The following is a 226,901-nucleotide window of genomic DNA, read 5'->3' as shown; positions in this document are numbered from 1 at the left end:
CATCGTGCCGTTCGCCCGGCACACCGGCGTCACGCTGATCGTCCTCAACCAGGTCGACCGGCTCGCCCCCCACGAGATCGACGACTGCGTCGCCGACCTGCGCCGCCTCCTGGAGGCCGAGGGCCTCGCCGACCCGCGGATCGTGACCACCGCCGCGGTCGCCGAGGACGGCGTGCACGGCTTCCGGGACGTCCTCGTCGACACCGTCGCCGCCCGCCGCGCCCGCACCGAGCGGCTGTCGGCCGACGTCGACCGCGTCGCCGAGCGGTTCACCGGCTACCGGCTCGACGCCGAGCCCCCGACCACGGTCGACGACGGGCGCAGGGCCGAGCTGGTCCAGGCCCTCACCGACGCGGCCGGCGCGCCCGCCGTCGCCGAGGCCATGGAGAGCGCCTACGAGCTGCGCGCGTCCGACTTCATCGGCTGGCCCGTCACCGCGATCATCACCCGGCTGCGGTCGGACCCGCTGCGCCGGATGCGGCTCACCGAGCTGCGCGAGGAGCTGCGCAACGCCTTCACCGGCCCGATCGGCGCCCAGCAGGGGGACGTGGACAACGCGCTCCAGAACGTCACCGAGGGCGTGGCCGCCGAGCTTCCGCCGCACTTTGGCCGCTCCGTCCGCACGGCCGCCCGCTCGCACGCCACCGAGATCCCGGAGGCGCTCGGCGAGTCGCTGAAGGAGGCCCTGCCCACGTTCAACGTGGTGCCGCGCTGGTGGTGGCTGGTCAAGACCTGGCAGTACTTCCTGGTCCTGGTCGCCGTCCTCAGCGTCGTGTGGATCGGCTTCCTCGTCGCGTACGGGCTGCTCGACGTGGGCGGCGAGGACCCGGGCGGCCTCGTCGGGCAGGCGGGCCTGATCCCGTACGTGCTGATCCTGGTCCTGTGCACGCTCGGGATGGGGTGGCTCACCGCGTCCGCCTGCCGCAACATGGTCGCGCTGTCGTCCGCCAAGCACGGCGAGAAGATGGAGCACCACATGCGCCAGGGCATCGAGCGCGTCGCGCACGAGAAGGTGATCGAGCCCATCGAGGACGAGCTGGAGATCTACGCCCGGTTCCGCAAGGACGTGGACGTCGCCCTCGGCTGAGTTATCCACAGTTCCGCGTTCCCCACCGCCGCCCGGCCCGTCCGCGCCACCGTTGACCCGTACGCGAGACAACGGAGGACGCGATGAACGAGGCGCACGTCACCATCACCGGCTGGGTCGCGGCGGAGCCCCGCTACGCCGTGACGGCCAACGGGCATGCCTTCCTGTCGTTGAGGGTCGGCTGCACGCCCCGGCGCTTCGACCGGCAGACCGGTCAGTGGCAGGACGACGAGGCGCTGTACGTGACCGTCAACTGCTGGCGGCACCTCGCCGACAACGTCAACGCGTCCGAGCTGAAGCGCGGCACGCCCGTCCTGGTCAGCGGACGCCTGCGGATCCGCCAGTACGAGCGCGACGACCAGTGGCGCTTCTCCGCCGAGGTCGAGGCCATGACGCTCGGCCCCGACCTGAGCCGGGGCACGGTCGACTTCCGCCCGGCCCAGCGCAGCGGCCCCCTCACCGACGAGGACCGCCAGCTCGCCCGCGAGACGGCCGACCAGTGGGCGCTGGGCGGTCCCGCCGAGGACGAGGAGGAGCCCAAAGCGGCCTGACCCGCACGGGGGCGCGGCCGGCGGGCGGTTCACCGTCGGTCTGCGCCCCCCGTACCACCGGGGGTTCTTGCGGCCTGGTCAGATCCAGGAAACGCCGCGCATGGTGGTATCCCCCTCAGGATGTGCCGGGCGACCGGAGCGGCCACCGGCATGTGCGTTCCCGAACCTACCTGTTTCACGCCCCTTCCGCACACGTTGCAACTATCGTGTTACACAACGTGATGCGCGTAAGGGGGAAGGATGACGGCAGTGCAGTCGTCCGCCGAGGACCGTGGTGGGGAGCTGGCCCGCAGGCCCAGACGGCGGGCGCGACCGGGGCGCCGGGCCCTGCTCGTGGTCTACGTGCCGGTGGTCGTCGCCGTCCATCTGGGGCTCACCGTCGCGGGCCTGCTCGGGACCCCGTACCGGGGCGACGACCTGGCGACGTTCACCGCCCTGCTCGCATGCGGGGCGGTGTGCATCGAGGCGACACGCCGGCTCGGGATGCCCGCCGGCGTCGCGCGTGACCTGCTGTCCGCCTGGTGGTTGCCGGTCGCCCTGCTGCTGCCCCCGGTCTACGCGCTGCTGATCCCCGTCCCGCTCCAAGCACTGCTCCAGTTCCGCGTGCGCCGCACGCTGATCTACCGGCGCGCCCTCGTCGCGGCGGCGCTCGGCATCGCCGGCGCGTGCGCGTCCATGGTGTTCCACCTGATGGAGCCGGAGCCGCTGGAGGGCGTCCCGCACTGGGTCGTCGAGGCCTGCCCGGGCATCCCGGCCGCCGTCGGTTGCGCGGCCCTGTTCACGGTGGTCAACGCCGCCATCGTCGCCGTCGCCGCGCATGCCGCGAACCCCGAGGGCCGCTGGCGCGACGTCCTGTGGACCCGCGAGAGCCTCCTCCTGGACGTGGTGGAGCTCTGCGTGGGCATCCTCGTGGCCATCACCAGCGCGCTCTCCCTGGGCCTGCTCTTCCTGGCCCTGCCCCCGGTGATGCTGCTCCAGCGCAGCCTGATGCACCAGCAGCTCCAGGCCGCCGCGCGCACCGACGCCAAGACGGGCCTGCTGAACGCCGCCGCCTGGCAGCGCGAGGCCGACACCGAACTCTCCCGGGCCCAGCGCACCCACGACGCCGTGGCCCTCCTGCTGATCGACATCGACCACTTCAAGCGCGTCAACGACACCCACGGCCACCTGATCGGCGACCAGGTCCTCGTAGGGGTGGCCAGCACCCTCTGCCACCAGCTCCGCGACTACGACGTGGTGGGCCGTTTCGGCGGCGAGGAGTTCGTCGTCCTCCTCCCGGGCGCCGACACGGTGGAGGCGTGCCGCGTGGCCGAACGCCTCCGCGGCCGCGTCCGCCGCCTGGCCGTCCCCGCGGAGGAGGGCACGGTCACGGTGACGGTCTCCGTGGGCGTCTCCCTCTTCCGCACCCACGGCCAGGACCTCCTGGAACTCCTGGCAGCAGCCGACCTGGCCCTCTACCGAGCCAAATCCTCCGGCCGAGACAGAGTCTGCCTCCCCGCAGTAGACACAGACCCCCAATCCACAGAAACCTAACCACAGGCCCCGCCGCGGCCCGCGAGGGCTGGCCCCGCGCCCGTCCGATACACATCACTCACCCTCCTGCGCTGCCACCGGCCTCGCTTGCCACGCGCCACCCGCCTTGGTGCGGGTGCCGCGCCATTGCCGCGCCCCGCCCATCCCGGCGTCGCCCGCCCTGCCGCGCCGCCCGTCTGGCCATGGCGCCGCCCGTCTCGTCGCGCCACTGCCCCTAGGGGCGGGTGTTGCCTGCTCCGCCGCAGCCCTGCGGTCTCGTCGTGGTGGTGCCATGGAGCGCCCAGCCGTGCCGCAGGGGCATCCAGGCCGCAATCCCGCCCGAGGCCAGCTTCGAGCGAAGCGCCAACAAGATCGCGCAGCGAGCCGCAAGGCGAGTCGGAGCGATGCAGCGATCGCCCGCAGTGCCCGACGATGGAGGGCCGCCAAGGCCCGAAGGAGGAGGGCACTGCAATAAAACCGAAGTGCGATGAAAACCCCCTAGGCTTGGGGGATGGCCGAGTACATCTACACGATGCAGCGTGTGCGTAAGGCACATGGCGACAAGGTCGTCTTGGACGACGTCACCCTGCATTTCCTTCCGGGCGCGAAGATCGGCGTCCTGGGGCCGAACGGCACCGGTAAGTCGACGCTGCTGCGCATGATGGCCGGTCTGGAGCAGCCTTCCAACGGCGACGCGCGTCTGATGCCGGGGTTCACGGTCGGCATGTTGCAGCAGGAGCCGCCGCTGAACGAGGAGAAGACCGTCCTCGGGAACGTGGAGGAGGGTGTCGCCGAGATCAAGGGGATGCTCGAGCGGTTCAACGAGATCGCCGAGAAGATGGCGACGGACTTCTCCGACGAGCTGATGGAGGAGATGGGCAAGCTCCAGACGGAGCTCGACCACCGCAACGCGTGGGATCTGGACAGCCAGCTGGAGCAGGCGATGGACGCGCTGCGCTGCCCGCCGGGGGACGCCGAGGTGGCGACGCTGTCGGGTGGTGAGCGCCGGCGGGTCGCGCTGTGCAAGCTGCTGCTGGAGGCGCCCGATCTCCTGCTGCTGGACGAGCCGACCAACCACCTGGACGCCGAGAGCGTGCAGTGGCTGGAGCAGTTCCTCGCGAAGTACGAGGGCACCGTCCTCGCCGTCACTCACGACCGGTACTTCCTCGACAACGTGGCGACCTGGATCCTGGAGCTGGACCGGGGCCGCTGCTACCCGTACGAGGGCAACTACTCCGTCTACCTGGAGAAGAAGGCGGAGCGGCTCAAGGTCGAGGGCAACAAGGACGCCAAGCGCAAGAAGCGGCTCCAGGACGAGCTGGAGTGGGTCCGGTCGAACCCGAAGGCGCGGCAGACGAAGAGCAAGGCGCGTCTGGAGCGGTACGAGGAGATGGCCGCCGAGGCCGCGAAGTACCGCAAGCTGGACTTCGAGGAGATCCAGATCCCGCCGGGTCCCCGGCTGGGCAACACGGTGATCGTCGCGGACAAGCTGACGAAGGGCTTCGGCGACCGGGTCCTGATGGACGACCTGTCGTTCAACCTGCCGCCGAACGGGATCGTCGGCGTCATCGGTCCGAACGGCGTCGGCAAGACCACGCTCTTCCGCATGATCGTCGGGGAGGAGCAGCCGGACGCCGGCGACCTGCGGGTGGGGGAGACCGTGAAGGTCTCCTACGTCGACCAGGGCCGGGGCGGCATCGACCCGAAGAAGACGGTGTGGGAGGCCGTCTCGGACGGCCTGGACCACATCAAGGTCGGGCAGGTCGAGATGCCGTCCCGCGCGTACGTGGCGGCGTTCGGGTTCAAGGGGCCCGACCAGCAGAAGCCGTCCGGCGTGCTGTCCGGTGGTGAGCGCAACCGCCTCAACCTGGCGCTGACGCTGAAGCTGGGCGGGAACGTCCTGCTGCTGGACGAGCCCACCAACGACCTGGACACCGAGACCCTGTCCAGCCTGGAGAACGCCCTCCTGGAGTTCCCCGGCTGCGCCGTGATCACCTCGCACGACCGGTGGTTCCTGGACCGCATCGCCACGCACATCCTCGCGTGGGAAGAGGGCTCGAACTGGTTCTGGTTCGAGGGCAACTTCGCCGACTACGAGAAGAACAAGATCGAGCGGCTGGGCGCCGACGCCGCCCGCCCGCACCGGGTGACGCACCGCAAGCTCACCCGCTGATCCGTGCCCCGGCCGGCCGCGTGCGGTCGGCCGGGCATGCGGTGATTCACGTTGGGCATCGCTCGATGCGTTCTTCGTGTTGGACAGGTATCGTTCGCGTCTCCTATCGTCCGAGGCAGGCACCCCTGCCCAGACGGAGGAGGACGGGACATTGGCGCAGCTCACCGGCGAGATGGTGATCGGCTTCGAGCGCGTCGCCGGGACGGGGCGGACGATCACCGCCGTCGATCCCCGCACGGGTGAACGCCTCGATCCCGCGTACGGCTACGGCGGCGACGCGGAGGTGGCGCGCGCGTGCGCGCTGGCGGACGAGGCCTTCGACGCCTACCGGGCCACGAGCGCCGAGGAGCGCGCCGCGTTCCTGGACGCGATCGCCGGGAAGCTCGACGACCTGGCCGGCACGCTCGTCCCGCGGGCCATGTCCGAGACCGGGCTGCCCGAGGCGAGGCTGACCGGCGAGGTCGCCCGGACCACCGGGCAGCTGCGCCTGTTCGCCGCCGACCTGCGGGCCGCCGACACGGTGACCGGCGTCGATCCGGCGGGCGAGGCCGGGCCCGAGATCAGGCAGGGGCGGGTTCCGCTCGGCCCGGTCGTGGTGTTCGGGGCCAGCAACTTCCCGTTCGCGTTCTCCGTGGCCGGCGGCGACACCGCGTCGGCGCTCGCGGCGGGATGCCCGGTGATCGCGAAGGCGCACGACGCGCATCCCGGGACGTGCGAGCTCGTCGGGCGGGCCGTGTCGGACGCGGTCCGCGAGGCCGGGCTGCCCGAAGGCGTGTTCTCGATGCTGTACGGGGACGGCCCGACGCTCGGCATCGCGCTCGTCACCGACCCGCGCGTCCAGGCGGTGGGCTTCACCGGGTCGCGGACGGCGGGGCTGGCGATCGCGAAGGCGGCGGCGGGCCGCCCGCGGCCGATCCCGGTCTACGCGGAGATGAGCAGCGTCAACCCCGTCTTCCTGCTGCCGGACGCCCTCGCGGAGAACGGCGGGGACCTGGCCGAGCAGTACGTCGGCTCCGTGACGCTCGGCGCGGGGCAGTTCTGCACCAACCCGGGACTCGTCTTCGCGGTGAAGGGCACCGATCTCGACGCGTTCCTGGACGCGGCGGCGAAGGCGATCGAGGCCGTCCCGGGGGCGCCGATGCTCACGCCGGGCATCGCCCGCGCCTACGCCGAGGGCGTCGGGCGGCTCGAAGACCACCCGCACGTGGAGATCCTCGCCCGGGGACGGGAACCGGACGCGGCGGCGGGTTGCCGCGCGGCCCTCGCGGCGGTCGACGCCGAGCACTTCGGCCCCGACCTGGAGGCGGAGATCTTCGGTGCGTGCTCCCTGGTCGTCCGGTGCGACGACCTCGACCAGGTCATCGCCCTGGCCCGCGGGCTGGAGGGGCAGCTGACCGCGACGATCCACGGGTCGGGCGAGGCCGCCGCGCGGCTGCTGCCCGTCGCGGAGCGGCTGGCCGGGCGGATCCTGTGGGGCGGGTGGCCCACGGGGGTGCGGGTCGGGCACGCGATGGTCCACGGGGGCCCGTTCCCGGCGACGTCCGACTCACGGACGACGTCCGTGGGGAGCCTCGCCATCGAGCGCTTCCAGCGTCCCGTCGCCTACCAGGGCGTGCCGCGATGAGCACGCCGGTCGTCACCGAGATGCGGGTCGTGCCCGTGGCCGGGCACGACAGCATGCTCCTCAACCTGGGCGGCGCGCACGGTCCGTTCTTCACCCGGAACCTGGTGCTGCTCACCGACTCGTCCGGGAACACCGGCGCCGGGGAGGTGCCGGGCGGCGAGGGCATCAGGCAGACGCTGGAGGACGCCCGCGAGCTGGTCGTCGGCAGGCCCATCGGCCGGTCGGACGAGATCCTCAACGCCTTCCGCGCGACGTTCGGCCACCTGGACGCGGGCGGGCGCGGCGCGCTGACGCACGACACCCGGATCATGGTCCACGCGCTGACCGCGATCGAGTCGGCGCTGCTCGACCTGCTGGGGCAATACCTGGACGTGCCGGTGGCGGCGCTGCTCGGCGACGGCGTCCAGCGCCGGACCGTCCCGATGCTCGGCTACCTGTTCTACATCGGTGACCGGAACAAGACCGACCTTCCGTACGAGGCGCCGCCGGAGGGCGCGGACGGCTGGCTGCGGCTGAGGCGCGAGGAGGCCCTCACCCCGGAGGCGATCGTCCGGCTGGCGGAGGCCGCGCGGGAGCGGTACGGGTTCGCCGACTTCAAGCTCAAGGGCGGCGTCCTGCGCGGAGACGAGGAGGCCGAGGCGGTGCGGGCGCTCGCCGAGCGGTTCCCCGAGGCCCGCATCAACCTGGACCCGAACGGCGCGTGGTCGCTGGACGAGGCGATCCGGATCGGCACCGGCCTCAAGGACGTCCTCGCCTACGCCGAGGACCCGTGCGGCGCCGAGCCGGACTATTCGGGGCGGGAGACGATGGCGGAGTTCCGCCGCGCCACCGGCCTGCGCACCGCCACCAACATGATCGCGATCGACTGGCGGCAGCTCGGCCACGCGATCCGGCTGGACGCGGTGGACATCCCGCTCGCCGACCCGCACTTCTGGACGATGCGCGGCTCGGTCCGGGTGGCGCAGCTGTGCGAGGCGTGGGGCCTGACCTGGGGTTCGCACTCCAACAACCACTTCGACGTGTCGCTGGCGATGTTCACCCACGTCGCGGCGGCCGCGCCGGGGGAGATCACCGCGATCGACACGCACTGGATCTGGCAGGACGGCGAGCGGCTGACCAGGGAGCCGTTCCAGATCGTGGACGGTGCGATCGGCCTTCCCGACCGGCCCGGTCTCGGCATCGACATCGACGAGGAGCGGGTCGAGGAGGCGCACCGCCGGTACCTCCAGTACGGGCTGGGCGACCGGGACGACGAGGCCGCGATGGAGTTCCTGGTCCCGGGCTGGCGGTTCGACCCGAAGCGACCCTGCCTCGTCAGGGGCTGAACCGGCTGCGGGTAGCATCAGGCGACCCCGGTTCCCCCGTATCCCCAGGCGAGGACATGCAGCAGATGGCCCCGGCCGAGTACCGGCACGTCTACGAGTTCAAGATCAGGTTCGGCGACATCGACTCGCAGGGCCACGTGAACAACGTGAAGTTCCTCGGCTACCTGGAGGACGCGCGGCTGGAGATGTTCCACGGCGACCCGGTGCGGAAGGGCGAGAAGCCCGTCCGCGGGATGGTGATCTCCCGGCACGAGATCGACTACCGGATGCCGCTGCTGCCGACCGTGTATCCGATCCGGGTGGAGACGTGGGTGACCGAGGCCCGCGCGGCGTCGTTCAAGCTGGCCTACGAGGTGCGGGACGACGAGCACGTGTACGCCGAGGCGACTTCGACGCTCGTCGCGTTCGACGTCGAGACGAACCGGCTGCGGCGGTTCACCCCGGAGGAGCGGGAGTTCATCGGGCGCTACGTGGTGCCCGGCGCATGACGGCCCTCGCCGGTCCGCCGCCGGCCCTGGACGGACGCCGGTCCGGGGTGCGGCTGCGGGTCGTCCAGGTGGCGGACGCGGAGGCCCTCGCGGCGTTGTACGAGGCGAACCGGGAGTACCTGCGTCCCTGGGAACCGGAACGGGACGACGCGTACTACACCGTGGAGGGTCAGCGCGACAACCTGCACGACCTGGTCGAAGCGTACGCGGCGGGCGAGATGTGGCCGGCCGTCATCGTCGCCGACGACCAGGTCGCCGGGCGCATCACGCTCAACAACGTCCTGCGCGGCCCGCTCCAGAGCTGCTTCGTCGGCTACTGGGTGGCGCGGGCGCACGCCGGCCGGGGCGTCGCCACCGAGGCGCTTCGCCAGGCGCTGGACGTGGCCTTCGGCGCGCTGCGCCTGCATCGCGTGGAGGCGTTCACGAGGGTCGACAACCACGCGTCCCAGCGCGTTCTGGAGCGCAACCGGTTCACGCCCGTGGGAACGGCCCGGCGCCACATTCATCTGGACGGGCGCTGGCACGATGAACGGTTTTTCGAGTGCCTTGCCCCATGGGACGACGGAATCGCCCTCGTTCCACCGACCTGATCAGGGAAATCCGCACTGCCCCGGTGACAACTGCGCCGTCACGGATAGGTAACAAGCGCAACAGCGATCCGTTTTCGGCCCACTTCTCCCTCTAGTGTCGCGACGCGAATGTGGAGAACCCACGTGAAAGGGGCACAATGCGGCGCGTCTCACGAGGAGCGATGGCACTGCTGCTCGCCGCCGGTATGACCGGGGCGGGCGCCAGCGCGGCGCAGGCGGTCACGACCCAGGCGGGCACCGCCCCGGCGGGTGCGGCCCAGGCGGGCGACGTCCTCGCCCAGCTCAAGGCGATTCCAGGAATGCAGGTCACGGAGAAGGCCTCGACCCTGCCGGGTTATCGCTGGTTCTGGCTGGAGTACAGGCAGCCTGTCGATCACCGCAACCCGCGCGGGCAGTGGTTCGAGCAGCGCATCATGCTGCAGCACAAGGCGGCCGACCGTCCGATGGTGCTCTACACCAGCGGCTACGACACGCCGGAAGTGATGTTCACGTCCGAGCCGACGGCGCTCGTGGACGGGAACCAGATCTCGGTCGAGTACCGGTACTTCACCCCGTCCCGTCCCGAGCCGACGGACTGGACGAAGGACACGATCTGGCAGGCCGCCACCGACGAGCACCGGCTGATCCGCGCCCTCAAGACCATCTACAAGGGCAAGTGGATCTCGACGGGCGCCAGCAAGGGCGGCATGACGGCCGTCTACCACAAGCGGTTCTACCCGCGCGACGTCGACGGCAGCGTCGTGTACGTGGCGCCGAACGACGTCAAGAACAACGACGACCGCGCCTACGACAAGTTCTTCCAGACCGTCGGCACCGACCCCGAATGCCGCGCCCACGTCAAGGCGCTCGCGCGCGAATTCCTCAAGCGCCGCCCCGCGATGCTCGAACGCTTCAAGGCCGCCGCCGACGAGAACGGCTGGACGTTCACCATCCTGCGCACGCAGGACCGCGCCTTCGAGAACTCGGTGATGGACTACGAGTGGGCGTTCTGGCAGTACAGCCTGCAGTCCGACTGCGCGGACCTTCCCGCGGTGACCGCCTCCGACGACGAGCTCTACAAGACGCTCGACACTGTCTCCGGGCTGTCGTTCTACAGCGACCAGGGTCTCTCCCCGTACATCCCGTACTACTACCAGGCGGGCACGCAGCTCGGCTGGCCGTCGCCGAAGTTCAAGCATCTGCGCCCGCTGCTGCGATACGAGAGCAGCTACCAGCCGCGCACCTACGTCCCGCGTGACATCCCGATGCGGTTCGACAACGGACGGGCCATGCGCGACATCGACCGCTGGGTGCGCGGGAACGCGAACCACATGCTGTTCCTGTACGGCTCCAACGACCCGTGGGGCGCCGAGCCGTTCCGCCTCGGGCACGGCAGCCGCGACTCGGCCGTCTACGTCGCCCAGGGCATGAACCACAGCGGCCGCATCATCACCGCGCTGCCCGCCGACGAGCAGTCGAATGCGATCGCTTACGTCAAGCGGTGGGCGGGCGTCGAGGCCGGCGCGCAGACGCTGAAGTCCGCCCCGCGCGCGGACGACCCGCTCCAGCTCCAGCGTCCTCCGCTGTAGCGGACACATTCTGGAGCGAACTCGCGGTGTGCCGCCCGTGCACTGACCCCTTGCACGGCGCGGCACACCGCGTTCGCTTGCCCGGCCCCTGGCGACGAAGCTCGCTGAGCTTGTTCAGGGGGTTTCGAGCCAGGCCGCCGTGTTCCCCGGAAGCAGGTCGCCGTACAGCGGGGTACTGGTCAGCAGCGGCGTGCCCGTCGGGGCGCGCACGGGATTGTCTCCGCAGTTGAGGGCGACCGTGAGCGGCCCGCGACGGAAGAACAGCGCCGTGTCGGGGGAGTCGAGCCACTCCAGGTTGTCCGGAAGCCCGTCCCGCAGCCGGCGGCGCAGTGCGAGCGCCTCGCGGTACCAGGCCAGCATGGAGGACGGGTCGGACGCCTGGGCCTCGGCGGTCATGGACGCCCACCCCTCCGGCATGGGCAGCCAGGGCCGGACGCCGTCGGGGGCGAACCCGTACGGCTCGGCGGAACCCGACCAGGGCAGCGGCACGCGGCAGCCGTCCCGTCCTGCAAGCTCACCGTTCGTCCGGTACCAGATGGGGTCCTGCCGGGCCTCATCGGGCAGGTCGGCCACCTCCGGCAGTCCGAGTTCCTCGCCCTGATACAGGTACGCCGACCCTGGAAGCGCCAGCAGTAACAGCAACGCCGCCTTGGCCCTGGCATAACCGATTCCGGGGACGCCTTCCGGCTGCTCGTAACGGGTGAGGTGGCGCACGGAATCGTGACTGGACAACACCCAGGTAGGGGCCGCCCCGGTAGGCGCGACGGCCTTCAAACCGGCGACGATGACCTCCCGGAACGCCGCGGCCGACCACGGAGCCAGCTGCAGGTCGAACTGGAAGACCTGGTGCAGTTCGTCTGGACGCAGATAGAGCGCGAGGTCTTCCGGCCCGTCCGTCCACACCTCGCCTATCGCCATGCGGTCCCCGTCGTACCCGTCGAGGATCTGCCGCCATCTGCGGTACACGTCATGGACTTCCGGACGGCTGTATATGGGGCCGTTCAGCGCACGGCGATCCTGCCCGCCCAGGTCGCGGAACGACTCGTCCTTGAACAGCCCGGCGGCGACGTCGATGCGGAAGCCGTCCACACCGCGGTCGAGCCAGAACCGGAGGATGTCCTCGAACTCGTACCGCACCTCCGGGTTGCGCCAGTTGAAGTCCGGCTGCTCGGGCGCGTACAGGTGCAGGTACCACTCGCCGTCGTCCAGCCGCGTCCAGGCCGGACCGCCGAACGCGGACGGCCAGTCGTTCGGCGGCACCTCCCCGCCGGGACCATCCCCTGGCCTCCCGGACCGGAAGATGTAGCGCGACCGTGCGGGCGACCCCGGCGGCGCGGTCACCGCCTCGCGAAACCAGCGGTGCCGGTCGGACGAGTGGTTCGGGACGATGTCGACGATCAGCCGCATCCCGTGGGCGTGGACGTCCGCCACCAGGGCGTCGACGTCGTTCAGCGTGCCGAAGCGCGGATCGACGTCGCGGTAGTCGGCCACGTCGTAGCCGCCGTCCGCCAGCGGGGACGTGTAGAAGGGGGTGAGCCACAGCGCGTCCACGCCCAGGTCGCGCAGATGGCCGAGCCGGGAGCGGATCCCTTGGAGGTCGCCCTCACCGTTCCCGTCGGAATCGGCGAAACTGCGGACGTAGATCTCGTACACGACGGCGTCGCGCCACCACGGGATTCGCGTCATACACGGCGATCTACCCGCTTATGCCGGAGCGTTCACCATGCTCTGCGCCGCCATCGTGAAGTAGGCCCAGAGCTGCCTCTCCAGGTCTTCGGGGAGGCCCAGCTCGTCCACCGCGGCCCGCATGTGCCGCAGCCACGCGTCCCGCTCCGCCGGCCCGATGACGAACGGGACGTGCCGCATCCGCAGCCGCGGATGGCCGCGCCGCTGGCTGTAGGTGGTCGGGCCGCCCCAGTACTGGATGAGGAACAGCCGCAGCCTCTCCTCGGCCGGGCCGAGGTCCTCCTCGGGGTACATGGCGCGCAGTTCGGGGTCGCTCGCGACGCCCTGGTAGAAGCGGTGCACCAGCCGGTGGAAGGTCTCCTCGCCGCCGACCGCCTCGTAGAAGGTCACCTGTTCAGCCATAGCGCTCCCCACCCTATGTGAGCCGCGCCCCGGTTCTCACCATGATCCACTACGGCGCGGGGGTGGCGACCGTGACGCCCGCCTCGTCGAACGCCCGCTTGACGCGTTCGCGCAGCTCGCGGGCGATGTCGCCCTGCCTGCCCGGCGCCGTCTTCAGCACGACGCGGATCACGATCGCGTCGCCCGCGAGGGCCTGCACGCCCCACACCGACGGCTCCTCCAGGATCAGCTCGCTCCACGCCGAGTCGGCGGCCAAGGTGTCGGCGGTGGCCTGGAGGATCTCCTTGACCTTCTCGGTGTCCTCGTGGATGTCGACCGGGATGTCCAGGACGGCGCGGCCCCAGTTCTGCGACTCGTTCCCGACCTTCTTGATCTCGCCGTTCGGGACGTACCAGACGACGCCGTCCATGTCCCGCATCCGGGTGACCCGCAGCGTCACGGCCTCGACCGTGCCCTTCGCGGTGCCCACGTCGATGAAGTCGCCCACGCCGTACTGGTCCTCCAGCAGCATGAACAGCCCGGCGAGGAAGTCCTTGACGATGTTCTGCGCGCCGAAGCCGACCGCGACGCCGATGACGCTGGCGCTGGCCAGGATGGGGGCGAGGTTCAGGCCGAGCGAGCCGAGGATGCTGAACGCGGCCGTCCCCATGATGATGATGGACGCGACGGAGCGCAGCACCGAGCCGAGCGTCTGGGCGCGCTGGGCCCGCCGCTTGTTCAGCAGGGCCGGGCTGCCCTCGAAGACCGTCCGGGACCGTTCCCGGACCCTCTCCGACATGGTGCCCTCGGCCATCCGGAGCGTGACCCTGGTGATCATGCGGTGCGCGATGTTCTTGACGATCAGCGCGATCACGAAGGTGACGATGATCCAGAACAGCGTGCTGAGCGGCGTGTCGAGCCAGGTGGCGTAGAACCGGGTGAAGTCGACGCTGTGGCTGATGTTCCAGACGAGCCGGCACGTCGTGGTGGGGTCCTGGCTGTTGCAGGCCTTCTCGGGGGTACCGTCCTGGGCCCAGGGCAGGACACCGGCGGCCGGCGACGCGGCGAGCGACACGCTGAAGGGCGCGCTGAGCGGCGCGGCGAATGACATGTGTGGCAGACCCTCCCCGGCCGTTGTGGTGCCTCGACACCTCGCCGTGGACCCGCGGCGGGTACGAGCCCGATCGTAGGGGACGGGGCCGACCGGTTCGTACGGCGCCTGGCGAGGTGACGCGAACCGGCCGGGGAGGGACTTCGGGCGAACGTGCCCCGCGGATCCGCGGCTGCCGCGCCGTTCCGCCGCGGCCCGCGGGACACGCCCGGTCTTGCGGGCGTCCGGCCTGCCGGACGCCCAGGTCCAGGGGTTAGGAGCGTCCGCTCACCTCGTGGCGGAGCGGCTGGAGGACGTGCGCCAGCTTGAGGGCGGCGCCGCCCACGTCGTCGACGTGGTGCATGCGCTCCCCCCACGACCACCAGAAGTAGTGGTCCGCGGTCTCGGGGGCCGGCGCGCAGGTCACGTCCTCGGCGAGGCTCGCGGCCTCGGGGTTCACGACCCGCAGGAAGGCCGGGCCCGAGCGGGTCCGGACGACCCGGGCGACGAGCCCTCGCGTGTCGAGCTCGTGCTCCAGCTCCTCCAGGTAGCCGACGCGTCTGTCGCTGACCACCTCTCGCACCCCCTCCGGTTAAGGCGAGCACACCCTTGGCGAGCTCCGCGGCGGGCCCGTCCTTGATCGACTCTGCGGATCCGCCCGGTCACTCGCCGCGAGAATTGCAACTCTCACGGTGGCGGGTCAAGAGACCGGCCGTCCCGCGAAGTACCGGATTACCCCACCTCAGAGGAAGGCTCCCTCCCCTTGGAGGAAGAATCTCTACCCGCGGGGGGCGTGACGGCCTCCGGACGCCTCCGGTTCTGCGGAATCGCTTGGCCGGGCCTGTGACCAGGGTTACGCTGCGTGCGCGAGAGATTATCTGTCGTGGCCGTAAAGCGACCGGTCGCCGTGGCAGGGACGATCGTCCACCCCCGACGGGGCGGCGTCCCGACCCGACGGTGAGGAGGCCGGAGGATGTCGGATCCCCCCCGAAAAGAGACCGACGTGGCTCGCCGGATCCGCGCGCATGCCCTGGCCCGAGGTCGTTCCCCGGTCGAGATCGCGCAGGAGATCCACGAGCAGTGCGGGCCTCTGTTCGGCACCAGCCGGGTCAAGGCGCACCGCCTGGCCCACGGTGTCGCGCTGTCCGACATCGTGGCGCAGGTCAAGGCACTCTACGAGGTCGACGGCAAGCCGCCGCCCCGGCTCGGGGAGACGCTGCTGTCCGCCTATGAGAGCGGGTACAAAAGACCCGGTCCCGAGTACCTGCACTACCTCTGCGCCGTCTACCGGGTCGAACCCGACGCCCTCGACTACCAGAGTCCCTGCATCTGCGGCCGCGGCCACGCGGTCCGCTCGGCGGGCGCCGTGAGCGTCCCGCAGCCGCGCACGCCGGAACGGCGCGCGGCACCCGACCCCGGCGCGCTCGTCGGGGCCATCGTCCCCAGGAGCGACGACCGCCCCTGGGCAACCGTGAACGACCTTCGGGGCGCCGACCGCGCAGGTGCCCCCCTGACCATTGATGTAGGAGAGGAGGACATCGTGCTTCGTAGGACCCTTCTGCAACTTCTGGCCGGAGCGGGCGTGGCGCTCGACGGTCAGTTCCTTGGGGCGGTCGACAACCTGCGCCGCAAGATGGACGACACGCTCGTCGGCGCGACCGTCTCGCCGACCATGCTCGACCAGTGGGAGGAGACCACCTACGGCTACGGCCGGCAGTACCAGGCGACCCCTTCCCTCCGGATGCTCTGCGACGTGCTGCTCGACTTCAGCGAGGTGCGTCGCATGTGCGACAAGCGCCAGCCCGTCGAGTTGCAGGAAAGGCTGTGCCGGATCGCCGCGCAGCTGTCCGGGCTGTCCGGTCTGATCATGATCAACCTGGGCGACCACCGGCTGGCCCGCTCGTTCTTCCGGACGGCGCGCACCGCCGCCGACGAGACCGGCGACCGGCAGCTGCGCGCCTGGGTGACCGTCCGGGAGTCGCTGGTGCCGATGTACTACGGCGACCCCCGCGAGGCGCTGCACCTGGCCCGCAAGGCGCAGGACCTCGCCGGCCGCACCCCCGGCGTCGCCGCCGCCATGGCCCCCGCCGTCGAGGCGCGCGCCCTCGGCATGCTGGCGATGCGCGGGCGCGGCGACGCCGCCCCGAGCGCCCGCCGCGCCCTCGTGCGCGGACGCTCGGTCTTCGACCAGCTTTCCAAGACCGACACCTCCGACCTCGTGTTCGGGTTCACCGACCGGCAGATGGCCTTCTACGAAGGTGACACGTTCACCAATCTCGGTGACCACCAGCACGGCGACGAGGTGCTCAGCCACGCCCTCACCCTCTACGCGCCCACCGACCGCGTCGACCTGACCCTGGTGCGCCTCGACCGCGCGATGTGCAAGCTGCACGCCGGGCAGCCCGAGGCCGCGCTGACCGCCGGCCAGGAGGCCATCCTCGAGCTGCCGACCGACCACCGTTCCGACATCCTCGTGCACCGGGCCCGGCAGATCGGCGCGGCCGTCAACGCCAAGTGCGGAGAGATCCCGCAGCTGAAGGACTTCTACGAGGCGCTGGCCGGCCCCTGGGTGCAGAGTCCCGCCCAGGACCGTCCCGCGGTCCGCCCGGGTGAGCAGGTCTGACCGGGCATGGGCACGCCTGACAGCACGTCCTGGCAGGGGCACCACACCCTCGTCCGCCTCCAGGGCGAACCACCGGTGTGGAGCTACGGAGACCTGAGACTGCGCCGCTACAGCGCTCCCGACCACGGCACCGTCCTCGCCCTGCACCGCGAGGGTCTCGCCCAGGTCGGTCTGCGCCCCGGCGACGGCGTCTACTACGACCACGACTTCTTCCGGATGGAGGACATCTATCTCCGCAACGACGGCGAGTTCCTCGTGGGCGAGCTGGACGACCGGATCGTCGCGATGGGCGGCCTGCGCCGCGCCGACCTGATCCCCGGCGGCCACGCGCGCGCCTACGGCGGCTACGCGCCCGGCAACCCCGCCCTCGACGCCGTCGAGATGGTGCGGCTGCGCGTCCTGCCCGCCGTGCAGCGCCGCGGCTACGGCGCCGCCCTCGTCCAGGCCCTGGAGGAACGCGCCGCCGAGTACGGCTACCGCATCCTTCGCGCCGACACCACCGAGTTCCAGGCCCCCGCCCTCGCCCTCTACCGCAGGTTCGGCTGGACGGAGACCCGCCGCGAGACCATCGGCGGCATCGTCAACATCTACCTGGAGAAACGGCTCCGCTGAGACCCCCGAGCCGCGGCGGAACCGGTAGCGCGGCCCGGTCCCGCCGCGGCTCCGGGCCCAAAACAACCACCAGGCCGCCAACCACCACCCCGCAGGCCGGGAGCCGGATGCCTGGGTCGGCGGCCACGGTGGCGCGGGCTGGTAGCCATGGTCGCGCGGGGCTTGTGGCCGCCCTCGCGCAGGGCGGCGGCGACGATGACGTGGGCTGCTGCCACGACCGCGCGAGCCGGTAGCCACTACTGCGCGGAGCTCCGGCACCACCGCAACCACGCAACAACCTCAATGGTTGCGATCGCGTCCGAAGGCAGGGGCGAGCGAAGCGAGACCCTGATCGCGCAGCGAGCCGCAAGGCGAGTCGGAGCGATGCCAGCGATCGCCGTGGCTTTTTGTGGTGCGGCGCCCCCCGGGCGCCGCACCACAAAAAACACAATAAACACGAAACCCCCTCCTGGAGGCTTCCCAACCCCAGGAGGGGGCGTTCGTGGGCACGGTGTCCGTGCGTGTGGTGGGAGGGTAGCGCGAACCTCGGCCGCGTCCTAGAGGCTGGGGGCTGGACATCGTCCTCCGACCATCTGCATCAGAGGGTAGCGGCGTCGGCGGATTTCAGTGAATCCCCGGTGGGTGAGCGCGCCGGTGACTTCTTCGTCACCGAAGACGGTGAGTCCGGTGGCGTGGCGGAGGAGTTCGCCGCCCATGCGGGTGGCGGGGAGGCGGGAGGGGCGCCGGGACGTGAGGATGACGAGGTGCCCGCCGGGTTTGAGGACGCGGGCCATCCCGTCGACGGCCGCCCACGGGTCGTCGAACAGGTAGAGGGCGCCGAGGCAGCAGACGGCGTCGAACACGCCGTCGCGGAAGGGGAGGCCGGCCGCGTCGCCGCGCACGTAGCGGATCTCGCCGCCGGGGCCGGTGTCGGCGACGGCGCGGGCCAGCATGGTCCCGGACGCGTCGAGCCCGACGACGAGGCCGTCCGGGCCGATGCCCGCGGCGAGCGCGCGGGTGACGTTGCCGGGGCCGCAGGCCACGTCCAGCACGGTCGCGGGCGGGCGGGCCGGGTGGCCGGGGTGCGCGAGGCCGAGCCAGTCGCGGGCCATCGCGTGCTCCTCGGCGGTGTCGGGGCCGAGCGGCCAGCCCTTCGCCAGGTTGAACCCGACGGGCCGCCACACCTTCTCGTAGATGCGGGGCAGGAAGCCCGACTCCATGACCGACTGGGCGAGCGACGGCGGCGCCTTGGCGGACGGGCCGAGCAGGTCGAGGTACCCGGCGGACACGTCCGGTGTCTCCGGTGGTTCGCGGAGCAGGCCGAGCACGCGTTCCATGGTGCCGCGCGCCATCGTCTCGCTCATCCCGCTATTAGACCATCCGTCAACTCGTCGTGCGCGCCGGGGTCCGGGGAGAGGCCGGTCTGCGCGGCCATGAACGTGAGCGTGTCGGTCATCAGGTCCACCGACCGGCTCACCGACCGGGCGGAATGCCCCACCTCCGCCTCGTCGCGCAGCAGGATCGGCGCGTCCGACGCGGTCGCGTGCTGCAACGCCGCGCACAGCTTGCGGGCGTGCAGCGGATCCACGCGGGTGTCGCTGCCGAAGGTCGTGAACAGGACGGCCGGGTAGGCGGTCCCGGCGTGGACGTGGTGGTACGGCGAGTAGCCGATCAGCCAGCCGAACTCCTCGGGGTCGTCGGCCGTCCCGTACTCGTCGTTCCACGTCTGGCCCAGGCCGAACCGCTCGTACCGCACCATGTCCAGCAGCGGCGCCGAGCAGACGACGGCACGGTACAGGTCGGGACGCTGGGTGAGGGCGGCGCCGACCAGGAGCCCGCCGTTGGACCCACCGGAGATCGCCAGCCGCGACGGCGTCGTCAGACCGTCCGCGATCAGCTTCTCGGCGGCGGCGTGGAAGTCGTCGAACACGTTCTGCTTGCGCTCCCGCATGCCCGCGCGGTGCCACTCCTCACCCTCCTCGGACCCGCCGCGCAGGTTCGCGACCGCGTACACGCCGCCGGCCTCGACCCACGCGAGGACGCTCGCCGAGTAGGACGGCGTGAGCGAGATGTTGAAGCCGCCGTATCCGTAGAGGATCGCGGGCCGGGGGCCGGACAGCCCCGGGCGGGACGCGACCAGCATCCGCACCTGCGTCCCGTCCCGCGAGGTGTAGACGACCTGGCGCGTCTCGATGTCCGGGACGTCGACCGTCCCCGGCGCGGACGCCCACAGGGTCGTCTCCCCCGTGTGCGCGTCGTACCGCATGACCGACGACGGCGTCACGTTGTCGGTGTAGCCGAACCACGCCTCGTGGCCGCCCTCGGGACGCTCGATGATCCCGCCGATCGAGCCGAGCCCCGGTGTCGGGACGGTCCCGACGCGTTCCCCCGACTCCAGGTCGTGCACGGTGATCTCGCTGACCGCGTGGCGCGTCCAGCCGGCCAGCAGCACCGGGGAGTCGAGGCCGTCGAGGACCGCGAAATCGCTGAGGACCGCCTCGGGGTCCTGCGGCACGAGGTCGCGCCACGTCCCGTAGGACAGGTCGGACGGGTCGGCGACGCACAGCCGGGAGCGGGGCGCGTCGCGGTCGGTGAAGACGTACGCGCGGCCGTCGCGGCCCACGTGCACGCTGGTCTCGGCGTCGACGCCCTCCTGCACGACCCGCAGCGCGGGCGCCTCCGGCGAGGACGCCGACAGGTCCGCGATCCACAGGTCGTTGCGCGGCGCCGTGCCCTGTGATGCCGAGATCGTGAGCCAGCGCCCGTCGCGGCTCACCCCGACCCCGTAGTAGTTGGTCTTGTCCCGCTCCGCACCGAAGATCAGCACGTCGTCGGTGTCGGGCTCGGTGCCGACGCGGTGCAGGTACACGCGCCGGTGGTACTGCTCCTCGCCCGCCGGGACGTCCCGCGCGGGCAGCCGCCGCGTGTAGTAGTACGCCTCGCCGCCCGGCAGCCACGCGACCGACGAGTACCGGGCCCGGTCGATCGGCCCCTCCACCCGCGCCCCGGTCGTGACGTCCATCACGTACAGCAGCGACTCCTCGTCCCCGCCGGTCGAGATCTTGTACGCCAGCAGGCGGCCCTCCTTGTCGGGCTGCCATCCGTCCAGCGTCGTCGTCCCGGCGGGATCGAGGGCCATCGGGTCGACCAGGGCCCGCTCGGACCCGTCCGGATCGACCGTGTAGAGCACCGGATGCTCCTGGTCGGCGCCGCGGCGGGTGAAGAACCGCCGCTCGCCCCGCCACACCGGGGACCCGACGCTCCCCGCGCCGAGCAGCTCTCCGAGCCGCGCCCGCAGCCGCTCCCGCCCCGGCAACGCGTCCACGACCTTGTGGAACAGCCTGTCCTGCGCGGCGAGCCACTCCCTGGTCTCGTCGCTGCCGGCGTCCTCCAGCCAGCGGTACGGGTCCGCGACCCGGTGACCGTGGATGTCCTCGACGATGTCCTGGCGCTGCGCGGGCGGATACGGCGTCATGAATGCACCTTAATTGGCCGCCCGGACCGCCCGTTGCGGGGCGGTCCGGGCGGGGCGCGCGTTCGAGCCGGCCGCCGGCGGGGGATGATATGGGGTAGCGAACGGGCTCCCTCAGACGCCACACTGATGTGGTCGGGTCGCCCCTGGGGAGGTCCTCATGGCGAGTGAGCAGGTGCCGGAGACGATAATCGGGCCTCGGTGGGAGGCGCGCGCAGACGCGCCCACCGAGGCGACAGACCAGCAGAGCCCGGTGGAGGGCGTCTGATGAGACAGGTCCTCCTCCTGAACGCGACGTACGAACCACTGACCACGCTCCCGCTCAGGCGGGCCGTCTGCCTCGTGCTTCGCGAGAAGGCGGAGATCGTCCATCACGACACCTCCGGCGCCGTGCTCCACTCGGCCACCATGACGGTCGAGGTCCCCTCCGTCATCCGCCTCCGCCGCTACGTCCGGATCCCGTTCCGCACCCGCGTCCCCCTCACCCGCGCCGCGCTGATGCGCCGCGACAACTTCCGCTGCGTCTACTGCGGCCGCCGCGCCGAGACGATCGACCACGTCCACCCGCGCAGCCGCGGCGGCAAGCACGTCTGGGAGAACTGCGTCGCCTCCTGCATGACCTGCAACCACAGCAAGGCCGACCGGCTCCTGTCCGAACTCGGCTGGACCCTCAGCGTCACCCCCGCCGTCCCCCGAGGCGCCCACTGGCGCCTCATCGGCCTGGTCCACGACGGCGACCCCCAATGGGCGGCCTACGTGACCGAACCAGCGGCGTAGTTTCCCAGGGGGGCGACCCCCTGGCACCCCGTCACGAGCCGGTCGACCCTCACGCCACGGTGCGGGTCTCTGTGACCGTGCGGGTCGCTGACGTGCCGCTGCGGTCGCCCGGCTCGACGGGCATGCGCGCTCCGCTCGCTGCACCCGCTCCACGCGCCTGCCCGTGATGGTGGCTGAGGTTATTCTGGAGGCGTGCCTCGTTATGACTATCGTTGCCGTGCGTGCGGGTCGACCTTTGAGGTGTCCCGGCCGATGATCAATGCTTCCGATCCGGCGCCCTGTCCGGACGGGCATGATGACACGGTGAAGCTGCTCTCGACGGTCGCCGTCACCGGTGCGGCCCGGCCTGCCGCGTCGCCGCCGGCCGGTGGGGGCTGCTGCGGCGGAGGATGCTGCTCCTCCTAGGCGTTCTGGGCGGCGCGCATCGCTCGGCCGGTGGCCGCGGCGTCGTAGTCCTCCGGGACGCCCTGGAGGAGGACGGCCGTGCCCGGGATGTGGTCGGTGCGCATCGGCAGGATCGCCTGGTAGGCGTCCGACTCGTACCAGGCGCGGGCGCTGTCCATGTCGGGGAACTCGATCAGCACGTAGCCGCCGTCCAGCGGGCCCTCGATGACCTCGGCGGGCGTGTTGTGGACGAGGAAGCGGCCGCCGAACGGGTCCATGGTGGCCTGGATGCGCTCGATGTAGGTGAAGACGTCGTCGTGCAGCGGCGGCCGGGGGCGCAGGTGGGCGAGCGCGTAGGCGGTCATCGGGATCTCCTTCGGTGGTGAGCGCCGGAGCGTCCTGCCCGGCACTCACCACTGTGTCGCCCGCAGGGGAATGCTGGCGATTACCCGATGGGTAATCTCGCTTAGAGGCGGTCGAGCTGTGACACGTCGCGGGCGGCGCCCGTGGACGCGGACGTCGCCATCGCCGCGTAGGCGCGCAGGGCGGCGCTGACCGGGCGGTGCCGGTCGCGCGGCCGGTACCCGCCGAGGTCGGCGAGGAGCTTCTCCCGCCGGATCTCCAGCTCGTCGGACGGGACGTCCAGCTCCAGCACCCGGTTCGGGATGTCGATCACGACGCGGTCGCCGTCCTCGACGAGGGCGATGACGCCGCCGCCCGCGGCCTCGGGGGAGGCGTGCCCGATGGACAGCCCGGACGTGCCGCCGGAGAACCGCCCGTCGGTGACGAGGGCGCACGCCTTGCCGAGCCCGCGGCCCTTGAGGAAGCTCGTCGGGTACAGCATCTCCTGCATGCCGGGGCCGCCCTTCGGGCCCTCGTAGCGGATCACCACCACGTCGCCGGCCTTGACCCTGCCGCCGAGGATGCCCTCGACGGCCTGGTCCTGCGACTCGAAGACGACGGCGGGGCCGGTGAAGGTCCAGAGCTCCTTCTCCACGCCGGCGGTCTTGACGATCGCGCCGTCGGGCGCGATGTTGCCGCGCAGGACGGCCAGCCCGCCGTCGGCGGTGTAGGCGTGCTCGGCGGAGCGGATGCAGCCGTTCTCGCGGTCGAGGTCGAGCGACTCCCAGCGGGCGCTCTGCGAGAAGGCGGAGGTGCTGCGGACGCCGCCGGGCGCGGCGTGGAACAGCTCCACGGCCTCCGGCAGGACGTCGGGGGAGCGGACGTCCCATTTGGCGACGAACTCGTCCATGGACGCCGAGTGGACGGAGTGGGCGGAGCGGTTCAGCAGCCCGGCCCGGTTCAGCTCGCCGAGCAGGGCGGGGATGCCGCCGGCGCGGTGGCAGTCCTCGACGTGGTACGTGCCGGTGGCCGGGGCCAGCTTGCAGATGCACGGGACGCGGCGTGACACGGCGTCGATGTCGGTGAGCCCGAAGTCGACGCCGGCCTCGGTCGCGGCGGCGAGCAGGTGCAGGATCGTGTTGGTCGAGCCGCCCATCGCGACGTCGAGGACCATGGCGTTCTCGAACGCGTCGCGGGTGGCGATGCTCAGCGGCAGGACCGACTCGTCGTCGCCCTCGTAGTAGCGGCGGGCGACGTCCACGACGGCGCGTCCGGCGTTCTCGTAGAGGCCGCGGCGGGCGGTGTGGGTGGCGAGGACGGTGCCGTTGCCGGGCAGCGCCAGGCCGATCGCCTCGGTGAGGCAGTTCATCGAGTTGGCGGTGAACATGCCGGAGCAGGACCCGCAGGTCGGGCAGGCGCTCTCCTCCATCTCCAGCAGCGTGTCCTCGGACGTGGACGCGTCGGCGGAGGCGATGATCGGATCGATCAGGTCGAGCTTGTTGCCGCCCATGACGCCCTGGACGGGCTTGCCGGCCTCCATGGGGCCGCCGGAGACGAACACCGTCGGGATGTTCAGCCGCAGCGCGGCCAGCAGCATCCCCGGCGTGATCTTGTCGCAGTTGGAGACGCAGACCAGGGCGTCGGCGCAGTGCGCGTTGACCATGTACTCGATCGCGTCGGCGATGACCTCGCGGGACGGCAGCGAGTACAGCATGCCGTCGTGGCCCATCGCGATGCCGTCGTCCACGGCGATGGTGTTGAACTCGCGGGGCACGCCGCCGGCCTCGCGGACCGCGCCGGCGACGACCTTGCCGACCTCGTCCAGGTGGACGTGGCCGGGCACGAACTGGGTGAAGCTGTTGGCCACCGCGACGATCGGCTTGCCGAAGTCCTCGCGTTCGACGCCGCTGGCCCGCATGAGCGCGCGGGCGCCCGCCATGTTCCTGCCATGGGTGACCGTGCGTGACCTGAGCGGTGGCATTGTGACCTCTCCAACCTGTGACGTGCCGGGACGACGGGCCGCGCATGGTTCGGCGTGGCGGTGCGGGTCGCCTGGTAAGCGTGCTCGCAGCGGCGGGTCGCGGCGCTGCCGCCGGCTCAGCGGAGGTCGCGCGCGGGCCGGCCCGCCCCCGATGCTACCAACCGGCGGAGGGCGTGAAAAAAGCCGGGACGACGGTGTCCCGGCCTGCCCGTCCTCGGGCGCCCGGCTCGCGGCCGGGCCGTGCGGTGGGCGGCCCGGGGAAGCAGGCCGCCCCCTGACCTACTCGGGGTACTTCGGCGGCAGGGCCTGCTCGGCCGCCTGGAAGATCCGCCGGACGTCGCCGTCGGTGAGGATCTTCGGACGGCGGCGCAGGTACGAGCGCGCCCGGTTGCCGGCGTAGACGTCCACCTCGCGGACCCGCATGACCTTCCACGGGATGGACGGGCCGTAGATCGCCACGGACGGCTGGACGGGCACGTCGAACCCGACCCGCTCGCCGAGGATGCTGCTGGCCTGCTGGGCCTCCCAGCGTGCCTCGTCCAGGCGGTCCTTCTTGTTGAAGGGGCCGTGGAAGAGCTTGAGGTGGGACATGGTGCGCACGGGGAGGCGCTTGTCCCACTTCTCCGAGTCGATGGCGTAGACGCCGCTCGGCCCGATCACCAGGTGGTCGATCCGCCCGTCGCTGACGCCCTCGTCGTCCCGGGGGACGGCCCGCGCGTGCAGCACGAGGTAGCCGTTGCGCTGCAGCGACTTCAGTTGCCGCTCGGTGCGCCGTTCGGCCGCCGAGGACTTCTGCCAGGCGGTGACGGAGGAGCTCTTGCGGGACTGCCGGACGACGTCGCCGATGACCACGAGGACCGCGACGGTGACGCCGAGCCGCCAGCCGAACACGAGCAGGACCGCGAGGCCGGCGACGACGGCCACGCCGATCCGCCACATCCACCGGCGCGTCCGGGGGTCGTCCAGCATCGTCGCGGCGGTGTCCTCCTCGGGTCGCTCCTTCACCGGAGCCTGCTGATGGTGCTCACGCCTCTCCTCCGAGCGTGTCTCCTCGGTGTCGGCCTGGGGCCGTCCTCTGGCTTGTCCCTGCATGTTGCCCCGCTCCACGATCGCCATGAGTGACGCTCCGTATTCCTCTCCCATCGGGGGCATGATCCTCCGTGCGCAGAGTAATCATCGATCGGGTCGTCGCCTAGTCATGGGGGGTTCATAGTTTTGTCGCCCCGGGACGGTGATTCACTTACGGCACGGACGGGTAGACCGGTATTCATCTCCCTTCACCGATGTTGTCCTGTCTGCCCTCTTTGATGCCCGCGCACACGGCGTCTAGCGTTCCGGTTTGTGACACAAACCCATGACCTCAGCGCCACCCGGATGGCGACCGCCGTACGCACGAGGGAAGTATCTCCGGTCGAGCTCGCCGACCACTATCTGGCCCGCATCGAACGGCTCAACGAGCAGGTCGGCGCCTACGTGACGGTCACCGCCGAACGCGCCCGCGAGGAGGCGCGCCGCGCTGAGAAGGCGGTGACGGACGCCGCGGACCCCGCGGACCTGCCGCCGCTGCACGGCGTCCCGGTCCCGATCAAGGACCTCAACATGGTGAACGGCGTCCGGATCACGTTCGGCTCGGCCGTCTACGCCGACCTGACCGGCTTCGCGGACGACAACGTGGTGGCCAAGCTGGCGGACGCGGGGACGGTCCTGCTCGGCAAGACCACGACGCCGGAGTTCGGGCTGCCCTGCTACACCGAGGGGGACGTGTCGCCCCCGGCCCGGACGCCGTGGGACACCTCCCGGTCGGCGGGCGGCTCCAGCGGCGGCGCCGCGGCGGCGGTCGCGTCCGGGCTGGCGCCGGTCGCGCAGGGCAGCGACGGCGGCGGCTCGATCCGGATCCCCAGCAGCGCCTGCGGGCTCTTCGGGATCAAGCCGACCCGCGGCCGGATCTCGCAGGGGCCGGTCATCCCGGACCTGTTCGGGCTGTCCACGAACGGGCCGATCACCCGGACCGTCCGCGACGCCGCCCTCATGCTGGACGTGATGTCGGGCCACATGCCCGGCGACCTGTTCCGGGCGCCGGCGCCGGACGCGCCGTTCCTGTCCCACGCCGACCGGCCGCCCGGCCGGCTGCGCATCGCGCGGAGCCTCCGGCCGCCGGTGCCGGACGTCGAGGTGCACCCGGACTGCGTCGCCGCCTACGAGGACGCGTCCGCGCTCCTGGAGGAGCTGGGCCACGAGATCGTCGACCTGCCGCAGGTGCTCGGCTCGGACCTCGTGCCCCACTTCGCGACGCTGTGGGGCGTGATGGCGACGATGACGCCCGTCCCGGAGGAGAGCGAGCACCTGCTCCAGCCGCTGACCCGCCACCTGCGCGCGTACGGCGACAAGACGCCGGCGCCGAAGCTGTTCCAGGCGCACGCCGCGCTGCAGGGCGCGCTGCGCGCCGCGTTCCCGGTGATGGACGAGTTCGACGCGATCCTGCATCCGACGCTGGCCATGCCGCCCGTCCCGATCGGGTACTTCCACGACCTGGAGCCCGCGGAGAACTTCCGGCGCCAGACGCACTTCACGCCGTTCTGCGCGATGTACAACATCTCGGGGCAGCCGGCGGTGAACGTCCCGCTGCACTGGAACGAGCAGGGCCTGCCCATCGGGATCATGCTCGCCGGGCGGCTCGGCGGGGAGGGCACGCTGATCTCGCTGTCCGCCCAGCTGGAGGAGGCCCGCCCGTGGACCGACCGCAAGCCCGCGATCTGGACGGCGTGAGCCCGCCCGCACCGGGCATGGTGCAGGCGTGGGCGACGACGAACTGATCAGGCTGGCCGGCAGGCACGGGGTCGCGACCCGGTACGAGGACTGGCGCGGGCGCGACACGGCGGTCGCGCCGGACACGCTCGTCGCCGTCCTCGCGGCGCTCGGGGTGGACGCCTCCACACCCGCCGCCGTCCGGGCGGAGCTGGACCGGCACCGGGAGCGGTCGCGCGGGCTGCCGCCGAACCTCCTCGTCCACCGGGCGGCGGGGGAGACGGCCGGCCGGATCCGCGCGGCGCTCCGGCGGCATCTGGAGCCGGGCGAGGACGCCGAGGCCGAGATCAGGACCGGCGCGGACGAGGTGCTCGCGCCGCCGCACGCCGGCGGCTCTTCGGCCGAGCGGCCGTTCGAGCCGCTGCCCGGAAGCGGGGACGTCCCGCCGGGCTGGCACCACCTGCGCGTCCGGCGCGGGTCGACGTGGCTGTACACGACGCTGCTGGTCGCCCCGGACTCGGTGCGGCCCCCTCCCCGGGCGTGGGGGTTCACGGCGCAGCTGTACTCGGTCCGGTCCAGCGCGTCGTGGGGGCTCGGCGACCTGCGCGACCTGGTCGACCTCGCGACGTGGAGCGGCCGGGAGCTCGGCGCGGGTTTCGTGCTGGTCAACCCGCTGCACGCGACGGAACCCGTCCCGCCGGTCGGGCCGTCCCCGTACTCGCCGATGAGCCGCCGCTTCCCCTCGCCGATCTACCTGCGGATCGAGGACATGCCGGAGTACGCGCGGCTGCCCGCCGAGGACCGGGAGCGGTTCGGGGCCGTCGCGGCCAAGCTGCGCGCCCAGGAGGGCCTGCTGGACCGGGACGCGGTGTGGGCGGCCAAGCTGGAGGCCTTCGAGGCGATGTACCGCGTCCGGCAGGCGGGCGACCCGGGGTTCGAGGAGTTCCGCCGGCGTGAACAGGGAGCCCTCGGCGACTTCTCGACGTGGTGCGCCATCAGCGAGGAGCAGGGCGCCACGGACTGGCGGCGCTGGCCGTCCCGCCTGCACAACGCCCGCGACCGCGGTGTCCTGGAGGCCCGCGAGTACGACCGCCGCGCCGCCTTCCACGAATGGCTCCAGTGGCGGCTGGACGGGCAGCTCGCGGACGCGCAGCGGGCCGCCCGGGACGCCGGGATGGCGGTCGGGATCGTCCACGACCTGGCGGTCGGGGTTCCGCACGGCAGCGCCGACACCTGGATGTACGGCAGCCTGTGCGCGCCCGGGATCAGCGTCGGCGCGCCCCCGGACGAGTTCAACCAGCGCGGCCAGGACTGGGGCCAGCAGCCGTGGCGGCCCGGGGCGCTGGCCGACAGCGCGTACCGGCCGTTCCGCGAGATGGCGGCGGCGGCGCTCCGGCACGCCGGCGGGATACGCCTCGACCACGCCATGCAGGTGTCGCGGCTGTGGTGGGTGCCCGAGGGCGCGTCGCCGGCCGAGGGGACCTACGTCCGCTACGACCGCGAGGCCCTGCTCGGCTGCCTGGCGTGGGAGGCCGAGCGCTTCGGCGCCGTCGTCGTCGGGGAGGACCTCGGCACCGTCGAACCCGAGCTGCGGGAGGAGCTCGCGGACCGCGGCGTCCTCGGCACGTCCCTGCTCTGGTTCGAGCGCGACGCCGGCGGACGCCCCAAGCCGCCCGGCCGGTGGCGCGAGCTGTCCCTGGCGACCGTCGGAACCCACGACATGCCGCCGATCACCGGCTTCGCGCACGGCGACCACATCGCGCTCCGCGATCGCCTCGGCCTGCTCACCCGTTCCCGGGCCGAGGAGGAGGACGACCACCGCCGCCGGCTCGACGACTGGCTGGCCGTCCTCCACGCGCAGGACCTGCTCCGCAGCGCGCCCGCCGACGTCATGCGGGCCCTGGCGGACGGCTCCGCCGCCTACGACGAGGAGATCGTCACGGCCCTGCACGACTTCCTGACCCGCACCCCGGCCCGCCTCGTCGGCATCTCCCTGGCCGACGCCGTCGGCGAACGGCGGACCCAGAACCAGCCCGGCACCACCGACGAGTACCCCAACTGGCGGGTCCCCCTGGCCGATCGGGACGGCGAGCCCGTCCTCCTCGACGACCTCCGGACGGGAAGGGCGCTGCGGCTCTTCAGGACAGCGTCGACATGATGCGCTTGGTGACGTCGTGGAGCAGCGTGTCGGGGTGCAGCTCGGCCGCGGCGATCGCCGAGAACAGCGCGGGCAGCCCCGGCAGCGGGTAGGAGTCGTCGTCGCCTGCCAGCACCGTCTTGCCCAGGGGGTGGCGGGACAGGGACGTGCGGGCGCGGCTCCACGCCGCCTGGACCTCCTCCGGGGACGGGACGCCGAAGCCGTGGCCGACCGGCGCGGCGTGCCGCAGCTTCACCAGCGGGCTGTCGGCGAAGTCGGCGGCGAGCTTGCAGCGGCCGGTGAGGTCGGCGCGGACGAGGTCGTCCAGGCGCGTCACGACCGTGCAGGGCGTGCGGCACCGGGCGGCGCAGTCGCCGAGGGCGGAGGAGACCTGGCTGTGCTGCCGGTCGAGATACGCGCGCCAGCCGGGCCCCGGCTCCCTGGCGACCCGCAGGGTGCGCTCGCAGGCGGAGCGCTCCGGCCGGGTGTGGTCGCACATGCGCGGCGTCCCGGGCTCGATCGGGACGCCGAAGCGGCTGCCCTCCCCGCTCACCGCCGCGCCGATCAGCGCCGGGTCGCCCGCGTGGCCGAGCACCGGCTCCCACGCCAGCATCGGCAGGTACTCGCTGGCGATGTGGACGGCGGCGACGAGCGCGGCCATGTCGCGGCGCCGCCAGCGGATCGCGATGACCTCCAGCAGGAGGCGGTAGGCGGGACGGAGGCTGGCGAGTGCGCCGCGCGGCCGCTCCCGCGGCGCCTGCGGCATGCGGCTCGCGCGGGCCCGGTCGAGCAGGTCCGGCGGCACCTCGCCGGCCTCCTCGGGCATGCCGAAGTCCTCGGCGTCCAGGTCGAGGACGCGCTGCCCGAACGCGCAGAGCGCCGCGACGGCGGTGGAGCGGCCGTCCGCGGCCAGGGTGCCCTGCGTGATCAGCGCCTCCAGATCGCCGAACGCGTAGCGCCGCGCCAGAGCCGCCAGAACGTCCTCAGCCGTCTCCACGCCGCCTCCCCGTGACCCGTCGTCCCCCGTGACCTTGCAACTTTCGCACGGTCACGGGGGACGGGAACAGGGGTCGGCCGAACACCGGGTCAGGCGGACGCGGCGTCCTTCGCGCGGGCGCGCAGGGCGCGGGCCACGCCGTCGCGCCCCTCCGACAGCAGCCGGGTGAGCGCCGCGGGCGGCCGCTCGTCGGCGATGTAGGACTCCGTGCGGTCGATCGTCGACTGCTCGATCACCAGGAAGGGGTAGGCGACCTCGGCGAACGTCTGGGACATGTCGCTGGTCCACTCCTTCCACACCCGGCCGACCTCGGCGAAGTACCGGTCCACGTAGGGGACCAGCAGGTCGGCCTGGTCGGGCTCGACGAAGCCGCCGAGCGTCGCCCGGTAGACGGCGTTCGGCAGGTCGCCGGCCACGATCCGCTCCCACGCTGCGGCCTTCGCCTCGGCGGTCGGGACCGCGGCCTTGCAGGCGGCGGCGTGCCGCTCCCCGGCGGCGGTCCTGTCCCGCTCGAGCTCGGCGTCGATCTCGGCCTCGCCCGCCTTGCCGGTGACGACGAGGCGGCGCAGCAGCGCCCAGCGCAGGTCGGTGTCGACCGTGAGGCCGTCGAGGACCTGCGAGCCGTCCAGCAGGTCCCGGACGAACGCCAGGTGCTCGTCCGTGCCGGCGGACGCGGTGAACGCCTGCGTGTAGGCGAGCTGGAGGTCGGAGCCGGGCTCGGCCTCGCGGGCGAGGTCCCAGAGGGTGTCGGCGAGCAGGGCCAGGCCCTCGGTGCGCCAGGCCGGGTCCGCGTACTGCTGGACGGCCGTGCGCGCCTGCCGCAGCAGCGTCTGCGTGACCGAGATGTCGGTGACGCCGCGGATGCCCTTCGCGACGAGCCGGACGTAGTCGCGGGTCGCCATCTCGGCGTCGCGGGTCATGTCCCACGCCGCCGACCAGCACAGGGCGCGCGGCAGGCTCTCCTTCACGTCGCCGATGTGCTCGACGAGCGTCCGCAGTGAGTGCTCGTCCAGCCTGATCTTCGCGTACGTGAGGTCGTCGTCGTTGACGAGCACGAGGTCGGGACGCTTCTCGCCGACGAGCTGCGGCACCTCCGTGCGGGCGCCGACGACGTCGAGTTCGACCCGCTCGCGCCGGACGATGCCCTCGGCAGTCTTGTCATAGAGCCCGATCGCGAGCCGGTGCGAACGCACCGTCGGGTAGTCGGCCTTCGCCTCCTGCAGAACGGCGAAGGACGTGAAGTCGCCGTCGGCGTCCACCTCGTACTCGGGACGCATCGTGTTGACGCCGGCGGTCTCCAGCCACTCCTTCGACCACGACGCCAGGTCGCGGCCGGACGTCTCCTCCAGCGCGCCCAGCAGGTCGGTGAGGACGGTGTTGCCCCACGCGTGCCGGTCGAAGTAGCGCCGGACGCCCTCCAGGAAGTTGTCGAGGCCGACATAGGCCACGAGCTGCTTCAGGACGGACGCGCCCTTGGCGTAGGTGATCCCGTCGAAGTTCACCTCCACGGCGCGGATGTCGGGAATGTCCGCCGAGATCGGGTGGGTGGACGGCAGCTGGTCCTGCCGGTACGCCCACGCCTTCTCCAGGTTCGCGAACGTCGTCCACGCGCCCTTCCACTTGGTGGCCTCGGCCATGCACAGGACGCTCATGTAGGTGGCGAACGACTCGTTCAGCCACAGGTCGTCCCACCAGCGCATGGTGACCAGGTCGCCGAACCACATGTGCGCCATCTCGTGCAGGATCGTCTCGGCGCGCCGCTCGTAGGCCGCGTCGGTGACCCGGGACCGGAATACGTAGTCCTCCAGGAACGTCACGCAGCCCGCGTTCTCCATCGCCCCCGCGTTGAACTCGGGGACGAACAGCTGGTCGTACTTGCCGAAGGGGTACGGACGGCCGAACACCTTCTCGAAGTAGGCGAACCCCTGGCGCGTCACGTCCACGATCGCGGGGGCGTCGAGGTGCTCGGCCAGCGACGCCCGGCAGTACACGCCGAGTGGGATCACGGTGCCGTCCTCGCGGCGGTACTCGTCCCGGACGACGTGGTACGGCCCGGCGACGAGCGCGGTGATGTAGGTGGAGACCTGCGGCGTCGGCAGGAAGTGCCACCGCCCGCCCTCGGCGGTCTCCGGAGCCTCGTTCGTGATCACCTCCCAGTCCTCCGGCGCCTTCACCGCCAGCTCGAAGGTGGCCTTCAGGTCGGGCTGGTCGAAGCACGTGTACATGCGGTGCGCGTCGGCCGTCTCGAACTGCGAGTACAGGTAGACGCTCTCGTCCACGGGATCGACGAACCGGTGCAGGCCCTCGCCCGACCGCGAGTACTCGCAGTCGGCCACGACCCGGAGCTCGTTGTCCGCGGCCAGTTCCGGCAGCGGGATCCGGCCCTTCTCGGCGTCGTAGGACGCCGGGTCCAGGGCCTTGCCGTTCAGCGTCACCTCCCGCACGACGGCGCCGTGCAGATCAATGAACGTGGACGCGCCGGGCTCGGCACTCCCGAACCGGACCACGGTCGTGGACCCGAACCGCTCCGCACTCGTGGTGAGGTCCAGGTCGACCGTGTACGACTCGACGCTGAGCAGCCGGGCCCGTTCCCGCGCCTCGTCGCGCGTGAGGTTGCCTGCCACATGAACTCCTTGGTCGGTTCAATCGCTTGCCGCCCCCATGTCTACCAACCGGACGCCGATCCGGTCGCTCCGCCACGGTGCCCGGCATGGTGCCGGCGACCGGGAATCGGAAGGGGGGCGCCCCGGTTGTCGCCTGATGAGGTACCCCGTTCGCTGTAGGAGGCGACATTGGCCGAGAACGCCCCCACCCCTGTGGACTTCTGGTTCGACCCCCTGTGCCCCTGGGCGTGGATCACCTCCCGCTGGATCCTGGAAGTGGAGAAGCAGCGTCCGATCGAGGTTCGCTGGCACGTGATGAGCCTGGCCGTCCTCAACGAGGACAAGGACATCCCGGACTCCTACCGGAAGATGCTGGCCGATGCGTGGGGCCCGGTCCGCGTGTGCATCGCCGCCGAGCAGAAGTACGGCCCGGAGGTGCTCGGACGGCTCTACACCGAGCTCGGCACCCGGCGTCACAACGAGAAGCGGAAGTTCGACGGCGACCTGATCGCGGCGGCCCTGACGGCGGCCGGTCTCGACCCGGCGCTCGCGGACGCCGCCGACTCCACCGACTACGACGAGGCCCTGCGCGCCTCCCACAAGGACGGCATCGACCGCGTCGGCCAGGAGGTCGGCACCCCGGTCATCGAGGTCGAGGGGCACGCCTTCTTCGGCCCGGTCGTCACCCCGATCCCGCGCGGCGAGGCCGCCGTCAAGCTGTTCGACGGCGTGCTGGCCGTCGCTTCCACCGACGGGTTCTTCGAGCTGAAGCGCACGCGCACGCGGGACCCCATCTTCGACTGAGCGGAGTCAGGGGACAGGCAGGGAACAGGTATCGCACCGGTCAGGTAGTTGCGACTTAGTTGCAACTACTAGCAGTACGCCCCAAACTGGTCCTGCAGTCACGAAGAGGTAGGACGGTGAGGGACGTGCACGTACCGGACGGATTCATCGACGCGCCGGTGTCGGTCGCGGCCGGCGCGGTCGCGGTGGCCGGCGTCGGGGTGGCTCTGCGCGGGGCGCGACGGGAGCTGGACGACCGGACCGCGCCCCTCGCCGGGCTGACCGCGGCGTTCGTGTTCGCGGCGCAGATGCTCAACTTCCCGGTCGCGTCCGGGACGAGCGGCCACCTGCTCGGCGGGACGCTCGCCGCGATCCTCGTCGGGCCCTACACGGGCATCTTGTGCGTGTCGGTCGTCCTGCTGATGCAGGCCCTCCTGTTCGCGGACGGGGGCCTGACCGCGCTGGGCGTCAACATCACGACGATGGCGCTCGTCACGGTCGCCGTCGGGTACGGGCTGTTCCGGGTCCTGCTGTGGGTGCTGCCCAAGACGCGCACGTCCGTGTCGGTCGCGTCGTTCGCCGCCGCGGTCGTCTCGGTGCCCGCCGCCGCCGTCGCCTTCACGCTGATCTACGCGGCCGGCGGGACGGCGGACGTCTCCCTCGGCAAGGTCGCCACCGCGATGATCGGCGTCCATGTGCTCATCGGGATCGGCGAGGCGCTGATCACCGCCGTGACCGTGTCCAGCGTGCTCGCCGTCCGGCCCGACCTCGTCCACGGCGCCCGCGGGCTGATGAAGCCCCTGGAGCTGCGGACCGCCGGGCGCCCGGCCGCCGAGCCCAAGCCGTCCCGGGCCTGAGAGGAGGGTCGCGATGACCACCAAGCGCTTCTTCGCCGGTTTCCTGCTCGTCTCGCTCGTCCTGGCCGGGATCGTCAGCTACTACGCCAGCGCCGACCCGGACGGCCTGGAGAAGGTCGCCGAGGACAAGGGCATCAGCGCCAAGGAGAAGGACCACACGTTCAAGGACTCCCCGCTCGGCGACTACGGGGTCAAGGGCGTCGACAACGCGCGGCTGTCCGGCGGGCTGTCCGGCGTCGTGGGCGTCGGCGCCGTCCTGCTGGCCGGCGGCGGCCTGTTCTGGGCCGTCCGGCGCCGGGGTCCCGGGGACGCGGAGGCGGTGCCGGACCGGGACGAGCAGGTGCCGTCCGAGACGTCCCAGAAGGGCTGATGGGCGCGGGCCACGCGCACCGGCTCTACGTGCCGGGCGCCTCTCCGGTGCACCGGCTTCCGCCGCAGTGCAAGCTGGTCGCGGTGCTCGCCTTCGTGCTGCTGGTCGTCGCCACGCCGCGCGAGCGCGTGTGGGCGTTCGGCGTGTACGCGCTGCTCCTCGCGGCCGTGGCGGCGGCCTCCCGGATCCCGTTCGGGACGGTCGCCCGCCGCATCGTGATCGAGGTGCCGTTCGTCGCGTTCGCGTTCCTCATGCCGTTCGTCGCGAACGGCGAGAAGATCACCGTGCTGGGGCTGCGGCTGAGCGAGAGCGGGCTGTGGGGCGCCTGGAACATCCTCGCGAAGGGCACCCTCGGCGTCGTCGCGTCGATCCTGCTGGCCGCGACCACCGAGCCGCGGCTCCTGCTCCTCGGCATCGAGCGGCTGCGGATGCCGCAGCTCATCACGCAGATCGCCACGTTCATGCTGCGCTACGGCGACGTCGTCACGGCCGAGCTCGGACGGATGAAAGTGGCGCGGGCGTCGCGCGGCTTCGAGGCGCGCGACCTCCGGGCGACGGGCGTGCTCGCGAAGTCGGTGGGGGCGCTGTTCCTGCGCTCCTACGAGCGGGGCGAGCGCGTCCACCTGGCCATGATGAGCCGCGGCTACGACGGCCGCATGCCCGTCACGCACGACGTCGCCGCCACGGCCGCGCAGTGGGCGGCGGCGGCCGTCCTTCCCTCGGCCGCCGCCCTCGTCGTCCTGGCTGCTTGGATGGCCCCATGACTCCCTCGCTGGAGGTCCGGGGCCTCGCGTACGCCTACCCCGACGGCACGCAGGCCCTCTACGGCGTCGACCTGACGATCGGGCGCGGCGAGCGGGTCGCGCTGCTCGGGCCGAACGGCGCCGGGAAGACCACGCTCGTCCTGCATCTGAACGGCATCCTGCACGGCGGGCTGGGCGGGGTGAGGGTCGGCGGCCTTCCGGTGGACCCGAAGGACAAGAAGGCGCTGCGGGAGATCCGGCGCCGCGTCGGGATCGTCTTCCAGGATCCCGACGACCAGCTGTTCATGCCGACCGTGCGCGAGGACGTGGCGTTCGGGCCCGCCAACCTCGGCCTGCGCGGCGCCGAGCTGGACCGCCGGGTGCGGGACGCGCTCGGCCGGGTCGGCATGCTGGACGTCGCCGACCGGCCGCCGCAGCACCTCAGCTTCGGGCAGCGCCGCCGCGTCGCCGTCGCGACCGTCCTGGCGATGGAGCCCGAGATCCTCGTGCTGGACGAGCCGTCGTCCAACCTTGACCCGGCCAGCCGCCGCGAGCTGGCCGAGATCCTGCTGTCCCTGGACGTGACCGTCCTGATGGTCACCCACGACCTCCCGTACGCCGCCGAGCTGTGCCCGCGGTCGGTGATCCTCTCCGGCGGCGTCATCGCGGCCGACCGTCCCACCCGCGACCTGCTGACGGACTCGGCCATGCTCGCCGAGCACCGCCTGGAGCTCCCGTTCGGCTTCGACCCAGCAGCGGCACTTGCCGGGGGGTGTGGGGGGTCGTCCCCCCACTGAAGGTGGGCCGCCGTTTCCTGAGCCGCCGCCGTTCCGGAGCCGCCACCGTTCCGGGCCGCGTGTCCGGGCGTTCCGCTTGCCTCGCCGTCCGCGCTCCGCGAGACTCGGGGGTACTGACACTGGTAACGGTTTTCATATCTCCACTTTGGGGGCATTCGTGAAGGTTGCGTTCGTCGGCAAGGGCGGCAGCGGCAAGACCACCCTGTCGTCGCTGTTCGTCCGGCACCTCGCCGGGCGCGGGCTGCCGGTGGTGGCCATCGACGCCGACATCAACCAGCATCTCGGCGTCGCGCTCGGCCTGGACGAGGCGCGCGCCGCCAAGATCCCCGCCCTGGGCGACCGGCTCACCGAGATCAAGGACCATCTGCGCGGCACCAACCCCCGGATCTCCGGCGCGTCCGCGATGGTCAAGACCACCCCGCCCGGCACCGGCTCGCGGCTGCTGCGGTTCCGCGGCGAGGACCCCGTCCACGAGGCGGGGCAGGAGGTCGACGGCGTCACGCTGCTCGCCACCGGCCCGTTCAACGACGACGACCTCGGCGTGGCCTGCTACCACTCCAAGACCGGCGCGGTCGAGCTCTACCTCAACCACCTCGTCGACGGCCCCGGAGAGTACGTCGTCGTCGACATGACCGCGGGCGCGGACACGTTCGCCTCCGGGCTGTTCACCCGGTTCGACCTGATGTTCCTGGTCGCCGAGCCCACCCGCAAGGGCGTCGGCGTGTACCGCCAGTACACCGAGTACGCCCGCGACTACGACGTCTCCATCCGCGTCGTCGGCAACAAGGTGCAGTCCGAGGACGACGTCGCCTACCTGCGCGAGCACGTCGGCGACGACCTGCTGACCTGGCTCGGCCAGTCCGCCGCCGTGCGGGCGCTGGAGCAGGGGCGGCACGGCGTCGAGCTGGAGGACGGCAACGCCGCCGCCCTCGACCGCATGCGCGCCGAGGTCGACGCGTGCGTCAAGGACTGGGACAGGTTCCAGCGGCAGGCCGTCGAGTTCCACGTCAAGAACGCGCGAAGCTGGGCGAGCCGGGCCGCGGGGGAGGACCTCGAAGCGCAGGTCGACCCGGACTTCCGCTTCCCCTCCGCGGCGGACGCCGCCTACTCCGGGTAGTCCGGGGCCTACCGGCGGAGACGGATGGGGACTACTCTGCCCGCCATGACGATGCGGCGGATGCTCGCGATGACGGGCGGCGCGTTGGTTCCCCTTGCCGTCCTCTCCCTCCTCGTCGGCAACCAGTGGGTGACCGACGCGATCGCGGAGAGCGGCTTCGAGTTCGGCGACGGCATCGGACCGCTGGTCTCCTGGCTGTTCGCGCTCGCCTGGCGGTTCACGCCGCGCACCGGGGCGGACTGGCGCTCCGTGGTGTCGGACGACTTCAGCCTGCTGGTCCTCTTCGCCGTGCTGGCGGTGCTGGTGGCGGGCGGCATCCGGCTCACCGACCCCGAGCGCGGCCCGTTCGGCGCCGTGATCATCGGCTGGTGGGCCGCGGTCGTCGCGGCCGGCGCGTCCGGCCTGGTGTCCGGGCCGCTGTCGTACTGGGCGCTGGACTTCCCCGACGATTCGCTCAGCATGGTGATCTTCTCGTCGATCGGTCAGGGCGCGGCCTTCGGGCTGGCGTTCGGCTGGCTCTCCGGTCTCGGCGCGCTGGGCGGCCTCTTCCTCGGCCGCCCGCGCGAGGCCGGGCCGCGGCCTCCGGGCGCCCAGCAGCCGTACGGCCCGCCGCAGCCGTACGCGGCGCAGCCGGGCATGCCCATGCAGCAGCCCTACCCCCAGCAGGCGCCCCCGCAGCAGATGCCGCAGCAGATGCCGCACCAACCGCACCAACCGCACCCGTCGGCCGTCCCGTACGTCCCGCCGCAGGGGCAGCCGCCGCAGGCCGGCTGGGGTGCCGGTCCCGTCCCGCAGCAGCCGGGCCAGCCGGGCCAGCCGGGCCAACCGGGAGGGCAGTTCGGCGCGCCTCCCGTCCCGCAGCAGCCGTCGGCGCCTCCCCAGGAGCAGGCGCCGCCTCCCGCCTCGCCCGCGGAGCCGGAGGAGGCCCCGCGGGACGCGCCGGGCGAGGCCCCCAAGGGCCCCGGTGAGGACGCTCCCGAGGACGCCGGAGACGACACGCCGAAGGACGACCCGAAGGACGAACCGGCCGACGACGGCAAGGACGACGGCGAGGAGGACGGGGACGACGACCTCGACCTCGCCGACCGGACGGTGATCGACCGCAGGCGCGACGACGACACCTGACCCCCGCGCGCGCACGCTTCCCGGGCCTGCGAGAATCGGGCCCATGCGCGTGTTTCTTGGATCCGACCATGCCGGCTTCGAGCTGAAGGAGCACCTGGTCTCCTGGCTGAAGGAGCACGGGCATGAGGCCGTCGACTGCGGCGCGTTCGAGTACGACGCCGCCGACGACTACCCGCCCTTCGTCCTGCGGGCGGCCGAGCGGACGGTGGCGGAGCCGGGCACGCTCGGCGTCGTGATCGGCGGGTCCGGGAACGGCGAGGCGATCGCGGCGAACAAGGTCCGGGGCGTCCGCGCCGCCCTGGTCTGGAGCGAGGACACCGCGACGCTCGCCCGCGGGCACAACGACGCGAACGTCATCGCGCTGGGGGCGCGCCAGCACGATCTGGACACCGCGGCCCGGTTCCTGGAGCTGTTCATCGAGACGGCCTACTCCAAGGAGCCGCGCCACACGCGCCGGATCAGGATGCTGAGCGAGTACGAGGAGACCGGTCAGCTGCCCCCGCTGCCGCGCGAGGGCTGACCGGCACCGCCGGGCGCCGGGCGCTACAGCCCGTTCTCCGGGGGTTTGTGGGGGCCGCGCTTGCCGAGGCGGCGCCGCTCGTTCTTGGCGGCCTTGGTCCGCTTCGCGGGCTCGCCGGAACCGCCGGGTCCCGGACGCGCGCCCGGCGCCGGACCGGCGGGCGGCGCCTCGCCGTCGGGCCGCGGGCGCGAGATGTCGCGGGCCCTCATCGCCGCGTCCACCGTGATCCTCATGCCCGGCTGGACCATGCCGCCCCTCCTCTCCCGGGGAGAACATCGACCCCGGAGTCACCCCTACCCCGATATCGTGTAGCGGGACCGTCGCGAACAGTGACCGGTGCGGCCGGATACTGACCGGGCGGGGGCAATGCTCGATACAGTGCCGGAGTCATGCTTCAACGACTGGTGCAGCTGCTCCCGCCGAGAGTCCGCGCCGTGCTGCGCAGGATCCCCTTCCTCGTCATGCTGTACCGGTGGCTCCGGCGCGGGAAGCTGACCAGGGAGCGGTACGTCTTCGCGGCGCTGGCGGTCCTCGCGATCGCGATCGGGCTGGCCACCTCCAGCGAGTCGCGCGGGCTGGCGCCGTCCGGCGCCTTGGTGCTGATCGTGCTGGTCGGCGGGCTGCTGCTGAAGGTGCGGAGCCTGGTCGGCCTGCTCGGCGTCGTGGTCGCGGTGACGGCCTACAACGCCTGGGAAGAGGTCGCCTCGATCGGGCCCGGCATGATCGCCACCCTCACCATCACCGCGGTGCTCGCGCTCACCCTGGCGCGGACGCGCCAGCAGCTCGGGGTGCAGGGCCTGCGCGGCGACTCGATGCTGCTGGAGCTGCGCGACCGGCTGCGGCGGCACGGCGAGATGCCCGAGCTGCCGGACGGCTGGAACACCCAGGTCGTGATGCTGCAGGCGGGCGGGTCGTCGTTCGGCGGCGACTTCGTGGTGTCGGCGTCCGACGGCGACACGCTGGAGGTCGCGCTGGTCGACGTGTCCGGCAAGGGCACCGACGCCGGGACCCGGGCGCTGATGCTGTCGGGGGCGTTCGGTGGGCTTCTTGGATCGGTCCAGCCCGACCGTTTTCTCCCCTCTTGTAACGGTTACCTGCAACGCCAGCGGTGGGACGAGGGGTTCGTCACCGCCGTCCACGTCGTGGTCGACCTGAAGTCGGGGGAGTACACGGTCGAGTCGGCGGGCCACCCGCCGGCCGTCCAGTTCGACTCGGGCAGCGGCGCCTGGCGGGTCAGCTCCGCCAAGGGCGTGGTGCTCGGTGTGGTCCCCGACCTGAACTGCGTCCCCGAACGGGGGCAGCTGCGGCCGGGCGACGCGCTGCTGCTGTACACCGACGGGCTGGTGGAGTCCCCGGGCAGCGATCTCGACGCCGGGATCGACCGGCTGCTCGGCGAGGCGGAGCGGCTCGTCCCGCAGGGCTTCGGCAGCGGCGCGCGGAAACTGGTGGAGACGATGGCCGCGACCCGCGACGACGACTGCGCGCTCGTCCTCATCTGGCGCACCTGACCGCGGCCGGCCCCGCGTCAGCCGCGCCTGTGCCTGCCCCTGGCCACGGACGCCGGAGGCGACGGCGGATGGTGGCCCCGGCCCTGCGTGCGGCCGGCGATGATCGCCCCGATGAGGACGGTGCCGGCGGCGGCCCCGACCCCCGCCAGGAGCCGGGTGCGCGTGGACGGCGGCCCGGCGGCGTCGGGCGGCGTGAACGCCCTGGTGTCGGTCTCCTCGTGGCGCGCCGGTTCTGGCCGGTACGGCGCGTCGGGCGGCGGCGCGACGCGCGCCCGGACCGGCGGCGGGGCGGCGTCGGGCGCGGGCCGCGCGGGCCGTCCGCCGGACCGCGGCTGCCCGACCAGGGCGAGCAGCAGGTCGGACGCGGTCGGGCGGTCCGCCGGGTCCGTCGCCAGCGCCCACCGGACGGCCGGGACGAGCGCCTCCGGCAGCCCCGACAGGTCCGGGTCGCCGGCGGCGGTGCGCAGCGTCGCGGGGTCCCCGCCGATCGGCATGCGTCCCGTCCCGGCGTGGGCGATGAGGCAGCCCCAGGCGAAGACGTCGGCCGCCGGGGTCGCGGGCCCGCCGACCAGCACCTCCGGCGCCATCCAGCCGGGGGTGCCGAGGAGCTGGCCGCTCGCGGCGGGCGGCCCGGGGGAGTCCTGGCTGCGCGCGATGCCGAAGTCGATCACGCGGCAGCCCGACAGGGTGAGCATCACGTTGGCGGGCTTGAGGTCGCGGTGCACGAGCCCGGCCGCGTGGATGGCGGCGAGCGCCGACGCGACGCCGACGGCGACGCCGTGCAGGTCGGCGGGCGGCAGCGGCCCGTCGCCGGCGAGCCGGTCGTGCAGGGAGATGCCGCCGACGTAGTCGGTGACGAGGTAGGGGCGGCCGTTCTCCTCCCCGTGCGCGATGACCCGCGCGGTGCAGAAGGAGGCGACCCGGCTCGCGAGGTACGCCTCGTCCTTGAAGCGCCTGCGGTAGGACGGGTCGCCGGCCAGGTGCGGGTGGATCGTCTTCACCGCGACCCGGCCGCCGGACTCGGGATCGGCGCCGAGGTAGACCGTGCCCATCCCGCCGGAGCCGAGCCGGCCGAGCAGCCTGTGCCCGGCCACCTGGCGCGGATCGGCGGGTTCGAGCGGCCGGATGTCTGCGTTCATGCGGTGTTCCCGGCCCCCCTTCCGTCTCTCCCGTCCGTCCATCCCCGTTCGCGGGCAGATTATGGCGAGTTCGCGGAGGAAGTGCGGAAACGTGATTGTCACGCCGATGTAGCACCGCGTGCACCGGACGGGTGCAGAGTGGAGGTCAGTTCGGCAGCACGGCCGGTCCCGTCGGATCCTCCTCGGCGCGCGGGTGGCGGCCGGCTGGCGGCACCGAAGGCGGTGTCCGCGTGGACGGCTCCCCAGGGGTGGGAGGCGCCGTCCGCGCGGGCGCCGGTCCGATGTTTCGCAGGGCAATGGGGAGGTAACAACCAGTTCTGCGCTCACCCCCCGGCGCTGGACGCGGCGCGCGGCGCCGGCCGCCGCGTGCGAGCCGGAAGGGGGAGAAGCGCCGGGTGCGGAGGCTCCGGGACCTGCTGTCGCCGTCGTGCTGGTCGGTACGGACCCGCGTGACCGCCGCCGCGACCCTGATCGTCGCCCTTCTCTTCATCGCCGGCGTCGTGCTCTTCTACCAGACCGTCCGGAACACGGTCTACCAGGGCCTGCACGACCGCGGCACCTTCGCCATCGCCGACCTGACCGCCCAGGTGCGCGACCACGACCCGCGCGGCACGCTGCACGTGCATGATCCCGATTTCATCCTCCTGCAGGTCGTGGACGAGAACGGCATCGTGCTGGCGCACAGCGAGCCCCTGCGGACGAGCCCCCCGCTCGACGTCCCCGCACCGCCGGTCCAGGGCAGGCCCGGCCATCGCACGACGGAGCTTCCGGGGTACGCCGAGGTCTATGTCGTCACCGAGCGGGTGCGGACCCGGACGGGGCAGCGGACCGTCCACACCGCCGCCCCCATCACGGAGTTCCACCGCTTCAAGAGCCTGTTCATCGGCCTGCTCGCGATGTCGGTCGTGGTGGCCACCACGGCGGTCGGCTGGATCGTGTCGCTGTCGATGCGCCGGGCGCTGCGGCCGGTGCGAGAGATGAGCGCCGAGCTCACGGAGATCACCGGTGGCGAGACCGACGAGCGGGTGACCGTCCCGGCACCGGTGGACGAGGTGTCCGAGCTGGCCGCGTCGGTCAACGTGACGCTGGACAGGCTGGAGGACGTCCTGCGGCGGCAGCGCGCGTTCGTCGCGGACGTCTCGCACGAGCTGCGCAGCCCGCTGACCGGGCTCCGCGCCCAGCTGGAGGTGGCCCTCCAACATCCCGAGGACGAGGACTGGCCGGCGGTCGCGCGGGCGGCCCTCGCGGACGCCGACCGGCTGCAGGGCATCGTCGGCGACCTGCTCATCCTGGCGAAGCTCGGCGCGGGCGTGCACGTCCCGCGCGAGCCCAGGGATCTCGGCGAGCTGGTCCGGGCGGAGGTGGACCGGCGGCCCCGCCGGGTCCCGGTCGAGGTCGAGGCGGACGAGGGCGTCCAGGCGCGGGTCACCCCGCACCACATGGTGAGGCTGCTGACCAACCTGCTCGACAACGCCGAGCGGCACGCCAAGTCGCGGGTGCGGGTGAGCGTGGCGGCGGACGGGCCGGACGCCGTGCTGGAGGTCCGCGACGACGGCACCGGCGTCCCGCCGGAGTTCCGCGAGCAGATCTTCCGGCGGTTCCAGCGGCTCGACGAGGGCCGCGAGCGCGATCCCGGCGGCACCGGCCTCGGGCTGACGATCTCCCGCGACATCGCCCGCGCGCACGGCGGCACGCTCGTCGCCGCCGACAGCGACCAGGGCGCGCGGTTCGTGCTGCGCATCCCCCGCGACGAGCTGTGATCCTCGCTAGCCCGCCGCCACCGGCGGGCGGCGTGCCGCGTGCCGGGTCGCCTGCTCGAACGCGTGCCCGATCCGCAGCACGGCGAGGTCGGCGCGGTGGGGGCCGACGATCTGCAGGCCGACCGGCAGCCCGCCGGAGGTGAAACCGGCGGGCACCGACAGCGCCGGGCAGCCGGTCGCCGAGATCAGGAAGCACGACCGCATCCATTCCAGGTAGTCGTGCATCCGCTGCCCGGCGACCTCCTCCGGGTATTCGAGGTCGGCGTCGAACGGCGGCACCTGGCTGACCGGCAGGAGCAGCGCGTCGTACCGGCCGAAGAACTCGCGCATCCGGTGGAACAGGGCCGTGTGCAGCGTCTCGGCCCGCCCGAGGTCGGCGCCGGTGAGGGAGCGCCCGGCGTCGATGTTCGCGGCCAGGGACTCTTTGAATTCTCCACGGCGCTCGTCGAGGAGGGGGCGCAGGGTGATGTCCCAGTGCCAGGCCCGCAGGGTGCGGAACACCTCGTCGGCGCCGGTCAGGTCGGGCGCCGCCTCCTCGACCGCGCAGCCCAGCTCCTGGAAAACCTTGACGGCGGGTTCGAGGACGCCGGTGACGGCGGGGTCGACGGGGATCGTCCCGCCGAGGTCGGGCGCCCAGGCGACGCGGAGTCCCGCGAGGTCGCCGTCGAGCGGGGCGGCGAACGCCGAACCGGGCGTCTCCAGGGCGATCGGGCTGCGCGGGTCGGGCCCGGCGAGCACCGACAGCAGCAGCGCCACGTCCGCGACCTCCCGGGCCATCGGGCCCTGCACGCCGAGCGTCGACCAGGCCGCCGCCACCGGCCACGACGGCACCCGTCCCGGCGACGGGCGGAGCCCGGCGACGTTGCAGAAGGACGCGGGGTTGCGCAGGGAGCCGCCCATGTCGCCGCCGTCCGCCAGCGGATGCATCCCGCAGGCGAGGGCCGCCGCGGCGCCGCCGCTGCTGCCGCCCGCCGACCGCGACGGGTCGTAGGGGTTGCGGGTGAGACCGAAGACGGGGTTGAACGTGTGCGATCCGGCGGCGAACTCCGGGGTGTTGGTCTTGCCGAGCGTGACGGCCCCGGCGGCCCGGATCCGCTCGACGACCAGCTCGTCCTCGGCCGGGACGTGGTCGGCGAAGATCGGCGAGCCGGACGTGGTGCGGATGCCCGCGGTGGCGTGGGTGTCCTTGTGCGCCACCGGAAGGCCGTGCAGCGGGCCGGGCTCCTCCCCGGCCGCGAGCCGCTCGTCGGCGGCCCGTGCCTGCTCGGCCGCCCGCTCCGCGACCAGCGTGACGACGGCGTTGACCCGCGGGTTCGTCCGCTCGATCTGGTCGAGATGCGCCTGCAGGACCTCGCGCGCAGACAGCTCGCGGGTGCGGATGCGGCGCGCCAGGTCGCGGGCGGACGCGAAGCAGATCTCCTCGGACACGTGCCTTCCCTTCTGCCGGGTCCCTCCCAGTGTCCACCCCGGATGCCGGAGGGACCCGCGCTGAGGTCATCATGCAGGGGAGACCGGCGGAAGGGGACCCGTGACGGAACGTGCCGGGGCGCGCGAGCTGCTGCGCCGCGTGCTGGACGGCGGCGCCTGGACGTCCTGGGACGCGCCGCCGGCGGGGCCGCCCGACCCCTCGTCGCCCTACGGGCGGGACCTCGCCGCCGCCCGCGAGCGCAGCGGGTGCGACGAGGCCGTCCTCACCGGGGAGGGCCTGCTGCGGGGCCGCCGCGTCGCGTTCGTCGTGTCGGAGTTCCGGTTCCTCGCCGGGTCGATCGGCCTCGCCACCGCCGACCGGATCGTCGCGGCCGTCGAGCGCGCCACGGCCGAGCGCCTGCCGCTGCTCGCCGCGCCGTGCTCGGGCGGCACCCGGATGCAGGAGGGGACGGCCGCGTTCGTCCAGATGGCGCGGATCACGGCCGCCGTCATGGCGCACCGCGCCGCCGGCCTGCCCTACCTGGCATACCTGCGGCACCCGACGACGGGCGGGGTGTTCGCCTCATGGGGCTCCCTCGGCCACGTGACGGCCGCCGAGCCCGGCGCGCTGATCGGGTTCCTGGGGCCGCGCGTGTACGAGGGGCTGCGCGGGGAGCCGTTCCCGCCGGGCGTGCAGGTCGCCGAGAACCTCGCCGCCAAGGGGCTGCTGGACGCCGTGGTGGGCGTCGACGACCTCGCCGAGGTGGCGTCCCGCGCGCTGAACGTCCTGTGCGAGCGCCCGCCTCCGGCTCCCGCCGCCCTGCCGGAGACCGCCGCGCCCGGCGGGACGGCGTGGGACTCGATCGAGCGTTCCCGCAGGTCCGACCGGCCGGGCGTCCGCGAACTGCTGCGTTACGGGGCGTCCGATGTCACCCCGCTCTCGGGCACCGGGCAGGGCGAGGCGGACCCGGGCCTGCTGCTCGCGCTGGCCCGCTTCGGCGCGGCGCCGTGCGTCCTGGTGGGTCAGGACCGGCGCAGCCAGCGCGCGGGCCACCCCCTCGGCCCCGCCGGCCTGCGCGCCGCGCGGCGCGGGATGCGGCTGGCCGCCGAGCTGCGGCTGCCCCTGGTCACCGTGGTCGACACGCCCGGCGCCGACCTGTCGGCGGACGCGGAGGAGGGCGGCCTCGCGGGCGAGATCGCCCGCTGCCTCGCCGACCTGATCACGCTCCCCGCGCCCACGCTCTGCCTGCTCCTCGGCGAGGGGACGGGCGGCGCGGCCCTGGCCCTGCTGCCCGCCGACCGCGTCCTCGCGGCCCGGCACGCCTGGCTGTCGCCGCTGCCGCCGGAGGGCGCCTCGCTGATCGTGCACCGCACTCCGGACCGGGCGGCCGAGATGGCCGCCGCCCACGGCGTCCGCTCCGCGGACCTGCTGCGCGAGGGCCTCGCCGACGCGCTCGTCGACGAACGCCCCGACGCCGCGGACGAGCCCGGGCCGTTCTGCCGCCGCGCCGCCGCCGCGGTCGAGGCGGGCCTGTCCGGCCTGGCCCCCACCGGACCCGGCGCCCGCCGGGCCCGCTACCGCCGGACGCCATGACCGACACCGCCACGCGGGCGGCCTACGACGCCGCGGCCGCCCTGGTCGAGGTCGGGCGTCTCATGCGGCGCCCTGACGAGGGCTAGGAGAGTCTCCGGGCTTCGGCGTCCTGCGGCACGACCCGCCCGTTCCCGGGCTCGGGCCGCGGGACGGCGGTGGTCCGGAGCGTGCGGTGCCAGGGACGCGGGCGGCGGCGCCGGCCGCGGTGGCCGCGGTGGGCGAAGGAGGCGATGAGCGCGGCCGCGGCGGCTCCGACGAGGGCGGCGAGAATGTAGGTGGCGACCTTGGGGATCTGGCACCTCCGGGTGGCGGCCCCGCTCACAAGCTCCGGGACGCTCCCGGAGGAGCCGCCTGTTGCGGACTTGTCGGCCATGTCTCGCTTTCCTGTCCCTCTGGTCCCTTCGCTCTCCCCGCGCCAGTTTGTCACACCCTGCACACCGACGCCCGGGATCTTTCCACCGACACGCCCGTCACCCGGATTCGCGCCTGGCGTCGTCGAGGAGCCCGGCGCGGTGCGCGAGGATGGCGGCCTGGACGCGGTTGGTGAGCGACAGCTTCGTCAGGATGCGGCTCACGTGCGTCTTCACCGTCGCCTCGCTCATGTGGAGGGCGGCGGCGATGTCGGTGTTGGCGAGACCGCGGCCGACGGCGACGAGGACCTCGCGCTCCTTGGCGGTCAGCGGGCGCAGCCGGGCCTCGGCGTCGGAGCGGCCCTCGGCGGCGAAATCGCGGAGCAGGCGGCGGGTCACCTTCGGGGAGAGCATCGCGTCGCCGCGGGCGGCGCTGCGGACGGCCGCCAGCATCTCCGGCGCCGACGCGTCCTTCAGCAGGAACCCGACCGCGCCGTGCCGCAGCGCGGTGCGGACGTACTCGTCCAGGTCGAACGTGGTCAGGACGACGACGCGGTGCGCGCCGGCGAGGCGCTCGGTCGCGGTGAGACCGTCGGCGCGGGGCATCCGGATGTCCATGAGGATCACGTCCGGGCGGTGCGCCGCCGCCTCCCGGACGGCCTCGCCGCCGTCGGCCGCCTCGCCGACGACGGTGATGTCGGGCGCCGTCTCCATGATCGTGCGGAGCATCGCGCGGACCATCCACTCGTCGTCCACGATCAGGACGCGGATCACAGCGGCACCTCGGCGCTGACGCGGTAGCCGCCGTCCCCGGTCGGGCCGGCGGTCAGGTCGCCGCCGAGCAGCCGGACGCGCTCGGCGATGCCGAGCAGCCCGTGGCCACCGCCCGGCAGCCCGGGGACGGGCGCGCGGCCCCGGCCGTTCGTCACCGAGAGGCGCAGCGCCTCCGGGGCGTGCCGGACGACGACCGTGCTCTCGGCGTCCCCGGCGTGCTTGCGGACGTTCGTCAGCGCCTCCTGCACGACCCGGTACACCGCGTGCCCGGCGAGCGCCGGAGGCGGGGACCCGGCCTCGTCCACCACGGTCAGCGTCACCCGCATGCCGGTGCGGCGGGACTCCTCGACCAGGTCGGCCAGGTCGGCGAGGCCCGGCTGCGGGGCCAGCGGGGCGTCGCCGGCGCGCAGGACCTGGACGAGCGACCGGAGCTCTTCGAGCGCCTCGCGCCCGATCGTGCCGATCCGCCGGCCGATCGCCGGCGCGTCCCGTCCCTCGGACGCCTCCAGCGCGGTCGCGTGCAGGACCATCAGCGACACCCGGTGCGTGACGACGTCGTGCATGTCCTGCGCGATCTGGGCGCGTTCGTCGCTGCGGGCGCGCAGGACGCGCTCGTGCTGCTCCCGCTCGGCGCGCTCGGCCCGCTCCCGCATGCCCGCGATCAGGTCGCGGCGGGTTCCGGTGTAGAGGCCGAGCAGCGCGGGGGCGAAGCAGATCGCGGCGGTCAGCGGCGCGGCCGCGTCCGGGCCGCCGAGCCGCCAGATCGGCAGGCCGACGAGGGCCGCGGCGACCACCGTGGCGGCGGCGGTCGCGCCGCGCGAGCGCGTCCGTTCGGCGAAGGTGTACAGGGCCACGATGACGGCGACGAACGCGGCCAGCGTCACCCACGCGACCAGGGCCAGCGCCAGCAGCGTCCGGTGCCGCCGCCACCAGAGCGCGGCGCCGGCCAGCAGGCCGAGCGGGACCGCGAACCACAGCGGCGGGCTCCAGTCGAACGCGGCGATGTCGTGGTCGCCGATCGACCGTCCCCCGCCGAGGTCGCCGGACGCCGTGCTCGCGGCCACCGCGACGGCGAGGACCGCGTCCAGCACCGTCCCGCGCCTCATGCGGCTCACGCTAACCCGGGCCGCGTCGCGCGGTCATCCATAGAAAGTTGTAGACGGCCTCCGGCGGTCCGCCGAGCGCGAAGGCGGGGAACGGCCGATGTGCCGCCGCCCGCGCCCCGGCGACGCTGGCCGCATGCCGAGAACGGAGACGCCCGGCCGCCCCGACGAGATCAGGCGCGGTATGCAGTTCGCCTTCGCCGCCTTCTCCCTCGTGGCCGCCGCCCTGCTGTGGAGCTACGACGAGACCGCCTACCCGACCATCAAGACGGCCGGGATGTTCGGCCACCTCCTGGCCACCGCCGTCGTCCTCGGCGCGGCCCTCGCCGGGGCCCGCCGCACGTTGATCGCCTTCCATCTCCTGTTCGTTCCGGTGCAGTTCCTCTTCCTCTTCGCCGGAGGGCTGGAGGAGATGGCCGGGATGGTCTTCTCCGCGGTGATCGTCGCGCGGATGCGCCCCCGCTTCCCCCAGCTGAAACGCCTCGCGCGCCGGGTGTGGCTGACCCTGCACGTCGGGGTCAGCGTCGGCTGGCTGGGCCTGGCCCTGGCGATGACGACCCTCGCGATCACGGGCGCCACCGCGGACGACCACGCGGTGCGCCACGGCTCCTACGAGCTGATGCACGTCTTCGACCTGACCATCGTGATCCCGAGCGTCGTGCTGGCCGTCGTCACCGGGCTCGTGGTGTCGCTCGGCACGCCCTGGGGTCTGGTCAAGCACCGGTGGGTGCTGCTGAAGTTCGTGATCTCCCTGGTCATACCGGTCATCGCGACGGTCCAGAGCGGCTGGATCGAGGAGCTCCAGCACCGCACGGCCGACCCCGCCGCCGATCCCGGCGGCACGGGCCTCGTCCTCGTCCTCTGCATGCTCCTCTACGCGGCGCTGCTGTGGACGGCGGTGGTCCTCTCCGTCTTCAAGCCGGGAGGGAAGACCCGCTGGGGACGGACGGAGCGTGCCCGGCGTCCCCGGGCGGCACCGGCGCGGGCCGATCGGGGCGGGACGCCGGAGAGTACGGTGTCCGCAACCCCCTGAGCCTTGGAGGATCGCGTGGCGCAGTTGACCGAGATGGTTCCGCCTTCGGTGGCGGGCGGGCTTCTCCGTGCCGTGTTCGGACTGCCGGCGCCCGTGCGGCGCCTGCTCGCCGGGTCGCCGGTGCGGCGGGACGGGCAGCTGCTCTCCCTGGACGCGCAGCTGCTCCTCCGGATGATGAAGCTGGAGGACGCGAGCCTGACCGCGCCCACGGTGGAACAGGCCCGGGCCGGGCTCGTCCGGGGGACGGCGTACCTGCCGAAGGCGCCGGCGCGGCCGGTCGCCACGCGCGAGCTGGACGCGGCCGGCGTGCCGGCGCGGCTCTACACGCCGAAGGCGCTGAAGGACGGGTCGCCGCTGCTCGTCTTCTACCACGGCGGCGGCTGGGTCATCGGGGACCTCGACACGCACGACACGCTGTGCCGCTACCTGGCGGTGCACGCGGAGGTGCGGGTGCTGTCGGTGGACTACCGGCTCGCGCCCGAGCACCCCTACCCGGCGGCGACCGAGGACGCGCTCGCCGCCTACGGGTACGCGGCGGCGAACGCGGAGGAGCTGGGCGCCGACCCGCGGGCGATCGCGGTCGGCGGCGACAGCGCCGGCGGGAACCTCGCGGCGGTCGTGGGGATGCTGGCCGACCGCACGCCCGACTTCGCGCTGCTGATCTACCCGGTCACCGACCTGTCCGCGCGGCGGCGGTCGCGGGAGCTGTTCGCGGAGGGCTACTACCTGACCGACCGGGACATGATCTGGTTCAGCGACCACTACTGCCCCGACGTGGAGCGGCGTGCCGATCCGGCGGCCTCCCCGCTGCTCGCCGAGGACCTGAGCGGCTTCCCGGCGACCTATCTGGTCACCGCGGGGTTCGACCCGCTGCGGGACGAGGGCGAGGCGTTCGCGCGGCGGCTTGAGGAGGCCGGCGTGCCGGTCGCGCTCCGGCGCCAGGAGGACCTCATCCACGGGTTCGCGAACATATGGTCCCTCGGCGGGCGGTTCCAGGAGGCGGTCTCGGAGGCGGCGGGGGCCCTGCGCACCGGCCTGTACACAGGGCCGCGCGTCCGCTCCTAGAGGGGGAGCCCGGTGAAGATCATGACCTTCTCCTCGGTGTAGTCGGCCATCGCCGACCGCAGCCCCTCCCGGCCCACGCCGGAGTCCTTCACGCCGCCGTACGGCATCTGGTCGGCGCGGTAGGACGGGACGTCGCCGATCACCACGCCGCCGACGTCCAGCTCCCGGTGCGCCCGGAAGGCGATGTCGAGGCTGCGGGTGAACACGCCCGCCTGGAGGCCGAACTTGGAGTCGTTGACGAGGGCGAACGCCTCGTCGACGCCGTCCACGGGCTGGACGAACATGACCGGCCCGAAGACCTCCTCGCGGGAGACCTTGGCGTCCGGCGGGACGTCGGCGAGGACGGTGGGCGCGTACGCGGCGCCCTCGCGGGTGCCGCCCGTGAGCACCTTCGCGCCCGCCGCGACGGCCTCGTCCACCCAGGACTCGACGCGCTCGGCGGCCTCCTGGCTGACGAGCGGGCCGACCTGGGTCTTGTCGTCCCACGGGTCGCCGGTGACGAGGGAGGCGACCGTGTCGACGAGCTTCGGCACGAACTCCTCGTACACGGACCGGTCCACGTAGACGCGCTGGACGGCGATGCAGCTCTGCCCCGCCTGGTAGTTGGCGAACAGCCCGACCCGCTGGGCGGCCCAGTCGAGGTCGGCGTCCGGCAGGACGACCGCCGCGCCGTTCCCGCCGAGTTCGAGGGTGACGTGCTTGCGCGGCGCCTGGTCGTTGATCGCCCAGCCGACGGGCACCGAGCCGGTGAACGACACGATCGGCAGCCGCGGGTCGTCCACGAGCGCGGGCGCGCGGTCGTTCGGGACCGGCAGGATGGAGAACATCCCGGCGGGCAGGTCGGTCTCGGCGAGCAGCTCGCCGAGCAGCAGCGCCGACAGCGGCGTGGCGGGCGCGGGCTTGAGCACGATCGGGGCGCCCGCCGCGATCGCCGGGGCGATCTTGTGGGCGGCGAGGTTCAGCGGGAAGTTGAACGGGGAGATGCCGAGCACCGGGCCCTTCGGCACCCGGGTGATGTAGGCCATCCGGCCCTCCGCGGCCGGGTCGGTGTCGAGCCGCTGCGTGGTGGCGCTGAAGCGGCGGGCCTCCTCGGCGGCGAACCGGAACGTGGAGACCGCGCGGGCCACCTCGCCGCGCGCCCACAGCAGCGGCTTGCCGTTCTCCGCGGTGATCAGCCGGGCGGTCTCCTCGGCGCGCTCGGCGAGGCGCGCGGACACGTGCGCGAGCGCCTCCGCGCGCACGTGCAGGGGCAGCGCCGCGGCCTCCCTGCGGAGCGCGTCGGCGGCGGCGATCGCCTCCTCGACCTGGGCGGGCGTCGGCACCGCCGCCGTCCCGACCACGCGGCCGTCGTAGGGGTGCGTAACGGTCAGCTCACCGTCACCGGTCTCGGGCCGGCCGGCCAGCCAGAATGGGGTCACGTTCATGCGTTCACGCTATCTCCGGCGCGCCCGAATGGGAGTCTCCAGGCCGTCCAATCCGGCCGCCCTGATTGGACGCGATGGCGAGCGCGACCCACAGCTCGGCGCGGACGGCCGGGTCGTCGGGATCGCGCCCGAGCACCTCGGCGGCCTTGCGCATCCGGGCCCGCAGCGTGTGCCGGTGGACGCCGAGCGCCCGCGCCGCCGCCTCGCCCTGCCCGTTCGCCGCCACGTACGCCCGGACGGTCTCCACCAGGTCCTCATCGCGCAGCGGGGCGAGCAGCGTGCCGGCGAAGGCGCGGGCGAGGCCGGGGTCCAGCAGCGCGAGCACCCCCTGCCCCGGAAGGTCGGAGTGGTGCAGGACGCCGCGGTTCGTGCGCACGGCCGCGGCCAGAGCCTCTTCGGCCTGCCGCAGCGCCGTCCCGAGGTCCTCGGCGGCGGTGTCGCTGACGCCGACCGCTCCGGTGGAGGCCAGGAGGGGCTCGACCGTCCCGAGCAGTTCGTCCGGGACGACGACCGCGGTGTGCCCGTCGAGCGGCAGCGCCGGGCAGCGCGCCCCCGCCGGGTCGGACTCCAGCGCGTCCAGCACGGCGGCGCCGCCCGCGCAGGCCAGCACCCGGACCGGTCCGCGCGGCACGGCCGGCCCGTCGTCCGGCCGGCCGAGCAGCAGCGCCGCCAGCGAGGCCCGCAGCCCGCGGGCGGTGCGCGGGGTCTCCGACTGGAGCGTCAGCAGCGCGACGGCCGCCCCGACGATCGTGTGCGCGGCGGGCGGCAGCGGCGCGGCCGTCCCCACCGCGAGGAAGCCGCGGGGCCGCCCGCCCAGCCCGACCCGCTGCACCACGACGTTGTCGTCGGGGACCGCCAGCGCCACGCTCGCGGCCGGGCCGCCCTTCCCGGGACGGCGCCGCAGCCGGGCCAGCTCGGGCGCGAGGGCCGCGGCGCGGTCGCGGGCGCCGGAGGGCTCGGCGTGCTGGACGGCGCCGGACGCGTCCAGCAGCAGCGCCCAGCCGCCGAGCAGCCGCGCCAGCCGGGCGACGAGTGCGCCGGGGCCGGTGAGCGCCGCGCGGGTCAGCTCCCGCTGCGCCTGGAACGCGCGGGTCACGTCCTCGTACCACTCGGCGGCGAGCATCCGCGAGACGGCCTTGCCGACGGCGATGAACGGGGTGGGGCGCGGCACCTCCAGCAGCACGAGCCCCTGGTCGCGGGCGGCGGCGAGCAGCTCGGGCGGCACCCGCTCGTGGATGACCCCGACCGCGAACCCGAGCCCGGCGACACCCCGTCCGACCAGCCGGGACACGTAGCCCGCGGCGCTCGCCGGGGTCAGCCGCATGCCGGTGGTCAGCACCAGCTCGCCGCCCTCCAGGAACGGGGTCGGGTCCTCCAGCTCGCTGACCGCGACCCACACGACCGGGGTGGCGGGCAGCGGCCCGGTGAGCGACCGGAGGCCGAGCTGGGGGAGGGCCGCGACGGCGGCCAGCGTGGGCGGCATGGCAATCCCTGTGCAAAGTGTCTACCTCGCCGGACGGATTTCGCCGTCCCGTACGGTTCATCGTAGGCGGCGCCCGGCTTATGTTCAGCGCATGACCAGCCAGGATCCTGCCCTGCCACAGGTACGCCGTGTCGTGACCGAGATCCCCGGCCCGCGCTCCCGCGAGCTGCACCGGCGCCGGACCGCGGCGGTGCCGCCGGGCGTCGGCAGCGTCCTGCCGGTGTACGTGACGGACGCCGGCGGCGGCGTGGTCGTCGACGCGGACGGCAACTCGCTGATCGACTTCGGGTCCGGCATCGCCGTGACGGGCGTCGGCAACGCGAACCCGCGGGTCGCCGCGCGGGTGAAGGCGCAGGCGGACCGGTTCACCCACACCTGCTTCATGGTCGCGCCGTACGAGTCGTACGTCGCGGTGTGCGAGAACCTCAACCGGATCACGCCCGGCGACCACGAGAAGCGGTCCTTCCTGGTCAACAGCGGCGCCGAGGCGGTGGAGAACGCCGTCAAGATCGCCCGGTACGCGACCGGCCGGCAGGCGGTCGTGGTGTTCGACCACGGCTACCACGGCCGGACCCTGCTGACCATGACGCTGACGGCGAAGAACATGCCGTACAAGCAGGGCTTCGGCCCGTACGCGCCCGAGGTCTACCGGATGCCGCTCGCCTACCCGTTCCGGTGGCCGACCGGCCCGGAGAACTGCGGGCCGGAGGCGGCGGCGCAGGCCGTCGACCAGATCGCCAAGCAGATCGGCGCGACGAACGTCGCGGCGCTGCTGATCGAGCCGATCCAGGGCGAGGGCGGGTTCATCGAGCCCGCCCCGGGCTTCCTGCCCACGCTCGCCGAGTTCTGCCGTGCCAACGGCATCCTGTTCATCGCCGACGAGGTGCAGACCGGCTTCGCGCGGACGGGCCACATGTTCGCCTGCGAGCACGAGGGGATCGTCCCCGACCTCGTCGCGACCGCGAAGGGCATCGCGGGCGGGCTGCCGCTCGCCGCCGTCACCGGGCGCGCCGACATCATGGACAAGGTGCACGCCGGCGGGCTCGGCGGCACCTACGGCGGCAACCCGCTCGCCTGCGAGGCGGCGCTGGCCGTCCTGGAGGAGATCGAGGACGGCAAGCTGGTCGAGCGGGCCGGCCGCATCGGGGAGATCATGCTGCCCCGGCTCCGGGCCCTCGCCGCGCGGCACCCCGCGATCGGCGACGTGCGCGGGCGCGGCGCGATGACCGCGATCGAGCTGGTGCGGGAGGGGACCAAGGAACCCGACCCCGAGCTGACCGCGAAGGTCGCGCGCCGCTGCCACGAGCGCGGGCTGCTCGTCCTGACGACCGGGACGTACGGGAACGTGCTGCGCTTCCTGCCGCCGCTCGTCATCCCCGAGGACCTGCTGGCCGAGGGCCTGGACGTCCTGGACGAGGCCTTCTCGGAGTAGGGCGGGCGAGGGGCAGGTCAGGCCGGGGTGAGGCTCTCCGCGTAGAGGTCGGCGAGGATGTCGTAGGAGCGGAGCCGGTCGGCGTGGTCGTAGACCTGGGTGACCACCATGACCTCGTCGACCGCCGTCCGCCCGATCAGCGCGTCCAGCTGCTTGCGGACGCTGTCCGGCCCGCCCACGACCTGGTCCGCCAGGCGCGCGTCGATCATCTGCTGTTCGAGCGGCGTGTAGGGGTGGGCGGCGGTCTCCTCGGGCGTCGGCAGCGGCCCCGGGCGGCCCTGCCGCAGCCGCAGGAACGCGAGTGCCTGCGGGGCGGCCAGCTCGCGTGCCTGCTCGTCGGTGCCGGCGGCCGTGACCGACACCCCGATCATCGAGTACGGCTCGTCCAGCGCGCCCGGCCGGAACGACTCCCGGTACAGCGCCAGCGCGGGCACCGTGTTCTCGGCGCTGAAGTGGTGCGCGAACGCGAACGGCAGGCCGAGCAGGCCGGCGAGCCGCGCGCTGTAGCCGCTGGATCCGAGCAGCCAGACCGGCGGTTCGTTCCCGGCGGCGGGGGTCACCTTGCTGTCCGCGCCGAAGTAGCCGCGCAGCTCGATGACCTGCTCGGGGAAGTCGTCCACCGACAGCGCCTCCGGGGACCGCCGCAGCGCCAGCGCGGTCGCCTGGTCGGTGCCGGGGGCGCGGCCGAGGCCGAGGTCGATGCGTCCCGGGTACAGCGCCTCCAGCGTGCCGAACTGCTCGGCGACGACCATCGGCGCGTGGTTCGGCAGCATGACGCCGCCGGAGCCGACCCGCATCCGGGAGGTCGCCGCCGCGACCTGCCCGATCAGGACGGCCGTCGCCGAGCTGGCGATGCCGGGCATCGCGTGGTGCTCGGCCAGCCAGTACCGGTGGTAGCCGAGCCGTTCGGCGTGCCGCGCCAGGTCGAGGGTGTTGCGCAGGGCCTGGCCGGACGTGGAGCCGCTGACGACGGGGGCGAGGTCGAGGACGGAGAAGCGCACGCTCATACCGGGTGCCAACCCGCCGCGCGCCCGTCCTCTTCCCGCTAGCCGCCCAGCGCCACGAGGACGACGGCCGCGATCGCCGCGAGCACCACGGGGACGGTGATGCTGAGCCAGGACCAGTTCACCAGCGTGCGGGCCCGCGCGGGGTCCTCCGCGAACCGGACCTCGGCCCGCGCGTACAGCAGCGCGGCGACGACGACCAGCGGGAGGAAGGCGAAGGTGGTGAGGAGGCCGAGGACGAAGGCGGCGACCTGCCCGAACCGGGTGTACGTGCCGTCCGGGCCGATGCCGAACGCGAGACGGGGAGCCACCGCGGGGGCGGAGACGGCTTCGGTCATGATGCGCACCGTACCGATCACTAGTGCCACTAGGAATGTGACCTGGATCATACGCTTCGTGATCAGCCGGAACCAGGGGCCGGCCGCCACTTTTCTGGACGGCCGGCCCAATACGTGGTTCAGCGCAGGTCGAGGCCGAGCAGCACCGGGTCGTGGTCGGACGAGCGGAACGCGTCCGGCCGGTAGAAGCGCGCCGGGTTGAACTCGGTGTTGTAGTCCAGGAACACCGGCTCGTCGCTGTTGACGTGCCAGATCGTCGCGCCCGTCACGCGCCGGGACAGCGCCTTGCCCGCGAGCGCGTGGTCCAGCTCGCCCGCCTGCCCGTCGAAGATGTAGCTGTACCGCTGGTCCGGGCGGACGAACCGCTGGGTCTGCCCGGCGAGGCCGGCGCCCGCGAGGGTCCGCACCGGGTCCTCGGCCGTGTAGGCGTTGAGGTCGCCGACTACCAGGGGGTTCCGCGCGCCGGCCGCGATCGCGGCGATCGCCTTCGCCTGGGCGACGCGGCGGGCGTTGTAGCAGCCCTGGCCGTCGCCCTGGTCCTGGTCCGGGCCGGTGGCGCCGTCGCAGCCCTTCGACTTGAAGTGGTTGACGATCATGGTGAACGCCGTCCCGCCCTTCGCCGGGCGGAACGCCTGCACCAGCGGCGGCCGGTCGAAGACCGGGTCGTCGGACGAGCGGGCGGCGCCGGAGGGCGTGACGGCGGCGGGCCGGTAGATGAGCGCGACGTGGATCTCGTCGGTCCCCGGGAACGGGTGCCTCACCCACGCGTAGGTCCCGGCGCCGGACGCGTTCAGCCGGTCGACCAGCGCCTTCACCGCGGTGTCGCCGTTGTTCTCGACCTCCATGAGCCCGACGACGTCGGCGTCCAGGCCCTTGAGCGCGGACGTCAGCTTGGCGAGCTGCCGCTCCTGCTCCTCGGCCGTGTCCGCGCCGCGCCGGTTCAGCGTCGTGAACCAGTTCAGCGTGTTGAAGCTCGCGACGCGGACGTCGCCGCCGACGCGGCCCGGCCTGTTCGGCCGCGGGTCGGTGCGGGCGAAGTGCGCCGCCCTGGTCGGCTCCAAGCGGTACGCGCCGAACCCGTAGCCGAGAACGCCGGTCAGCCCCCGCGCCGAGTCGCCGATGCGCAGGACGCGCGGGTCGGTGTACGGGATCGTGTCCGGGTTCTGCACGTTCGACCCGTCGTCGACGAGGAGCTTCCGCGCGTCGTTCCGTGCCTGGGTGGAGCCGTGCCCGTCCGTGGGCTGGAAGAGGCGGCCGCCCGCGGAGACGGTGACCTCCCCGTACCGTCCGAGCTGGTAGGTCTCGGTCGCGGTGAGACGCTGCCCGAACCGCAGCAGCATGCCCTCGTACCGCTCCAGGGTCGCGCCGCCCTTCAGCGGCAGCCGGACCTCGGCCGGGGCGACCCGTCCCTTGCCGCACACGTCGACGGCCGAGACGGGGGACAGCTCGGTGAGCCCGTTGTACTCGACGGCCTTGCCGGTCACGAGCACGCGGTCGCCGGCCGCGACGTCCGCGGTGGAGTAGACGAAGAGCCCGTCGGACGTCCGCGGGTCGGCGTCGGGGGCCGGGTCCTGGACGAAGAAGCCACCGAGCTGGTCGGACCGCTGGAAGTCGGCGGTGACGACGCCCTCGACCCGGACGGTCCGCCCGTTCAGGGGGCTCGCGTCGCCGCCGCCCTGGACCTCGGCGATCCGGTGGTCGGCGGGAGTGCCGCAGGTGGACGGCTCCGCCGCGGCGGCCGTCTGCGCGCCGGCGGTGAGGCCGGCGGTCAGGACGGTCGCGAGTGCTGCTGCTGTTCGGCGCATGGCCGGAGAGTAGAGGCGGGTTTCGGCGAACCGGCGACCCGTTAATGAAGACTCCACCAATTTGCAACGGATTGTCGTAACTATGGAGACCCCGTCCAGAAGGAGGGCCGTGACCCAGGCATCGGCCGGATCCGAATACGCCCGCACCCGCGACATCATCGCCGTGTTCGCCGTCCTGCTCGCCCTCACGGCGGTGCTGGTGGTCGTCCTCGTCCAGGCGTGGCCGGCCGGCCCGCGGCCGGGCCCCGGCGGGGGCGGCGGGATCACCCCGGCCGAGAAGACCGTCCACCTGCCCGGATGGTCGCCCACCGTGTCGCGGGAGACGAGCCTGTTCGTGATCGTCATGGCCGCCGGCGCGCTCGGCGCGATCGCGCACGTCCTGCGGTCCTTCTACTGGTACGTCGGCAACCGGGCGCTGCGCCGGAGCTGGCTGCCGATGTACCTGCTGCTCCCGCTCGTCGGTGCGCTCTTCGGGCTGATCGTCTACCTGGTGGTGCGCGGCGGGCTGACCTCGCCGGCGGGCGGCGCCTCCGACGTCAACCCGTACGGGATCGCGGCCATCGCCGCGCTCGTCGGCCAGTTCTCCCGCGAGACCGCCGAGAAGTTCCGCGCCGTCTTCTCCACGCTGCTGGCGCCCGCGCCGCCGGGAAGCGACCACGCGCCGGCGCCGCGGATCACCGCGGTCGAGCCCGCGGGCGGCCCGCCGGGCGCGCCGGTCACGCTCCGCGGCACCGGGCTGGCGTCCGCGACGGGCGTCCGTTTCGGGGCGGTGCGGTCGCCCGTGGTGGACGCGACGGACACGCTGGTGCGGACCGCCGTCCCGGCCGGCGCCACCTCGGGGCGCCCCGTGGTGACGACCCCCGCAGGCTCGGCCATCGCCCCCGAGCCGTTCACGGTGGAGTGACCGGCCCCTCGTCCGGCCCCTCGTCCGGCCAGTGGTCGTGCCAGACGTCGTAGGCCGCGCCCGGGAACACGCGCGGCAGCTCGGAGGTGGGGAGCCGCCCGGGTTCGGCGCCCGTCCGGGCGACCCCGAACTGCCGGTCCAGTTCGTACGCGGCGCGGCGCAGGCTCTTCGGGCCCGCGACCAGGCACGTGTAGCGGGGGCCGGGCAGCTCCTCGTCGGGGATGGCCGCGCCGACCGCGAGGCTGTTGGACACCGCCACCCAGCCGCCGAGGTCGGCGACCTGCCGCTCGGCGCCCTGGTCCTCCCAGCGGTGCTCCAGGATCGGCTTGGAGAAGATCGGGACGAGCAGGTGCGACACGCCGCACGCCAGCAGCTCCCGCTCCCAGCCGATCGACCGGCCGAGGTCCTCGCAGATCAGCACCGCGAGCCGGCCGAGGGAGGAGTCGAGCACGCTGATCCGCGTGCCGGGACGCGCGTACTCGACGGCCGTGCCCGAGTCCGGCGCGTCGGGCAGCCGCCACAGCCGCATCTGCCCCTGGTCCAGCGTGAACCCCGACAGCTTGTCCTGGACGAGGAGCTCCTGCCCGGTCCAGCGGTCCAGCAGGACGGCCCGGTTCGGCGGCGGGTCCCCGCCCCCGACCGGGCCGCTGCCGAGCAGCAGGAACCGCAGCGGGCGGCGGCCCCGGTCGCGGGCGGCGGTGTCGAACGCGACCTCCTTCCAGTGCTCCAGCAGCGCGTCCGACAGCGACGCCTCCGGCATCACGGCGAGCTGCGCGCCGGACTCGTCCAGCCGCCGGACGATCGCCTTGATCCGGCTGCGGATGCCGGCGGACTCCATCGGGCGGAGCGTGTAGACGGTCATGCCGTGCCGCTCGCCGAACGCGATGTCGACGTCGTCGTAGGTCTCCAGCACCGGCGCGCAGCCGACGGCGACGGGCTCGTCGCGGGCGAAGTAGGGGTCGTTCACGGTGGGCAGGATCCGGTGGTCGAGGCGCTCCCACTCCGCCTGCGGGACGCGGTGGACGCCGAAGAACTCCGCCTTCGTCCGCAGGCCGCGCGGGCGCCCCGGGTACGCGCAGCGGGGGAGCAGCGCGCCCGTCGTCTCCGGCCCGTTGAGCCTTCCCTCGGTCAGGTAGGTGACGAGCACTCCGGCGAGCGCGGGCGCGTCGTGGTAGGGGGAGTAGGGGCTGGCGTGGGCGAGCGCGATGTCCAGCCCGAGCAGGAGGGTGAACCGGCCGAGGTCGCCGTGCTCGGCGACGATCTCCGCCGTCACCGCCGGATCGAGGACGCCGTCCCTCAGCACCGTCTCGGCGACCTCGTCCGCGTCCCGCCGCACCCGCTCCCGCCTGGCCCAGCGCGTGGCCGTCCAGCCCTGGAAGACGTCGTCCGCGATCGCGTCGTAGAGGCGGACGAATAGATCAGCGGGCCCGGCCGGGTACACGGCTGTGGCCGACTGATCCGTCATAGGCGCCCCCGGGGGATTGACACACGCGGTGACCGATGGTGGATCGATGCTAACTCGCTCCGCCACCGGTTTCAGTGTCGTACGCGACAGTGGCGGGCCCCGTGTCACTTGACATTCACTTGGCATGAGCGCACGCTGGAGCCGGCGGTGCTCGTCGACCCGGGAGTGAGCCGTGAACGTCAGCGCAGACGCAGTCTCCAGCACCCGCGACCGCCGGACCGAGGTCCGGCGCCTCATCGAGGCGATGGAACACGCCAAGGTCATCAGCGACGGCCACTTCTCGGCGCTCGGCATGCTGATCACCGACGCCTCGCTGAGCGCCGACGAGCCCGCCCTGGTCGAATGCCAGGACGGGCTCCAGTGGTTGCACCGCCACTACCTGGACGCCGACGCCCTCGACGGGCCGCAGCGCGAGCAGCGCGGCCGCATCCTCGGGCTCATCGACGTCGTCCACTGGGCGCTCAAGCGGCTCCCGTCCGGGCTCCAGCTCGCTCTGCAGCCCGACGGCCACGCCGCGCGCTTCCTCGTCGCGGTGTTCCGCCGGCAGGGCCTGTCCAACCAGCAGCTCGCCGCCGAGCTCGGCACCGACGAGACCGAGATCAGCCGCGTCGGCCGCCGGCTGCTCGCGGCGGGCGTCGTCTGGCGCCGCAAGGAGTGGCGGCAGAACGCGTGGGACCTCACCCCGCGCGGGCGCCAGTACCTCGAAACGTCCGGCCTGCTGGCCGGCGGCTAGGACGCCGGCTCCCCCAGCAGCGTGATCAGGCGGGCGAGCCCGTCGTCGCCGTGGCCTTCGGCGACCGCGCGGTCGAACAGGTCCCGCAGCGCGGGCAGATGGCCCAGGTCGACGCCCTGGTCGCGGCTCGTCTCGATCAGGCCGGGGAACGCCACCTGGCTGGTCGCCACGCTGGAGACCGCGGTGCCGAAGTCGCCCGTGTCGACGGCCCTGGCCTGCTCGGGGAACGACTCCATCATCGCGGTCAGCCACGCGGTCACCATCGGCTCGAAGTCGGCCGCCGCGACCTTCTCGGAGCGGACGAGCGCGACCGCGTGCTGGAATCCGGCGAACATCCCGTACATGGCGTCCAGCAGGGCGAGGTCGAACAGCGGCGCCAGGCCGGGGTCGGTGCCGAGGAACCGCGGCCTGCCGAGGTCCGCGAGGGTGTCCCGGTGCCGCTCGAAGGCCACGTCGTCGCCGCTGTAGAGGATCAGCGCCTCGGGGCGTCCGATCATCGGCGGGACGGCCATGATGCCCCCGTCGACGTACCGGGCGCCGTGCCCGGTGACGCGGCCGGCCAGGGCGCGCGCCTGCCGCGGCGTCCCGTTGGTCAGCTGCACGACGGTCCGCCCGGACAGCACGTCCCCGGTGAGGATCTCCTCGGCGTTGTCGTACACGGACAGGCACACGATCACCAGCGGGCTCGCGGAGACGGCCGCCGCGGCGGTCTCGGCCTCCACCGCGCCCTTGGCCACGAGCGGCTCGGCCTTGGCGCGCGAGCGGTTCCAGACGGTCACGGTCCGCCCGGCGTCCAGGAGCGCCTCGGCGAGCGCGCTGCCCATCAGGCCCAGCCCGAGCACGGTCACGGATGTCTTCATGGGACTTCCCCTTTCGTTCAGGGCTCCAGCCTGCGACGGGCGTGTTCGGGAATCGTTCGGGCCCGATTACGGTGGGGCGTATGCGCTTCGGGGTCCTCGGTCCGCTGGAGGCGCGGACGGAGGACGGCAGGCCGGTCCGGGTCGCCGACCGGAAGGTGCGCGCGCTGCTCGCCGGCCTTCTCGCGCGCGGCGGACGCGTCGTCCCCGCGGACCGGCTCATCGAGGACCTGTGGGGCAGCGCCCTGCCCGCCGATCCGATGGCGACCCTGCGGGCCCGTGTCTCGCAGCTTCGCCGGACGCTGGAGGACGCCGAACCGCACGCCCGCGCCCTGATCGAGGCCCGGTCACCGGGCTACCGGCTGGCCGCGCGGACCGACGCGCAGCTCTTCGAGGACCTGGCCGGACGGGCGGCGAGCGAACCCGATCCGGGGACCCGGGCCGGCCTGCTCGCCGACGCGCTGGCACTCTGGCGCGGCCCCGCCTACGCCGACTTCGCCGACGCGCCCTTCGCCGTCGCCGAGATCGCCCGCCTGGACGAGCTGCGCCTCGCGGCCGTCGAGGAGCACGCCGAGGCCCGGCTGGAGCTGGGCGGGGACGCGGCGCTCGTCGCCGAGCTGCGCGGCTTGGTGGCGGAGCATCCGCTGCGGGAACGGCTCCGCGCCGCGTACATGCGGGCCCTGTACCGGTCGGGCCGTCCCGCCGACGCGCTCGCCGCGTACGACGACCTGCGCGTCCGGCTGCGGGACGAGCTGGGCCTGGATCCCGGCCCCGACCTGGCCGGCCTGCACGCTGCCATGCTGCGGCACGACCCGGCGGTCGCCGGAGCGCGGCGGGATCTGCCGGCCGACGTGACCGCGCTCGTCGGCCGGGAGGCGGCCGTGCGGGAGGTGACCGCCCTGCTGGACGCGTCGCGGCTGGTGACCTTGCACGGGACGGGCGGCGTCGGCAAGACGCGGCTCGCGGTGGCGGTGGCCCGCGGCGCGCGTGCCCCGGGCGGCGTCCGGATGGTCCGGCTCGACGAGGGCCTCGGGGCGGGCGCGTCCGCCGGTGAGGTGGCGTCGTTCGTGGCCGGGGCGCTGGGGCTGCGCGACGACGCCGGCTCCGGCGCGGACCCGGCCGCGAGACTCGGCGACGCCCTGCGCGGCGAGCGGACGCTGCTCGTCCTCGACAACTGCGAGCATGTGGCCGAGCCGGTGGCGCGGCTGGCGGCGGTGCTGCTGCGGGACGTCCCGGCCCTGCGCGTCCTCGCCACCAGCCGGGAACCGCTGGCGATCAGGGGCGAGCGTCTCTGGACCGTCCCTCCGCTGGACGCCGATGCGGCCGCCACGCTGTTCGCCCAGCGGGCGGGCATCGCCCCGGACTCCGGGCACGCCGGGGAGATCGCGGCCGTCTGCGAGCGGCTCGACGGCGTCCCGCTGGCGCTGGAGCTCGCGGCCACCCGGGTGCGGGCGCTCGGGGTGGCCGGGCTGGCGGCGCGGCTGGACGACCGGTTCCGGCTGCTCTCGTCCGGTGCCCGCGACGCCCCGGCCCGGCAGCGGACGCTCCGCGCGCTGATCGACTGGAGCTGGGAGCTCCTGGACGAGCGCGAGCGCGCCGTCCTGCGGCGGCTGGCGATCCACGCGGGCGGATGCACGCTGGAGGCCGCCGAGCAGGTCTGCGGCGCCGATCTCGACGTGCTCGCGAGCCTCGTGGACCGGTCGCTCGTCGTCGCGGGCGAGGGGCGCTACCGGCTGCTCGAATCGGTGGCCGCGTACTGCGTCGAGCGGCTCCACGAGGCGGGCGAGCACGAGGGCACGCGGCGCCGCCATGCCGCGTACTACACCGGCCTGGTGGAGCGCGCCGATCTTCGCGGACCCGGCCAGCGAGATGCGCTCCGGCGGCTGCGCGCGGAGACCGGGAACCTGCGGGCCGCGCTCGACGGCGCCGTCCGGGGCGGCGACGCCGATCTCGCGCTGCGGCTGGTGAACGCGATGGGCTGGGCCTGGTTCCTGTGGGGACGCCCCGGCGAGGCGCGCCGGGCCTTCGAGCGGGCGCTCGCCGTCCCGGGCGGGACCGGCAGGGCCCGGGCCCGGATCTGGCACACCGGGTTCACCATGCTCGACGGCGACGCCGCGGACCGCGACGCGCGGGTCCGCGAAGCGCTGGCCTCCGACGACGATCCCTGGGCGCGATGGTTCCTCGGGTTCGTCCGGGCCGGGTTCGGGGACCTGGAGGCGATCGGCGAGCTGGCGACCCGCGCACTGGAGGGCTTCCGCGCGGCCGGCGACGTCTGGGGCGAGGCGGCGGCGCTCGCCACCCGGGCCGCGCAGGCGCTGTCGGCAGGCGAACCGGGCGAAGCGGAACGTGACGGCGAGCGAGCGCTGGAGCTGTTCGGCAAGGCGGGCGACCGCTGGGGACGCCTTCAGGCGACCGAGACCCTCGGCCTTCTCGCGGAGGTCACCGGCGACTACGCCCGTGCCCGGGAACTGCACGAGAGCGGCCTGCACGACGCCGAGGAACTCGGGCTCTGGACGGAGGTCTCCGGACGCCTGTCGCGCCTCGGCCGCATCGCGCTGCTCGAAGGCGATCTCGCCACGGCCGACGATCTGCACGAGCGTGCCGGGCGGCTGGCCGTCCGCGAGTCCCACAGGCGGATGGAGAACTTCGCCGACATAGGCCTCGCCCTCGCCGCGCGGCGGCGCGGACGCCTGGACGAGGCCGAGGCGATCCTGCGCCGCTGGCTCGACTGGTGCCGGGCCATCGACGGCGCCCCCGGCCTGGCGTTCCTGCTGGCCGAACTGGGCTTCATCGCCGAACTCCGCGGGGACGCCGAACAGGCCCTGGCCCTGCACGAGGAGGGCCTCGCGGCGGCCCGCGCCACCGGCAACCCGCGCGCGATCGCCCTCGCGCACGAGGGCCTGGCGGGCGCGCGATCCCTGGCGGGCGACCGCGACGGGGCCGCGGCGGAGCTGACCGCCGCCGCCCGCGCCCGCGAGGCGGCCGGCGCGCCGCTGCCCGCGGCGGAGCGCGGCGACGTCGAGCGCATCAGCGCCCGCCTCGCCGGCTGACCGTCAGAGGCAGGGCGAGGAACATCACGCCGGCGGTCAGCGCGAAGGCGACGGGATAGCCGGTCTGAGCGGCGGCCAGCCCGAACGCGACGCCGCCGACGCCCATCCCGCCGTCGAAGCCGATGTTCCACAGCGCGCTGACCGTTCCGTATCCGGAGGCGGGCGCCCGCTCGAACATCACCGCCATGCTCGCGTTCTGCGCGACCCCGAAGCCCGCGCCGAACAGCGCCATCGAGGCGAAGACGGCGGCCGGGTGCGGCACCAGGAACAGCAGCGCGATCCCGGAGGCGGCGGCGGCCACCGCGGGCGGCAGCAGCCGGCCCGCGCCGTGCCGGTCGCCGACCCGGCCAGCCCACCAGCGCGACAGCGTGGCCGCCGCCGGCTGGACGAACAGCGCCGCCGCCGCGACCCCGCCGGGGACCGCGTCCGGCAGGAACGTGACCAGGACGCCCGCCGCCATCGCGGTCGCCGCGAACGCCACCGCCGGGCGCAGCAGCGCCGCGGACCGCAGCCCGGCCGCGATGCCGAACGGCCGGTCCGCCTCCGCGTCCGGGGCGCCGATGACGCGCGGCAGGCCGGGCAGGGCCGCCAGCGCGGCGAGGGCGAAGGCCGCGCCCGCGACGAAGACCGGCGTGTAGCCGACCCGCCCGGCGAGCCACACGCCGAGCGGCAGCGCGAGCAACGACGGCACGCCCGCCACGATGCCGAACAGGCCGAGGCCCTCGCCGCGCCGCTCGGCCGGGACGAGCACCGCGACCAGCGCGCCCGTCACCACCACGGCCACGGCGAACCCGAGGCCGCGCACCAGGCTCACCGCCGTGATCGTCACCATCGAGGACGACAGGGGCAGCGCCAGCGCGGGCAGGCCGAGGAGCAGGATGCCCACCGCGAGCACCCGCCGGTGCCCGAACCACGTGAGCAGCCGGGGGAGCGAGAGCTCGGCGAGCACCGTCGTCAGCATCAGCGCGCCGGTCGCGGCGCCCGCCCCCACGCCGCCTGCTCCTCCGGCCGCCGCGTACATGGGAACGACGGAGAACAGCAGGAAGAACCCCGTGAGCATGCTGAACGCCGCCGCGAACACGAGCGCCAGGTGCCGCCCGACGAGGCGCGGACGCGGATGACCGGCGGCCTTCGGAAGCTGGAGTGTCTCGCTCATGCCCATGACCGTAGAAGACGATCCGGCCTGCTGTATGGTCCGGTTTCATGGCGATCGAGTGGGCCGGTTCACCGCCGGAGCTGTTGCTGCCCCTCGACCGGGACGCGGCCGGGACGCTGCGCTCCCAGCTGGAGGGCGGGTTGCGCGACGCGATCTGCAGCGGGCGGCTGAAGGCGGGGGAGCGGCTGCCGTCGTCCCGCGAGCTGTCCCGCCAGCTCGGGGTGTCGCGCGGCCTCGTCCAGGAGTGCTACGGCCAGCTGACGGCCGAGGGGTACCTGTGCACGAGGGCGGGCTCCGCCACGCGCGTGGCCCCCGTCCGGGCGCACCGGGAGACCGGGCCGTCCGAGGGGCCGGCGCCCGCGCCGCGGCTCCGCGTCGACTTCGCCGCCGGCGTCCCCGATCTGGCGTCCTTCCCGCGCGGCGACTGGTGCTGGGCGCAGCGGGAGGTGACCCGCACGGCCCCGAACGCGGCGCTCGGCTACGGCGACCCGCGCGGCGGCGAGGCGCTGCGGGACGTCCTCGCCGGCCACCTGCGCCGGGTGCGCGCGGCCCTGGCCGAGCCCGAGGACATCGTCGTCTGCTCCGGATTCGCCCAGGGGCTCGCCATCGTGCTGCACGTCCTGGCCCGCCGGGGCGTCCGGCGGGTGGCGTTCGAGGACCCCGGCTACGGCGACGGCGCGACCATGGCCGCCGCCGAGCGCGCCGGGATCGAGGCGGTGCCCGTCCCCGTCGACGGCCTCGGGCTGGACGTGGACGCGCTCGCCGCCACCGGCGCCCGCGCGGTCGTCGTCACCCCGGCGCACCAGTGGCCGACGGGCGTCGTCCTCGCCCCCGAGCGCCGCCGCGCCCTCGCCGACTGGGCCGCCGACCGGAACGCGCTCGTCGTCGAGGACGACTACGACGCCGAGTTCCGCTACGACCGCGAGCCCGTCGGCTCGGTGCAGGGCCTCGCCCCCGGCCATGTCATCGGCATCGGCACGGTCAGCAAGTCCCTCGCGCCCGCCGTCCGGCTCGGCTGGATCCTGTGCCCGCCCGCGCTGACCCGCGCCGTGGCGGAGGAGAAGCGGCTCGCCGACCGCGGCTCGCCCGTCCTCGACCAGCTCGCGCTCGCCGCGCTCATCGAGTCGGGCCGGTACGGGCGGCACCTGCGGCACATGCGCCCCCTCTACGCCGCGCGGCGCGCCGCCCTCGTGGACGCCCTCGCGCGCCACGCCCCCGGCGTGCGGCTGTCCGGCCTGGACGCCGGGTTCCACGCCGTTGCCCACCTCCCCGAGGGGAGGGACGAGCGGCACGTCGTCGCCGAGGCGCGCAAGCGGTCGATCGGCTTGTACGGGATGAGCACCTTCCGGACGTCCGGCGCGGCCGACCCGCCACAGCTCGTCCTCGGTTTCGGCGACCTCACCGAGACCGCGATCCGCGACGGGATCCGGGCGGTGGCCGACCTCCTCGCTTATTGAGTTGAGTGCTAATAACGGCGCTTCAGCATGTGAGAGGACTTCATTCCGCGCGTCACGGGCGGTGGGACACAGTCGTCTGACCCGTCCCCGGAGACAAGGAGTCCTGCCCATGACAGCGGGCGTCGCCGACGTCGGCAGCCGAACCCCGCAGCCGGACATTTCCGGCACCGTCCCGTTGCCCGAGCGCATCGCGGTCGTGGTGTTCGTCGTCGCGCCGATCATTGGTCTGCTGGCGGCCGTCCCCCTCCTGTGGGGCTGGGGCCTCGGCTGGACGGACGTCGCCATCTTCGCCTTCCTCTACCCGCTCAACGCCATCGGGATCACGGTCGGGTACCACCGGCACTTCACCCACGGCGGCTTCAAGGCCAAGCGGTGGCTGCGGATCGCGCTCGCCGTCCTCGGCGGGCAGGCCATGCAGGGGTCGGTGGTCCGGTGGGTCGCCGACCACCGCCGCCACCACAAGTACTCCGACCGGGAGGGCGACCCCCACTCGCCGTGGGCGTACGGGCCGGGCGTGTGGGGGCTCACCAAGGGCCTCTACCACGCGCACATCGGATGGCTGTTCGCCAAGGAGCGCACCTCCCGCAGCAAGTACGCGCCCGACCTGCTGAGGGACAAGGACATCCGCTTCCTGTCCCTCGATCCCGTGTACGCCGTGATCGTGCTGTCGACGTTCCTCGTCCCGATGGGCCTCGGCGCGCTGCTCACCCTCTCCTGGCACGGCGCGCTCACCGCGCTGTTCTGGGCGGGCCTGATACGGGTGTTCGTCGGCGAGCACGTCACGTTCTCGATCAACTCGATCTGCCACGTGTTCGGCAGGGAGGACTTCACGACCCGCGACAAGGCCCGCAACGTGTGGTGGCTGGCGATCCCGTCGTTCGGCGAGTCGTGGCACAACCTGCACCACGCCGACCCCACCTGCGCGCGGCACGGCGTCCTCAGGGGCCAGATCGACATCAGCGCCCGCGTCATCTGGATCTTCGAGCGGCTCGGCTGGGTCTGGGACGTCCGCTGGCCCGACCCCGAGCGCCTCGCCGCCCGCCGCGTCCGGCGCGGCGAGCCCACCACGCCCCCCTCCTGACCCTGATCTGGATCCACGTTCATGGACTACTTGGCTTCCTCTCCCGCCCGAAGGCGGGTGAGTCCAGCGGTCACCCACTGGGTTTCCTGCTTCGCAGCCGACTGCCTCGTCTAAGAGGATTCCCATTGAGGTCTTACGCTGGCTCCACAGGCCGACACCGCCAGCCCGGCGGCCAAAACGTAACGAGCGGCGTTGATGTCCCGGTCGTGGACCACGCCACAGGCGCATTTCCACTTCCTGACCTTCAGCGGCAGCGTCTCGGTGACGGTGCCGCAGTTCGAGCAGGTGGAGGGAAACCAGCGGTCGACCACGACCAAGTCGCGGCCGTACCGGTCGCACTTGTACTCCAGCATCGTCCGCAGCTGCCGCCACGCCGCATCGGAGATCGCACGCGCCAGGTAGTGGTTCTTTGTCATGTTGCGGACGTTGAGGTCCTCGATCACGACCGTTTGGTTCTCACGGACGAGGCGAGTCTTGCCCACTACCTGGTCCACCGAATCCGGCGGGGCGACGGTGTCGACGCACAGGATCGACACAAACCATCGGTTCGCACTGTCACGCGACACTGTCACAGTGGACGGCTCGGCGCCTTCAGGAAGAGGTCTGGACCATACGACGGCGAAGTAGTTGGTGAACGCCGTCTGAAGATGCCGCAGCGCCTGCTGCAAAGGTACGCACGAGACCTCGCCCAGGAACGCCAGCTCCTCGGTCTTCTTCCACACCGTCAGCGCGGCCGACGTCTGCGCGTAGCCTGCTCGTCCGTTGGATGGAAGCGGTACCTGAATTCCCGCTTCACTCGCCGCGCCATGGCCCACACGCTAACGGACTCTCTGTGAGTGTGTGTGCTCGCTTGGTCAATGGTGGCCAGTCCTCATGTCAGTTGGTTCTTCTCTGCCCCGGTTTTGCAGAAATATCTTTCCTCCCCCGCCTGCGGCCGGGGGTCTCCATGGAGGAATGCATATGACCGAACTGCCCACACTCGACCGTACTCCGCTGATAGAGCGGCTCGCCGGGTTTGTCGATGACTTCCCCGACGATCGGGCTTACACCTTTATGGATTACAACTTCGACCCCGGCGGCGTCGCCACGGACGTCACCTGGGGCGAGCTGGACCGCCGGGCCCGCTCCATCGCCGCCGCGATCCGCCGCGCCACCGAACCGGGACGGCGCGTGGCGCTGCTCGCCCCGCAGGACCTCCACTACGTCACGGGGTTCCTCGGAGCCATGTACGCCCGGGTGATCGGCGTCCCGCTGTTCTCCCCGGACCTGCCGGGCCACGGCGACCGGCTCCTCGCCGTCTACCGGGACGCCGAGCCCGACGTCGTGGTCACCACGAGCGCGGCGCTCCCGCACGTGCGGTCGTTCCTGGACGGAAACCGGGTCCGCGAGCCCGCCGCGGTGATCGTCGCCGACCAGGTGGACCAGTCGCCGGGCTGGACGCCGGAGCCGATCGACCCCGACGACATCGCCTACCTGCAGTACACGTCCGGCTCGACCCGCACCCCCGCCGGCGTGATCATCACGCACGGCAACTTCGCGACCAACGCCGAGCAGCTGTGGCGGACGTTCGACGGCATCCCGCGCGAGTCGTCCGGCGTGAACTGGCTGCCGGTCTTCCACGACATGGGCCTGGTCACCACGGTCGCGCTGCCGCTCGTGTACGGCAACCCGGGCGTGATCATGGACCCGGTGGCGTTCGTCATGCGCCCCGTCCGGTGGCTGGAACTGCTCAGCCGGCAGAAGCACGCGTTCACCGGGGGTCCCAACTTCGCCTACGAGTACCTCACCGCGCAGGTCACCGAGGAGGAGAAGAGGAACCTCGACCTCAGCGGCGTGCAGGTCTTCATGAACGGCGCGGAGCCGATCCGGGAGAGCACGCTGAGCGGGTTCTACGAGGCGTTCAAGGGCTGCGGGCTGCGGCCCGAGGCGCAGGTGTGCGCGTACGGGCTGGCCGAGGCGACCGTCTACGTGTCGGCGTCGTCCCGGTTCAAGGAGCCGACCCGCGCGGCGTTCGACCACGAGAAGCTGCGCCGGGGGGTCGCCGAGCCGTGCGACGCGGACGCGCCCGGCGCGATCCGGCTCCTCGCCTGCGGGACGTCCTACGGCCAGCACGTCGCCATCGCCGACCCCGAGACCGGCGCCCGGCTCGCGGACGGGACGGTCGGCGAGATCTGGGTGCACGGCCCGAACGTCGCGGGCGGCTACTGGGGACGTCCGGAGGCGACCAAGGAGACCTTCGAGGCGGAGCTGGCCCACTCGGGAGACCTGCCGGGCGGGCCGTGGCTGCGCACCGGCGACCTCGGCGTGCTGCACGGCGGGGAGCTGTTCGTCACCGGCCGGATCAAGGACCTGATCATCGTCGACGGGCGCAACCACTACCCGCAGGACATCGAGTTCACCGTCTCCGGCGCGCACAAGGCGATCCGCCGCGAGTACACCTGCGCGGTGTCCGCCGTGAGCGACGACACCGACGACACCGGCGGCACCGAGGGCCTCGTCGTCGTCGCCGAGCGGAACCGGCGGGTGCCGATCGCGCTGCTCGACCAGGACGAGGTGGCCCAGGCGGTGCGCACGGCCGTCAACCAGCAGCACGACCTGCGGGTCCACGACTTCGTGCTGATCGAGCCGGGCGGCCTGCCGCGGACCAGCAGCGGGAAGATCGCCCGGTCCGCCTGCCGCCTCGCCTACCTCGAAGGGAGGCTGCCGGTCACCGAGCCACCGGCCCGCCCGGAGTGAGCGGGCGGCTCACGCGTGCTCCCCGTCCCCGCCGGTGCTCAGCCAGACGGGGAGCAGCAGCATCAGCTCCAGCCGGATCGCCGGGTCCTCGATGTCGTAGTCGAAGATCTCGTGGAGCTGCGCGAGCCGGTACCGGACCGTCTGCGGGTGGACGCACAGCGCCTCGGCGGCGTCCGTCGCGTTGAAGCCGTGCCGGAGGCATTCCAGCAGCGTCGCCGCCAGCCGGGCGCCGCGGTGCGGGCCGAGCGCGGTGAGCGGGGCGAGGCGGCGCCGCGCCGCCGCCTCGGCGAGCGTCCGGCCCTCCTGCAGCAGCAGGTCGGGCACGTACCGCTCGGCGTGGACGAGCGTGCCGGACCCGGTCCGCCCGAGCCGCCCGGCCGCCACGAGGTCGAGCGCCCGGTGCGCCCAGCGCAGCGAGACCCCGGCCTGGTCCGCCGGCACCGACGGCCCCACCGCGCCCGTCCACCCGCCGAGGGTGGCGGTCAGCCGGTCCGGCCCGCCGGGACGGTCCGGGTCGGGCATCACCAGGCAGGGCCGGCCCCGGTCGAGGCCGCTCAGCAGGGACGGCGGTAACCCCGCCGGGCCCTCCCCGCCGCTGCCGGGACGCGGGCTCAGCACGATCACCGCGAGCCGCTCGGGCAGTGTCCAGCCGGCCAGGTTCGCCTGCTCGGCGATGATGTCCTTCGGCGCGGGCGGGTCCGACAGCAGCAGGCTCAGCAGCCGGCCGCGCCGCTGCTCCCGCTCGCCCGCCGTCTTCTCCCGGGCCCGCGCGTAGCCCTGCGCGGCGGCGGACGCCAGCAGGTCCAGGTAGGCGAAGTTCACCTCGGTCAGCGCGATCGCCAGCCGGCGGGGCTTCCGCAGCCGGTCGGCCTCCCGCGACAGGTACCGCCACGCCGTCCGGGACGCGACCCGGAGCGCGTTCTGCAGGTGCTCCAGCCCCCGGCCCTCGATCGCCTCGCCGTAGCCGATGTCGAAGAAGACCTGGTGCACCTCCTGCCAGGACGCGTCCGGGTCGGCGATCATCTGCACGAAATGGCCCATGCCCTGCGCGACCGCGAGCCGCATCACCTCGGTGTACACGGGGTCGTCCGGCCGCGCGTACTCGGGAACGTGCCGCAGCACGCCCTGGACCATGGAGTCCACCAGGGCCGGAAGGTGCGGGCGCATCCACTGCGCCTCGTCCCGGGGGACGTCGCGCCAGGGCTCCTTTGACAGGCCGTCCGTCTCGGCGGACCTCTCGTGCAGCTCCGTCAAAAGTGTCACCTCCATGAGCGGACACCCGGGCCGCCAGGCTAGGTAACGCGCGTCACTCATGACACTCACATCGATGACAAGACCGTTGGATTCCTTGTCACATTTCCGTTATCGCGCCGCGAGCGTCAGCAGGATGACGGCGGCCGCCGCGCCGCCGAGTCCGGCCGCCTGCGTCCGCGACAGCCGCTCGCGCAGCGCGAACACGCCGAGAAGCACCGGCACGACCGGATACAGCGACGACAGCACGACCGCGATCACGACCAACTGCTCGCGCGTGGCGAGCAGGTAGCAGACGAGCGCCGCCGCCGCGAGGCCCCCGTTCACCGCCGACCAGAACCAGAGCCCCGGGGACGGGGGCCGCCGGCCGGGCGACCACATCATCGGCGCGATCGCGAGGACGGCCGCGGCCCTCCCGGCCGCCACCGGCCAGATGCCCGATCCGTCGGCCTGCGCGAGCGCCAGGTACTGGATCCCGATCCCGCCGCCGGCGAGGAGCCCGTTGCCGAGCGCCGCGCGCACCCTGCCCTGGTCGTCCGGCCGCGACCGGGACACCAGCCACAGGGCCGGCGGCACGATGAGGATGCCCGCCCACGCCGCCGCCGAGGGACGGTCGCCCAGGAACACCACGCCGGCGACGACCGGCAGCGCGACCCCGCCGACCGCGCTGACCGGGACGACGACGCTCAGGTCCCCCCGGCCGATGCCGCGGTAGAGGAACACCATCGCCAGGCCCGTCCCGACGCCCGACACCGCGCCCCAGCCGAGGTCCGCGGCGGCGACGCCGGGCGCGGGGACGGCGAGCGCGGCGGCGACCGCGCACACGAGCCCGCCGATCTGCCCGATGAGCGCGACGGCGGCGAAGTCGGCGCGGCGCGACAGCAGGCCGCCCCAGACGTCGGCGATGCCGTAGAGCAGCGCCGAGGCGAGGGCCGCGAGGATGCCGATCACTCGCCTCCCGCGTCGCGCTCCGCCTGGCCGACCGGGCAGACGGCCCCGGTGGTGCAGCACCGCCGGTCGCAGAGCCGGCACATCAGCTCCGAGTCGCCGATCTGCTCGTAGAGGCGGGCCAGCAGCGTGGCCAGGAGGCCGGTCAGGGTCTCCCGTTCGTTCTCGTCCAGGACGGCCAGCGTCTCGGCCAGCGGCGTGTCGCGGGCGTCGAGCATCGCGCGCACCGCGTCCTCGCCCTTCGGCGTCAGCCGCACGTGGACGGCCCGCCCGCCACCGGGACGGCGCCGGGCGAGACCGGCGGCCTGGAGCCCGTCGACCATCCGGGCGGCGGCGGACTGGGTCAGCCCGACCCGCCGCCCGAGCTCGGTGACGCCCAGATCGGGCGCGTTCGACAGGACGACCAGCGCCGCCGCGCCGGTCGGGCCGACCCCTCCGGCGCCCGTGGCGCCGGACAGGACGAGGTCGGTCACCGCGAGCGAGGCGGCGCCCAGCAGGTTCGCCAATCGGTCATGCATGACTCATGCATGATAGCAGACCGCCGGTGTGTCCAGCCTCGGCGCGGTGCCGTTTGCGTGCCATGCTGGCGGGTAACGCTGGTGTTCGGAGGTCGCCTGATGGATCGCGGAGCCGCACCCGACGCGCAGGTCGACGGGCGGCGCAGGATCGCCCGCACGGACGTGCTGCTCGCCGATCCGCGGCTCGCCGAGGCGGCCGGTCGGCTCGGGCGCGGCGTGGTGAAGGCGGCCGTCGTCGCCGCCCAGCGCCGGGCCCGCGACGGCGAGATCCCGGCGGACGCGGTGGCCGGCGCCGCCGTCGCCGCGCTGCCGGCGACCGCCGCCGGGCTCCGCCCCGTGATCAACGCGACCGGCGTCCTGCTGCACACCAACCTCGGGCGGGCGCCGCTCTCGGACGCCGCCCGGGAGGCCGTGGCCGTGGCGTCGGGCGGCACCGACGTGGAGCTCGACCTGGAGACCGGCAGGCGGGCACGGCGCGGGCGGACCGCCCTGGCGGCCCTGCTGGAGCGGGTCCCGCAGGCGGAGGCCGCGCACGTCGTCAACAACGGCGCGGCGGCGCTGGTGCTGGCCGCGACCGCGCTCGCGCCCGGCAAGGAGATCATCATCAGCCGCGGCGAGATGGTGGAGATCGGGGACGGCTTCCGGATCCCCGAGCTGCTCGCCGCGACGGGCGCCCGGCTCCGCGAGGTCGGCACCACGAACCGCACCGCGCCGGACGACTACGCGGCCGCCGTCGGCGACGGCACGGGCTTCATCCTCAAGGTGCACCCCTCGAACTTCCGCATGACCGGCTTCACCCGGGCCGCCGGCGTCGCCGAGCTGACCGGGCTCGGGGTCCCGGTCGTCGCCGACATCGGCTCCGGCCTCCTCGCCCCCGAACCGCTCCTGCCCGGCGAGCCCGACGCCGCGTCCATGCTGAAGGCGGGCGCGCACCTGGTCACGGCCAGCGGCGACAAGCTGCTCGGCGGGCCGCAGTGCGGGCTCGTCCTCGGCCGGGACGAGCTGGTGCGGCGGCTGGCCCGCCATCCGCTCGCCCGCGCGCTCCGGGTCGACAAGCTGACGCTCGCCGCGCTGGAGGCGACCCTGCGCGGGCCCCGCACCCCCACCGACGAGGCCCTGCACGCCGATGCGGCGGTGCTGCGGGAGCGGGCGGAACGGCTCGCCGCCCGCCTGCGCGAGCGGGGCGTGGACGCGGTGGCGGTCGAGAGCGAGGCGGCGGTCGGGGGCGGCGGCGCGCCCGGCGTCGTCCTGCCGAGCGCCGCCGTGTCGCTGCCCGAGCCGTACGCGGCCCGGCTGCGGCGCGGCTCCCCGGCCGTGATGGGACGGGTCGAGGACGGCCGCTGCCTGCTCGACCTGCGCTCGGTGCCGCCCGGCCTGGACGACGCGCTGGACGACGCGCTGGCCGACGCCGTGCCGGCGGCGGGGCGATGATGCACGTCGTCGCGACCGCCGGGCACGTGGACCACGGGAAGTCCACCCTCGTCCGCGCCCTCACCGGGATGGAACCCGACCGGCTGGAGGAGGAGCGCCGGCGGGGCCTGACGATCGAGCTGGGATTCGCCTGGACGACGCTGCCGGGCGGCGGCCGGCTGGCGTTCGTCGACGTCCCCGGCCACGAGCGCCTCGTCACCACGATGCTGGCCGGGGTCGGGCCGGTCCCGGCCGTCATGGTCGTCGTCGCGGCCGACCAGGGCTGGCAGCGGCAGTCCGAGGAGCACCTCGCCGTCCTGGACGCGCTCGGCGTCCGGCACGGCCTGCTCGCCGTCACGCGCCGCGACCTCACCGACGCGGCCACGGCCGCCCGCGTGCGGGACGAGGCGCTCGGCCACATCGCCGCCGGCTCGCTCGGCGAGGTCGAGGCGGTCATGGTCAGCGGCGCCACCGGCGACGGCCTGGACGACCTGCGCGCCGCCCTCGAACGGCTCACCGCCTCGCTCCCCGGGCCCGACGAGGACGCCGACGTCCGGCTCTGGATCGACCGGGTCTTCACCGTCCGCGGCCGGGGCACGGTCGTCACCGGCACGCTCGGCGCGGGGACGATCAGTGTCGGCGACCGTCTCGCCTCCGGCGGCGAGGTGCTCCGCGTCCGCGGCCTGCAGAGCCTCAAGGAAGACCACCGGCGGGTCGGCGCCGTCGCCCGCGTCGCCGTCAACCTGCACGGGAACGCCGGCGAGCTGGGCCGCGGCGACGCCCTGCTCACTCCCGGACGCTGGCTCGCCGCGGACGTCCTCGACGTACGGCTGCACGGCGACCCGGCCCGCGACCTGCCGCGCGAGCTGGTCTTCCACGTGGGCTCGGCGGCGGTGCCGGCGCACGTCCGCCCGCTGGGAGACGACACGGCCCGGCTCTCGCTCCGGCGCGCGCTGCCGCTGCGCGTCGGTGACGTCGCCCTGCTCCGCGACCCCGGACGCCATCGCGTCCCCGCCGGGGTGACCGTGCTGGACGTCCGCCCGGAGCCCTTCACCCGGCGCGGCGCCGCCGCGTCCCGGGCCCAGGTGCTGGCCACGATGACCGGACGCCCGGACGGCGCCGGCGAGCTGCGGCGGCGCGGCCTGATCAAGCGGGCGGACCTGGTCGCGATGGGCGTCCCCGTCCCGGCCGAGCCGGTGGCGGGCGACTGGCTCGCCGACCCCGACCACTGGGACGGCCTGCGCGGGCGCCTCGAAACGGCCGTCGACGAGCACGCCGCCGCGAACCCCACCGACCCCGGGCTCCCCGCCGACGCCGCCCGCCGCGCGCTCGGCCTGCCCGACCGCGCCCTCGTCGAGGCCCTCGCCGAGGGCATGCGGCAGCGCGACGGCCGGATCTACGGCCGGACGACCGCGCCCGAGCTGCCCCCGGACGTGCGGGAGGCCGTCGACGCCGTCCGCCGCGACCTCGACCGGCACCCGTTCCGGGCGCCGGACGCGGGCCGGCTCGCCGAACTCGGCCTCACGCCGAAGATGATCGCCGTCGCCGCCGCGACCGGCGCGCTCCTCAAGGTCGCCGACGGGATCGTCCTGCTCCCCGGCGACGACGCCCGCGCCGCCGCGCTGCTGGCGAAGCTCGGCGGCCCCTTCACGCTCAGCGAGGCCCGGCGCGCCCTCGGCACGACCCGCCGCGTCGCCGTCCCGCTCCTGGAGCACCTGGACGAGCTGGGCTACACGGTCAGGGTGGACGACCTCCGCCGCCGCTGCATCGAAGGGACGACATGAAGAGGCTGACCCAGTACGCGCACGGCGGCGGCTGCGCCTGCAAGATCCCGCCCGGCGAGCTCGAAGACGTCGTCGCCGGCCTGACCCGCTCCCCGGCCGTGCTCTCCGAGGGGGGACGACCCCCCGAGCCCTCCGGAGCGCCTCCGGCTCCCATGCCCAATGCCGAGCTGGTCGTCGGGCTCGACACCGGCGACGACGCGGCCGTCGTCCGGCTCCAGGACGGCCTGGCCGCCGTCGCCACCGCCGACTTCTTCACCCCCGTCGTCGACGACCCCTACGACTGGGGCCGGATCGCCGCCGCGAACGCGCTGTCGGACGTCTACGCGGTCGGCGGCCGCCCGGTCGTCGCGGTGAACCTCCTCTCCTGGCCGCGCGAGGTGCTGCCCTTCGACCTGGCCCGCGAGGTGCTCCGCGGCGGCCTGGACGTCGCGTCCGAGGCGGGCTGCCATGTGGGCGGCGGGCACAGCGTCGACGACCCCGAACCCAAGTACGGCATGGCCGTCACCGGTGTCGCCGACCCCGCCCGCCTGCTCCGCAACGACACCGGCAAGCCGGGCACGCCCCTCTCCCTGACCAAGCCCCTCGGCCTCGGGATCCTGAACAACCGGCACAAGGCGACCGGCGAGGTCTTCGAGCAGGCCGTCGCGACCATGGTCGGGCTGAACCGCGACGCGTCCGCCGCCGCGCTGGCCGCGGGCGCCGTCTGCGCCACCGACGTGACCGGCTTCGGGCTCCTCGGGCACCTCTACAAGATGGCCCGGGCGTCCGGCGTCACCGCCGTGGTCGACGCCGCCGCCGTCCCCTACCTGGACGGCGCCCGCGAGTCCCTGCGCGCCGGGTACGTCAGCGGCGGCACCCGCCGCAACCTCGACTGGGTCGCCCCGCACACCGACTTCGGCGCGACCGGCGAGGACGACCGCCTCCTGCTCGCCGACGCCCAGACGTCCGGCGGGCTCCTCATCGCCGGCGAGATCCCCGGCGCGCCCGTCATCGGCGAGCTGGTCCCCGCCGCCGGGCACCCGCTGATCGTCCGCTGAACCACTGCGTCCGCTGAACCACTGCGTCCGCTGAACCACTGCGTCCGCTAAACCTCGGTGCCCGTCCGGTCCGTGACGCCGGCGCGCTCCCGGTACTCGCGGACCAGCGCCACGGCCGCCGTGCCGCGTGGCCGGCGGCCCGGCCGGATGTCGACCGACAGCGCCTTCGCCTCCTGGATGTGGGTGTTCGGATCCAGGGAGAGATGCAGCAGCTCGTTCGCGGCGTCACCGGTGCTGTAGCCGTTCGGGCCCCAGTGGTAGGGCAGGCCGACCTGGTGCAGCGTCCGGCCGTCCACGACGAGGGGCTGCATCCGCCGGGTGACGAGGACCCGCGCCTCGACGACGGCGCGCGGGCTGACGATCGTCGCCCAGCCGCCGTGCTCCAGCCGCCGCCGCGCCGCCAGCTCCGGCGACACCTCGCAGAAGAACTCCGGCTGGAGCTCCGCCAGGTACGGCTGCCAGCGGGACATGCCGCCCGCCGTGTGGTGCTCGGTGAGCCGGTAGGTGGTCGCGACGAACGGGTACACGTCAGCGCCCGGCTCGGCGCCGCTCGGCCCGTACCGGTTGTCGGGGTGCGGCTGCAGCAGGTGCCGGACGGGGTTGCGCTGCTGCCCGTACAGCGGGTTGGTGAACGGCGACTCCTGCGGCTCGTAGTGCGTCGGCAGCGGGCCGTCCATCAGCCCGGCCGGGACGTACAGCCACGCCTTGCCGTCCGCCTGCATGATGAACGGGTCGTCGCCGGCGAGCGCGTCCGGGCCCGTCGCCTCCCGCGGCGGCCGGTAGTCCGGGGGACGGTCGGCGATGAAGTCGGGCACGTCGTGGCCCGTCCACGCGCCCTTCTCGGCGTCCCACCAGACGAGCGCCTTGCGCTCGCTCCACGGTCTGCCATCGGGGTCGGCGGACGCCCGGTTGTACAGGATGCGCCGGTTCGCCGGCCACGCCCAGCCCCATTCGGGCGCCACCCAGTGCTGGTCCTTGCCGGGCTTGCGGCGCGCGGGCTGGTTGACGCCGTCGGCGTAGCAGCCGCAGTAGATCCAGCAGCCGCACGACGTGGACCCGTCGTCCTTCAGCTGCGTGTAGGACGACAGCGGGTTCCCGTCGGCGTCATGCCCGTTGATCTCGGCGAGCACCGCCTCGGCGTCGGGCTCGTCCAGGCTCCCGTGCGTCGGGTAGTCCCAGGTCAGATCGAGGACCGGCCGGTTCATCTCGTCGGTGGAGCCGGCCAGCTTCTCCCGGATGACGCGGCCGAGGTGGTACATGAACCACAGGTCGCTGCGCGCGTCCCCGGCGGGCTCCACGGCCCGGTGGTGCCACTGGAGCATCCGCTGCGTGTTGGTGAAGCTGCCGTCCTTCTCGGTGTGCGCGGCGGCGGGCAGGAAGAAGACCTCGGTGCCGATGTCCTCGGCGCGCATCTCGCCCGTCTCGATCTCCGGGCCGTCCTTCCACCACGTCGCCGACTCGATCAGCGAGAAGTCGCGGACGACGAGCCAGTCGAGGTTCGCCATCCCGAGCCGCTGGATCTTGGCGTTGGCGGACCCGACGGCCGGGTTCTCGCCCATCAGGAAGTAGCCCTTGCACACCCCTTCGATCTGCGCCATCGCCGTCTCGTAGGTGCTGTGCGAGCCGGTCAGCCGTGGCAGGTAGTCGAAGCGGTAGTCGTTGTCCGCCGTCGCGGCGTCGCCCCAGTACGCCTTCAGCAGGCTGACGAAGTAGGAGCGCATGTCGCCCCAGAAGCCCTTGCGCGCCGCCTCCGCCTGGATGAACGCGTCCAGGTCCTCGTTGGTGTGCGCGTGCGGCATCGGGATGTAGCCGGGCAGCAGGTTGAACAGCGTCGGGATGTCCGTCGAGCCCTGGATGGACGCGTGCCCGCGCAGCGCCAGGATGCCGCCGCCCGGACGCCCGATGTTGCCGAGCAGGCCCTGCAGCACCGACGCCGCCCGGATGTACTGGACGCCGACCGTGTGCTGCGTCCAGCCCACCGCGTACGCGAACGCCGACGTCCGGTCCCGGCCCGAGTTCTCCGTGAGCATCTCGCAGACCTGGAGGAACTGGTCCTGCGAGACACCGCAGATCCGCTCCACCATCTCCGGCGTGTAGCGGGCGTAGTGCCGCTTGAGCACCTGGAACACGCAGCGCGGATGCTCCAGCGTCGGGTCCCGGTCCGGGTGGCCTTCGCCGATCGCCGCGCCGCCGGAGCCGTGCGCCTCGCCGCGTCCCGACTCCGAGACGGCCTCGACCCGGTCCTCGTACTCCATGTCCCGCTCGCCGGCGGCCGACTGGACCTCCAGCCCCTCGTACTGCCACGTCCGGTGGTCGTAGCTGCGGTTCTCCGGGTTCAGGCCGGAGAAGACGCCGTCCAGGTCCTCGGTGTCGAGGAACTCCTCGGAAAGGATCACCGACGCGTTGGTGTAGGGGACGACGTAGTCGCGGAAGTACCTCTCGTTCTGGAGGACGTAGTTGATGATCCCGCCGAGGAACGCGATGTCACTGCCGGCGCGCAGCGGGACGTGGACGTCCGCGAGCGCGCTCGTCCGCGTGAACCGCGGGTCGACGTGGATCACCTTCGCGCCGCGCGCCTTCGCCTCCATCACCCACTGGAACCCGACCGGATGGCACTCGGCCATGTTCGAGCCCTGGACGACGATGCAGTCCGCGTTCTGCAGGTCCTGCTGGAAGGTGGTCGCGCCGCCGCGTCCGAACGAGGTTCCCAGACCGGGAACGGTGGAGGAGTGTCAAACGCGGGCCTGATTCTCGATCTGCACCGCGCCGAGCGCGGTGAACAGCTTCTTGATCAGGTAGTTCTCCTCGTTGTCGAGGGTGGCGCCGCCGAGGCTCGCGACGCCCAGCGTGCGCCGCACCCGGACGCCCTCGTCCTCCCACTGCCAGCCGTGCCGGCGCGCCTCGATCACCCGGTCGGCGATCATGTCCATCGCCGTGCCGAGGTCGAGCGGCTCCCACTCGGTGCCGTGCGGGCGCCGGTAGAGGACCCGGTGCTCGCGGCCGGACCCGGTGGTCAGCTGGAGGCTGGCCGAGCCCTTCGGGCACAGCCGCCCGCGGCTGACCGGCGAGTCGGGGTCGCCCTCGATCTGGGTGACCTTCCCGTCCTTGACGTAGACGTCCTGGCCGCAGCCGACCGCGCAGTAGGGGCAGACCGACTTCACCACCTGGTCGGCGGTGCTCACCCGCGCTTCGAGGCGCTCGCTGCCGGCGCTCTTGGCCGCCGCGCCGCGCCCCAGCGGATCGCCGCCGGTGAACTGCCGGTAGACGGGCCACGACTCGATCCACGTGCGAACGCCCACGTCACCGCCCCTATCCTGCTCACCTCGGCGCGCGGTCCACCTACCCCTCGCCCGGACCGCGAAACACCCCGGCGGCGGTGCCCGCGCCGATCACCGTGTCGAGCACCGACCGGGACTGCTCCAGGCCCTCGATCGCGTCGCTGATCCGGTCCCGCTCGCGCCGCAGTTCCCCGAGCATGTCCGGGCAGGTGGGGACGAGCCGCTCGCCCTCGTCCCGCAGGCACGGCAGGACGGTCGCGATCGTCGCGGTGCCGAGCCCGGCGCCGAGCAGGCACCGGATCCGCCGGACGAGCGCCACGTCGTCCGGGCGGTACTCCCGGTACCCGCTCGCGAGCCGGACGGGCCGCAGCAGCCCCTGCTCCTCGTAGTAGCGCAGCAGGCGCTGGCTGACGCCCGTCCTGCGGGACAGTTCCCCGATGCGCATGCCGCCCGGACCTCCGTCACGACCTCTCGACCCTCACATCCGTGTGAGACTCTAGCCGCGGGGTCACCGGGCGGCGAAGGCGGCCAGGTTCACCGAGATCGGCTCGGGCCTCCCGCCGTTCTGGACGGCGGACGCGGTCAGCACGTCGAGGTGCTGGTACCCGGGCGCGACGACGTCGCCGGGCCGCGGGTCGCTGAAGAGCCCGTCGCCGGCCTCCAGGTTGAGCGTCGGGTTGGCGGTGAGGCCGCCCTCGTGGACGGCGTCGTCCGCGATGCCGGGCGCGTCGGCCAGCGCGATGTCGGTGACCATCTTCGTCGGGAAGTAGTGCTCGGTGAAGTCGAGCGGGTGCTCCGACAGGCTGCGGGCCAGCTCGGCGATGTCGGTGACCTCCTTGCCCGCGGTCGTGAACGGCGTGCCGTCCTTGGACTTGTGGACGGGGTCGTCGGGCGCGCCGACGCGGTCGAAGTTCCGCCACGTGAAGAGAGGGCCGCCGGGCTCGTCCGGGATCGCCTTCTTCTCCTTGCCGAGCAGCCTGGACAGGCCGCCGAGCCCGCTCTCCTCCAGGTCGTTCGGCGCCGGGAACTCCTTGTCGACGATCTCCCCGCCGTCCCAGAAGCCGACGCTGGCCTGCATGAACGCGAGCGGCTCGGAGTTGTCGTCCAGCAGCCCGCCGAGCGCGGCGGCGTTGGTGAACCGGAAGTCCCTCACCGTGGGCGAGCCCTTGACGAACGTCGGGTAGTCCTTGGAGAACAGGACCCGGTAGGTCGTGTCGGTGTTGAACGACGACGGGATGTAGGTGGACAGGTCCGAGACGCCGCCCGGGTCGAGCCGGGCGGCCAGGCCCGCGATCCCGAGCAGGTTCATCGTCTCGGTGTTGACCACCGCCGGGGCGGACAGCGCGCGCGGGACGACGCCCGTCTCCAGCCCCGCCTGGACGGCGCCCGCGCCGAACCGGAGGAGCGGCACCCAGTCCTCCGGGAACCCGTCGCCGAAACCGGGCAGGCCCGTCTCGATCCGGGTGTCCAGCGCGAAGTAGCCGGAGCACTGGTTGTAGCCGGCGTCACCTGTCGTGGAGGGGTTCCCGTCGAAGTCCCATTCGGCGAAGTACGCGGTCAGGACGCCGCCGAGGGAATGGCCGCCGCACATCATCTTCCGCTTGCGGGCGGCCTGGTCCGGGAGCTCCTTGACCATGAGGTCGTACTGGTCGCGGACGGTCTGGTCCAGCCCGACGTGCTGCAGCCATTTCACCTGGTCATTGGTCTGATATCCGGCGAACTCCCGGCCGTCCACCTCTTTCTGGCGGTAGTAGTAGTCCACCGCGAGATGGACGTCCTTCGCCTTCAGCCCGGCCTGGATCCCGGTGCCGTCCTCCAGGCAGTTGGACCGCCGGTCGAGCGCCCAGAACTCGATGTGCCGCCCGCTCCTCGCCGCCGCCGCGACCGTGTTCCGCGCGACGCTGTCGAACGCGCCCGCGCCTTCGAGGATGCCCGGCTGCGCGACCAGGATCCGGTCGGCACGCGCCGACTCCGCGGGCCCGTCCTTGTGCCGGAACCGCAGGTAGGACAGCCAGTCGCAGGCTTCCGGCCGCGGGCCCGCCGACGCCGGCAGCGGCACCCTGACCCGGACCGCCGACTCGCTGACCTCGGTCACCGGCGAGGTGGAGGCGACCGGTGTCTCGGACCGGCCGGCCTCGCGGGCACTCACCGGCCCGGCCGCCGCTCCCGCGATCAGCACGGACGCTCCTGCCAGCACAGTGATCCATCGTGGGGTCACCACGTTCTCCTTCCGGGATGCGCGCCGGATGTCAGGAGCCCACGATGAACCTGTCGTTTTTCTGACGACAGGTGTTTATTTGCATAACTTGCGGGCCGTTCTTATCGGCCCATGACAGGTGCGCCCGCCTCACCTGGAGAACGTCCGGCGAAGGGCGGGTCAGCGAAGGGCGGGTCAGCGGAGGACGGCGGAGCCGACCGCGCCGATCCGCTCGGCGAACTCGGCGCGCTCGGACGGCGTCAGCGCCCGCTCGTAGACGGCGGCGCTGAGCCGGTCGGTGGTCTCCTCGGCCTCCGCCCGCCGCGGCTTCAGCGACGCGCATTCGGGGAAGTCGCCCTGCCAGCCGAGGAAGCGGGCGGTGTCCGGCCCGTCCTGGGTCAGGACCGCCTCCAGCGGGGACAGGCCGGCCGCGGTCGTCGCGACGAGGTGCAGCCCGCCGCGCAGCTCCCGCAGCACCTGCACGAGCTGCATCAGCCGGGCCGGCCCGCTCTCCGGCAGCGGCTCGGCGCGCCAGCCGCAGAACAGCGGCAGCCCGGACCCCTCGGCCGCCCTGGCGACGCGCTCGGCGAGCTCGCAGAGGCGCGGGTCGTCCGGCAGGTGCTCCTCGCCCCAGGCCGCGCATCCGAGCGTGTACCGCCGCGCCGCCTCGCGCGCCCCGGCGACCGCGACCCCCTCGTCCCACTGGGCCCGGACGAACCCGGGCTCGAACCAGCCCAGCGCGGCGGCGACCACGTCGGCGTCCACGTCGCCCAGCACACCGCCGCGCCCGGCGAAGTAGAACGCGAACGGGTTGGCGAACCCGTGTTCGACGCCGCGCTCCGCCGTCCGGCGCGACAGCATCCAGCGCGAGCCGACATCGTGAATGATCGTGTCGGCCGCGCGAACCGTCTCCGCCGCGCTCAGCTCCTTCATCGGCCGCCTCCCGGATCATCGTCGCCGAAGTAACCGGCAGGTTACTCGCCGGCCGCGCCGGGCCCCACCCCGGCCCGTCGCGGGGACCGCCGGTGTTGACATTCGGGCGAGTTAGCGCAAACATTCGGCCTGTAACGATGGGACGGCGCGGGGAGGCGATGTGGCCGCCGAATCACCGGAGGCGCCCGACGGCCGGCGGCTGGCGGTGATGGAGGACGTGGCCGCGATGGCCGGCGTCTCGGCGATGACCGTGTCGCGCGTGCTGAACACCCCCGAGAAGGTCCGCCCGCAGACGCGCGCCCGGGTGATGGCGGCGGTGCAGGCCCTCGACTACCGGCCGAACTCGGCGGCCCGGGTGCTGGCCACCGGCCGCTCCGGTGTGCTCGGCGTGGTCAGCTTCGACACCACGCTGTACGGGCCGGCGTCCACGCTGTTCAGCATCGAGCAGGCCGCCCGCGAGCACGGCTACACCGTCAGCATCGTCAGCCTGAGCTCGCTGAACCGGCGCTCGATCGGCGAGGGCGTGGAGCGGCTCCGCGCCCAGTCGGCCGACGGGATCATGGTCGTGGCCCCGCACGAGTCGGCGGCGGACGGGCTGAAGGAGCTGCCCGCCGACACCCCGCTGGTCGCGGTCGGCGCGGGCGGCGACGTGCCGTTCCCGGTCGCCGCGGTGGACCACCGGGCGGGCGCCGAGCGCGCGGTCCGGCACCTGCTCAGCCTCGGGCACGAGACGGTCGTGCACCTGGCCGGCCCGGCCGACTGGGTGGACGCGACCGGCCGGGTGGAGGGCTGGCGTGCGGCGCTGCGGGACGCCGGGCGCGACGTCCCGGAGATGCCCGCGGGTGACTGGAGCGCCCGGTCCGGCTACGAGCACGGCCGGCAGATCGCCGCCGACCCCGACGTCACCGCGGTGTTCGCGGCCAACGACGCGATGGCGCTCGGGCTGCTGCGGGCGCTGCGCGAGGCCGGCCGGGACGTGCCCGGCGACATCAGCGTCGTCGGCTTCGACGACGTCCCGGAGGCCGCCTACTTCCCGCCGCCGCTGACCACCGTCCGGCAGAACTTCGCCGAGGTGGGGCGGCGCGCGTTCGGCCTGCTCCTGGACCGGATCGGGGGAGGCCCCCCGCCGGCCGGGAGGGCCGCCGCGGCCCGCCGCGTCGTCGAACCGGAACTCGTCGTCCGGGAGAGCACCGGGGTGCGCCGCCGGACCTGACCCCGTCCCGACCGGGACCCGGCTACTTCCACGGACAAGATGTTAGCGCTAACAAGGAGTGGACATGTCAGAGTCTCCTCCGGGGGCGGCCCCCCAGACCCCCGGGGCAGAGCGCTCGGACCCGGGCGGGGCGATCGCCGCGCTCCGCACGGAGCTCGCCGCCCTGCACCGGATGCTCGTCGAGAGCGGCCTCGTGGTGTGGACGGCCGGGAACGTCTCCGCCCGCACCGGCGCGGACGCGTTCCTGATCAAACCCAGCGGCGTCCCGTACGAGGACCTCACCCCCGACGCGATGGTGCTGTGCGACCTGGACGGCGAGCCGATCGGGGAGGCGCCGCTCGCGCCGTCCAGCGACGTCTTCGCGCACGCGTACGTGTACCGGCACCGCCCGGACGTCGGCGGAGTGGTGCACACCCACTCGACCTACGCCACCGCGTGGGCGGCGCGCGACGAGCCCATCCCGTGCGTGCTGACCGCGATGGCGGACGAGTTCGGCGGCGAGATCCCCGTCGGCCCGTTCGCGCTCATCGGCGGCGACGACATCGGCCGCGGCATCGTCGAGACCCTCGACGGGCACCGCAGCCCCGCCGTCCTCATGCGCAACCACGGCGTCTTCACCATCGGCGCCGACGCCCGCGCCGCGGTCAAGGCGGCCGTGATGTGCGAGGACGCCGCCCGGACCGTCCATGTGTCCCGCCAGCTCGGCGAGCCGCTGCCGATGGCCGCCGGCGACGTCGACCGGCTCTACGACCGCTACCAGAACGTCTACGGGCAGAAGGGCCGACCATGAGCTTCCCGAACCGCGAGATCTGGTTCCTCACCGGCAGCCAGGGCCTGTACGGCGAGGACACCCTGCGCCAGGTCGCGGCCCAGTCCCGGGAGATCGCCGCGCGGCTCGGCGAGGCGCTCCCCGTCGCCCTGACGTGGAAGCCCGTGCTGACCGGCGCGGACGCGATCCGCCGCACGTGCCTGGACGCCGCCGCCGACGACTCCTGCGTCGGCGTGGTCGCGTGGATGCACACCTTCTCCCCGGCCAAGATGTGGATCTCCGGCCTGGACGCGCTCGGCAAGCCGCTGCTGCACCTGCACACGCAGGCGAACGTCGAGCTGCCCTGGCGGACGATCGACATGGACTTCATGAACCTCAACCAGGCCGCGCACGGCGACCGGGAATTCGGGTACGTCCAGGCACGGCTCGGCGTCGCCCGCAAGACCGTCGCCGGGCACGTCGGCGACCCGGCGGTCGGCGCGCGCGTCGCCGCGTGGGCGCGGGCCGCGGCCGGGTACCACGAGCTGCGCACGCTGCGGCTGGCCCGGTTCGGCGACAACATGCGGGACGTCGCGGTCACCGAGGGCGACAAGGTCGAGGCGCAGCTCCGGTTCGGCGTCTCCGTCAACACCTACGGCGTGAACGACCTGGTGGAGGTGGTGGACGCCGTCCCCGACGACGCCATCGCCGAGCTGGTCAAGGAGTACGAGGACGTGTACGACGTGGTCCCCGCGCTGCGGGCGGGCGGCGAGCGCCACGACGCGCTCCGCTACGGCGCGCGGATCGAGCTCGGCCTGCGGACGTTCCTGGACGGCGGCGGCTTCAAGGCGTTCACCACGAACTTCGAGGACCTCGGCGGGCTCCGGCAGCTGCCCGGCCTCGCCGTCCAGCGCCTCATGGCCGACGGCTACGGCTTCGGCGGCGAGGGCGACTGGAAGACCGCGACGCTGCTCCGGACGCTGAAGGCCGCCTCCGCGGGGCTGCCCGGCGGCACCTCGTTCATGGAGGACTACACCTACCACCTGGAGCCCGGCAACGAGCTGATCCTCGGCGCGCACATGCTGGAGGTGTGCCCGTCGATCGCCGCCGGACGTCCGGCGCTGGAGATCCATCCGCTCGCCATCGGCGGGCGGGAGGACCCGGTGCGCCTGGTGTTCGACGCCGAGCCGGGCCCGGCCGTCGTGGCCGGCCTCGCCGACATGGGCGATCGGTTCCGGCTCGTCGCCAACGAGATCGAGGTCGTCGCGCCGCCGGAGCCGCTGCCGATGCTGCCGGTCGCCCGCGCGGTGTGGCGCCCGCTGCCGGACCTGCGCACGTCCACCGAGGCGTGGCTGACGGCGGGGGCGCCGCACCACACCGTCCTGTCCGCCGCGCTCGGCGTGCAGGAGCTGGACGACCTCGCCGAGATGACCGGCGTCGAGCTGCTCACCATCGACGCCGGCACCACCCTTCGGCAGTTCACCAAGGAGATCCGCTGGAACCAGGCGTACCACCGCCTGGCCCGCGGGCTGTGAGGAGGAGCCATGAGCGCGGACGAGCGCTACGTCGTCGGCGTCGACTTCGGGACGCTGTCGGGCCGGGCGGTGCTCGTCCGCGTCCGGGACGGCGCCGAGGTCGGCGACGGCGTGCACGAGTACGACCACGGGGTCATCGACGGGGAGCTCCCGGGCGGCGCGGTACTCGGGCCCGACTGGGCCCTCCAGGCGCCGGGGGACTGGCTGGACGTGCTGCGCTTCGCCGTGCCGAAGGCCCTCGCCGTCGCCGGGGTCCCCGCCGCCCAGGTCATCGGCATCGGCACGGACTTCACCGCGTGCACGGTCCTCCCGACCACCGCGGACGGGACGCCGCTCTGCGAGCTGTACCCCGACCGGCCGCACTCGTGGCCGAAGCTCTGGAAGCACCACGCCGCGCAGCCGCACGCGGACCGGATCAACGCCCTGGCCGCCGAGCGCGGCGAGCCGTGGCTGCGCCGCTACGGCGGCAAGATCTCCTCCGAGTGGGAGTTCGCCAAGGGGCTCCAGCTGCTCGAACAGGACCCCGACCTGTACGACCTGGCCGAACGGTGGATCGAGGCCGCCGACTGGATCGTCTGGCGGCTCACCGGCCGGGAGTCCCGCAACATCTGCACGGCCGGCTACAAGGGCATCTACCAGGACGGCGGCTACCCGTCCCGCGAGTTCCTGGCCGCGCTCGACCCCCGTTTCGCCGACTTCCCCGCCAAGCTGGGCCACGACCTGGAGCCCCTCGGCGGCCTCGCCGGCACGCTGACCGCGGAGGCCGCCGCCTGGACGGGCCTGCCCGAGGGCATCGCCGTCGCGGTCGGCAACGTCGACGCCCACGTCACCGCCGCCGCGGCCGACGCCGTCCGGCCGGGCCGGATGGTCGCGATCATGGGGACGTCCACCTGCCACGTCATGTCGTCGGACCTGCTCGCCGAGGTCCCCGGCATGTGCGGCGTCGTGAAGGACGGCATCGTCCCGGGCCTGTGGGGATACGAGGCGGGCCAGTCCGGCGTCGGCGACATCTTCGCCTGGTTCGTCGACACCTGCGTCCCCGCCGCCTACCACCAGGCCGCGGCCGCCGCCGGGCGGACCGTCCACGAGCACCTCACCGCGCTCGCCGAGGCCCAGCCGGTCGGGCGGCACGGGCTCGTCGCGCTGGACTGGCACAACGGCAACCGGTCGGTCCTGGTCGACCACGACCTGTCCGGCCTGATCGTCGGGCAGACCCTCGCCACCCGGCCCGAGGACGTCTACCGCGCGCTCATCGAGGCGACGGCGTTCGGCACCCGCATGATCGTCGAGACGTTCGAGGCGTCGGGCGTCCCGGTCGAGGAGCTCGTCGTCGCGGGCGGCCTGCTGAAGAACACCTTCCTCATGCAGGTGTACACCGACGTCCTGCGCCGCCCGCTGTCGCTGATCGGGTCGTCGCAGGGCCCGGCGCTCGGCGCCGCGATCCACGCCGCCGTCGCCGCGGGGGCGCACCCCGACATCACCTCGGCCGCCGCCGCGATGGGACGCCGCGTCCCGTCCGCCTTCGTCCCGGACCGGGCGCGGGCCGACGCCTACGACGCCCTCTACGAGATCTACCGGTCGCTGCACGACCACTTCGCCGACGGCGAGATCATGCACCGCCTGCGCGCCCTGCGCTAGACGATCCCGTACGAGGCGGCGGGGCCGGTGCTGCGGCGCACGATGAGCTTGCTCGGCACGAGCTTCGGCGCGTCCGGCGCGGGCCCGCCCCCGGTGAGCTGCGCGATCAGCAGCTCGACGCAGTGCCGGCCGAGGGCGGTGAAGTCCTGCCGGACGGTGGTGAGCGGCGGGGTGAGGAACGCCGCCTCGGGGATGTCGTCGAACCCGATCACGCTGACGTCGTCCGGCACCCGGCGGCCGCTCTCGTGGATCGCCCACAGCAGCCCGAGCGCGATCTGGTCGTTCGCCGCGAACACGGCCGTGACGTTCCGGTCGGCGGCGAGGACCCGGCCGCGCTCGTAGCCGGACCGGGCGCTCCAGTCGCCGGGCGCGCACTCCGGGACGTCCGCGCCCGCCTCGGCCAGCGCGTCCCGCCAGCCGCGGGTCCGCTCGTTCGCCTCCGACCAGTCGGCCGGGCCCGGCAGGTGGTGGACGGTCCGGTGCCCGAGCTCCAGCAGGTAGCGGGTCGCCTCCCGCGGCGCCAGGTAGTGATCGGCCGACACGGTCGGCACGGCCGCTCGCGGACCGAGCAGGACGGTCGGCAGGTCCCCCGGCAGGTGCCGCAGCGCCTCGTCCGCCGGGACGTGCCCGGGGATCATGATGATGCCGTCCACGCCCTGGTCGCGGAACCGGTCCACCGCCCCGGCGACCGCGCCGTGCCCCGGCGACTCCAGGCTCGCGACGCTGGTGAAGAAGTCGGCGGCGCGGGCGTTCCGCTCGATCGCCGCGATGATCGACGCCGGGCCGAACAGCGCGGTGTCGAAGCTGACCACGCCGAGCGTCCGGGACCGGCCGGTGGCGAGGGCGCGGGCCGCCGCGTTCGGCCGGAAGTCCAGCTGCGCCGCCGCGGCCAGCACCCGGTCCCGGGTCTTCGGGCTCACCATCGGATGGTTCTTGAAAACCCGGGACACGGTCTGGTGGGAGACCCCGGCGAGCCGGGCGACGTCCCGCAGGCCGGGCCGGGCGGGTGGCGTGGCGGTCATGTCCCTCCGGAAGATACCGGGTCGCCCGGCCCGCGGCCGGGTGCTCAGCGCGCCGTGCCGCTGCGCCGCTTGGCCCAGATGTCGAACGCGACCGCCGCGAGCAGCACCAGGCCCTTGATCAGCATGACCCGCTCGCTCGGCGCGCCGAGCAGCGACATGCCGTTGTTGATCACACCCATGATCAGCCCCCCGGTGATCGCCCCGATCACCTTGCCGACCCCGCCCTGCACGGCCGCGCCGCCGATGAACGCCGCCGCGATCGAGTCCAGCTCGAAGTTCGTCCCGGCGGTCGGGCCGGCCTGGTTGAGGCGCCCGGCGAACACCACGCCGGCGATGGACGCGAGCACGCCCATGTTGACGAACAGCCAGAACGACACCGACTTGACCTTGATACCGGACAGCTTGGCCGCGAGCGGGTTGCCGCCGAGCGCGTAGACGTGCCGTCCGAACACGGCCCGGTTGGTCACCAGCGTGTAGCCGAGCACGAGCACGCCCAGCAGGACGAGCACCCACGGCATGTTCTTGAACCGCGCGAGCTGCACGGCGATGAACATGACCACCACGACCGCGAGGGCGTTCTTCAGCGCGAACACCGCGAGCGGCTCGACCTTCTGCCCGTAGCCGATGCGCCCCTGCCGGTTCCGCCACCCCAGCCCGACGTACCCGCCGACCAGCGCGAGCGCGACCAGCAGGGTGAACAGGTCGGCGCCGCCGAGCGGCCCGAGCGCGATGTTGCCGAGGTAGCCGGACAGGAAGCCGTTGGCGATCGTGCGGACCTCGTCGGGGAACGGGCCGATGCCCTGGTTGCCGAGGACGGTCAGGGTCAGCGCCCGGAACACCAGCATCCCGGCCAGCGTCACGATGAACGCGGGGATCTCGAAGTAGGCGATCCAGTACCCCTGCCACGCCCCGATCGCGGCGCCGGCGAGGATCGTCAGCAGCACCGCCAGCGGCCACGGCACGTCGTGGTTCACCATCAGCACCGCCGAGATGGCCCCCGTCACCGCCACCACCGACCCCACCGACAGGTCGATGTGCCCGCCGATGATGATCAGGATCATCCCGATCGACAGGATCAGGATGTAGGAGTTCTGCACGATGATGTTGGAGATGTTCTCCGGCGACAGCAGCCGCCCGTCGGTGAGCACCGCGAACAGCGCCACGATCAGCGCGAACGCGATGTAGATCCCGCTCTGCCGCAGGTTCACCGGCAGGGTCCGGCCGGGGGCCGGCCGCTGCGCCGGCGGCGGGGACACGGCCTTGTCGGCCGGCGCCACGCTGCTCATGTCCTGGTCTCCTCGGTCTGGGTCATGTACTGCATCAGCCGCTCCGGCGTCGCCTCCGCCCGGCTCACCTCGCCGGTGATCCGCCCGCCCGCCATCGCGTACACGCGGTCGCAGATCCCGATCAGCTCGGGCAGCTCGGAGGAGATCACCAGCACCGCACGGCCCTGGTCGGCCATCCGGTTGATGATCGAATAGATCTCGTACTTGGCGCCGACGTCGATGCCGCGGGTCGGCTCGTCCAGGATCAGCACGTCGGCGTCGGTGAACATCCACTTCGACAGCACGACCTTCTGCTGGTTGCCGCCGCTCAGCTGCCCCGTCACCGACATGACGCTCGGCGTCTTGATGTTCATCTCCCTGCGGAACCGCTCCGCGACCTCGTACTCGCGGTTGTCGTCCACCCAGCCCGCCTTGGCGAGGCCGCGCAGCCCGGCCGCGGAGACGTTGCGCTTGACGTCCTCGATGAGGTTCAGGCCGTACGTCTTGCGGTCCTCGGTCGCGTACGCGAGCCCGTGCCGGATCGCGTCGCTGACCGTCCGGACCGCGATCTCCCTGCCGTCCTTGTAGATCCGGCCGGTGATCCCGATCCCGTAGCTGCGGCCGAAGACGCTCATCGCCAGCTCGGTCCGGCCCGCGCCCATCAGGCCCGCGAGCCCCACGATCTCGCCGCGGCGCAGCACCAGGCGGGCGTCCTGCACGACGGTCCGGCCCCGCTGGGTGGGGGAGTGGACGGTCCAGTCCTCGATCCGCAGCACCTCGTCGCCGATCTCGGGGACGCGGTCGGGGAACCGGTGCTCCAGGTCGCGGCCGACCATCCCGGAGATGATGCGGTCCTCGGACACGTCGCCGCTCATGTCGAGCGTCTCGATCGTCCGGCCGTCCCGCAGGATCGTCGTCGAGTCGGCGATCGCGCGGATCTCGTTCAGCTTGTGCGAGATGATCACGCAGGTGATGCCCTCGTCCCGCAGCCCGCGCAGCAGGTCGAGCAGGTGCGCGGAGTCGGCGTCGTTCAGCGCCGCGGTCGGCTCGTCCAGGATGAGCAGCTTCACCCGCTTGGACAGCGCCTTGGCGATCTCCACGAGCTGCTGCTTGCCGACGCCGAGGTCCATCGCGGGCGTCACCGGGTTCTCGTGCAGCCCGACCCGCTCCAGCAGCCGCGCGGCGTCGGCGTTCGTCCGGTTCCAGTCGATGAGCCCGAGCCGTCCCCGCCGCTCGTTGCCGAGGTAGATGTTCTCCGCGATCGACAGGTACGGGCTGAGCGCCAGCTCCTGGTGGATGATGACGATCCCGCGCTGCTCGCTGTCGCGGATGCCGGAGAACCGGCACGGCCGGCCCTCGAACTCGATGTCGCCGCTGTAGTCGCCGTGCGGGTACACCCCGGACAGCACCTTCATCAGCGTCGACTTGCCGGCCCCGTTCTCGCCGCAGATCGCGTGGATCTCGCCCCGCCGCACCTCCAGGTTCACGTCCTGCAGGGCCTTGACCGCGGGAAAGGTCTTGGTGATGCCGCGCATCCGCAGTATCGCCTCGGTCATGGTCGTCCTCCGGGGGAGCGGGCGGGCGCCGGCACGGGCGCCCGCCCGGGTGGCGCTACTGCAGCTGGTTCGCGGTGTAGTAACCGGTGTCGATGAGCTGCTGCTTGTAATTGCCCTTGTTCACGATCACCGGGTTCAGCAGGTACGACGGCACGACCTTCTCGCCGTTGTCGTAGTCCTTGGTGTTGTTGACCTCGGGCTTGTTCCCCTTCAGCACCGCGTCGGCCATCTTGACCGTGACGGAGGCGAGCTGCCGGGTGTCCTTGTAGATCGTCGAGTACTGCTCGCCCGCGATGATCGACTTGACCGAGGCGACCTCGGCGTCCTGCCCGGTCACGATCGGGTACTTCTGGCCGCCCGTCCCGTAGCCGCTGGACTTCAGCGCCGACAGGATGCCGATCGACAGCCCGTCGTAGGGGGACAGGACGCCCTGCACCTTCGTCCCGCCGCCGTAGTAGCGGGTGATGAGGTCCTCCATGCGCTGCTGCGCGCGCTCCGCGCTCCAGCGCAGCGTCGCGATGGTCTTGAAGTCCTTCTGGCCGCTCTTGACGACGAGGGCGCCCTTGTCGAGGTACGGCTTCAGGGTGTCCATCGCGCCGTTGTAGAAGAACGTCGCGTTGTTGTCGTCGGGGGAGCCGGCGAACAGCTCGATGTTGAACGGGCCCTTGGCCGTCCCCTCCGAGCCGTCCTCCTTCTTCAGCCCGAGCCCGATGAGCAGCGACGTCGCCTGCTGGACGCCGACCTTGTAGTTGTCGAAGGTGGCGTAGTAGTCGACGTTCGGCGAGTTGCGGATCAGCCGGTCGTAGGAGATGACCGGGATGTCCTTGTCCGCCGCCGCCTGCAGCTGCGTGGTGAGCGCGGTGCCGTCGATGGAGGCGATGACCAGCAGCCGGGCGCCCTTGGTGATCTGGTTGTCGATCTGGTTGGCCTGGGTGGGGATGTCGTCCTGGGCGTACTGGAGGTCGACCTTGTAGCCGAGCTGCTCCAGCTGCTTGCGGACGTTGTCGCCGTCGTGGATCCAGCGCTCCGACGAGCGGGTCGGCATCGTGACGCCGACCAGTGCGCCCGCCGCGGACTTGTTCTCGGCCTTCTCCTTGTCGACGGTCTTCTCCGCCGATCCGCACGCGGTCATGCCGAACGCGAGGCCGAGGCCCAGCGCCAGGGTGACGAGCTTCCTACGCTTCACGTCTCACCTCGGGGGTGGTGCCGGTGTCCCGGGACACACTGTTACCGGTCACACTTCCATGTCAAGAGCCCGCTGTGCGCCGCGTCACCGCCGTGACCGCCCGCCCGGACGAACTCGCCCACCGATTGTTAGCGTTATCACTCCGCGCGTCAACACTCCGCGAGGTCTTGATCTGCGAGGACTGTCCTGAGCAGCCGAAACGGGCCCGAATCGGGGTGGAGCTCTAGGGCGGCTCTTGACAGTCCGGCTGGTTAACGCAAACATCGGCGGGCCCCGCCCGCGAGCAGGTCGACGCCGAGGGCCTCGCCTCCGAGCAGGACCCCGAGCGCGACCCGCCCCCCTTGCGATCACCTGGCTCGGCAGCAGGCCGGCCGGCTCACCCGGCGGCCGGTCCCGGTCGGTTCGGAACCGTGTGGTGGCGCGCCGAACCGGACGTCCTCGCCGCGCGTACGAGCAAGGGGGGTGGTCCCTGCGGGACCCACACGTCGGGACTCTGAATGGACAGCGATTCGTGAAACCAGCGCAGGGTGGCCGGTGTGGGTGAGCGGGCGGGGAGCGCCGCCCAGTGGGCGCGGCTTCTGGACGGGCTGGAGACCGACTGCGGGACATGCGGGGGGACGGGCACGACTCCGAACGAGCGGTGGGTGGAGTGGCACCGGCGGGCCGGTGAGCTCGTCGCGGTCGCCCAGGCCGCGCGCCGTGCCCATGAGCTGCGTCCGGCCCGGGGCGCGGTCCCGGTCACGGTGCCGGACCTGCCGATGGCGGGGGAGCCCGCCATCGTGACCGCCGTGGAACGCGCCATCGACGATCACATGAGGGCCCGCCCGGCCGAGCCGGAGGAGGACACCTGCCCGGCCTGCCGCGGCCTCGGCCGGGAGCTGACCGCCGCCGGGCGCGAGTTCACCGACCTCCTCGCCCGGCACGGCTTCGTCCGCCGGGCCGGCGCCGACCGGCCGGAGGGGCCGGACTGAACGGGGCTCAGCGCCGCGGTCGCGGCGGGGTGCCGAGAAGGATCTCCAGCATGCGGTCCTGCGGATCGGGGCCCGTCCCCGGGACGAGGTAGCCCCCGGCCCAGGTGCGCAGCATCAGCAGGGCCCGCAGCCGCGCCTCCTCGCCGTCGAAGCCGAGGTCCTCCAGGCAGGCGGAGATGTGCCCGAGCAGCGCCCGGTCGGCGTGCCGGACGGCCTCCTCGGCGGCCGGCTCGTGCTGCGCCCACAGCCGCATCGCCCGGTCGACCGGCGCGATCTCGCGGCCGAGCGCCTGGATGCGGCGCAGCCGCTCGCGCGGGTCGGTGGTGCTGCCGAGGGCGAGCCCCAGCACCTCGTCGGTCCGCTCGTGCGCCCACCGGTCCAGCAGCGCCCGCATCAGCTCGGGGCGGTCCTTGAAATGCCAGTAGAAGCTGCCCTTGGTGACGCCCAGCCGGGCCGCGAGCGCGGCGATCGTCACGGCCCGCTCACCGGCGCGGGCCAGCTCCCGGTACCCGGCCTCGATCCAGTCGCGCCGCGCCACCCTGGTACGGGCCGTCATCGCACCACCAATCCCACCGCCCGGGACGCCGTCACACGAGCACCACCGGGCCGGGGTCCAGCCCCAGCTCGATCCTGCCGTACAGGGTGTACGCCGCGTCCGGGTCGAACACCACGTGCCCGGAGATCGTATTCACATCGCGCTGCGCCCGCTGGAACGGGGAGCTCGTGAACTGGGCGCTCGCCCCCGCCGCCGCGCACAGCTCGTTGACGACGCGGCGGGACGTCCCGGCCACGTGCGCGGCCACGAGCCGGGCCCTGGCCCGCAGGCGCAGGTCGCAGGTCCCGCCGGCGACGGCGGTGACGACGTCGCGGAGCGCGTCCTCCAGCAGCAGGCGGGCGGCGGCGAGGTCCGCGCCGGCCCGCGCCAGCCGGATCTGCGCGCCCGCCAGGTCGCGCTGCCGCTCGCCGGAGTACGCCATCACCCGGCCGCGCGTCCGCTCGGCGAACCGTGCCAGCACCCCCTCCGCCACCCCTAGCACGGGCGCCGCGCCGGTCAGCGCGAACACCGGCACCAGCGGGGTCCGGTAGAGCGCGCCGGGGTGGACGCGCGACCCGGGCGAGCGTCCCTCGGCCAGGTCCGCGAGCGGCACCGACCGGTGGGCGGGGACGAGGACGTCCGCGACCTCGATGTCGTTGCTGCCGGTTCCCCGCATCCCGCTGGTGTGCCAGACGTCGTGGACGGTCACCGCGTCGCGGGGCAGCAGGAACAGCCGCGGCTCGATGCCGCCGTCCACGGTGACCAGCGCCATGACCATGACGTGCCCGGCGTGCATCACCCCGCTTCCCCACGACCAGCGCCCGGTGACCCGGTGGCCGCCGTCCACCGGCTCGGCGGTGCCGGTCGGCGCCAGGACGCAGGGGATCAGCGCGTACGGCCGGTCCGCCCAGACCTCGGCCTGCGCGCGCTCGGGGAAGAGCGCGGTCATCCAGTTGTGCAGCGTGTAGATGACCGCCAGCCAGCCCGTCGAGGCGCATCCGGCGCCCGCCTCGCGGCACGCCGCCGCCATGGTCGCGAAGTCTCCCTCGCCGCCGCCGAACCGCCTTGGGACCAGCATCTCCAGCAGGCCCGTGCCGGCGAGGTCGGCGATGGTCTCCTCGGGGAGCCGCCGCGCCTCCTCGGCGCCCTGGGCGCGCTCGGACAGCACCGGTGCCAGCTCCCGCACCCGCCGGACGATCTCGTCTCCGTACTTCATGGTACGGAACCATACTCCAGGGTATGGTCCGGCCGCGCGCTCCCCCGCCGTGTCCAACGGCCCTGGTCCGGGGGACCTTCGGCTCTGCCGCCGCCCGCCCGCGTCGGGTCGTCTGGGAATGAGGGAGGGAGAAGATATGCAGACCACGAGGAGCACGGTGCGGGACGACATCCTCCGGGCCGTCGGGGACGCGGTGTGGGCGCCCTCGGTGCACAACACCCAGCCGTGGCGGTTCGGCGTCGCCGGGACGCGGATCAGCCTGCGCGCGGACCCCGACCGCCGGCTGGACGTCGCGGACCCGGACGGCCGCGAGATGCTGATCAGCTGCGGTGCCGCCCTCTACACCCTGCGGCTCTCGCTGCGCGCGCTCGGGTACGCGCCCGTCGTCACGGTGCTGCCCGACCCCGCCCGCCCGCACCTGCTGGCCGACGTCGATCTGGAGCCCGGCGAGCCCGCGGACCGGCAGACGCTGCTGGCGCACGCGCAGATCGCCCGGCGCCGCAGCCATCGCGGCGGGTTCCCGGCGGACCCGGTGCCCCCGGAGGTGGTGGCCGCCATGCGGTACGACGCCGGGCACGAGGGCGCGCGGCTGATCGAGGCCGTCGACCCGCACGTCACGAACGCGCTGGCCGCCCTGACCGACGCGGCCGAGCACGTCCAGCGGCGCTCGCCGGCGTACGCGGCGGAGATCGCCCGCTGGGCGCCGTCGCCCCGCACGTCCCGCCAGGACGGCGTCCAGGAGCGCGCCTATCCGCGGACCGTCCCGCAGACCACGCCGAACTTCCCCGCCCGGGACTTCGCGCGCGGCCACGGCTGGGGCGTGCGGAGCGCGCCGGAGGCGGAAGCGCCCGGAGTGGTCCTGCTCCTGGTCACCGGTGCCGACACGCCGGCCGACTGGCTGCGGGCGGGGCAGGCGCTCCAGCGCGTCCTGCTGCGGGCCACGGAGAGCGGCCTCTCGGTGGCGCTCCACTCCCAGGCGTTCGAGGTGCCCGAACTGCGCGAGTTCATCCGCGCGCGGTTCTGCGCGGGCGGCCACCCGCAGCTGCTGCTCCGGCTGGGCGTCGCCGGCGCGGAGGCGCTGGGGACCGTCCGCCGGCCGGTCGAGGAGGTCGTCACCGAGGAGTCGTGACCCCGATGGGGACGAAGGTCCCTAGCGGGCCTCCGGCGGCGTCCAGCAGGGTGAGGTCCGGCGGAGATCGATCATGATTGCGCGGCTCCGGACCCGGGAAGGGCTCACCGGAAGCGGCCGGACGGCGGAAAGCGGGAAGGCACTGTGGCGGAGATACGGCGAGAGCGCACCCCCGTTTCGGCGCGTCCGGAACGGGCCAGTACGGCCCGGCCCGTGGTCATGCTGGTGATGGCCACGGCCGGGTTCGCGGTGAACTTCTGGGCGTGGGCGCTGCTCAGCCCGCTCGGCCCGCGGTTCAAGGACTCCCTGGGGCTGTCGTCGTTCGAGCAGTCGCTCCTGGTGGCCGTGCCCGTGGTGGTGGGGTCGCTCGGGCGGATCCCGGTCGGGGCGCTGACCGACCGCTTCGGCGGCCGGGTGATGTTCCCGCTGGTGTCGGTGGCCACGATCGTGCCCGTCCTGTACCTGGGGCTGGCCGGGAACTCGTCGCTGGCGGCCCTGCTGGCAGGCGGCTTCTTCCTCGGCATCGGCGGCACGGCGTTCGCGGTGGGGGTCCCCTTCGTCAGCGCGTGGTTCCCGCCCGAGCGGCGCGGGTTCGCGGTCGGGGTGTTCGGCGCGGGCATGGGCGGCACGGCGATCAGTGCCCTGACCACCGTGCAGCTGGTCGATGCGGGGGGCACGGCGACGCCGTTCGTGTTGACGGCCGCCCTGCTGGGGGTCTATGCCGTGGTCGCGTGGTTCGTGCTGCGGGAGGCGCCGGGACGGACCGCGCCCTCCGAACCGCTGGCGAAGCGGCTCGCGGCGACGGCCCGGCTGGGCGTGACCTGGCAGGCGTCGGCGCTGTACGCGGTGGCGTTCGGCGGCTATGTAGCTTTCTCGGTGTATCTGCCGACATATCTGAAGACCGAGTACGGGCTGTCGCAGGCGGACGCGGCGAACCGGATGGCGGGTTTCGTGCTGCTGGCCGTGCTGATGAGGCCGGTCGGCGGCTGGCTCTCCGACCGCGCCGGCGCCGTGCCGGTCCTGGTGGCCGGCCTCGCGGTGACGGTGGCGGGCGCGGCCGTGCAGGCGTTCACGCCGCCGCTTATGCCGCTCGGGACCATCGCGTTCCTGGCGATGGCGGCGGCCCTCGGCGCGGGCAGCGGCGCGACGTTCGCCCTGGTGGCGAGGCTGGCGCCGGCGAACATGGTCGGCTCGGTCACCGGCGTGGTCGGCGCCGCCGGCGGTCTCGGCGGGTTCGTCCCGCCGCTGGTGATGGGCACGATCTACGGCGCCTACGGGTCCTACACGTTCGGCCTCGCGCTGCTGGCCGTCGTGGCGGCCGCGGCCGCGCTGTTCACCGGGACGGTCGTGCGGAGAGCGGTGACCGGCCGCCGGGCCGCGGCCTGACCGAGCCGGGATCACGACGAGAGGAAGGGTGGCAGAGGGTTGACTTCGACCGAGGGCCGGCCGGGCCTGGACGGCCCGCTGGAGGACGCGCTCGTGGGCACCCGCAGGTTCTTCACCCGCGCACGGGTGTCGCCCGACCTGCGGACGATGACCAAGAAGGGCGGGCGGCAGGCGGACGCGTTCTACCGGGACCGCTGGTCGCACGACAAGGTGGTGCGCTCCACGCACGGGGTGAACTGCACCGGATCGTGCTCGTGGAAGGTGTACGTCAAGGACGGCATCATCACCTGGGAGGCGCAGCAGACCGACTACCCGTCGGTGGGCCCGGACCGTCCGGAGTACGAGCCGCGGGGCTGCCCGAGGGGCGCGTCCTTCTCCTGGTACACCTACTCGCCGACCCGGGTGCGGTACCCGTACGTCCGGGGCGTCCTGCTGGAGATGTACCGCGAGGCCAGGGCCCGGACCGGTGATCCGGTCGAGGCGTGGCGCGCCGTCGTCTCCGACCCGGAGAAGGCCCGCGCCTACAAGGAGGCGCGGGGGCGGGGCGGCCTCGTGCGGGCCTCCTGGGACGAGGCGACCGAGATGATCGCCGCGGCGCACGTCCACACCATCAAGGAGTTCGGGCCGGACCGCGTCGCGGGGTTCTCCCCGATCCCGGCGATGTCCATGGTGTCGCACGCGTCGGGCGCCCGGTTCGTGTCGCTGGTCGGCGGGACGATGCTGTCGTTCTACGACTGGTACGCCGACCTCCCGGTGGCGTCCCCGCAGGTGTTCGGAGACCAGACCGACGTCCCGGAGTCGGGCGACTGGTGGGACGCCGGCTACCTGATCATGTGGGGCTCGAACCTGCCGGTGACGCGGACCCCGGACGCGCACTGGATGACCGAGGCCCGCTACCGGGGCCAGAAGGTCGTGGCGGTCTCCCCGGACTACGCCGACAACGTCAAGTTCGCCGACGAGTGGCTGGCCGCCCAGCCGGGGACGGACGGCGCCCTGGCGATGGCGATGGGGCACGTGATCCTCAAGGAGTTCTTCGTCGACCGGCAGGTGCCGTACTTCACCGACTACGTGAAGCGCTACAGCGACCTGCCGTTCCTGGTGCGCGTGGAGGAGCGCGACGGCGTCCACGTCCCGGGCAAGTTCCTCACCGCGGCCGACCTGCCGGGAGCCGAGGCGGAGTCGGAGAACGCGGCGTTCAAGACGGTGATCCTGGACGCGGTGACCGGGCATCCCCTCGTCCCGAACGGGTCGCTGGGCTTCCGCTACGGCGAGTCCGGCGAGGGCCGGTGGAACCTCGACCTGGGCGACGCGGACCCGCTGCTGTCGGTCGAGGGCGGGGACGCCGTCGAGGTGAGCCTGGCCCGCTTCGACGGCCTCGACGGCTCGCCGGGAACGCTCCGCAGAGGGGTGCCCGTCCGGACCGTCGGCGGTCACCTGGTCACGACGGTGTTCGACCTGCTGCTCGCCCAGTACGGGGTGGGACGGGACGGGCTGCCCGGGTCGTGGCCGTCCGGGTACGACGACGCCTCCGAGCCCGGCACCCCCGCTTGGCAGGAGGCCATCACCGGCGTCCCCGCGCAGGCGGCCGAGCGGATCGGGCGCGAGTACGCCGCCAACGCCGAGGAGTCCCGCGGCCGCTCGATGATCATCATGGGTGCCGGGACGAACCACTGGTTCCACTCCGACACGATCTACCGCACGTTCCTGGCGCTGACCACGCTGACCGGCGGGCAGGGCGTGAACGGCGGGGGATGGGCGCACTACGTCGGGCAGGAGAAGTGCCGCCCGGTGACCGGGTGGGCGCAGCTGGCGTTCGGACTGGACTGGTCCCGCCCGCCGCGGCAGATGATCGGCACCGCGTTCTGGTACCTGCACACCGACCAGTTCCGCTACGACCATTTCGACGCGGGCACCCTGTCCGCCGCGACCGGCGGCGGGCGGCTGGCCGGGCGCTCCACCGCCGACGTGATCGCGCAGGCGGCCCGGCTGGGCTGGATGCCGTCCTACCCGACGTTCGACCGCAACCCCCTCGACCTGGCCGACGAGGCGGAGGCGGCGGGCAAGGACGTCGCCGCCCACGTCGTGGACGAGTTGAAGGCCGGGCGGCTGGCGTTCGCCTGCCAGGACCCCGACGCCCCCGAGAACTTCCCCCGCGTCCTGTCGGTGTGGCGGTCGAACCTGCTCGGGTCGTCGGCCAAGGGCAACGAGTACTTCCTCAAGCACCTGCTCGGCGCCGGGTCGGCGGTGCGGGCGCAGGAGGCGCTCCCGGACGTCCGGCCCGAGGAGGTCGTCTGGCGGGACGAGGCGCCGGCCGGGAAGCTCGACCTGCTGCTGTCGCTGGACTTCCGGATGACCAGCACCACCGTCTACTCCGACATCGTGCTGCCGGCCGCGACCTGGTACGAGAAGCACGACCTGAACACCACCGACATGCATCCCTTCGTCCACTCGTTCAACCCGGCGATCGCGCCGCCGTGGCAGACCCGCAGCGACTGGCGGGCCTTCCAGGACATCGCCGCGCAGTTCAGCCGCCTCGCCGGGACGCACCTGGGCGTGCGCAGGGACGTCGTCGCGATGCCGCTGCTGCACGACACGCCGGACGAGATGGCCACCCCGCACGGGCGCGTCCTCGACTGGGCCAAGGGCGAATGCGAGCCCGTCCCCGGCGTGACGATGCCCAAGCTCGTGACGGTCGAGCGCGACTATCCGGCCGTCGCGGCGAAGATGACCGCGCTCGGCCCGCTGGCGGAGCGGCTCGGCGCGACGACGAAGGGTGTCACGTTCCAGCTGGAACGCGAGGTCGAGTACCTCAAGCACAAGAACGGCGTGGTGCGGGGCGGACCGGCCGACGGCCGCCCGTCGCTGCGGCGGGACGTGCACGCGTGCGAGACGATCCTGGCGCTGTCCGGCACCACGAACGGGCATCTGGCCACCCAGGGCTTCCGCACGGTCGAGAGACGCACCGGGCGGCGCCTCGCCGACCTGGCCGCCGAGCACGAGGGCAAGCAGATCACGTTCGCCGACACCCAGGCCCGCCCCGTCCCGGTCATCACGTCCCCGGAGTGGTCGGGGTCGGAGAGCGGCGGGCGCCGGTACTCGCCGTTCACGATCAACGTCGAGCGGCTCAAGCCGTGGCACACCCTCACCGGGCGGCAGCACTTCTACCTCGACCACGACTGGATGGCCGAGCTGGGCGAGCAGCTCCCGGCGTTCCGGCCGCCGCTGAACATGACCGCCCTGTTCGGCGAGCCCGAGCTCGGCGAGACGGGCGAGCTGGGGCTGACGGTCCGGTACCTCACCCCGCACAACAAGTGGTCGATCCACTCGGAGTACCAGGACAACCTGTTCATGCTGTCGCTGTCGCGCGGCGGCCCGGTGATCTGGATGAGCGGGCTGGACGCGGCGAAGATCGGCGTCCGCGACAACGACTGGATCGAGGCGGTCAACCGCAACGGCGTCGTCGTCGCCCGCGCGATCGTCTCGCACCGGATGCCCGAGGGCACCGTGTACATGTACCACGCGCAGGACAAGCTGATCGACGTCCCGCGGGCGGAGACCTCCGGGCGGCGCGGCGGCATCCACAACTCCCTGACCCGGCTGCTGATCAAGCCGAGCCATCTCATCGGCGGGTACGCGCAGCTGTCGTTCGCGTTCAACTACCTCGGCCCGACCGGGAACCAGCGCGACGAGGTCACCGTCATCCGCCGCCGGTCCCAGGAGGTGACCTACTGACATGCGCGTGATGGCCCAGATGTCGATGGTGATGAACCTCGACAAGTGCATCGGCTGCCACACCTGCTCGGTGACGTGCAAGCAGGCGTGGACGAACCGCAGCGGCGTCGAGTACGTGTGGTTCAACAACGTCGAGACGCGTCCCGGCCAGGGCTACCCGCGCCGGTACGAGGACCAGGAGCGCTGGCGCGGCGGCTGGACGCTGAACCGGCGCGGGCGGCTGGCGCTCAAGGGCGGCGGCCGGCTCCGCAAGCTTCTGACGATCTTCTCCAACCCCAAGCTGCCCGGGATCGACGACTACTACGAGCCCTGGACCTACGACTACGAGACCCTCACCGACGCGCCCCTCCAGGAGCACACCCCGGTCGCCCGGCCGAGGTCGCTGCTGTCCGGCCGGGACATGAAGGTGTCCTGGTCGGCGAACTGGGACGACGACCTCGGCGGGTCCGTCGAGCACGGCGACAAGGACGTCCTGCTCAAGGAGATCTCCGACAAGGTGAAGATGGAGTTCGACAAGACCTTCATGTTCTACCTGCCGCGGATCTGCGAGCACTGCCTCAACCCGAGCTGCGCGGCGTCCTGCCCGTCCGGCGCCATCTACAAGCGCACCGAGGACGGCATCGTCCTGGTCGACCAGGACCGCTGCCGCGGCTGGCGGATGTGCGTGTCGGGCTGCCCGTACAAGAAGGTGTACTTCAACCACCGGACCGGCAAGGCCGAGAAGTGCACGTTCTGCTTCCCGCGCATCGAGGTCGGCATCCCGACCGTCTGCTCAGAGACCTGTGTGGGGCGCCTCCGCTACATCGGGCTGATCCTCTACGACGCCGACAAGGTCCTGGAGGCGGCGTCCACCCCCGACGACACCGACCTGTACGAGGCGCAGCGGCAGGTGTTCCTCGACCCCCACGACCCGCGGGTCATCGCCGCCGCCGAGCGCGAGGGCATCCCGGCCGACTGGATCGAGGCCGCCCAGCGGTCCCCGATCCACGCCCTCATCAACACCTACAAGGTCGCGCTGCCGCTGCATCCGGAGTACCGGACGATGCCGATGGTCTGGTACATCCCGCCGCTGTCCCCGGTCGTGGACGTCGTCCGCGACACCGGCCACGACGCCGAGAGCGCCGGGAACCTGTTCGCCGCGATCGACGCGCTGCGCATCCCCGTCGAGTACCTCGCCGAGCTGTTCACCGCCGGCGACACCGCCCCCGTCGACGCCGTCCTGCGGCGGCTGGCCGCGATGCGGTCCTACATGCGCGACATCAACCTCGGCCGTGAGCCCGACGAGTCCATCCCGGACGGCGTCGGGATGTCCGGCGAGGCGATGTACGACATGTACCGGCTGCTCGCGCTCGCGAAGTACGACGAGCGGTACGTGATCCCGCCCGCGCACGCCGAACAGGCCCACGGCCTGGAGGAGCTGGCCACCGAGTGCGCCCTGGACTACGAGGGCGGGCCCGGGATGGGCGGCGCCGGGACGGGCGGCGGCTCCGGCCCCTTCGGCGAGGCGTCCGGCGGCGCCAACCCGATCGCGGTCGAGAACTTCCACATGCTGCGGGAGCGGCAGACGTCCGACAACCCGGTCGACCCGGCCGACAAGCACACCCGCGTCAACCTGCTCAACTGGGACGGCAAGGGCGCCCCCGCCGGCCTGTTCCCCGCCCGCGGGCCCGAGAACCCGCCCGCCGACTCCGGCGACGCCGAAACGGAGCCCAAGCCGTGAGACCCCGACCCGCGAAGACCTCCGACGCCCAGCTGGCCGCGGCCTGGCAGGTCGCGTCCCTCCTGCTCGGCTACCCCGACGAGCAACTGCTCGCCCGCCGCCCGCTGCTCCGCCGGGCCGTGGCGGGCCTGCCCGCGCCCGTCGCCGAGCCGCTGGGCCGCGTCCTGGACCACCTGGACGCGACCGCGCCGCAGGACCTGGCCGCCGACTACGTCGCCACGTTCGACCACCGCAAACGGTGCTGCCTCTACCTGACGTACTACGCCTACGGCGACACCCGGAAACGCGGCATGGCCCTGCTCCGCTTCAAGCAGGCCTACGACGCGGCCGGGCTCGTCCTGGACGGCGGCGAACTGCCCGACCACCTCGCCGTCGTCCTCGAATTCGCCGCGACCGGCGACCTCGTCCAAGGGCGCCGGCTGCTGCTCGAACACCGTGCGGGGCTGGAGCTGTTGCGGCTGTCCCTCACCGAGTCCGGATCGCCGTGGGCGCCCGTCCTGGACGCGATCGCCGCGACCCTGCCCCCGCTGACCGGCCGCACCGAGGAGGCCGTCGCCCGCCTCATCGCCGAAGGCCCGCCCGAGGAGGAGGTCGGACTCGCCCCCTACGGGGCGGACGCGACCGCCATGGGCCCCGTCCTCCTGCCCGATCCCGTCGTTGGAGCCCGCTCATGACCGGCAGTGTCGGCGCCCTGGCCGCCGAAAACGGAGGCGATCCCGGTGTTGGAGGCATCCTTCTCTGGGTCGTCCTGCCCTACGTCACCCTCGCGGTGTTCGTCCTCGGGCACGTCTGGCGGTACCGCTACGACAAGTTCGGCTGGACGACCCGCTCGTCCCAGCTCTACGAACGGCGCCTGCTGCGCATCGGCAGCCCGCTCTTCCACTTCGGCATCCTCGTCGTGCTGCTCGGCCACGTCGGCGGGCTGGTCATCCCCGACGGCTGGACCGAGGCCGCCGGGATCACCGAGCACATGTACCACGTCGTCGCCGTGGTGCTCGGCACCATCGCCGGGTTCTGCACGCTCGCCGGGCTCGCGATCCTGATCTATCGGCGCCGCACCGTGGGACCCGTCTTCTCCGCCACGACCCGCAACGACAAGCTGATGTACGCGGTGCTCGCGCTGACCATCGTCCTCGGCCTGGCCGCCACCGTCGCGGCGAACATCGTCGGCGGCGGCTACAACTACCGCGAGACGGTCTCCCCGTGGTTCCGGTCGATCTTCTACTTCCAGCCGGACCCCGACCTGATGACCGGCGTCCCCATCCTGTTCCAGCTCCACGCCCTCAGCGCCCTGGCCCTCTTCTGCGTCTGGCCCTTCACCCGGCTCGTCCACATGCTGACCGCGCCGCTCGGCTACCTGACCCGCCCCTACATCGTCTACCGGAGCCGCGACGAGCAGCTCGGCCTGCACCGCCCGCGCCGCGGCTGGGAGCAGGCCCGCTGACCGGCCCCGAGGACTCTCCGGAGCGAACCGGAAAAATTCCCTCCATTTAACTTGCGCGTTCGGGGCGGCCGTGGCACGGTTAAGTGGAGGGAATTACACCGCTTAGTGCCGCGCCCGATATGGAGCGATCATGACTTCCGCCGACCTGCCGCCCCGCCTCGCGCGGATGAGCCGCGTGCCCGCCCGCCTGCTCTCCTGGGGCGTCCCGATGGGACCCCTCCGCCTTCTGCGCACCACCGGCAGGCGCAGCGGCCTGCTCCGCACCGCCCCCGTCGCCCTGCTGAAGTTCGACGGCCGGGAATGGCTCGTGTCGCCGTTCGGCGACACCCACTGGGTCCACAACGTCCGTGCCGACGGCCGGGCCGAAGTCGGACGAGGACGCCGCTTCCGGCGGGTGCGCCTCACCGAGGTCACCGGCGGCCGCGAGCAGGCCGTCCTGCGCGCCTACCGCCGCAAGTTCGGCATCGTCCCCTTCGTCCGCGACACCTTCGACGCCCGCCCGGACGCTCCCCGCCCGGTCTTTCTGATCGACCCGCCGTCGTAGCGCGTCCCACCGTCGGCACAGAACCCCTGCGGTCGTCGGAGCGCGGTCGTCGGGAGCGGGTAACGATGCCTGCGCCCCGGTGCTCGGCCCCTACGCCGGAAAGCTCGGTGAGGTCGCCACCAACGACCAGGCGTCCTTCCTGCCGCGGAGCGCCGAATCCACGCGGGTCATCGACGCGCAGCGCGCGTTCAGCCGCGAGGAGACACTGCCGCTGATCGTGGTCTGGACCGCCGAGGGCGGCGGTGGCCCGGTCCGCGAGGAGCAGCGGGACGACGCCTCGCGTGCGCTCGCCTCGCTGGCGGGCGGGCCGGGAATCGCGGGGCAGCCGTCCCCGGCGATCGCGTCCCGCGACGGCAAGGCGCTGCAGGGGGTCGTCCAGCTTCGGCCGAGCCTCGGCGACGAGTCGCCCTCCACGCTCGACGACGTGCGGCGGGCCACCGCCCAGGTGCCCGGAACCACCGCTCAACTGGCGGGACCGGCCGCGTCCCAGGCCGACCTGTCCGAGGCGTTCTCCGGAGTCGACGGCCGGGTGCGGATCGAGGTGACGCTGTGCGCCGCGGCCGACGGCGACGCGGCGAAGGCCACCGTGCGCAACCTCCGCGACGCCGTGCACGCCGTCCCGGCTCCGGCGCCCTCGTGGGCGGTTACACGGCCCAGCAGTACGACACGCAGGAGACCGCCGAACACGACCGCGAGATCATTGTTCCGGTCGTGCTGGCGATCATCGTGGTCATCCTCATCGGGCTGCTCCGCTCCCTGCCGGTGCCCGCCGTCCTGGTGGCCACGGTCGCGCTGAACTTCGCCGCGACCCTGGGCGTCTCCGCCCTCGTCTTCGAGCACCTCTTCGGTTTCACCGGGACCGACGCGTCGGTGCCGTTGTACGGATTCGTGTTCCTGGTGGCCCTCGGCGTCATCCCCCTGGCCTTCCTCGTCCAGATCGCCTTCATCGTCTCCTTCGGCGTCCTTCTGGACACCCTCGTCGTGCGCTCGCTGCTGGTGCCCGCCCTCGTCCGCGACGCGGGGCCCCGGATCTGGTGGCCCAGCTCGCTGAGCCGGCACCCCGACCTTTCCGATCCACCCGACCCACCGCGCCGACGCGTCCCGGGAGCTACTCCCTGGGCGCGTCGGCGCGGTGGAAGACCTTGTTGGCGATCCGCCATTCGCCGTCCAGCCGGAGCAGCACGAAACTGTCGGTGAACACGCTGGCGCCGTGGCTCAGCGTCATCGTCGCGGTCGCGACCGTGCCGTGCCATCGGACGTGGTCGATGCGCCGCCGGCGGGTGGCCTCGTCCTCCGCGGGACGGCCCGTGAACACCTTGCAGTACTCGTCGAGCGTCCAGGACACGAGCCGGCCGTCACGCAGACCCTCGATGTGCGCGGTGGGCCAGAAGGCCAGGCGGTGATGGTCCGCCTGCCCGGTGGCGTGGCCGGCGACGTAACGCTGGAGGGGCAGGAGGACGTCCGGCGGGGCGCTGACGCTCGGCGCGAGCGACAGGCCGTGCGGCCGTTCGGTCCCGGGGGCGACGGTGAACGCCGCGATGTCGTCGTCCGCGGCGACCGAGCCCGCGTCGAGCGCGCCCTGCACCTGCTCATACAGCTCCGCGGCCGAAGGTGCGGTGCCGGCGAGCAGCGCGAGGTCTTTGGTCAGTGCCGCGGCGGTGAAATCGCCGTCATCGAACGACTCCTTTTCCAGCCGCTCCCGCTTGGCCCGAACCATCCCGCCGAGCGGTGTGCGCTCAAGCACCGACCAGGACCGCTCCTCGGGAAGCCCGAGCTCGCCGGCGAACGCCCTGCCGGCGCGCAGTGCCAGGAGCGTGTCGCCGAGTGCGCCGTTGGCCAGCAGCTTTGCCGCCGCGGCTTCGGCGGGGGAGGAGAGCACCATCGTCTCGCCGAGCGCCCTGAGCACCGGCGTGGCGGCGCCGGGCTCCGCGCCACCGCTGAGGATCGTGAGCGTGCCCGCGGCGACCGCGGGCAGCGAGCCGATGACCGGCGCATGGACATAGTCGGCGCCGGAGTCCCGGACCGCCTTGGCGAGTGCCTCGGCCTCACGGGGCGACACCGTGCTCGTGTTCACCACCACCGCGCCGTCCGGCAGCCGCCCGCGTACCTGGTCGATGACGCTGGAGCACGCATCGCCGTCGAACAGGCACAGCAGTACGACGGACGCGCGGCCGACCGCGGCGCCGGGATCGGACACGGTCGTGATGCCCTGCACTTCGCGCCCGGAGCGGGTCCAGCCGACGACGGAGCATCCCTGGCGGACGAGGCGGGCCGCGATGGCGGTGCCCATCCGGCCGAGGCCGAGGACGGCGATGTCTGGTGTGTCCGCAGAACTCATGCGCCGATCCTCCAGGGCGGACGAGTCCCGCAACAAGCGCAGGTTTCTCCTACCTCCCATGCGAGGCGCGCATGCCTTCGCGGCCGTCCACGTTCCGTCCACGTAATGCCCAACGGCCCTTGGCAGCCTTGGCGGATGGACGTCGAGTTCGCCTTGCTGGGGCCGTTCGAGATGCGGGCGGGTGGGCGGGACGTGCCCATGGGCGGCCCGAAGCACCGCTCCCTTCTCGCCGCCCTCCTGCTGCGGGCGGGCCGGCCGGTGCCGGTGGAGGACCTGGTCGAGGTGATCTGGGGTGACGAGCCGCCCGGCAACCCGCGCCGCGTCGTCCAGCTGTACGTCACCCGGCTGCGGCAGACGCTCGCCCCTTTCGTCTCAGGCGCCGTCATCACCACCTCGGTCGACGGTTACCGCCTCCGCGTCGCGCCGGGGCAGACGGACGTGATGCGCTTCCAGGACCGGCTGAGCACGGCCGAGCGCGCGGCCGCCGAGGACGATCTCGACGCGGAGTCGGAGGCGCTCGGGCGCGCGCTCGCGCTGTGGCGCGGCGAACCGCTGGCCGGTGTGCCCTCCGACCGGCTGCAGCGCGAGGTCGCACCCCAACTGCGCGAGCAGCGGATGCGGACGCTGGAACGACGCTTCGATGTAGAGCTGCGCCGCGGGGTGCATCGCGAGATCGTCGGCGAGCTGTTCGCCCTGACGGCACAGCACCCGCTCCGGGAAAAGCTGTGGGCACAACTGATCACGGCCTTGCACGCCAGTGGCAGGCGCAACGACGCTCTGGACGCCTACCACACGGTGCGGCGGAACCTCACCGACGAGCTCGGGCTGGACCCGGGGGAGGATCTCCAGGCCCTGCACGCCTTCGTCCTCGACGGCCGCCCCGGGGCGACTTCCTCCACGATGTTCCCGCCGGTGCCGAGGCAGCTTCCTCCGGGCGTTTCCGGCTTCACCGGTCGCCGTAGGGAGCTGTCCATCCTCGACACCCTCCTTGAGGATCGGCATCAGGACGCCTCCGCGACGCGGATCTGCGTGATCTCCGGTACCGCGGGCATCGGCAAGACCGCCCTCGCCGGCCACTGGGCGCACCGCGTCGCCGACCGGTTCCCGGACGGCCAGCTATGGATGGACCTCCACGGCCACGACCCGGAGAGACGCCTTTCCCCCGGGCAGGCCCTCAGGAGAATCATCCGGGCGCTCGGCACACCCGTCGAGCACGTTCCCCTGGATGTGGACGAGCAGGTCGACCTGTACCGCTCGCTCATGGACGGCCGGCGCACGCTGGTGGTCCTGGACGACGCGGAAAGCGCCGCGCAGGTACGGCCGCTGCTCCCCGGCGCGAGGGGCAGCCTCGTCGTGGTCACCAGCCGGGAACCCCTCACCGGCTTGATCGCCGCCGAGGGAGCGCGCCCGCTCGTCCTGGCCCCGCTCAGTCCAGGCGAGGCCCGCTCCCTGCTGACCGCGCGGCTCGGTCCCGGCTGGGCCGCGACCGAGCCCGCCGCGGTGGACAAGATCATCGATCTGTGCGCCAGGTCGCCGCTGGCGCTCACGGTCGCGGCGGCCCACGCCGCGCTCGGTGGAGACGCCTGCCTCGACGGTGTCGCGACGGCGCTGCGAGCCGGACGCGGGCCCCTCGACCGCGGCCCGCACCGGACGCCGAGGGTCACCGATGCCCACCGGTGGCGAAGATGAAGCAGATCCGGCGCCCGCGCAGTCCGGCCGCACGCCCTGGAACGAGCCCCTTCACAAGCGGCCGTGGGCGCCGCCCTTTGCTCGTGAAACCGATCTGAAGCCGCCGGATGCTCTGATGGACATCCGGCCGGCACGTCCGCCGCATGGCGCGGAGCCGGGGGCGCCGGCGTTCGCCTCGGACCGAAGGCCCGAAGTGGGTCAAGGAGGGTGGAAGGCAATGCTCACGAAGATCGAAAGGCTCGGCGACCGGCTGCTCAGCCTGGTGGTCCCGCACGCGAACGCGTCCGCCGAATGCACGTGCGCCTACGTCGGGGACTGCGACATCAGCCGCCTCAGGTGGTTCTGCTGCCGATACACCCCGGCGGGCCAGAGCTGCTACTACGAGTGCAACTACCGCAACCCCTGCTGACCACGGCGCCACGAAGGGATCCGTTCGATGATGCCCGCCACCGCCGCGCTGGCTGTCCTGGCACTCGCGGTCAGCCTGCTGGACCTGGTTCTCACGCTCGGCGTGATCCGGCGGCTCCGCGAGCACACCGAGCTGATCTCGAACGTGTCGTCCGGGGGACGGCGGCCCTACGCGATCCTCGACGAGGGGGAGACCGCCGGGTCGTTCGAGGCCGTCGCCACCACCGGTGAGCCGGTGTCCCGGGACCTGCTGTCCGGCCGGACCCTGGTCGGCGCCTTCACGCCGCGCTGCCCCGCCTGCGAGGAGAAGCTGCCCGCCTTCCTCGACTCCGCGCGGACGTTTCCCGGTGGACGCGACCAGGTGATCGCCGTCGTCGTGGGGCCGGAGGACGAGGCGGAGACCTACCGCGAGCGGCTGGAGCCGGTCGCCCGGGTCGTCGTCGAGCCGCCGGCGACCGGTGCGGTCGGCACGGCGCTGGCGCTGGGGTCCTTCCCCGCGTTCGGCGTCCTCGACCAGTCCGGAACGGTGGTCGGCAGCGGCGTGCAGCCGGACGGGGCGCCCGCCGGCGCCTCGCCCGCCGGCACCGGCGTGTGACCGTCGCTCATGGGCGACAGTCTGGGCGGGGCCAGGACGGGGCCCAGGGCCGGTGCCGCCAGGATCGGGCACGCGCTGGCCCTGGCCTGGCGCGCCGGCCGGTACCAGATTCTCGGCTACGGGACGCTGGAGCTGATGGCGGCGGTCGTGCCGGTCGCGGTGGCGTGGCTGACCAAGCTCGCGCTGGACGCGATCGTGGGACCCTCCGCCGGTGACCCGGGTCTGGCCTGGATGGGCGGCGGGCTCCTGGCCGCCGGGGTGCTGGCCGCCGTGCTGCCGCATCTGTCCCGTTACCTCCGGCAGGAGCTCGAACGCCGGATCGGCCTGACCGCCCAGGACCGGCTCTTCGCGGCGGCCGAGCGGCTCCCCGGTCTGGCCAGGTTCGAGGACCCGGTGTTCCTGGACCGGCTGGCGCTGGCCCAGGGCGCCGGCGGCAGCACGCCCGGCATGGTGGTGTTCGGCGTGCTGGCCGTCTGCCGCGGCGCGATCACCATCGTCGGGTTCCTCGGCTCGCTGCTGCTGATCAGCCCGTGGCTGGCGGTGGCGGTGACGCTCGCGGCCGTCCCCGCGCTCGCCGCCGAACTGCGCCTGTCCCGGCTCCGCGCGGCGATGATGTGGCGGATCACCCCGATGGAGCGGCGGGAGATCTTCTTCCAGCGGATGCTGTGCAGCGCGCAGGCGGCCAAGGAGCTGCGCCTGTTCGGGACCGCCCGCCATTTCCGCGGGCTGATGACGGCCCAGCGGCGGGAGGCCAACGTGGAGCGGCGCCGGATGGACCGGCGCGACCTGCTCACCCAGTCCGGCCTCGGGGTGCTGGCCGCCGGGATCGCCGGGACCTGCCTGCTGTGGGCGCTGTTCACCGCCCGATCCGGGGGCTTCACGGCGGGCGACGTCCCGCTGCTCATCGCCTCCGTCGCGGGCGTCCAGGCCGCCGCGGCGTCCCTGGTGAGCGAGGTGACACAGGCCGACCACAAGCTGGTGCTCTTCGACCACTACCTCACCATCACCGCGGGCGGGCCGGACCTGCCGGTGCCGACCGAGCCGCAGGCGGCACCGCCGCTGCGGCGCGGTATCGAGCTGCGCGGGGTGTGGTTCCGCTACACGCCGGAGCATCCCTGGGCGCTGCGCGACCTGAATCTCACGATCCCGCACGGCCGGTCGGTGGGCCTGGTGGGCCGCAACGGTGCTGGGAAGAGCACGCTGGTCAAGCTGCTGTGCCGGTTCTACGACCCCGACCGCGGCGCGATCCTGTGGGACGGGGTGGACCTGCGCGACATGGACCCGGCCGAACTGCGGTCACGGATCGGGGCGGTGTTCCAGGACTACATGGAGTACGACCTGACCGCGGCCGACAACATCGGGCTCGGCGACCTCCGCGACCGGGACCGCGACCGCGTGCAGGCCGCCGCACGACAGGCCGGAGTGGACGACGTCCTGGCCGCTCTGCCCAACGGCTACGACACGCTGCTGTCACGCCTGTTCTCGGCCAAACCCGGAGATGACGACCCCGACGTCGGGGTTCCCCTGTCCGGGGGACAGTGGCAGCGGCTGGCGCTGGCCCGCGCCTTCCTGCGCGACCAGCGGGACCTGCTGATCCTCGACGAGCCCAGCTCCGGCCTGGACGCCGAGGCCGAGCACGAGATCCACACACGGCTGCGCGAGCACCGCGCGGGCCGGACCAGCGTGCTGATCTCCCACCGGCTCGCGGCCGTCCGCGACGCCGACCTGCTCGTCGTCCTCGACCAGGGACGGATCGTGGAACAGGGCACCCACACCGAGCTGATGGCGGAGGACGGGAAGTACGCCCGCCTGTTCACGCTGCAGGCCGACGGCTACCAGCCGGACCACCCGGTCGTGGACGTGCCGGCACCATGACCTGGATCGCCCTCGCCGCCGCGGCCGCGCTCGCCGGGACCGCCGCGCTCATCGCCTGGCTGCGCCGCCGCTACGTCGTCATCGACGTGGACGGCCCGAGCATGCGGCCCACGCTCCACGAGGGCGACCGCGTTCTGGTGCGGCGCCGTCCGCTGGGCCACGTCCGGGCCGGCGACATCGTCGTCGTCAAGAAGGCCGCACGCCACCGGGCGGCCCGCCGCCCCGGCATCGCCGCGCTCGCCCGGCCGAGGGTCTCCGGGCGTCTCTCCCGCCACAGGTGGGTGATCAAGCGGGCGGCCGGGGTGCCCGGAGATCCGGTGCCGGCGGCGATGGCCGCGACGGTCTCGGTCGCCGCCGACGTCACCGTGCCGGACGGGCGGCTGCTCGTCCTGGGCGACAACCCCGACCGCAGCCTCGACTCCCGCCACTACGGCTACCTTTCCGGCGACGGCGTGCTCGGCGTCGTCGTCCGCCGGCTGGAGCCCCGGGGGAAGGAGCCCGTCCATCACCGAGCCGCCGGCCGCCGTGTCAGCCGCCCTTCCCGCGGCATCCGAGGGCGATGAGGCTGGCGTGGACGTCCGCGGCCTTGACCTCGCCCTCGTAGGCCAGGCCGAGGTCGTGGAGAATGGTCAGAGCGCGCTCCCAGTGGTGGCAGGCGCGGTCTCGGTCACCGAGCGCGTGGTGTGCGCGGGCCAAGCCGTCGTGGGCGCGGGCCTGCTGTCCTTGCTGGTGGAGGTTCCGCGTCATTTCGAGGGCCCGCTCGTGCAGGTTGAGCGCCTGGCCGGACCGGCCGGTCGCGAGGCATGTGTTGCCGAGACCGTAGAGCGCCTCGAACTCGTAACTGCGTACTCCGATGTCCCCGGCGAGGTCGAGGGCTCGTTCGTAGTACCCGGTGGCGCGGTCGAATTGCTCCCGGAACCGGTAGGTGTGGCCGAGTCCGCACAGCGCCTGGACCTCTCCGGAGCGATGGCCGATCTCGTCGGCGATGTCGAGCGCCTGCTCGTAGCGGTCGATGGCGCCGTCGTACTCCGCTCGCACCCTGTGGGCGTGGCCGAGCCCGCACAGTGCCTGGAGTTCCCCGCCGCGGTCGCCGATCTCGCGGGCGATGCGGAGCCCTCGGCTGAAACAGCGGGTCGTCTCCTCGTGCCGTCCCGTCTGGTAGTGCAGCAGCCCGAGCGTGCAGAGGACCTGGAGTTCGCCCCTGCGGTCGCCGATCTCACCGGCGAGCCGGAGGGCCTGCCCGAGGATGTCGGTGGCCGGTCTGTTCCGGCCGGCCAGGTAGCGGCTGCGGCCGAGACCGCGCAGCGCGGCGAGTTCGCCGCCGCGGTCGCCGATCTCGCGGGCGAGGGCGAGGGCACGCTCGTGGCCTTCGGTCGCCGCCGCCAGCCGGATGGTCGCCTGGTACGCGTCGGCAAGGCCGATCGTCGCCCACATCTCGCCCGCGCGATCACCGGTCTGGAGAGCGGCGTCACGGGCCCGCTCGTGCAGGGTTTCGGCGTGCGAGAAGTGCCCCCGGGTGTGCAGGTTTCGGCGTGCGAGAAGTGCCCCCGGGTGTGCAGGTGGAGCTGGAGCGTCCGGGACAGGCCGAGGACGTGGCCGGGCGCGTCGTGGTCCGCGGCGTGTTCGGCGGCTGCGAGCAGGTTGGCGAGCTCGGCGTCGAGCCAGGCCGCGGCCTGGGGCGGTGTGGCCGGCCTTGGAGCGGATCCGACCGCCGGTGCGGCATCGCGCCGCTGCGGAGTCCGGGGTGCGTAGAGCACGTCCACCGCCAGGGAGGCGGTCCGCGTGTAGTGGTCGAGCAGGCGGGCGAGCGCGTCCTGGCGGTCCGGCTCGCGTTCCTCTTCCCGCGCGATCCGCATGGCGTGGAGGCGGACGAGGTCATGGAACGTGTACCGGCCGGGGGCGGTCTCGTTGAGGAGCTGGGCCTCCAGCAGATCGTCGAGCGCCTCCTCGGCGCGCTCCCGGGGCATGCCGGTCAGGGCCGCGGCCGCGTCCGTGCCGAAGGCGGCACCGGGATGCAGGCCGAGGAGCCGGTAGGCACGCCGATGCCGGGCGGTGAGGTGACGGTACGACATGTCGAGGGCGGCGCCCATGCTTCGCTGCCCGGCGTGGAGTTCGGCCAGGCGCCTGTCGTGGTCGCCCAGCCGCTCGATGAGCTGTTCGGCAGTCCAGGCCGGGTGCGCGCGCAGGCGGGCGGCCGCGATGCGGATGGCCAGGGGCAGCCGCCCGCACATGTCCACGATCTCGCTCACCAGGGGCGACCGGGCGGTCAGATCGTCCCGTCTGACGGCGCGGGCGAACAGGTCGGCCGCCTCGGAGAGGGACAGGACGCCGACCGACATCAGATGCGCGTCGTCGAGACCGGCCAGGCGGTGCCGGCTGGTGATCAGCGTCAGGCATCCGGGCGTACCGGGCAGCAACGGCCGTACCTGGACGTCGTCGGCGGCGTTGTCCAGCAGGAGCAGCACCCGCCGTCCGGCCAGGGTGGAGCGCAGCATCGCGGAGCGGTCCTCCAGATGGGCCGGAATCCACTCGCCCGGCACCCCCAGGGCGCGCAGCATCCGTTCGAGCGCACCGGCCGGATCGAGCGGGGCGACGCCGGGGGTGAAGCCGTGGAGGTCGAGGAAGAGCTGACCGTCCGGGTAGTGAGCGGCGAGACGCTGCGCGGCCTGCACCGCGAGGGCGGTCTTGCCGATCCCGGCCATCCCGTCGATCGAACCGATCACGACCGTCCCGGCGTCCGGCAGACCGGTGAGTTCGGTCAGCTCGCCGGCGCGGCCCGTGAAGACCGGGGAAGCCGCGGGCAGCTGACGCGGCGTCAGGCCGGATCTCGCCGATCCGGCCGGGCCATGGGGCGCCGTCCGCGGGGCGGGATCCAGTTTGGACCAGGGGGGAGGCGCCGGCCGGTCCAGGGAGGGGTCGTTGCGCAGGATGCCGAGGTGGAGCCGCTGCAACTGGTCGCCGGGGTCGACCCCGAGCTCGTCGCTCAGCCGCCGCCTGACCTCCTGGTAGAGGGTGATCGCATCGGCGGTCCGCCCGCTGCGATGCAAGGCGAGGATGAGCTGTGCCGCCAGATGCTCCCGGAACGGATGGCGGTCGACCAGCTCCGTCAGCTCGGCGACGATCTCGGCGTCCTCGCCGCAGGCCAGCGAGGCGTCGTACATCTCCTCCAGCGTGGTCAGCCGGAGCTCGGTGAGTCGGCCGACGGTCGCGGCGATGGAATGGCTGGGAGGCACGTCGGCGAACGGGGCACCGCGCCACAGCCGGTGCGCCCGCCGGAGCGTGGCGAGACGATGCTCGACCCGCCGCGTCCGCTCGTCCTCCCGGGCGTCCGCGACGAGCTTCTCGAAGACGTGCAGGTCGAGTTCTTCGTCGTGCACTTTCAGGAAGTAGCCCGGCTTCCGGGTGATGATCCGCTCGGCCGCCGCCCGCCCGGCCTCGCCGGCCCGCAGCGTCCGCCGGATCCGGGAGACGTGACCGCGCACCAGCGCCCGTGCCTGCGCGGGCGGCCGGTGCGGCCAGAGTTCGTCGACGAGCTGGTCCACGCCGACCAGGTCGTTGGCGTGCACCAGCAGGACGGCCAGCACGGTGCGGTCCTGCGGGGCGCCCAGCGGCAGGGACGTGCCGTGGTCGCCGACGACGAGCGGTCCGAGAACGCCGAATCGCACGTGCACCTCCGGCGAGAACGGTCTTCGCCATTCTGCCCGCGACGCACCGCCTTCCAGCGCTCTCCGGGCAAGCGTCCCCTCGATGCCCGGTCAGTGTCCGCAGTGCGCCCCTTCTCACCCGGTGGCGCCGGGATCGGCGGCCCTTTCGCCGGACGGGCCGGCGGCCAGGCCGGCGAACGGCAGGGGGCAGTCCTCTTCGGCGGCGCAGGCGACCAGGTCATCGCATCCGGCCTCCAGGGCCTGGCGCAGCGTGCCCGCGATGACCCGCAGGTCGCCGATCTTGGCTTCGACCTCGGCGAGCTTGCTCCGGGCGCGGCTCTGCAGCCCCGCGTCGGCCCGCCGGTGCCGGTGCGTGCCGGCCTCCAGCAGCTCGGCGACCTCGTCCAGGGTGAAGCCCAGCCGCTGCGCGGTCTTGATCACGCGCAGCAGCGTCACCGCCTCGGCCGGGTACAGCCGGTGCCCGCCCGGGCTGCGGTCCGGCTCGCGCAGCAGGCCGCGCCGCTCGTAGTAGCGCAGCGTCTGCGGGCCGATCCCGGCGGCGGCCGCGACCTGCCCGCTGCGCAGCCGGCCGTCCGGCTCCACGGCGGGACCGGTCATGGCCGTGCCTCCGGGGAGGCCGCGCTCATCCGGGTGGCGCGGCTGGTCAGCGCGTCCAGCACCCCGGAGTGCCGATCGCCGGCACTGACGTCGAGGGTCAGCTCGCCGCCGGTCGCGGTGAGGGTGAAGGTGAAGAAGGAGCAGCAGCCGGTCTCCCGCGCGGCCAGCTCGGCCGCCCGCCCGGCCACCTCGGGCCCCGGGCGCAGCACCAGCCGGACCCGGCCCGGTCCGTCCGGCCGCACCTCCCGCACCGCCTCGGTGAACAGCGCGTCGAACTCGGCCACCCGCAGTGGCCGCTCGGCCGTCGGCAGGGTGCACGCCTGCGGCGCCCACCCCTGGTCGTCCTGCCCGGCCGGTACCTGGTGGAGTTCCATGTCTTCGACGGTAAACCCGTACCTCGGTACCGGATGCAACCCTTCGACGCCGACCGGGTCGTCGCGCTGTGCCGGCGACGCGGACGAGACCAGGTGGCCGAGGTCGGCCCTCCGGAGCTGGTGCGCACGACCCGGGACCGCTTATTCTGCGAATCCTTCCGCGTCCGCTGATCTTGATCCGCTTCCTTTCTTCCCTCGACGATCCCGGAGGGCATCGTGGCGATCGGCGCGTTGGTCATCTATCTGTTCTGGGCCGGGCTCGCGTTCGGGCTGCGCACCTGGGTGCAGTGGCGCCGCACCGGCGACACCGGCTTCCGCGGCGGCGGCCTGGCCAAGGGCAGCACGCAGTGGTGGGCCCGGGTGCTGTTCACCGCCGCCCTGCTCATCGGCGCCGCGGGCCCCATCGCCGCGCTGGCCGGGCTGCCCGCCGTCGGCTTCCTCGACCATCCCGCCGTCCAGGTGGCCGGTGCCGTGCTGGCCGTCGCGGGCCTCGCGGGCACTCTCGCCGCGCAGGCCTCGATGGGCTCCTCCTGGCGGATCGGAGTGCAGGAGGACGAGCGCACCGAACTGGTCACCGCGGGCGCGTTCGCGCTGGCCCGGAATCCCATCTTCACCACGATGGCCGTCACCGCGGCCGGGCTGGCGGGCATGGTCCCCAACGCCGTGACGCTGTTCGGCCTGGTGCTGACCATCGTGGCCGTCCAGATGCAGGTCCGCGCCGTCGAAGAGCCGTACCTGCTGAGAGCCCACGGCGACGCCTACGCCGCCTACGCCGCGCGGGTCGGCCGGTTCCTGCCCGGCATCGGCCGCCTCGCCCCGGACACACATCGGTGACGCCCCCTCGGGCGGCGATCCCACTCGAGGAATCGGGCGGTGAGAAACGGTATGCCGATTCAGCCGTCTGGTGGCGGGGTACTGAAGATCGGGGCCACTGCCGTCGAATTCCAGGAGTTCGTTGTGCTGATCCTCACCGGTGCGGCCGCCGCCGCGATCCGCAACCTGTCGTCGCAGTCGGGGCTGGCGCGCGACGGCGGGATGCGCATCGCACCGGGGCACGATGACCCCTCGCTTCTCACCATGGCCGTCACCGACCGCCCCGCGTCCACCGACGAGGTGATGGAGATCGACGGAACCCGGCTGTTCCTTGAGCCGACCACCACCGCGGCCCTCCGGGGCAAGGTGCTCGACGCGCGGATCGGCGAGCACGGTCACGTCGTCTTCGTCATCAACGCGCCCTCGCGCTGACCGGCGCGGCGGCCGTCATGATCGTGACCGGGCGCTCTCCCGGTCGTTCGCCTTCTGGATGGCCTTCACGAGCTCCTTCTTCGACATCGTCGAGCGGCCGGAGACGTCCAGCTTCTTCGCGACGTCGTACAGGTGCTTCTTGGAGGCGTTGGCGTCGACACCGCCCGCGGTCTCGCGCGACGTCCCCACGCCGCCCTCGGCCTGCTTGTCGGACGGGCCCTTCGCGCCCTTCTCCTTGGGCTCCCAGTGGTCGCCGACCTTCTCGTGAGTGTGCTTGAGCGCCGCGTACGCGACCCGGTGGGCCCGCTGCCCTTCGCCGTACTCCTCGACGGCCGAGTCGTGCGCCTTGGCGAAGGTGCGCTGTGCCTTGGCGTCCGACCGTTTGATGGTGTCGGGAAGCTCGCTCTTCTTGGCCTCTCCCTTGCGGGTGCTCTTCGGCATCCTTCTGACTCCTCCGTCGCTGCGGATTCTTGGGCGCCTGCGTACCCGTTGCACACCGATATCCACATGTCACCGGTTCTGTGCCGCTCAATGGACGGGTGAAGCCGGCGGCGCGGGCTGGACGGTGTGCCGGGCGGGGCGCCACGTGGCGACCAGGGCGGCCGCGAGAAGAAGCTCGGCGATGTCGCCGCCGTAGTACATGAGCTCGGCGCCGCCGCGGACCTGGGCGATGGGCGCGTGGACGCCGATGAGGAACCCGCCGTACATGAGCTGGGAGATGGTGGCGTGCGCGGCGACGGCCACGCCGAGGACCACCAGCCGGACCGGGACGCCGGGACGGCTGGGGGCCGGGTCGGGGCCTGCGATGACCCAGGCGAACAGGAAGCCCGAGGCCAGGAAATGGACGTGCAGTGCATCGTGCTGTGTGTTCCATGGTGGCGTTGTAGACGGGCGTGAAGTACACCGCCGCCAGGGTTCCGACAGTGAGCGCCAGCGCGGTCACCGGAGGGGGCAGGACCCGCAGGACTCTGCTGCGCAGGGCCCGGGTCAGTCGCCGGGCGTGGACCGCGGGGACGGCGCCCCCAGGACGACCGTGATCGGGGCGCCCAGGACCAGGAACAGCGGCGCGTACATGCCGATGATCAGATGCTGGAGCATGTGACCGCGGAAGTCGCGGCCGGCGAAGGCGTCCACGGGCGGCGACACGGCGACCGCGAGCAAAGCGCAGCCGACCAGGAAGAATCCGGCGCGCACCAGGCCCGGTCCCCGGACCGGATTGCGGCGGCGATCAGCACGCCGCCCAGCAGCAGGAATCCTACGTCCCACCAGATCCGGTGAGGGCCCTCGCGGACGTGGTGGATTCCCAGGATCTGGTGGTCGATCGTTGGTGGGTGACCCGGGAGTACAGGACGGCGAGTCCGGTCAGTACCGACAGCCAGCAGACGACATGGAAGATCCCGTCCCACACCGTGTTCATCTCCAGCCCCGACACGGTGTGCGGGGAGTAGAACTTCAGGATTCCGTCGACGAATCCGCCGAGCCCTACTCCCAGCACGATGTCCGGCGATCGCAGGCTCGCCGGCAGGTGCCTTCGGTCGTCTTTCGCGAGATCGCGGTCATCCGTCCTCGTTTCGAATTCATGGCGGCGCGGCGCCCGTGCGACCATCGGCCGCGTCGATGGCGGGTGAGCGCTTGGAGGCTGGGCGCGGCCGTCCAAGCGGCGGTCGGTCGGTGTCGTTAGAGCTGGATGTGGCCGGGTAGCCGTAGCGCGACGGCCGGGCCGACCGGCGACTAAAGCGACAGTGGGGGGGCGGATGACCACGCCAGAGGAGAACGCGCCGAAGACCGAGGACACCGATCGGGTGATGAATTCCGACCGGGACCCTGATCAGAACTCCGAGCCGCGTCCCGACGTGCGGACCGAGCTGGGCGCCGAGCTTGAAGACAAGATGGCGGAGAAGGGACTGTCGCGAGACGACTTCACCGAGTCCTGAGCCGATTCTGATCGAGGGGCGCCCCCGTTAGGTGCGGCGCGTCGTCCAGAGGCATCTCGTGGGTGGCGAGGTGGCGCGTGCTCAGTTCTCCCTTGGCGATGCGTTCCAACAGCTTGGGGATGTAGCGCTCCCCGTGCATCTGGGCGCCGCGCAGGGCGTAGATCGCCTCGCGGACGGCGGTCGGCCGGTCGGTCTGCATCCGGAGCTGGTGTTCGACCTGGTCGTAGACGTGCTCTTCGCCAACCGCTCGGGGAACATGGCCTGGGTGATGCCCGGGTTGTGTTGGAGTTGTCGCACAGCGACCGCAGGTCGTTGGCGCAGTACCAGCACCGCCCGCAGCCGCGCATCGCGGGGATGTACCCGCCGATCAGGTGCAGGTCGGAGCCGCAGGTCGTCCCGGCGGTGACCTTGACGATGACGTCCTGGTCGTTGCGGATCCGCGGCTCGGGGACGTCCTCCACCCGCAGCCTGTTCACGCCTTCCCAGCACAGGGCCTTCACAGCCGTCCCTCCCCGCCCGCGCGCCGGGTCGCGAGGCCCACCAGCTTCCCGCCCGGTGTGGGACGCGTGGTGGGGGGGCGCGTCCGCCCGCAGGATCTCGCCGGTTTCGATCAGGGACTTGGCCTCGCGCAGCGCCCGCCGGACGCGCTGCCGGGGATCGTCGCCCGTCAGGCGCTCCAGCGTCCCGGCGGCGGTGCTCTCGCGCAGCCGCGCGGCGAGCGCGGCGGCCGTGGCCAGGGCGCGTTTCATGGCGTCTCCAGACTGGATCGGGCCGTCACCGGTCACTTGCCGTCGCGGGCGTCGCGGATCATGTCGCGGACGCGGTCGACCACCGCGGCAATGGGTCCGGCGAGCAGGTTCTTGGTGGCGGTCTCCGTGCCGGGGTGGGGCCGGGTGGGTGCGGTGGCCTGGGCGGCACGGACGGCGGCGGCGAAGCCTCTGAGCTGGGCGGGGCTGAACTCGTCCTTGAGCCGGTCGAATTCGTAGCGCTCTTCGGCGCGGGCGTGGGTGAGGACGTCGATGCGAAGTTTGTCGACCGATTTGAGGAAACGGGGGTCGTCGGTGTCCATGCCGTCCAGTTCGGCCAGCAGTTCCTTGGCCTCGCGCTCTTCGGCCAGCCGGTCGTCCACGATGCCGTCGCCGCCGGGCAGCCGCCGGGCCATCGGGTGGATGAGTTCTTCTTCGGCGGTTTCGTGAATGGCCAGGAGTTTGACCAGATCCTGGAAGGCGTTCTTGCGGTCGTCGCCGTCGGTGTGCAGGACCTCGTCGAACAGGTCCCGGATCTGGCCGTGCTGAGCGCGCAGCAGGTCGACGACGTCTCCGGTGGTTTCGGCGTTGGCGGGCGTGGTCTGCATGGATGTCCCCTGCTCGGTGGTGCGGGTCCGGTGGTACCCGCCGGGCCGTACCCGAGGCCGCCGCCCCTATGCGGCCCCATTCGGTGGAGGTGGACTGGGATGTCCACTCGGTGACAAAGGTCGTGTAATGCCGGGCCGGCGCAGGTGCGGAACGTCTCGTGCCGGGTACCGGCAGCGGGTGTCGCATCCGATCTCGTCTCGAGACGAAAGGTGAGCCTGGTGGCCTTCAACCCGCTCGAACACCGCGGTATCCCGCTGGACGACCAGTTGCGGAACTGGGCGCAGCTGGACGTCGCCCCCGTCGATCCCGACGCCTCCGATCCGTACACCAAGTGCCGGATCATCACGATGAACGGGATCGAGGTGGAGGCGATCATGTTCAGCCACCACTTCGCCCGGGTCTGCCCGGACGTGGAGGTCAAGCAGCAGCTGGCCGCGGTGCGCTACATCGAGGCGCAGCAGCAGAAGGTCGTCAACTGGCTGCTCCCCGGCCAGGCCTCGGTGCTGGAGACCACCATCAGCTACGAGCAGGTCGCCGTCGACCTGACCGGCTGGGTCGCCCGCCAGGAACCCGACCCCTACCTCAAGCAGGCCTACAACTTCGGGCTGCTGGAGGACTTCGACCACCTGTACCGGTACTCCAACCTGTACGAGATGATCGAGCACCGCAAGGCCGAGAAGGTCATCGACCAGCTCACCGAGGTCATGCCGGGCCGCCCCGGCTACCTGCAGCACCGCAACCCGCTCGACAACGTCCGCGAGCCCTACGACCGCGCGGCCGCCGAGCCGATCTCCAAGCTGCACGCGCTGACGATCATGTCGGCCGAGCAGCAGACGATGAACTTCTACATGAACGTGGGCCCGATGTACATGGAGCCCATCGCCCGGCAGCTCTACCAGGAGATCGGCCTCGTCGAGGAGGAGCACGTCACCCACTACGAGTCGCTGGTGGACCCAGGGGAGACCTGGTGGGAGCGGCTGGTCAACCACGAGTACAACGAGTGCTACATGTACTACTCGTTCATGCAGACCGAGTCCGACCCCCGCGTCAAGGGGATCTGGGAGCTGCACCTGAACATGGAGCTGGAGCATCTGCGGATCGCCTGTGATCTGATGCGCCGCCACGACGGCCGCGACCCCGAAAGCGTCCTGGCGCCGCAGTTGCCCGAACCGGTCACCTTCGAGCCCAACAAGCAACTGCTGCGCGAGCTGCTGGCCACCCAGATCGACTGGACGACCCTGGGCACCGGCTACGTCCAGGAGGCCCACCAGCGGTTCGAGGCCTACCAGGACAAGATCAACGCCGAGCGCGGCGCGCAGGAACGCGTCATCGACGAGCACCGCGACAAGTTCGGCGACGAGTACCGCCTGGAAACCGACGGCCCCCACCCCGTCGAACGCCTCCGCGACAAGCCCGCCAGGTGACCGTCCTGCCGGGGCGGTCCCGCGATGAGCACCACCGCCGCGGCAACCGCGAAGGGCGCGCATGGGGCACCCGTGGACGGGTAGTGGGGCGCCATAGCAGCCGAAGAACGGAATGGTGAGGATCATGAGCACGACACACGAGCAGGAGACCGGTGGCGTCACCGGTACCAAGGACAAGGACTACAACCTTGTCTGGTTCGTCGAGCAGTGCCTCAGCAACGCGCTGCGCCTGGAGACCTACATCGCCGACGCCGAGCGCGCCGGCGACAGCGAGCTGGCCGACCTGTTCCGCCGCGCCCAGACCGAGAGCCGCAAGGGTGCCGAGCAGGGCAAGGACTTCCTGCGTCGCCGCATGACCGGATGACACCCGTGGACGCCGGCGGTTGACGCGTGCGGCGTCCCAGCCCAAGCCCGGTCGACCGCGGTCGGCCGGGCTTTCGGCGTCACGCGGCTCCCTACAGGCGCGTGCTGCCTCGGCGGACGATGGACCACGAAGCGATCTCGCTGCCGCCGGGCTTCTGCCCCAGCGCCGCGTGCGCGCATGCCGCGCCCTGGTCGCGCAGAGACTGCGCGACCGTCGTCAGGCCGAGCCGGGCCGCCACCGCCGCGTCGTCCCACCCGGTCACCGCGACATCGTCCGGTATGGCGCGACCGGCGGCGCGAACCGCGTGGACGACGCCGGCCGCCTGCTGGTCGCTCATGGCGGCGATCGCGTCGGGCGGCGCGGCGGAGGCGAGGAGCGACGCCGCGGCGCGTTCGGCCTCGGCGGTGTCATTGCGTGCGCAAACCGCGATGACGACATCGCGCCACGCGATACCGGCCACCTCGACCGCCTCCCGGTAGCCGTCCAGCCGGTCCCGGGTCACCGGGAACAAGACCTCCGGCATGTCCGCGCCGCCGATGACCATGCCGGCGCGCTCTCGGGAGAGCGGAAAGCTCACGATCGCGGGACGTTCGGCGCCCGCGAACGCGACCGTGCCCACCGCGCGTGCCGCGGCGCGGTTGTCGATGCTCACCAACCCCATGCCCCGGACGGACGGCCCGCCGTGGACCACCGCCGGACGTTTCATCGCCTGCACGGCGGCCAGGACCGGATCGTCGTCGGATGTGGTCCAGACGATGAACCCGTCCACCGCGGCCTCGGTGATCCGCGAGATGTCCTCGGCGGCACCGGTGATCGGCAGGATCGTCATGCCGTAGCCGTGATCGGCGCAGACGTCGGCCACCCCCGCCAGGAACGACACCGCCTCCGGGTCCTCGAACGCGTAGCTCAGATGCTCGCCCATCACGACCCCGAGCGTGCGGGTGCTGCCGCGGCGCAGCGACCGGGCGCTCGGGTCCGGTCCGGCGTACCCGAGCCGGTCCGCCGCGGCGAGCACCTTGGCCCGTGCCTCGTCCGATACGCGGCCCGGCCGGTTGTAGGTGTAGGAGGCGGTCATGACCGACACCCCGGCCAGCTCGGCCACCTGCGCGAGGGTCACCCGCTTCGAGCCTCGGGACGACGCTGCCATGCGGCCAGCGTAACGGTCCCAATGGGGGCTGTGTATCGTTACACTTACACACATGAGTTCCCGCTCACCCCGTCGCATGATCATCTCGGTGGTCGTGGCCTTTGCCGTGTTCGGTGCGTTCTGGGGGGTGTGGGGAGCCTCCGTCCCGCGGGTTCAGCACCAGGCCGGGGTCAGCGATGGGCAGCTCGGTTTCGCGCTGCTGTTCGTGGGCGCGGGCGCCCTGCCCGCGATGCTGCTGACGGGCAGAGCGCTAGATCGATGGGGCCTGGCGGTCTCGGCCGTGCTCATCGCCGCCCTCGGCGTCGCCGGCGCCGCGCTGGCACTGACCGCGGTGGACGCCGCGAGCCTGTGCGCCGGACTGGCCGTCGTCGGTGCCACCAGCGGGGCGGCGGACGTGTCCATGAACGCCGCCGCCGGACGGGCCGAGAAGATGGCGGGCCGTCCCGTCATCACCCGGGCCCACGGCGTCTTCTCCAGCCTGGTGGTCTTCGGGAGCCTCGCCACCGGGCTGGCGTCGGCCGCGTCGCTACCGCTCGCGGTCCCTTTCGCGGCGGTCGCCGTCCTTTCCCTGCCGGCCGGTGCCTTCTTGTTCAGGGCGCTGCCCAGCCATGCGTCCACCGAGCGGAGCCCGACCGCCGATGCGGCACCATTCGGACGCCGCGATATCGTCCCGTACCTGCTCATCGGGGTCCTGGGCGCGCTCGCGTTCGCCGGCGAGAACGCGCACCAGAGCTGGAGCGCGGTCTTCGCGCACGAGGAGCTTCATTCGAGCACGGGGTTGAGCGCCGTCGCGCCCGCCGTGTTCGCGGGCACGGTCGCGATCACCCGGTTCTCCTTCGGCGGCCTCAAGGCCGAACATGCTCGGACCGTCCTGCTCGCCGGCGCGTCGGCCGCCGCTGCCGGCGCCGCCCTCATCGCCGTCGCACCCACGCTGCTCATCGCCGGGCTGGGGCTGGCGGTGGCCGCCGCGGGGACCGCGGTGCTGTTCCCGACCCTCCTCGGCGTCGTCTCGCGGAACGTCGACGAGTCCCGCCGAGGCCGCGCCACGTCGGTCGTCACGACCGTCTCCTACCTCGGCTTTCTCGTCGGTCCGGTCTACGTCGGACTGTGGGCCGACGCGGTGGGACTGCGCGGCGCCATGGTCGCGGTCGCGGCCCTGGCGGTCGGCCTGCTCGTCCTCACTCCGGCGCTGCTGCACCTCAGCGGCTTCGGTCCCCGAGGCGTGGACGCGTCGGCACGCCAGACGCCGATGAGCCCTCGGAGGGAGAGCCGACTCGGAGCCAAGCGGTGATCCACACGGCTCCCGTGGCGGCGTCCGGGAGCGGGCGAGGCCGCTGACCTGGAATTGTTCAGGGCCTGCGGCCGTGGAAGGTGCGGCGCAGGTCGCTCACCCAGGCATCCGGGTTCTCCCAGGGGATGAAGTGGCCGCCGTGGTCGTGGGCGTTGACGTTGACTTGGTTGAAGTACCCGGCCAGCGGGCCCGCCTTGAACGCTTGGACGCGCTCGTCGGCGGTATGAATGCCAGGCGGGTTCTCGTACGAGACGAAGGTGAGCCCGACCGGCGCCTCCACGACGGGGGTGCGGTCGTGGGCAGGGACCCAGGGGTAGCGGTTGGCGTTGGCGTAGTAACGCATCGACGTGGCGATGGAGTTGTTCACCCAGTAGATCGTGGCGTGGGTGAGCAGGTCGTCCTTGGTGAAGACGGACTCGACATCGCCGCCGTTGTCGCTCCAGGCGTTCCAGCGCTCCAGCAGCCAGGCGAGCAGGCCGGCGGGCGAGTCGCTCAGCCCGTGGGCCAGCGTGGCGCCGTCGAGCATGTGCACGGTGAGATGGGACGCCCAGCGGTGGTCCATCTCGATGATACGGGCGCGGACGTCGTCCGGCTGGTCGTCGGTGAGGGGCCGGTTCCGGGCGAAGTCCCAGGCGCGAGGTCCGGAGAAGAAGTCGAGCGGCAGCCCGGAACCTATGTGGATGCCGTACAACTCGTCGGCGTACTTGTGGCCGAGCTGGCTGGAGACGATCCCGCCGATGTCGCAGCCCCCGGCGGCGTACTTCTCGTAGCCCAGGGTCCGGGTCATCAGGGTGTGCCAGAGGTCGGCGACCTTCCAGAAGTTCACGTCCGGGAAGCCGGTGAGCGGGCCGGGGAAACCGAAGCCGGGCAGTGACGGCACGATGACGTCGAACGCGTCCGCGGGGTCACCGCCGAACGCGCCCGGGTCGGCGAGCGGATCGATCACCTTCGACCAGTGCCAGAACGTCCACGGCCAGCCGTGGGTGAGGATCAACGGGATCGGGCGGGGCCCGCGGCCGGGCTTGCGCATGAAGTGCACTGGGACGCCGGCGACGTCCACCTGGTAATGCTCGTGGACGTTGATGGCGGCCTCGGCCTCGCGCCAGTCGTAACCGTCCCGCCAGTAGGCGACCAGCCCGCGGAGATAGCCGTCCGGCACGCCGTAGGACCAGTCCTCGTTCCCTTCGTCCAGCGGCGGACGCGTCAATGTGAGACGGGCGCGCAGGTCATCAAGGGCCTCGTCTGGCACGTGGATCGGTGCCGGCTCCAAGGGAAAGTCGTGCGAGGAGGTCATGGCGTGGTTCCTTAACTTGGGAAGCGGTGCCGCCGGCCTGCCGACGATCGATCGCCGACAGGCCGACAACGACATGCTGTCCCCGCCCCTCCACCGCTGCAACCAGCGACGAGCCCGCGCAACATCGGGTCGGGGCGCGATAGCAACCCATGCCGGAGACCCCGCCATGACTCCTCACGCCCGCGCGGTTCGCAGGCGAGATCAGGTGGCGGGCTCGCCGAACCAGCGGAAGAGGTGGGCGTCCAGGTCCTGCTGATCGTCGCCGATCCAGGCGACGTGACCGTCAGGACGCAGCAGGATGCACGGAGCATCCAGCGCCGCAGTGGGATCCGCGAGGTGGTCGACCCGGTCTGACCAGCCACCGGCTGTCAGGCGTCCGGTGCGGTCCAGCAGCAGGCCGCGGCCGCGATGCAGCAGATCGTAGAGGCGGCCCTGTTCCACGTCGATGTCGCGCAGGCGGCGTCCGAGCAGATCGGGGCCCTCGCCGAAGTCGTAACGGATACCGGTCGCGGTGATCTTCTCGATCAGGTGGCGGTTCACCTCGTCGAAGTCCATCAGTTCGGCGAGCAGCCTGCGCACGGCCTGCGGGCCCGGTTCGGGGGAGAGCAGTTCCATCTGGGCGCGAGTGTTGTCCAGCACATCCTCGGCGACCGGATGACGCTCGGCCTGGTAGGTGTCGAGCAGTGCTTCCGGCGCCCAGCCGCGGATCTGCGCGGCCAGTTTCCAGCCCAGGTTGAACGCGTCCTGGACGCCCAGGTTGAGGCCCTGACCGCCGATGGGCGGGTGGATGTGCGCCGCGTCCCCGGCCAGCAGCACCCGGCCGACCCGATAGCGCTCGACCAGCCGGGTGGCATCGCCGAAGCGGGACAGCCAGCGGGGGGAGTGCACGCCGAAATCGGTTCCGGCGATGGCGCGCAACTGCTGTTTGAAATCGTCCAGGGTCGGCGGTTTCGCGCGATCGCTGACTCCTGCGGCGGGGACGACGACGCTGTAGACCTTTTCACCGAAAGGCCTGAGCCAGAACTGCCTCTGAGTCTCGCCGATCTCCCTGACCTTGGCCGCGATCTCCTCCCGCGGCGCACCCACTTCCATCTCGCCCATCAGCGTCTCGGACCTGGAGGGCACGCCGGGGAAGCCGACGCCGAGCAGTTTGCGCACCGTACTGCGCGCACCGTCACAGCCGACGAGGTAACGCGACCGAAGCCGTTCCCCGTCGGCCAGCTCGACGGTCACGCCCTCGTCGTCCTGCGTGAAGTCGGCCACCGCACAACCGCGCCGGATCTGCGCACCCAGCTCGATCGCATGCTCTTCGAGCAGGCGAACGATGACGGGCTGCGGGATGCCCAGCAGATAGGCGTGGGCGGAGTCCAGCCCCTCGGGCGCGGGTTTGTTGATGGCGGCGAAGAAGCCGCCGGCCGGACGCTGCCTTCCGTGTTCGAGAAGGCGGTCCAGCAGCCCGCGCATGGCCATCAGCTCAAGACTGCGGATATGCAGCCCGACGATGCGGACGAACGACACGGGCTCGGTTTCCTTCTCCAGAAGGAGCACCCGTACATCGTGCAGCCGCAGCTCCGCGGCCAGCATCGCACCGGTCGGCCCGCATCCGGCGATGATCACGTCGAACATGAGGGGCGCGCCACCGGGGGAGGCCGACCGCCGTCCGGGGACGTCGTGCTTGGCCGCATCGTTCGACGACGGCTCGGGGGTGAACTGCGAAGAGTCCATAGGTATTGCCTTTCGGGAGTGCCATTGGCGAGGCGCTCCCGGCGACACCTACATCAATCGCCCGACCGTAACGGGAAGGGGGAGCACCCCCATCGATACAGCGTTCATGGGGACTCACCTCCTCGGTCAGCGTCACGGCCACCCGCAAGCTACAGCCCGCCCCTCACCCCGTCCAATCCTTTTCCACCCACATGACGACAACTCCATCCGACGTGCGGGAATCCGACGCAGCGCCCCAGCCGTCCCCGAGCCTCGCCGCGCGTGCGCGGCCGACGTGCCTGGGCCACGCGCGCAGTCGCCCTGCGCCGGAGCCGCCTGCATCACCCTTCCAGACCCGATGACTTTCGCCGGCATCGATGGTCACCACCTTGGGCACTCACACCACCGGGAGGATTCATATGTCGCAGGGCGCGTACGCATCGGTGAACGGCATCGAGCTCTACTACGAGGTGCACGGAGCGGACCACCCCGGGCTTCCGCTGATCATGCTGCATGGCGGCGTGCAAACGTTCCACCTGAGCTTCGACACGTTGCTGCCGGAGCTGACCAAAGACCGTCAGGTGATCGGTGTCGAGCTGCAGGGGCACGGTCACACCGCCGACGGCGACCGCCCGTTCAGCATCGGGCAATGCGCGGCCGACGTGGTGGCGTTGCTGGATCACCTGGACATCGACCGGGCCGACTTCTTCGGCTACAGCCTGGGCGGGCTGGTCTCGACCGATGTCGCCGTCAGCCATCCGGAACGGGTCGGCCGGGTGGTGCTGGCCGCGTCGCACTTCCGCCCGGACGCGTACTACCCGGAGATCACGGCGCCGGAGCAGGACTCGCCCCGGCTGCCCACCGAGGAAGAAGGCGCGGCCATGTATCAGGCTTACATCGAGGTGGCGCCCGACCCGGACCATTTCTCCGCGTTCCTGGAGAAGATCCAGCCGGCCGTGCACGCCTTCGAGCCATGGACGGACGAGCAACTGGCTCGACTGACGATGCCGATCTTGATGATCATCGGCGACACCGATTTCGTCCGGCCCGAGCACGCGGTCGAGATGCACAACCGGTTGCCGGACTCGCAGCTGGCGATCCTGCCCGCAACCAGGCACATGGAGGTCGTCGAGCGCGCCGACCTGGTGCTACCGATGGTCAAGCCCTTCCTGCACCGCCGACACCCCTGAGCCGTTGCCGAGCCGGACCAATCGACAGGGTTCACGGAGAAAGCGACGCGGTGCCCCAACGGCCTCTCGCTTTCCCGAACGGGCACGCTCATGGCCCCAAAGGGGCGCTGTCTCTGATCTGGCATGGATGCCAGGGCTGCCTGATCGCCGATGAGTTTCGCTTCGGTCGACGGTCACCATCAGTGACAGCCCGTTCGAAGTCAGCCGAGGAGCAGCGCATGGTAATCGTCGCAGGACACATCATCGTCGACCCGCAGCAGCGCGAGTCCTATCTCGCGAGCAGCGTGAGCGTCGTGGAGTCGGCCCGTCGTGCACCCGGCTGCCTGGACTTCGCCATCTCCGCGGACCTGATCGATGCGGGTCGCATCAACATCTTCGCGCCCCGGCCATCGCCGCAGTGTCCGTACCCTGCACCATCGGCGAGATCCTCTACGCCGGCAGCGCCACCGCGCTTGTCACCGCACTCGCCCCACCCCGCGTCCTAGGACGCACCATCGCCCGCTTCCAACTCTCCACAGGCTTCGGTCTCGCCGTCTCCCTGGTGGTCATCACCGCTCTCGCAACTCGCGGCCCAGCCGCCCTCTGGGGCACCCTCGCCACCGCGACACTCCTCTCAGCCTCCGCCGTAGCCACCGAAAGACCAAGAAACACGCCCCACCAGCCGCTGACGCCAGCCGCGAACAGGCGCGCGAACTCGACGAAGTAGCGACGCACGCCCGCTCACGAAGCTCACTGAAGGGATCGGGCGTTGGCCCCGCCCAGCACGTTCGGCACCCGCAGCGGCAGCGCGACCGATGAGGCATGTATCAAACTGGCCGCGTTGCCCCGGGGGGCGCGGCCCGGGCGCCCCACTGCAACGGCGGCGAGCCGACCGGCCGACGGTCAGCGGGTGCTCGGTCGCCACCCGGGATCGCGGCCCGAAGCAGCGAGCGCCCGCTGGAAGGGCGACGCGTTCTCGCCGACAGGCACAGGGTCGGCGAAACCGTCGTACTGGCGATACATCTCGGCGTACTTCTCCACGACCTGGAGGATGAACCGGCCGGTTTCGGGCGAGACGCGATACTCCTCACCGGCGGCTTTCGCGATGTCCCAGCCGTGCAGGGCCATCTCCATGATCATCATCACGGCGATGTCGGCGGCGGGAGTGCCGGCGATCTCCCCGTCCCACACGGACGGGTCCGCCCAGGCCGCGACCGCGCGGTCGAGGTGGACGGCGTACTCGTGCGGCCAGGCGGCATCGGCGGTGAAGTCGCGCTCGGTGAGATCCTCCGGAAGCTCCTTGCGCAGCGCACGGTGCTCAAGCCCGTGGGATGTGTAGAGCACCAGGTGGTTCACGAGCGTCCGGAGGTCGAACTCTCCGCACGGGGTCGGATCCGTGAGCCGGTCCGGCTGGACCGTATGGGCGACGCGGGCCGCCTCGGATGCGCATTCCTTCATGTAGGCGTGGTTCTCATTCACACGCTGCACGTTACGAGAGCCCTTGGGAGCACCTCTTGGACAAACGCGCCAGTACCCTGGTCACGTGGGTGATCTGGGACGAGGGGTGCTGTACCCGCGCGAGCAGGCGAGTGTCGCCACCATCGACAGGGCGTCTCCGAGCCCCACCCTGGCGCGTTTCGTGGACTTCTACTGGCACGTCCGATGGCGGACGGAGCAGCCGTACGAGACGAAGGTGCTATCGCACCCGAACGTTCATCTCGTCTTCGAGGAGCCGTCTCCGCTGATCTACGGCGTGGACCGGACGTTGTTCGTCCGGCGGCTTGAGGGGCGGGGCCAAGTTTTCGGCGTGAAGTTCCGCCCCGGCGGTTTCCGGTCGTTCGCGGCAGGGCCGGTCATCGACCTCGCCGACCGCAGGCTCCCCGCCGCGGACGTCCTCGGCCCCGACGTGGAGGACGTTAGCCGGGCCGTTCTCCAGCACACCGATCTCGGCGCGATGGTGAAGCCGGCCGAGGAGTTCCTCCGGGAAGTCCTTCCCGAACCAGATCCCGTAGCCGAAGAAGTGGCCGGAATGGTCGACGCCATCACCGCCGACCCCAATCTGTTCCGGGTCGATCAAGCGGCGGAGGCGCTGCATGTCTCCGTCCGAACCCTGCAGCGATTGTTCGCCGAGTATGTGGGCGCGAGCCCCAAGTGGGTGCTCCGGCGAGCACGTCTCCACGAGGCCGCGGCCCGCGCCGACCAGGGCGGCCACATCGACTGGGCCGCGCTGGCCGACGACCTCGGCTACTTCGACCAGTCACACCTGACCCGCGACTTCACCGCAGCGATAGGCATCTCCCCGGCCAAGTACGCCGGTGTTTAACCGGGGCGGCCGCCCCGTCGCTCTCGGCATCCAGAGCGACAGACACTTCGATCTTAGGAAGTACGCCTTGTCGGCCACCCGCCCTAATGCGGCTGCTCAGTGAGCCTTTTCAGCGGCTGATTCCGGGGCGCTAATCACAGCATGGTCGCGGACGGCGTGAGCGGTGCGGGACATCAACAAGCCCCCAGTAGCACGGTTGATCTCTCACAACCCCCGTCCCCCACCAGAGGCATCTCAATGTCCTGTCAAGCGGCCACTGTCGGTGGGACTGCTGTGTAGCGGCGGCGGTCTTTCGACATGGCCCAGAGGACATCGACTCGGCGGCGTGCGAGGCTGAGGACGGCCTGGACGTGGGATTTCCCTTCGTCTCGTTTCCTGCGGTAGTACTCCTGTGAGGGGCCGGGTCTGGACATGGCCGTCTGGGCTGATAGGTAGAAGATCCTGCACAGACGTCGGTCGTAGTGAGCGGGGCGGTGCAGGTTGTTGAGCCGCCGCCCCGAGTCGTTGGGCACGGGGGCGATCCCGGCGTGGGCCGCGAGGTGCCCTGCGTTGCGATAGCTCGACAGGTCCCCGGTCCGCGCGATGAGCTCGGCGGTCAGAAGTGGTCCCATGCCCGGCAACGACTGGATGATCTCGGCGGTCTCGTCTCCAGCGAGGACCTCAGTGATCTCCGCGTCGAGCTGCTTGACGCGTTCGTCCAGGTCGAGGATCTGCTGGGCGAGGTCCGCGACGAGCCTGGCGGCCCGAGCCTCGCCGGGCAGGATCGTCTGCTGCGCACGACCGGCCATGACCGCGCGTTCGGCGATATCGGCCGCGGAGCGTACCTTGCGGCGCACCAGCCAGTCGGTCAGCCGCTTCACCCCGATGCGGCGCAACGCGGCAGGCGTCTGGAAGCCGGTCAACAGCACCAGGCCGGTCCGGGACTTGTACTCGAATTCGCGTTCCAGGGCCGGGCAGATGCCGACCAGCAGTTCACGGAGACGGTTGATCATGCGGACCCGATGGCTGGCCAGGTCGCGACGGCAGGAGGTGAGGAGTGCGAGCTCGTGAATCGTCTCTGGCGAGGTCGTGATCAGCCGGGACCCGGACCGCATCCGGGCGACGTCGGCGATGACCTGGGCGTCTTTGGCGTCGGTCTTGCCCTCGCCCGCGAACGCCCCTGCCATGCGGTTCACCGTCCGGCCGGGCACGTACACCACCTGCTGGCCATGGCTCACCAGCAGGGCCAAGAGCAGCGCCGACAACCGACTTGAGATGTCGACCGCCCACCGGACCTCGCCGGCCCATTCGCAAGCTGCGGCGACCATGGCCAGGATCGCTTCTTCGTCGTTGGCGACCTTTCGGGACAGCAGTCGCCGACCCTCGTGGTCGACGGCCACCGCCCAGTGGTGGGCCTTGCCGACATCGACTCCGACCCAGACTCGCTGGACTCTCAACAGGGGGTTCCTTCCCACGTCAGGCTATGCCTCTGTGGTCCAAGGAACGCCCCGCCGACGAAGCCATAAACAGCGATGATCCGCAGCTCTCAATCAGTGGCCGAAGCGTCCAGGGGGCGGGCGGCCTTGCCTCTCAAGCCATCAACGGCAGCTTCACATAAGCCACACCCGGCCCCTTTGGACCACCACCCCATTGTTATGGCCTCACATGCTTTTGTACCGTGCTGCGCTGCCGTTGTCGCGTCAGACCTTGACCTACGCCACCGGTGTGGTCCGCCGCCACCGCCAGGCCATCGCGAGCAAGGGCCGGTGCCCGCCGGGCGTGCAGGCCCTGATGACCCGATCTACCTGCGCAAAGGCGAGACCTACGCCGAACTGGGCGTCGGATTCGCCGTCTCCACCACCGCGTGGCGCTACGTCAACGAGACCGTCGACGTACTGGCCGCCCGCGCACCCAAACTCGGCGCGACGCTGGCCAAAGCGGTCAAGGACGGGCTGCCGTACCTGGTGCTGGACGGCACCCTGATCTCGATCGACCGGGTCGCCGCCGACCGGCCCCACTACCCGGGGAAAAGCATCGCCGCCACGGCATGAACCTTTAGGTCATCACCGCACCGGGCGGGACACTGCTATGGGTGTCGGGACCTATGCGCGGCTCGGTCCACGACCTCACCGCCGCCCCGATCTGGGGCGTCACCTGGGCACTGGCCGCCACCGGGCTGCTCGTGCTGGCCGACAAGGGCCTACCAGGGCGCTGACGCGCACATCCTCACGCCCTACAAGGGACGCGACAAGCCCTACCCGCAAAAGGACGCCAACCGCTCGGTGAGGCGTTCAAGGTGGCTCGGGGCAGTGACAAGGGTGACAGGGGCACGCCTGAACGATCGGGCACGGAAGCCTTAGCGATCATGGGAAAGGCCAGGCCCAGGAGGGAAAACACGGTCCCTACCTGGGCCTTCTCAAAGGGAGCGGGCGACGGGAATCGAACCCGCGTAGCCAGTTTGGAAGACTGGGGCTCTGCCATTGAGCTACGCCCGCGAGCGGAGGCACGCGGGCCTCGATCGCCATCCCGTAGCGTACAGGGTTCCGGGGGTGGACGTGGCGCGCGGAGCGGGGCGGGCTGATCGGCACTAGACTGCTCTCGCGATCCGCGGGCTGTAGCGCAGTTTGGTAGCGCACCGGCTTTGGGTGCCGGGGGTCGTGGGTTCAAATCCCGCCAGCCCGACATGGAGCCCCCGTCCTGGGACGGGGGCTCTCGCGTCAGTGGTCGGCGAGGAGGGTGCGGGCCTCCGCGGCGGCGGTGGTGATCGCCTGGGGGAGGTTCTCCGGGTTGCGGCCGCCCGCGCTGGCCATGGGGCCCTTGCCGCCTGCGCCGCCGCCTACCTCGCGGGCCGCGGTGGTGAGGATGGTGCGGGCCTGGATGTTGGTGTCCGCGCCTGCGGCGGCGACCAGGGCCGCCTTGCCGTTGGTTTCCGTGCCCAGGACGACGATGCCGTGGCGGTCGCGGCGGGAGAGGACGCCGGTGGCGATCGTGCGGAGGTCGGTGCCGGTGAGGTTGGGGATGGTTTGGGCCACCAGCCAGCCGCCCGGGACGGGCTCCGCGAGGGACGCCAGGTGGTCTGCGTGCTTCTCGAGTTCTGCCTGGTGGAGGTTCTCCAGGTGGCGCTGGATTTCGGTGAGGGTGGCCAGGCGTTGCCGCAGGCGGTCGGGGGCCTGGTCGGGACGGACGTTCAGGAGCGCCGCGAGCTCGTGCAGCAGGTTGCGCTCGTGGTTGTGGTGGCGAAGGGCGTCGGCGCCGGTGAGCGCCTCGATGCGGCGCAGGCCGGTGCCGATGGACGACTCGCCGACGATGTGGACGGGGCCCGCCTGCGAGCCGTGGCCGACGTGGGTTCCGCCGCAGAGTTCGCGGGACGCGTCGCCGATGTCCACGATGCGGACATCCTGGCCGTACTTCTCGCCGAACAGCGCGATTGCTCCTGCGGCCTCCGCCTCGGCGCGGCTCGCTTCCCAGACGCGGACGTCGGGGTCGTCGAGGAGGTAGTCGTTGACGAGGGCCTGGACGGGGTCGGTGTCGACCGGGGAGAAGTGCGCGAAGTCGAAGCGCAGGCGGCCGGGCTCGACGCGGGAGCCGTGCTGGGCGGCGTGGTCGCCGAGGAGGCGGCGCAGCATCGCGTGCAGGACGTGGGTCGCGCTGTGCGAGCGTGCGGTCGCCGCGCGGCGGTCCGCGTCGACGGTCGCCTCTGCCTGGGTGCCGGGCCGCACTTCGCCGTCCAGTATGCGGACGGTGTGCACGTGCAGGCCGTCCAGTCCGGGGCGGGTGTCGAGGACGCGAAGGTTCGCGTCGGATGTGCGGATCGTGCCCGTGTCGCCGACCTGGCCGCCCGACTCCGCGTAGAACGGGGTGCGGGAGAGGACCATCTCGATCTCGTCGCCCTGGGTTGCCCTGGGCAGCTCGCCGTTCGGACCGAGGAGTGCGAGCACCTGGGTTTCCGCGGTTTCCGATGTGTGGCCCACGAAGTCGGTGAGGCCGTGGCGTGCGGTGACGCGGCGGTAGGCGTCCTGTCGTGCGACCGCGTCCGACTTGCGGCCCTGGCCCGCGCGGTGTGCCTGCCGGCGCTGGGTTTCGAGGAGTTCCGCGAACGCGTCCTCGTCGACGGTGAGGCCGGCCGAGCGGGCCGCGTCGATGGTCAGGTCGATCGGGAAGCCGTAGGTGTCGTGCAGTTCGAACGCGGTGCGGCCCGAGATGGTCGTCGTCGCGCGGCCGATCGCCGCGTCGAGGAGCTGGGAGCCCTGGCGCAGGGTTCGATCGAACGCCTCCTCCTCGGCGCCGACCGTCTGCCGGATCAGGGGCGACTGCCGGGCCAGTTCCGGCCACGCGTCGCCGAGGGTGTCGATGACGCTGGACGTGAGAGCGGGCAGGACCGGGTCGTCGATGCCGAGCCGGCGGGCGTGCCGGACGGCCCGCCGCATCAGCCGCCGCAGCACGTGGCCGCGGCCGTCGCGGGCGGGCATGACGCCGTCCGCGATGAGGAAGGCGATCGACCGGGAATGCTCGGTGACGATGCGGAACGACGTGGAGTCGTCGCTGCCGTCGCGTCCCGGGTAGCCGCGGCCCGCCATCTCCTGGACGAGCCGGAAGGTGGGGGCGAGCAGGTCCGTCTCGCACTCCGTGTCCACGTCCTGGAGCACCGCGGCGAGGCGGCCGAGGCCGAGTCCCGTGTCGATGTTGCGTGCGGGAAGCTCGCCCAGGATCGGATAGCCGTCCTTGCCGGAGCCTTCGCCGCGGAGGTTCTGCATGAAGACGAGATTCCACAGCTCCTGGTAGCGCTCGCCGTTCACCGCGGGGCCGCCCTCGCGCCCGAAGGACGGGCCCCTGTCGTAGTGCAGTTCGGAGGACGGTCCGCAGGGGCCGGGTATCCCCATCGACCAGTAGTTGTCCTCCATGCCGAGCCGCTGGATCCGCTCGGACGGGACCCCGACGCTCTGCCAGAGCTTCGCGGCCTCGTCGTCGTCCAGGTACACGGTGACCCAGAGGCGTTCCGGGTCGAGGTTGTAGTGGCGCGTGAACAGCTCCCACGCCCAGGAGATCGCTTCCGCCTTGAAGTAGTCGCCGAAGGAGAAGTTCCCGAGCATCTCGAAGAACGTCGCGTGCCGCGTGGTGCGGCCCACGTTCTCGATGTCGGACGTGCGCGCGCACTTCTGCACGGACACCGCGCGGGGGTGGTCCGGCGTGGTCTCGCCGAGGAAGTACGGCTTGAACTGGTTCATGCCCGCGTTCGCCAGCAGAAGCGTGGGATCGGACGGGATCAGCGGGCTGGACGGCACGACGCGGTGGTCGCGCTCCTGGAAGAAGTCGAGAAAGGTCGAACGGATGTCAGTCGAACGCATGGGACGGCCTCACGAGGTCGATGGGATGACGGCGCGCACCGCCGAGCCGGGCCGGGCACGACTGCCCGTTCCCCAGCTCGGCGCGGCTAGCTCGCCGTCCCACCTCGTGAAGGTCCATCGCCGTTAACGCTACCGCCGCGTGCTCGGCTCCAGCACGCGGTTTTCGGGCGCCGCGCCTTCCTTGAGCGCCTCCTCCTCGGCGGCGCGGGCGTCGTACGCGGCGCGGGCGGCGTCGATGTCCTCCAGATGGGACTCGGCCCAGCGGACGAGGGTGGTGGACACCTCCATGAGGGTCGCGCCCATCGGGGTGACCGCGTACTCCACGCGCGGCGGCACCACCGGGTAGACGGTGCGGGTGACGATCCCGTCGCGTTCGAGGCCGCGCAGCGTGACGGTGAGCATCCGCTGGCTGATCCCGTCGATCTCGCGCTTCAGCTCGTTGAAGCGCTTGGGCCGCTCGCCGAGCAGCGAGATGACCAACAGCGACCACTTGTCGCCGACCCGGTCGAGGATCTCGCGCGCCCGGCATCCCGCGGGTGTGTGCTCCATGGTTATCTCCAAGTGACCAGGGCAGAAAAAAGTGCCTTCTTGTGCCGACTCCTGGGGTGTCCGCACCATGGAGGCGGTTCCTGATGGGAACCGCCTTACCATTCATAACCACTAGGAGACACGATGACCGCCGAGCTTGTCGAGATCCCCGGCTACGTCGCCGGCACCTGGACCATCGACCCCGTCCACTCCGACGTCGGCTTCACGATCAGGCACCTGATGGTCAGCAAGGTCCGCGGCCGGTTCGGCTCGTTCGAGGGGACGATCGAGACCGGCGAGGACGTGCTGGACTCGTCGGTGACCGCGACCATCGAGCTGACCTCGATCGACACCGGCAACCGCATGCGCGACGAGCACGTCCGGTCGGGCGACTACCTGGACGTGGTGAAGTACCCGACGATGACGTACCGCTCCACGGGCCTGCGCGCGGACGGGGAGGCCTTTGTTCTGGACGGCGAGCTCACGCTGCGCGGCGTCACGAAGAACGTCCCGCTGAAGCTGGAGATCGGCGGCTTCGGCCCCGACCCGTTCCGGGAGGACGACCCGTTCAAGGGCGCCCGCGCGGGGTTCACCGCGACCGGCGAGATCAGCCGGCTGGAGTTCGGGGTCGGCGACACCGCCAAGATCCCCGGCAGCAACGGGCTGGGGCTGAGCGAGAAGGTCCAGATCGTCCTGGAGATCCAGGCGGTCCTCAAGACGGACTGACCCGGGCGGCGGGCGGCCCCGGCCGGAGGGCCCGCCCGCGCCGTCACACGGCCAGCGCCTCGGGGAGGGCTTCCAGGGTCGTGATGCGGGGGACGTCCAGGTCGCCGGGCGCTGGACCGCCGGAGCGGTCGAGCCACACGCCGGTGAGGCCCGCGGCGGCGGCGCCCTGGGCGTCGGTGGCGAGCCGGTCCCCGACGTAGGCGGCGGCATCCGGCCGGACGCCGAGGGCCGCGCACGCCGTCCGGAAGATGGCCGCGGCCGGCTTGGCGGAGCCCGCCTCGCTGGAGGCCACGACGACGGGGAGCCGGCCGGCGAACCCGATCCGCTGGACCTTCGCGCGCTGCTGCCCGGCGTCGCCGTTGGTGATCACCCCGAGCCGGAGCCCGCGCGCCGCGAGGGCGTCCAGCGCTCCGGCGGCGTCGGGGAACGGGCGCCAGGCGGCCCGGTAGCGGGGGAGGAACCCGGCGATCCACGCGTCGGCGCGGGCCTCGTCCCATTCGCCGAGTCCGAGGTCCCGGGCGAGCGAGACGATCCGCAGGCGGCGCTGCGCGTCCATGGTCAGCTCGCCCGCCAGATACCGGTCGACGGCCTCCTCGGTGAGCTCCGACCAGCGCCGGACGAGCCACACCGGGTCCGCGTCCGGGAAGGAGCGGACGATCGCCTCGGCCGCGGCGCCCTCGTGGTCGAGGAGCGTCCCGTCCAGGTCGAACAGCACGGCCGTGATCACGACAGGAAGCCGAGGAGCGCGGCGGTCAGCTCGGCGGGCGCGTCCTCCTGCACCAGGTGACCGGCGCCCGCGATCGGATGGAGGCGCGAGCCCGGGACAAGGCCGGCCAACTCCCGGCCCTTCTCGATCGGTATCCACGTGTCCTCGGCGCCCCAGCAGATCAGGACCGGGAGGGACAGCTCGCCGTACCGCCCCTGGACCTCGTCGGTGTAGCGCTGGTCGGCCTGCGCGATCTGCCGGTAGAACGCGGGCTGCCCGTCTTCTCCCAGCCAGGGTTCCACGAGCGAATCGAGGGCGGCGGGGTGCAGGCCGCGGTGGCTCGCCGACGTCACGTACTCCCGGACGAGGGCGGCGTGCAGCGCGGGCGGGAGCTGCTCGAACACCGTGGCGTTGGCTCCGACCAGGCGGAAGAACGGAGACCCCCACGGAGCGAGCGCCACCGGATCGACGAGGACGAGGCGGCGGTAGCGCACACCGTGCAGGAGATGCGCCCGCAGGGACACGGCGCCGCCGAAGTCGTGCGCCACGACGGACGGCTCGTCCAGGCCCCAATGCGCCAGCAGTTCGGTGAAGACCTTGCCCTGCGCCGCCAGTGAGACGTCCTGTCCATCGCTCATCTCGGACGTCCCGTACCCCGGCATGTCCCAGACGTACACGCGGTGGTTCGTCGTCAGAGCGCGCGCGACACCACGCCACACGTAGGACGAGAACGGTGTGCCATGCAGGAGCACGACCGGGTCCGCGTGCTCGTTTCCGAGCACATCCCACCGAACCTCACCACGCTGGCTCGGGTAGGTCTGACGCAGCGTCCAGTCCTGCAAGGCAACTCCCAACATCGTCGAGCCCGTTCAGCCGAATCCGTGTGATTCGGCGAGCACGCGCGCCGCCTCCATGACGGACGTGCGGCGGCGCGCCAGGGCGGCCGCCTCGTCCTCCTCGTTCAGGACGATCCGCCGCAACTGCGGGACGGCGAAGTTCCACGCGATGAGGCCGAACACGGTGAACATCAGATCCTGGACGGCCTGCGACCGGTCCGGGTCCGGGGTGCCGCCGCCGGCGCCGTGCTCCGTGAAGTACCTGGCCTTTCGCTGGAACTCCTCACGGCGCTCTGTCTCGCCCTGCGTCCGGTCCGGGGTCTCAAGGGCCTCCCAGAGCAGCAGCCTGACCAGCTCCGGGTGCTCCCGGTACCAGTCGAACAGCCTGCCGACGGACTCCGCCAGGCTGTCCGGATCGATGTCGGTCGCGTGGCCGATCTCCGCCATCTTGGCGCGCACCACGGCGCCGAACAGCTTCTCCTTGCTGCCGAAGTACAGGTAGATGGCCTGCTTGTTGGCCCGCGCCTCGGTGGCGATGCGATCGATCCGGGCGCCCGCGAGCCCGCGCGCGGCGAACTCGGCGGTGGCGGCCTCGAAGATCCGCCGGCGGGTCGCCTCCGCGTCGTAGCCCATACGCGGATTAAACCACCCGGTTGACTTCGGCCGCTCCGGCGATCATTCTAAAACAACCAGATGGTTTATTTGAGGAGGACCCATGGCCACGACCGACGCACCCGTCCCGGTCCGCTCGCCGCTCCCGCAGAGCCTCGCCGGCCGCACGGCGGTGATCCTCGGCGGCAGCTCCGGCATCGGCCTGGCCGCGGGGGAGCTGCTCGCCTCGGCCGGGGCGCGGATCGTGCTCGCGGGCCGCGACAAGGAGCGGCTGGACGCCGCCGTGGCGCGCGTGACCGCGGCCGGCACGGGCGCCGAGGTGTTCGGCACGGCGGCCGACGTCGCCGACGAGAGCGCGCTGGAGGAGGTCTTCGAGCGCGCAGGCACCGTCGACCACGTACTGGTGACGGCCGGGCGCCCGGCCGGGATGGGCCCGGTCGCCGGGCTCACCCGGGACACCGCCGGGACCACCGTCGAGGCGCCGGCGTGGGCGGCGCTCACCGCGGCGCGCGCCGCCGTCCCGCGCATGCCCCCGGGCGGGTCGATCACGCTGACCTCGGGCATCCTCGTCGCGCGTCCGCGGCCGGGCATGTCCGCGCCGCTCGCGGCGGTCGGCGCGGTCGAGGCGCTCACCCGCGCGCTGGCGGTCGAGCTCGCGCCCTCCCGCCTCCGGGTCAACGCGATCCGTTTCGGGGCGTTCGACACTCCGCTGCTGCGGGGTCTCTACGGAGCCGCCGCCGGCGCGGAGGGCGACGCGGCGATGGCCGAGGCGGGCGGGGACATGCCGCTCGGACGGTTCGGGACGGCCGAGGAGGCCGCCTCCGCCGCCCTCTTCCTCATGGCCAACGCCTACATGAGCGGAGAGATCCTCACGATCGACGGCGGCCAGTCCCTCGCCTGAGCCCAGTCCCCACCTAGAACAGGGGAGGGCCCCTGACCGGCGTCCAGGTGGTCAGGGGCCCGAGGTCCCGGCTGTCTGAGGGGCTGGGAGTTCCCCTTCCTGCGAACAGCTCAGCCGAGACCGTTCTTGATCGCGGTGATCAGCTCACCGCCCGTCGTGTCGCCGCTCAGCTCCCAGAAGAAGGCGCCCGCCAGGCCCTGGTCCTTGGCGTAGCCCATCTTCCCGCCGATGGTGGACGGGGTGTCGTAGCTCCACCACTCGCTGCCGCACTTGGCGTAGGCGGTGCCGGCGACGGTGCCGGTCGCGGGGCACTTGCCCTTGAGGACCTTGTAGTCCTCGATGCCGGCCTCGAACGTGCCCGGCGCCGCGCCGGTCGCGGTGCCGCCGGGCTCGGACTGGGTGACGCCCGTCCAGCCGCGCCCGTAGAAGCCGATGCCGAGCAGCAGCTTGTTCGCCGGGACGCCCTTGGCCTTCAGCTTCGCGATGGTCTCGGCGGAGTTGAAGCCGGCCTGCGGGATGCCCGGGTAGGACGTGAGCGGCGAGTGGGGCGCCGTCGGACCCTGCGCGGCCCAGGCGCCGAAGTAGTCGTAGGTCATGGGGTTGAGCCAGTCGACGTACTGCGCGGCGCCCGCGTAGTCGGTCGCGTCCATCTTGCCGCCGTCGCTCGCGTCGGCGGTGATCGCGGCCGTCACGAGGTTGTTCGACCCGAACTTGGAGCGCAGTGCCGACAGCACGTTCTTCAGCGCGTTCGGGCCGCTGGTGTCGCAGGTGAGGCCGCAGGCGTTGGGGTACTCCCAGTCGATGTCGATGCCGTCGAACACGTCCGCCCAGCGCGGGTCCTCGACCAGGTTGTAGCAGGACTCGGCGAACGCGGCCGGGTTGGCGGCGGCCTGGCCGAAGCCGCCGGACCACGTCCAGCCGCCGAACGACCACAGCACCTTCAGGTTGGGGTGGAGCTTCTTCAGCTTGCGGAGCTGGTTGAAGCTGCCGCGCAGCGGCTGGTCCCAGGTGTCGGCGACGCCGTCGACGCTCTCGCCGGCGGTGTAGGTCTTCTCGTAGTCGGCGAAGCTGTCGCCGACGGTGCACCTGCCGCCCTGGACGTTGCCGAACGCGTAGTTGATGTGGGTCAGCTTGCCGGCGGATCCGCTCGTCTCGATGTTCTTGACGTGGTAGTTCCGCTGGTACACGCCCCACTCGGCGAAGTACCCGATGACCTTGTCACCGGCGACGGGGTTGCCGCCGCCCTCGTCGGTCGTGACCGACACGGCGCCGGACGCGGGAGAGGTGTTCCCGGCCGCGTCGCGGGCCTTCACGGTGAACGTGTAGGCGGTCTTGGCGGACAGCCCGCTGATCGTGGCGCTGGTGCCCGTCACCGAGGCGGCCTTCGCGGAGCCGTTGTAGACGTCGTAACCGGTGACGCCCACGTTGTCGGTTGCCGCGTTCCAGGCCAGGCTCACGCTCGTGGCGGTCTTGCCGGTCGAGCGGAGTCCGGACGGGGCCGCGGGAGCCTGCGTGTCCCCGCCGGGACCGCCGGAGCCGTCGCAGGCCGCGCCGTTGACCGTGCAGCCGGTGAACCAGCCGGAGCCGCTGCCGCCGAACCCGAAGCTCGCGCTGGCGCCCGCGGCGATCGTCCCGTTCCAGCTCGCGTTGGTGAAGGTGTAGTGGTTGCCGGAGACGGCCTTCGTCGCGTCCCACACGTTGCCGACGGACGTGCCGGCCGGCAGGTCGGCCTCCAGCCGCCAGCCGTTGATCGCGGCGCCGGTGCCGTTGGTGATCGTGCAGGTCCCGTCGAAGCCGGTGCCCCAGTCGGAGGCCTTCTTGCAGGTGGCGGTGACCGTTCCCGCCGACGACGCCGGCGGCGCCGTGAGCAGGGCGGTGGCCACCGCCAGGGTCGCTGCGCCGGCGAGCGCGATGGCCCGCCGTCCGCCCGGTCGTGTCATGATTCTCCGTTCGGTCCGGCCCCCGAAGCAAACAGGAATCCCCGCTCAATTCTTAGGAAAGTTTCCTAAGAATTGGCCAGATCGTAACCGGGCCGGACGGCGCCGACAAGGCCTGGTGGCGGGCCCGCGGGCGTCCGGGGGAGTGGTCTAAGCGGCTGCCTGGACTCGTACGGTCATCGGACGCGAAAGATTTTTCACGGCGTCCCGAACCAGCCGGGCATGTCGAGGCGCCACAGGTCCGCGGGGGTCATCCTGCGGAGATCGTCCTCCAGGGCCGACATGCGGTCCGCGCCGAGCCGCCGGGCCCAGTCGGCCCGGATCCGGTCGAAGATGCGCGCGGACCGGGCGAGCGCGTCCACGCCCCGCCCGGTCAGCCGGACGATCTTGCGCCGCGCGTCCCGCGGGTCGGCGGCGCGCTCGACGTACCCGGACCGCTCCAGCGAATCGACCATTTTGCCCGCGGCCTGCTTGGACACCCCGAGCCGGCGGCCGAGCTCCACGGCCGTCGTGCCGTCCGGGCCGATGGCCTGGAAGACGAAGCCGTGCATCGGCCGCAGCTCGGGGTGCCCCTCGCGGGCCAGCTCGGCGTGCAGCTCGTCGATGATCACGCGGAAGGCGAGGAACAGCCGCAGCGGCAGCTCGAAGCCGGGAGGCTCGCTTGACATAAAAGACAACCTCATTGACTATATGGACAACCTTGTTGTCCAACTTAGGGGATCGGGACCATGACGCTCGTCCGCAATGCCGAGAGCCGCCGCACCGAGACGCCCAACGGCGTGATGACCACCTTCGCGACACCGACCCAGGGAGGCACCGGCGGCATCGCCGTCTGGCGCGTCGACATGGCGCCCGGCAAGACGGGTCCGCGGCACGCCTTCGACACCGAGCAGGTGTGGACGTTCCTGGACGGCGCGGCGACCGTCGACCTGGACGGCCGCACGCTGCAGGCGCGGCCCGGCGACACCGTCGTCCTGCCCGCCGACGCGCCGCGCCGGATGACGGCCGGCGACTCCGGATTCACCGCCGTGGTCGCCGCCCACGCCGGCTGCCTCGCCTACGACCCGGACGCCGTCGTCGACCCGGAGAAGTGCGCGATCGCGCCGCAGGGGGACGAGCGGATCGTCCCGCCGTGGGCGCGGTGACCGAGCGCCGCCGAAGGTGATCAGGCCGCCGGGGTGATCAGGCGCCCAGGTACGCCAGGACGGCGAGGACGCGGCGGTTGTCGTCCTCCGACTGCGGCAGCCCGAGCTTGCCGAAGATGCTGTTGGTGTGCTTGCTGATCGCCTTCTCGGTGACGAACAGCTTCGCGGCGATCGCGGCGTTCGACCGCCCCTCCGCCATCAGCCCGAGCACCTCCCGCTCGCGGGGCGTCAGCCGCTGCAGCGGCTCCTCGCGGGCGTGCCGGGTGAGCAGCTGGGACACCACGTCCGGGTCGAGGGCGGTGCCGCCGTCCGCGACCCGGCGCACCGCCTCCACGAACACCTTGACGTCCGACACGCGGTCCTTCAGCAGGTAGCCGATGCCGCCCGTGCTGTCGGACAGCAGCTCCCGCGCGTACAGCTGCTCCACGTGCTGCGACAGCACCAGCACCGGCAGCCCCGGAATCTGTTCGCGGGCCTCCAGCGCGGCCTTCAGGCCTTCGTCGGTGAACGTCGGCGGGAGCCGGACGTCCACCACCGCGACGTCCGGGCGGTGCGTGGTCAGCGCCCGCAGCAGGGACGGCCCGTTGTCCACCGCCTCCACGACGTCGAACTGGAACGCGCCGAGCAGGCGGATCAGCCCGTCTCTGAGGAGGGCGAGATCTTCGGCGATGACAACGCGCAAGGCAGCTCCATGGTCACGACGGTCGGCCCGCCGGGCGGGCTCGTCACGGCCATGGTCCCATCGAACGCCGCGAGCCTGCGCTCGATCCCGCGCATACCGCTCCCGTGCGCGGGGTCGGCGCCGCCGGTCCCGTCGTCCCCGATGATCATGAGCAGCCGGTCGCCGGTGTGCTCGATCTGGAGCCAGGCCCGCCGCGCCGCCGAGTGCTTGACCACGTTGGCGAGCATCTCCGCCACCGCGAAGTACGCCGCCGACTCGACCGGCGCCTCGGCACGCCCGGGCACGTCGACCCGGACGTCCGCGGGCAGCGGCAGGGTCAGCGCGAGGGCGCGCACGGCCCCGTCCAGGCCGCGCTCGGCGAGCACCGGCGGATGGATGCCGCGGACCAGGTCGCGCAGCTCCGTGAGCGCGCTCCCGCTGGCCTCGCGCGCCTCGGCCAGCAGCTTCTGCGCGGTCTCGGGGTCGTGCTTCATCATCTCCTCGGCGAGCCCGATGTTCATGCTCAGCGCGACGAGCCGGGCCTGCGCGCCGTCGTGCAGGTCCCGCTCGATGCGGCGCAGCTCGGCGGCGGAGGCGTCCACGGTGTCCGACCTGGTCTCGGTGAGCCGCTGGACGCGCTCGGTCAAGGCGCCCTTCGTCGGCGCGAGCAGCGACCGGGAGAACAGAGCGTGCGCCTTCACGAACATCGGCCCCAACGGAACGGACGCCACGGTCAACCCCGCACCCAGCACGATCGAGCCGACGATGCCGATGACCCCGTAATCGCTCAGCATCCAGAACGGCCCCCACCCGAAGTCGGCGACCATCGCCACCCAGGGCGCGACGAGAACGCCCTCCAGCCCGTAGATCGTCGTCCCGGCGGCCAGCACGCCGAGGACGAGCGCGACCGGCACGTTCAGCAGCGTCCACAACAGGTCACGCCAGGACGCCGGATCGCCGAGCATCCACCCCAGCCGCTTGAACGGTCCCGCCCCGCGCGGCTCAGGCCGGTACGGGAGGGGGATCGTCACGCCCGACCACTCCGCCGCCCACGCGCGCTGCTGGTTGGCGATCGACCGGATCGCCTGGAACACCACCGGCGTGAGCACGATCCCCGCGCCGAGCGGGATGAAAACGATCGACAGCACGGCCAAGATGAAAAGCGGCAGGTTCACCGTGTACGCCAGCACGATCTGGACGATCCCGCGGACGACGCTGAGGACGACGCGGCGCCCGTAACCGCGGAGCTGCTCGCTCACCTGATCCTCCAAGAAATCGCCATGACCGTGGACGTCCCCCCATTCTGGACGTTGGCGTGCGAGGGCTCGGTGGTGTTAGACCCCCTCTTCTGCCCGCGGCGGGTGGGGTTAGGCCTACCGTCCTCGGGCGGCGACAAGACAACCGGCCCCGTTCCCTGCACAATGCACTGGCGACATCCAGGGGAGAAAGCGAATCCAAGCTGTGACAGCGACCATCAGCCAGACGCCCGACGGCCAGGGCACCGAGCCCGCCATCCGGCCCATCACCGAGCGGATCGCCGGCGAGATCGGCGTCCGCGAGGGACAGGTGCGGGTCGCGGTGGACCTGCTCGACGGCGGGGCGACCGTCCCGTTCATCGCCCGCTACCGCAAGGAGGCGACCGGCGCGCTCGACGACGCCCAGCTCCGCGCGCTGGAGGAGCGGCTGCGCTACCTGCGCGAGCTGGACGAGCGCCGCGCCGCGATCCTGGAGTCGGTGGAGTCGCAGGGCAAGCTCACCGGCGAGCTGAAGGCCCAGATCATGACGGCCGACTCCAAGGCGCGGCTGGAGGACATCTACCTCCCGTACAAGCCGAAGCGGCGCACCAAGGCGCAGATCGCCCGCGAGGCCGGGCTCGAACCGCTCGCCGAGGCGCTGCTGGACGACCCGTCCCGCGACCCGCGGACCGAGGCGGCCGCCTACGTGGACGCCGAGAAGGGCGTCGCGGACGAGACCGCCGCGCTGGAGGGCGCCCGCGCCATCCTCGTCGAGCGGTTCGCCGAGGACGCCGACCTCATCGGCGCGCTGCGCGAGCGCATGTGGAACCAGGGCCGGATGGTCTCGCGCGTCCGGGACGGCAAGCAGGAGGCGGGCGCGAAGTTCGCCGACTACTTCGAGTTCTCCGAGCCGTTCGCGAAGCTGCCCTCGCACCGCGTCCTCGCGCTGTTCCGCGGTGAGAAGGAAGAGGTCCTCGACCTCGACCTGGAGCCCGAGGACGCCGGCGACGACCCGGCCGCGCGCAGTTCCTACGAGGTGGAGATCGCGCGCCGGTTCCAGATCACCGACCAGGGCCGCCCGGGCGACAAGTGGCTCTCCGACGCCGTCCGCTGGGCCTGGCGCACCCGGATCCTCGTCCACCTCGGCATCGACCTGCGGACCCGGCTGCGGCAGGAGGCCGAGGACGAGGCGGTCCGCGTGTTCGCCGCCAACCTGCGCGACCTCCTGCTCGCCGCGCCCGCGGGCACCCGCGCCACCATGGGCCTGGACCCGGGGCTGCGCACCGGCGTGAAGGTCGCCGTCGTGGACGCCACCGGCAAGGTCGTCGCCACCGACACGATCTACCCCCACGAGCCGCGCCGGAAGTGGGACGAGTCGATCGAGACCCTCGCCCGGCTCGCCCGCGCGCACGAGGTCGACCTGGTCTCCATCGGCAACGGCACCGCGTCCCGGGAGACCGACAAGCTCGCCGCCGACCTGATCGCCCGGCACCCCGACCTCAAGCTCACCAAGATCATGGTGTCTGAGGCGGGCGCGTCGGTGTACTCGGCGTCGGAGTACGCCGGGCGCGAGCTGCCCGGCATGGACGTCTCGCTGCGCGGCGCGGTGTCGATCGCCCGCCGCCTCCAGGACCCGCTCGCGGAGCTGGTCAAGATCGACCCCAAGTCGATCGGGGTCGGCCAGTACCAGCACGACGTGTCCGAGGTGAAGCTGTCGCGCTCCCTCGACGCCGTCGTCGAGGACTGCGTGAACGCGGTCGGCGTGGACGTCAACACCGCGTCCGCGCCGCTGCTCACCCGCGTGTCCGGCATCGGCGAGGGCCTCGCGGAGAACATCGTCGCGCACCGCGACGCCAACGGCCCGTTCCGGAGCCGCGGCGGGCTGAAGAGCGTCCCGCGGCTCGGTCCGAAGGCGTTCGAGCAGTGCGCGGGCTTCCTGCGCATCCCCGGCGGCGACGACCCGCTGGACGCCTCCAGCGTGCACCCGGAGGCGTATCCGGTCGTCCGCCGGATCCTGGACGCGGCCGGCAACGACATCAAGGGGCTCATCGGCAACACCGCCGTCCTGCGCTCCCTCAAGCCGGCGAACTTCGTCGACGACACGTTCGGGCTGCCGACCGTCACCGACATCCTCGCCGAGATGGAGAAGCCCGGCCGCGACCCCCGCCCGGCGTTCCGGACCGCCACGTTCAAGGAGGGCGTCGACAAGCTCTCCGACCTCGAACCCGGGATGATCCTCGAAGGCGTCGTCACCAACGTCGCCGCGTTCGGCGCGTTCGTGGACGTCGGCGTCCACCAGGACGGGCTCGTCCACATCTCCGCGATGTCCGACAAGTTCGTCTCCGACCCGCGCGAGGTCGCCAAGCCGGGCGACATCGTCCGCGTGAAGGTCCTGGACGTCGACCTGCAGCGCAAGCGGATCTCGCTCACCCTCCGGCTGGACGACGAGCCAGGCCGCGACCAGCAGGGCGGCGGCCGGCGCGGCGAGCCGCGCGACCGGGGCGGGCGGCAGAACCGCGGCGGCCAGAACCCGCGCGGCGGCCAGAACCGCGGCGCGCAGGGAGGCGGCGGGCAGCGCGGGCAGAAGGGCGGTCAGAAGGGCGGTCAGAGAGGCGGCGGCCAGGGAGGCGGCGGCCAGGGAGGCGGCGACTTCTCCGGCGGCGGAGCCATGGCCGACGCACTGCGCCGCGCGGGCCTGGACAAGGGCCTCCCCGGAAAGGACCGCAAGGGCCGCTGAGCCGGAGGGGCGCTACTCGCCGAAGCCGCGCCACCGTCCGTCGGAGCCCGTCTCGGTCGGGCTCTGCGGACGGATGGGCCGCCGCGGGTGCGGCGGCGCGGCGCGGCGCGGCGAACCCTCCGGGGGGTCGTACGGGCCCTGCCCGAGCCGGTCCTGCCCGAGCGGCGAACGCGGCGGCGGCACCTGCGGCTGCGCCCGCCCGACCTCGGCCGCATCGGCGAACTGCGGCCCGCCGAGCACGGGCCCGCCGATGGACGAGGTCCCGAACGGGTCGGCGGAGGCGGACGCCTCGGCCGACCTCGCGCGGGACGGGTCGTCCGGCTCCTCCGGGATCGGCCGGTGCCGCGGGAACTGCAGGACGGCGATCGCGCCCAGCGCCAGCGCGCCGAGCCGCATCGCGGAGTGCGCCGCGTCCTGCGGCCACGGTTCCCCGTAGAGGAAGGTCCCCATGGTCAGCAGGTAGGTCTTGGCGGCGACCGTCATCACGGTGGCCACGATCGACACCCGGCACCGCTGGAACGCCATGACCATGATCCCGAACCCGATGGCCGCCGCCAGGACGGTCAGGTACGGCCAGGCCGTCGCGGCGATCTGCGGGCTGGACGCGTGCGCGTCGTCGCTCCACCCCTTGATCGCGAGCTCCGCGGTGCCCACCGGAAACCCGGAGCTCAGCCCGTAGGCGATCCCGGTGATCGGGCGGGCGTGCCGGCCGTCCGGCCGGTGGTCGCCGAGGACGAGGATCAGCATCGGCACCGCGACCGCCGGCGCGACCACCACCGCGATCTTCCACAGCGGCGCGTCCGCCGAGCTGATCGGCTCGCTCCCGCTGAGCGACCCGGTCAGCAGCAGGATCGCCGCGCCGATCAGCAGCAGGCTGAGCCACTCGCGCCCGGTCAGCCGCTCGCCGAAGAAGACCAGCGCGATGAGCAGCAGCGGGACGACGCCGGACATGAAGATCGGGACGGCGGTGGACAGCGGCAGGTTCCGCAGCGCGATGATCTGCAGCGTGAGCCCGCCGAGCACGAACCCGAGCGCGATGAGGAAGATCCAGTTGCTCACGATCGACCAGATCATGTGCGGGATGCGGTTGCCCCGTACAGGCGGCATCCGGTCCGCCGCCAGTTTGAAGACGGCGAACCCGAGGTAGTAGAGACCGGTCGCACTGAAGGCCGCGGCTATCCCGTTCATCCCGGACGAGTATGGGGGCTGGGATCCCTTATGTCACTGCCTGTGCGGCACCGTTGACGCGATTCGCCGGTCTTGTAGGCGTCCGATGTCCGCAGCCGGGGCCGCGACCCCATAGACTTGGCGCGCGAAGGCGCGGAGCCGTATCTCGGCGTGCCCGCGCCGCTGAGAGACTGACCGGCCGATGAGCACCGGCGCAGCCCGCTGCGCGCAGGCCGAGGGGCTCGCAGGCAGAAGAGGAAGAGCACGCGTCGAACGCCGCGGCCGAGACAGCGCCCGATCAAGGAGACCGACCCCAGTGAAGACCGATGTCGAGGAGCTGACCCCCACGCGGGTCAAGCTCACCGTCGAGGTTCCGTTCGACGAGCTCAAGCCGAACCTCGACAAGGCGTACAAGGAGATCTCCCAGCAGGTGCGGATCAAGGGCTTCCGGCCCGGCAAGGTCCCCGCCCCGCTGATCGACAAGTACGTCGGCCGGGGTGCGGTCCTGCAGGAGGCGGTCAACGACGCGCTTCCGGAACTGTACGGCCGCGCCGTCGAGGAGACCGAGATCTTCGTGCTCGGGCAGCCCGACGTCGAGGTGACCGAGCTGGAGGACGGCACCCAGTTCGCGTTCACCGCCGAGGTCGACATCCGGCCGAAGTTCGAGGTGCCCGACTACGACGGCCTGGAGGTCGTCGTGGACGACGCCGAGGTCACCGACGAGCAGGTCGAGGAGACCATCGGCAACCTGCGCGAGCGGTTCGCGTCCCTCACCGGCGCCGAGCGCGCCGCCGAGGAGGGCGACTTCGCCACCATCGACATGGCCGCGAAGATCGACGGCGAGGAGGTCGAGGACGCCTCCACCACCGGCTACTCCTACGAGGTCGGCAGCGGGTCGTCCGTCGAGGGCCTGGACGACGCCATCATCGGCCTGGCCGCGGGCGAGGAGACGACGTTCACCGGCACCCTGCCCGGCGGCGAGCGCGCCGGCGAGGAGGCCGAGATCACCGTCACCGTGCAGAGCGTCAAGGTGAAGAACCTGCCCGACCTGGACGACGAGTTCGCCCAGCTCGCCAGCGAGTTCGACACGATCGAGGAGCTGCGCGAGGACGTCCGGACCCGGCTCGGCCGGCAGGTCAAGGTGCAGCAGCTGTCGGACGCGCGCGACAAGGCCCTCGAGGCGCTGCTGGAGAAGGTCGACATCCCGCTGCCCGACAAGGTCGTGGAGGAGGAGGTCGGCCGCCGCAACCAGCAGCTGGAGCAGCAGCTGCAGATGGCCGGCATGTCCAAGGAGGACTACCTCAAGGAAGAGGAGAAGACCGCCGAGGAGTTCGACGCCGAGGTCGCCGACGCCGCCCGGCTCGCGGTCAAGGGCGGGTTCGTCCTCGACCAGCTCGCCGTCCAGGAGGAGCTGGGCGTCGAGAACGAGGAGCTCAGCGAGTACGTCGTCACGCAGGCGATGCAGATGGGCGTCCAGCCGCAGCAGCTCGCCGAGTACCTCACGCAGAACAACCAGCTTCCGGCGATCGTGTCGGAGGTCCTGCGCAGCAAGGCGCTGAACCTCGTCGTCGAGCACGTCACCGTCAAGGACGAGTCCGGCAACGAGATCGACGTCGACGCCCTCCAGCGCGAGCTGAACGGCGAGACCGCCCAGGCCGAGGACGCCCAGGCCGAGGACGCCCAGGCCGAGGACGCCGAGAGCGCCGAGGACGCCGAGAGCGCCGAGGACGCGGCTCCGGCGGAGACGGCCGAGGCCGCTGCTGAGGACTCCGCTGAGGACGCCCCGGCCGCCGAGGCGAAGGACGAGCAGGACGCGAAGGACAAGGACGCCTGAGACGTCCTCCCGCGCACCGGGCCGCCCCGCATCCGTTCCCACGGGTGCGGGGCGTCCGTTTTGGGTGCGGTGTACCGGGTGTCGCGCGGGCGAAGATCGTCCGGAACGCGAGGGTCGGCCGGGCCGCCCGGGGTACGCCCCTGGCGAAAAGCCGGGTCCCCCGGCTTAACCGGGCCCCGCCGCGCGTTAATGTCCAATCATCCGAACCGAGTAAAAGGACCGGAGGAACACCCGGTGAGCATGCCTCCGACTTTCGACGAGTCGTCGCGGATCCAGGCGCGGGTGGCCGAGGCGCCCCTGCTGCCTCTCGGCGACCAGCTGTTCCAGCGGCTGCTGCGCGAACGCATCGTCTTCCTCGGCCAGCAGGTCGACGACGACATCGCCAACCGCATCTGCGCCGAGCTCCTGCTGCTGTCGGCCGAGGACGGCCGCCGCGACATCACGCTCTACATCAACTCGCCAGGCGGCTCCGTCACCGCCGGCATGGCGATCTACGACATCATGCAGTACGTCCCCAACGACATCGTCACGGTCGGGATGGGCCTGGCCGCGTCGATGGGCCAGTTCCTGCTCTGCGCGGGAACCCGGGGCAAGCGGTACGCCCTGCCGCACGCGCGGATCATGATGCACCAGCCGTCCGGCGGCATCGGCGGCACGGCCTCCGACATCAAGATCCAGGCCGAGCAGATGCTGTACGTCAAGAAGACGCTCGCCGAGAAGATCGCCGAGCACACCGGCCAGCACCTCGACCAGATCGAGCGCGACTCCGACCGCGACCGCTGGTTCACCGCCGACGAGGCCAAGGACTACGGGTTCGTGGACCACGTGGTGCTCAGTGCCACCCAGGTGCCCTCCGAGGGCACCGTCTCTTGACGATCGACACTCATCGGAGGCACATCATGAGCGACCTCATCCGACCCGGCTTCAGCGATATGGCCCGGCCCGGCGTGCAGGCGGGCGGCGGCCCGACGCCGGTCGACAACCGCTACATCATTCCGTCGTTCGTCGAGCGCACCACGTACGGGGTCAAGGAGATGAACCCGTACAACAAGCTGTTCGAGGAGCGCATCATCTTCCTCGGCGTGCAGATCGACGACGCGTCCGCCAACGACGTGATGGCCCAGCTGATCACGCTGGAGTCGATCGACCCCGACCGCGACATCAGCATCTACATCAACTCGCCCGGCGGCTCGTTCACCGCCATGACGGCGATCTACGACACGATGCAGTTCGTCAAGCCGGACATCCAGACGGTGTGCATCGGCCAGGCCGCGTCCGCGGCCGCGGTCCTGCTCGCCGCCGGGACGCCGGGCAAGCGGGCGGCACTGCCCAACTCGCGGATCCTGATCCACCAGCCCGCGACCGAGGGCACCTACGGACAGTCCAGCGACATCGAGATCCAGGCGCGCGAGATCATGCGCATCCGCGAGCTGCTGGAGAGCATCCTGGCCGAGCACAGCGGCCGGAGCATCGACCAGGTCCGCCGCGACATCGAGCGCGACAAGATCCTCACGGCGGACGAGGCGAAGGACTACGGTCTCATCGACGACGTCTTCGCCAGCAGGAAGCGTAAGGCCGAGGTAGTGTCGTCCTGAGACGGCACGAGGACGAGGGAGTCCCCCAGCCCGGTCGTCACACTTCCGGGCGAGGGGCTTTCCAAGTCCGCTGGAGGCGGTAACGTCGAACCAACGTCGTGAGCCTTCGGGACGCAACCAGCTGCGCCGCATTCTCCAAGGCGGACGGCCCCACGAAAAGGAGACGGTTGGGTGGCACGCATCGGCGACGGTGGTGACCTGCTCAAGTGCTCGTTCTGCGGGAAGAGCCAGAAGCAGGTCAAGAAGCTCATCGCGGGTCCGGGCGTGTACATCTGCGACGAGTGCATCGATCTCTGCAACGAGATCATCGAGGAGGAGCTCTCCGAGACCTCCGACCTCAAGTGGGACAACCTGCCCAAGCCGCGGGAGATCTACGAGTTCCTCGACTCCTACGTCATCGGGCAGGAGACGGCGAAGAAGGCCCTGTCGGTCGCCGTCTACAACCACTACAAGCGGATCCAGTCGGGTGACACCGGCCGGGACGACCCGGTCGAGCTGGGCAAGTCCAACATCCTGCTGCTCGGCCCCACCGGATCCGGCAAGACGCTGCTCGCGCAGACGCTCGCGAAACTCCTCAACGTCCCGTTCGCTATCGCGGACGCCACGGCGCTGACGGAGGCGGGCTACGTCGGGGAGGACGTCGAGAACATCCTCCTCAAGCTGATCCAGGCGGCCGACTACGACGTCAAGAAGGCCGAGACCGGAATCATCTACATCGACGAGGTCGACAAGATCGCCCGCAAGAGCGAGAACCCGTCGATCACGCGCGACGTCTCCGGGGAGGGCGTCCAGCAGGCCCTGCTGAAGATCCTGGAGGGCACCACCGCGAGCGTCCCGCCGCAGGGCGGCCGCAAGCACCCGCACCAGGAGTTCATCCAGATCGACACCACCAACGTGCTGTTCATCTGCGGCGGCGCGTTCGCCGGCCTGGAGAAGATCGTCGAGTCCCGGGTCGGCAAGCAGGGCATGGGCTTCGGCGCGCAGATCCGCTCCAAGTCCGACTTCGAGGAGTCGTCGGCGGTGCTCGGCGACGTGATGCCGGAGGACCTGCTCAAGTTCGGGATGATTCCGGAGTTCATCGGCCGGCTGCCGGTGATCACCTCGGTGCACAACCTGGACCGCGAGGCCCTCATCAACATCCTCACCGAGCCGAAGAACGCGCTGGTCCGCCAGTACCACCGCCTCTTCGAACTCGACGGGGTCGACCTGGAGTTCACCGACGACGCCCTGGAGGCCATCGCCGACCAGGCCATCCTCCGCGGCACCGGCGCCCGCGGCCTCCGCGCGATCATGGAGGAGGTGCTCCTGTCGGTGATGTACGAGGTGCCGAGCCGCCAGGACGTCGCCCGCGTCGTCATCACCCGCGAGGCCGTCCTGGAGCACGTCAACCCGACTCTCGTCCCCCGCGACCGCCCCAAGCGCGAGCCGCGGGAGAAGAGCGCGTGATCGGGGCGTGATCGGGGAGGTGTGTCCGCGGAAAGCGCGGACCTGAGCCCCGATCACCTGTTAGCCCAGGGGGGCGACCCACTGGAGCCCCCGATGTGGGGGCTTCGCCCCCACGCCCCTGCGCCCCCGGTCGCTCGGCCGGGGGCGTTCTCGTGCGGCCGGTCAGCGGGTGGTGGACTCGCCCAGGCCGGCCTCGCGGGCGAGGACGATGGCCTGGGCGCGGTCGGCGACGTGCAGCTTCATGAAGATGTTCGAGACGTGGTTGCGGACGGTCTTCTGGCTGAGGAAGAGCGTCGCGGCGATCTCGGCGTTGCTGCGGCCCTGCGCGATCAGTTCGAGGACCTCCCGTTCCCGCTCGGTGAGCTGCGGGAACGCGGCCTGCCTCGGGTCGGGCATGTCGGTGAAGTAGGTGAGGACGCGGCGCGCGATCTCCGGGCCGTAGATGGCCTCGCCCGCCGCGACCGCCCTGACCGCGCGGGCGATCTCCTCCGCGCCGGACTCCTTCAGCAGGTAGCCGCGGGCGCCGGCGCGCATCGCCGCGAAGACGGAGTCGTCGTCGCGGAACATCGTCAGCACCAGCACGCCGATGCGCGGGCTGGTGCGGGTGATGGTGCGGGTCGCCTCGATGCCGTTGCCGCCGGGCATGTGCAGGTCCATCACGACGACGTCGGGCTGTAGGTCGGCCGCGAGCTTCACCGCGTCCGGCCCGTTCTCGGCCTCGCCCACCACGTCCACCCCGAGCGCCTGCAGCAGCCCCTTCAGCCCCTGCCGGAACACCGGGTGGTCATCGGTGATGAGGACCCGGATGGTCTCCGTCATCTCCGTCCGCCCTCTCCGGTCGAGGGACGATGATACCCGGCGGCGGTCTCCGCGGCGGCGAGCGGGAGCCGGACGGCGACCACGGTCCCGCCGCCGTTGCGGGACGAGAACACGCAGCTTCCGCCGACCTCGGCGGCCCACTCCTTCATCGAGGCCATGCCGCGGCGCGGCCGCTGCTGCCCGCCGTTGCGGGCGGACTCGGGCAGTCCCGGCCCGGTGTCGGCGACCATCAGGTGCAGCGCGTCGTCGCGGCTGAGCCGGACCGTCGCGGTGCTCTCCGGCGCGTGCAGCCGGATGTTCGTCAGGGCCTCCTGCGCGATCCGGTACGCCGCGACCTCCACCGCCGCCGGCAGCCCCGCCGGCTCCCCGTCGAACCGGACGTCGACGCGCTCGCAGCAGCCCTCGGCGAACGACTCGATGGCCGCGACGAGGCCGAGGTCGTCCAGCGCGGGGGGTCGCAGCCCGTGGGCGAGGTCGCGGATCTCGCCCACGGCGGTCGCCAGCCGGTTCCGGACGTCGGCGAGGAGCGGGTCCGTCCGCTCCGGCTCGCAGGCGAGGGTGATGCGGGCGGCGTCCAGCGACATCGCGAGGCTCGCCAGCGTCGGGCCGAGACCGTCGTGCAGGTCGTTGCGCAGCTGCCGCCGCTCCTCCTCGCGGCTGGCGAGGATCCGCTCGCGGGAGCGCTGCAGGTCGGAGGTGAGGCGGCGGAGGTGGGGGAGGGTCGCGGCGCGTGCCGCCACGGCCCCCGCGGTGAACGCGCCGGCCAGCACGGCGGCGCGTGCCAGTACCGCTCGCATCCCGTCCCTCTCCCTCTGCCCCGGCCTGGCGGTCGTCGCCCATCACCCTTGCCGGTGGGGCGACCCGGTGTCAGGTGACCTGTGTCCCGACCGCAGCGGGAAAACGCTCTCTGGGGCCGTCCGGGCGGCCTGCGCCCGCCACTCCTCCGGTCCCCGTAGAATCGTCAGCCGTGACACAGCCCAGCACTGAGCGCGGCCGGGAGGCCGCCGCGGACGTCGACCTGCCCACCCAGTACCGACCGGCCGATGTCGAGGGCCGGCTCTACGAGCGGTGGGTATCGGAGGGGCTGTTCACCGCCGACCCCGAGCGCGCCCCCGGCCGTCCCGCGTTCTCGATCGTGATCCCGCCGCCGAACGTCACCGGCTCGCTGCACATGGGGCACGCCCTCGACCACTCCATCCAGGACACCCTCGTCCGGCGGCGCCGCATGCAGGGGCACGAGACCGCGTGGGTGCCCGGCATGGACCACGCGGGAATCGCGACCCAGAACGTGGTGGAGCGCGAGCTGGCGAAGGAGGGCCTGTCGCGGCACGACCTCGGGCGCGAGGCGTTCGTCGAGCGGGTGTGGCAGTGGAAGGCCGAGTCCGGCGGCCGGATCCTCGGCCAGATGCGCCGCCTCGGCGACAGCGTCGACTGGACGCGCGAGGCGTTCACGATGGACGACGACCGGGCCCGCGCCGTCCGGACGATCTTCAAGCGGCTGTTCGACGACGGGCTGATCTACCGCGCCGAGCGCATCATCAACTGGTGCCCGCGCTGCCTGACCGCGCTGTCGGACATCGAGGTCGAGCACGAGGAGGTCGACGGCGAGCTGGTCTCGATCCGGTACGGCTCCGGCGAGGACGAGATCGTCGTCGCGACCACCCGGGCGGAGACGATGCTCGGCGACACCGCCGTGGCCGTCCACCCGGACGACGAGCGCTACGCCCGCGTCGTCGGGCGTGAGATCGAGCTTCCGCTGACCGGCCGCCGCATCCCGGTCGTCGCCGACGAGCACGTCGACCCGGCGTTCGGCACCGGCGCGGTGAAGGTGACCCCGGCGCACGACCCGAACGACTTCGAGATCGGGCGGCGGCACGACCTGCCCTCCCTGTCGGTCATGGACGAGCGCGGCGTCGTCACCGCGCCCGGCCCCTTCGAGGGGCTCGACCGGTTCGAGGCGCGCCCGGCGGTCGTCGCGGCGCTGCGCGAGCAGGGCCGGATCGTCGCGGAGGTCCGCCCCTACAAGCACTCGGTCGGGCACTGCCAGCGCTGCTCCACGGTCGTCGAGCCGCGGGTGTCGCTCCAGTGGTTCGTGAAGGTCGAGTCGCTCGCGCGGGCCGCGGGCGACGCCGTCCGCGACGGCCGCGTGACGATCCACCCGCCGGAGATGGCGGCCCGCTACTTCGAGTGGGTCGACAACATGCACGACTGGTGCATCAGCCGGCAGCTGTGGTGGGGGCACCGCATCCCGGTCTGGTACGGGCCGGACGGCGAGGTCGTCTGCCCCGGGCCGGAGGAGGAGCCGCCCGCCGGATGGACGCAGGACACCGACGTCCTCGACACGTGGTTCTCCTCCGCGCTGTGGCCGTTCTCCACGCTCGGCTGGCCGGACGAGACGCCCGACCTGAAGCGGTTCTACCCGACGTCCGTGCTGGTCACGGGCTACGACATCCTGTTCTTCTGGGTCGCCCGGATGATGATGTTCGGGCTCTACGCGATGGACGGCGTCCAGCCGTTCGACACCATCGCCCTGCACGGGATGGTCCGCGACCAGTACGGCAAGAAGATGTCCAAGTCGTTCGGGAACGTCATCGACCCGCTCGACTGGATCGACCGCTACGGCGCCGACGCGACCCGCTTCACCCTGCTGCGCGGCGCGAACCCGGGCGGTGACGTCCCGGTCGCCGAGGACTGGGCCCAGGGGTCGCGCAACTTCTGCAACAAGCTGTGGAACGCGACCCGGTTCGCGCTGATCAACGGCGCGCACGTCCGCGGCGAGGTGCCGGCCGAGGTGTCCACCGTGGACGCGTGGATCCTGTCCCGGCTCCAGGCCGTCGTCGCCGAGGTGGACGGGCACCTGGAGGCCTACGACTTCGCCAAGGCGTGCGAGGCGCTCTACCACTTCGCGTGGGACGAGGTCTGCGACTGGTACGTCGAGCTGGCGAAGGTGCAGCTCGCCGACGACCGGGCCGGGACGACCCAGCGCGTCCTGGGCGAGGTGTTCGACAACCTGCTGCGCCTGCTGCACCCGGTCGTCCCGTTCGTCACCGAGGAGCTGTGGACGTCCCTCACCGGCGGTGAGACGGTCGTCACCGCGCCCTGGCCCGCCGCCGAGAGGGGCCGGGCGGACGGCGCCGCCGAAGAGCTGGTCGGCTCGCTGCAGCGGATGGTGACCGAGGTGCGGCGGTTCCGGGCCGACCAGGGGCTCAAGCCCGGCCAGCGGGTCGCCGCGCGCGTCGAGTGGAACGGCTCGGCCCTGCAGGACCACGAGGACGGCATCCGGGCGCTGCTGCGGCTCACCGAGCCTGGCGAGGAGTTCTCCTCGACGGCGTCCCTGCCGGTCGAGGACGTCAAGGTGCACCTCGACACCGCGGGCGCGATCGACGTCGCCGCCGAGCGCAAGCGGCTGGAGAAGGACCTCGCCGCCGCCCGCAAGGAGGTCGACCAGGCGCGCCGCAAGCTCGGGAACGAGGCGTTCATGGCGAAGGCGCCGGAGGCGGTCGTGGCGAAGAACCGGGAGCGGCTCGCCCAGGCGGAGGCGGACATCGGCCGGCTGGAGGCGCAGCTTGCCGGGCTCCCGGCGGTCCGGTCCTGACAGCGGTGCCGCCGACCGGGCGATCTTTCGGCGCGGCGGGCGCCGCCGCGGTTACCATCCGGTTGGGCCCAGAGGCCTTTGGCGGTACGTGAACCATCGGGAGTGCAATGGCCGAGTCACCAGGTCGGTCCGGCACGCCGGACTCCCCGTCCGGCGATGACCTCGACGGCGCGCAGGTCGTCGCGGACGGGGACGCCTCGGAGGCCGCCGCCGAGCCCCTGCGCGGCCTGCGCCCGTGGTGGTCGGTGGACTACGGCGACGGGACGGGCCCGCACGGGCCGGTCAACGGCACCGGGCCGCAGATGCTGCCCGCACCGCGGGACGGGTCGGGCCCGTTCCCGGTCCTCGGCGGCGGCACGGGCCCGCAGTTGATGCCCGGCCCGACGAACGGCTCGGGCGCGCATCCGGTCGTCCGCACCGGCCCGCAGGGCGTGCTTCAGGACGGGTCCGGCGCGCACCCGGTGATCCCGGCCGGGACCGGCCCGCTGCCTCCGGTGACCGGCGCGCCGCCCGCCCGGCGCAAGCGCCCGCCGAAGCTCCTGCTGCTCGCGGGCGCCGTCCTGGTCACGGTCGTGATGCTGGCCGCGGGCGTGCTGGCGGTCCGGACGGTCGGCGGCGCCGCCAAGGACGCCCGCACGACGGCCGCTCCCGCGTCCAAGAAGGTGATCAACGCGGGCGCGGTGGCCGGCGGGCTGCGCCGGGACGGCCTGACCGCGCCGCAGGCGAGCGCCGCCTACCCGTTCGTCGCGGGCGCCGCCGACGCGGGCGGCGTCCCGGTCGCCAAGAACGGTCTCGCGGTCTACACCGAGGTGCCGGTGGGCCGGCTCAACGTGCTGTTCGCGGGCGGGACGGGCCAGGTCGGTAACCCTGCGGACTTCCTGCAGAAGGCACAGCCGACGACGTTCATCGCGGGCCAGGACGCCGACCCGGGTTCGGAGGGCGGCAAGGCGGTCTGCGGCCAGTTCGCCGTCCTCGCCGACACCCACACGTACTGCGCGTGGGCGACCAAGGACTCCTTCGGCATCGTCGCCTCCAACCTCGCCACGCTGAACCCGCAGTTCCCGCTGATGGCCGACGTGATGCGCCGGATCAGGAAGGACGTCGAGAAGTCGAAGTGACGTAGAGGCGCTCGGTGCCCGCGTCCACCACGTCCAGGACGAATCCCGTGAAGTAGGCCGTGCCGAGGACCAGCACTCGGTGCCCGAGCGTCGCGAGCGACTCCGGCGTGATGGCGTGCGCGTCGACGACGTCCCACCGGTCCGGCAGGGGGCGGGTGAAGCGGAGGTGCGGCAGCGGCAGCCGCACGAACGTCACGGGCAGCGCGCCCAGCTCGGCGATGGCCCCGTCCAGGTCCTTGTGGTCGGGGAGGCAGACGACGGCGTGGTCGATCGCGTCCCAGGCCTCCCGCGCGGCGCCGAGCGCTGCGGCGATCCCGGCCCGGTCGACGGCGGAGTCGACGAGCAGCCGCGTCGCCGACCCGGGGACGTCGTGCCGGGACAGGCGTCCCGGCAGGGTCACGGAGGACAGCACCTCCCGCAGGTCCGCGGCCGGTGGATCGGCGGTTCCGGGAAGGCGGCGCGCGGCCACGACGCCGAGCTCCGCCGCCGCGCGTCCGAGACCGGGAGGCAGGAGTTCGGCGGGGACGCCCGCGGTGCCGGGTTCGACGACCTCCGCTCCGGCGAGGACGCGGGCGACCTCGGCGGACTGCGGCGCCGACACGACACGCGTCGAAGGACCGGCCACGCCGAGCTTCTCCGCGGCGATCTCCGGCACCGTGTCGCCGAGGACCCCGGCGTGCTCGCGGAAGATCGGTGTGATGGCGGCGACGTCCGGCGGGAACAGGGCGACCTCGTCGGAGCGTCCGCCCATCCCGGCCTCAAGGACGATCGCGTCCGCGCGGCTCCGCGCCGCGTGCAGGACGCCGGCGAGCGTGAACAGGCCGGACGGCGACAGGTAGCCGTCGGACGGCGGGGGGAGTTCGGCGACGGCCCGGTCGAGCGCGTCCCCGAGAACGGCGAGTTCCTCGCCGGAGACCGCCCTCCCGTCGACCCTGATCCGCTCGCGGTCGCTGCGCAGAGCGGGGCTCGTGACGGTGCACACGCGAAGACCGGCGGCCCCGAGAAAGGCCGACGCGTAAGTCGCCGCCGTTCCCTTTCCCTTGGAACCGACGACGGTCAGGACGGGAACGCCCGGTTCGAGGAGGCCGAGCAGGCCGGCGAGCGCGCGGGCCCGCCCGAGGTCGCGGGTCTCGCCCGGAGCGCGCCGGTCCCACTCCCGGTAGAACACGTCCATGCCTCCAGTGTGGGGCCGGGGCTCGGGTGCGGGGCCGGGCGGGGGCACGGGTCCCGCCGAGTAGGCTCTGTGACCGTGAGTCAGGTAACCGAGCCGTCCGACTACAGGGCCACCGTAGGCGCGATCATGGGACGCGGCGTCGAGTGGGAGATCGACCCGAGCCTCGACCGGATCCGCGATCTGGTGGACGTCCTGGGGGAGCCGCACCGCGCGTATCCGGTGATCCACATCGCCGGGACGAACGGCAAGTCCAGCACCGCCCGGCTCGTCGAGGCGCTGCTGCGCGAGCGCGGGCTGCGCACCGGGCTCTACACCAGCCCCGAGATGACGACGCTGCGGGAGCGCATCGCGATCGACGGCGAGCCCGTCTCCGAGGAGCGGTTCGTCGAGACGTTCAACGACGTCCTGCCCTACCTCCAGCTGATCGACGACAAGCACCCGGCGCGGCTGTCGTTCTTCGAGGTCCTCACGGCGATGGCGTTCGCGGCGTTCGCGGACGCGCCGGTCGACGTCGCGGTGGTCGAGGCCGGCATGGGCGGCGTGTGGGACGCGACGAACGTCGCGGACGGCGCGGTCGCTGTGATCACCCCGATCGGGCTGGACCACACCCGCTATCTGGGCGACACGCTGGAGGAGATCGCCGGGGAGAAGGCGGGGATCATCAAGCCGGGATCGGTCGCGGTGCTGGCGCAGCAGCCGGTCGAGGCGGCCGAGGTGCTGCTGCGGCGGGTCGTGGAGACCGGCGCCGCGGTGGCGCGCGAGGGCGTGGAGTACGGCGTGCTCGGCCGGGACGTCGCGGTCGGCGGCCAGCAGCTCAGCCTGCGGGGCCTGCACGGCGTCTACGACGAGATCTTCCTGCCGCTGTTCGGCGAGCACCAGGCGAGCAACGCGGCCACGGCGCTCGCCGCCGTGGAGGCGTTCGCGAGCGGCGCGCCGACGCGGGGGGAGCCCAACCTGGAGGCCGCGACCCGGATCGCGCCCGGGGAGACCTACATCGGCGGCGACGAGGGCCAGCTGGACCCGGCGCTGGTGCGCAGCGGCTTCGCCAAGTCGGCCTCGCCGGGACGGCTGGAGGTCGCGCGGACGGGCCCGACCGTCCTGCTGGACTCGGCGCACAACCCGGCCGGGATGGCGGCGACCGTCGCCACGGTCACCGAGTCGTTCGGCTTCACCCGGCTCGCCGGGGTGCTCGCGATCAGCGCCGACAAGGACGTCGCGGGCGTCCTCGACCAGCTCGAACCCGTCCTGGCGGAGCTGGTGGTCACCCGCAACTCCTCGCCGCGCTCGATGCCGCCCGAGGAGCTGGCCGAGCTCGCCGAGAGCATCTTCGGCCCCGAGCGCGTCCATGTCGCCGAGCGCCTGGACGACGCGATCGACCGGGCGATCGGGCTCGCCGAGGAGACCGGCGAGTACCAGGGCGCCGGCGTGCTGATCACCGGCTCGGTGGTCACGGCGGGCGACGCCCGGATCCTGCTGCGCGTCGAGGAAGGCCGGTGACGACCATGCGGACGGGGACGGCCCCGAACCCGGCGCGGCGGCTGCTCGCCACGGTGCTGGCCTGCGAGGCCATCGTGATCGCGCTGGCGATCCCGGTGGCGGTGACGGTGCTGGACGTGGACGGCGCGACCGCCGGCGGCGTGTGCGGCGGGCTGGCCGTCGTCTGCGTGGTGATGGCCGGGCTGCTGCGGTTCCCGTGGGCGGTTCCGGTGGGCACCGTCCTGCAGGTGCTGGTCATCGCGACCGGGTTCATGGTGCCGGCCATGTTCTTCCTCGGTGTCGTGTTCGGGGCGCTCTGGGCGACGGCCATTTGGCTGGGACGCAAGGTGGGCAGCGCGCAGCCGCGCTAAGTTCGCGGGGAGGCAGCATTCCGTCCGCCCCGCGAATTTCATTTATCGCTTATTTCGGACATCTTTCTCTTATGGGAAATGCGCGTGTGGCGGATGACGTCCGAAGGAGCAATCCGTGTCCTCCCACCCACGCGCGAACGCGTCAAGCGCCCCGGCCGCCGGCCACCCCGCCGAGGAAGCCGTCGAGGAAGCCGCCGAGGGGGCCGCGCGGCGCCGGTTCGCGGCGCTCGGCACGCTGCTGCTCACGCTCACCGCCCTCCCGGCCGCCGTCCTCGTGGTGCCCGACGCGTCGGTCAACGTCGTCCCCGCCGCCGCGCACGCGCTCGGCCTGGGACGCGGCGACGTCCCCGCGCTGCTGCGCGCCACCGGCCTCTCGCTGCCCGCGCTGGTCGCCGCGGTGCCGCTCGGCGCCATCGCCGCGCGCAGGCTTCCCGCGTGGGCCGTCCTCGTCGCGGGCCTGGTCGTCCTGCTGGCCGGGCTGTGGGCCGTCCGGTTCGCCCACTCGGTGGCCCTCGCCGGGACGATCCGCGCCGTCCAGGGCGCGGGGGCCGGGATCGTCCTGCCCGCCTCGCTCGTCCTCGTGTGGGAGCGGCGGAGCCGGACCCTGGCCGCGGTCTGGGCGGGCCTCCTCGCGGGCGCGCTCGTCCTCGCGATGCCGCTGGCGCTGGGCGCCGTCCCCCCGCAGGGCGGCGGCATGGCGCGCGACTGGCGCGTCGCGCTCGCCCCCTTACCGCTGCTCGCGGCGGCCGCCGCCGGAGCCGCCGTCGCCTACCCGCTCCTGCGCGGGCGCGGCCCGTGGAGGCTGCCCCCGTCGAAGCGCGCCGAGCGCGGCCGGCTCCTCCTCGCGTCCGTCCCGGTGACCGGTTCGGCGTATCTCGGCGTCGTCGCCGCGCATGGCTGGTCGCCCGGCGCGCGGCTTCTCGTCGCCGGGCTCGCGCTGCCCGCCCTGGTCGGCCTCGCCCTCGCCGGCGGGCGGGAGGCCGGGGCGGCCGACCCGTCCGGCTGCGCGGTCGTCATGATCGCCGTCGGCCTGCTCTGCCAGCCGGTCGCGGGCCCGCTGGCCGGGCTCGCCGGGGCCGGTCTCCACCTCGACGGCGCCGCGGGCCGGCCGCCGCTGCCGTTCGCCGCGGCGGCCTGCGCCGCGTTCGCCGGGGCGCTCGCCGCCATCCGTACGGGCCGCGGCGCCGTCCCCGCCGGATGCCTCCTGATGTCGGCCGCCCCGCTGACCGGCCTCGCCGCCGGGACCCGGGACGGCTGGACGCTGCTCGCCGCGCTCGTCCTCCTCGGCGCGGGGGCCGGCCTGGCCCTGGCCGCCTCGCTGCGGGACGCGGACGCCGGCGGCGCGCTGTTCGGCCTGGCGCTGTGCTTTCCCGCGGTGCTGGCCGGGCAGCTGGCCGTCCTGTCGCTGCAGGCCGCACGGCTCCAGCGGCTGCGGCCCGCGACCGAGGCCCAGCGGCTGGACGCGCTGCTGGAGGGCTATCGCGTCTGGCTGGTCGTCGCCGGGGTCGCCGCCGCGCTGCTCGCCGGGGTCGCCGCCCGCCTCCGCGGCCGGCGCGCGGAGAACGCCCGCCCGGCCGCCGTGCAACTCTCCGGGAATGCGGCTCCCGGCCCGCGGGCCGGGTAGTATTCGCGCGCTCAGCCAATCCGTAATTCGCGAGGAGAAACACCCGTGTCCGAGCGCACTCTTGTCCTGGTCAAGCCCGACGGCGTCCGCCGCGGTGTCATCGGGGAGGTCATCTCCCGGATCGAGCGCAAGGGCCTGACGCTCGTCGCGCTGGAACTGCGCACGCTCGCCCGCGAGACCGCCGAAGCCCACTACGAGGAGCACTCCAGCAAGCCCTTCTTCGGCGAGCTGGTCGAGTTCATCACCGGCGGCCCGCTCGTCGCCATGGTCGTCGAGGGCCCGCGCGCCATCGAGGCGTTCCGCGCCCTGGCCGGCGCCACCGACCCGGTCAGCGCCACGCCCGGCACCATCCGCGGCGACTTCGCCCTGGAGATCGGCGAGAACATCGTGCACGGCTCCGACTCCACCTACTCCGCCGAGCGCGAGATCAAGCTCTTCTTCCCCGAGCTGGGCTGAGCTGACCCAGGGGCGACCCCCTGGAACCCCCGTTGCGACGCAGGCGATCCTCACGCCGCCGTTGCGCTTCCTGTGCCTGTGCGGTGTGCGTGGCGTCGCTGTGGTCGCCTGCGTCGACGGGTATGCGCCCTCCGCTCGCCGAATCGCTCCGGGCGCCTGCCCGGGAATGGTGGCCGGGGTTCGAACTCCGGCCGTCCGGTGCGTGACGGGGCTGGGAGGGCGAGCCCGCGTGGTTTCTTTTATGGAAAACCGGGCTGGTCAGGGAGCGTTTTTTTCGCGACGCGCGGCGCGGGGGTGACTGCCCGCGGGCGGGGGTGCACGTTACGATGGACACGCCGCTATACACGCCCGTCAATCATGAAGGGCTCCCTTTCTTCATGGGTAACAAGCTGTCGTTTCTTGGCCGTGACATGGCGGTCGATCTAGGTACCGCCAACACCCTGGTGTACGTACGCGGGCGTGGCATCGTCCTCAACGAACCCTCCGTCGTGGCGATCAATAGAAACACCGGGAGGATCGTCGCGGTCGGCATCGAGGCGAAGCGGATGATCGGCCGAACGCCCGGCAACATCGTCGCGGTCCGCCCGCTGAAGGACGGCGTCATCGCCGACTTCGACGTCACCGAGCGGATGCTGCGCTACTTCATCCAGAAGGTGCACAAGCGCCGGCACTTCGCCAAGCCGCGGATCGTGGTGGCGGTGCCGAGCGGGATCACCGGGGTGGAGCAGCGCGCGGTGAAGGAGGCCGGCTACCAGGCCGGCGCCCGCCGGGTCTACATCATCGAGGAGCCGATGGCCGCCGCGATCGGCGCCGGCCTGCCCGTCTACGAGCCGACCGGCAACATGGTGGTCGACATCGGCGGCGGCACCACCGAGGTCGCGATCATCTCGCTCGGCGGCATCGTCACCAGCCAGTCGGTCCGCGTCGGCGGCGACGAGCTCGACCAGGCCGTCATCTCGTTCTCCAAGAAGGAGTACTCCCTGATGCTCGGGGAACGTACCGCCGAGGAGATCAAGATGGCGATCGGGTCGGCCTATCCCGGCGGCGAGGAGGAGCCGCACGCCGAGATCCGGGGCCGCGACCTCGTGAGCGGGCTGCCGAAGACCGTGGTGATCTCCGCCGAGGAGGTCCGGCGGGCCATCGAGGAGCCGGTCAACGCCGTGGTGGACGCGGTGAAGACCACCCTCGACAAGTGCCCGCCCGAGCTCTCCGGCGACATCATGGATCGCGGGATAGCACTGACCGGCGGCGGCGCGCTGCTGAAGAACCTCGACGAGCGGCTCCGCGAGGAGACCGGGATGCCCATCCACCTGGTGGACAACCCGCTCGACTCGGTGGTGCTCGGCACCGGCAAGTGCGTCGAGGACTTCGAATCGCTCCGGCAGGTGCTCGTGCCGGAGAAGCGGCACTAACCCCGGCTGACCAAGGAAACCGGAGGTCGGTGGGTGAAGGACACCCGGCGCACCCGCGTGGTCCTCGGCGCGCTGCTGGTCGTGGCGCTCACGATGATCACCGTTGACTACCGCGGCGGGGCGGACTCCCCGCTGCGCGGCCTGCGCGGCGTCGGCGCGACGGTGTTCGGGCCGGTGGAGCGGGCGTCGGCGTCCGTCGTCCGGCCGGTGAGCGACACCTTCGACGCGATCACCGACGCGCCCGGCGAGCGGCGCCGCGCCGACCGGCTGGAACGGCAGAACCAGAGGCTGCGCGAGCAGCTGCGCTCCACCCGGCTCGACCAGGACCGCTCCGCGCAGCTCCAGCGGCTGCTCGGCACCGCCGGGATGGGCGGCTACAAGATCCGCGCCGCGCAGGTGATCTCCGCCGGGCAGGGCTTCGAGGACACCGTCACCATCGACGTCGGCAGCCGCAACGGCATCAAGCCCGACATGACCGTGATGAGCGCCGACGGGCTCGTCGGCCGCGTCACCCGGGTCGGGCCCGCGACGTCCACCGTCCTGCTGGCCACCGACCAGACGTCCTCGATCGGCTCCCGCCTGGAGGACTCCAAGGAGATCGGGATCACCCAGGGCCGCGGGCGCCGCGGCCTCGGCGGGGGCGGCGAGACGCCGCTGCGGTTCCAGCTCCTGGACGCCGCCGCGCCGATCCGCGTCGGCCAGCGGATCGTCACGCTCGGATCGCAGGGCCAGCGGCCGTACGTCCCGGGCGTCCCGATCGGCGTGGTCGAGCGGATCGAGAAGGCCACCGGCGGGCTGACCCGCACCGCCTACGTGCGGCCGTTCGTCCGGTTCACCAGCCTGGACGTCGTCGCCGTCGTGGTCGCGCCGCCGAAGACCGATCCGCGGGACGCGGTGCTGCCGCCCAAGCCCCCGCCGCCACCGACGCCCTCGGCGAGCCCGAGCCCGTCGGCGAGCGGCAGCCCGAGGGCGCGGCCGAGCGGCACGAGCAGCCCGTCCACGAATCCGAGCCCGGAGGACTGACGTGCTGAACCCACCCGAGCCGTCGCCGGCCGGCCGCACCGCGGTGACCGCGATGGTGATCGCCGTGACGCTGATCCTGCAGGTGTCGGTGGCCAACCGGCTGCCGCTGCCCGGCGGCGTCCAGCCCGACCTCGTGCTGCTCGCCGTCGTGGCGCTGGCGCTGGTCGCGGGGTCGATGACCGGCATGGTCACCGGGTTCCTCGCGGGCCTCGCGGCCGACATCATCCCGCCCGCCGACCACACCCTCGGCCGCTACGCGCTCGTCTACTGCCTCATCGGGTACCTGTGCGGCGCCGCGTCCGCCGAGATGGACCGCCAGTCCGCGGTGCCGTTCTTCGCCGTCGCCGCGGGGGCGCTCGCCGGGACCGTCCTGTACGCCGGGACGGGGATGATCCTCGGCGACCCGCGCGCCGAGTGGGCCACGGTGTCCAGCATGGTGCCGCTCCAGGTGCTCTACGACGTCATCGCCAGCCCGTTCGTCGTGTGGGCGGTGCTGCGCGTCACCAGACGGTACGAGCGCGGCGAACGGTCCCGGGGGGACCGCCTCTCGGTGCCCGTCGCCCGCTACCGCGCGATGTCGGAGCGGGGCGGGAACCTGTGAACCCGCGCACCCACTTCCGGCTCGTCGTCCTGTACGTGCTCGTCGCGGCGCTGCTGCTCGTCCTCGTCGGGCGGATGTGGGCGCTGCAGGTCCTGGAGGGCGAGAAGTACCGGGGGATCGCCGCCCAGAACCGCATGCGCGACATCGTCGTCCCCGCCACCCGCGGCATGATCCTCGACGACCGGGGCAAGCCGCTCGTCCGCAACCGCAGCGCGCTCGTCGTGTCGGTCGACCGCACCACGCTCTCGCGGCGCAAGGACGGCGGCGAGGCCGTGCTGAAACGGCTCGCGGGCGTCCTCGGGACGAGCTACGACGAGATCTCCAAGCGGATCCGGCTGTGCGGGCCGGGGATCAAGCGGCCCTGCTGGCCCGGGTCGCCGTACCAGCCGATCCCGGTCGAGGACCACGTCGACCCCAAGCGCGCCCTCCAGATCATGGAGCGGCAGGAGGACTTCCCCGGCATCACCGCGCAGGTCCAGGCCGTCCGGGAGTACCCGGAGCCGGACGGCGCGAGCGCCGCGCAGGCCCTCGGCTACCTCCAGCCCGTGACGCAGGAGGAGCTCGACAAGCGCAAGGGCCTCAAGGTCACCGGCTACAGCGGCGTCGACCTGGTGGGACGGGCCGGACTGGAGGCGCAGTACGACGCGGCGCTGCGCGGCGAGCCGGGCTTCCGCAGGGTCCTCGTCGACAGCCAGGGACGCGTCACCGGCACCGCCGAGGAGCAGGCGCCGATGGCCGGCTACAACCTCGTCACCAGCATCGACGCCGGGGTGCAGGGCGCGGCGGAGAAGGCCCTCAAGCACGCGATCGACGGGGCGCGCAAGGCGGGCCGCCCCGCCGACGCCGGCGCCGCGGTCGTGATGGACGTGCAGACCGGCAAGATGATCGCGATGGCGAGCTTCCCGACCTACGACCCGAGCATCTGGACCGGCGGCATCTCCCAGGAGGAGTACGACGCGCTGCTCGGCAAGAAGAAGGGCGAGCCGCTCATCTCCCGCGTCACCCAGGGGCAGTTCGCCCCCGGCTCCACCTTCAAGATCTCTTCGGTGTCCGCCGCGGTGAAGGACGGCAACAGCCTGAACGGCACCTACCCCTGCCCGGGCTCCTACAACGTCGGCAACCGCGCGTTCCGCAACTTCGAGGGCCAGTCGCTCGGCCCGATGTCGCTGCACACGGCGCTCGTCAAGTCCTGCGACACGATCTTCTACCGCTTCGCCTACCAGGAGTGGCAGCGCGACGGCGGGATGAAGCCGAAGAAGAACCCGTCCGACCCGATGGTGAAGATGGCCCGCGAGTACGGGTTCGGGTCGCGCACCGGCATCGACCTCCCGAGCGAGAGCGAGGGCCGCATCCCGGACCGGGGGTGGAAGAAGGATTTCTGGGAGACCACCAAGGCCGCCAACTGCAAGGGCGCCAAGGAGGGCTACCCGAACGTCGCCAAGACCGACCCGGCCCGCGCCGCCTATCTGAAGGCGGTCGCGACGGAGAACTGCACCGAGGGGTACGTGTGGCGGCCCGGTGACGCGGCGAACTTCTCGGTCGGTCAGGGCGACGTCCTGGTCACGCCGCTGCAGCTCGTCCGCGCCTACGCGGCGCTGGCGAACGGCGGCGAGCTGCTCGCCCCGCGGCTCGGCGTCGCGGTCGTGCGCGCGGACGGGACGGTCGTGCGCCGGATCGAGGCCCCGCCGCCGGAGAAGCTGCCCGTCGAGGCGCGGACGCTGAAGTACATCCGCAAGGCCCTCGCGGACGTGCCGAAGAGCGGTACCGCGGCCGGCGCGTTCTCCGGGTTCGACTTCAAGCGCGTCGACGTGGGCGGCAAGACCGGCACCGCGGAGGTGTACGGCAAGCAGGACACCTCCTGGTTCGCCTCCTTCGGCCCGGTGAAGAAGCCGCGGTTCGCGGTGGTGGCGATGGTCTCCCAGGGCGGGCAGGGCGCGCAGACGGCGGGCCCGGCCGTGCGGGAGATCTGGGAGGCCATGTACGGGACGAAGGACAGGAAGCCGCTGCTCGACGACGGCAAGCTTCCGTCCGAGCTGCCGAAGATGCCCGGCGAGGGGGCCGCCCCGTGATCACGGGCTCGAAGGCGGGGACCGTCGAGGGGTACGGCGGCCGCCGGACGTGGCGGAGCCATCTGGCCGGACTGCGGCGGCTCGACATGCCGCTGCTGCTGGCGGTGGTGGCGCTGTCGGTGGTGGGCGCGCTGCTGGTGCGGTCGGCCACCTTCCAGCTGCTGACCGAGCAGGGCAAGGACCCGGAGGGGTTCCTCAAGCGGCACATCCTCAACCTGGTCATCGGGTTCGTGCTCGGCGGCGTGGTCACCCTGCTGGACTACCGGCTCCTGCGCGCCTACGTCCCGATCCTCTACGGGGTCGCGTGCGTCGGGCTGGTCGCCGTGCTCACTCCGCTCGGCGACACGATCAACGGCTCGCACTCGTGGATCGTGCTCGGCGGCGGGTTCCAGGTGCAGCCGTCGGAGTTCGCGAAGGTCGGGCTCGTGGTGCTGCTGGCGATGATCCTCGGCGAGCCGCGGGACGGGGAGATCGGTCCCGGCCGGCGCGACGTGCTGCTCGCGCTCGTCCTCGCCGGAGTGCCGGCCGTGCTGATCATGCTGCAGCCGGACCTCGGCACAACACTGGTGTTCATCGCGGTGGTGCTCGGCATGCTGGCCATCTCCGGCGCGCAGAAGCGCTGGCTGTTCGGCCTCGTCGGCGGCGGCGCCGCCGCGGGCGCGGCGGTGTGGTTCTTCGGGCTGCTGAAGGACTACCAGATCGACCGGTTCACCGCGTTCATGAACCCCGAGGCCGACCCGCGCGGCGCCGGCTACAACGCCCAGCAGGCGCGGATCGCGATCGGCTCGGGCGGCGCGTTCGGCAAGGGCCTGTTCAACGGCGAGCAGACCGGCGGCCACTTCGTCCCCGAGCAGCAGACCGACTTCATCTTCACGGTGGCGGGGGAGGAGCTCGGGTTCGTCGGCGCCGCCGTGATCGTCGCGCTGCTCGGTGTGGTGATGTGGCGGGGCCTGCGCATCGCCACCCAGGCCGCCGACCTGTTCGGCACGCTCGTCGCGACCGGGGCGGTGTGCTGGCTGGGGTTCCAGACGTTCGAGAACGTCGGCATGACGATCGGGATCATGCCGATCACCGGGCTGCCGCTGCCGTTCGTGTCCTACGGCGGCTCCGCCACCTTCGCGAACATGATCGCCTTCGGCCTGCTGCAGGCCGTTCACGTGCGCCGTCGGCCGTTCGATTAGCGCGTTCGATCAGGGGGCGGGTACGGCGTAGGCTGGACGTTCATTTCCAACGTCCCCTGCTCGGAGGAATCCGTCATGCCGGTCGAGTCGCTCTTCCCGCGCCTGGAGCCGCTGCTCCCGAGCGTGCAGAAGCCGATTCAGTACGTGGGCGGCGAGCTGAACTCCCAGCTCAAGGACTGGGACGAGACCGCGGTCCGGTGGGCGCTGATGTACCCGGACGCCTACGAGGTGGGGCTGCCGAACCAGGGCGTCCAGATCCTTTACGAGATCCTGAACGAGCGGGACGGCGTCCTGGCGGAGCGGACCTACTCGGTCTGGCCCGACATGGAGGCCGTGATGCGGGAGCACGGCATCCCGCAGTTCACCGTCGACGCGCACCGCCCGGTCGCCGCGTTCGACGTGCTCGGCGTGTCGTTCTCCACCGAGCTCGGCTACACCAACCTGCTGACGGCGCTCGACCTCGCCGGCATCCCGCTGGAGGCCGCCGACCGCACCGGCGACCACCCGATCGTGATCGCGGGCGGGCACGCCGCGTTCAACCCCGAGCCGATCGCCGACTTCGTCGACGCGGCCGTCCTCGGCGACGGCGAGGAGATCGCGCTCGCCATCACCGAGGTGATCCGCGAGTGGAAGGCCGAGGGCGAACCCGGCGGCCGGGACGGGCTGCTGCTGCGGCTCGCCGCGTCCGGCGGCGTGTACGTCCCGCGCTTCTACGACGTCACCTACCTGCCGGACGGCCGGATCCAGCGGGTCGCGCCGAACCGCCCGGGGGTGCCGTGGCGGATCGAGAAGCACACGGTGATGGACCTCGACCAGTGGCCGTACCCGAAGAAGCCGCTCGTCCCGCTCGCCGAGACCGTGCACGAGCGGTTCAGCGTGGAGATCTTCCGCGGCTGCACGCGCGGCTGCCGGTTCTGCCAGGCCGGGATGATCACCCGTCCGGTCCGGGAGCGGTCGATCACCACGATCGGGGACATGGTCGAGCAGGGCCTCAAGGAGTCCGGCTTCCAGGAGGTCGGGCTGCTCAGCCTGTCCAGCGCCGACCACAGCGAGATCGGCGACGTCGCGAAGGGCCTCGCCGACCGCTACGAGGGCACCAACACCTCGCTGTCGCTGCCGTCCACCCGCGTGGACGCCTTCAACATCACGCTCGCCAACGAGTTCTCCCGCGGCGGCCGGCGGTCCGGCCTGACGTTCGCGCCCGAGGGCGGCTCCGAGCGGATGCGCAAGGTGATCAACAAGATGGTCACCGAGGACGACCTGATCCGCACCGTGACCACCGCGTACGAGAACGGCTGGCGGCAGGTCAAGCTCTACTTCATGTGCGGCCTGCCCACCGAGGAGGACGAGGACGTCCTCGCGATCGCCGACATGGCCAAGCGCGTCATCAGGGCCGGGCGCGAGGCCACCGGCCGCAAGGACATCCGCTGCACGGTGTCCATCGGCGGGTTCGTGCCGAAGCCGCACACCCCGTTCCAGTGGGCCGCGCAGTGCGACCACGAGACCGTCGACCGGCGCCTGCGCGCCCTCAAGGACGCCCTGCGCGGCGACAAGGAGTACGGCCGCGCCATCGGCCTGCGCTACCACGACGGGCAGCCGTCCATCGTCGAGGGCCTGCTGTCGCGCGGCGACCGCCGCGTCGGCAAGGTCATCCGGGCCGTCTGGGAGGACGGCGGCCGGTTCGACGGCTGGAGCGAGCACTTCTCCTACGAGCGCTGGACGGCGTGCGCCGAGAGGGCCCTCGCCGGCGAGCCCGTCGACCTCGCCTGGTACACCGTCCGGGAGCGCGACGAGGTCGAGGTGCTGCCCTGGGACCACCTCGACGCCGGCCTGGACCGCGAGTGGCTCTGGCAGGACTGGCAGGACGCGGTCGACGGGACCGAGGTCGAGGACTGCCGCTGGACGCCCTGCTACGACTGCGGCGTCTGCCCCACGATGGGCACCGAGATCCAGATCGGCCCGACCGGCCGCAAGTTGCTCCCGCTGAGCGTGGTCTAACCGGATTCGGCCTCGTCAGCGCCCTGGCCTGCGGGGGTCCGGCGCCCCTCGGGGGCCGGGGCTGGCGGAACCGGGCCCGGCGACCCGTACTCTATAGGGAGACCTTTATTTCGACTCGACACGAGTAGGAAGGACCAGAACCCTGGCACCCATGCCGGAGGGTCCGGCGCCGGCCCCCGTGACCCAGCGACTGCGCGTCCGCTACGCCAAGCGGGGCAGGCTGCGGTTCACGAGCCACCGCGACATATCCCGGGCCGTGGAACGCGCCGTTCGGCGCGCCGGGATCCCTGTCGCGTTCAGCGGCGGATTCACCCCCCACCCGAAGATCTCGTATGCGGGTGCGGCGGCGACAGGGGTGGCCAGTGAGGCCGAATACCTCGAACTCGGGCTCACCGCGACCTGCGACCCTGCGCGGGTGCGGGCCGATCTCGACGCCGCCCTGCCCCCCGGGCTCGACATCCTGGATGTCGTGCCGGTCCGGGTGGGACGCGGTGACGCGCCGGCCAGGCCGGGCGCGTTCGCCGATCGGCTCGAGGCGTCCGAATGGCGGATCAGGCTGGACGGCGTCGCCGAGCGCGACGCCGCCGAGGCCGTGGCCGCCTTCATGGCCGCCGCGACCATCGAGGTGGAACGCCTCACGAAGAAGGGGCGGCGCCGTTTCGACGTGCGCGCCGCCGTGTCCGCGTTCGAGCCGGACCGGCGCGCCGCGGAGGCGGCGGATGCCCCTTGTGCGATACTTCGAATGGTTGTTCGGCATTCCACACCCGCCGTACGACCCGACGACATCCTCACCGGACTGCGCCAGGTCGCCGACCTCGCGCCGCCGTCACCTCCGTTGGTGACCAGGCTGGCGCAGGGGCCCCTCGACGCGGACACCGGTGGTCTCGCGGATCCCCTGGATCCCGACCGGGAGATCGGCCTGCCGTCCGGCGACGACGCCGCGACGGTCCGCGGCCTGGAGCGGCCGCAGCCCGGGGACGCCGCGAGCGCGGATGCCGTCAGCGCCTGACCGTGGGACCGAAGCCGTGGCAGCACGGAACCGGTCCCGCAGGGTACGGCGGGCGCACCCCCGACGACTTCGTCGTCATGACCGGGCACTGCCCGGCCGTGGCGACGCCGACGATTGACGAGGTGCTCTCGTGCGGCGCACCGCACCGATCCGCCCCCGGGCGGGGCGGGCGGACGCGCCCGGGAGCCTGACGGGAGATTGCCCGGATGCTTGAGAACGAAGCCGATTCGGCCACGGCCGAAGGCACTGGTAACGAGAACGTGGAGAACGAGAGCGCGGAGGCCGCGCAGCCCGAGGCCTCGGGTGTGACGTCGCGCCCGCGCCGTGCGAGCCGTCCCGCCGGGCCGCCGCCCGACGTCGAGGCCGCTCCTCCCGCGGCGGACGCGTCCGCCGCGGAGGCCGTCCCGGCGGCCGAGGCCTCCGAGCCGCCGAAGCGCACCACGAGGACCCGCACTCGCACCCGGAGCGCGAAGGCCGCCGAGGCGCCCGAGCCCATGACCGGCGCGGAGACCACTCCGGAGGCCGGGCCCGAGGGTGCCGGTGAGGAGCCCGCGCCCCGTACCCGGACCCGGCGCCGCTCGGCCGCGTCCGCCGCCTCGGAGGCGCCGGGCGTGCCCGCGGTGCCGCAGGTCCCGTCCGTTCCGGTCGCCGGCACGGAGCCGGCGCTCGACTCGGCGTCCGCCGAGCAGGTGTCGGAGACCGAGCCCGCTAGCGGGGTCGGGGTGCCGGGCGTGACATTCCAGCCGCCCATGGTCGTCTTCCAGCCGCCGCAGCCGACGGCGGACAAGCCCGCCCGCCGCAAGCCCGCCGAGGCCGAGCCGGCCGAGCCCGCCGAGACGGCAGAGAGCGACACCGGCGACGAGGACCTCGACCACGGTTCCGCGGACGAGGACGAGTCCGACGACCGCCCGTCCCGCCGGCGCCGCCGCCGCGGCGGCCGCGGCCGGGGCCGGGGCGGCAAGGAGGGCGCCGACGACGAGGTGCCCGCCGACGAGGCCGAGGCCGAGGAGCCCAAGGACGAGGAGCCCAAGGACGAGCAGCCCGCCAAGGGCGGCAAGGCGGCCAAGGGCAAGTCCGGCAAGTCCGGCAAGTCCGCCAAGGGCAAGGACAAGGAGAAGGACAAGGAGCCCAAGGCGGAGGAGCCCGAGCAGGACTCCGCCGACGGCGAGGACGAGGACGAGACCCAGTCCGGCGGGAGCCGCCGCCGTCGCCGCCGGCGGCGCCGTTCGGGCGCCGACGGCGAGACCGGCAACGGCACGGACGACCCGCCGAACACCGTCGTGCACGTGCGCACCGCCCGCGAGGAGCGGGCCGCCGCCGAGGACGAGGTCCGGTCCGTGCGGGGCTCGACCCGGCTGGAGGCCAAGAAGCAGCGCCGCCGGGAGGGCCGCGAGCAGGGCCGCCGCCGCCCGCCGGTGATCACCGAGGCGGAGTTCCTCGCCCGCCGCGAGGCCGTCGAGCGCGTCATGGTGGTGCGGCAGGAGGGCGAGCGCACGCAGATCGCCGTCCTGGAGGACGACGTCCTCGTCGAGCACTACGTCAACCGCGCCACGCACCAGTCGTACGTGGGCAACGTCTACCTGGGCAAGGTCCAGAACGTGCTCCCGTCGATGGAGGCGGCGTTCGTCGACATCGGCAAGGGCCGCAACGCCGTCCTGTACGCGGGCGAGGTCAACTGGGACGCCTCCGGGCTGGAGGGCCAGCCGCGCCGCATCGAGTCGGCGCTGAAGTCGGGCCAGTCGGTGCTCGTCCAGGTCACCAAGGACCCGCTCGGCCACAAGGGCGCCCGGCTGACCAGCCAGGTCTCGCTGCCGGGCCGCTACCTGGTGTACGTGCCGGACGGCTCGATGACCGGCATCAGCCGCAAGCTCCCCGACAAGGAGCGCAGCCGCCTCAAGTCGATCCTGAAGAAGGTCATGCCGGAGAACGCCGGCGTGATCGTCCGCACCGCCGCCGAGGGCGCGACCGAGGAGGAGCTCTCCCGCGACGTGTCCCGCCTGGCGGCCCAGTGGGAGAACATCCAGAAGAAGGTCAAGACGGCCTCGGCTCCCTCCCTGCTCTACGGTGAGCCCGACCTGACGATCCGGGTCGTCCGCGACATCTTCAACGAGGACTTCACCAAGCTCGTGGTGTCCGGCGCGGAGGCCTGGGACACCGTCTCCGAGTACGTCGAGTACGTCGCCCCGCATCTCGGCGACCGCGTCGAGCGCTGGACGGGCGACCAGGACGCCCTCTCCGCGTTCCGCATCGACGAGCAGATCGCCAAGGCGCTGGACCGCAAGGTCTGGCTGCCGTCCGGCGGCTCCCTGGTGATCGACAAGACCGAGGCGATGACGGTCATCGACGTCAACACCGGCAAGTTCACCGGACAGGGCGGCAACCTGGAGGAGACCGTCACCCGCAACAACCTGGAGGCGGCCGAGGAGATCGTCCGCCAGCTCCGGCTGCGCGACATCGGCGGCATCGTCGTGATCGACTTCATCGACATGGTGCTGGAGAGCAACCGCGACCTCGTGCTGCGCCGCCTCGTCGAGTGCCTGTCGCGGGACCGCACCAAGCACCAGGTCGCCGAGGTCACCTCGCTCGGCCTCGTGCAGATGACCCGCAAACGCGTCGGCCAGGGGCTGCTGGAGGCGTTCTCGGAGACCTGCGAGTCCTGCAACGGCCGTGGCATCCACGTCCACCTGACGCCGGTCGAGCCGAAGGCGGACAAGGCGGCCGGCAAGGAGAGCGGGCGCCGCCGCAAGCGCAAGGGCGACGTCGAGAAGGCCGTCGAGGAGAAGCTGGCCCAGGCCAAGCCGAAGGAGCCCGCCGTGCCGGAGCCCGCGCCGGAGCCGGCCGCCGCCCCGGCCCCCGTCGTGGAGGCGAAGCCGGAGCCGGTCCGCTCCCGGCCGAAGAAGTCGGGCCCCGCCAAGCGCCCGGCCGGCCCGCCGCCCGAGATCGACGAGTCCCCGGCGCAGGCGGCCGTGGAGGCAGCCGAGGCCGCGGCCGAGGCCACCGACATGCCCCCCGGCACCCTGGACTCCACCGAACCGATCGCACTAGCCACCAACGGCACCGCCTCAACGGGCCCAACCGCCCCCGCCGAACCGACCAACCCCGCCGACCCAATCGAGTCTGCCGAACTGGCCGAGTCTGCCGAACTGGCCGAGCCTGTCGAGATGGCGGAGCCTGTCGAACCGGTCGACTCTGCCGGATCGGCGGAGCCCGTCGAACTGGCCGAGCCTGCCGAACCGGCGGAGTCTGCCGAACCGGTCGAGCCCGCCGCACCTGCCGCGCCGGTCGAGTCTGGCGAACTCGCCGGCACGTCCGAGCCGGTCAGCCCGGACCTGAACGGCACCGAAATGACCGCGGACGCGTCCGCCGCCGAGCCGAACGGCTCCGCTCCCGGCGCGACCGAGGAGGCTCCCTCCATCCGCTCCCACGTCCACGCCGCGACCCCGTTCGCGGAACCTGACCAGGAGTAACCGGAAGCGGCGGCGTGCCGGGGGAGCCCCAGCCCGCCGCCGCAACCCCGCAACAACCTCAACAGTCGCGATCGCGTCCGAAGGCAGGTTCGAGCTTGCGAGAACCTGATCGCGCAGCGAGCCGCAAGGCGAGTCGGAGCGATGCCAGCGATCGCCCGCGGTGCCCGACGATGGAGGGCCGCCAAGGCCCGAAGGAGGAGGGCACTGCCATGAGCACAGCAGAGAAATGCAATAAACACAGGGATCCGGTATTCTTGTACATCGGCGCGTCGTGGGCGCGTCGCCTGAACCTGCACCGCGAACCCCGTCCGGGGCTCGTTCGGTGCTCACCTCGCCGATCCGGTGAGGCCAAGCAGAGAGCGCCAGGGGTCTCCTCTGGTGTGCCGCCCTCGGCCCGGTGCCGGGGGTAGGCCCCCATCCGGGGGCTGGTAAAGCCACGCGTGGGACCGGTTCAGTCCGGAAGCGCGCGCAGACGAAGGGTTTCCGCGGTGTACGCGATTGTCCGCGCAGGCGGCCGGCAGGAGAAGGTGGCCGTCGACGACGTGCTGACCGTCGACAAGCTGGCCGGTGAGGTCGGCTCGACCGTCAAGCTTCAGGCTTTGCTGGTCGTGGACGGCGACGACGTCGTCAGCAAGGCGGCCGACCTCGCGCGCTACGAGGTGACCGCCGAGATCCTCGGCGCGGTCAAGGGCCCCAAGATCAACATCATGCACTACCGGAACAAGACCGGGTACAAGCGGCGGATGGGGCACCGCCAGCCGTACACCGAGGTCAAGATCACCGGTATCAAGGCCGGGAAGTAAGGGAGAGCGGTCACATGGCACACAAGAAGGGCGCATCGTCCAGCCGTAACGGTCGCGACTCCAACGCCAAGCGGCTCGGTGTGAAGCGGTTCGGCGGCCAGGTCGTCAACGCCGGTGAGATCATCGTCCGGCAGCGCGGCACCCACTTCCACCCCGGGCCGGGCGTCGGCCGCGGCGGCGACGACACGCTGTTCGCGCTGGTCGCGGGTGCGGTGGAGTTCCGCCGCTACCGTGGCCGCAACGCGGTGAGCGTCGTCCCGCCGGCGGAATAGTCCGCCGGGGCACCAAGCGTTCTCGAAGGGGCGGACCGTTCTTCGGTCCGCCCCTTCGCCGTTTCTCACCGAGGAGAGTTCACCGTGGCCGCTGGAGCGGGATCGGGCGCGCAGTTCATCGACCGGGTGGTGCTGCACGTCGCCGCGGGCAACGGCGGCAACGGCTGCGCCTCGATCCACCGGGAGAAGTTCAAGCCGCTCGGCGGGCCGGACGGCGCGAACGGCGGGCGCGGCGGCGATGTCGTCCTCGTCGTCGACTCCAACGCCGCGAGCCTCCTCGAGTACCACCGGCGGCCGCACCGCAAGGCCGGGAACGGCCGGCCGGGCCAGGGCAGCCTGCGCACGGGCGCGGACGGCGCGGACGTGGTCCTGCCCGTCCCGGACGGCACCGTCGTGAAGTCGGGCGACACGGTCCTCGCCGACCTGGTCGGCGAGGGCACCCGGTTCGTGATCGCGAAGGGCGGCAGCGGCGGCCTCGGGAACGCCGCGCTGGCGTCCGCCAAGCGCAAGGCGCCCGGGTTCGCGCTGCTGGGCGAGCCGGGCGAGGAGGCGGACGTCGTCCTGGAGCTGAAGAGCGTCGCCGACGTCGCGCTCGTCGGGTTCCCGAGCGCCGGCAAGTCGTCGCTGATCGCCGCGCTGTCCGCCGCCAAGCCGAAGATCGCCGACTATCCGTTCACGACGCTGATCCCGAACCTCGGCGTGGTGAGCGCGGGCGACACCACGTTCACGGTCGCGGACGTCCCCGGCCTGATCGAGGGCGCCAGCGAGGGCCGCGGCCTCGGGCTGGACTTCCTGCGCCACATCGAGCGCTCGTCCACCCTCGCCCACGTCCTGGACTGCGCGACGATGGAGCCGGGACGCGACCCGGTCAGCGACTTCGAGGTCATCGAGCGCGAGCTCCAGGCCTACGACCGGGTGCTCGGCGACCGCCCGCTGTCGGACCGGCCGCGCATCGTCGTCCTGAACAAGGTGGACGTGCCGGACGCCCGCGACCTCGCGGAGATGGTGCGGCCCGACTTCGAGGCGCGCGGCCTGCGGGTGTTCGAGGTGTCGGCGGCGACGCACGAGGGGCTGCGCGAGCTGTCGTTCGCGATGGCGGCGATGGTGGCCGAGCACCGCGCGTCGCTGCCGCCGGCGGAGCCGACCCGCGTCGTGATCCGGCCCGAGCCGGTCGGGAGCGACGCCGACTTCGAGATCAAGAGCCTCGGCGACAACACCTACCTGATCACCGGGACGAAGCCCGTGCGCTGGCTGCGGCAGACGGACTTCGCCAACGAGGAGGCCGTCGGCTACCTCGCCGACCGGCTCGCCCGGCTCGGCGTGGAGGACGCGCTCACCGAGGCGGGCGCCGCGGCGGGCGCGACCGTCCTGATCGGCACGGCCGACGAGTCGATCGTGTTCGACTGGGAGCCGGAGGTCCCGGCGGGCGAGGCGGCGATGGGCCCCCGCGGCACCGACCGCCGCCTGGACGGGTACGTCTAGATCTGCGAGGAGACTGCTCGATGAGCGAGCGCGAGGCGATCGCGAAGGCCCGCCGCATCGTGGTGAAGGCGGGCTCGTCGTCGCTGACCACGCAACAGGGGACGATCGACGCGAACCGGATCGACGCGCTGGTGGACGTCCTCGCCGGCCGGCGCACCGAGGGCACCGAGATCGTGTTCGTGTCGTCCGGCGCGATCGCCGCCGGGCTGGGCCCGCTCGGGCTGACCCGGCGCCCGCCGGACCTCGCGACCCAGCAGGCGGCGGCGAGCGTCGGGCAGGGCCTGCTGTTCGCCCGCTACACCTCGTCGTTCGCCCGGTACGCGCTGACGGTCGGGCAGGTGCTGCTCACCGCCGACGACATGATGCGCCGCTCGCACCACCGCAACGCGCAGCGCACCCTCGCGCAGCTCCTCGCGATGGGCGTCCTGCCGATCGTGAACGAGAACGACACCGTCGCCACCGACGAGATCCGGTTCGGCGACAACGACCGGCTCGCCGCGCTCGTCGCCCACCTGATCCGCGCGGACGCGCTGGTCCTGCTGTCGGACGTGGACGCCCTCTACACCGGAGACCCGAGGCGGCCGGGTGTCCGCCGCATCGATGACGTGCACGGCCCGGACGACCTGAAGGACGTCGAGCTCGGCGGGTCCGGGCGCGTCGGCACCGGCGGCATGGTCACCAAGGTCGAGGCGGCGCGGATCGCGGGCATCCCCGTGCTGCTGACGAACGCCGCGTCCGCCGCCCGCGCGCTCGCCGGCGACCGCGTCGGGACGCTGTTCCATCCGGCCGAGGGGCGCCGCATGTCGACCCGGAACCTGTGGCTCGCGCACGCCACCACCGGGCAGGGCCGCGTCACGCTGGACGCGGGCGCGGTCGAGGCGGTCGTGCGGCGCCGCAAGTCGCTGCTGCCGGCGGGCGTGACGGGCGTGGACGGCGACTTCGCCGCGGGCGACCCCGTCGACCTGTGCGACACCGGCGGCCGGGTCGTCGCGCGGGGGCTGGTGAACTACGACGCGTCCGAGATCCCCGACCTGATGGGGCGCTCGACGCGCTGGCTGGCCCGCGAGCTGGGCGCCGAGTACGAACGCGAGATAATCCACCGCGACCACCTGGTGGTACTGACATGACCGGGGGCTCGTCCCACGGGGACGACCGGACTGAGGGAGCCTGCTGATGAGCGAGGAGCGCGAGGAGTTCCTGCGGGTGGCGCGGCGCGCCAGGGAGGCCGCGGCCGGCCTGGCGCCGCTGCCGCGGGCGGCTAAGGACGCGGCGCTGCACCGGATCGCGGACGCGCTGGTGGCGGCCGCGCCGGAGATCGTCAAGGCGAACGAGGCCGACGTGGCGCGCGCCCGGGAGGGCGGCACGTCCGAGTACATGATCGACCGGCTGAGCCTGTCGGAGGCGCGGATCGCCGCGATCGCCGACGCGGTCCGCAAGGTCGCCGCGCTGCCGGACCCGGTGGGGGAGACGGTGCGCGGGAGCGTGCTGCCGAACGGGCTGGAGCTGCGGCAGGTGCGGGTGCCGCTCGGCGTCGTCGGGATGATCTACGAGGGCCGCCCGAACGTGACCGTGGACGCCGCCGCGCTGTGCCTGAAGAGCGGGAACGTGGCGATGCTGCGCGGCTCGTCGTCGGCGCACGACTCGAACACGGCGCTGGTCGGGGTGATGCAGGGCGCCCTCGCCGGCACCGAGGTCCCGGCGGACGCGGTGCAGCTCGTCCCGGGAACGTCGCGCGAGTCGGTGAAGCACCTGATGCGGGCGCGCGGCCTGGTGGACGTGCTGATCCCGCGCGGCGGCGCCTCGCTGATCAACTCGGTGGTGGAGGAGTCGACCGTCCCGGTGATCGAGACGGGCGTGGGGAACTGCGCGGTGTACGTGGACGCCGCCGCGGACGTGGACATGGCCGTGGAGCTGCTCCTGAACGCCAAGACGCAGCGTCCGTCGGTGTGCAACGCCGCGGAGACGTTCCTCGTGCACGCCGACATCGCCGACAGGTTCGTCCCGCGCGCGCTTGAGGCGCTCAAGGACGCGGGTGTCACGGTGCACGGCGACGACCGCGTCCGCTCGTACGGCGACGGGGTCGTGGAGGCGACCGAGGACGACTGGCACGCCGAGTACCTGTCGCTCGACATCGCCGCCCGCGTGGTCGACTCGCTGGAGGACGCCGTCGCCCACATCCGGCGGTACGGGTCGGGGCACACCGAGGCGATCGTCACGGCGTCCCAGCCGGCCGCGAAGCGGTTCGTCGCCCTGGTCGACTCGGCGGCCGTGATGGTGAACGCCTCGACGCGCTTCACCGACGGCGAGGAGTTCGGGTTCGGCGCGGAGATCGGCATCTCGACGCAGAAGCTGCACGCCCGCGGCCCGATGGGGCTGCCGGAGCTGACCTCCACGAAGTACGTGGTGACGGGCGAGGGGCACGTGCGCGGCTGACGCCGGGCGGCGGGACCGGCAGCGGCCACCGTCGGAGTTGTGACATTTTTGCCATTGATGTCACCTTCACGGTGTGGTCTGATTCACGATTGTGACTCGTGAGTACAGCCGCCGCCGTGTCCTGAAGGGCGCCGCCCTCGGCGCGGGGATCGCCTCCACCGGGCTGGCCGCGTTCCCCGCCCGCCCCGCCGCCGCGGCGCCCGCGCTCCGGGGCCCCGTCACCGGCACCACCCTCGACCGGACGTACCTGCTCGGCGCCGCGGGCGCCGGCGGGTACCGCCCGGTGATCACCGGTCCGGGCGAGCCGCACGTCCTGCGCCGCGACCTCGGCGGCACCGCCTCCGCGCGGCGCGCCGCCACCCGCCGCGGCGTCCTGGCGTTCGGCCATCTCACCGACGTGCACGTCATCGACGCGCAATCTCCGGCCCGCGTGGAGTTCGTCGACCGGTTCAAGGACGCCCTGAACGTGCTGCCCGTCGAGGGCGCGTACCGGCCCCAGGAGATCCTGTCCACGCAGGTCGCCGAGGCGATGGTGCGGGCGGTCAACGCGGTCGGGCGCGGCCCGGCGACCGGCCTGCCCCTCGCGTTCACCATCAACACCGGCGACGCCGCCGACAACGTCCAGTACAACGAGGTCCGCTGGATCATCGACCTGCTGGACGGCGGCCGCGTCCGCCCCGACTCCGGCGACCCGGACCGGTACGAGGGCGTCATGGACTGGACGTCCTACGACCGGGCGTTCTGGCATCCGGAGGGCGCGCCGCCCGGCGCGGAGGCCGACCTCCCGATCAGCCGGTACGGGTTCCCGCGGGTGCGCGGCCTGATCGACGCCGCCCGCCGGCCGTTCCAGGCGACCGGGCTGGACTCGCCCTGGCTCGCGGTGTTCGGCAACCACGACGGCCTCATCCAGGGCAACCTGCCGGTCAACCCGATCGTGTCGGGCCTCGCCACCGGCGGCATCAAGATCGGCGCCCCGGCGGACGACGGGCAGGCCGAACGCCTCGCCCGCATGCTCCGCGACGCCGACGCCGCCGAGCTCGTCCGGCTCAGCCGCGAGCGGGGCGGCGCCGGCGGCCTGTTCCGCCCGGTCACCCCGGACCTGAACCGCCGGATGCTGTCGCGCGGCGAGGTCGTCGCCGAGCACTTCAAGACCACCGCGTCGCTGCGCGGCCACGGCTTCACCCTGGCCAACCTCCGCGAGGGGACGGCCTACTACGCCTTCGACCGGGGCGTCGTGCGGGGCCTCGTCCTCGACACCGTCAACCCGAACGGCTACTCCGAGGGGTCGCTCGACCGGAAGCAGTTCGCGTGGCTGGAGGCCCAGCTGAAGGCGGGGAGCAGCCGCCACCTCGCCGCGGACGGCTCGGTCGTCCGGCACGCGGTGAAGGACCGGCTGTTCGTGCTGTTCAGCCACCACCCGATCGGCTCGCTGGAGAACCCGCTCGGCGGCGACCGCGTCCTCGGCGACGAGATCGAGGCGCTCCTGCTGCGCTACCCGAACGTCGTCCTCTGGGTGAACGGCCACACGCACCGCAACCAGGTCATCCCGCACGCCCGCGAGGGCGGGGGAGGGTTCTGGGAGGTCAACACGGCCGCGCACATCGACTTCCCGCAGCAGAGCCGCCTCGTCGAGCTGGCCGACAACGGCGACGGCACCCTGTCGGTCTTCGCGACCATCCTGGACTCGGCCGGGCCCGCGTCCTACGGCGGCAGCCTCACCGATCCGGTGCGGCTGGCGTCGCTGTCCCGGGAACTGGCGGGCAACGACTGGCAGGACCGGGAGGACAACCGCCGCGGCGAGGTCGCCGACCGCAACGTCGAGCTTCTCGTCCCCGCGCCCTTCTAGGACGCGGGACGCTCGGCCGCGGGACGCGAGGGGACGGGACGCGAAAGGGCCGCCGCGTCCGTGTCGCGGCGGCCCTCGTTCACGCTGGTCAGTTCCGGTCGGTCGGCCCGTTGTCGCGCCGGGTGAACCGGTCGAACAGCCCGCCGGCCGCGCCCGCCGCGGCGTCGGCCATGTCGCGGACCTTGCCGACGAACGGGTCGGCGGTGCGCTCCCACGACTCCCGGTAGGACTTGGCGGCGTCCTTGATCCCGTCGCTGACCGACGCGTCGCCGTCGTCGTCGCGGCGCGGGTAGTCGCCGGCCAGGATCCGCTCGTACTCGCCGCCGCGCGCCCACTGGTCGATCTCGGCGAACCGGATCACCGCGAACGGGTGCGACTGCCCGAGCAGGTTCAGGAACTTCAGGATGCCGTCCCGCACATCGCCGGCCGCGTCGTACTCGCGCGCCTGCTGCAAGAACGCCTCGCTGCTCATCTCGCCCAGCTTGGTCCCGCCGGCGAGCTTCATGTTCACCCGCTTGGCCGCGTCGACGTCCTGCCCGACGAGCAGCCCCGCCCGGTCCGAGGACAGCTCCGCCTTCCGGAACCACTCGCGCAGCCCGATGATGATCGCCGCGATGCCGACGTTGCCGAGCGGCAGCCACGCCAGCCGCGACCCGAGCTGGAGCAGGATCTGCATCATCGTCTGGTACACCGCGTGCCCGGACAGGATGTGCCCGACCTCGTGCCCGACGACGAACCGCAGCTCCTCCTCGTCCAGCAGGTCGATCAGCCCGGTGTTCAGCACGATGAACGGGTGGTCGGAGCCGAGCGCCATCGCGTTCGGCGTCGGGTCCTGCCGGACGTACAGCTCCGGAACCTCCGGCATGTCCAGGATGTAGCAGGCGTCGCGGACCATGTCGTGGATGTGGCGGAACTGGTCCTCGCCGACGCGCACCGTCCCGCCGAGGAACATCAGCCGCAGCGACCGCTCGTTCACCAGCCCCGACAGCTTGCGCAGGACGACGTCGAACCCGGACAGCGAGCGCAGCGCCACCAGCGCCGAACGGTCCGCAGGGTGTTCGTAGGCCCGGGAACTGATCCCGGGGAAGCGTGTGCGTGCTCGATCCGGCGTGTTCTCCGTCATACCTGGCATGGTAGTTCCGACGAACCACCGTGCCGCAGGGTTCCCCGCAGCGGGGGGCCCGTCCGGCTCCGGACGTGCCCTGGAGGCCCCATGTTCGACCCGAAGGCCGAGGCGATGTCCCTCGACGAGCGCGCCGCGCTGCAGCGGCACCGGCTGTGGGGCATGGTCGACCGGCTCCTCGCCGCGGACGGCGTGCAGGGACGGCGGCTCAAGGGCACGGGCGTCGAGGGCGGCTCGGACGTGACGCTCGCCGAGTTGCGCAACCTCCCGTTCACCACCAAGCAGGACCTCTGGGACAACTACCCGTTCGGGATGCTCGCCGTCCCGCGCGACCAGGTCGCCGCCGTCCACGGGTCCAGTGGGACGCGGGGCCGCCCGACCCTCGTCGCCTACACCAAGGCCGACCTCGACCTGTGGGCGGCGATGTGCGCGCGTTCCCTGTCGTGCGCCGGGGCGTCGCCGGGCAGCATCGTCCACAACGCCTACGGGTACGGCCTGTTCACCGGCGGGATCGGCATCCACCAGGGGGCCGTCGCGTTCGGCGCGACCGTGGTGCCGATGTCGGGCGGCATGACCGACCGGCAGGTGCGGATGCTCGCCGACCTGCGCGCCGACATCCTCACCTGCACCCCCGCGTACGCGCTGCGGCTCGGCGAGGCCGTCGCGGAGGCCGGGGTCGAGCTGCCCGCGCTGAAGGCGGGCCTGTTCGGGGCCGAGCCGTGGTCGGAGGAGCTGCGCACCGCCATCGAGGACGTCCTGCCGATCAAGGCGATGGACATCTACGGCCTCTCGGAGGTCATCGGGCCGGGCGTGGCGACCGAGTGCCTGGAGCAGGACGGCCTGCACGTCAACGAGGACCACTTCATCGTCGAGGCCGTCGACCCCGCCACCGGCGAGCCCGTCGAGGACGGGACGCCCGGCGAGCTGGTGTTCACCACCCCGACCAAGCAGGCGCTGCCGCTGCTGCGCTACCGGACGGGCGACATCGCGTCGCTGACCCGCGGCGAGTGCCCCTGCGGCCGGACCCTGGTCCGGATGAGCAAGGTCCTCGGGCGCGCCGACGACATGCTCGTCGTCCGCGGCGTGAACGTCTACCCGAGCGAGGTCGAGCGCGTCCTGCTCGGCTCGGGGCTCGTCCGGCCGCACTACCAGCTCGTCGTGGACCGCCGCAGCCCGTCCGTCCGGCTGCTGGTGGCCTGCGAGGCCCTCTCCGGCGACCCGAAGGACGCGCTCGCGCACGCCCTCCACGAGACGCTCGGCCTCACCGCCGAGGTGGCCGTGCTGCCCGCGGGCACCGTCCCGCGGGTCGAGGTCGGCAAGGCCGTCCGCGTCGTGGTCTGGGAGGACGGCGGCCCGCCGCTGCCCGGCCTGGCCTGAGCCCGGGGCCGGGCCCTCCGGGCGTCGGGCCGCTGGCTATTCTCGTCGGCATGACGCAAAAGCGGCGCCTAGGGATCATGGGCGGCACGTTCGACCCGATCCACCACGGGCATCTCGTGGCCGCCAGCGAGGTCGCGCACTTCTACTCCCTCGACGAGGTCGTGTTCGTGCCGACCGGCCTGTCCGCCCACAAGGAGGGGAGCAAGGTCGCCGCCGCCGAGGACCGCTACCTCATGGCCGTCATCGCCACCGCGTCCAACCCCCGCTTCTCCGTCAGCCGCATCGACATCGACCGCCCGGGCCCCACCTACACCGTCGACACGCTGCGCGACATGCGCGAACTCCACGGCCCCGACGCCGACCTGTTCTTCATCACCGGCGCCGACGCGCTGGAGAAGATGCTGACCTGGCACGACACCGACGAGCTGTTCGAGCTCGCGCACTTCGTCGGCGTCACCCGCCCCGGCCACCGGCTCGCCGACCCCGGCCTGCCCGACGGGCGGGTCTCGCTGATGGAGGTCCCCGCCCTGTCGATCTCCTCCACCGAGTGCCGCGAGCGCGTCCACTCCGGCGAGCCCATCTGGTACCTCGTCCCGGACGGCATCGTCCAGTACATCAACAAGCGCGAGCTGTACCGCGCCGCCGGCTGACGCGCGCCCGCCCGGCGGTGGGGGGCCGAGCTCCGGCGCACCGGGGCACATATTCTGGAGAAGGAAGGGGCCGCAGCTGCCATTTGCGGTCGAACAGCGACAAAGAGGTCGGTCGACCGCCACCCGTGAGAAGGTGTAGGCGAGACGACCCCTACAGGGAGGATCGCGAGCGCATCGTGACCGCATCCGAGAGGGCGGCGCAGCTCGTCCGGATCGCCGCCGAGGCGGCGGGCGACAAGCTGGCCGACGACATCCTTGCCTACGACGTGAGCGAGCAGCTCGTCATCACCGACGCGTTCCTGCTCTGCTCGGCTCCGAACGACCGGCAGGTCCGCGCCATCGTCGACGAGGTCGAAAAGCGCCTTCGCGAAGAGGCCGGAGCCAAGCCCGTCCGCCGCGAAGGCGAACGCGAGGGCCGCTGGGTCCTGCTGGACTACGCGGACATCATCGTGCACATCCAGCACGAGGAGGACCGCATGTTCTACGCCCTCGAACGGCTCTGGAAAGACTGCCCCCTCATCGCCCTGCCGGAGAGCGTCACCGCCCACCAGGCCCAGCGCGCCCGCGCCGTCGGGAGCCCGAGTGACTGACAGCCGCCCGGCCCGCGAACCCGGCAGGCGCCGGCTCGTCCTCTGGAGGCACGGCCAGACCGCCTGGAACGTCGAACGCCGCTTCCAAGGCAAGACCGACATCCCCCTCGACGAGACCGGCGTGCGGCAGGCCCGCCGCTCCGCCGCCCTCCTCGCCGGGCTCCGCCCCACCGCGATCCTCGCCTCCCCGCTCCGCCGCGCCGCCGACACCGCCCAGGCCCTCGCCGACCTCACCGGACTGCCCATCCGGTACGACCGGGACCTCATCGAACGCGACGGCGGCGCCTGGGAGGGCCTCACCTCCCACGAGATCCGCGAACGCTACCCCGCCGAGCACGCCGCCTGGCAGCCGCCCGGCGGCGAGACCAGCGCCCAGGTCGCCAAACGCGTCGGCGCCGCCCTCGAACGCGCCCTCGACGACCTGCCGCCCACCGGCCAGTTCGTCGTCGCGTCCCACGGCGCCGCCCTCCGCCTCGGCATGTCCCACCTCCTCGGCCTTCCCGAAGAGGTCTGGGAACGCCTGGGCGGCCTCTCCAACTGCTGCTGGTCCGTCATCACCGAGATGCGCGACGGCGGCTGGCGGCTCGCCGAACACAACGCCGGCACCCTCCCCGAACCCGTCCTCAGCGACGACCGCCCCGACGCGGGCACCTGACCGCAAACGATTCGAGCACCGACCCGTCCGTCCGATACACTGGCGGAGCGCTGCGGGATGAACGTCCACGCAGCGGCGGGGCTATGGCGCAGTTGGTAGCGCGCCTCCATGGCATGGAGGAGGTCTGGGGTTCGAATCCCCATAGCTCCACTCGGAGTTGGGAGTGGTATGTCTGCGGAGAGCGCAGACCTGCCACTCCTTCGTCGTGTTGGCCCAGGGGGGCGACCCCGTGGAACCCCCGGTGTGGGGGCTCCGCCCCTTGCCCCCTGTGGGCCGTCGTCACGACGCTCACCGGCGAGGGACTCGTACACCACCTGTGAGAGAGGACGCAGCCGGTGTCCGGCTCGGCCGGGGGCGCCGGGGCGCGGGCGAGTCATGGCGAACACATCGGCCGGCCGCACGTCGGGTGACACGAAGGCGTGCTGTGCGCCCGAGAACCCACGGACCCCGGAGAGTCCGGGAGGCGGGGTTTCCGACCCCGAGGTGCGTCGCGTCATCAAGGGCGGGTCGTTCCTGTGCGCGCCCAACTACTGCGCGCGTTACCGCCCGGCCGCGCGACAGAGCAACACCCCCGACACCTCGACCTGTCACATCGGCTTTCGCTGCGTCGTTCGGTGACCACATCCGACACGCGAGGCCGCGAGTGCGCGAGTCAGCACGCGATGACCGAGTGCGACAGCCCTGTGAACGCTGCCGGTATGCATGACGGCGGTTCGAGCGTGGACCGCATCGGGTCTGGCCGTCCATCAACGGCGGCCCCGTCCGAAACTGATCGAGTTGGCGTAGCTGCAGAGCGGGTCATCGAGGGTCACCTGCCTCCACATGCGGGCGCCCGTGGGTGTCGCAGGTGGGGATGCCGCGTTCGCGCAGTTTGTTCAGCACTGTGGTGTGGTTGACGCCGAGGTGGTCGCCGACTCGGGCCAGGAACCAGCCGAGGGTGTAGAGGTGGATGGCGTCGTCGACCTGCTCGGGCGTGAGGCCGTGGCGGCGCCTCGGCACGCCGTATCGGTGGAGGATGTTGCTGACGGTTCGGCGCTCGATGCCGAACCGGTCACCGAGTTCGTACACCGTCGCGCCGGCCCGGTAGTCGGCGATCAGCTGCTCGACTTGATCGGCACGGAGTTGCCGTGCCCGGCGAGGTCGGTCGGGCTTGGTCGAGGTCGGCTCGGGGGTATTGAGGCTGGGAAGCTCTCCCAGGGCTCTGACCTGGTCTTTTGTGTTCGAGTAACGTCTCCTGACCTCCACGAACGAGTTGGGAGTGGTGTGCCCGCGGGAAGCGTGGGCCGTCACTCCCTCGTCGTGGTGGCCCAGGGGGCGACCCCCTGGAACCCCCGGGTGAGGCCTTCGTCCCTTGCCCCGGGGCCCGGGTGGTGTCGGCGTCCGGGGTGGACGCCGACACCGCTGGGTCAGGCCGGGGGACTCATCAGGTGGCGGGCGAAGAAGCGGACGGCGCTTCCGGCCTCGAATCTCGGTAGTTGCTTGTGGGTGCCGGCGTTGGCGTGCAGCGTCTTCTGCTTCGAGGCGAAGGCGTCGAAGAGCGCGAGGCCGGATTCGCGGGGGATGTGCTCGTCGTCCCACTGGAGGACGAACTCGACCGGGATGGTGATCTGCCTGGCCGTCTCGGCCAGCGACTCGGCCCAGAACTGACCGAAGACCGCGGCGGTGATCCTGGGTTCGATCGCGGTCAGCGGCACCCCGATGGCGGTGCCCATGTTGATGCCCAGGTAGCCGACCGGCCCTTCGCCGATCTCCGGACGTTCCTGGAGGGCGTCAAGGGTCGCCCGCCATTCCGGGACGGCACGCTCGGCCAGGTGGGCGTTGTAGCGGACGACGATCGGGCCTTCCGCCTCGCCCGCCGCCCTCGCCTCGTACAGCGCGGCGATCTCGCGCTCGTCGTGCGCGGTGCGCGGACGGTCGCCATGTCCGGGCGCGTCGATGACGGCGACGTGGAAACCGCAGCCGTTCACGAGGAGATGCGCGCGGCCGCTCATCGCCGGTGCCTTCTTGTGGGTGCCGCCGCCGTGGCCCATCAGCACCAGGGGCGCGTGATCGGGGCCGGATGCGGGCGACCAGAGAACGCCGGGGACCTCGCCGACGCTGAAGTCGCGTTCGATGACACCGTTCGAGGATGTCTCCGCAGTGAAACGCATGGTGTTGCCTCTCGGGATCGCCTTGGAGGCGCTCCCGGCGACACCTACGTCAGTCGCCCGGCCGTGATGGGGCGTGGGAGCACCCACGTCGATACAGCGTTCATGGGTCTCACCTCCTCGCCCGAAGTCACGGCCCCCGCAAGGTACCAACCCGCCCGCCGTCCCCCGCAACACCTTTTCGGTCTTGCCCATGGTTCGGCCCGGCCTGCGGCTACGCGGCCGGCGCGGTCGCCGACCGCCTCGGCTGGGCCTGACCGCAAAGCCTTCACCATGGCGGCGGCTACCTTTCTCCGGGCCGCGCTTCACCATGTCGATCATGCGGGAACGCCTGGTCGTGGCGATGCATGATCGAGATGAGGGCTGACCCCATGAAAATCCGGACCAGGGCGAGAAGACCGCTGCTGACCGCCACCCTCGCCGTGGCGTCCGCCATGGCCCTGGCGGTATCGGCGTCCGCGCACGCCGCGCCGCCACCCGCACCGGAAAGCCAGAAGTTGGACGACTGCATCAAGGCGCTCAACGTCCTGAGCCAGTTCGACCTGCTCCCGACCCAGCCCGACCTCAGCCGCACGCTGTGCTCGACGAACGAGGCCGAGCTGACCGAGGTGCACCAGACCCAGGTCGAGCAGAAGCAGGCCGACCAGACGCGCGCCGACCAGACGCGCGCCGAGGAGATCCGCGCCGAGCAGATCCGGACCGAGCTGATCCGGGCCGGCCTGAACCGTCCAGGTCAGGTCCGGACCGAGCGGGACCCGAACACCTCGTACATCAACGAGATCGAGATCGAGTACACCGACAAGAACGGCAGGACCGTCGAGACCGAGCGGCCGCTCGGCGCCATCGTCGAGTGGCCCAGGAACGTCATCGTCAAGATGCCGGTGCTCAACGAGGTCACCCGGACCTACATCTACCGGTCCGGCAACAGCTGACCGGCCGCGGGCCGCGGAGTCATGACACTCCGCGGCCCGCACGTCCCAACCGCTCCCGGCGTGCACTAAGCTTTTCCACGACCGAGGGGCTATGGCGCAGTTGGTAGCGCGCCTCCATGGCATGGAGGAGGTCTGGGGTTCGAATCCCCATAGCTCCACGAATGAGTTCGGGAGTGGTGTGCCCGCGGAAAGCGCGGGCCGTCACTCCTTTGTCGTGTTGGCCCAGGGGCGACCCCTGGCCCCCCGGGTGGGGGCTCCGCCCCCCACACCCCTGCCGGTCAGGCGGTGTAGCGGAGGACGGCTCCTACCTGGACGTCTTTCGGGGCGCCGTTCGTCGGGAGCAGGACCAGCTCGCTGTCCGTCGCGGCGGCGGCCCTGATCAGGGCGGCGTCGGCGCGGTCCTCGCGGGGGTCGGCCACGCCGAACTCGTCGCGGAGCTCGTCGGCCGTGGCCGCCACGTGCATCGGGTCGGGGCCGATCCACAGGCGGTCCCGCGTGTCCTCGTCCGACAGCAGCAGCGTCTCCACTCGCGCCTGGCGGACGGCCTCGACCGTCGGGGTCAGGCCCGAGACGGCGCGCTGGCCGTTCGCCAGCTCGCGGTCGAAGCGCTCGGCGACGGTCATGACGCGCTCCGCGGTCTTCAGCCGGAGGAGGCGGCGCAGCTCGGCGTCGAGGTCCGGGTCGTCGACCGTGGTGTTCTTGTCGGCCTCGACGGTGTGCTCCAGGACGTGCTCCGAGACCTCCTCCAGGACGGCCGTCCGGGCGCGGGTGTCGCCGGCGATCAGGATGGCCTGGGCGCCGCAGCGCTCCGCGGCCCGGTCGATCTCGTGCGCGACCTTCTTCGCGTTCAGCTTCCAGACGTTCTCCGAGGAGCGCTGGAAGCGCGACTGGTTCCAGTCGCCCGCCTTCACCTTGCGGATGGGGTAGTCCTCGTCGCCCTCGACGTCGATGTGCTCGTGCTTCCCCTCGGCGGTGACGCAGTCGATGGCGCCGCCGCGGCGGTCCACGACCGCCAGCAGGTGCGGGAACCGCTCGCCGCGTTCGGCCAGGTAGGGCAGGACGTCAGGGAGCGGCGCGACGGTGGCGTGCGGGTTGCGGGGGCTTCGGGGGAGACGCTCGCCGTACACGACCGCGCCGTCCGCCGCGAAGATCACGATGCCTTCGGAGCGACGGAGCGTCAGCTCCTCGTCGATGGTCTGCCCGACCGCGCGGAGCGTGTCCTTCGGCGCGCCCTGGGCTTCCAGGTCCGCGCGCAGCGCGCGCCACCGCAGCTCCGCGGCTTTGGACGCGTCCTCGGTGGTCCGGGTGAGGTCGGCGTACACCGACACGTAGGGGCCCGGACGGTGATACAGCGTCTTGAGGAATGCGAGATCCATGAACTCGCCGTACCCGGCATCACTGGGGCAAACGTAAAGAACGTGGCGATTGGGGCATCACCCCTGGGCGGACCGCTGCAGCCGCGCGTACGCCAGTTGCAGCCAGTCCGAGCCCGCGACCGCCGTCATCGTGGCGCCGGCGAGCCGGGTCGCCTCCGGGGCGAACACCAGGCCCGCCGCGTAGGCCGTCGCGACCCACTGGCCGGTGCAGAACGGGCAGGTGACCAGCTCACCGACGGCGTGCCGGACGCCCTTCCCGCGCACCTCCTCCGCGACCTCCGCGGGACCGGCCGTCCCCGAGTAGCGGGTGAACGGGGCGCGCAGCGGGCTCGTCACCGGATCCTTCGCGATCAGCCGGGACAGCTTGTGCGTCGTGACGGTCATCAGCGCGAGATCGGCGAGGCCGATCGCCGGGGGCCGGTCGCGCAGCCGCCGGCCCAGCAGCGCCAGCGTGCCCGCCGTGACCCCGTAGACGGCGAGCGTGCCGAGGTAGGAGCCGAGGGGGCGGTCCTCGTCGCCGGCGTACTCCTCGGCCTGCCTGCGCGCGGTGTCCACGACCGCGTTCATGGGTTCTCCTCTCCAGGCGGGACGATCACGCAGAACTCGTTGCCCTCGGGGTCCGCGAGGACCGTCGTCGGCCAGCCGTCGTCCACGAACGGGCCGCGGACGACGGTGGCGCCGAGCCCGCCGACACGGGCCAGTTCCGCGTCCATGTCGGCCACGCGGAGGTCGAGATGCATGCGGTTCTTCACGGTCTTCGGCTCAGGGACGCGCTGCAGGAGCAGGGGCGGCCCGTTCCCGGAGGGGTCCGTGAGCTTCACGTACGGGGGGTCGAAAACGCCGCGCTCATAACCGAGCGCGGCGGCCCAGAAGTCGGCCAGGGTGTCGGGGGCGCGGCAGTCCAGAACGAAGACGAGTTCCATTCAGTGGTCGCGCAGCGCCTTGACCAGCTCGGACTTGTTCATCGAGGAACGCCCCTCGATACCGATCTCGCGGGCGCGCTTCATCAGCTCGTCCTTCGTCCATTCGTCGTACGAGGGATTCTTGCCGCCCTTGCGGCCGACCTTCTTCGACCCCTGGCCCGCGGATGCGTTCGCGATGCGCGCGGCCTTCTCCTTGCTCTCGCCCTTCTCGCGGAGCTTCTGGTACTTCTTCTCGTCCTTGATCTGTGCTCTAGGCATATCGGACAGGTACCCGGCACGCGGGATCCACACATCGGCGACAATGGCAGGCGGGAAGGGGACACCTTTGCGCATCGGCATCCTGGGCCCGCTCGACGTGCGGGACGAGGCCGCGCGGCCCGTCGAGGTCGGCGGCCGGAGGCTGCGCGCCCTGCTGGTCCGGCTGGCGGCCGAGGCGGGCCGCCCCGTGTCCGCCGACCGGCTGCTGGACGACCTGTGGGACGGCGCGCCGCCCGGCGGGAACGCGCTGCAGGCGCTCGTGTCCCGGCTGCGCGGCGTCGCGGGACGGGACGTCGTCGAGCACGGCCCCGCCGGCTACCGACTCGGCATCGACCCCGGCGAGATCGACGCGGTCGCGTTCGAGCGCGGTGTCGCCTCCGCCCGCGCGGAGCGGGACGCCGGGCGGCGGGCGGACGGCCTGCGGGCGGCGCTCGAGCTGTGGCGGGGCCCCGCGCTCGCCGATGTGGCCGACGCCGACTTCGCCCGCGGGACGATCACGCGCCTGGAGGAGCTGCGCCTCGCCGCCGTCGAGGACCGGATCGACGCCGAGACCGCAGCGGGCCTGCCCTTCCCGCCCGTCGCAGAGCTGGAGCCGCTGGCCGCGGCGAACCCGCTCCGCGAGCGGCTGCGCGGCCAGCTGATGCGCGCCCTGTACGCGGCGGGCCGGCAGGCCGACGCCCTGGAGGTGTACGAGGAGACGCGGCGCGCCCTCGCCGACCGGCTCGGCGTCGATCCGTCCCCCGAACTGGCCGGCGTCCACCTGTCGATCCTGCGGCGGGAGCCCGCGGGCGCGGCGGCTCCGGCCGCCTCGGCGGCACCGGAACGCGCGCCGGGCGGGCCGCGGCCCGCCCGCACCAACCTGCCCGCGCAGCTCACCAGCTTCGTCGGCCGGGAGGAGGAGTCCAAGCGGGTCGGCAAGCTGCTCCGCGAGACCAGGCTCGTCACCCTCACCGGACCCGGCGGTGCCGGCAAAACGCGGCTCGCGGGGGAGAGCGCCGCCGCGCTCGTCGACGAGATGCCGGACGGGGTGTGGTTCGTCCCGCTCGCCCCGGTCACCGACCCGGGCGACGTCGTGCAGGCGCTGCTGTCGGCGCTGGGCGTCCCGGAGACCGTCCGCCCCGCGGAGACCCGCGCCGTCGTGCGCCCCCTCGAACGCCTCACGGACTTCCTCGCCACCAAGCGGATGGTCGTCGTCCTCGACAACTGCGAGCACCTCGTCGACGCCGTCGCGCGGCTCGCCGACCACCTCGCCGCGCAGGCCGACGGCCTCCGGATCCTCGCGACGAGCCGCGAGCCGCTCGGCATCACCGGCGAGGCGCTGTGCCCGGTGCCGTCCCTTCCGCTGCCGGACGAGCACGTCACCGACCCCGCCGACGCCCTCGGCTACGCGTCGGTGCGGCTGTTCGCCGACCGCGCCGCGGCCGTCCGCCCCGGCTTCGCCGTGGACGGCTCCACCGTCGCCGACGTCGTGGCGATCTGCCGGGCGCTCGACGGGATCCCGCTCGCCATCGAGCTGGCCGCGGCCCGGCTGCGCTCCCTCACGTCCGGGCAGGTCGCGGCCCGGCTCGGCGACCGGTTCCGGCTGCTGTCCGGCGGCAGCCGCACCGCGCTGCCGAGGCACCGGACGCTGCGCGCCGTCGTCGACTGGAGCTGGGACCTGCTGGACGACGTGGAGCGCGCCGTCCTGCGCCGGCTCTCGGTGTTCGCGGGCGGCGCCACCCCGGACGCCGCCGTCCACGTGTGCGGCCAGGACGCACCGGACGCGCCCGACCCGCGCGACGTCATCGACGTGATCGCCGCCCTGATCGACAAGTCGCTGGTGATGGCGGACGGCGACACCGACGTCCGCTACCGGCTCCTGGAGACCGTCCGCGTCTACGCGGGGGAGCGGCTGGAGCAGGCCGGCGAGACCCGCCGCGTCCGCGACGCGCACGTCGCCTACCTGGTCGGCCTCGCCGAACGCGCCGAGCCGGAGCTGCGCCGCGGCGACCAGCTGCGCTGGGCGGCCCGGCTGGCCGCCGAACGGGAGAACTTCACCACCGCGTTCCGGCACGTGACCGAGACCCGCGACGTGGAGTCGGGCCTGCGTCTCGTCGCCGGGCTGGTGTGGTTCTGGGTCGTGCGCGACATGGAGCGCGAGGCGGGCGGCTGGACGTTCGCCGTCCGCGACATGGCCGGTGACGCCGCCCCGCCCGGACTGGAAGAGGAGTACGCGCTCTGCGTGGTCGCCGCCAACGTCCTCGGCGAGATGACCACGGAGCCGGGGCCCACCGCCGAGTCGATGCACCGGACGCTGGAGGACGCCGCCGCCCGGATGCCCGAGGCGCCGATGCATCCCATGCTCGCCCTGGCTCGACCGGCGCTGAGCATCTTCAGCGGGGACATGGCGGAGATCCGCAGCCGGATGGGCGGCATCAAGGAGCACCCGGACCCGTGGGTCCGCGCCGTCGCCCGCGTCGTCCTCGCCCACGTGGGCATCAACCTCGGCGACCTCTCCGAGGCCGTCGAGGGCGCCGCCGACGGCTACGCCCGGTTCCGCGAGCTGGGCGACCGGTTCGGGATGATCGTCGCGCTGAGCGCGATGATCCATCTCGCCATGGCCCGCGGCGAGATGCGGGAGGCGGTCCGGCTCGGCGACGAGGCCTACGAGTACGCGACGGCCGGGGTCAGCCCGGAGCAGGGCTCCGCCATCCTCGCCCAGCTGGCCAAGGCCCGCGCCCAGCTCGGCGACACCGTCCGCGCCCGCGCCGAACTCGAACGCGCCGTGGCGCAGACGGAACGGATCGGCGAGTTCGCGGACGCCGCGAGCTGCTCGCTCCTGCTGTGCGAGCTGGCCCTTCTGGAGGGGGACCGCGACGCCGCCCGCTCGCACGCCGACCGCGCCTACAAGTGGGTGGAATCGCGCGGGCACCGTGCCGACTTCGTGCAGGCGTCCCGCCGTACCTTCAGCCGCCTCGGCTGCCTCGCCGAGGAGGACGGCGACCTGGAGGCGGCGCGGCGGTGGCACGGCCGTGCCCTGGGCGGCCTGGAGAACGACCCGCTCATGGGCAATCCGAACGTGGCGTCCCTCATCGAGGGCCTCGCCGCGTTCGCCGCCGCGAGCGGCGCGCACGTCCGCGCCGCCGAGCTGCTCGGCACCGCGCACGGCCTGCACGGGTATCGGGACATGACGAGCCACGAGGTCCGGCGCACCCTGCCTGCCGTCTGCGAAGTCCTCGGGGAGGACGCCTTCGTCGCGGCGTACGAGCGAGGCCGCCGGACCACCCGTGACGAGGTCTTCGAGCAGGCCGGCGATCTGGTCGCGTCCGTGTGAGGCGGCTGCGGGGAGGCCGGTTCGCCGCCTGCATGTCTTGAGCCCCTGCGGGACGGTGCCTTGTGCGGAGCGCCGGCCCGGGAATCGAGGATCCGGGCCGGCGCGACTCGCGGCATGGTCGTCAGGCCCTGCGCGAGTACATGCGCATGGCCAGCGGGAACGTCACGACGACGATGCCCGCCGCCCACGCCAGCGTGTACCAGACGTGGTCGCCGACAGGCCCGCCGACGGTCAGCGCGCGCACCGACTCCGCCAGGTGCGTGACCGGGTTCACCTTCGTCCACGCCTCCAGCCAGCCCGGCATCGTGGACGTGTCCGGCACGAGGACGCTGCTGCCGAACGTCAGCGGCATCACCCAGATGAACGCGAGCCCCTGAACGGTGTCCGGGGACGGAGCGACCAGCCCGACCAGAACGGAGATCCAGCAGACGGCCAGGTAGAACACGTACGCCAGCGCGAACGCCCCCAGCACCGACAGCGGATCGGTGTGGAACCGGAACCCGAGGACCGACCCGAACCCGACCAGGACGGTCATCACGGTGATGAACCGGACCGTGTCCCCCAGCACCGTGCCGATCAGCGGTGCCGACCGGGCGATCGGAAGGCTGCGGAACCGGTCGAACACCCCCTTGTGGATGTCCTCGTTCAGCGCCGTCCCCAGACCCATCGTCGCGAACATCGCCATCTGCGCGACCAGGCCCGGCAGCAACTGCTGCAGGTAGGAGCGCGTGTCACCGGCGACCGCGCCGCCGAACACGTACAGGAACAGAAGCAGGAACACGATCGGCATCAGCGTCGTGTCCAGCAGCTTCTCCGGCGAATGCCTCAGCTGGGCCACGTTGCGCCACGCCAAGGTCAGGCCGTGCCGCAGCGTCCGGCGCGGGCTGATCCGCGCCGGCGGCTCCCCGGCGGCCGGACGGGTGTCAACGGTGATCGCGGTCATGCCACGCTCCCCTCGGAAACGAGTTCGGGCCTGGGCTCCTCGGCGAGGTGACCGGTCAGCGTGAGGAACACCTCGTCCAGGCTCGGCATCCGCAGCGCCAGCTCGGCCGCAACGATGGACGCGTCGTCCAGCCGCCGGACGAGCGCCGACAGCAGCCGCGGATCGTGCACGGGCGCCGAGACGAGCCCCGTGGGCGCCTGCACCTCCGGCCGCTCCCCGGTCAGCTCGGCGACGATCGCGGCGAGCTGCTCGACGCGGTACGCCTCGGTCGCGCGGACCACGAGGGTCTGCTGCCCGATCCGCCCCTTCAGGTCGTCCGCCGTGCCCTCCGCGATGACGCGCCCGTGGTCGAACACCGCGATACGGTCGGCGAGCGCGTCCGCCTCCTCCAGGTACTGCGTGGTCAGCAGCACCGTCGCACCGTCGGCGACCACCGCGCGGACGGTCTCCCAGACCTCGTTGCGGGCCCGCGGGTCGAGCCCGGTCGTCGGCTCGTCCAGGTAGATGACCTCGGGATGGTTGATCAGGCTCGCCGCCAGGTCGAGCCTGCGCCGCATCCCGCCCGAGTACGTCTTCACCGCACGCGACCCGGCCTCGGTGAGCCGGAACCGGTCGAGCAGCTGCCGGGCCCTCGCCTTCGCCTCCCGGCGGCCGAAGTCGAGCAGGCGGGCGATCATCACCAGGTTCTCGGTGCCGGTCAGCTCCTCGTCCACCGACGCGTACTGCCCGGTCAACCCGATCTTCGCGCGGACGCGTACCGGCTCCCTGAACACGTCATAGCCGCACACCTCCGCCCGACCGGCGTCGGGCTTGAGCAACGTCGCCAGCACGCGCACGGCCGTCGTCTTGCCCGCCCCGTTCGGCCCGAGGACACCGAGCACCGTGCCCCGGCGCGCCGTGATGTCCACCCCGTCCAGGGCGGTGGTGTCCCCGAACCGTTTGCGCAGTCCCTCTGCGCGGATCACATCGTCCATGTGTCGTGTGCCTCTCGCATGTCCTTCGTTGTGACGATCACCACCGTGGGCTAGAGCGCTGACAGCACGCGCACATCGGCGTCCAGGCACTGACATCGCGCTGACATGGCCCTGAGCCCGAGCACCTGAACCAGGCGTGACCTGGGCGTTCCGGCAAGGCGGAGTGGGGGCGGCCGAGCCGATTTGACGGACACTCCGGCGCTGCCTAATCTCTGTCGTGCCCCAAGGGGATGCGGGACGCCGACAGGCGGACGGCCCCGGGGGACGCCAACAGAGGAAAACGGTTCGCAGCTTGCTCCGGGCCGGGGTACTCTTGAATGGCAAGCCCGGACAGGATGCAGGACGCCGCGAGGTGGCCGGCCCGCAGGGCACTCCCTACGAAACGATCTCGCCAGGTCTTCGGCCTGGGGGTGTGTCGTCGCGTGGGGGTCTGGAACGTCCTCGAACCGTCGAAAAGATCTTCGCCGATCCGCTTGACAACGGGAACGAACCAGGTAAGTTAGAAGGGTTGCCCCGGAGTCGGGACCGTGAGAGCGGTGTTCGGCGCGGTGAGTGTCCGTTTCTTGAGAACTCAACAGCGTGTTAAAAGCCAGTGCCTTTATCGGTTCGGCCTGTTGTGGCTGGACCGCCCCGTGACCGTCGCTGTTTGTGGTGATGGTCTGGGATTTCTTTGAGGCAACGCACAGACCCTTGGGGTTTTGTGTTTGCTGGGATTTTCTTCGAGGTTTGGTCGGCTGGGGTTCGCGCCTTGGTTGGTCGTTAGGCCTTAATGGAGAGTTTGATCCTGGCTCAGGACGAACGCTGGCGGCGTGCTTAACACATGCAAGTCGAGCGGAAAGGCCCCTTCGGGGGTACTCGAGCGGCGAACGGGTGAGTAACACGTGAGCAACCTGCCCCTGACTCTGGGATAAGCCCGGGAAACTGGGTCTAATACCGGATGTAACCACTGGTCGCATGGTCTGGTGGTGGAAAGTTTTTCGGTTGGGGATGGGCTCGCGGCCTATCAGCTTGTTGGTGGGGTGATGGCCTACCAAGGCGACGACGGGTAACCGGCCTGAGAGGGCGACCGGTCACACTGGGACTGAGACACGGCCCAGACTCCTACGGGAGGCAGCAGTGGGGAATATTGCGCAATGGGCGGAAGCCTGACGCAGCGACGCCGCGTGAGGGATGACGGCCTTCGGGTTGTAAACCTCTTTCAGCAGGGACGAAGCTAACGTGACGGTACCTGCAGAAGAAGCGCCGGCTAACTACGTGCCAGCAGCCGCGGTAATACGTAGGGCGCAAGCGTTGTCCGGAATTATTGGGCGTAAAGAGCTCGTAGGCGGTTTGTCGCGTCTGTCGTGAAAGCCCACGGCTTAACCGTGGGTCTGCGGTGGATACGGGCAGACTAGAGGCAGGTAGGGGAGAATGGAATTCCCGGTGTAGCGGTGAAATGCGCAGATATCGGGAGGAACACCGGTGGCGAAGGCGGTTCTCTGGGCCTGTACTGACGCTGAGGAGCGAAAGCGTGGGGAGCGAACAGGATTAGATACCCTGGTAGTCCACGCCGTAAACGTTGGGCGCTAGGTGTGGGGTTCTTCCACGGATTCCGCGCCGTAGCTAACGCATTAAGCGCCCCGCCTGGGGAGTACGGCCGCAAGGCTAAAACTCAAAGGAATTGACGGGGGCCCGCACAAGCGGCGGAGCATGTTGCTTAATTCGACGCAACGCGAAGAACCTTACCAAGGCTTGACATTGCCGGAAAACCTGCAGAGATGTGGGGTCCTTTTTGGGCCGGTGACAGGTGGTGCATGGCTGTCGTCAGCTCGTGTCGTGAGATGTTGGGTTAAGTCCCGCAACGAGCGCAACCCTCGTTCCATGTTGCCAGCACTTCGGGTGGGGACTCATGGGAGACCGCCGGGGTCAACTCGGAGGAAGGTGGGGATGACGTCAAGTCATCATGCCCCTTATGTCTTGGGCTGCAAACATGCTACAATGGCCGGTACAGAGGGCTGCGATACCGTGAGGTGGAGCGAATCCCTTAAAGCCGGTCTCAGTTCGGATCGAAGTCTGCAACTCGACTTCGTGAAGTCGGAGTCGCTAGTAATCGCAGATCAGCAACGCTGCGGTGAATACGTTCCCGGGCCTTGTACACACCGCCCGTCACGTCACGAAAGTCGGCAACACCCGAAGCCCGTGGCCCAACCCTTGTGGGGGGAGCGGTCGAAGGTGGGGCCGGCGATTGGGACGAAGTCGTAACAAGGTAGCCGTACCGGAAGGTGCGGCTGGATCACCTCCTTTCTAAGGAGCACACAACTGGCCAGGGCTGCTTCCCCTGTGGAAGGCCCGGGTCGGTGGCCACTGTTGACAGCGGATGTCTGTCAGGTGGCTGCTCATAGATGTGGAGCACTGGCTACTCAGCTCACCGCTCGTGTGAGCCGGCAAGTACCGCCTCCCAGACCCGTGAGGGTGTTGGGGGGAGTGGGAACGGCGGTGTCGGGCGGGTGGTGGGTTGGACACGCTGTTGGGTCCTGAGGGAACGGGCGCAAGCCCATGGTGACCTCTGGATCGCGGGACCAGGACCACATTCCTTTGTCGGGGGTGTGGTTTTGGTGGGCCCGGTTGTTTTTTGAGAACTGCACAGTGGACGCGAGCATCTCTGGCGAATGATGAGAGTTGCGCGGGGAGCCCTTTTGGGGGTTTCTTCGGGTTGTTCTTGTTGTTTGTCTGCGATTTGTTTTGATCGTTTTGTGTGTTCAAGTTTTTAAGGGCATACGGTGGATGCCTTGGCATCAGGAGCCGATGAAGGACGTGGGAGCCTGCGATATGCCTCGGGGAGTCGGCAACCAGACTTTGATCCGGGGATTTCCGAATGGGGAAACCTGGCACTCGTCATGGGGTGTCGCCGCCTGCTGAATGTATAGGCAGGTTGGTGGGAACGCGGGGAAGTGAAACATCTCAGTACCCGCAGGAAGAGAAAACAATAGTGATTCCGTGAGTAGTGGTGAGCGAAAGCGGAGGAGCCTAAACCGTGCGCGTGTGATAGCCGGCAGGCGTTGCGTGTGCGGGGTTGTGGGACCATCCGGTCAGTGCTGCCGCGCTGGCGAGGAGTTACAAACTGCTCGGATAGTTGAACGGCTTGGGATGGCCGACCGTAGACGGTGAGAGTCCGGTAGACGAAATTCGAGTGGCTTCTGGGTGTGTTCCCGAGTAGCACGGGGCCCGTGAAATCCCGTGTGAATCTGCCACGACCACGTGGTAAGGCTGAATACTTCCTGGTGACCGATAGCGGACTAGTACCGTGAGGGAAAGGTGAAAAGTGCCCCGGTGAGGGGTCGTGAAATAGTACCTGAAACCGTGTGCCTACAAGCCGTCAGAGCGTCCTCGAGGGGGAACTTGTTTTTCCTTTGTTCGTGATGGCGTGCCTTTTGAAGAATGAGCCTGCGAGTTATGGTGTGTGGCGAGGTTAACCGGTGGCGGGTAGCCGTAGCGAAAGCGAGTCTGAATAGGGCGTTTTAGTCGCATGCTGTAGACCCGAAGCGGGGTGATCTAGCCATGGGCAGGGTGAAGCGCCGGTAAGACGGTGTGGAGGCCCGAACCCACCAGGGTTGAAAACCTGGGGGATGACCTGTGGTTAGGGGTGAAAGGCCAATCAAACTCCGTGATAGCTGGTTCTCCCCGAAATGCATTTAGGTGCAGCGTTGCGTGTTTCTTGCCGGAGGTAGAGCTACTGGATGGCTGATGGGCCCTACAAGGTTACTGACGTCAGCCAAACTCCGAATGCCGGTAAGTGAGAGCGTGGCAGTGAGACTGCGGGGGATAAGCTTCGTAGTCGAGAGGGAAACAGCCCAGATCATCGGCTAAGGCCCCTAAGCGTGTGCTAAGTGGGAAAGGATGTGGAGTTGCCGTGACAACCAGGAGGTTGGCTTAGAAGCAGCCATCCTTGAAAGAGTGCGTAATAGCTCACTGGTCAAGTGATTCCGCGCCGACAATGTAGCGGGGCTCAAGCACACCGCCGAAGCCGTGGCGTTCCAGGCATGTGTCTGGGACGGGTAGGGGAGCGTCCTGTAGCCGGCGAAGCAGTGAAGTGATTCAACTGTGGAGGCTGCGGGAGTGAGAATGCAGGCATGAGTAGCGAATCACACGTGAGAAACGTGTGCGCCGGATGACCAAGGGTTCCTGGGGCAGGCTAATCCGCCCAGGGTAAGTCGGGACCTAAGGCGAGGCCGACAGGCGTAGTCGATGGACAACGGGTTGATATTCCCGTACCCGCTGGTATGCGCCAACGCTGAACCCTCTGATGCTAACCACCTGAACCGGGTTGTGGGCCTTCGGGCCTGTTGCTTGGCGAGCGTGGGACCCGAGGGGGTAGTAGGTGAGTGATGGGGTGACGCAGGAGGGTAGCTCAGCCCAGGCGATGGTTGTCCTGGGGTAAGCATGTAGCCCGCGCCATAGGTAAATCCGTGGCGTGTGAAGGGTGAGATGTGATGCCGAGCCGTTTTAGGTGAAAGTGAGTGATCCCATGCTGTCGAGAAAAGCCTCTAGCGAGTGTACTGGCGGCCCGTACCCTAAACCGACTCAGGTGGTCAGGTAGAGAATACCAAGGCGATCGGGTGAACTGTGGTTAAGGAACTCGGCAAATTGCCCCCGTAACTTTGGGAGAAGGGGGACCACGTCTGGTGAACCGTCTTGCACGGGGAGCTGGGTGGGGTCGCAGAGGCCAGGGGGAAGCGACTGTTTACTAAAAACACAGGTCCGTGCGAAGTCGTAAGACGCTGTATACGGACTGACGCCTGCCCGGTGCCGGAACGTTAAGAGGACCGGTTAGATGCCTTTTGGGTGTCGAAGCTGAGAATCTAAGCGCCGGTAAACGGCGGTGGTAACTATAACCATCCTAAGGTAGCGAAATTCCTTGTCGGGTAAGTTCCGACCTGCACGAATGGCGTAACGACTTCCCCGCTGTCTCAACCACAGGCCCGGTGAAATTGCAGTACGAGTAAAGATGCTCGTTTCGCGCAGCAGGACGGAAAGACCCCGGGACCTTCACTACAGCTTGGCATTGGCGCCTGAAGCGTCTTGTGTAGGATAGGTGGGAGACTGTGAAGCTGGCACGCCAGTGTCGGTGGAGTCGTTGGTGAAATACCACTCTGGTCGTTTTGAGCGTCTAACCCGCACCCGTGGATCCGGGTGGGGGACAGTGCCTGGTGGGTAGTTTAACTGGGGCGGTTGCCTCCTAAAGTGTAACGGAGGCGCCCAAAGGTTCCCTCAGCCTGGTTGGCAATCAGGTGGCGAGTGCAAGGGCACAAGGGAGCTTGACTGTGAGACGGACGTGTCGAGCAGGTGCGAAAGCAGGGCCTAGTGATCCGGCACCTACGTGTGGAAGTGGTGTCGCTCAACGGCTAAAAGGTACCCCGGGGATAACAGGCTGATCTTCCCCAAGAGTCCATATCGACGGGATGGTTTGGCACCTCGATGTCGGCTCGTCGCATCCTGGGGCTGGAGTAGGTCCCAAGGGTTGGGCTGTTCGCCCATTAAAGCGGCACGCGAGCTGGGTTTAGAACGTCGCGAGACAGTTCGGTCCCTATCCGCTGTGCGCGTAGGAGAATTGAGAGGGTCTGTCCCTAGTACGAGAGGACCGGGACGGACGAACCTCTGGTGTGCCAGTTGTCCCGCCAGGGGCACGGCTGGTTGGCTACGTTCGGTCGGGATAACCGCTGAAAGCATCTAAGCGGGAAGCCTTCCTCGAGATGAGTTCTCCCACCCCTTTGTGGGTGTAAGGCCCCCGGTAGACGATCGGGTTGATAGGCCGGAGATGGAAGCGCGGTGACGTGTGGAGTCGACCGGTACTAATAGGCCGAGTGGCTTGAACACACATGACGTTCAAACCGAATCGCTGTTGTGAGTTGTTCGCGTCCCTGTGTGGTTCCTGGAAAACAACCGGGAACCCGCATTAATCAAGTGAATACCGAGCCTGGCTCGGACGTTGAGACTTGCACACCCCCGCTGGGGGTGGTGCGTTGAGGCGTTCGGTGGTTTTGGCGAGGGGGAAACACCCGGTCCCATTCCGAACCCGGAAGTTAAGCCTCTCAGCGCCGATGGTACTGCATGGGAGACTGTGTGGGAGAGTAGGACACCGCCGGACCTATATTGCAGGAAGGCCCCGCCGATTTCGGCGGGGCCTTTCTCATTTCACCCTGTGGTAGGCGGTTGTACGGAAGCAGCGCGCCATCCCGCCTGTTCTACCTGACATGGCGATGACCACCGCATCACCCGACGCCACCGAGCCCCTTGTCGTCCGAGACTTCGACGTTCCACGCTCCCGGATCTTCGATGCCTGGACCGACCCCGGCCAGCTCTCCCGGTGGATCAGCCCAGAGGGATGCACCGCTCCGCGCGCCCTCATCACCATCGACCTGCGCATCGGTGGCCGTTATGACTACTGCCTGGTCCAGACGTCCGATGGCACCCGCTTCTGGATGCGCCAGGAGATCACCGCCCTGGAACCATCGGCCTTGCTCGCCTTCACCTCTGGGCCGATGCCCGAACACGGTCACCCCGATCCGGTCACCACTCGCGTCGAGCTGCGTGAGTACGCCGCCGGTACACGCATGACATTCATCCGCCCCTACCCCGCCGAGCGTCGGCCCGCCGCTGCGGCGAATTGGAACCGTTCCTTCGACCACCTCTCCCAACTGGTGGCCTCGTCCTGAGCAGACACTGTCGGCCACTCTCGCATCCGGTCGGCTGCCAACGTCCGGGGTCAGTACTTGGGCGTGGGCAGGGCGAGCCGCTCCAGTAGGTCCGCCATTCCTTGAGCGCGTTCATCGTCGCGACCGTCCTCCACGTGGCTGTAGAGCATCAGGATCAGTCTGCGGCCGCGCTCGTATCGTTCGCCGCTCCAGGCCTCCAGGCGCTCTGGAGCCGCGTGCACGGGTTCGAACGTCGCCGGGAACAGGACACACCGATGTCGGCGAGCGCGGGAGCGCTGATCCCGTTCTGGTAGGGGGCGGACTCGAAGGGCTCCCGGATCACCGAGGCTTCGTCCACACCGCTCTCTTCGATCTGGTCGTAGACGAGATCCACCCACGGGTCGCTCGCCAGCAACTCGCCGAACCGGACGGCGACCCAAGGGTGCAGCCCCTTGTCACCGCCCCTGGCCGGGTGGGACTCGCGATGCGCGTACTGGGGCACCTTGCTTGCTCTCTCTTTCTCGTCCTGCCGATAAGGACGTGCCCCTCAAGGTGGGCCGCATAGCCCGCGAGTGTGCCGTCGCACATCCGCCGCGTGTAGCTGAGTGGCTCCAGGGCTGCGGCGGGATCGCCGCTCTGGATGAGGAGGTTGCCGAGTAAGACGCCGGCGACGTCTCCGGAGTCCGTGCCCTTGCGGGTCTTGAAGACCCGCTCGAACCCGTCCCGGGCGGTGTCCGGGTCGCCGGTGAGCTGGGCCGTGAGGCTTGGGAGGAGCGTCCGGCCCTCGTCCGAGGACGTGCCCGACTTGAATTCCGGGGTGAGCATCACCGCGGCGAAGGGCCCCCAGCCAGGGGTCCTCTCCCGCGGCCACCTGTTCCAGGCGGGGCCGGTGGGAGCCGCCGAGCCCGCTCTCGCTGATCTCGATGCCCGCCTGCGCTATCGCCGCATGCCCGGACACGCTGGTACGTCCCGTATCGGCGATCGCCGTCAACACCCCCCGTGCCTGGGCGGCGTTACCCGCCCTGTACGCCGCAAGACCGCGCTCGACCTCGTCCGGCACAGGGCTCAACGGGTCGGCAGGGAGCGGAAAGGGCCCTTCCGTCGGAGTCGAGCAGGGATTCATCGGTCATGTGGCCGCCTCCCATGGAGAAACGCATCAAACGATCATGCCGGAGGCGGCCGACAACCGCTCCCAGGCGTAGGCGGGCCACCGGAGCAGACCGATGTCGTCGAAGGTCCTGGCCGAGGGGTGGAAGACCGAGCGCTCGGTGGCGATGATCGACAGATGGACGCCCGAACCCGTCGAACCACTCTTGCGACCGTGAGGCGCTGGACCGAGGTCAGCACAGCATGACCGGCCATCGCGAACGTCCGCTGCTCTTTCTGGACGTTGACGGGCCGCTTCTCCCGTTCGGTGAGGGCCCGGAGGGGGAGCGGCCGGCGACCACACCTGACACTGCCCTTGCGCGGCTCACCATGGACGTGGGGCGCCGGCTGGCGGCGCTACCGGGCGACCTTGTCTGGGCCACGACCTGGGAAGACGAAGCGAACGTCGAGATCGCCTCCCGTATCGGGCTGCCCCGGCTACCGGTCGTGAAGTGGCCGGATCCATCCGGCGATCACGAACGCGAGGACCGATGGTTCGGGCTCTGCTGGAAGACCAGGACACTGGTGACCTGGGCGTCCGCACGCCCCTTCGCCTGGGTCGATGACGAGATCACCGACGCCGACCGGGAATGGGTCTCCGCGCACCACAGCGGCCGGGCACTCCTCCACCACGTGCCGTCATTCCGCGGGCTAGCCGACGAAGACTTCGTGCTCCTCGATCATTGGCTCCGAACTGCGTGAGTCACTGGATCCGCCACTCCATCTTCTCCGGGCGCACCCTGGGCGATACCCGCCGCCGCGCCAAGGCCGTCGGCCGCTTCCTCGGCGAGGACCCATGGCTCTTCAAGGCCCGAGCCCGGCCTGGACCGGCCCCTGTCTATCAATCGAGTGAGCGTCCTCAACATGTGCGGGTGCGTCCGGCGGGCTACCTGGGCTAAGTGCGCAGCCAGCCAAAGGCTGCTGGGGCGAAGCACAGGACGGAGATATGTCCGTCGTCTGCGGACAACCGCAGTTGGGCAGTGCGGCAGCGTTGGGCGAGCCACCGACCGTGGGCGCATGGGACGACCCGGACCTGCCCTCCAATGCAGGACAAGGACAGGGGCGGCGATGGCCAAGGCGTTAGCGATCGCGGCGACGTGCGACGCCGCCGAGGCCGCCCTCCGTCCCGGGTTCGGTGGGGATCGGTCGTATCCGGGCCGGTCGTAACCGATCCAGCGGATGGGATGGGCCGGTGCGGCCGAGAAGAGTGGTTGCGGGGGCATCCCGATGTCGCGGTGCCGGTGTTTGACGGTGTCGATGAGGTCCCCGTCGATGAGCGTGGAGGTCGCCCACGCGGAGGTGTCGGTCAGCGTGCGGGAGGCGACCAGCTTCGGTGCGGCGTTCATCCGCGCGGCGAACGGATCGTCACGTCCCGGCCAGATCTGTGAGAAGAGCTGCCAGGTCCTCCGGCCCAGCAGCATGACGCCCTGGTCGAGGGTTTCGCCGAGCCGGAACTTGTCCCCGGCGACCGCTTCGGGGCCGTGCCGGAACGCCCAGCCGCCGGTCGGCGTGCCCGCGGACCCGTCCGGGTCGGACACGATCCCGTCCATGGTGATGAACTCGATGACGATGACGCTCATGGCCGAGGTTCTCCCTTGCGATCGATGCTCACCGGTATGTACCGGCGGCATCGGCCGGACTCATCGGGCCTCGTCAGGAAATCCGCGGTGGCAGGTCGAAAGCCCGCAACACGGCGGGGGCGGCGAACACGACGTTGCGGCGGATCCGGCCGCCGATGATCGTGAGGACCTGGAGGGTGTGCAGCCGGTGCCCGCCGCCGGGTTCGGGCGCGTACGCGGCGAACGCCGGCTGGCCGTTGGCGCCGCCCGCGTCGCCCACGTCCGCCAGGGCCGCGCGGGTCCGCTGCAACGCGCTGTTGACGGCCGCGACGGTGGTCCCCAACTGCGCGGCGACCTCGGCGGCGGTGAACTCCAGCACGTCCCGGAGCACCAGGACGGCCCGTTGCCTGGGCGGCAGAACCTGCATCGCCGCCACCACCGCGAGCCGTACGTCACCCCGCACGTCCGCATCGACCCGCGCGTCGGGAAAGGGCTGGAGCCATGGAATGTCGAACACCGGCGTGAGCGGAGCGCCGGGATCGTCGCTGGGCGCGCCCTGCCCGGACGGCAGCGGCCGCCGTGAACGCCCTTCCAGCGCGGTCAGGCAGGCGTTGGTCGCGATCCGATACAGCCAGGTCCGCACCGACGCGCGTGCGCGGTCGTAGCGGTCGCGGGCCTTCCACGCCCGCAGCATCGTCTCCTGCACCAGGTCCTCGGCAAGTTTCGCGCTTTCGATGCGGGTGGCGCCGGCTCTTGCGCGTTACTCGGGCAGGTCGCGTGCGGGGAGGGCGAACATGGTCGCTAGGTCGATCGTCTTGCGGGGGGTCGGGCATTGCCTGGCCAGGCTGGTCTGGTCGAGCCGGCCGTTGCGTGCTTGGAACAGGAATCGCGCGGCGGGATGCTGTCGCATTTCGTCGGTGGTGAGCTCGTGGGCGACGCGGTGTGCTGCGGTGACCAGGGCAGGAAACGAGGACTGGAGTTCCGCGGCCCACTCTTCGACCGCCTCCAGCCAGGTGCGCGCGGCGGCGGGTGCCGAGGAGAACTTCGCGACCGTTTCGGCCAGCTCCTGCCAGGTGAAGTCCCGCCAAGGCTTGGTTTTCAGGACGGGCAACTGCCATTGGCGCTTGATGAGCGACCAATGGTCCGCGTGCGCTTTCACCGAGTGGACGGTGAATCCAGGCACGCACAGCGCGGTCAGGTTCCAGCCGTGGCAGGCACCGGTGTCCAGGCCGAAGACCCTGCCGTCGCGGATCAGCGGCTCATGCCCGGTCACGTGATGGCCGAACACCACCGGTTTGGTGTCGGTGTAGTGGTGGTGCCAGTGGCTGCCGGGGAACAGCGCGGTGAGCTCCCGTTCGCCGCTGGTGGTGCCGCAGAGGATTTCTTCCTTCTGGTCCGCCAGCGGCATTCCTGGCAGCATCGCGGCGTGGACGACGCGGACGTGGTCGTTCTCGAAGTAATACGGCAGCGTCCGCATCCAGTCGACTGCTTCGGTGTAGCGCTCGCCCAGTTGCAAGCGGGTGATCTCCTGTGCGTAGGAGAAGATCCCGCGTACATGCTTGCGCTCGTGATTGCCCATGACAGCGACCGAGTTCGGGCGTTCGCGGAAAAGACCGACCACCGCGCCCGGCGCCGGGCCCCGATCGACCAGGTCGCCGACGCTGACCAGCAGGTCGTCCGGCTGGAGGTCGACTTTCTCGAGCAGTTCGAGCAGTTCGTCGAAACAGCCGTGGATGTCGCCGATGATGATGATGCGCCGCACCCGGCGAGGGTAGGCAGGCGCCCGTTCGGCGTGCAAAGGAATATGTGTCGCCCCGCACAGGCGGACCATGACAACCTCTGTTCGTGACCCGGCCTCGCAACGAACAGCCCTCGCCTCGGACGCAGTGGGCCGTTCGTGGGCTGACGCTGCCGACTCACCTCATCGAACTCATCACCAGTGGACAGTGGCGGCACCCTGGTGAGCATGCGCTGCGAGCAGTCATGCCCTGGTTCACGGACCCTGTCGACTTCCTTGCTGATGTCGATGAGATCCGCCGGGAATCCCAGTCGCTCGATGATCTGACCGACAGCGAAGACCTCGCGCGGCTGTTCCGGCAAGCTCGCGGCAGTGCCGGCCCGGACCCCGTCGAGTTGCCCTGGCTTGACGTCGACCTGGCAGTTCTCATCGCGGTCTGCCGGTACGCCGGAGATGACGTCGCCATCGCACTCGACTACCGCACCAGCATCGCCGATCCCCGCGTGGTCGCAAGTGACATCTGGACCGATCCTCATCAGTACGCTTGGCGCACCGTCGCCGCGACCTTCTCCGCCTTCACCGGAGCCCTGGGCCTGGCCGGACCGCGGCGCTATGGCTACGTCGGACCCGCCGAGATCCTCCAGCAGGTCCAGGCCGGCCGCCACGGGGAGGCCATCACCTCCCACCACGACCTCGCCATCTGGCTCGCACAGCAGGCCGCGCAGGACCGAGAGGAACCGTTCACGTTCGTCATCGACCTGACCGGGACGCTACGACTCGCCCCGCAGCGCAGCGAGCATGTGATCTGCGCCGGTGGCGAGGCGGTCCTGAGCGCGGGCGAGATCACCTTCACCCAGGACCGCGACCGCTGGGTGGTCAGCGAGATCAGCAACCAGTCGACGGGCTACTGCCCGGACGTGTCCTCCTGGCAGGCCGTTGCCGCGGCCCTCGGCCGAGCCGGTCTCGACCACCCCACCGCCTTCTCCCACCCGATCACCTTCCGGCGCTGCCCTCAATGCCACCAACGCAACATCGTCAAGGACGACCACTACGTCTGTGCCGTCTGTGAGACGCCCCTGCCCGACTACTGGAACATGGACGAGCCGGCCCGCGACACCGAAGCGTAGGACCGGGACCTCATCCGCCGGCGTCGGTGAGTTCCGCCTTCCGGCGCAGCAGGGTCGAGCGGCGCCTGTGCGCCCGGACGGCGATCAGGACTGCCGCGGTGACGAGGACCGCGTTCACCGCCAGGGCGAGGACGAGACCCCGGTCCCGGACGGCGGCGAGCGTGACCGTGACGGTGGTGGTCAGAAGCGCGGCGGCCAGACCCAGCCAGGCGCCGATCACCCGGTCCAGGGCGAACAGCGGGGCACGCCGGGTGGCCGACCAGATCCCGTGGCCCGTCCAGGCCAGGCACACCAGGATGAGCAGTGCGAAGGACAGGCGAGTGCGGTCGGGGAGCGGCCCCGGCTCGGTGGCCCACAGGACCGTGACGAAGACCGTCCCGGCCAGGCCGGACAGCAGTGCCGCGACACCGCGCAGCCGTCGCCTGCGCGACAGCATCGGGGTCAGCCGCTCCAGCATCTCCTCCGCGGACGTGCGCGGTTCGTCGCTCATGGCCGATATCCCTTCTCGATCAGGTGCTCGCGCAACCGGCGTCGCGCACGGTGCAGGCGCGACTTGACCGTGCCGGCGGGGACCGCGCAGATCTGGGCGCATTCCGCGATCGAGAGGTCCTCCAGGTAGAACAGGATGAGGATCTCCCGTTCGAGGATCGGCAGGTCCGCTAGGGCCGCGACCAGTTCGGTCCGGTCCACGACCTGCTCGGCGAGGTCTTCGGACGGTGGTTCTTCGGCCTCGCCCGGCCTCTCGGCGGTGGTGTACTCGTGGCGGAGCCTGTCCAGAACGGCCCGCCTGGCGATGGTGAAGAGCCAGGGTCGGAACCGGCCCGGATTGCCCAGCCGGGGCAGCCCCCGCAGGACGGCGACCCAGATCTCCTGGGCCACGTCGTCCGCCCGCTCGGCGTCCAGCATCCGCCGGACGAACGTCCACACCGGGACGTGCCATCGGCCCACCAGCTCGGCGAACGCCTCTGGCTCCCCGAGCTGGCAGCGGACCACCAGCAGTTCATCGTCCATCCTCGACCTCCCGTCCCCTCACAGTCGGCGGAGAAGGCCGTCAGGTTCACGCCTCCAGGGTCAGCCCGCGTCGACAGCAGGATGGCGGAGAAAACGGACCGCGAGGGCGGCGCCGGCGAGGCAGATCATCCCGGCCGTGAGGGTCGCCGCGTGCAGGCCGCCGAGGGTGGCCAGGGCCGGGCTCGTCGTGGGGGCCAGGGCGTCCGCGCGGGCGGTGACGACGGCGGCCAGGCCGGCGGTGCCGATGCCGCCGAGGAACTGCGGGAGCTGGGACAGGCCGCCCGCGGTGCCCTGCTCGTGGTCCCGCAGACCCGACGTCATGGCGGTGATGAAGCCGACCACCGTCAGGACGTGCCCGAATCCCATGGCACCGGACGTCGGCAGGAGGACGGCCAGGCCGTCCTGCGCGGGGAGCAGCACCATCGCGCCCGTGCTGAGCCCCTGCACGGTCAGACCGAGTCCCATGACGCGCGCCGAGCCGAGCGAGGCGATCAGCCTGGCGGCGAGTGCACCGGCGATCAGTGCCGTGGCGCCTTCGGCGAGGTAGGCCGCGCCGGTGGCGAGGGGTGAGTGGCCCAGGACGTCCTGCATGTAGAGGCTCAGCAGAACGGTCGTGCCGCCGCACATGCCGAACGTGACGAAGCCGAGGAGGCCGCTCCACTTCACGGTCGGCTTGTTCAGCAGGCCGAGCGGGATCAGCGGGGCCGGGTGCCACCGCTCCACCAGGAGGAACGCGGTGAGGGACAGCACGGCCAGGGCGAGGGAGGCCACCGTGGGCGGGCCTGCCCATCCGGCGCCGGCGCCGGTCGAGATGCCGTAGACCAGGGCGAACAGGCCGACGCTCGCGAGGGCGGCGCCGGGGACGTCGAGCCGGGCCGGGACGCGCGTGTCGGCCCGGGGGAGGACGGTGGCCGCGCCGAGCAGCACCAGCGCGCCGACGGCGACCAGGAACAGCATGGTCCAGCGCCAGTTCAGGCCGCTGGTGATCATGCCTCCGCCGAGGGTGCCGAGGACGAAGCCCAGCGACAGCACGGCGCCGTTGACACCGAGGGCCCGGGTGCGCTGCGGGCCTTCGGGGAAGACGGTCGTCATCAGCGCGATCGCGGTCGGCGCGATCATCGCGGCGGCGGTGCCCTGCCCCACGCGGCCGCAGATCAGCATCGCCGGGCCGGTCGCCAGCCCGGCGATGAGCGAGAACGCGCTGAACAGGGCGACCCCGAGGGTGAAGAGGCGGCGGCGGCCGACGATGTCGGCGACGCGGCCGAACAGCGGCAGCAGGCTCGCGGTCGGCAGCAGGCAGGCCGTCGCGACCCATTGCAGGGAACCGGCGTTCGCGAAGCCGAGGTCGCGTCCGATCTCCGGCAGCGCCACGGTCACGATCGAGAAGTCCAGTCCGGTCATGAAGGTGGCGCCGCAGAGGGTGATCAGGATCAGCGATCCTCGGCCGCCCAGCCGGCTCGTCTCTCGGGTATGCGGGTGTCTCGTCTCGGTCACGGGCTCCAGGGTGGAGCGGGCGGCGGGCGTTACCCAGGCCTCCGCTGGGGTCATCCCCGCGGTGCCTACACCTGGCAGGTGCAGGCAGGAACGGGAATCGGGAGGCATGCTGGACGGCATGCCGCAGAACTCCGAACTAGGCCAGTTCCTCCGGACGCGGCGCGCGCGGCTGCGGCCGGCGGAGCTTGGGCTGCCCGATTACGGCGGGCGGCGGCGCGTCCCCGGGCTGCGCCGTGAGGAACTGGCGCAGCTCGCGGGCGTCAGCGCCGGGTACTACGCGCGGCTCGAACAGGGGCAGAGCCAGAACGCCTCCGATGCCGTCCTCGACGCGCTCGCCCGGGTGCTCCGGCTGGACGAGACCGAGCAGGAGCACCTGCGGAGCCTGGCAGGCCAGAAGGCGAAGGTCCGGCGGCGTCCGCGACCCGAGCGGCTGCGCCCCGCCGTCCGGCTGCTCGTGGACGCGTTCGGCGACGCTCCCGCGCTGATCCTGGGCCGCCGCTACGACGTGCTGGCCTGGAACCGTGCAGCGCACGCGCTGCTCGCCGGGCACCTGCCCTTCGAGGCCCTGGAGGACGTCCATGACCGGCCCAACATCGCCCGCCTCGTCTTCCTGGATCCGCACACGCGCGAGCTGTACGCCGACTGGCGGACCAAGGCGCGGGACACGGTCGCGGACGTGCGGCGGTGCGCCGCCCGCTATCCGGACGACCCGGAGCTGACCGGCCTGATCGGTGAGCTCACCGTGCACAGCCCCGAGTTCGCGGCGCTGTGGGCCGCGCACCCCGTGCAGGACTGCGCCGTCCGGTACACGCGCGAGTTCCGGCACCCGCTGGTGGGGGCGATGACGCTGAACAACGAGATGATGGAGCTGTCGAACGACGAGGGGCAGCGCATGGCCGCGTTCACCGCCGACCCGGGCTCCCCGTCGGCGGAGGCGCTGCGCCTCCTCGTGCACCTCGCCGCCGAGAAGGCGCCACGGCCGGACGCCTCGCGCCCGGCCGCCTCGGGTGCGGTCACGCCTCCAGGGACGTCAGGAGAGCCGCGAGGTCGTCCAGTTCGTCCTCGCTGAAGACGTGGACGCCCGAGCGGCGCAGCAGCGCGGTCGTCACGCCGGTGCCGGGCACCGGAGAGCCCGTGAAGGTGCCGTCGTAGATGCGGTGGCCGCCGCAGGACGGGCTGCCCTCCTTGAGCAGCGCGACGCGTGCGCCGGACCGCCGCGCCGCGTCCAGGGCCAGCCGGGCGCCGCGCAGGAACTCCTCGGTCACGTCCTCGCCGGTGCCGGTGCGGATCCGGGCCGTCCCGTCGAGGACGTCGCCGCCGGCGCCGCCGACGATCTCCGCGGGCGGGCGCGGCACGCCCAGGCCGCCCGACACCTCCGGGCAGAACGGGACGAGACGCCCTTCGGCGCGCCACCGTTCGACGAGGCCGCCGCCCACCGGCTTGGCCTTCCCGTCGTAGCGGACGGGCCGTCCCACGAGGCATGAGCTGACCAGAATGCGCTCCACCCCTCCAGCCTAGGCGCGCTCTCCGGGCGTCTCTTGCGTGCCAGGTGGCCAGGGCGAATAGTGGGGACATCGCCCGTCTGCAGGGAGCCCGGCATGGTCCTTCTCGGCCGTCAGCTCCCCGAGGCCGCTCCCGAGCGGCGGCCCCGGGGCTCGGTGTTCGTGTCCTGGCTGACCACCACCGACCACAAGGTGATCGGGTACCTCTACCTGATCACGTCGTTCGCGTTCTTCCTCCTGGCCGGCCTGATGGCCATGGTGATCCGCGGTGAGCTGGCCGAGCCGGGCCTTCAGCTGGTCAGCAACGAGCAGTACAACCAGATGTTCACCATGCACGGCACGATCATGCTGCTGATGTTCGCGACCCCGCTGTTCGTCGGGTTCGCCAACGTGGTCATGCCGCTGCAGATCGGGGCGCCGGACGTGGCGTTCCCGCGGATGAACATGCTGAGCTACTGGCTGTTCCTGTTCGGCGGGCTGATCCTGTTCGCCTCGTTCGTCTCCCCGGGCGGCGCCGCGAGCTTCGGCTGGACGGGGTACACGCCGCTGAGCAGCGCGGTGCGCACCCCGGGCGTCGGCGGCGACATGTGGATCATGGGTCTGGTGCTGTCGGGCTTCGGGACGATCCTCGGCGGCGTCAACTTCATCACCACGGTCATCGGGATGCGCGCCCCGGGCATGACGATGTTCCGGATGCCGATCTTCACCTGGAACGTGTTCCTGACGAGCCTGCTCGTGCTGATGGCGTTCCCCGTCCTCGCCGCCGCGCTGCTCGCGCTGGAGGCCGACCGCCGGCTCGGCGCGCACATCTACGACGCGGCCACCGGGGGAGCGCTGCTGTGGCAGCACCTGTTCTGGTTCTTCGGCCATCCAGAGGTCTACATCATCGCGCTGCCGTTCTTCGGCATCGTCACCGAGGTCATTCCCGTCTTCAGCCGCAAGCCGCTCTTCGGCTACTTCGGAATGGTCGGCGCCACCATGGTGATCGCGGGCCTGTCGATGGCGGTGTGGGCGCACCACATGTTCGCGACCGGCCGGGTCCTGCTGCCGTTCTTCTCCTTCATGTCGTTCCTCATCGCGGTGCCGACCGGGGTGAAGTTCTTCAACTGGGTCGGGACGATGTGGCGGGGCAACCTCACCTTCGAGACGCCGATGCTGTTCTCCATCGGCTTCCTCGTGACGTTCCTGTTCGGCGGGCTGACCGGCGTCATCCTGGCCTCGCCGCCGCTGGACTTCCACGTCCACGACTCCTACTTCGTGGTCGCGCACTTCCACTACGTGGTCTTCGGGACGGTCGTCTTCGCGATGTTCGCCGGCTTCTACTTCTGGTGGCCGAAGATGACCGGGAGGCTGCTCCACGAGGGCTGGGGCAAGGTCCATTTCTGGACGCTGTTCATCGGCTTCCACACGACGTTCCTCGTCCAGCACTGGCTCGGCGCGGAAGGGATGCCGCGCCGGTACGCCGACTATCCGGCCGAGTTCGTCACGCTCAACCGGGTCTCCAGCGCGGGGGCGTTCCTGCTCGGCGTCTCCACGCTGTTCTTCATGTACAACGTGTACCGGACGGCGCGCCGCACCGCCCCGGTGGAGGCCGACGACCCGTGGGGATACGGCAATTCCCTGGAATGGGCGACGTCCAGCCCGCCCCCGAGGCACAACTTCACCTCGGTCCCGCAGATCCGCTCCGAGCGTCCCGCCTTCGACCTGCACCATCCGAAGCTCGAGGGAAGCCGGCCGGCGGTGGGGCGGAACGAGCCCGGAGGCTAGGGGGCGCGGCCCGGAGGTGGTCCTCGCCGCGGTTGCGGCACCTGTCCGGCCGGTGAGCCAATGGCCGGATTGTGCCATTGACCTGCCCAGTCGCCTGAATAACGCAAAGGCAACAATCTGCGCTAGTGAGACAAATTAGACGAGTGTTTCGTCGGAAGGTGCGCTACGTTCGGCGCCACGCCACGGTGATCTGTGTCACAGTGGCGGCGCACGGATCGCCGTGGACGAGGGACGGCGCCGGCAACGTGGAGGCGTGATGACCCGGCGAGCACGATCGGTCAGGACCAGGATCGTCATCCTGCTCGTCCCGCCGATCACCGCGCTGGTCGTGCTGTGGGGGTTCGCCGCGGGCACCACGCTCGGCGACACCCTGCGGCGGACGCGGTCCCAGACCTTCACCGACAAGGTCATCCGGCCGACCGACGCGATGATCGGCGCGCTGCAGGACGAGCGGCGCATGTCGCTGTCCTACCTCGGCGACGACTCCACGATCGGCCGGTCCGGGTTCGACGCCCAGCGGGCCATGACGGACCGGGCCAGGGCGGAGTTCCGCCGGTCGGCGGCCGACCCCTCCGTCCGCGGCGCGGCCCGGCCGGAGACCCGGCGGCGGATGGTGGATCTGGCCGCCTCCCTGGGCGAGCTGGAATCGGTCCGCGACTCGGTCGACCGGCGGCTGATCAACCGCGCGCAGGCCCTCGGCCGCTACACCGCCTTCATCGACCTCGCGGCGGAGATCTACGACGAGACCCGCTCGTCCGACGAGCGCATCGTCCGCGACACCCGCGTCCTCGGCACCCTGGAGCGAGCGAGGGAGAACCTGACGCGCGAGGACGCGCTCATCACCGGCGCGCTGGCCGCGGGCCGGCTGACCGAGGACGAGCACCGGCGGCTGGTGGAGCTGTCCGGGACGCGCGAGTTCCTCTACGGCGACTCGGCCGGGGCCCTGGCGGACGCCGACCGCCGGCGCTACGAGGCGATCATCGCCGGACCCGAGTTCACGCTGTTCCGCCGGCTGGAGACCCGGCTCGTCCAGTCCGGCCCGACCGACGACCGCCCGCCGGTCGACGTGGGGGCCTGGCACACCTCGACGGAGTCGGTGAACGCGCAGCTGGCCGGGCTCTCCTCGCGGATCCGCACCGCCACCGCCGCGCGGGCCGCGCAGCAGGCGGACGCGGTGCTGCTCCGGCTCACGCTCGCCGGGGGCCTCGGACTCCTCGCCGTGGTGATCGCGATCGTCGTCGCGGTGCGGACCGGGCACCGGCTCGTCCGGGAGAGCCGCGACATCGCCGGCGAGGTCGCCGCCTTCACCCGGGACCGGATACCGGAGATCACCGAGCGGGCCCGCCGCGGGGAGGACGTCTCCGACGAGGAGAACGAGCCGCGGCCGGAGTTCGCCGTCACCGAGATCGGCAGGATCGACGCGGCGTTCACCGAGGCGCGCCGCGCCGTCGTCCGGGCGACGACGGGCGAGGCGGCCGCGCACAAGCGCCTCAACGACGTCTTCGTCACCCTCGCCCGGCGGAACCAGTCCCTGCTGCAGCGGCTGCTCGGCCTGCTCGAAGGCATGGAGCGCGACACCGAGGACCCCGACGCGCTGGCCGCCCTCTTCGAGCTCGACCACCTGGCGACCCGGATGCGGCGGCACGCCGAGGGACTGGTCATCCTGTCCGGGCGGCCGTCCGGCCGGAGCTGGCGCCACCCGGTCCGGCTGATGGACGTGGCGCGCGCGGCGGCGTCGGAGGTCGCGGACTTCACCCGGGTCGAGGTCGTGCCGATGGGGCGGACCGCGCTGTCCGGCCGCGCCGTCGCCGACACCATCCACCTGCTCGCCGAGCTGATCGAGAACGCCGCCGTGTTCTCCCCGCCCACCACCCGGATCAGGGTGACGGGCGGCGAGGCCGCGCACGGGTTCGCGATCGAGGTCGAGGACCGCGGGCTCGGGCTCTCCCGCGAGGAGCTGGAGCGGCTGAACGGCCTGCTCGCCACCGACCCCGAGCTCGACTTCGACGACTCGGTGCGGCTGGGCCTGTACGTCGTGGCGCGGCTCGCCGCGCGGCACGGCATCACGGTGACGCTGCGGCCCTCGTCCTACGGCGGGGTCATCGCGATCGTCCTCATCCCGCACGCGCTGGTCGTGGAGCCGCCGGACGCGGGGGAGCCGGGCGGCGGCTCCGGCGAGCACCGGGCGCTGGTCGCCGTGTCCCGCGCCGCGGACGCGGTCGGGCACGGGCCCCCGCGGGCGCCCGCCGTCCAGGCGGGGCCCTCCGCCTCCGGGCGGCCCGCCCTGGAGAGCGGCCGGAGCGAGGCCGGGGACGGGCCGGCCGCCGGGGGCGAGCCCCCGCTGCCCAGGCGACGGCGGCAGCAGAGCCTCGCCCCGCAGCTCCGGGAGGAACCGGAGGAGCCGCCCGGCGCGGAGCCGGACGACCGGGCGCCGGTCGACCGGGCGCCGGAGGCGGCCGGGCGCCTGCTGTCGAGGATGCAGAGCGGCTGGCTCCGCGGCCGGGCCGACGCGGGGCCCCAGCCGCCGCCGGGCCCCGGCGGTGAGTGATGACCGGGGAGCCCGACGAACTGTGGGTCGACGAGCAGGCCGGACCCGTGGTGCGGCCGTTCGCCGTCGCGCGCGGCCGCACGCGGCAGCGCGGCGCCGCCCTCGACCTCATCGCCGTGGTCGTCACCGCCGAGGTGCCGATGCCGGATCCGCGCACGCTCGGAACCGAGGACGAGCGGATCCTCGAACTGTGCATCCGGCCGCGGGCGGTCGCCGACCTGGCCGCGGACCTGGCGCTGCCCGTCGGCGTCGTCCGGGTGCTGCTCAGCGACCTGCTGGACCGCGGGCTGGTGAACGTGCGGAGGCCGGCGGTGTCCCGGACCGGGACCGCCGACCCACGTCTTCTCAAGGAAGTGATCGATGGTCTCCGTGCGCTGTGACCTGACCCGGATGAAGGCCCTGTTCGCGGGCGCCGTGCTGCTGGCCACGCTCGGGGCCGCCGGCTGCGGCTCCTCCGCGGACGGCCTGCTCACCACCGACGCGCCGGGGGTCACCCGGGAGCCCTGCCCGAACCCGGTCAACAAGGACCACGGCTGCATCTACCTCGGCACCCTTTCGGACCTGACCACCGGGCCGTTCACGGCGATGGGCGTCCCGATCACCAAGGTGCAGCGGGCGTTCTGGGACCGCGTGAACCGGCAGGGCGGCATCGGCGCCTACGACATCGACGTCGTCACCTACGTCCGCGACAACCACTACGATCCGCGGGTGCAGGTGAGCGCCTACAACGAGATCAGGGGCAAGGTGCTGGCGCTGGCGCAGACCCTCGGGTCGCCGGCGACCGACGCGATCCTCGGCCGCCTCCGCGCGGACGAGATGATCGCGCTGCCCGTCTCCTGGACGTCGAAGTGGGAGTTCGAGGACAACATCCTGGAGTCGGGGGCCTCCTACTGCTTCGAGGCGATGAACGGCGTCGACTACGGCACCGACCATTTCGGCGCCAAGAGCGTGATGGCCGTCCACTACTCCGGCGACTACGGCGACGACGCGGCCGCGGGCGCGCGGATCGCCGCCGAGGCGCGCGGCCTCTCCTTCACCGACGTGCCGACCGTCCAGGGGGCGCCCGGCAAGAGCGCGGCGGCGCAGGAGGACGCCGTGCGCGCCATCCTCTCGCGCGACCCCGACCTGGTCGTCCTGACCACCAGCCCCGCGGACGCGGCGGCCGTCATCGGCGCGACCGTCCGGCGCGGCTACCGGGGGAGGTTCATCGGCGACAACCCGACGTGGGCCAAGGGCCTGCTGCGGGACCCCGCCATCGGCGCGATGAAGGAGCGCTACCTGCAGGTCGCCCCGTGGAAGCCGTTCGCGGCCGACTCGCCCGGCCACACCGCGATGCGGCAGGCGCTCGGCCGGGTCGAGCCGGACGACTCGCTCACCACCGGATGGGTGGTGTCCTACCCGCTGAAGGCCGCCCTGGAGCGCGCGGTCGAGTCCAAGGACCTGACGCGAAAGGGGCTGCTCGCGGCCGTCCGCGGGATCCGGCACGTCGACTACGAGGGCATCCTGCCCGGCGTGGCGGGCAACTCCTCCGGCTCGCCGGACGCCTCGGCGTTCCGGCAGTCGGTGATCGGCAGGCCGGACGAGCACGAGTTCACCGGCATCAAACCGATCACGGACTTCGCGGCCGGGCCGACCGCCAAGGGCCACCGGCTGGACGCCCCCTGCTACACCGCCGGATGACCGGCCCCGGATGACACCGCCGGATGACCGGCCCGGCGGTCACTTGCCGGAGCGGATGCGGTCGACGGCGATCTGCGCGACGCGGACGGCGGCGCCCGGGCTGAGGCGGACGCCGCGCCAGGCGACCCGGCCGTGCGCGGGGGCGACGATGAGGGCCTGGTTCCTGGCGACGCCGCGCATGATGTCGCGGGCCAGCTTCTCCGCCGTGTAGAGGCGCGGGGACGCCTTCGCGATGTCGCCCGTGGCGTCCCCGCTCAGCGGCGTCTCGGGCAGGTCCGGGTTGACGTTGTGCAGCAGCGGGGTGTCGACGAAGCTCGGGCAGACGACGCTGACCTTGACGCCGCGCCCGGCGGCCTCGGCGCGCAGGCCGAGGGACAGCCCGACGACGGCGTGCTTGGTGGCGGTGTAGGGGATGCCGATCGGCATCGGGACGAGCCCGGCGAGCGAGGCGGTGTTGACGATGTGGCCGCGGCCCTGCTCCAGCATGATCGGATAGGCGGCGTGGACGCCGTGCACGACGCCCTTGAGGTTGATGTCGATCGCGCGGTTCCAGTGGTCGAGCGTGAGCTCCTCGGCCAGCCCGCCGACGGCGATGCCGGCGTTGTTGAACACCAGGTCGAGCCGCCCGTGGTCGGCCTTGACGCCCTCGTAGAGGCCCGTGACGGCGTCGGCGTCGGTGACGTCGAGCGCGGCGGGCACCGCCTTGCCCTTGCCGAGCGTGTTCAGCCTGTCGGCCACCTGGGCGGCGCCCTCGGCGTTGATGTCGCCCACCACGACGGTGTCGCCGCGCGCCACCAGGGACGTGGCGATCGCACGGCCGATGCCGGACGCTCCTCCGGTCACGATCGCGATGCTCATTGCGCGCTCCGCTCGGATGAACCGCGGGACCGGGCTCGGGGGGGAGTGAGCCCGGCCCGCGGCAGCTAATTGGCTATGTCGTGTAATTGCGGGATTGTACGGGGTGGCGTTCGGCGACGATACTCAGGCGGCGACGGAGCGGCGCCGCCCCGGCTCGTCCCAGATGCCGAAGGCCTTCCACACCCGCTTGTTCACCGGGTCGATCACGCCCAGCTCCGCCATCAGGTCGCGGATCT

Annotated in this window: 193 protein-coding genes, 4 tRNA genes, 3 rRNA genes and 4 pseudogenes (2 of these 204 running past the window's edge); 116 read left to right on the top strand and 88 right to left on the bottom strand. The window is 72.1% G+C overall.

Annotated features, from left to right (window positions below; all coding sequences use genetic code 11):
- The 9 genes from K8Z49_RS15840 to K8Z49_RS15800 form a co-directional block, all read left to right on the top strand.
- On the top strand, positions 1-1,087 hold the 3' portion of the coding sequence (locus K8Z49_RS15840) for a GTPase family protein (protein WP_412519421.1). The gene continues 623 nt to the left of window position 1, outside the view; the window shows 1,087 of its 1,710 coding nt (coding positions 624-1,710); its start codon lies beyond the left edge, outside the window; its stop codon occupies positions 1,085-1,087.
- 83 nt (positions 1,088-1,170) lie between these two features.
- A complete protein-coding gene (locus tag K8Z49_RS15835; RefSeq protein ID WP_021593091.1) occupies positions 1,171-1,638 on the top strand; it encodes a single-stranded DNA-binding protein in 468 nt (155 codons plus the stop codon).
- A gap of 240 nt (positions 1,639-1,878) precedes the next feature.
- On the top strand, positions 1,879-3,171 hold the full coding sequence (locus tag K8Z49_RS15830) for a sensor domain-containing diguanylate cyclase (RefSeq protein WP_024935007.1): 1,293 nt from the start codon (positions 1,879-1,881) through the stop codon (positions 3,169-3,171).
- Between the two features lie 490 nt (positions 3,172-3,661).
- The gene (gene ettA / locus K8Z49_RS15825; protein ID WP_021593089.1) at positions 3,662-5,323 is read left to right on the top strand and encodes an energy-dependent translational throttle protein EttA; all 1,662 of its coding nucleotides are present in this window, start codon (positions 3,662-3,664) and stop codon (positions 5,321-5,323) included.
- A gap of 151 nt (positions 5,324-5,474) precedes the next feature.
- Positions 5,475-6,947 (top strand): aldehyde dehydrogenase (NADP(+)), encoded by a 1,473-nt coding sequence (locus K8Z49_RS15820; protein WP_021593088.1) that lies wholly within the window; start codon positions 5,475-5,477, stop codon positions 6,945-6,947.
- On the top strand, positions 6,944-8,272 hold the full coding sequence (locus tag K8Z49_RS15815) for an enolase C-terminal domain-like protein (protein WP_111829628.1): 1,329 nt from the start codon (positions 6,944-6,946) through the stop codon (positions 8,270-8,272). Before K8Z49_RS15820 ends, K8Z49_RS15815 begins: the two co-directional genes overlap by 4 nt.
- Positions 8,273-8,328: 56 nt before the next feature.
- Positions 8,329-8,760, top strand: coding sequence for an acyl-CoA thioesterase (locus tag K8Z49_RS15810; protein ID WP_021593086.1), 432 nt, complete (start codon positions 8,329-8,331; stop codon positions 8,758-8,760).
- Positions 8,757-9,350 (top strand): GNAT family N-acetyltransferase, encoded by a 594-nt coding sequence (locus K8Z49_RS15805; RefSeq protein ID WP_111829629.1) that lies wholly within the window; start codon positions 8,757-8,759, stop codon positions 9,348-9,350. The genes K8Z49_RS15810 and K8Z49_RS15805 overlap by 4 nt, the downstream gene beginning before the upstream one ends.
- Positions 9,351-9,511: 161 nt before the next feature.
- A complete protein-coding gene (locus K8Z49_RS15800; RefSeq protein WP_220126470.1) occupies positions 9,512-10,918 on the top strand; it encodes a S28 family serine protease in 1,407 nt (468 codons plus the stop codon).
- A 114-nt stretch (positions 10,919-11,032) separates the two neighbouring features.
- On the opposite strand, the gene K8Z49_RS15795 is transcribed toward K8Z49_RS15800, so the two are convergent.
- The 4 genes and pseudogenes from K8Z49_RS15795 to K8Z49_RS15780 all read right to left on the bottom strand — a co-directional run bounded on the left by K8Z49_RS15795 (position 11,033) and on the right by K8Z49_RS15780 (position 14,649).
- Positions 11,033-12,604 (bottom strand): glycoside hydrolase family 13 protein, encoded by a 1,572-nt coding sequence (locus tag K8Z49_RS15795; protein WP_412519416.1) that lies wholly within the window; start codon positions 12,602-12,604, stop codon positions 11,033-11,035.
- Positions 12,605-12,628: 24 nt separating this feature from the next.
- Positions 12,629-13,006, bottom strand: a pseudogene (locus K8Z49_RS15790) (globin); the annotation flags it as partial.
- Between the two features lie 49 nt (positions 13,007-13,055).
- On the bottom strand, positions 13,056-14,096 hold the full coding sequence (locus tag K8Z49_RS15785) for a mechanosensitive ion channel family protein (RefSeq protein WP_021593081.1): 1,041 nt from the start codon (positions 14,094-14,096) through the stop codon (positions 13,056-13,058).
- Between the two features lie 253 nt (positions 14,097-14,349).
- Complete coding sequence (locus K8Z49_RS15780) at positions 14,350-14,649, bottom strand: hypothetical protein (protein ID WP_021593080.1); 300 nt, start codon at positions 14,647-14,649, stop codon at positions 14,350-14,352.
- 429 nt (positions 14,650-15,078) lie between these two features.
- Here K8Z49_RS15780 and K8Z49_RS15775 point away from each other — a divergent pair, with 429 nt between their 5' ends.
- Both K8Z49_RS15775 and K8Z49_RS15770 read left to right on the top strand, forming a co-directional pair.
- A complete protein-coding gene (locus tag K8Z49_RS15775) occupies positions 15,079-16,698 on the top strand; it encodes an XRE family transcriptional regulator (RefSeq protein ID WP_412519413.1) in 1,620 nt (539 codons plus the stop codon).
- Between the two features lie 6 nt (positions 16,699-16,704).
- Positions 16,705-17,310, top strand: coding sequence for a GNAT family N-acetyltransferase (locus K8Z49_RS15770; protein WP_111829634.1), 606 nt, complete (start codon positions 16,705-16,707; stop codon positions 17,308-17,310).
- Between the two features lie 536 nt (positions 17,311-17,846).
- Here K8Z49_RS15770 and K8Z49_RS15765 read toward each other — a convergent pair.
- Both K8Z49_RS15765 and K8Z49_RS15760 read right to left on the bottom strand, forming a co-directional pair.
- Entirely contained in the window at positions 17,847-18,653 is an 807-nt protein-coding gene (locus K8Z49_RS15765; RefSeq protein WP_412519411.1) for a class I SAM-dependent methyltransferase, read from the bottom strand.
- On the bottom strand, positions 18,650-20,764 hold the full coding sequence (locus K8Z49_RS15760) for a prolyl oligopeptidase family serine peptidase (protein WP_412519409.1): 2,115 nt from the start codon (positions 20,762-20,764) through the stop codon (positions 18,650-18,652). Before K8Z49_RS15760 ends, K8Z49_RS15765 begins: the two co-directional genes overlap by 4 nt.
- A gap of 264 nt (positions 20,765-21,028) precedes the next feature.
- Between K8Z49_RS15760 and K8Z49_RS15755 the strand changes: the two genes are divergently transcribed.
- Both K8Z49_RS15755 and K8Z49_RS15750 read left to right on the top strand, forming a co-directional pair.
- On the top strand, positions 21,029-21,538 hold the full coding sequence (locus tag K8Z49_RS15755; RefSeq protein ID WP_021593074.1) for an HNH endonuclease: 510 nt from the start codon (positions 21,029-21,031) through the stop codon (positions 21,536-21,538).
- A gap of 192 nt (positions 21,539-21,730) precedes the next feature.
- Positions 21,731-21,943, top strand: coding sequence for an FmdB family zinc ribbon protein (locus K8Z49_RS15750; protein ID WP_081842740.1), 213 nt, complete (start codon positions 21,731-21,733; stop codon positions 21,941-21,943).
- Here K8Z49_RS15750 and K8Z49_RS15745 read toward each other — a convergent pair.
- The 3 genes from K8Z49_RS15745 to K8Z49_RS15735 all read right to left on the bottom strand — a co-directional run bounded on the left by K8Z49_RS15745 (position 21,940) and on the right by K8Z49_RS15735 (position 25,361).
- The gene (locus tag K8Z49_RS15745; RefSeq protein WP_111829637.1) at positions 21,940-22,287 is read right to left on the bottom strand and encodes a DUF1330 domain-containing protein; all 348 of its coding nucleotides are present in this window, start codon (positions 22,285-22,287) and stop codon (positions 21,940-21,942) included. The genes K8Z49_RS15750 and K8Z49_RS15745 overlap by 4 nt on opposite strands.
- 101 nt (positions 22,288-22,388) lie before the next feature.
- Positions 22,389-24,245 (bottom strand): dihydroxy-acid dehydratase, encoded by a 1,857-nt coding sequence (gene ilvD, locus K8Z49_RS15740; protein ID WP_412519406.1) that lies wholly within the window; start codon positions 24,243-24,245, stop codon positions 22,389-22,391.
- Positions 24,246-24,524: 279 nt separating this feature from the next.
- Positions 24,525-25,361 carry a nuclease-related domain-containing protein gene (locus K8Z49_RS15735; RefSeq protein ID WP_024935818.1) on the bottom strand — a complete coding sequence of 279 codons (837 nt, stop codon included), beginning with the start codon at positions 25,359-25,361 and terminating at the stop codon, positions 24,525-24,527.
- Positions 25,362-25,586: 225 nt separating this feature from the next.
- Between K8Z49_RS15735 and K8Z49_RS15730 the strand changes: the two genes are divergently transcribed.
- Together K8Z49_RS15730 and malQ are read left to right on the top strand one after the other, a co-directional pair.
- On the top strand, positions 25,587-27,011 hold the full coding sequence (locus K8Z49_RS15730) for an amidase (RefSeq protein ID WP_412519403.1): 1,425 nt from the start codon (positions 25,587-25,589) through the stop codon (positions 27,009-27,011).
- Positions 27,012-27,039: 28 nt separating this feature from the next.
- Complete coding sequence (malQ, locus tag K8Z49_RS15725; RefSeq protein WP_412519401.1) at positions 27,040-29,148, top strand: 4-alpha-glucanotransferase; 2,109 nt, start codon at positions 27,040-27,042, stop codon at positions 29,146-29,148.
- Here malQ and K8Z49_RS15720 read toward each other — a convergent pair.
- Both K8Z49_RS15720 and pepN read right to left on the bottom strand, forming a co-directional pair.
- Positions 29,129-30,124 (bottom strand): hypothetical protein, encoded by a 996-nt coding sequence (locus K8Z49_RS15720; RefSeq protein ID WP_021593067.1) that lies wholly within the window; start codon positions 30,122-30,124, stop codon positions 29,129-29,131. The two genes, malQ and K8Z49_RS15720, sit on opposite strands and share 20 nt — an antisense overlap.
- A gap of 89 nt (positions 30,125-30,213) precedes the next feature.
- Entirely contained in the window at positions 30,214-32,748 is a 2,535-nt protein-coding gene (pepN, locus tag K8Z49_RS15715; RefSeq protein WP_412519399.1) for an aminopeptidase N, read from the bottom strand.
- A gap of 168 nt (positions 32,749-32,916) precedes the next feature.
- Here pepN and K8Z49_RS15710 point away from each other — a divergent pair, with 168 nt between their 5' ends.
- The 8 genes from K8Z49_RS15710 to K8Z49_RS15675 all read left to right on the top strand — a co-directional run bounded on the left by K8Z49_RS15710 (position 32,917) and on the right by K8Z49_RS15675 (position 39,039).
- Positions 32,917-33,531, top strand: a complete 615-nt coding sequence (locus K8Z49_RS15710) for a DsbA family protein (protein WP_024935816.1) — start codon at positions 32,917-32,919, stop codon at positions 33,529-33,531.
- 116 nt (positions 33,532-33,647) lie between these two features.
- Positions 33,648-34,367 (top strand): energy-coupling factor ABC transporter permease, encoded by a 720-nt coding sequence (locus K8Z49_RS15705; protein ID WP_021593064.1) that lies wholly within the window; start codon positions 33,648-33,650, stop codon positions 34,365-34,367.
- 13 nt (positions 34,368-34,380) lie between these two features.
- On the top strand, positions 34,381-34,737 hold the full coding sequence (locus tag K8Z49_RS15700) for a PDGLE domain-containing protein (RefSeq protein WP_021593063.1): 357 nt from the start codon (positions 34,381-34,383) through the stop codon (positions 34,735-34,737).
- A complete protein-coding gene (gene cbiQ / locus K8Z49_RS15695) occupies positions 34,737-35,501 on the top strand; it encodes a cobalt ECF transporter T component CbiQ (RefSeq protein ID WP_412519396.1) in 765 nt (254 codons plus the stop codon). Before K8Z49_RS15700 ends, cbiQ begins: the two co-directional genes overlap by 1 nt.
- On the top strand, positions 35,498-36,277 hold the full coding sequence (locus K8Z49_RS15690; protein ID WP_075022621.1) for an energy-coupling factor ABC transporter ATP-binding protein: 780 nt from the start codon (positions 35,498-35,500) through the stop codon (positions 36,275-36,277). Before cbiQ ends, K8Z49_RS15690 begins: the two co-directional genes overlap by 4 nt.
- A 157-nt stretch (positions 36,278-36,434) precedes the next feature.
- Positions 36,435-37,394, top strand: coding sequence for an ATP-binding protein (locus K8Z49_RS15685; RefSeq protein WP_075022622.1), 960 nt, complete (start codon positions 36,435-36,437; stop codon positions 37,392-37,394).
- A 45-nt stretch (positions 37,395-37,439) separates the two neighbouring features.
- A complete protein-coding gene (locus K8Z49_RS15680; protein ID WP_412519393.1) occupies positions 37,440-38,519 on the top strand; it encodes a hypothetical protein in 1,080 nt (359 codons plus the stop codon).
- A 43-nt stretch (positions 38,520-38,562) separates the two neighbouring features.
- Positions 38,563-39,039 carry a ribose-5-phosphate isomerase gene (locus K8Z49_RS15675; protein WP_111829642.1) on the top strand — a complete coding sequence of 159 codons (477 nt, stop codon included), beginning with the start codon at positions 38,563-38,565 and terminating at the stop codon, positions 39,037-39,039.
- Positions 39,040-39,062: 23 nt separating this feature from the next.
- Here K8Z49_RS15675 and K8Z49_RS15670 read toward each other — a convergent pair whose 3' ends face one another.
- A complete protein-coding gene (locus K8Z49_RS15670; RefSeq protein WP_021593057.1) occupies positions 39,063-39,287 on the bottom strand; it encodes a hypothetical protein in 225 nt (74 codons plus the stop codon).
- A 141-nt stretch (positions 39,288-39,428) separates the two neighbouring features.
- Here K8Z49_RS15670 and K8Z49_RS15665 point away from each other — a divergent pair, with 141 nt between their 5' ends.
- Positions 39,429-40,547, top strand: coding sequence for a PP2C family protein-serine/threonine phosphatase (locus K8Z49_RS15665; protein WP_024935814.1), 1,119 nt, complete (start codon positions 39,429-39,431; stop codon positions 40,545-40,547).
- A 17-nt stretch (positions 40,548-40,564) separates the two neighbouring features.
- On the opposite strand, the gene K8Z49_RS15660 is transcribed toward K8Z49_RS15665, so the two are convergent.
- Positions 40,565-41,686 (bottom strand): serine/threonine-protein kinase, encoded by a 1,122-nt coding sequence (locus K8Z49_RS15660; protein WP_024935813.1) that lies wholly within the window; start codon positions 41,684-41,686, stop codon positions 40,565-40,567.
- A gap of 395 nt (positions 41,687-42,081) precedes the next feature.
- Between K8Z49_RS15660 and K8Z49_RS15655 the strand changes: the two genes are divergently transcribed.
- Positions 42,082-43,446 (top strand): sensor histidine kinase, encoded by a 1,365-nt coding sequence (locus K8Z49_RS15655; RefSeq protein WP_412519390.1) that lies wholly within the window; start codon positions 42,082-42,084, stop codon positions 43,444-43,446.
- Positions 43,447-43,452: 6 nt separating this feature from the next.
- Here the strand turns inward: K8Z49_RS15655 and K8Z49_RS15650 are convergent, their stop codons facing one another.
- Positions 43,453-44,874, bottom strand: a complete 1,422-nt coding sequence (locus K8Z49_RS15650; RefSeq protein ID WP_021599710.1) for an amidase — start codon at positions 44,872-44,874, stop codon at positions 43,453-43,455.
- Positions 44,875-44,974: 100 nt separating this feature from the next.
- On the opposite strand from K8Z49_RS15650, the gene K8Z49_RS15645 reads away from it, so the two are divergent.
- On the top strand, positions 44,975-46,447 hold the full coding sequence (locus tag K8Z49_RS15645) for a carboxyl transferase domain-containing protein (RefSeq protein ID WP_412519388.1): 1,473 nt from the start codon (positions 44,975-44,977) through the stop codon (positions 46,445-46,447).
- Positions 46,448-46,529: 82 nt separating this feature from the next.
- On the opposite strand, the gene K8Z49_RS15640 is transcribed toward K8Z49_RS15645, so the two are convergent.
- From K8Z49_RS15640 to K8Z49_RS15630, 3 genes are all read right to left on the bottom strand, one after another.
- Positions 46,530-46,820, bottom strand: coding sequence for a hypothetical protein (locus K8Z49_RS15640; RefSeq protein ID WP_412519386.1), 291 nt, complete (start codon positions 46,818-46,820; stop codon positions 46,530-46,532).
- 97 nt (positions 46,821-46,917) lie between these two features.
- Positions 46,918-47,571: a response regulator gene (locus tag K8Z49_RS15635; protein ID WP_412519384.1), complete on the bottom strand. Its 654-nt coding sequence runs from the start codon at positions 47,569-47,571 to the stop codon at positions 46,918-46,920.
- Complete coding sequence (locus K8Z49_RS15630) at positions 47,568-48,677, bottom strand: sensor histidine kinase (RefSeq protein ID WP_021599279.1); 1,110 nt, start codon at positions 48,675-48,677, stop codon at positions 47,568-47,570. The genes K8Z49_RS15635 and K8Z49_RS15630 overlap by 4 nt, the downstream gene beginning before the upstream one ends.
- A gap of 133 nt (positions 48,678-48,810) precedes the next feature.
- Between K8Z49_RS15630 and K8Z49_RS15625 the strand changes: the two genes are divergently transcribed.
- The gene (locus K8Z49_RS15625) at positions 48,811-49,707 is read left to right on the top strand and encodes a hypothetical protein (RefSeq protein WP_412519382.1); all 897 of its coding nucleotides are present in this window, start codon (positions 48,811-48,813) and stop codon (positions 49,705-49,707) included.
- A 15-nt stretch (positions 49,708-49,722) separates the two neighbouring features.
- Entirely contained in the window at positions 49,723-50,772 is a 1,050-nt protein-coding gene (locus K8Z49_RS15620; RefSeq protein WP_412519380.1) for an alpha/beta hydrolase, read from the top strand.
- On the opposite strand, the gene K8Z49_RS15615 is transcribed toward K8Z49_RS15620, so the two are convergent.
- Complete coding sequence (locus tag K8Z49_RS15615; protein ID WP_021599276.1) at positions 50,769-52,196, bottom strand: aldehyde dehydrogenase family protein; 1,428 nt, start codon at positions 52,194-52,196, stop codon at positions 50,769-50,771. The genes K8Z49_RS15620 and K8Z49_RS15615 overlap by 4 nt on opposite strands.
- 4 nt (positions 52,197-52,200) lie before the next feature.
- Entirely contained in the window at positions 52,201-53,679 is a 1,479-nt protein-coding gene (locus K8Z49_RS15610; RefSeq protein WP_412519378.1) for a PucR family transcriptional regulator, read from the bottom strand.
- A gap of 91 nt (positions 53,680-53,770) precedes the next feature.
- Here K8Z49_RS15610 and gabT point away from each other — a divergent pair, with 91 nt between their 5' ends.
- On the top strand, positions 53,771-55,111 hold the full coding sequence (gabT, locus tag K8Z49_RS15605; protein ID WP_412519376.1) for a 4-aminobutyrate--2-oxoglutarate transaminase: 1,341 nt from the start codon (positions 53,771-53,773) through the stop codon (positions 55,109-55,111).
- Positions 55,112-55,128: 17 nt separating this feature from the next.
- On the opposite strand, the gene K8Z49_RS15600 is transcribed toward gabT, so the two are convergent.
- The 3 genes from K8Z49_RS15600 to K8Z49_RS15590 form a co-directional block, all read right to left on the bottom strand.
- Entirely contained in the window at positions 55,129-56,118 is a 990-nt protein-coding gene (locus K8Z49_RS15600) for an LLM class flavin-dependent oxidoreductase (protein WP_021598254.1), read from the bottom strand.
- Between the two features lie 38 nt (positions 56,119-56,156).
- A complete protein-coding gene (locus K8Z49_RS15595) occupies positions 56,157-56,453 on the bottom strand; it encodes a hypothetical protein (RefSeq protein WP_412519374.1) in 297 nt (98 codons plus the stop codon).
- A 119-nt stretch (positions 56,454-56,572) separates the two neighbouring features.
- The gene (locus K8Z49_RS15590) at positions 56,573-58,258 is read right to left on the bottom strand and encodes an ExeM/NucH family extracellular endonuclease (protein WP_412519372.1); all 1,686 of its coding nucleotides are present in this window, start codon (positions 58,256-58,258) and stop codon (positions 56,573-56,575) included.
- Positions 58,259-58,367: 109 nt separating this feature from the next.
- Between K8Z49_RS15590 and K8Z49_RS15585 the strand changes: the two genes are divergently transcribed.
- Positions 58,368-59,162, top strand: a complete 795-nt coding sequence (locus K8Z49_RS15585; protein WP_412519370.1) for an IPT/TIG domain-containing protein — start codon at positions 58,368-58,370, stop codon at positions 59,160-59,162.
- On the opposite strand, the gene K8Z49_RS15580 is transcribed toward K8Z49_RS15585, so the two are convergent.
- Positions 59,149-60,627 (bottom strand): hypothetical protein, encoded by a 1,479-nt coding sequence (locus tag K8Z49_RS15580; RefSeq protein WP_412519368.1) that lies wholly within the window; start codon positions 60,625-60,627, stop codon positions 59,149-59,151. The two genes, K8Z49_RS15585 and K8Z49_RS15580, sit on opposite strands and share 14 nt — an antisense overlap.
- Positions 60,628-60,799: 172 nt before the next feature.
- Between K8Z49_RS15580 and K8Z49_RS15575 the strand changes: the two genes are divergently transcribed.
- Positions 60,800-61,360, top strand: coding sequence for a hypothetical protein (locus K8Z49_RS15575; RefSeq protein WP_021598249.1), 561 nt, complete (start codon positions 60,800-60,802; stop codon positions 61,358-61,360).
- Here the strand turns inward: K8Z49_RS15575 and K8Z49_RS15570 are convergent.
- Positions 61,357-62,220: an NAD(P)-dependent oxidoreductase gene (locus K8Z49_RS15570; RefSeq protein WP_412519366.1), complete on the bottom strand. Its 864-nt coding sequence runs from the start codon at positions 62,218-62,220 to the stop codon at positions 61,357-61,359. The two genes, K8Z49_RS15575 and K8Z49_RS15570, sit on opposite strands and share 4 nt — an antisense overlap.
- An 80-nt stretch (positions 62,221-62,300) precedes the next feature.
- Between K8Z49_RS15570 and K8Z49_RS15565 the strand changes: the two genes are divergently transcribed.
- Positions 62,301-65,267, top strand: coding sequence for a BTAD domain-containing putative transcriptional regulator (locus tag K8Z49_RS15565; protein ID WP_412519364.1), 2,967 nt, complete (start codon positions 62,301-62,303; stop codon positions 65,265-65,267).
- Here the strand turns inward: K8Z49_RS15565 and K8Z49_RS15560 are convergent.
- Positions 65,245-66,423 (bottom strand): MFS transporter, encoded by a 1,179-nt coding sequence (locus tag K8Z49_RS15560; RefSeq protein WP_024935805.1) that lies wholly within the window; start codon positions 66,421-66,423, stop codon positions 65,245-65,247. The two genes, K8Z49_RS15565 and K8Z49_RS15560, sit on opposite strands and share 23 nt — an antisense overlap.
- Positions 66,424-66,470: 47 nt before the next feature.
- Between K8Z49_RS15560 and K8Z49_RS15555 the strand changes: the two genes are divergently transcribed.
- Positions 66,471-67,880 carry a PLP-dependent aminotransferase family protein gene (locus K8Z49_RS15555; RefSeq protein WP_075022643.1) on the top strand — a complete coding sequence of 470 codons (1,410 nt, stop codon included), beginning with the start codon at positions 66,471-66,473 and terminating at the stop codon, positions 67,878-67,880.
- A gap of 109 nt (positions 67,881-67,989) precedes the next feature.
- The gene (locus tag K8Z49_RS15550) at positions 67,990-68,961 is read left to right on the top strand and encodes an acyl-CoA desaturase (RefSeq protein WP_412519361.1); all 972 of its coding nucleotides are present in this window, start codon (positions 67,990-67,992) and stop codon (positions 68,959-68,961) included.
- Positions 68,962-69,071: 110 nt separating this feature from the next.
- Here K8Z49_RS15550 and K8Z49_RS15545 read toward each other — a convergent pair whose 3' ends face one another.
- Positions 69,072-69,776 (bottom strand): RNA-guided endonuclease InsQ/TnpB family protein, encoded by a 705-nt coding sequence (locus K8Z49_RS15545; RefSeq protein WP_412519359.1) that lies wholly within the window; start codon positions 69,774-69,776, stop codon positions 69,072-69,074.
- A gap of 145 nt (positions 69,777-69,921) precedes the next feature.
- Here K8Z49_RS15545 and K8Z49_RS15540 point away from each other — a divergent pair, with 145 nt between their 5' ends.
- A complete protein-coding gene (locus K8Z49_RS15540) occupies positions 69,922-71,697 on the top strand; it encodes a fatty acyl-AMP ligase (protein WP_412519357.1) in 1,776 nt (591 codons plus the stop codon).
- A 9-nt stretch (positions 71,698-71,706) separates the two neighbouring features.
- Here K8Z49_RS15540 and K8Z49_RS15535 read toward each other — a convergent pair whose 3' ends face one another.
- From K8Z49_RS15535 to K8Z49_RS15525, 3 genes are all read right to left on the bottom strand, one after another.
- A complete protein-coding gene (locus tag K8Z49_RS15535) occupies positions 71,707-72,960 on the bottom strand; it encodes a PucR family transcriptional regulator (protein ID WP_235206470.1) in 1,254 nt (417 codons plus the stop codon).
- Between the two features lie 99 nt (positions 72,961-73,059).
- Positions 73,060-73,899, bottom strand: a complete 840-nt coding sequence (locus K8Z49_RS15530; protein WP_075022645.1) for an EamA family transporter — start codon at positions 73,897-73,899, stop codon at positions 73,060-73,062.
- Positions 73,896-74,414 carry a MarR family winged helix-turn-helix transcriptional regulator gene (locus K8Z49_RS15525; RefSeq protein ID WP_075022646.1) on the bottom strand — a complete coding sequence of 173 codons (519 nt, stop codon included), beginning with the start codon at positions 74,412-74,414 and terminating at the stop codon, positions 73,896-73,898. Before K8Z49_RS15525 ends, K8Z49_RS15530 begins: the two co-directional genes overlap by 4 nt.
- A 99-nt stretch (positions 74,415-74,513) precedes the next feature.
- Here K8Z49_RS15525 and selA point away from each other — a divergent pair, with 99 nt between their 5' ends.
- From selA to selD, 3 genes are read left to right on the top strand one after another with little or no spacing between them, the layout of a single operon-like run.
- The gene (gene selA, locus K8Z49_RS15520) at positions 74,514-75,845 is read left to right on the top strand and encodes an L-seryl-tRNA(Sec) selenium transferase (protein WP_143118606.1); all 1,332 of its coding nucleotides are present in this window, start codon (positions 74,514-74,516) and stop codon (positions 75,843-75,845) included.
- A complete protein-coding gene (locus K8Z49_RS15515) occupies positions 75,842-77,608 on the top strand; it encodes a selenocysteine-specific translation elongation factor (RefSeq protein ID WP_244938377.1) in 1,767 nt (588 codons plus the stop codon). The genes selA and K8Z49_RS15515 overlap by 4 nt, the downstream gene beginning before the upstream one ends.
- The gene (gene selD, locus K8Z49_RS15510) at positions 77,605-78,645 is read left to right on the top strand and encodes a selenide, water dikinase SelD (protein ID WP_075022647.1); all 1,041 of its coding nucleotides are present in this window, start codon (positions 77,605-77,607) and stop codon (positions 78,643-78,645) included. Before K8Z49_RS15515 ends, selD begins: the two co-directional genes overlap by 4 nt.
- 47 nt (positions 78,646-78,692) lie before the next feature.
- On the opposite strand, the gene fdh is transcribed toward selD, so the two are convergent.
- The 4 genes from fdh to K8Z49_RS15490 form a co-directional block, all read right to left on the bottom strand.
- The gene (fdh, locus tag K8Z49_RS15505; protein WP_143118607.1) at positions 78,693-81,944 is read right to left on the bottom strand and encodes a formate dehydrogenase; all 3,252 of its coding nucleotides are present in this window, start codon (positions 81,942-81,944) and stop codon (positions 78,693-78,695) included.
- Positions 81,945-81,984: 40 nt separating this feature from the next.
- Positions 81,985-82,368 carry a MerR family transcriptional regulator gene (locus K8Z49_RS15500; RefSeq protein ID WP_075022649.1) on the bottom strand — a complete coding sequence of 128 codons (384 nt, stop codon included), beginning with the start codon at positions 82,366-82,368 and terminating at the stop codon, positions 81,985-81,987.
- A 63-nt stretch (positions 82,369-82,431) separates the two neighbouring features.
- Complete coding sequence (locus tag K8Z49_RS15495) at positions 82,432-84,141, bottom strand: hypothetical protein (protein WP_412519353.1); 1,710 nt, start codon at positions 84,139-84,141, stop codon at positions 82,432-82,434.
- Between the two features lie 174 nt (positions 84,142-84,315).
- On the bottom strand, positions 84,316-85,053 hold the full coding sequence (locus K8Z49_RS15490) for an SCO6745 family protein (protein WP_021595508.1): 738 nt from the start codon (positions 85,051-85,053) through the stop codon (positions 84,316-84,318).
- A gap of 208 nt (positions 85,054-85,261) precedes the next feature.
- Between K8Z49_RS15490 and K8Z49_RS15485 the strand changes: the two genes are divergently transcribed.
- The 4 genes from K8Z49_RS15485 to araB all read left to right on the top strand — a co-directional run bounded on the left by K8Z49_RS15485 (position 85,262) and on the right by araB (position 90,187).
- Positions 85,262-86,266, top strand: a complete 1,005-nt coding sequence (locus K8Z49_RS15485; protein ID WP_412521080.1) for a LacI family DNA-binding transcriptional regulator — start codon at positions 85,262-85,264, stop codon at positions 86,264-86,266.
- Positions 86,267-86,330: 64 nt separating this feature from the next.
- On the top strand, positions 86,331-87,056 hold the full coding sequence (locus K8Z49_RS15480) for an L-ribulose-5-phosphate 4-epimerase (RefSeq protein ID WP_412519351.1): 726 nt from the start codon (positions 86,331-86,333) through the stop codon (positions 87,054-87,056).
- On the top strand, positions 87,053-88,549 hold the full coding sequence (gene araA / locus K8Z49_RS15475; RefSeq protein ID WP_111829662.1) for an L-arabinose isomerase: 1,497 nt from the start codon (positions 87,053-87,055) through the stop codon (positions 88,547-88,549). The genes K8Z49_RS15480 and araA overlap by 4 nt, the downstream gene beginning before the upstream one ends.
- A 9-nt stretch (positions 88,550-88,558) precedes the next feature.
- Entirely contained in the window at positions 88,559-90,187 is a 1,629-nt protein-coding gene (gene araB / locus K8Z49_RS15470; RefSeq protein ID WP_250371536.1) for a ribulokinase, read from the top strand.
- Here araB and K8Z49_RS15465 read toward each other — a convergent pair.
- From K8Z49_RS15465 to chvE, 4 genes are read right to left on the bottom strand one after another with little or no spacing between them, the layout of a single operon-like run.
- A complete protein-coding gene (locus tag K8Z49_RS15465) occupies positions 90,184-91,209 on the bottom strand; it encodes a LacI family DNA-binding transcriptional regulator (protein ID WP_021595513.1) in 1,026 nt (341 codons plus the stop codon). The two genes, araB and K8Z49_RS15465, sit on opposite strands and share 4 nt — an antisense overlap.
- Before the next feature lie 44 nt (positions 91,210-91,253).
- On the bottom strand, positions 91,254-92,495 hold the full coding sequence (mmsB, locus tag K8Z49_RS15460) for a multiple monosaccharide ABC transporter permease (protein WP_021595514.1): 1,242 nt from the start codon (positions 92,493-92,495) through the stop codon (positions 91,254-91,256).
- Positions 92,492-94,030, bottom strand: a complete 1,539-nt coding sequence (mmsA, locus tag K8Z49_RS15455; RefSeq protein WP_021595515.1) for a multiple monosaccharide ABC transporter ATP-binding protein — start codon at positions 94,028-94,030, stop codon at positions 92,492-92,494. The genes mmsB and mmsA overlap by 4 nt, the downstream gene beginning before the upstream one ends.
- A 55-nt stretch (positions 94,031-94,085) precedes the next feature.
- The gene (gene chvE / locus K8Z49_RS15450) at positions 94,086-95,162 is read right to left on the bottom strand and encodes a multiple monosaccharide ABC transporter substrate-binding protein (protein WP_052357694.1); all 1,077 of its coding nucleotides are present in this window, start codon (positions 95,160-95,162) and stop codon (positions 94,086-94,088) included.
- Between the two features lie 590 nt (positions 95,163-95,752).
- On the opposite strand from chvE, the gene K8Z49_RS15445 reads away from it, so the two are divergent.
- The gene (locus tag K8Z49_RS15445) at positions 95,753-96,187 is read left to right on the top strand and encodes a hypothetical protein (protein WP_143118608.1); all 435 of its coding nucleotides are present in this window, start codon (positions 95,753-95,755) and stop codon (positions 96,185-96,187) included.
- Between the two features lie 7 nt (positions 96,188-96,194).
- Here K8Z49_RS15445 and K8Z49_RS15440 read toward each other — a convergent pair whose 3' ends face one another.
- Together K8Z49_RS15440 and K8Z49_RS15435 are read right to left on the bottom strand one after the other, a co-directional pair.
- A complete protein-coding gene (locus K8Z49_RS15440) occupies positions 96,195-96,743 on the bottom strand; it encodes a TetR/AcrR family transcriptional regulator (RefSeq protein WP_111829664.1) in 549 nt (182 codons plus the stop codon).
- 31 nt (positions 96,744-96,774) lie between these two features.
- Positions 96,775-97,938 carry an acyl-CoA dehydrogenase family protein gene (locus K8Z49_RS15435; protein ID WP_412519346.1) on the bottom strand — a complete coding sequence of 388 codons (1,164 nt, stop codon included), beginning with the start codon at positions 97,936-97,938 and terminating at the stop codon, positions 96,775-96,777.
- A 136-nt stretch (positions 97,939-98,074) separates the two neighbouring features.
- Here K8Z49_RS15435 and K8Z49_RS15430 point away from each other — a divergent pair, with 136 nt between their 5' ends.
- The 9 genes from K8Z49_RS15430 to K8Z49_RS15390 all read left to right on the top strand — a co-directional run bounded on the left by K8Z49_RS15430 (position 98,075) and on the right by K8Z49_RS15390 (position 109,090).
- Positions 98,075-99,067 carry an Acg family FMN-binding oxidoreductase gene (locus K8Z49_RS15430; protein ID WP_021593478.1) on the top strand — a complete coding sequence of 331 codons (993 nt, stop codon included), beginning with the start codon at positions 98,075-98,077 and terminating at the stop codon, positions 99,065-99,067.
- Positions 99,068-99,286: 219 nt separating this feature from the next.
- Positions 99,287-100,453 carry an MFS transporter gene (locus K8Z49_RS15425; RefSeq protein WP_024935794.1) on the top strand — a complete coding sequence of 389 codons (1,167 nt, stop codon included), beginning with the start codon at positions 99,287-99,289 and terminating at the stop codon, positions 100,451-100,453.
- A gap of 39 nt (positions 100,454-100,492) precedes the next feature.
- Complete coding sequence (locus K8Z49_RS15420) at positions 100,493-104,185, top strand: nitrate reductase subunit alpha (protein WP_412519344.1); 3,693 nt, start codon at positions 100,493-100,495, stop codon at positions 104,183-104,185.
- 1 nt (position 104,186) lies between these two features.
- Positions 104,187-105,905: a nitrate reductase subunit beta gene (gene narH, locus K8Z49_RS15415; protein WP_021593475.1), complete on the top strand. Its 1,719-nt coding sequence runs from the start codon at positions 104,187-104,189 to the stop codon at positions 105,903-105,905.
- On the top strand, positions 105,902-106,579 hold the full coding sequence (gene narJ / locus K8Z49_RS15410) for a nitrate reductase molybdenum cofactor assembly chaperone (RefSeq protein ID WP_412519342.1): 678 nt from the start codon (positions 105,902-105,904) through the stop codon (positions 106,577-106,579). The genes narH and narJ overlap by 4 nt, the downstream gene beginning before the upstream one ends.
- Complete coding sequence (narI, locus tag K8Z49_RS15405) at positions 106,576-107,349, top strand: respiratory nitrate reductase subunit gamma (protein WP_111829665.1); 774 nt, start codon at positions 106,576-106,578, stop codon at positions 107,347-107,349. The genes narJ and narI overlap by 4 nt, the downstream gene beginning before the upstream one ends.
- Positions 107,350-107,479: 130 nt before the next feature.
- Positions 107,480-107,893: a nitroreductase family deazaflavin-dependent oxidoreductase gene (locus K8Z49_RS15400; RefSeq protein ID WP_021593472.1), complete on the top strand. Its 414-nt coding sequence runs from the start codon at positions 107,480-107,482 to the stop codon at positions 107,891-107,893.
- Between the two features lie 79 nt (positions 107,894-107,972).
- Positions 107,973-108,689, top strand: coding sequence for an MMPL family transporter (locus tag K8Z49_RS15395; protein WP_412519339.1), 717 nt, complete (start codon positions 107,973-107,975; stop codon positions 108,687-108,689).
- Positions 108,605-109,090, top strand: a complete 486-nt coding sequence (locus K8Z49_RS15390; protein WP_412519337.1) for an MMPL family transporter — start codon at positions 108,605-108,607, stop codon at positions 109,088-109,090. The genes K8Z49_RS15395 and K8Z49_RS15390 overlap by 85 nt, the downstream gene beginning before the upstream one ends.
- On the opposite strand, the gene K8Z49_RS15385 is transcribed toward K8Z49_RS15390, so the two are convergent.
- Entirely contained in the window at positions 109,002-110,231 is a 1,230-nt protein-coding gene (locus tag K8Z49_RS15385) for a nuclear transport factor 2 family protein (protein ID WP_412519335.1), read from the bottom strand. The genes K8Z49_RS15390 and K8Z49_RS15385 overlap by 89 nt on opposite strands.
- A 135-nt stretch (positions 110,232-110,366) precedes the next feature.
- Between K8Z49_RS15385 and K8Z49_RS15380 the strand changes: the two genes are divergently transcribed.
- From K8Z49_RS15380 to K8Z49_RS15360, 5 genes are all read left to right on the top strand, one after another.
- Positions 110,367-111,920 carry a BTAD domain-containing putative transcriptional regulator gene (locus K8Z49_RS15380; protein WP_412519333.1) on the top strand — a complete coding sequence of 518 codons (1,554 nt, stop codon included), beginning with the start codon at positions 110,367-110,369 and terminating at the stop codon, positions 111,918-111,920.
- Between the two features lie 217 nt (positions 111,921-112,137).
- Positions 112,138-112,329, top strand: coding sequence for a hypothetical protein (locus tag K8Z49_RS15375; protein ID WP_412519331.1), 192 nt, complete (start codon positions 112,138-112,140; stop codon positions 112,327-112,329).
- Between the two features lie 27 nt (positions 112,330-112,356).
- Positions 112,357-112,923 carry a hypothetical protein gene (locus tag K8Z49_RS15370; protein ID WP_412519329.1) on the top strand — a complete coding sequence of 189 codons (567 nt, stop codon included), beginning with the start codon at positions 112,357-112,359 and terminating at the stop codon, positions 112,921-112,923.
- A gap of 9 nt (positions 112,924-112,932) precedes the next feature.
- Complete coding sequence (locus tag K8Z49_RS15365) at positions 112,933-114,798, top strand: ABC transporter ATP-binding protein (protein WP_083597973.1); 1,866 nt, start codon at positions 112,933-112,935, stop codon at positions 114,796-114,798.
- Positions 114,795-115,361: a S26 family signal peptidase gene (locus tag K8Z49_RS15360; RefSeq protein ID WP_412519326.1), complete on the top strand. Its 567-nt coding sequence runs from the start codon at positions 114,795-114,797 to the stop codon at positions 115,359-115,361. Before K8Z49_RS15365 ends, K8Z49_RS15360 begins: the two co-directional genes overlap by 4 nt.
- On the opposite strand, the gene K8Z49_RS15355 is transcribed toward K8Z49_RS15360, so the two are convergent.
- From K8Z49_RS15355 to K8Z49_RS15340, 4 genes and pseudogenes are all read right to left on the bottom strand, one after another.
- Positions 115,327-116,232 carry a tetratricopeptide repeat protein gene (locus K8Z49_RS15355; protein WP_412521077.1) on the bottom strand — a complete coding sequence of 302 codons (906 nt, stop codon included), beginning with the start codon at positions 116,230-116,232 and terminating at the stop codon, positions 115,327-115,329. The genes K8Z49_RS15360 and K8Z49_RS15355 overlap by 35 nt on opposite strands.
- A 641-nt stretch (positions 116,233-116,873) precedes the next feature.
- Positions 116,874-118,463: pseudogene (locus tag K8Z49_RS15350) on the bottom strand (BTAD domain-containing putative transcriptional regulator); the annotation flags it as partial.
- A 114-nt stretch (positions 118,464-118,577) separates the two neighbouring features.
- On the bottom strand, positions 118,578-119,060 hold the full coding sequence (locus K8Z49_RS15345; protein ID WP_075022665.1) for a MerR family transcriptional regulator: 483 nt from the start codon (positions 119,058-119,060) through the stop codon (positions 118,578-118,580).
- A complete protein-coding gene (locus K8Z49_RS15340; protein ID WP_021593461.1) occupies positions 119,057-119,434 on the bottom strand; it encodes a hypothetical protein in 378 nt (125 codons plus the stop codon). Before K8Z49_RS15340 ends, K8Z49_RS15345 begins: the two co-directional genes overlap by 4 nt.
- 216 nt (positions 119,435-119,650) lie before the next feature.
- On the opposite strand from K8Z49_RS15340, the gene K8Z49_RS15335 reads away from it, so the two are divergent.
- A complete protein-coding gene (locus K8Z49_RS15335) occupies positions 119,651-120,268 on the top strand; it encodes a methyltransferase family protein (protein WP_021593460.1) in 618 nt (205 codons plus the stop codon).
- 123 nt (positions 120,269-120,391) lie between these two features.
- Entirely contained in the window at positions 120,392-120,679 is a 288-nt protein-coding gene (locus K8Z49_RS15330) for a hypothetical protein (protein ID WP_021593459.1), read from the top strand.
- A 15-nt stretch (positions 120,680-120,694) separates the two neighbouring features.
- On the opposite strand, the gene K8Z49_RS15325 is transcribed toward K8Z49_RS15330, so the two are convergent.
- The 4 genes and pseudogenes from K8Z49_RS15325 to K8Z49_RS15310 form a co-directional block, all read right to left on the bottom strand.
- Complete coding sequence (locus tag K8Z49_RS15325; protein ID WP_021593458.1) at positions 120,695-121,120, bottom strand: ChaB family protein; 426 nt, start codon at positions 121,118-121,120, stop codon at positions 120,695-120,697.
- 87 nt (positions 121,121-121,207) lie between these two features.
- Positions 121,208-121,643: pseudogene (locus K8Z49_RS15320) on the bottom strand (cytochrome c oxidase assembly protein).
- 23 nt (positions 121,644-121,666) lie between these two features.
- Positions 121,667-121,873: a cytochrome c oxidase assembly protein gene (locus tag K8Z49_RS15315; protein ID WP_412519323.1), complete on the bottom strand. Its 207-nt coding sequence runs from the start codon at positions 121,871-121,873 to the stop codon at positions 121,667-121,669.
- An 83-nt stretch (positions 121,874-121,956) separates the two neighbouring features.
- Positions 121,957-122,285: pseudogene (locus tag K8Z49_RS15310) on the bottom strand (DUF2243 domain-containing protein); the annotation flags it as partial.
- A 148-nt stretch (positions 122,286-122,433) separates the two neighbouring features.
- Here K8Z49_RS15310 and K8Z49_RS15305 point away from each other — a divergent pair.
- Entirely contained in the window at positions 122,434-122,613 is a 180-nt protein-coding gene (locus K8Z49_RS15305; RefSeq protein ID WP_021593454.1) for a hypothetical protein, read from the top strand.
- On the opposite strand, the gene K8Z49_RS15300 is transcribed toward K8Z49_RS15305, so the two are convergent.
- Together K8Z49_RS15300 and K8Z49_RS15295 are read right to left on the bottom strand one after the other, a co-directional pair.
- On the bottom strand, positions 122,600-122,812 hold the full coding sequence (locus K8Z49_RS15300) for a hypothetical protein (protein ID WP_412519321.1): 213 nt from the start codon (positions 122,810-122,812) through the stop codon (positions 122,600-122,602). The two genes, K8Z49_RS15305 and K8Z49_RS15300, sit on opposite strands and share 14 nt — an antisense overlap.
- Positions 122,813-123,394: 582 nt before the next feature.
- The gene (locus K8Z49_RS15295) at positions 123,395-123,967 is read right to left on the bottom strand and encodes a hemerythrin domain-containing protein (RefSeq protein ID WP_021593450.1); all 573 of its coding nucleotides are present in this window, start codon (positions 123,965-123,967) and stop codon (positions 123,395-123,397) included.
- A gap of 219 nt (positions 123,968-124,186) precedes the next feature.
- On the opposite strand from K8Z49_RS15295, the gene K8Z49_RS15290 reads away from it, so the two are divergent.
- Positions 124,187-125,392, top strand: a complete 1,206-nt coding sequence (locus tag K8Z49_RS15290) for a hypothetical protein (protein ID WP_075022670.1) — start codon at positions 124,187-124,189, stop codon at positions 125,390-125,392.
- 124 nt (positions 125,393-125,516) lie between these two features.
- Positions 125,517-125,756, top strand: a complete 240-nt coding sequence (locus K8Z49_RS15285) for a hypothetical protein (RefSeq protein ID WP_024935668.1) — start codon at positions 125,517-125,519, stop codon at positions 125,754-125,756.
- Positions 125,757-125,847: 91 nt separating this feature from the next.
- On the opposite strand, the gene K8Z49_RS15280 is transcribed toward K8Z49_RS15285, so the two are convergent.
- Positions 125,848-126,903 (bottom strand): LacI family DNA-binding transcriptional regulator, encoded by a 1,056-nt coding sequence (locus K8Z49_RS15280; protein WP_412519318.1) that lies wholly within the window; start codon positions 126,901-126,903, stop codon positions 125,848-125,850.
- Between the two features lie 52 nt (positions 126,904-126,955).
- Between K8Z49_RS15280 and K8Z49_RS15275 the strand changes: the two genes are divergently transcribed.
- Positions 126,956-128,194, top strand: coding sequence for an MFS transporter (locus K8Z49_RS15275; RefSeq protein WP_083597977.1), 1,239 nt, complete (start codon positions 126,956-126,958; stop codon positions 128,192-128,194).
- A gap of 58 nt (positions 128,195-128,252) precedes the next feature.
- On the opposite strand, the gene K8Z49_RS15270 is transcribed toward K8Z49_RS15275, so the two are convergent.
- Both K8Z49_RS15270 and rox read right to left on the bottom strand, forming a co-directional pair.
- Positions 128,253-129,488: an epoxide hydrolase family protein gene (locus K8Z49_RS15270; RefSeq protein WP_412519316.1), complete on the bottom strand. Its 1,236-nt coding sequence runs from the start codon at positions 129,486-129,488 to the stop codon at positions 128,253-128,255.
- A 201-nt stretch (positions 129,489-129,689) separates the two neighbouring features.
- Entirely contained in the window at positions 129,690-131,114 is a 1,425-nt protein-coding gene (gene rox / locus K8Z49_RS15265; protein WP_412521075.1) for a rifampin monooxygenase, read from the bottom strand.
- 497 nt (positions 131,115-131,611) lie between these two features.
- Here rox and K8Z49_RS15260 point away from each other — a divergent pair, with 497 nt between their 5' ends.
- A complete protein-coding gene (locus K8Z49_RS15260; RefSeq protein WP_021593443.1) occupies positions 131,612-132,382 on the top strand; it encodes an alpha/beta fold hydrolase in 771 nt (256 codons plus the stop codon).
- An 882-nt stretch (positions 132,383-133,264) separates the two neighbouring features.
- Here K8Z49_RS15260 and K8Z49_RS15255 read toward each other — a convergent pair.
- A complete protein-coding gene (locus K8Z49_RS15255) occupies positions 133,265-133,840 on the bottom strand; it encodes a TIGR03086 family metal-binding protein (RefSeq protein WP_021593439.1) in 576 nt (191 codons plus the stop codon).
- Positions 133,841-133,904: 64 nt separating this feature from the next.
- Here K8Z49_RS15255 and K8Z49_RS15250 point away from each other — a divergent pair, with 64 nt between their 5' ends.
- Positions 133,905-134,684, top strand: coding sequence for a DUF6597 domain-containing transcriptional factor (locus tag K8Z49_RS15250; RefSeq protein WP_412519313.1), 780 nt, complete (start codon positions 133,905-133,907; stop codon positions 134,682-134,684).
- A gap of 245 nt (positions 134,685-134,929) precedes the next feature.
- On the opposite strand, the gene K8Z49_RS15245 is transcribed toward K8Z49_RS15250, so the two are convergent.
- Positions 134,930-136,123, bottom strand: coding sequence for an IS110 family transposase (locus tag K8Z49_RS15245; protein WP_412521073.1), 1,194 nt, complete (start codon positions 136,121-136,123; stop codon positions 134,930-134,932).
- A 306-nt stretch (positions 136,124-136,429) separates the two neighbouring features.
- Here K8Z49_RS15245 and K8Z49_RS15240 point away from each other — a divergent pair, with 306 nt between their 5' ends.
- Positions 136,430-136,714, top strand: coding sequence for a helix-turn-helix domain-containing protein (locus tag K8Z49_RS15240; RefSeq protein ID WP_412519311.1), 285 nt, complete (start codon positions 136,430-136,432; stop codon positions 136,712-136,714).
- Positions 136,715-136,755: 41 nt separating this feature from the next.
- Complete coding sequence (locus tag K8Z49_RS15235) at positions 136,756-136,878, top strand: hypothetical protein (RefSeq protein ID WP_412519309.1); 123 nt, start codon at positions 136,756-136,758, stop codon at positions 136,876-136,878.
- A 209-nt stretch (positions 136,879-137,087) separates the two neighbouring features.
- Here K8Z49_RS15235 and K8Z49_RS15230 read toward each other — a convergent pair.
- A tRNA-Gly gene (locus K8Z49_RS15230) sits at positions 137,088-137,158 on the bottom strand.
- 113 nt (positions 137,159-137,271) lie between these two features.
- Between K8Z49_RS15230 and K8Z49_RS15225 the strand changes: the two genes are divergently transcribed.
- Positions 137,272-137,345, top strand: a tRNA-Pro gene (locus tag K8Z49_RS15225).
- 35 nt (positions 137,346-137,380) lie between these two features.
- Here K8Z49_RS15225 and alaS read toward each other — a convergent pair.
- Complete coding sequence (gene alaS, locus K8Z49_RS15220) at positions 137,381-140,008, bottom strand: alanine--tRNA ligase (RefSeq protein WP_412519307.1); 2,628 nt, start codon at positions 140,006-140,008, stop codon at positions 137,381-137,383.
- 129 nt (positions 140,009-140,137) lie between these two features.
- The gene (locus K8Z49_RS15215; RefSeq protein ID WP_021596242.1) at positions 140,138-140,557 is read right to left on the bottom strand and encodes a winged helix-turn-helix transcriptional regulator; all 420 of its coding nucleotides are present in this window, start codon (positions 140,555-140,557) and stop codon (positions 140,138-140,140) included.
- 123 nt (positions 140,558-140,680) lie between these two features.
- On the opposite strand from K8Z49_RS15215, the gene K8Z49_RS15210 reads away from it, so the two are divergent.
- On the top strand, positions 140,681-141,262 hold the full coding sequence (locus K8Z49_RS15210; protein WP_412519304.1) for a YceI family protein: 582 nt from the start codon (positions 140,681-140,683) through the stop codon (positions 141,260-141,262).
- A 43-nt stretch (positions 141,263-141,305) separates the two neighbouring features.
- On the opposite strand, the gene K8Z49_RS15205 is transcribed toward K8Z49_RS15210, so the two are convergent.
- From K8Z49_RS15205 to K8Z49_RS15195, 3 genes are read right to left on the bottom strand one after another with little or no spacing between them, the layout of a single operon-like run.
- The gene (locus K8Z49_RS15205; protein WP_412519302.1) at positions 141,306-141,989 is read right to left on the bottom strand and encodes an HAD family hydrolase; all 684 of its coding nucleotides are present in this window, start codon (positions 141,987-141,989) and stop codon (positions 141,306-141,308) included.
- Positions 141,986-142,825 (bottom strand): alpha/beta fold hydrolase, encoded by an 840-nt coding sequence (locus K8Z49_RS15200; protein WP_412519300.1) that lies wholly within the window; start codon positions 142,823-142,825, stop codon positions 141,986-141,988. The genes K8Z49_RS15205 and K8Z49_RS15200 overlap by 4 nt, the downstream gene beginning before the upstream one ends.
- A 12-nt stretch (positions 142,826-142,837) precedes the next feature.
- Entirely contained in the window at positions 142,838-143,437 is a 600-nt protein-coding gene (locus tag K8Z49_RS15195) for a TetR family transcriptional regulator (protein ID WP_412519298.1), read from the bottom strand.
- Positions 143,438-143,519: 82 nt separating this feature from the next.
- On the opposite strand from K8Z49_RS15195, the gene K8Z49_RS15190 reads away from it, so the two are divergent.
- Entirely contained in the window at positions 143,520-144,317 is a 798-nt protein-coding gene (locus K8Z49_RS15190; RefSeq protein WP_024935660.1) for an SDR family NAD(P)-dependent oxidoreductase, read from the top strand.
- A 110-nt stretch (positions 144,318-144,427) separates the two neighbouring features.
- Here the strand turns inward: K8Z49_RS15190 and K8Z49_RS15185 are convergent, their stop codons facing one another.
- Both K8Z49_RS15185 and K8Z49_RS15180 read right to left on the bottom strand, forming a co-directional pair.
- Complete coding sequence (locus tag K8Z49_RS15185; protein ID WP_083597983.1) at positions 144,428-146,257, bottom strand: glycosyl hydrolase family 18 protein; 1,830 nt, start codon at positions 146,255-146,257, stop codon at positions 144,428-144,430.
- Positions 146,258-146,451: 194 nt separating this feature from the next.
- Positions 146,452-146,922: a MarR family winged helix-turn-helix transcriptional regulator gene (locus K8Z49_RS15180; RefSeq protein ID WP_021598891.1), complete on the bottom strand. Its 471-nt coding sequence runs from the start codon at positions 146,920-146,922 to the stop codon at positions 146,452-146,454.
- Positions 146,923-146,982: 60 nt separating this feature from the next.
- On the opposite strand from K8Z49_RS15180, the gene K8Z49_RS15175 reads away from it, so the two are divergent.
- Positions 146,983-147,399, top strand: coding sequence for a cupin domain-containing protein (locus K8Z49_RS15175; protein WP_021598892.1), 417 nt, complete (start codon positions 146,983-146,985; stop codon positions 147,397-147,399).
- A 37-nt stretch (positions 147,400-147,436) separates the two neighbouring features.
- Here the strand turns inward: K8Z49_RS15175 and K8Z49_RS15170 are convergent, their stop codons facing one another.
- Complete coding sequence (locus tag K8Z49_RS15170; RefSeq protein ID WP_021598893.1) at positions 147,437-148,081, bottom strand: LuxR C-terminal-related transcriptional regulator; 645 nt, start codon at positions 148,079-148,081, stop codon at positions 147,437-147,439.
- Positions 148,033-149,319: a sensor histidine kinase gene (locus K8Z49_RS15165; protein ID WP_412519295.1), complete on the bottom strand. Its 1,287-nt coding sequence runs from the start codon at positions 149,317-149,319 to the stop codon at positions 148,033-148,035. Before K8Z49_RS15165 ends, K8Z49_RS15170 begins: the two co-directional genes overlap by 49 nt.
- Positions 149,320-149,521: 202 nt before the next feature.
- On the opposite strand from K8Z49_RS15165, the gene K8Z49_RS15160 reads away from it, so the two are divergent.
- Positions 149,522-152,032 (top strand): Tex family protein, encoded by a 2,511-nt coding sequence (locus K8Z49_RS15160; protein WP_412519293.1) that lies wholly within the window; start codon positions 149,522-149,524, stop codon positions 152,030-152,032.
- A 12-nt stretch (positions 152,033-152,044) separates the two neighbouring features.
- On the opposite strand, the gene K8Z49_RS15155 is transcribed toward K8Z49_RS15160, so the two are convergent.
- Positions 152,045-153,220, bottom strand: coding sequence for a hypothetical protein (locus K8Z49_RS15155; RefSeq protein WP_412519291.1), 1,176 nt, complete (start codon positions 153,218-153,220; stop codon positions 152,045-152,047).
- A gap of 295 nt (positions 153,221-153,515) precedes the next feature.
- On the opposite strand from K8Z49_RS15155, the gene tig reads away from it, so the two are divergent.
- The 4 genes from tig to clpX all read left to right on the top strand — a co-directional run bounded on the left by tig (position 153,516) and on the right by clpX (position 158,074).
- Positions 153,516-155,033, top strand: coding sequence for a trigger factor (gene tig / locus K8Z49_RS15150; RefSeq protein ID WP_412519290.1), 1,518 nt, complete (start codon positions 153,516-153,518; stop codon positions 155,031-155,033).
- A 240-nt stretch (positions 155,034-155,273) separates the two neighbouring features.
- Positions 155,274-155,906 (top strand): ClpP family protease, encoded by a 633-nt coding sequence (locus K8Z49_RS15145; RefSeq protein WP_021597021.1) that lies wholly within the window; start codon positions 155,274-155,276, stop codon positions 155,904-155,906.
- Positions 155,907-155,965: 59 nt separating this feature from the next.
- On the top strand, positions 155,966-156,628 hold the full coding sequence (locus tag K8Z49_RS15140; RefSeq protein ID WP_024935656.1) for an ATP-dependent Clp protease proteolytic subunit: 663 nt from the start codon (positions 155,966-155,968) through the stop codon (positions 156,626-156,628).
- A gap of 171 nt (positions 156,629-156,799) precedes the next feature.
- Positions 156,800-158,074 (top strand): ATP-dependent Clp protease ATP-binding subunit ClpX, encoded by a 1,275-nt coding sequence (clpX, locus tag K8Z49_RS15135; protein ID WP_021597019.1) that lies wholly within the window; start codon positions 156,800-156,802, stop codon positions 158,072-158,074.
- Positions 158,075-158,236: 162 nt separating this feature from the next.
- On the opposite strand, the gene K8Z49_RS15130 is transcribed toward clpX, so the two are convergent.
- Together K8Z49_RS15130 and K8Z49_RS15125 are read right to left on the bottom strand one after the other, a co-directional pair.
- Positions 158,237-158,893 carry a response regulator gene (locus tag K8Z49_RS15130; protein ID WP_021597018.1) on the bottom strand — a complete coding sequence of 219 codons (657 nt, stop codon included), beginning with the start codon at positions 158,891-158,893 and terminating at the stop codon, positions 158,237-158,239.
- Complete coding sequence (locus tag K8Z49_RS15125) at positions 158,890-159,690, bottom strand: sensor histidine kinase (protein ID WP_021597017.1); 801 nt, start codon at positions 159,688-159,690, stop codon at positions 158,890-158,892. The genes K8Z49_RS15130 and K8Z49_RS15125 overlap by 4 nt, the downstream gene beginning before the upstream one ends.
- 170 nt (positions 159,691-159,860) lie before the next feature.
- On the opposite strand from K8Z49_RS15125, the gene K8Z49_RS15120 reads away from it, so the two are divergent.
- Both K8Z49_RS15120 and K8Z49_RS15115 read left to right on the top strand, forming a co-directional pair.
- Entirely contained in the window at positions 159,861-162,488 is a 2,628-nt protein-coding gene (locus K8Z49_RS15120; RefSeq protein ID WP_412519287.1) for a valine--tRNA ligase, read from the top strand.
- Positions 162,489-162,595: 107 nt separating this feature from the next.
- Positions 162,596-163,606, top strand: coding sequence for a hypothetical protein (locus tag K8Z49_RS15115; protein WP_412519285.1), 1,011 nt, complete (start codon positions 162,596-162,598; stop codon positions 163,604-163,606).
- Here the strand turns inward: K8Z49_RS15115 and K8Z49_RS15110 are convergent.
- The gene (locus K8Z49_RS15110) at positions 163,578-164,780 is read right to left on the bottom strand and encodes a hypothetical protein (RefSeq protein ID WP_412519283.1); all 1,203 of its coding nucleotides are present in this window, start codon (positions 164,778-164,780) and stop codon (positions 163,578-163,580) included. The two genes, K8Z49_RS15115 and K8Z49_RS15110, sit on opposite strands and share 29 nt — an antisense overlap.
- A 126-nt stretch (positions 164,781-164,906) precedes the next feature.
- Here K8Z49_RS15110 and K8Z49_RS15105 point away from each other — a divergent pair, with 126 nt between their 5' ends.
- The 18 genes from K8Z49_RS15105 to K8Z49_RS15020 all read left to right on the top strand — a co-directional run bounded on the left by K8Z49_RS15105 (position 164,907) and on the right by K8Z49_RS15020 (position 188,303).
- Complete coding sequence (locus tag K8Z49_RS15105; protein ID WP_075022690.1) at positions 164,907-166,277, top strand: bifunctional folylpolyglutamate synthase/dihydrofolate synthase; 1,371 nt, start codon at positions 164,907-164,909, stop codon at positions 166,275-166,277.
- A 5-nt stretch (positions 166,278-166,282) separates the two neighbouring features.
- Entirely contained in the window at positions 166,283-166,627 is a 345-nt protein-coding gene (locus K8Z49_RS15100) for a DUF4233 domain-containing protein (protein ID WP_033332377.1), read from the top strand.
- 115 nt (positions 166,628-166,742) lie between these two features.
- Positions 166,743-168,251 carry a hypothetical protein gene (locus K8Z49_RS15095; RefSeq protein WP_412519281.1) on the top strand — a complete coding sequence of 503 codons (1,509 nt, stop codon included), beginning with the start codon at positions 166,743-166,745 and terminating at the stop codon, positions 168,249-168,251.
- A gap of 45 nt (positions 168,252-168,296) precedes the next feature.
- Positions 168,297-168,707 (top strand): nucleoside-diphosphate kinase, encoded by a 411-nt coding sequence (ndk, locus tag K8Z49_RS15090; RefSeq protein ID WP_021598063.1) that lies wholly within the window; start codon positions 168,297-168,299, stop codon positions 168,705-168,707.
- Between the two features lie 377 nt (positions 168,708-169,084).
- Positions 169,085-170,119 (top strand): rod shape-determining protein, encoded by a 1,035-nt coding sequence (locus tag K8Z49_RS15085; RefSeq protein WP_024935654.1) that lies wholly within the window; start codon positions 169,085-169,087, stop codon positions 170,117-170,119.
- A 33-nt stretch (positions 170,120-170,152) separates the two neighbouring features.
- On the top strand, positions 170,153-171,142 hold the full coding sequence (gene mreC / locus K8Z49_RS15080) for a rod shape-determining protein MreC (RefSeq protein WP_021598066.1): 990 nt from the start codon (positions 170,153-170,155) through the stop codon (positions 171,140-171,142).
- Position 171,143: 1 nt separating this feature from the next.
- Positions 171,144-171,743, top strand: coding sequence for a rod shape-determining protein MreD (gene mreD, locus K8Z49_RS15075; protein WP_021598068.1), 600 nt, complete (start codon positions 171,144-171,146; stop codon positions 171,741-171,743).
- Positions 171,740-173,812: a penicillin-binding protein 2 gene (gene mrdA, locus K8Z49_RS15070; RefSeq protein WP_021598069.1), complete on the top strand. Its 2,073-nt coding sequence runs from the start codon at positions 171,740-171,742 to the stop codon at positions 173,810-173,812. Before mreD ends, mrdA begins: the two co-directional genes overlap by 4 nt.
- On the top strand, positions 173,812-174,993 hold the full coding sequence (gene rodA, locus K8Z49_RS15065) for a rod shape-determining protein RodA (protein WP_024935653.1): 1,182 nt from the start codon (positions 173,812-173,814) through the stop codon (positions 174,991-174,993). The genes mrdA and rodA overlap by 1 nt, the downstream gene beginning before the upstream one ends.
- Positions 174,994-175,068: 75 nt before the next feature.
- Positions 175,069-176,991 carry a TIGR03960 family B12-binding radical SAM protein gene (locus K8Z49_RS15060; RefSeq protein WP_021598072.1) on the top strand — a complete coding sequence of 641 codons (1,923 nt, stop codon included), beginning with the start codon at positions 175,069-175,071 and terminating at the stop codon, positions 176,989-176,991.
- A 151-nt stretch (positions 176,992-177,142) separates the two neighbouring features.
- Positions 177,143-178,000 (top strand): TIGR03936 family radical SAM-associated protein, encoded by an 858-nt coding sequence (locus K8Z49_RS15055; protein WP_075022692.1) that lies wholly within the window; start codon positions 177,143-177,145, stop codon positions 177,998-178,000.
- A 206-nt stretch (positions 178,001-178,206) separates the two neighbouring features.
- Complete coding sequence (locus K8Z49_RS15050; protein WP_412519277.1) at positions 178,207-181,467, top strand: Rne/Rng family ribonuclease; 3,261 nt, start codon at positions 178,207-178,209, stop codon at positions 181,465-181,467.
- Positions 181,468-181,955: 488 nt separating this feature from the next.
- Positions 181,956-182,270: a 50S ribosomal protein L21 gene (rplU, locus tag K8Z49_RS15045; RefSeq protein ID WP_021595696.1), complete on the top strand. Its 315-nt coding sequence runs from the start codon at positions 181,956-181,958 to the stop codon at positions 182,268-182,270.
- A 14-nt stretch (positions 182,271-182,284) separates the two neighbouring features.
- The gene (rpmA, locus tag K8Z49_RS15040; RefSeq protein WP_021595697.1) at positions 182,285-182,542 is read left to right on the top strand and encodes a 50S ribosomal protein L27; all 258 of its coding nucleotides are present in this window, start codon (positions 182,285-182,287) and stop codon (positions 182,540-182,542) included.
- 117 nt (positions 182,543-182,659) lie between these two features.
- On the top strand, positions 182,660-184,024 hold the full coding sequence (obgE, locus tag K8Z49_RS15035; RefSeq protein ID WP_412521069.1) for a GTPase ObgE: 1,365 nt from the start codon (positions 182,660-182,662) through the stop codon (positions 184,022-184,024).
- Between the two features lie 20 nt (positions 184,025-184,044).
- Positions 184,045-185,151: a glutamate 5-kinase gene (gene proB / locus K8Z49_RS15030; RefSeq protein ID WP_021595699.1), complete on the top strand. Its 1,107-nt coding sequence runs from the start codon at positions 184,045-184,047 to the stop codon at positions 185,149-185,151.
- Positions 185,152-185,197: 46 nt separating this feature from the next.
- Positions 185,198-186,457 carry a glutamate-5-semialdehyde dehydrogenase gene (locus tag K8Z49_RS15025; RefSeq protein WP_021595700.1) on the top strand — a complete coding sequence of 420 codons (1,260 nt, stop codon included), beginning with the start codon at positions 185,198-185,200 and terminating at the stop codon, positions 186,455-186,457.
- 91 nt (positions 186,458-186,548) lie between these two features.
- Positions 186,549-188,303, top strand: a complete 1,755-nt coding sequence (locus K8Z49_RS15020; RefSeq protein WP_075022695.1) for a TIGR03767 family metallophosphoesterase — start codon at positions 186,549-186,551, stop codon at positions 188,301-188,303.
- Between the two features lie 88 nt (positions 188,304-188,391).
- Here the strand turns inward: K8Z49_RS15020 and K8Z49_RS15015 are convergent, their stop codons facing one another.
- Positions 188,392-189,426 carry a M48 family metallopeptidase gene (locus tag K8Z49_RS15015; RefSeq protein ID WP_021595702.1) on the bottom strand — a complete coding sequence of 345 codons (1,035 nt, stop codon included), beginning with the start codon at positions 189,424-189,426 and terminating at the stop codon, positions 188,392-188,394.
- Between the two features lie 90 nt (positions 189,427-189,516).
- Here K8Z49_RS15015 and K8Z49_RS15010 point away from each other — a divergent pair, with 90 nt between their 5' ends.
- From K8Z49_RS15010 to K8Z49_RS14985, 6 genes are all read left to right on the top strand, one after another.
- Complete coding sequence (locus tag K8Z49_RS15010) at positions 189,517-190,803, top strand: phenylacetate--CoA ligase family protein (RefSeq protein ID WP_021595703.1); 1,287 nt, start codon at positions 189,517-189,519, stop codon at positions 190,801-190,803.
- Between the two features lie 50 nt (positions 190,804-190,853).
- Positions 190,854-191,453: a nicotinate-nucleotide adenylyltransferase gene (gene nadD / locus K8Z49_RS15005; RefSeq protein ID WP_063747787.1), complete on the top strand. Its 600-nt coding sequence runs from the start codon at positions 190,854-190,856 to the stop codon at positions 191,451-191,453.
- A 176-nt stretch (positions 191,454-191,629) separates the two neighbouring features.
- Entirely contained in the window at positions 191,630-192,043 is a 414-nt protein-coding gene (gene rsfS / locus K8Z49_RS15000) for a ribosome silencing factor (RefSeq protein WP_021595705.1), read from the top strand.
- Positions 192,036-192,698, top strand: a complete 663-nt coding sequence (locus tag K8Z49_RS14995; RefSeq protein ID WP_412519273.1) for a histidine phosphatase family protein — start codon at positions 192,036-192,038, stop codon at positions 192,696-192,698. The genes rsfS and K8Z49_RS14995 overlap by 8 nt, the downstream gene beginning before the upstream one ends.
- Positions 192,699-192,775: 77 nt before the next feature.
- A tRNA-Ala gene (locus tag K8Z49_RS14990) sits at positions 192,776-192,848 on the top strand.
- Positions 192,807-193,316 (top strand): SUMF1/EgtB/PvdO family nonheme iron enzyme, encoded by a 510-nt coding sequence (locus K8Z49_RS14985; RefSeq protein ID WP_081842696.1) that lies wholly within the window; start codon positions 192,807-192,809, stop codon positions 193,314-193,316. Before K8Z49_RS14990 ends, K8Z49_RS14985 begins: the two co-directional genes overlap by 42 nt.
- Before the next feature lie 180 nt (positions 193,317-193,496).
- On the opposite strand, the gene K8Z49_RS14980 is transcribed toward K8Z49_RS14985, so the two are convergent.
- Together K8Z49_RS14980 and K8Z49_RS14975 are read right to left on the bottom strand one after the other, a co-directional pair.
- Complete coding sequence (locus K8Z49_RS14980) at positions 193,497-193,988, bottom strand: hypothetical protein (protein ID WP_412519271.1); 492 nt, start codon at positions 193,986-193,988, stop codon at positions 193,497-193,499.
- A gap of 116 nt (positions 193,989-194,104) precedes the next feature.
- Positions 194,105-194,848: an alpha/beta hydrolase gene (locus K8Z49_RS14975; RefSeq protein ID WP_021595708.1), complete on the bottom strand. Its 744-nt coding sequence runs from the start codon at positions 194,846-194,848 to the stop codon at positions 194,105-194,107.
- Between the two features lie 368 nt (positions 194,849-195,216).
- On the opposite strand from K8Z49_RS14975, the gene K8Z49_RS14970 reads away from it, so the two are divergent.
- Complete coding sequence (locus K8Z49_RS14970; protein ID WP_021595709.1) at positions 195,217-195,777, top strand: hypothetical protein; 561 nt, start codon at positions 195,217-195,219, stop codon at positions 195,775-195,777.
- Positions 195,778-195,862: 85 nt separating this feature from the next.
- Positions 195,863-195,935, top strand: a tRNA-Ala gene (locus tag K8Z49_RS14965).
- A 120-nt stretch (positions 195,936-196,055) separates the two neighbouring features.
- Here K8Z49_RS14965 and K8Z49_RS14960 read toward each other — a convergent pair.
- From K8Z49_RS14960 to K8Z49_RS14945, 4 genes are read right to left on the bottom strand one after another with little or no spacing between them, the layout of a single operon-like run.
- Positions 196,056-197,153, bottom strand: coding sequence for a Vms1/Ankzf1 family peptidyl-tRNA hydrolase (locus K8Z49_RS14960; RefSeq protein ID WP_075022703.1), 1,098 nt, complete (start codon positions 197,151-197,153; stop codon positions 196,056-196,058).
- Positions 197,154-197,210: 57 nt separating this feature from the next.
- Positions 197,211-197,720, bottom strand: coding sequence for a DUF1360 domain-containing protein (locus K8Z49_RS14955; protein WP_021595711.1), 510 nt, complete (start codon positions 197,718-197,720; stop codon positions 197,211-197,213).
- The gene (locus K8Z49_RS14950) at positions 197,717-198,076 is read right to left on the bottom strand and encodes a VOC family protein (RefSeq protein WP_075022704.1); all 360 of its coding nucleotides are present in this window, start codon (positions 198,074-198,076) and stop codon (positions 197,717-197,719) included. Before K8Z49_RS14950 ends, K8Z49_RS14955 begins: the two co-directional genes overlap by 4 nt.
- Positions 198,077-198,334 carry a DUF7218 family protein gene (locus tag K8Z49_RS14945; protein WP_021595713.1) on the bottom strand — a complete coding sequence of 86 codons (258 nt, stop codon included), beginning with the start codon at positions 198,332-198,334 and terminating at the stop codon, positions 198,077-198,079.
- A 67-nt stretch (positions 198,335-198,401) separates the two neighbouring features.
- Here K8Z49_RS14945 and K8Z49_RS14940 point away from each other — a divergent pair, with 67 nt between their 5' ends.
- Entirely contained in the window at positions 198,402-201,647 is a 3,246-nt protein-coding gene (locus K8Z49_RS14940; protein ID WP_181663072.1) for a BTAD domain-containing putative transcriptional regulator, read from the top strand.
- A gap of 121 nt (positions 201,648-201,768) precedes the next feature.
- Here the strand turns inward: K8Z49_RS14940 and K8Z49_RS14935 are convergent, their stop codons facing one another.
- Both K8Z49_RS14935 and K8Z49_RS14930 read right to left on the bottom strand, forming a co-directional pair.
- Positions 201,769-202,590 (bottom strand): ABC transporter permease, encoded by an 822-nt coding sequence (locus K8Z49_RS14935; RefSeq protein WP_021599544.1) that lies wholly within the window; start codon positions 202,588-202,590, stop codon positions 201,769-201,771.
- A complete protein-coding gene (locus tag K8Z49_RS14930) occupies positions 202,587-203,564 on the bottom strand; it encodes a daunorubicin resistance protein DrrA family ABC transporter ATP-binding protein (protein WP_021599545.1) in 978 nt (325 codons plus the stop codon). The genes K8Z49_RS14935 and K8Z49_RS14930 overlap by 4 nt, the downstream gene beginning before the upstream one ends.
- Positions 203,565-204,330: 766 nt before the next feature.
- Between K8Z49_RS14930 and K8Z49_RS14925 the strand changes: the two genes are divergently transcribed.
- From K8Z49_RS14925 to K8Z49_RS14910, 4 genes are all read left to right on the top strand, one after another.
- Positions 204,331-205,847: ribosomal RNA gene (locus tag K8Z49_RS14925) — 16S ribosomal RNA — on the top strand.
- A gap of 453 nt (positions 205,848-206,300) precedes the next feature.
- Positions 206,301-209,417 (top strand): 23S ribosomal RNA (locus K8Z49_RS14920).
- Positions 209,418-209,571: 154 nt separating this feature from the next.
- Positions 209,572-209,688 (top strand): 5S ribosomal RNA (rrf, locus tag K8Z49_RS14915).
- Together the 16S, 23S and 5S rRNA genes form the textbook arrangement of a ribosomal RNA operon.
- Positions 209,689-209,794: 106 nt before the next feature.
- A complete protein-coding gene (locus K8Z49_RS14910) occupies positions 209,795-210,256 on the top strand; it encodes an SRPBCC family protein (RefSeq protein ID WP_021597272.1) in 462 nt (153 codons plus the stop codon).
- Between the two features lie 154 nt (positions 210,257-210,410).
- On the opposite strand, the gene K8Z49_RS14905 is transcribed toward K8Z49_RS14910, so the two are convergent.
- Positions 210,411-210,737, bottom strand: a complete 327-nt coding sequence (locus tag K8Z49_RS14905; RefSeq protein WP_021597274.1) for a hypothetical protein — start codon at positions 210,735-210,737, stop codon at positions 210,411-210,413.
- Positions 210,738-211,585: 848 nt separating this feature from the next.
- On the opposite strand from K8Z49_RS14905, the gene K8Z49_RS14900 reads away from it, so the two are divergent.
- Positions 211,586-212,083 carry an HAD domain-containing protein gene (locus tag K8Z49_RS14900; RefSeq protein ID WP_021597275.1) on the top strand — a complete coding sequence of 166 codons (498 nt, stop codon included), beginning with the start codon at positions 211,586-211,588 and terminating at the stop codon, positions 212,081-212,083.
- Here K8Z49_RS14900 and K8Z49_RS14895 read toward each other — a convergent pair.
- From K8Z49_RS14895 to K8Z49_RS14885, 3 genes are all read right to left on the bottom strand, one after another.
- Positions 212,062-212,961: a dihydrofolate reductase family protein gene (locus K8Z49_RS14895; RefSeq protein ID WP_021597276.1), complete on the bottom strand. Its 900-nt coding sequence runs from the start codon at positions 212,959-212,961 to the stop codon at positions 212,062-212,064. The two genes, K8Z49_RS14900 and K8Z49_RS14895, sit on opposite strands and share 22 nt — an antisense overlap.
- A gap of 73 nt (positions 212,962-213,034) precedes the next feature.
- Entirely contained in the window at positions 213,035-213,676 is a 642-nt protein-coding gene (locus K8Z49_RS14890; protein WP_412521067.1) for a sigma-70 family RNA polymerase sigma factor, read from the bottom strand.
- A 24-nt stretch (positions 213,677-213,700) separates the two neighbouring features.
- Positions 213,701-214,702 carry a metallophosphoesterase family protein gene (locus K8Z49_RS14885; RefSeq protein ID WP_021597278.1) on the bottom strand — a complete coding sequence of 334 codons (1,002 nt, stop codon included), beginning with the start codon at positions 214,700-214,702 and terminating at the stop codon, positions 213,701-213,703.
- Between the two features lie 221 nt (positions 214,703-214,923).
- On the opposite strand from K8Z49_RS14885, the gene K8Z49_RS14880 reads away from it, so the two are divergent.
- Positions 214,924-215,805, top strand: coding sequence for a hypothetical protein (locus tag K8Z49_RS14880; protein WP_021597279.1), 882 nt, complete (start codon positions 214,924-214,926; stop codon positions 215,803-215,805).
- Positions 215,806-215,815: 10 nt separating this feature from the next.
- On the opposite strand, the gene K8Z49_RS14875 is transcribed toward K8Z49_RS14880, so the two are convergent.
- Genes K8Z49_RS14875 through K8Z49_RS14865 form a run of 3 tightly spaced genes read right to left on the bottom strand, consistent with a single transcriptional unit; the run spans position 215,816 to position 218,310 of the window.
- A complete protein-coding gene (locus K8Z49_RS14875) occupies positions 215,816-216,295 on the bottom strand; it encodes a hypothetical protein (protein ID WP_412519264.1) in 480 nt (159 codons plus the stop codon).
- The gene (locus tag K8Z49_RS14870; protein WP_021597281.1) at positions 216,292-216,816 is read right to left on the bottom strand and encodes an RNA polymerase sigma factor; all 525 of its coding nucleotides are present in this window, start codon (positions 216,814-216,816) and stop codon (positions 216,292-216,294) included. The genes K8Z49_RS14875 and K8Z49_RS14870 overlap by 4 nt, the downstream gene beginning before the upstream one ends.
- 60 nt (positions 216,817-216,876) lie before the next feature.
- Complete coding sequence (locus tag K8Z49_RS14865) at positions 216,877-218,310, bottom strand: MFS transporter (RefSeq protein ID WP_412519262.1); 1,434 nt, start codon at positions 218,308-218,310, stop codon at positions 216,877-216,879.
- A 118-nt stretch (positions 218,311-218,428) separates the two neighbouring features.
- Here K8Z49_RS14865 and K8Z49_RS14860 point away from each other — a divergent pair, with 118 nt between their 5' ends.
- Positions 218,429-219,379, top strand: coding sequence for a helix-turn-helix transcriptional regulator (locus K8Z49_RS14860; RefSeq protein WP_412519260.1), 951 nt, complete (start codon positions 218,429-218,431; stop codon positions 219,377-219,379).
- On the opposite strand, the gene K8Z49_RS14855 is transcribed toward K8Z49_RS14860, so the two are convergent.
- The gene (locus K8Z49_RS14855; RefSeq protein ID WP_075024376.1) at positions 219,324-219,815 is read right to left on the bottom strand and encodes a DUF523 domain-containing protein; all 492 of its coding nucleotides are present in this window, start codon (positions 219,813-219,815) and stop codon (positions 219,324-219,326) included. The genes K8Z49_RS14860 and K8Z49_RS14855 overlap by 56 nt on opposite strands.
- Before the next feature lie 93 nt (positions 219,816-219,908).
- Between K8Z49_RS14855 and ctaD the strand changes: the two genes are divergently transcribed.
- The 4 genes from ctaD (at position 219,909) to K8Z49_RS14835 (ending at position 225,807) form a co-directional block, all read left to right on the top strand.
- On the top strand, positions 219,909-221,579 hold the full coding sequence (gene ctaD, locus K8Z49_RS14850; RefSeq protein ID WP_021597285.1) for a cytochrome c oxidase subunit I: 1,671 nt from the start codon (positions 219,909-219,911) through the stop codon (positions 221,577-221,579).
- Between the two features lie 256 nt (positions 221,580-221,835).
- On the top strand, positions 221,836-224,127 hold the full coding sequence (locus tag K8Z49_RS14845) for a nitrate- and nitrite sensing domain-containing protein (protein WP_412519258.1): 2,292 nt from the start codon (positions 221,836-221,838) through the stop codon (positions 224,125-224,127).
- Positions 224,127-224,507, top strand: coding sequence for a DUF742 domain-containing protein (locus tag K8Z49_RS14840; protein ID WP_021599245.1), 381 nt, complete (start codon positions 224,127-224,129; stop codon positions 224,505-224,507). Before K8Z49_RS14845 ends, K8Z49_RS14840 begins: the two co-directional genes overlap by 1 nt.
- Positions 224,488-225,807, top strand: a complete 1,320-nt coding sequence (locus K8Z49_RS14835; RefSeq protein WP_021599246.1) for an ABC transporter substrate-binding protein — start codon at positions 224,488-224,490, stop codon at positions 225,805-225,807. The genes K8Z49_RS14840 and K8Z49_RS14835 overlap by 20 nt, the downstream gene beginning before the upstream one ends.
- A gap of 39 nt (positions 225,808-225,846) precedes the next feature.
- Here K8Z49_RS14835 and K8Z49_RS14830 read toward each other — a convergent pair whose 3' ends face one another.
- Complete coding sequence (locus tag K8Z49_RS14830) at positions 225,847-226,665, bottom strand: SDR family NAD(P)-dependent oxidoreductase (protein ID WP_021599247.1); 819 nt, start codon at positions 226,663-226,665, stop codon at positions 225,847-225,849.
- Between the two features lie 123 nt (positions 226,666-226,788).
- Positions 226,789-226,901, bottom strand: the 3' portion of a protein-coding gene (locus K8Z49_RS14825; RefSeq protein WP_021599248.1) for an AurF N-oxygenase family protein. Its footprint extends 877 nt past the window's final position; the window shows 113 of its 990 coding nt (coding positions 878-990); the start codon falls outside the window, past its right edge; it ends in the stop codon at positions 226,789-226,791.

The organism is Actinomadura madurae (assembly GCF_047130825.1).
In the GTDB taxonomy this organism is placed as follows: domain Bacteria; phylum Actinomycetota; class Actinomycetes; order Streptosporangiales; family Streptosporangiaceae; genus Spirillospora; species Spirillospora madurae.
Note: the sequence above shows the minus strand (reverse complement) of the source record. Positions and strands in the feature narration are given on the sequence as shown.

What these genes read in the sequence shown, in the direction of transcription:
- K8Z49_RS15835 (WP_021593091.1), top strand. Translation starts at nt 1,171, where the DNA reads ATGAACGAGGCGCACGTCACCATCACCGGCTGGGTCGCGGCGGAGCCC.
- K8Z49_RS15830 (WP_024935007.1), top strand. Translation starts at nt 1,879, where the DNA reads ATGACGGCAGTGCAGTCGTCCGCCGAGGACCGTGGTGGGGAGCTGGCC.
- ettA (WP_021593089.1), top strand. Translation starts at nt 3,662, where the DNA reads ATGGCCGAGTACATCTACACGATGCAGCGTGTGCGTAAGGCACATGGC.
- K8Z49_RS15815 (WP_111829628.1), top strand. Translation starts at nt 6,944, where the DNA reads ATGAGCACGCCGGTCGTCACCGAGATGCGGGTCGTGCCCGTGGCCGGG.
- K8Z49_RS15810 (WP_021593086.1), top strand. Translation starts at nt 8,329, where the DNA reads ATGCAGCAGATGGCCCCGGCCGAGTACCGGCACGTCTACGAGTTCAAG.
- K8Z49_RS15805 (WP_111829629.1), top strand. Translation starts at nt 8,757, where the DNA reads ATGACGGCCCTCGCCGGTCCGCCGCCGGCCCTGGACGGACGCCGGTCC.
- K8Z49_RS15800 (WP_220126470.1), top strand. Translation starts at nt 9,512, where the DNA reads ATGGCACTGCTGCTCGCCGCCGGTATGACCGGGGCGGGCGCCAGCGCG.
- K8Z49_RS15795 (WP_412519416.1), bottom strand. Translation starts at nt 12,604, where the DNA reads ATGACGCGAATCCCGTGGTGGCGCGACGCCGTCGTGTACGAGATCTAC.
- K8Z49_RS15785 (WP_021593081.1), bottom strand. Translation starts at nt 14,096, where the DNA reads ATGTCATTCGCCGCGCCGCTCAGCGCGCCCTTCAGCGTGTCGCTCGCC.
- K8Z49_RS15770 (WP_111829634.1), top strand. Translation starts at nt 16,705, where the DNA reads ATGGGCACGCCTGACAGCACGTCCTGGCAGGGGCACCACACCCTCGTC.
- K8Z49_RS15765 (WP_412519411.1), bottom strand. Translation starts at nt 18,653, where the DNA reads ATGAGCGAGACGATGGCGCGCGGCACCATGGAACGCGTGCTCGGCCTG.
- K8Z49_RS15760 (WP_412519409.1), bottom strand. Translation starts at nt 20,764, where the DNA reads ATGACGCCGTATCCGCCCGCGCAGCGCCAGGACATCGTCGAGGACATC.
- K8Z49_RS15755 (WP_021593074.1), top strand. Translation starts at nt 21,029, where the DNA reads ATGAGACAGGTCCTCCTCCTGAACGCGACGTACGAACCACTGACCACG.
- K8Z49_RS15745 (WP_111829637.1), bottom strand. Translation starts at nt 22,287, where the DNA reads ATGACCGCCTACGCGCTCGCCCACCTGCGCCCCCGGCCGCCGCTGCAC.
- ilvD (WP_412519406.1), bottom strand. Translation starts at nt 24,245, where the DNA reads ATGCCACCGCTCAGGTCACGCACGGTCACCCATGGCAGGAACATGGCG.
- K8Z49_RS15735 (WP_024935818.1), bottom strand. Translation starts at nt 25,361, where the DNA reads ATGGCGATCGTGGAGCGGGGCAACATGCAGGGACAAGCCAGAGGACGG.
- K8Z49_RS15700 (WP_021593063.1), top strand. Translation starts at nt 34,381, where the DNA reads ATGACCACCAAGCGCTTCTTCGCCGGTTTCCTGCTCGTCTCGCTCGTC.
- cbiQ (WP_412519396.1), top strand. Translation starts at nt 34,737, where the DNA reads ATGGGCGCGGGCCACGCGCACCGGCTCTACGTGCCGGGCGCCTCTCCG.
- K8Z49_RS15690 (WP_075022621.1), top strand. Translation starts at nt 35,498, where the DNA reads ATGACTCCCTCGCTGGAGGTCCGGGGCCTCGCGTACGCCTACCCCGAC.
- K8Z49_RS15680 (WP_412519393.1), top strand. Translation starts at nt 37,440, where the DNA reads ATGACGATGCGGCGGATGCTCGCGATGACGGGCGGCGCGTTGGTTCCC.
- K8Z49_RS15675 (WP_111829642.1), top strand. Translation starts at nt 38,563, where the DNA reads ATGCGCGTGTTTCTTGGATCCGACCATGCCGGCTTCGAGCTGAAGGAG.
- K8Z49_RS15670 (WP_021593057.1), bottom strand. Translation starts at nt 39,287, where the DNA reads ATGGTCCAGCCGGGCATGAGGATCACGGTGGACGCGGCGATGAGGGCC.
- K8Z49_RS15665 (WP_024935814.1), top strand. Translation starts at nt 39,429, where the DNA reads ATGCTTCAACGACTGGTGCAGCTGCTCCCGCCGAGAGTCCGCGCCGTG.
- K8Z49_RS15660 (WP_024935813.1), bottom strand. Translation starts at nt 41,686, where the DNA reads ATGAACGCAGACATCCGGCCGCTCGAACCCGCCGATCCGCGCCAGGTG.
- K8Z49_RS15640 (WP_412519386.1), bottom strand. Translation starts at nt 46,820, where the DNA reads ATGGCCGACAAGTCCGCAACAGGCGGCTCCTCCGGGAGCGTCCCGGAG.
- K8Z49_RS15630 (WP_021599279.1), bottom strand. Translation starts at nt 48,677, where the DNA reads ATGAGGCGCGGGACGGTGCTGGACGCGGTCCTCGCCGTCGCGGTGGCC.
- K8Z49_RS15625 (WP_412519382.1), top strand. Translation starts at nt 48,811, where the DNA reads ATGCCGAGAACGGAGACGCCCGGCCGCCCCGACGAGATCAGGCGCGGT.
- K8Z49_RS15615 (WP_021599276.1), bottom strand. Translation starts at nt 52,196, where the DNA reads ATGAACGTGACCCCATTCTGGCTGGCCGGCCGGCCCGAGACCGGTGAC.
- K8Z49_RS15610 (WP_412519378.1), bottom strand. Translation starts at nt 53,679, where the DNA reads ATGCCGCCCACGCTGGCCGCCGTCGCGGCCCTCCCCCAGCTCGGCCTC.
- gabT (WP_412519376.1), top strand. Translation starts at nt 53,771, where the DNA reads ATGACCAGCCAGGATCCTGCCCTGCCACAGGTACGCCGTGTCGTGACC.
- K8Z49_RS15600 (WP_021598254.1), bottom strand. Translation starts at nt 56,118, where the DNA reads ATGAGCGTGCGCTTCTCCGTCCTCGACCTCGCCCCCGTCGTCAGCGGC.
- K8Z49_RS15595 (WP_412519374.1), bottom strand. Translation starts at nt 56,453, where the DNA reads ATGACCGAAGCCGTCTCCGCCCCCGCGGTGGCTCCCCGTCTCGCGTTC.
- K8Z49_RS15590 (WP_412519372.1), bottom strand. Translation starts at nt 58,258, where the DNA reads ATGCGCCGAACAGCAGCAGCACTCGCGACCGTCCTGACCGCCGGCCTC.
- K8Z49_RS15580 (WP_412519368.1), bottom strand. Translation starts at nt 60,627, where the DNA reads ATGACGGATCAGTCGGCCACAGCCGTGTACCCGGCCGGGCCCGCTGAT.
- K8Z49_RS15570 (WP_412519366.1), bottom strand. Translation starts at nt 62,220, where the DNA reads ATGAAGACATCCGTGACCGTGCTCGGGCTGGGCCTGATGGGCAGCGCG.
- K8Z49_RS15565 (WP_412519364.1), top strand. Translation starts at nt 62,301, where the DNA reads ATGCGCTTCGGGGTCCTCGGTCCGCTGGAGGCGCGGACGGAGGACGGC.
- K8Z49_RS15560 (WP_024935805.1), bottom strand. Translation starts at nt 66,423, where the DNA reads ATGAGCGAGACACTCCAGCTTCCGAAGGCCGCCGGTCATCCGCGTCCG.
- K8Z49_RS15555 (WP_075022643.1), top strand. Translation starts at nt 66,471, where the DNA reads ATGGCGATCGAGTGGGCCGGTTCACCGCCGGAGCTGTTGCTGCCCCTC.
- K8Z49_RS15550 (WP_412519361.1), top strand. Translation starts at nt 67,990, where the DNA reads ATGACAGCGGGCGTCGCCGACGTCGGCAGCCGAACCCCGCAGCCGGAC.
- K8Z49_RS15540 (WP_412519357.1), top strand. Translation starts at nt 69,922, where the DNA reads ATGACCGAACTGCCCACACTCGACCGTACTCCGCTGATAGAGCGGCTC.
- K8Z49_RS15525 (WP_075022646.1), bottom strand. Translation starts at nt 74,414, where the DNA reads ATGCATGACCGATTGGCGAACCTGCTGGGCGCCGCCTCGCTCGCGGTG.
- selA (WP_143118606.1), top strand. Translation starts at nt 74,514, where the DNA reads ATGGATCGCGGAGCCGCACCCGACGCGCAGGTCGACGGGCGGCGCAGG.
- K8Z49_RS15515 (WP_244938377.1), top strand. Translation starts at nt 75,842, where the DNA reads ATGATGCACGTCGTCGCGACCGCCGGGCACGTGGACCACGGGAAGTCC.
- selD (WP_075022647.1), top strand. Translation starts at nt 77,605, where the DNA reads ATGAAGAGGCTGACCCAGTACGCGCACGGCGGCGGCTGCGCCTGCAAG.
- K8Z49_RS15500 (WP_075022649.1), bottom strand. Translation starts at nt 82,368, where the DNA reads ATGCGCATCGGGGAACTGTCCCGCAGGACGGGCGTCAGCCAGCGCCTG.
- K8Z49_RS15490 (WP_021595508.1), bottom strand. Translation starts at nt 85,053, where the DNA reads ATGAAGGAGCTGAGCGCGGCGGAGACGGTTCGCGCGGCCGACACGATC.
- K8Z49_RS15485 (WP_412521080.1), top strand. Translation starts at nt 85,262, where the DNA reads ATGGAGGACGTGGCCGCGATGGCCGGCGTCTCGGCGATGACCGTGTCG.
- K8Z49_RS15480 (WP_412519351.1), top strand. Translation starts at nt 86,331, where the DNA reads ATGTCAGAGTCTCCTCCGGGGGCGGCCCCCCAGACCCCCGGGGCAGAG.
- araA (WP_111829662.1), top strand. Translation starts at nt 87,053, where the DNA reads ATGAGCTTCCCGAACCGCGAGATCTGGTTCCTCACCGGCAGCCAGGGC.
- araB (WP_250371536.1), top strand. Translation starts at nt 88,559, where the DNA reads ATGAGCGCGGACGAGCGCTACGTCGTCGGCGTCGACTTCGGGACGCTG.
- K8Z49_RS15465 (WP_021595513.1), bottom strand. Translation starts at nt 91,209, where the DNA reads ATGACCGCCACGCCACCCGCCCGGCCCGGCCTGCGGGACGTCGCCCGG.
- mmsB (WP_021595514.1), bottom strand. Translation starts at nt 92,495, where the DNA reads ATGAGCAGCGTGGCGCCGGCCGACAAGGCCGTGTCCCCGCCGCCGGCG.
- mmsA (WP_021595515.1), bottom strand. Translation starts at nt 94,030, where the DNA reads ATGACCGAGGCGATACTGCGGATGCGCGGCATCACCAAGACCTTTCCC.
- chvE (WP_052357694.1), bottom strand. Translation starts at nt 95,162, where the DNA reads ATGACCGCGTGCGGATCGGCGGAGAAGACCGTCGACAAGGAGAAGGCC.
- K8Z49_RS15440 (WP_111829664.1), bottom strand. Translation starts at nt 96,743, where the DNA reads ATGACGGCCCGTACCAGGGTGGCGCGGCGCGACTGGATCGAGGCCGGG.
- K8Z49_RS15435 (WP_412519346.1), bottom strand. Translation starts at nt 97,938, where the DNA reads ATGAAGTACGGAGACGAGATCGTCCGGCGGGTGCGGGAGCTGGCACCG.
- K8Z49_RS15430 (WP_021593478.1), top strand. Translation starts at nt 98,075, where the DNA reads ATGCAGACCACGAGGAGCACGGTGCGGGACGACATCCTCCGGGCCGTC.
- K8Z49_RS15425 (WP_024935794.1), top strand. Translation starts at nt 99,287, where the DNA reads ATGCTGGTGATGGCCACGGCCGGGTTCGCGGTGAACTTCTGGGCGTGG.
- narH (WP_021593475.1), top strand. Translation starts at nt 104,187, where the DNA reads ATGCGCGTGATGGCCCAGATGTCGATGGTGATGAACCTCGACAAGTGC.
- narI (WP_111829665.1), top strand. Translation starts at nt 106,576, where the DNA reads ATGACCGGCAGTGTCGGCGCCCTGGCCGCCGAAAACGGAGGCGATCCC.
- K8Z49_RS15400 (WP_021593472.1), top strand. Translation starts at nt 107,480, where the DNA reads ATGACTTCCGCCGACCTGCCGCCCCGCCTCGCGCGGATGAGCCGCGTG.
- K8Z49_RS15385 (WP_412519335.1), bottom strand. Translation starts at nt 110,231, where the DNA reads ATGAGTTCTGCGGACACACCAGACATCGCCGTCCTCGGCCTCGGCCGG.
- K8Z49_RS15380 (WP_412519333.1), top strand. Translation starts at nt 110,367, where the DNA reads ATGGACGTCGAGTTCGCCTTGCTGGGGCCGTTCGAGATGCGGGCGGGT.
- K8Z49_RS15375 (WP_412519331.1), top strand. Translation starts at nt 112,138, where the DNA reads ATGCTCACGAAGATCGAAAGGCTCGGCGACCGGCTGCTCAGCCTGGTG.
- K8Z49_RS15370 (WP_412519329.1), top strand. Translation starts at nt 112,357, where the DNA reads ATGATGCCCGCCACCGCCGCGCTGGCTGTCCTGGCACTCGCGGTCAGC.
- K8Z49_RS15365 (WP_083597973.1), top strand. Translation starts at nt 112,933, where the DNA reads ATGGGCGACAGTCTGGGCGGGGCCAGGACGGGGCCCAGGGCCGGTGCC.
- K8Z49_RS15360 (WP_412519326.1), top strand. Translation starts at nt 114,795, where the DNA reads ATGACCTGGATCGCCCTCGCCGCCGCGGCCGCGCTCGCCGGGACCGCC.
- K8Z49_RS15355 (WP_412521077.1), bottom strand. Translation starts at nt 116,232, where the DNA reads ATGTGGGCGACGATCGGCCTTGCCGACGCGTACCAGGCGACCATCCGG.
- K8Z49_RS15345 (WP_075022665.1), bottom strand. Translation starts at nt 119,060, where the DNA reads ATGACCGGTCCCGCCGTGGAGCCGGACGGCCGGCTGCGCAGCGGGCAG.
- K8Z49_RS15340 (WP_021593461.1), bottom strand. Translation starts at nt 119,434, where the DNA reads ATGGAACTCCACCAGGTACCGGCCGGGCAGGACGACCAGGGGTGGGCG.
- K8Z49_RS15325 (WP_021593458.1), bottom strand. Translation starts at nt 121,120, where the DNA reads ATGCCGAAGAGCACCCGCAAGGGAGAGGCCAAGAAGAGCGAGCTTCCC.
- K8Z49_RS15305 (WP_021593454.1), top strand. Translation starts at nt 122,434, where the DNA reads ATGACCACGCCAGAGGAGAACGCGCCGAAGACCGAGGACACCGATCGG.
- K8Z49_RS15300 (WP_412519321.1), bottom strand. Translation starts at nt 122,812, where the DNA reads ATGCAGACCGACCGGCCGACCGCCGTCCGCGAGGCGATCTACGCCCTG.
- K8Z49_RS15295 (WP_021593450.1), bottom strand. Translation starts at nt 123,967, where the DNA reads ATGCAGACCACGCCCGCCAACGCCGAAACCACCGGAGACGTCGTCGAC.
- K8Z49_RS15285 (WP_024935668.1), top strand. Translation starts at nt 125,517, where the DNA reads ATGAGCACGACACACGAGCAGGAGACCGGTGGCGTCACCGGTACCAAG.
- K8Z49_RS15280 (WP_412519318.1), bottom strand. Translation starts at nt 126,903, where the DNA reads ATGGCAGCGTCGTCCCGAGGCTCGAAGCGGGTGACCCTCGCGCAGGTG.
- K8Z49_RS15275 (WP_083597977.1), top strand. Translation starts at nt 126,956, where the DNA reads ATGAGTTCCCGCTCACCCCGTCGCATGATCATCTCGGTGGTCGTGGCC.
- K8Z49_RS15270 (WP_412519316.1), bottom strand. Translation starts at nt 129,488, where the DNA reads ATGACCTCCTCGCACGACTTTCCCTTGGAGCCGGCACCGATCCACGTG.
- rox (WP_412521075.1), bottom strand. Translation starts at nt 131,114, where the DNA reads ATGTTCGACGTGATCATCGCCGGATGCGGGCCGACCGGTGCGATGCTG.
- K8Z49_RS15260 (WP_021593443.1), top strand. Translation starts at nt 131,612, where the DNA reads ATGTCGCAGGGCGCGTACGCATCGGTGAACGGCATCGAGCTCTACTAC.
- alaS (WP_412519307.1), bottom strand. Translation starts at nt 140,008, where the DNA reads ATGCGTTCGACTGACATCCGTTCGACCTTTCTCGACTTCTTCCAGGAG.
- K8Z49_RS15215 (WP_021596242.1), bottom strand. Translation starts at nt 140,557, where the DNA reads ATGGAGCACACACCCGCGGGATGCCGGGCGCGCGAGATCCTCGACCGG.
- K8Z49_RS15210 (WP_412519304.1), top strand. Translation starts at nt 140,681, where the DNA reads ATGACCGCCGAGCTTGTCGAGATCCCCGGCTACGTCGCCGGCACCTGG.
- K8Z49_RS15200 (WP_412519300.1), bottom strand. Translation starts at nt 142,825, where the DNA reads ATGTTGGGAGTTGCCTTGCAGGACTGGACGCTGCGTCAGACCTACCCG.
- K8Z49_RS15195 (WP_412519298.1), bottom strand. Translation starts at nt 143,437, where the DNA reads ATGGGCTACGACGCGGAGGCGACCCGCCGGCGGATCTTCGAGGCCGCC.
- K8Z49_RS15190 (WP_024935660.1), top strand. Translation starts at nt 143,520, where the DNA reads ATGGCCACGACCGACGCACCCGTCCCGGTCCGCTCGCCGCTCCCGCAG.
- K8Z49_RS15185 (WP_083597983.1), bottom strand. Translation starts at nt 146,257, where the DNA reads ATGACACGACCGGGCGGACGGCGGGCCATCGCGCTCGCCGGCGCAGCG.
- K8Z49_RS15180 (WP_021598891.1), bottom strand. Translation starts at nt 146,922, where the DNA reads ATGTCAAGCGAGCCTCCCGGCTTCGAGCTGCCGCTGCGGCTGTTCCTC.
- K8Z49_RS15175 (WP_021598892.1), top strand. Translation starts at nt 146,983, where the DNA reads ATGACGCTCGTCCGCAATGCCGAGAGCCGCCGCACCGAGACGCCCAAC.
- K8Z49_RS15155 (WP_412519291.1), bottom strand. Translation starts at nt 153,220, where the DNA reads ATGAACGGGATAGCCGCGGCCTTCAGTGCGACCGGTCTCTACTACCTC.
- K8Z49_RS15145 (WP_021597021.1), top strand. Translation starts at nt 155,274, where the DNA reads ATGCCTCCGACTTTCGACGAGTCGTCGCGGATCCAGGCGCGGGTGGCC.
- K8Z49_RS15140 (WP_024935656.1), top strand. Translation starts at nt 155,966, where the DNA reads ATGGCCCGGCCCGGCGTGCAGGCGGGCGGCGGCCCGACGCCGGTCGAC.
- K8Z49_RS15130 (WP_021597018.1), bottom strand. Translation starts at nt 158,893, where the DNA reads ATGACGGAGACCATCCGGGTCCTCATCACCGATGACCACCCGGTGTTC.
- K8Z49_RS15125 (WP_021597017.1), bottom strand. Translation starts at nt 159,690, where the DNA reads ATGCGAGCGGTACTGGCACGCGCCGCCGTGCTGGCCGGCGCGTTCACC.
- K8Z49_RS15115 (WP_412519285.1), top strand. Translation starts at nt 162,596, where the DNA reads ATGGCCGAGTCACCAGGTCGGTCCGGCACGCCGGACTCCCCGTCCGGC.
- K8Z49_RS15110 (WP_412519283.1), bottom strand. Translation starts at nt 164,780, where the DNA reads ATGGACGTGTTCTACCGGGAGTGGGACCGGCGCGCTCCGGGCGAGACC.
- K8Z49_RS15105 (WP_075022690.1), top strand. Translation starts at nt 164,907, where the DNA reads ATGGGACGCGGCGTCGAGTGGGAGATCGACCCGAGCCTCGACCGGATC.
- K8Z49_RS15100 (WP_033332377.1), top strand. Translation starts at nt 166,283, where the DNA reads ATGCGGACGGGGACGGCCCCGAACCCGGCGCGGCGGCTGCTCGCCACG.
- K8Z49_RS15085 (WP_024935654.1), top strand. Translation starts at nt 169,085, where the DNA reads ATGGGTAACAAGCTGTCGTTTCTTGGCCGTGACATGGCGGTCGATCTA.
- K8Z49_RS15060 (WP_021598072.1), top strand. Translation starts at nt 175,069, where the DNA reads ATGCCGGTCGAGTCGCTCTTCCCGCGCCTGGAGCCGCTGCTCCCGAGC.
- K8Z49_RS15055 (WP_075022692.1), top strand. Translation starts at nt 177,143, where the DNA reads ATGCCGGAGGGTCCGGCGCCGGCCCCCGTGACCCAGCGACTGCGCGTC.
- K8Z49_RS15050 (WP_412519277.1), top strand. Translation starts at nt 178,207, where the DNA reads ATGCTTGAGAACGAAGCCGATTCGGCCACGGCCGAAGGCACTGGTAAC.
- rpmA (WP_021595697.1), top strand. Translation starts at nt 182,285, where the DNA reads ATGGCACACAAGAAGGGCGCATCGTCCAGCCGTAACGGTCGCGACTCC.
- proB (WP_021595699.1), top strand. Translation starts at nt 184,045, where the DNA reads ATGAGCGAGCGCGAGGCGATCGCGAAGGCCCGCCGCATCGTGGTGAAG.
- K8Z49_RS15025 (WP_021595700.1), top strand. Translation starts at nt 185,198, where the DNA reads ATGAGCGAGGAGCGCGAGGAGTTCCTGCGGGTGGCGCGGCGCGCCAGG.
- K8Z49_RS15015 (WP_021595702.1), bottom strand. Translation starts at nt 189,426, where the DNA reads ATGACGGAGAACACGCCGGATCGAGCACGCACACGCTTCCCCGGGATC.
- K8Z49_RS15010 (WP_021595703.1), top strand. Translation starts at nt 189,517, where the DNA reads ATGTTCGACCCGAAGGCCGAGGCGATGTCCCTCGACGAGCGCGCCGCG.
- nadD (WP_063747787.1), top strand. Translation starts at nt 190,854, where the DNA reads ATGACGCAAAAGCGGCGCCTAGGGATCATGGGCGGCACGTTCGACCCG.
- K8Z49_RS14985 (WP_081842696.1), top strand. Translation starts at nt 192,807, where the DNA reads ATGGCATGGAGGAGGTCTGGGGTTCGAATCCCCATAGCTCCACTCGGA.
- K8Z49_RS14975 (WP_021595708.1), bottom strand. Translation starts at nt 194,848, where the DNA reads ATGCGTTTCACTGCGGAGACATCCTCGAACGGTGTCATCGAACGCGAC.
- K8Z49_RS14970 (WP_021595709.1), top strand. Translation starts at nt 195,217, where the DNA reads ATGAAAATCCGGACCAGGGCGAGAAGACCGCTGCTGACCGCCACCCTC.
- K8Z49_RS14960 (WP_075022703.1), bottom strand. Translation starts at nt 197,153, where the DNA reads ATGGATCTCGCATTCCTCAAGACGCTGTATCACCGTCCGGGCCCCTAC.
- K8Z49_RS14955 (WP_021595711.1), bottom strand. Translation starts at nt 197,720, where the DNA reads ATGAACGCGGTCGTGGACACCGCGCGCAGGCAGGCCGAGGAGTACGCC.
- K8Z49_RS14950 (WP_075022704.1), bottom strand. Translation starts at nt 198,076, where the DNA reads ATGGAACTCGTCTTCGTTCTGGACTGCCGCGCCCCCGACACCCTGGCC.
- K8Z49_RS14945 (WP_021595713.1), bottom strand. Translation starts at nt 198,334, where the DNA reads ATGCCTAGAGCACAGATCAAGGACGAGAAGAAGTACCAGAAGCTCCGC.
- K8Z49_RS14935 (WP_021599544.1), bottom strand. Translation starts at nt 202,590, where the DNA reads ATGACCGCGATCACCGTTGACACCCGTCCGGCCGCCGGGGAGCCGCCG.
- K8Z49_RS14930 (WP_021599545.1), bottom strand. Translation starts at nt 203,564, where the DNA reads ATGGACGATGTGATCCGCGCAGAGGGACTGCGCAAACGGTTCGGGGAC.
- K8Z49_RS14910 (WP_021597272.1), top strand. Translation starts at nt 209,795, where the DNA reads ATGGCGATGACCACCGCATCACCCGACGCCACCGAGCCCCTTGTCGTC.
- K8Z49_RS14900 (WP_021597275.1), top strand. Translation starts at nt 211,586, where the DNA reads ATGACCGGCCATCGCGAACGTCCGCTGCTCTTTCTGGACGTTGACGGG.
- K8Z49_RS14895 (WP_021597276.1), bottom strand. Translation starts at nt 212,961, where the DNA reads ATGAGCGTCATCGTCATCGAGTTCATCACCATGGACGGGATCGTGTCC.
- K8Z49_RS14880 (WP_021597279.1), top strand. Translation starts at nt 214,924, where the DNA reads ATGCCCTGGTTCACGGACCCTGTCGACTTCCTTGCTGATGTCGATGAG.
- K8Z49_RS14875 (WP_412519264.1), bottom strand. Translation starts at nt 216,295, where the DNA reads ATGAGCGACGAACCGCGCACGTCCGCGGAGGAGATGCTGGAGCGGCTG.
- K8Z49_RS14870 (WP_021597281.1), bottom strand. Translation starts at nt 216,816, where the DNA reads ATGGACGATGAACTGCTGGTGGTCCGCTGCCAGCTCGGGGAGCCAGAG.
- K8Z49_RS14860 (WP_412519260.1), top strand. Translation starts at nt 218,429, where the DNA reads ATGCCGCAGAACTCCGAACTAGGCCAGTTCCTCCGGACGCGGCGCGCG.
- ctaD (WP_021597285.1), top strand. Translation starts at nt 219,909, where the DNA reads ATGGTCCTTCTCGGCCGTCAGCTCCCCGAGGCCGCTCCCGAGCGGCGG.
- K8Z49_RS14845 (WP_412519258.1), top strand. Translation starts at nt 221,836, where the DNA reads ATGACCCGGCGAGCACGATCGGTCAGGACCAGGATCGTCATCCTGCTC.
- K8Z49_RS14840 (WP_021599245.1), top strand. Translation starts at nt 224,127, where the DNA reads ATGACCGGGGAGCCCGACGAACTGTGGGTCGACGAGCAGGCCGGACCC.
- K8Z49_RS14835 (WP_021599246.1), top strand. Translation starts at nt 224,488, where the DNA reads ATGGTCTCCGTGCGCTGTGACCTGACCCGGATGAAGGCCCTGTTCGCG.
- K8Z49_RS14830 (WP_021599247.1), bottom strand. Translation starts at nt 226,665, where the DNA reads ATGAGCATCGCGATCGTGACCGGAGGAGCGTCCGGCATCGGCCGTGCG.